Below are 216,782 nucleotides of genomic sequence, written 5' to 3'. Positions count from 1 at the left end.
ACGGACTCGTCGCCGCCGTCGTCGCCGGCACCGAGCTCTCGCGTCTCGGGCTCGCCGACGATTTGGTAGGTCTCCTGGCCCTGCGCGTCCATGCGCGTGACCTGGGCGTCGCTGAAGACGAGCTCCTCGTCGCCCGTCTTGATGACGACTTCCTCGGCATCGAGCTCCGTCACGTCGATGCCCATCTGCTTCATCATCTGCTGCATTTTACGCGGATTCATCCCGCCGCCTCCAAACATACCCGAAGCGTCGGGGTGAGCGCTCAAAAGCGTGGCGAACGTCGGTGCGCGGCGGTCGGCGCGCGTCCCGGCGGTCGCCGGCTCACTCGACCCGCGTGCTGACCGCGAGACCGCTCCCGACGGGGAGGACGATGGTCTCGTACCGCGGGTCGGCCCGCACCGCGTCGAGGAACGCCGCGATGCCGCGGGTGTCGGCGTCGGCTCCGTCGAGGGCCTCGGCCCGGCCTTCGCTCCAGTCGGTGAGCGCGTCGAAATCGACCGGGCCGCGCATCACGTTGTCAGCGACGACGACTCCGCCGACCGCGACGCGGTCGGAGACGAGGTCGAACGCCTCGGCGTAGCGGTGTTTCTGGTGGTCCAACAACACGAGGTCGAACTCGCCGTCGACGCCCTCGAACAGGTCGAGCGCGTCGCCTTCGAGGAACGTCGTCCGGCCGGCGAGGCCGGCCCGGTCGAGAAAGTCCCGCGCCATGTCGAGTTCGTGGGCGTCGTGTTCGGTCAGGAAGAGCTCGGCGCCGTCGGCCATTCCCTCCGCGAACCACGTCGCGGAGTAGCCGAAGCCGGAGCCGAACTCGAACAGCCGCGTCGCGTCCGCGAGGTGCGCGAGGACGCGGAGCACGCCGCCCGCCTCGGGGCCGATGATGGGAAAGCCGTGCTCGTCGGCGTAGGCGGCCATCTCGGACTGCACCGCGTCGTGTTCGGGCGCGGTCGCCGCGAGGAACCGCCGCGTCTCGTCGGTCAGGATATCCATGGCGAAGCAGGGCGCGCGAGCGACATAAAATCGGTCGCCGCGGCCGCGTTCGCGGGGACGCCGTCACTCTCTCGGTCGCGCGCTCACGGCCGGAGACAGCGACCGATATCCGCCGACCCGCGTACGCTTAAGTAGGGACAAACCACATCTTCGACCATGTTTGATCCCGACGAGCTCGAAGAGATTCGGGAGGCGAAAGCCGAGTGGGAAGACGAGACGCTGGGGCCGACGCTCGACCGCTTCGGGGAGCGGAAAGAGGAGTTCACGACCGACACGGGCGGCAACGTCGTCAAGCGGCTCTACACCCCGGACGACGCCGACGTGGACTACGACGAGGACGTTGGCTTCCCGGGCGAAAAGCCCTACACGCGCGGGGTGTATCCGACGATGCACCGCGGGCGGCTCTGGACGATGCGGCAGTACGCGGGCTTCGGGACGGCCGCCGAGACCAACGAGCGGTTCCGCTACCTCATCGACAACGGCTCGTCGGGGCTGTCGCTCGCGTTCGACCTGCCGACGCAGATGGGCTACGACTCCGACGCGATGATGGCCGCCGGTGAGGTGGGGAAATCCGGCGTCGCCATCGACAGCCTCCACGACATGGAGACGGTGTTCGACGGCATCGACCTCGGCGAGGTTTCCACGTCGATGACCATCAACGCCCCGGCGGCGGTGTTGCTGGCGATGTACGTCGCCCTCGGCGACAAGCAGGGCGTCCCCCGCGAGGAGCTTCGCGGCACCATCCAGAACGACATCATGAAGGAGTACATCGCGCGGAACCTCTACATCTTCCCGCCGGAGCCATCGATGCGGCTCATCACGGACATCTTCGAGTTCTGCGCGGCGGAGACGCCGAAGTTCAACACCATCTCCATCTCCGGCTACCACATCCGCGAGGCCGGGTCGACCGCCGCCCAAGAGGTCGCGTTCACTCTCGGCAACGGCATCCAGTACGTCGAGGCCGCGGTCGACGCCGGCCTCGACGTGGACGAGTTCGCCCCCCAGTTGTCCTTCTTCTTCAACGCCCACAACAACATCCTCGAAGAGGTGTCGAAGTTCCGCGCCGCCCGGCGGATGTGGGCGAAAATCATGGAAGAGCGCTTCGGCGCGGAGAACCCGAAGTCGATGCAGTTGAAGTTCCACACCCAGACCGGCGGGTCGACGCTCACCGCCCAGCAGGTCGAGAACAACGTCGTCCGGGTGGCCTATCAGGCGCTGGCGGCCGTCCTCGGCGGCACGCAGTCGCTGCACACCAACGGGAAGGACGAGGCGCTGTCACTCCCCACGGAAAAGTCGGTCCGCACGGCGCTCCGCACCCAGCAAATTCTCGCCCACGAGTCGGGCGCGGCGGACACCATCGACCCGCTGGCTGGCAGTTACTACGTCGAGGCGCTGACCGACGACATCGAAGACGAGGCGTTCGACCTGCTCGACGAGGTGGACGACCGCGGCGGCATGCTCGACGCCGTCAAAAACCAGTGGGTCCAGCGGGAGATTCAGGACGTGGCCTACGAGCGCCAACGCGAGATAGAGGAGGGCGAGCGCGTCATCGTCGGCGTCAACGAGTACCAAGTGGACGAGGAGCCGACCGTCGAGGTCCAAGAGGTCTCCGAGGAAGAAGAGCAAAAGCAGGTCGAGTCGCTCGACGCCCGGAAGGACGACCGCGACGAGGAGGCCGTCGAGGTCGCCTTGGAAGACATCCGCGCCGCCGCGAACGGCGACGAGAACCTCCTCCCGCTCATCGTCACGGCGGTCAAGGCCTACGCGACGGTCGGGGAAATCTGCGGCGTCCTCCGCGAGGAGTTCGGAGAGTACGAACCCGGCATGGCCTGAGCCGCCCCTACACTCCCGAACGACCAGCGCCGGCGACCGCCCCGCACCTCGCACCCCGCTCCCCGTGCCAACGGGTCACAAATTCTATACTTTCACCCGACCAACAATTTTTATTATCACCTCCCGAGTGAAGACAATCGAGGCTTATGATGCCGCTTATCGCGTTCTAAACCCGTCACACGCCCGGCCGCCGTCTGTCGGCGCGAGGTTCGCGCCACCAGTCGCTCGACTTTCGAGCGGCGGCCGTCGCGTTGCGGGGCTCTTCGACCGGAGAGCCCCCGGTATCGCATCCGATTGTCCCCCTCACCAGACGAATGTCACGACAACGCTCCAGAGACAGTCGTACCGGCTCCGACTACCACCCCTCGCATCACCGGCCCGCGCCCTCGCTGGCGACGCAGGCCGTCCTGCTCACCTCGATGGCCGCGGTCGTCGCGGTCGTCACCTACCCCGTGGCGTCGCTCGCGGTCGCCGTCACCGTCGCCTCCATCGTCGCCGTCGCCCGCGTCGTCGTCACCCGGGCCGACCGCTCGATGCTGACGGTCGACGTGCCCGGCGTCCCCGTCGAGGTCACGGTCGCCCGGACCGCCCGCGACTGAGGCCCGACCTGACGACGTGAACTCCACGCCGACCCCGCCTGCACGATTTCGCGCCCTCGCATCCCCACGCCCGCTCGCCTCGCGCGTCCCGCTCTTGACGCGCCCCTCCGCGCTCGCGTTCTTCTCGTCCCCGACTCGTTTCGCTCCGCTCCCGTCACTCCCCGGATTCGACGAATCGACGCCGAAGCGCCCGAGCGACCGTCACGGCGAGCATCGCTTGGAGGTAGCCGAAGACGGCGAGCGCCGGGTAGAATATCGACGTCTCGCGGACGCCGAACTCGTTGGCCGCGAGCGTGTCGAAGAAGAAGGCGGCCACCAACGCGGGGTAGTCGAGGGCCCAGATTTCTATCGGCACCACGCCGAAGAAGCCGACCGCCCACACGGCCGCGAGCGCGGCGAAGACGGCGAGCGTGGTCCGGTCCGTGGCGAGCCGGACGACTCCGCGTGCGAGCCGCCGCGGGTCGCGGTCGGCGCGTCGGGTCGGCGTCATCGTCGACTCACGCCACGTCGGCGTTCGATTCGGACGCCGATTCCGCGTCGGCGTCGGGGGCGGTGCCGCCGCCGAGTGTGACGGCGGTCCCGTAGGCCAGAATCTCCGCCGCGCCCTGCGCCACCTCGGCGGTCACGTACCGGACGCCGACGACGGCGTCGGCACCCATCGCCTCCGCCTCCGCCACCATCCGGTCTGTCGCCTCGTCGCGCGCCTCGGCCATCAGCCCGGTGTAGGACTTGAGTTCGCCGCCGACGATGTTGCGGAGCCCCTGTGTGATGTCGCGGCCGACGTTCCGGGCGCGAATCGTGTTCCCGCGGACTGCTCCCAGCGTCTCCTCGATGTCGCGGCCGACGACCGACTCCGTTGTAGTTACTATCATGACAGGAGTATCGAACCGTTTGGGTTTATCCGTTGCGCCCGACGAACTGGAGGCATGCATTTCGACCACGTCGGAATCGCCACGCCCGACGCCGCCGGGCTGGCCGCGCTGTTCGCGGAGCTGTTCGACGCGCCCGTGGCCCACGAGGAGACGTTCGACGGCATGTCGGTCGTCTTTCTCGAACTCGAAAACGGCTACTTCGAACTGCTCGAACCCCACGAGGAGGGTGCCATCTCGAAGTTCCTCGACAAGCGCGGCGGCGGCATTCACCACGTCGCCGTCGAGACCGACGACATCGAGGCCGCGCTCCGGACCGCCGAGGCCGCCGGCGTCGACCGCATCGACGAGGAGCCGCGCCCCGGCGCGTGGGGCCACGAGGTCGCCTTCCTGCACCCCAAGTCCACGGGCGGCGTCCTCGTGGAGTTCGTCTCGCACTGAGCGATGACGGGCGCTCCTGACGACGCGGCCGGTGGCGACGACTCCGAGTCGACCGAGGACGACGCAACCGCCGCCGACGCCCGCGGGTTCGCCGGGCCGATGCGCGACTGGCTCTCCCATCGGGTCGCCGCGACGCCCGACCGACAGGCGCTCATCCACGCTGCGACCGGCGACTCGTGGACCTTCCGCGAACTCGACGCGCTCGTGGACGAGACCGCCGGCCAGCTCGCCGCCCTCGGCGTCGAGGCCGGCGACCACCTCGGCGTCGTCTTGACCCCCGGCATCGACTACGTCCGACTCATCCACGCCGCGACGCGGCTCGGGGCGGTGCTCGTGCCCCTCAGCGACCGACTCACCGCCGACGAAATCGGTCGCAACGTCGAACTCGCGGACGTGACGACGCTCGTCTGCGGCGAATCCACCGAGTCGACGGCGGTCGAGGCGACGACCGACGTGCCCGTCGTCTCCGTGGACGACCCGCGCTGGGAGGGCGTCATCAACCTCTCGTCTATCGCGCCCAAGCGGGTCGAACCCGCGGGCTGGTCGCTCTCGGAGACGATGCTCCTGCTTTTCACCTCGGGGACGACCGGGACGCCGAAGGCCGTGCGGCTCACCATGGGCAACCTGCTCGCCAACGCCGTCGCCGGGGCGTTCCGACTCGGCGTCTCGCGCGACGACCGCTGGCTCGTCACGCTCTCGTTGCACCACATGGGCGGCATCGGCCCGATTCTCCGCGGCCCGCTGTACGGGACGACCGTCGTCCTCCGCGAGGGGTTCGACGCCGGCGGCGCGGCCGACGACATCGGCAAGTACGACGTGACGGGCGTCTCGCTCGTGCCGACGATGCTCACGCGGATGCTCGACAGCAGGGGGACGCTCTCGGACTCGCTCCGCGTGGTGCTCCTCGGCGGCGCGCCCGCTCCCGACGAACTCATCGAGCGCTGTCGGAACTACTCGGTGCCGGTCCACCCGACCTACGGCATGACCGAGACCGCCTCGCAGGTCGCCACGGCGACCCCGCGGGAGGCGTTCGACGACGTGGGGACCGTCGGGCGGCCGCTCTACTTCACCGACCTCCGGGTCGTCGACGGGGACGGAACCCCCGTCGAATCCGGCACGCTGGGCGAACTCGTCGTGTCGGGGCCGACCGTCTCGCCCGGCTACTACCGGAACCCCGAGGCGACCACCGAGGCGTTCACCGACGCCGGCCTCCGAACCGGCGATATCGGCTACCGCGACGACGACGGTCTCCTGTACGTCCTGAACCGGAAGGACGACCGCATCATCACCGGCGGCGAGAACGTCGACCCCGGCGAGGTCGCGGCGGTCCTGCGGGACCACCCCGACGTGGACGACGCCACCGTGCTCGGCGTCCCCGACGCCGAGTGGGGCGAGCGCGTCGCCGCCCTCGTCGTTCCCGCGGACCCGGAGAACCCACCGGACGACGACGACCTCGACGACTTCTGCCGCGAGCGACTCGCCGGGTTCAAATGCCCGCGACTGGTCGCGACCGCGGACGAACTCCCGCGGACCGTCTCGGGGACCGTCGACCGCGAGGCGGTCCGCGAGCGACTGGTCGCGGCCGAGCCCGTCGCGGAGGCCGAACCGGGGCGCGCGACCGATTACGACGACACCGACGACGATGCCGGTGACGACGACGCATCCGTCGAAGCCGAGACCGACTCCGGCGAGGCGACGCCCGCGAACGACACCGACGGGGACGCCATCGACGATGCCGAGGACGACGCCGGAGACGGCGCGGCCGTCGGAGACGCCGACCGCGACGAAGCCGAGGACGATAGTAAAGCGAGCGTCGACGGAGCCGAACGCGGCGACGCCGAGCGCGCGGAAGGCGACACCGATAACGGAGACGCCGACGCCGGCGACCGTGGTGACGAGTTCGTTCCCGACCGCGACCAGTGAGTGAACGCGCCCGCGGGTGACGCCGAATCCACAGCCCGCACCACGCCGAGTCGTTTCCAAACAATCATTACGTTTTACCACAAGAGGACACTATGGTAGGTGCTACCAACCAGACACTTCGGCCGTTTCTGTGGCGCGCGGGCAAGCTCTATCCGGACCGCGAAATCGTCTCTCGGACCGCCGAAGGGCTGGAACGCTACACGTACGCGGAGTACGAGGGGCGCGTGGCACGGCTCGCGGGGGCGCTTTCGGACGCCGGCATCGGGGACGGCGACCGGGTAGCGACGTTCTGCTGGAACCACAACCGACATTTCGAGACGTACTTCGGGGTCCCCTCGATGGGCGCGCAGTTGCACACCATCAACCCGCTTCTGCCCGACCACCACATCCAGTACATCGTCGAGAACGCGAAAGACCGCATCGTCTTCGTGGACCCGTCGCTCGCGCCGAAACTCGCCGGCGCGGTCGACGAGGACGCCTTCGCCTCCGTCGAGCAGTTCGTCGTGATGGCCTCCGAGGTACCGGACGACGTGGGCCTGTCCCCGGTGACGGACTACGAGTCGTTCATCGCTGACCACCCCGACGAGTACGACTGGCCGGACCTCCCGGAGGACCAGCCGGCGGGGATGTGTTACACCTCGGGGACGACGGGCCAGCCGAAAGGCGTCGAGTACTCCCAGCAGATGCTGTGGGCGCACACGATGGCGACGCTCCCCGAATCCGGCCTCGACATCGGCGCGAAAGACGTCATCATGCCGGTCGTCCCGATGTTCCACGTCAACGCGTGGGGCCTGCCGTTTTCGACGACCGCGGCGGGCGCGAAACACGTCTACCCCGGCCCGTCGCCGACGCCCGAGGACCTCGCGACACTCATCGAAGAGGAGGGCGTGACGATGACCGCGGGCGTGCCGACGGTGTGGCTCGGCCTGCTCGACTACCTCGACGAGCACGACGCGGACATCTCGTCGCTCGAACGCATCATCATCGGCGGGTCGGCCGCGCCCAAGTCGGTCATCCGCCGGTTCGACGAGGAACACGACGTGGACGTGCTCCACGCGTGGGGCATGACGGAGATGTCGCCGGTCGGGACCGTCGCCCACCTCAAGCCGGGGATGGAGGACCTCCCCGCCGAAGCGCAGTACGAAAAGCGCGCCAAGCAGGGCCTGCTCGCGCCGGGGCTGGAGATGCGCGTCGTCGACGACGACGGGAACGAGGTCCCGTGGGACGGCGAGGAGTTCGGCGAGCTGTGGGTCCGCGGCCCGTGGGTGACGACCGAGTACTTCGAGCGCCCCGACGCGAACGAGGAGGACTACGAGGATGGCTGGCTGAAGACCGGCGACGTGGTCACGGTGGACGAAGACGGCTACGTCCAAATCGTCGACCGGGCGAAAGACGTCATCAAATCCGGCGGGGAGTGGATTTCGTCGCTCGAACTCGAAAACAGCATCATGGCCCACGACGACGTGGCCGAGGCGACCGTCATCGGCGTCCCCCACGAACGCTGGCAGGAGCGCCCCGTGGCCTTTATCGTCCCGAAGGGCGGCGTCGACGAGGACGCGCTCAAGGCCGACCTCGTCGCGCGCGTCGAAGACGAGTTCCCGAAGTGGTGGGCCCCCGACGAGGTCGTGTTCATCGACGAGGTGCCGAAGACCGCGACCGGCAAGTTCGACAAGAAGGTGCTCCGCGACCGGTACGACGACTCGTCGCTCATCGAGGGCAAGACGCCCAATTCGGAGGCTCCGTCGGACGAATGAACGTCGGGCAACGGCTATTTTAACAAAAAACAAGTTTGAAGTTTAGACTGGTTCCATGCCTATTTTTACTGTACGATTCCATGGCGTGGTATGGAACTTCTCGACGACTCCATCGTGCCCGAACACGCCCGCGACCTCAAGCAGGAGGCCCGCGAGTTCGCAGAGGCGCACATCGAACCGGTCGCGGCGGACTACTACGAGTCCGGCGAGTACCCGCACGAAGTGCTCCAAGCGGGGATGGACGCAGGGCTCGTCGCCCAAGATATCTCCGAGGAGTACGGCGGCAAGGGCTTCGACCTCCAGCAGATGCTCGCCATCTCCGAGGAGTTCTACCGCGCCGACGCCGGTATCGCGCTGACGCTCCAGCTCGCCTCGTTCGGCTGCGAGATTATGGAGCACTACGGCAGCGAAGAACAGAAAGAGAAGTGGCTCCGCCCGGTCGCGGAAAACGAGCAGCTTTCGGGGCTCGCGGTCTCCGAGCCGCAGACCGGCTCCGACATGGCCGGCATGGAGACGACCGCCGAGAAGACCGACGACGGCTACGTCCTCAACGGCGAGAAGTACTGGGTCGGCAACGCCGTCGAGGCCGACTGGCTGACGGTGTACGCCAAGACCGCCGACACCGACGACCGCTACTCGAACTACTCGATGTTCATCGTGCCGACCGACACGCCCGGCTACGAGGCGGAACACATCCCCGAGAAGATGGGTATGCGCGCCTCCAAGCAGGGCCACATCGTCTTCGACGACTGCGAGGTGCCCGAGGAGAACCTCATCGGCACCGAGGGCGGCGGCTTCTACATGCTCGCGGACTTCTTCAACCACGGCCGCGTCATCGTCGGCGGCCACAGCCTCGGCCTCGCGGCCGCCGCCATCGAGGAGACGTGGGAATTCGTCCACGACCGGCAAGCGTTCGGGCGCAGCGTCTCGGAGTTCCAAGCGGTCCAGCACATCCTCGCCGATATGCGCATGGAGTTCGAGGCGGCCCGCGCGCTCAACTGGCGCGCCGCCGAGAAGGTCGCGAACGGCGAGGACGCCGGCTTCTGGGCGGCCGCAACGAAGACGAAATCGACCGAGACGGCGGTCGACGTGGCCGAGCGTGGCATGCAGCTCCACGGCGGCCGGTCGGTCCTCAACGAGTACAAGATTTCGCGGGTCTACCGCGACGCGCGCATCCCGGTCATCTACGAGGGCGCAAACGAGATTCAGCGCAACCTCATCTACCGACAGGGCGGGCTGTGAGCAGGCCCCGGCACGGCCCCCGGAACTGACAACTCGTTTTCCGGTTTGGCATGGCTTGACCGGAACGCAGTTACTATCTGAGCGTCGTACCTTGAGTCAGCACCAATGGTACGCACGAGCGTTATCGGCTGCGGAAACATGGGGAGCGCCCTCCTCACCGGGCTCTGGAAGGCGGGCGGCCACTCGGTCGTCGCCTGCGACCTCGACCCCGAGGCCCTCGCCGCGGTCGCCGACTACTGTGAAGAGACGACGGACGACGTGTCGCGCGCGGCCGACGCCGACGTGGTGTTCGTCGCGGTCAAGCCCGACATCGTCGAGGCCGTCCTCTCGGAACTCGATTTGTCTCCCGACCAGACTCTCGTCACCATCGCCGCGGGCGTCCCGACCGCGTTCGTCGAGGCGCACACCGACGCCCGCGTCGTTCGCATCATGCCGAACCTCGCCGCCGAGACCCGCGACATGGCGGCGGCGGCGACCGGCGACCTGACCGACGAGGTCCGCGAACTCCTCTCGGACGTGGGCGAGTTCGTCGAGGTCGAAGAGTCCCAGATGGATATCGCCACCGCGGTCAACGGCAGCGGGCCGGCCTTCGTCTTCTATCTCATCGAGGCCGTCACGCAGGCCGGTATCGCGGGCGGACTCTCCGAGGAAGACGCCGAGATTCTCGCCGCTCAGACGTTCAAGGGCGCGGCCGAGACCGTCGTCCAGGACGACCGCACCGCCGACGAACTCATCGACGCGGTCTGCTCGCCGAACGGGACGACCATCGAGGGGATGGAGGTCCTCTGGGACAGCGACGCCGACGACGCCGTCACCGAGGCGGTCGTCGCGGCCGAGCGTCGGTCGAAGGAACTCGCGGAGGAGTTCGCTGATGAGTGAACTGAGCGAGACGGCGGAGGCGTCCGAGGCGTCCGAGTCGACTGCGGCCGTCGACCCCGATGCGGTCGCCGCCGCCCGCGACGCCGCCGCCGAGGCGGACCGCGTCATCGTCAAGGCCGGCACCAACTCGCTGACCGACGAGGACTCCAACCTCGACGACGACAAACTCGACAAGCTCGTCGACGACATCGAGTCGCTGCTCTCGCGCGGTAAGGAGGTGCTGCTCGTCTCCTCGGGCGCGGTCGGGGCCGGCATCGGACGGCTCGACCACCCCACGGCGGACCGCGACACTCTCGAAGCGTCGCAGGCGCTGTCGACGGTCGGCCAGAGCCTGCTCATGCACCGCTACACCGAGAGCTTCGAGCGCTACGACCGGAAGGTCGCCCAGATACTCATCACCCAGCACGACCTGGAGAACCCCGAGCGCTTCACCAACTTCCGGAACACGGTCGAGACGCTGCTGGAGTGGGGCGTCGTGCCCATCATCAACGAGAACGACGCGGTCGCCACCGAAGAGCTCCAAATCGGAGACAACGACATGATTTCGTCGGACATCGCGGTCGGCATCGGCGTCGACCTGCTCGTGACGCTCACCGACGTGGGCGGCGTCTACACCGGCAATCCGAAGGAGGACTCCGACGCCGAGCGCATCGAAGTCGTCGGCGACAATTACAGCGACGTGGAGGACATCGTCACCGCGAGCTCGACCGGCGGCTTCGGCGGCATCCAGACGAAGGTCCGCGGCGCGCGCGACGCCGCCGAGTACGGCATCCCCGCCGTCATCGCGCGGTCGACCGAGCCCGACGTGCTGGCGAAGATAGCCGAGCGCGAATCGGTGGGAACAATGTTCCTCCCCCTCGATGGTGAACTCGATGACTGAGCGAGACACGACCGCGCAGGTCGAACGGGCACAGTCGGCGGCGCTCCGCCTCGCCAACGTCGACGCGGCCGACCGCGACGCCGCGCTCGGAGCCATCGCGGACGCCATCCGCGACAACAGCGAGGCGATTCTCGCGGCCAACCGCGAGGACGTCGAGGAGGCCGAGGCGATGCTCGCCGCCGGCGAGTACACGCAGGCGCTCGTGGACCGCCTCAAACTCGACGAGGCGAAGTTGGACGACATCGCCGGGATGGTCGAGTCCGTCGCCGAGCAGGACGACCCGCTCGGCGAGACGCTGGAAGCGCGCGAACTGGACGAGGACCTCGAACTGTACAAACTCTCGGTCCCCATCGGCGTCGTGGCGACCATCTTCGAGTCGCGGCCCGACGCGCTGGTCCAAATCGCCGCGCTGGCGCTGAAGTCCGGTAACGCCGTCATCCTCAAGGGCGGCAGCGAGGCCAGCGAGTCGAACCGCGTGCTGTACGAGACGATTCTGTCCGCCACCGAGGAGCTGCCCGACGGCTGGGCGACGCTCATCGAAGCCCACGAGGAGGTCGACCGCCTGCTCGAACTCGACGACATGGTCGACCTCGTGATGCCCCGCGGCTCCTCGGAATTCGTCAGCTACATCCAGGACAACACCCAGATTCCCGTCCTCGGCCACACCGAGGGTATCTGTCACGTCTACGTCGACGAGGCGGCCGACCTCGACATGGCCGCGGACATCGCGCTCGACGCGAAGGTGCAGTACCCCGCGGTCTGCAACGCCGTCGAGACGCTCCTCGTCGACGAGTCGGTCGCCGCCGACTTCCTGCCGACGGTCGTCGAGCGCTACCGCGACGAGGGCGTCGTCCTCCGCGGCGACGAGGCGACCCGCGAACACGTCGATATCGACCCCGCGACCGACGACGACTGGGACACCGAGTACGGCGACCTCGAACTCTCCGTCAAGGTCGTCTCGGACCTGTACGACGCGGTCGACCACATCAACGCCCACGGCTCGAAACACACCGAGTCCATCGTCACCGACGACGCCGAGCGTGCGGAGACGTTCATGACCGGCGTCGACGCCGCCAGCGTCTTCCACAACGCCTCGACCCGCTTCGCCGACGGCTACCGCTACGGCCTCGGCGCCGAGGTGGGCATCTCGACGGGCAAGATTCACGCCCGCGGCCCGGTCGGTCTCGAAGGGCTGACGACCTACAAGTACTACCTCGAAGGCGACGGCCAGTTGGTCGCCACCTACGCCGGCGAGGACGCCGTCCCCTTCACCCACGAGGCGCTCGACGCCGACTGGACCCCCGGCCACCGAAGCCGTCGGGACTGACTGACCACGTCGACCGTTCGGGCCGATTTTTCGCGGCAAACAGAACTATATCCCTGACAGTCGCCTCTCCGGTAGAGTCGCTTTCGGCCGCGACTCGGTGACTCAATGGACTTAGACGAATTCGTCAGCGCGCACGCACCGTCCGAAGGCGGCGACTCCTTCGAACTCGAAAACTCGAAGCTCCTCGACGTGGCCCTCGACGGGAACGTCATGGCGAAAGCCGGGTCGATGGTCGGCTACACCGGCGACATCTCCTTCGAGCGCAAGTCCGCCGGCGGCCTAAAAGGGATGCTCAAGAAGAAGGCCACGGGCGAGGGCGACGTCATGATGCAGGCGACCGGAACCGGCCACCTCTATCTCGCAGACCAGGCCAAGGAGGTCCAGATTCTCGAACTCGACGCGGGCGAGGAGCTGAGCGTCAACGGCAACGACGTGCTCGCGTTCGAGTCGAGCGTGAACTGGGACATCAAGATGCTGACGAGCGTCGCCGGCACCTCCTCGGGCGGCCTGTTCAACGTCTTCCTCGAAGGCCCCGGCCACGTCGCCCTCACGACCCACGGCGAACCCATCGTCCTCCAGACGCCGGCGAAGACCGACCCCAACGCGACCGTCGCGTGGAGCGGCAACGTCTCGCCGTCGTCGAACCGCGACATCAACATCAAGGGCCTGCTCGGCCGCTCGTCGGGCGAGTCCTACCAGCTCGAATTCGCGGACGAGGGCGGCTTCGTCATCGTCCAACCGTTCGAGGAAGTCGGCCCCAGTCAGTAGCGTAGCGACCGTTCGCTCCGGGTTTTCACCGTCGCTCGTCGACCGCGTTCGCCGCGCGGGCCGACACGGCGCGGGCCGAAACGACGCGTATCTCTAGTGCCCGACGGAGATATATTGACTGCCTGAACGGTTATGCCGGCTCCGTCCTAACCCCGGAATATGGGTGACATCAGCGTCCACCTGGTCGACCGCGGCCGCGTTCACGCGGACACCGGCTACGTCCTCGACGGCTACTCCATGGGGAGCGCGTCGAACCCGAACCCCGACCACGAGATGAGCGAGTTCGTCGTCTGGAACGCCGTCGTCGACGGCCCCGACCGGACGGTGCTGTGGGACACCGGCTCGAACCCGGCCGCCGCCGACGGCTACTGGCCCGACCCGCTGTACGAGGCGTTTTCGCACGTCGATGCCGCGGACCACACGCTCGAAGGCGACCTCGGCGCGGTCGGCTACGACCCCGCCGACATCGACGCGGTGGTGATGAGCCACCTGCATCTCGATCACGCGGGCGGCCTCGTCGAGTTCGCGGGCACAGACGTGCCGATATACGTCCACGAGGAGGAACTGAAGTTCGCCTACTACTCGGCGAAGACGACAGAGGGCTCCATCGCGTACCTCGCCTCCGACTTCGACCGCGACCTGAACTGGCACGTCGTCCACGGCGACGAACACACGCTGTTCGACGGCTTCCGGCTCATTCACCTGCCGGGTCACACTCCCGGCGTGCTGGGCGCGCACATCGAAACGCCCGATGGCGACGTGCTCGTCGCGGGCGACGAGTGTTACGTCGAGGGCAACTACGCGGACGAAGTGCCGCTCGGCCCCGGCCTGCTGTGGAGCGAACGCGACTGGTTCGAGAGCCTCCAGACGGTGAAGGAACTCGAACGCCGGACCGGCGGCGACGTGCTGTTCGGCCACGACCTCGCCCGCTTCGAGTCGTTCGGCGCGGGCTGGAACGTCTGAATCGGACGACGGCGCGCGCGTCGGATTCTGATTTTCTGGATTCATTCGATGGCCGGCCGACGGCGACCGCTCTCGTCGCGTCCGAAGAGGGTGAAAAGGGGAACCTCAGGGATGGTGGGAATGGGTGGGTGAGGCGGGTGGAGTGGGGGAGGGGTTGGAGGATTGGTTGGCTGTGGGAGACGACGGCCCGGCCTAAATCATGAGCTGTACGTCGGCGTCGGCCATGTGCTGGAGGGCCGTCGCCGCGCCGACGCCGGTGGTGACGCCGTCGTAGAACTCGGCTTCGTCGTAGCCCATCAGTTCGATGGTCATCTGGCAGGCCTGGAGGTCGACGCCCATGTCGAGGGAGGTCTCGATGAGTTCCTCGACGGTCGCGGTCCCGTTTTCCTGAATCTTCTTTTCCATCATGCTCGTGGCGACGGAGTCCATGAAGGGCAACGCGGCGACGGCGTTCGGCATCGGCATGCTCGGGTTGCCGACCGCGCTGAGCTTCAGATTCTTCGACTTCTCCTCGTGGAGGATGTCGAGCCCCCAGAACGTGTGGAACACCACGACGTCCCAGCCGAATGCGGCCGCCGTGCTGGCGAGGATGAGCGGCGGGTACGCCATGTCGAGGGTGCCTTTGGTCGCGATGATGGTCATCGACTTCTGGCCGTCGTCGTCGGTCGCCTCCCGGAGGTCGGAGACGTCTTCTTGCAGGGCTTGGACCTGCGCGCGGAGGTCTTCGACGGAGGCGGCTCCCGCGTCGACGGGCGCGTCGGCGTCCGAACTCATTCCTTCTGGATGAAGTGACGGAAGACCGCGTCGCCGTCTTCCTCGGCCTCTTCCTGTTCGAGCATGGAGACGCCGTCGGTGGCGTCGGCCCAGCCCTTCAGGTCGCTCATACTGCCGGAGTCGGTCGCGACGACCCGCAGAATCTCGCCGCTTTCGAGGTCGTCGACCGCGCCGCGGGTCTTGACGACGGGCATCGGGCAGGACAGTCCTTTCACGTCGAGGGTCTCGGTGGGTTCGTATGTACTCATTTTCGAGGTCACCTGTGTTGGGTGTGTTCCACAATATAAGGGTGCTTCGTAAAAGTGTGTCGCTTCTTGGGTAGACTACACAATATCTAATCAGCTGCGTCTATCCGGGGTATTCGGACGTTTTACGGGCTTAAGAACCATTGTGCGCTCACGTGGGTGCAAAATCGCACTATATTTGGATGATATCTGCGGGATGAATATTGCAGAAAATCCAAACTACCATCCGAAAGCTTAAGTCTAATCACCCGATAGTGGGTGATGCATACATGACCGTTCCAGACCTGCCGGAACTCGACGTCGACGTGCCAGTCATCGAACCCGAGGCGCTGAAAGCCCGCATCGACGAGGGCGAGGCGCTCACCATCCTCGACAACCGCGTGCCGTCGGAACACGAGGACTGGCGCATCGACGGCGAGAACGTCTCGCACGTCAACATCCCCTACTTCGAGTTCCTCGACGAGGAGCTCGACGAGTCGCTGTTCGAAGAGCTGCCCGAAGACGAGGAGTTCGTCGTCCTCTGTGCGAAGGGTCACTCCTCGGAGTACGTCGCCGGGCTCCTGATTCAGGAGGGCTACGACGCCGTGGCGCTCGAACGCGGCATGAACGGCTGGGCGAGCGTCTACGAGTACACCGAACTGGAGACCGACGGCGACGCGCTCGTCGCGCAGTACCAGCGCCCCTCCAGCGGTTGTCTGGCGTACCTCGTCGTCGACGGTGACGAGGCGGCCGTCGTCGACCCGCTCCGCTACTTCGCCGACGAGTACGTCGCCGACGCGAAGGCGCTCGGCGCTGAACTCAAGTACGCCGTCGACACGCACATCCACGCGGACCACATCAGCGGCGTCCGCACGCTGGTCGAAGACCATGGCGTCACGGGCGTCATCCCCGAGGCCGCCGAGGACCGCGGCGTCGACTACGACACGCCCTACGACACAATCGCGGATGGCGAGACGCTCACCGTCGGCGACACCGACATCGAGGCCATCCACACGCCGGGTCACACGACCGGCATGACGACCTACAAGGTCGACAACGTGCTCTTTACGGGTGACGGCCTGTTCATCGAATCGGTCGCCCGCCCCGACCTCGAAGACGGCGACGAGGGCGCGCCCGACGCGGCCGGACTGCTCTACGACTCGCTTCAAGAGCGCGTCCTCTCGCACGACGACGACGCCATCGTCGCCTCCGCGCACTTCAGCGACGCGGCAATCCCGGCCGACGACGGCAGCTACACCGCCACGCTCGGGGAACTGAAGGAGACGATGAATGCACTGTCGATGCCCAAAGACGAGTTCGTGGAGTTCATCCTCTCGGATATGCCGCCGCGGCCGGCCAACTACGTCGATATCATCGAGACGAACCTCGGCGTGCAGGAGTCGGACGACGACCGCGCCTTCGAGCTCGAACTCGGGCCGAACAACTGCGCGGCCAGCAACGAAGCTCTGACGAACTAAATGTCGGGTCTGACGCCGCTCCTCGTCGACGGGCTCTTCCCGAACGGTATCGCGCACTACGCGCTCGGCGGCCTCCTCATCGGACTCGGGACCGCCGTCATCTACCTCGGGACGGGCGTCATCGCCGGCGCGAGCACCTTCCTCGAATCGACGCTGTCGTACGTCTCCGACCTCCCGCGGTTCAACAAGGCGAAGTACGTCGCCTCGCGGGACTGGCGGGTCGTGTTCACCCTGAGCATCGTCGCCGGGGCCGCACTCTACACCGTCCTGTTCGGTGACGGCTGGTGGGTCTCCGACGTGCAGCCGTGGCGCTTCGCCGTCGGCGGCGTGCTCGTCGGCGTCGGCACCCGCATCGGGAAGGGGTGTACGTCCGGCCACGGGGTCTGCGGCGTCGGCTCGCGCTCGCGGACCTCGCTGGTCAACGTCGCCACCTTCATGCTCGTCGCCATCGGGGTCGCACAGCTCCTGAGCGCGCTGGGGGTGTCGCCGTGAGCGACGACGAACGCGGACTCGGGTTCATGCTGGTCGTCGTCGCGGGCGGCCTGATATTCGGGTTCGGTCTCGCCGTCAGCAACATGGCCCGCCCGGAGGTCGTCCTCGATTTCCTCCAGTTCGACGACTTCGGCCTCGTCTTCGTGATGGGCGGGGCCGCCGTCGTCACCGGGACCGTCTTCGCGCTCGCCGAGGCGTTCGGTGACCGCGCGCCCCTCACCGGACGCGACTACGGCCGCCGGCTGAAGTCGTTCGACAAGAACGTCGTCGTCGGCGGGGTCGTCTTCGGTGCCGGCTGGGGAATCTCGGGCATCTGCCCGGGTGCGGCCTACGCCAGCCTCGGCGTCGGCAACTACCCAATCCTCATCGCCATCGGCGGGATGTTCGTCGGCGCGTACCTCCAGGGGCTCTGGCGCGCCCGCCGCGCCGACAGCGCCGCGACCGGCACCGCCGCCGACTGAGCCGCCCCGCCGAATCGGATTTCGCTCGTCTCCTGCTTTCACCTCTCGACCGCAGAGCGACGGCGACGAAGTGCCCGACGCCCCCGTCGGTGAACCGCTGTCCCGGGCGACGACTCGACTCGACTCGCGCGCGCCGTCGAGCGGTTGGCGTCTGTCGTCGCCAGCCGCGGACCGTTCGACGCTCGCCGTAGCCCCCGAAAACAACGCTGTGAGCGTCTCTCGGGTGTGATATCTCCAATTCGACATTTGAGAAGATAGTATTGTACAATAATCAAATAACTATTTTTGTCATAGATAGCGGACAAATATGTTCGTAACGTCGCCTGATACAAAATATGACTCGGCTGAGTGGTATCTGTGTGTTCACCCTGTAACTTATACGTATGCGATAGCAATATGGTCTTGTATAGTATTCCCAAAAGCGTTATATCCTCACTCCGGTTAGCCAGCCATGTACAAGAAAGTATGATGCGTGCAATACACTCCGGGCGCCCCGAGGGGTGCTGGTAAGATGTTCGGAATCGAGACGCTGGGCGGGAACGCGCAGGCCGCCGCGCTCGTCGGCGTCGTCCTCGTCGAGGCGATGGTGCTGTACGTCGGCTACGGCGCGCTGACCGCGGCGCTCGGCCCGACCGTGCGGAAAGCAATCGGTGGTGAGTGAGCGTGCTGGAGCTATTCGGCATGTCGGCCGGGCTGCTGGCGCTTTTCGTCGCGTTCGGCGTCCTCATCGGCGTCCTGTTCGGCTTCTTCGGCATGGGCGGGTCGTTCCTCGTGACGCCCGCGCTGCTCGTCATGGGCTATCCCTCGCGCGTGGCCGTCGGCTCCGGGCTCGCGTTCGTCTTCGGGACCTCCGTCATCGCGACGCTGAAACACCGCGACCTCGGGCAAGTCGACTACAAACTCGGTATCTCGATGATTATCGGGACCACGGTCGGCCTCGAAGTCGGGAAGGAAATCGTCCTCTACCTCGAAGAACTCGGACTCGCCGGCAACATCATCAGCGTCACGTACGTGCTGCTCCTCGGCGGTATCGGGCTGTTCGTCACCTACGAGGCGCTGAAAGGCGGCGACAGCGGCGGCGTCAGCCACGACGTAGACGGCGACGCCGACGTCGACGCTGACGACATCCCCGAGCTGGCGAAGAAGATTCAGAGCTACTCGCTGCCGCCGATGATAACGCTCCGCGGCGGCGTGCAGGTCTCGCTGTGGATGATTCTGCTCGTCGCGTTCGCCACGGGGCTCCTCTCGGGGTTCCTCGGCGTCGGCGGCGGCTTCATCCGGATGCCCGCCCTGTTCTACCTCATCGGCGTCCCCGTACCCATCGCGGTCGGGACCGACCTGTTCGAAATCATGTTCTCGGGCGGCATCGGCTCGTTCCTCTACGCGCAGTCCGGCGGCGTCGACCTCTCTATCGTCGCGCCGCTGCTCGCCGGCTCCGCGCTCGGCGCGCGCGTCGGCTCCGCGGCGACCTCCATCGTCGACGAGGACGAAATCAAGATTTACTTCGGCCTGATGCTGCTTCTCGGCGCGCTCGCTGTCGCCGTGCGACAGGCCGGGAACTATCTCGGCGTGGGCGTCCTCGACTACGTCAGCCTCGCGCTCATCCTCGGGTCGGCGCTCATGGTCTCCGGCGCGGTGCTTTACAGCGCCGTCAAGTCCATGCGCGCGCCCTCGACTGCCGGGAGTTCGACCGCCGACTGACCGCACCGACTCGAACGCGAACCGCACTCGCATCGAACGCGAATCCGCCACACTGGGTCGCCGTCTCCCACTCGGTGTTGTGCAAACTATACAAACCCTTTTCAGGGCTGACCACGTAGCCCGAACCGACAATGGCTAGCTCGATGGTCGAATATCTGCAATCGGACATGGAGTGTGAGGGACTCCTCGAATGTCTCCACGGACTGAAGCAACTCGACCGACGGTGTTTCGAGGTGCTCGTCGAGACCGACGACCGCCTGACCGTCGACGAGGTCGCTGAAGCGGTCGAACGGGAGCGTTCGACCGCCTACCGCTCTATCCAGCGCCTGTTGCAGGCGGGCCTCATCCAAAAACAACAGGTGAACTACGAACACGGCGGCTACTACCACGTCTACCACCCGACCGACCCCAACGAGGTCGCGGACGATATGCAGCGGATGCTCAACGACTGGTACGCCCAGATGGGCACGCTCATCCAGGAGTTCCGCGACAAGTACGACGAGAAAATCGTCCCCGCGGAGTAGTCCTCTCGGCCGACGAGCGGCCGCCGCCCCTCGATTGGTTCGCGTCCCAAATCAATTAGGTTCCGTATTCAACGGCATAGAGTCCATAGCTACTGCCACGACCACCGTATGTCGAAGAGTAAAAGCAGTCCCCGAAACAACGAGTTCGTCGAAGAGTGCCCGTCGTGTGAGTCGCGGACGCCGCACGACGTCTCCATCGAAATCAAGACGGAGAGTCGGAAGCGCGAGAACCGTCAGTTCTCCCGCGAGCCGTACCGCGTCACGCGCTGTACGCGCTGTGGCAACACGCAGTCGAAGCGCATGAACGACGCGTGAGCGACACCCGCGCCGCTCGACGACCGCTTTCGACCGACCGCCTCCGAGTCCGCACGACCGCCCCCGAGACACCGTAGCCACGGTCCGAGCCATGACACAGACTCACACTCACGACGCGCCGACCGTCCTCCTCGTCGACGACGAGGCCGCCCTCGCCGACAGCCTCGCGCTGTGGCTCGAACGACGCTACCGCGTCCGGGTCGCCTACACCGGGCGCGAGGCGCTCCAGTCGTTCGACGACGACGTCGACCTCGTCTTTCTCGACCGCAACCTCCCCGGTCTCTCCGGCGAGTCCGTCCTCGAAGAACTCCGCCGCCGAGCCGACCCGGCGTCGTTCGGCGTCGTCATGCTCAGCGCCACGCCCGACGACGAGCTAACCGCCCTCCCGGTCGACGACGTGCTCACGAAACCTGTCACCAAAGGCGACGTGTTCGACGCCGCCGCTCGACTCATCGACGACACCCCCGAAGCAACACTCGACTAACTCTCCTCGGTCGCTCGCCCCCGACCGCCTCAGTCGTCCGCCGGCGCTGGATTCAGCTCGTCGAAATACGTCTCGATGAGCTTTCGCTCCGCCGTCCGGAGGTGCTCGTGGAGCGTGGGCGGCGAGATACCGAGCGAGTCCGCGACCTCCTCGGCCGTGCTCCCCCGGGGCCACTCGAAGTAGCCGGAGACGAGCGACGTTTCGAGGACCGTCCGCTGCCGGTCGGTCAGCTTCGAGTCGAGCGCCCGCCGGAAGGAGTCGGGCGACTGGACGGACCGCTCGACCTCGCGCTTCGCGACGACTGAGACGCCCGGTGCGGCCGTCGCCACCGCCTCCACGAGCGCGCCGTGGTCGGCGTCGGCCGCGACGCGGAGTGCGAGACTGCCGGTCCCTTCCGAGAGCGTCAGTTGCTCCACGCTCGCGCCGTGGTCGATAGCGGTCGAAAGCGCCGCCTCGGCGTCGGTGCGGAGTTCGACGACGGACTCCTCGTCGCCCTCGGAGACGACGCGGGCCTGCGAGACGCCGTCGGCGTCGACCGCAGCCGCGACCGCGTCGCTGCCCGACGCGCCCGCGACGCTGACGAAGCAGGCGAGACCGTCGTCGAGGCGGGTCACGCCGTCGAGCGAGAGTTGGCAGTCGAGCGCCGCCGAGAGGCGGGTGAGCACGCCGGCGTCGCGGCCGACCTGAAACTCCAGTTCGACGACGCTGTCGCCGTTGAGAAGCCGCTTGCTCTGGGTCGCGTTGATGCCGTTGCCGACGGTCGCTCCGAGGTCGGAAAACAGCCCCGCGGACTCGTCGTCGAAGCCGTCGGTCTCGTCGTAGACGACGAGCGCGCCGTACATCGTCTCGCGGTAGTCGATGGAAACACAGAGCGCCGAGACCGCGTCGAGGTCGTCGGCGTCGTCGCCGAGTACGGCCGCGCGGTGCGCCTCGGAGATATCCTCGAAGACGAAGCCGTCTTCGACCGCCCCGTCGACGCCGAACGCCTCGTCGACGAAGTCGAGGTCGATGCCCGCGGGGTCGAGACCGTGGCCCGCCGCCGCGGTACACCGCAGCGTGCCGGCGGCGGTGCGCCTGAGGACGACGGCGGCCTCGTGCGCGTCCGCGACCACGTCGCAGACGGTCTGTTCGATTTCGTCGCGGGTCCGCGCGTCGATGAGCGCCCGGTCGACGTCGCGGAGCAGTTCGTTCGTTCGGTTCAGGCGGTCGAGTTGCGCTTCGCGGTTTCGAATCGCCGCCTCGTGTTCGGCCCGCACCGCCTCCAAGCGACTGCGGAGGTCCGAAAGCGCCTCCGGCTCGCGAAGCTCCTCTACGTCGCGGCTGTCGAGCGCCGCCTCGGTGGATTCGAGCGCGAAGTACTCGCGGACCCCGGACTCGAACCCCGACCGAACGAGCAGCTCTTCGACCGTCTCTTTGACCTCCGACTCCGAGACGGGCTTGACGAGGTAGGCGTCGAACGGCATCTCGACGATGTCGGTGTCCGGCTCGACCGCGGTCATCATCGCCACGCGGCAGTCGAGGCCGCGCTCGCGAATCTCTTCGAGCACGTCGTCGCCCGTGACGTTCGGCATCCGGCGGTCGAGGAGGACCACGTCGACCGTGTCGTCGAGTCGGCAGAGCGCTTCCGCTCCACCGTAGGCTGTCTCGACGGCGAACCGCTCGCCGTCGAGCCAGTACCGGCAGGTGTCCGCGAGGTCCTCGTCGTCGTCGACGACGAGGACGACCTGCTCGGCGGCCCGCTGGTCGGGGCTCTCGCGCGCCGAGCGTTCGGTGACCATCGTATCGAACACACAGTAACGGCGGACGGTAATATATCTGCCCATCGAAACAGGTGGAATTTAGGCGGTACGGCGACCCGAGTCGGCGGTCTTCGCCGTCGGATTACTCCCCGACTGAAGCGGTCCAGTCCGGGGGCGAACTCACGCCCGCGGGAGCGTGACGACGAACGTGGCTCCGCCGCGGTCGTTGTCCTCGATTTCGACCGTGCCGCCGTAGCTCTCGACGATTTCGCGGACCAGAAACAGCCCGAAGCCGTTGCCCGGGTTCGACAGGTCCTCGATGCGCTGGTCGACGATGCGGTGTTTCTCCTCGTCGGGGACGCCCGGCCCGTTGTCGGAGACGCGGAGTTCGACCGCGTCGTCGCCGGCGGCCACCTCGACTTCGACCGCGGGGTCCGGTTTGTCGTTGTGCTGGACGGCGTTTTTCAGTAGGTGCTCGACGACCTCGTCCAGCAGGTCGTCGGCGACGACCGAAATCTCCGGCAGTCGCCCGACGGCGACGCTCGCGGCGTCGGACTCCCGCCGGAGCGACTCCACGCCGTGGCCGACCGCCTCGTCGATGCGACGCGGGCGGAACTCGTGGGACTCCCGCTCGACGATGACTTTCATGAACGTCCGCATCGTCCCGACGAGTTCGGTCATCTCGCGGACGCGTCCCTGTATCGTTTCGAGGTGGGTCAGCCCCGCATCGTCCACGAAGTCCTCGACGATGTCCGCCCGCGCGCCGACCACGTTCAAGCCGTTGAGGAGGTTGTGGCGGATGATGCGGTTGACGAACTCCAGTCGCTCCTGTTCGCGTCGCAGCTCTCGCTCTCGCTCCTTGCGGGCGGTGATGTCGTGGCCTTCGAGGACCAGAAACGACACCTCGCCCTCGTCGTCGGTGACCGGCGTGACAGAGAAGTCGACGACGACCAGTCGGTCGGTGTTCTCGCGGTCGATTTCGACCTCGTAGCGGACGAACTCCCCGTCGGCCGCGCGGTCGAGGGCGGCCCGGAGGTCGGCGGTGCGCTCGTCGTCGCCGCGCCACCACGGCGTCTCCCACGCCCGCGTCCCCACCAGGTCGTCGCGGTCGGCGTCGACGAGGTCGAGTGCGGCGTCGTTCACCCGGAGGACCGTGCCGTCCGGCTCGACCAGCCCGATGTACTGGACGGTGCTGTTGAACACCGCGTCGAGCTGTTGTTCGCGGCGCTTCCGCTCGGTCATATCGTGCGTTACCTTGGCGAAACCGATGACCTCGCCGGCGTCGTCGGTCAGGGCGGTGATGGTGACGGACGCCCAAAAGCGGGTGCCGTCGGCCCGGACGCGCCACCCCTCGTTTTCCGCCCGGCCCTCGGTCCGCGCCCGGTCGAGAAGGCGCTCGGGCAGGCCGTCTTCGGCGTCTTCGTCGGTGTAGAACGTCTCGATGTGTTTCCCGAGTATCTCGTCGGCGTCGTAGCCCTTGATGGCCGCCGCGCCGCGATTCCAGCTCTCGACGCGCCCCGCGGCGTCGAGGCGGAACAGCGCGTACTCCTCGATGTTCTCGACGATGCGCGAAAACGCCTGCTCGCGGCGTTCGAGTTCGCGCTCGCGCTCCCGCCGGACGTGGGTGTCGATGCCGTGGGCGACGGCGTGGCCGAGGTTCGAAATCGGCTCGTCGAGCTCCGCGGTGAACGCCCGCTCGTGTTCGGCGTACATCGTGAGCACGCCGTAGCGGGCGTCGTCGTAGACGAGCGGCACCGACGCCGCCGAGCCGTAGCCGCGTTCGAGCGCCGGCTCTCGGAACGGGCCGAACGCCGGGTCGTCGGGGATGCTGTGGGTCGCCTGCACCGCGTTCGACCGGACCGCGCGGCCGACGGGACCGTTACCCTCGGGCCGGTCCGCCGACACCGACACGTCTATCTCGTCGAGGTAGCCGTCCTCGTCGCCGGCCCACGCGGTCGGCTCCACGTCGCCCGTCGTCTCGTCGACGACGCCGACCCACGCGAATCGGAGTTCGTCGGTCTGAACGAGTCGCTCGCAGACCTGCCGTTCGATGTCCGCCCGCTCGGCGGCGTCGACGATGGTCTCGTTCACGTCCGCAATCACTTCATTGAACGTCGCGAGGATGTCGAGCCGCTGGCGCAGTTCGCGCTCGGCCGCCGACGGCTCGTCGACCGACCGCGGAGAGCCGTCTGTCATCCCTCTCGACCCCCCCGCGGACCGGCGTCCCGTCGTGCGTGCATACCCCGACTCTAACCCCCACCGACTTGTGCGTTTCTCGGTCGGCTCGAATCGGCCCTAACCACGTAGGGTTGTAAATTACTACTAACCGTTCCATTCGACTATATGGCCACAGTGACCTGCCCGGGTCACTCGTCGTGCCCGCACGCCCCCACGGCGGAATCGACAACCCACCCCCTCTCTCCGCCCAGGGGACGTGTCCCTGCCCAAACCCCAACTCCCTTTCCGCGGAATCGACCGACGAGCCGCGGGTGTTTCGTTCGTGTCTCCGACAGATACATTCATTTCTAGCCGAGGCAGATACAAGACCGAAAAAACGCTTCACCGCGTCATTTACCCCCGATGAGCACATACGTGCAACCAATGAAGAAAAACGAGCTCATCCACGTCCACTCGCTGCTCGTAGAAATCGCCACAGACTACCGCGACAGCGGGATACTCACGAGCGGCGACCTCGAACCGTACAACCGACTGGGAATCGGCCCGATGGCCCTCCGGGACTGCCGCGCCGACCACGAGCGCGCCGTCCGCACGCTCACGACCACCCTCGCGGTCTGTGCGGCCCGCGACCTCGACCGCGACGCGGAGGCGGTGCCCGGCCGACACCTGCTCCGGTCCGACGAGACGGCCAGCGCGGACACCGACCAGCGCGCCCCCTCGTACTGAGTTTTCTTCGCGGCCCGCTCCTCGAACAGCGGCGGCACCGCCCGACGGGTGGACCTAAGAGCGCCCGGTGAGACGCCCCCGGTATGCGACTCGAAGACTACTGGGGCGTCGGCCCGAAGACCTCGGACCGACTGGAATCGGCGCTCGGCAGGGAGGGGGCGGTCGCCGCTATCGAGTCGGCCGACGTGCGGGCGCTCGTCGACGCCGGCGTCACCCGCGGGCGGGCGGTTCGCATCCTCCGCCGCGCCGACGGGCAGGCCGGCATCGACGCGCTGGCGACCCGCGACGCCCGCAACGTGTACGACGACCTGCTGTCGCTGGCGAGCGACCGCGCGCTGACCGAACACGCCGCCGACCGCATCCGCGTGTTGACGCCGCTGCCGACCGTCGAGGCCCGGCGCGACCGCCTCGACCGCATCCTCGCGGCGCGGGAGGCGTGGGCCGACCTCGACGACGACGCCCGCGACGCCATCGAGGCGACGTTCCGCGAGTACGACGAGGCCGGCGAGACCGAGCGCGCCGCCGTTCGCGCGGCGCTCGAACTCCGCGAGGCCGGACTCCGCGGCGAGCCGTTCGACGCGCTGGCGGAAGCCGACCCCGACGCCCTCCGCGATGCGCTCGGGGCGCTCGGCTACGTCGACAACGACGGCTCGGTCGCCGCGGGTGCCGACGACCGCCTCGACAGCCTGCGGAGCAGACTCGACACCGCGAAGGAACTCCAATCCGGCTCGTTCGACGTGCTCGAAACCATCCAGTCGCGGGGCGTCCGCTCGCTGGACGACTTCCGCGCCGCGTTCGTCCAGTACGTCGCCCAAGAGACCGACCTCTCGCGCGGCGAGGTCGAGGCGGTCGCCGCCGAGGACGCCCGCGACGCGACCGACTTCGTGAGCGCGTCGCTCCGGGCGCTCGTCGAGGACCTCGAAGCCGACGCCGCCGCCCGCGAGGAGACCGTCGCGGAGGAGCTACGCGACCGCATCTGGGCCGCCCGCGACGACGTGGACCTCGCGGTCGAGGCCGTCGACGAGGTTGCGCTGTCGCTGTCGCTCGCGCGGTTCGCGGACGAGTACGACCTGACGCCGCCGGACATCGCCGAGACGGGGCTGGCGGTCTGCGGCGCGCGGAACCTCTTTATCGACGACCCACAGCCGGTCTCCTACGCCGTCGGTGACCACGAACTCGCGTGCGCGACGGGGCCGACGCCGCCGGTCGGTGACCGCGTGTCGGTCCTCACGGGTGCCAACAGCGGCGGGAAGACGACGCTTCTGGAAACGCTCTCGCAGGTCGCCATCCTCGCGTCGATGGGGCTTCCGGTCCCCGCCGAGTCGGCGGTCGTCGGCCGGTTCGACTCGGTCGTGTTCCACCGCCGGCACGCGAGCTTCAACGCGGGCGTGCTCGAATCGACGCTCAAGTCCATCGTCCCGCCGCTTTCGGGCGACGGGCGGACGCTGATGCTCGTCGACGAGTTCGAGGCCATCACCGAGCCGGGCCGCGCGGCCGACCTGCTCAACGGCCTCGTGAACCTCACCGTCGAGCGCGACGCCTTCGGCGTCTACGTCACGCACCTCGCGGACGAACTGAGCCCGCTGCCGCCGGAGGCCCGCATCGACGGCATCTTCGCCGAGGGCCTGACCGACGAGTTGGAACTGCGCGTTGACTACCAGCCGCGATTCGGAACGGTCGGCAAGTCCACGCCGGAGTTCATCGTCTCGCGGCTGGTAGCGAACGCCCGCGACCGCGCCGAGCGCGCCGGTTTCGAGGCGCTGGCGGCGGCTGTGGGCGAAGAAGCGGTACAGAAAACGCTGTCCGACGCCGAGTTCGTTGACTGAGCCGACGCGGCGTCGGAGGGGGGCGAACGGCGGCGGAAACGCTTGGCGGCGGCGCATCGACCGCGTCGGGGTCGACGACTCAGCACATCTCGTCGAGCGAGACGAACGCGTCGGCGTCGGCGGTCAACCACGCCTCCATCCGGTCGCAGCAGCTATCGCGTCGGGGGTAGACGGTGACCTGGTCCGGGCTCCCTCGATAGGAGACGACGACGCTATGGAGGAAGCGGTCTCCGGTGGTATCCGCGCCGGCGCGGTCAGCAGTCCCTGCAACCGAGTTCTGAGATGCGGGCAGTTCGGACATTCGCCGTCACGTACACAAACGCGACCGTGATTACATAACCTTCACTAAGTGTGGTAGGCATTGACAATATCCGTGGGTTACAAAACGTTGCACCAAGTGGGAGTACGGAGTGATACATAGCCGTGCTCACCGACGCGCAGGTGTGGATTCCACAGTTTCGTTGCGTCGGGCGCGCTGTCTGGCGCGCCGTCGGGCGACTTCTGCCGCCGGAGACGGGTTGAAGTGCCCGGAACCGCCATCTGGGTGTCAATGGTCGATCCCACGTCCGATTTGGAAGCGAACGTAGACCCGGAAGACGCCCCGACCTGCGCGACGTGCGGGGAGCCGATTGCGAACAACCCGACGCATCACGTCGTTACGTGGGTCGAAGACGACGCTGTGCAGGCGCGGCACTTCTGCGACGACGACTGCCGGGACGCGTGGGACGACGAACGCTGACGCTCTCCTGACGACTGTCCGCTCGCCGCCGCGACGCGACCCCGGTCGCGACTACTCGACCGACGACCAGAACTGGTCGAGGCCGAAGCCGAGCATATCTGGACTCACCGGCCTGAACTCCTCGCGTTCCTGTGCCGGTAGGTAGTCGCGGACGCCGTTCCACGAATCGCGGGCGTACCGAGCGTCGACGAAGACGCGGACGCCGACCTCGTCGGTGCCGCGGATGACGCGCCCGATGGCCTGTCGCGCCTTTCTGACCGCGGGGACGGTCAAGGCCGTCTCGAAGCCGTCTCCGAACTCGCGGTCGTAGGCGGTCTTCACCGCGCGGGTCCGCGGCGACGACGTGTTGATGAGCGGGACGCCGCAGACGACGGCGGCCGAGAGCTTGTCGCCGCTGTAATCGACGCCCTCGGTGAGCGTGCCGCGGAGGCTCGTCACGAGCACTTTCCCCTCGCCGCCGAAGAAGTCGCGCTTGAGTCGCTCCGTCGCACCGTCGTCGGACGACTCGTCGAGGAGGACGGGCTTGTCGACGCGGGCTTCGAGCGCGCCCGCCATCCACTCCGCCTCGGCGTAGTTCGGCATCCCGACGAGGACGTTGCCCGGCGACCGCTCGCACACCTCGACGGCGGCGTCAGTGTACGCCAGTCGCGTCTCGTTTTCCTCGCCGGGCGGCCCGCGGTTGCTGTGGGTGAACTTCGGCACGTCGACGGCGAAGCTCGCGCGGTTCGACTCGGGGAAGCCGAGGCCGAACGTCCGCTCGGCCACCGGGCGGCCGTCGTCGGCGAGGGCGTCGAGGCCGGTCACGCGCCGGAACACGTCGATGGGTTCGAGCGTCGCGCTCATGAGGACGCCGCCGCCGAAGTCACCGAGGCGCTCCGCGATGGCCTCGCCGGGGACGCAGTTGTGGACCGACAGCCGGGCGTTGTAGGCGCGCCGCCACGACTCCGGCGGCTCCATCTCGTCCCACGTCCGTTCGAGTTCGATTTCGCGGAAGTGCTTCTCGTGGTCGGCGTAGGCCCACGTCGAAAGCGCCCGCCCCGCCGCGGGGGCGGCCCGGCGCTTGTCGTCCTCTTCGACCGAGTCGAGGATGCGGGCGACCGCCGAGCCGGTCGCCTCGGCGCGGACCCACGTTCCCTCGTCGTGGCCGCTCTCCTCGGCCCACTCGGTGAGTTCGTCGACGCCGGGCTCCTCGGGGTCGCGAAGCGGGAGCTCCTCGTCGTCGAGTTCGGTCAGGTCGGCGCGCCAGCCGACGTACTCGCGGTCGAGATGGGCGGTCACGCGGCGGTCGAGCTCCTCGCGGAGGTCGCGGATGAAGTCGCGGGTCTCCTCCAGTTCGCGGAGCGTCACGTCGGCCTCCTGAAGCTCCCCGCGGACGAGGTCGGCGTCGACGGTGGACTTGCCGGCGTCGTCGAACTTCACCGGCTGGATGACGCGCGTGAACTCGCTTTCGGCGTCGCGGAGCGTTCGGTCGCCGACGCCGACGGAGACGAGGTCGCGGACGCGGGGTTCGAGCATGTGCGCCTCGTCGCAGATGACGAACGTCGAGTCGTCGACGAGCGCGCCGGTGAACGTGCCGACGGTCGTCGGGTCGAACGCGTGGTAGTAGTTGCCGACGACGACCTCGACGTGGGCCAATAGCGCGCCCATCACGGAGTGCGGACACGACCCCGCGCCCGCGGCCAGCGAGACGAGGTCTTCGGTCCCGATGAGTCCCTTGTCGTCGAACTCGAAGGGGACGGCCTCGATTGGGTCGCCGTCGTCGGGAAGGTCCGCGAGGAAGTTCGCGTAAAAGGGGCAGTACTCCACGTCCTCGTACTCCGGCATCGATGTCGGGTACGGCGTCGGGTCGCCCGCGGTTTCGAGGTAGTCCGGGCCCGCGGCCGTCGAACCGGTGTCGAGGAGGCCGGTCTGTTGCTCGCGGGCGTCTTTGGCGAGCGCCTCGGCGCTGGTCCGGCCGCCGTCGCCGACGAGCCCGCGGGTCCGGTCGCGGAGGGCTTCACAGCGGTCGTAGACGGTCGCGTCGTCGATGCCGCCGCAGCCCTCGCGGCTATAAGGACACACGTCGGACTTGCCGACGAGCGTGAGCCCCGAGACGGGCTTCCAGTCGGTCGGGAGGTTCTCGTTGATGGTTCGGAGGTCGGCCTCGAACTGCCGGAGCTGTTGCTTGACGCTCGTGAGGACGAAGACGCGCTCGTAGTCGGAGTCGGGGTCGCGGACGAGGTCGATGCCGGCGGTGAGCGCGAGCATCGTCTTGCCGGTCCCGCACGCGCCCTCAACGACGGCGAACCCGTCGTCTCGGGCGGTCTGTATCGCGGTTTCGATTCCGTCGGCCTGCTCCGGGTACGCCTCCGGGTGGCCGAACACCTCCTGCCAGGTCACGCTCTGTGGTCCAGTTGCGACGGCCATAGGGGTGTCGGTGACTGGTCGCGGACCCGTACTTGAACGTTCGCGCGAGAGCGAGCCTGCCGGCGGCGCACGGGGCGAGGGACGCGCCGAGCTATTCGAGGAACGCGGAGACGGCCTCAGCGAAGGCCTCGCGGTCGTCCCCATCGCCGCCGATGCAGACGACGAACGGCGCGGCGGCGGCGTACACTTTCATCTCGCGACCCTTCTCTGAGTAGCGGGTGTCGGCGACGCGAACGAGGTCTGCGCCGATGAGGTTTCCGAGATGGTGGCGAGTGTTCTGGACGGAGGTGTCGACCCGCGTTGCGAGTTCGGTCGCCGTCGCGGGCGACTCTTGCAGACACGACAGCAGGTCGCGGGCGGTGTCACAGGAGAGGCTCCCGAGGAGTTGCGCCGTCTCGTCGTCGTCGAGCCAGTGAACCCGGGGGTCTGACTCACCGGTCGTATCGACGCTCCCGTCAGTCGGCCGCGACCCTGACATACAACTGACATCACGGGAGGGGGAAGTAAATCGTTTCGTCTGTCAGTTACTCGATAGTTCGGCCCGGTCGACACCGGGGAGCCGGTTCACCGCGTAGAGGACAGCGAGCGCGGCGACGAACACCGCAAGCCCCCCCGCGAGCGTCCGAAACACCGCCTCGAAGGCGTAGTTCGCCTCGGTCAGGAAGCCGACCGCGCCGCTTCCGTTAGCCTCCAAGAGGAGCGCCGCGCCGCTGAAGACGGCGTAGGCGCTCCCGCGGGCGTCGCTCGGCAGCGACGAGAGCATGAACGTGTCCAGCGCGGGAAACAGGCTGTGGATGACGTAGCCGAGCACCGCGACGACGGCCGCGACGGCGACGAAGCCCTGCGCGTACGTCAGGGCGACGAGCGCGCCGATGAAGGCGACGAGCAGGCCGAAGATGTACGGGACGTGCGGGAGTTTGTCCGCGAGGCGGCCCGACAGCGAGAACGCGGGGACGCCCGCCGCGAAGACGATGGTGAGCATCGTGCTCGCGGTGGCGGCGTCGAACGCCTTCGCCTGCGTCATGTACGACACGAGGAAGTTGAACAGGCCCTGCCAGACGAACCCCGCGGGCGCGATGAGGAGGATGCCCGTGAGGATGAGCTTCCAGTGGCCGAGCGCGGCGGAGAAATCGCGGTCCGCGCCCGTGCCGGCCCCCGCGCTCCCGTCCCGGGAGACGGCGTAGAAGAGGAGCGTCACGAGCGCGCCGGCGGCCGCCAGCACCCAGAACGTCTCGCGCCACGAGTACGACGCGAGGATGAAGACGACGACGGGCGCGGCGACGACGGCGGCGACCTGACTGGCCGCGCCGTGGATGCCGACCATGCGGCCGACGCGCTCGGGGTACAGTTCGCCGACGAGCGGAGTCGCGGAGACGAAGTACGCGCCCGAGGCGAGGCCGAGGCCGAACGCCCCGATTTGGAGCGTCAGCACCGACGTCGCGCTCGCGGTGAACGCCGCGGCGACGACGAGGAGCGTCCCCGACCCGAGGACGACCTTCGACCGCGAGACGCGCGTGAGGAGGTAGCCGACGGGGATGCGCGGGATGGCGGTCCCGAGCCAGACGAGACTCGTCACGACGCCGATGGTCGCCGGGCCGACAGAAAACTGGGTCTGGAGCGTCTCGACGAGCGGCGGGAACGCGACGCGGCCGAAGTTGACGAGGAAGACGAGTCCGCAGAGAGTTCCGAAGAGGCGGCGAGTCACTGCCTCGAATTCAGTCGCCCCCGAGTCAAACGTTGCGAATCCGACCCGCGACCACATGTGTTAACGCGCCGCCGGGCGAACGGGGGCGTATGATTACGAGTCGACGCATGGCCGCGGTCGACCTGAACGCCGAGGCGCTCGGCGTGCCGCGGAAACAGCTCATGGAGTCGAGCGGGAACGCCGTCGCGCGGGCCTGCCGCGACCTCGCGGACCCCGGCGCGTCGGTCGCAATCGTCGCCGGCCGCGGTAACAACGGCGGCGACGCGCTCGTCGCCGCGCGGTTCCTGAAAGAGTACGACGTGACCGTCCACCTGCTCGGCCGCCCCGAGACGATTTCGACCGACATCGCCCGCGAGAACTGGGACGCCCTCGTCGCGGGCGAGGCCGACCGCCGGACCGTCACCGACTCGGCCGCCGTCGACCTCGGTGACCCCGACCTCGTCGTGGATGCGATGCTCGGAACCGGCGTCACCGGCGCGCTCCGCGAACCCGAGGCGACGGCCGCGCGCGCAATCAACGAGTCATCCGCGACCGTTCTCGCGGTGGACGTGCCCTCCGGCGTCGACGCCGACACCGGCGACGCGGCGGGTCTCGCGGTCGATGCGGACCGGGTCGTCACCTTCCACGACGACAAGCCCGGTCTCGGTGACCTCGACTGCGAGGTCGTCGTCGTCGACATCGGCATCCCCGAGGCCGCGGAGTTGTTCACCGGTCCCGGCGACCTCCTCGCGCTCGACCGCGACGCCCAGAGCCACAAGGGCGACCACGGCGACGTGCTCGTCGTCGGCGGCGGCCCGTACACCGGCGCGCCCGCGCTCGCCGCGCAGTCGGCGCTCAGAGCCGGCGCGGACCTCGCCCGCGTCGCCTGCCCCGAGGCCGTCGCCCGCGAGGTGCAGGGTTACTCGGAGAACCTCATCGTCCGCGGCTTCTCGGGCGACCGACTCGCGCCCGAACACGTTCCCGACCTGCTGGACTTCGCTGCCGACCGCGACGCCGTCGTCTTCGGCCCCGGCCTCGGCGACGCCGACGAGTCGCTCGCCGCGGTCCGGGAGTTCCTCGCCGCCTACGACGGGACCGCCGTCGTCGACGCCGACGCGCTTCAGGTCGTCCCCGAGGTCGACACCGAGGCGACGCTGATTTGCACGCCCCATCAGGGCGAGTTGCGGAAGATGGGGGGCGAAACCGACGCCGACTGGGAGACGCGGCGCGACCTCGTCCGCGAGTTCGCCGCCGACCTCGGCCACACGCTCCTCGTGAAAGGCGCGTACGACGTGGTTTCGGACGGCGACGCGGTCCGCGTCAACCGGACCGGGAACCCCGGCATGACCGTCGGGGGAACCGGAGACGTGCTGGCGGGCGCGACCGGCGCGCTCGCGGCCGTCCTGCCCCCGCTCGACGCCGCCGCCGTCGCGGCCTACGCGAACGGCCGCGCGGGCGACCTCGCCGCCGACGAGTTCGGCGGCGGCCTCGTCGCCACCGACCTGCTCGAACGACTGCCCGCGGCCCTGCGAGGTGACGACGAATGAGCGACGAGCGCGCCGGTTCGGACTCGAACGAGTCGGTTGACGGCGGCGACCGCGACCTGACGCACGTCGACGAGGAGGGCAACGTCCAGATGGTCGACGTGGGCGCGAAGCCGGACAGCCGCCGCCGGGCGGTCGCCCGCGGCACCATCCACCTCAGCGCCGCGACGGTTCGGGCCATCCGCGACGACGAAATCGGGAAGGGAGACGTGCTGGCGACCGCCCGAATCGGCGCGATTCAGGCCGTCAAGCACACGTGGGAGACCATTCCGATGTGCCACCAGATTCCCATCACGAACGTCGACACCGAGTTCGAGGTGGCCGACGAGTCGGTCACGCTCTCGGTCACGGTCGGCACGACCGGAAAGACGGGCTGCGAGATGGAGGCGTTAGAGGGCGTGACGACCGGACTCAACGTCGTCTGGGACATGGTGAAAGCCGCGGAGAAAGACGACGACGGTCAGTATCCGGGGACGCGAATTTCGGACGTGGAGGTCGTCACGAAGGAGAAAACCACGCTCGCGTGAGGTGCTGAGAGGGGTGCTGAGAGGGGGCGTCCCGGCGCGCGACTCAGGCCGAGTCGGCCGGCACGGAGAGGTCGGCGGCCTTCGCCCGCGCCTTCTCGACGATTGCGGGGCGCGCCTCGAACTCGACGTGGACCTGTTCGCCCTCGTACTCCTCGGTCTCGACGTGGGCGTGGTCGTAGAGCCACGAGACGAGGCTCATCGTGTCGTCCGCCATCGGCAACAGGAGGCGCTCGCGCTCCCACGCGGGCAGTTCGTCCTCGACGCGGGCGGCCAGTTCCTCGACGTTCTCGCCGGTCAGCCCCGAGACGGCGACGGGGTTGGGCGCGAGCGCCGACAGCGCCGCGCGCTTCTCGTCGAGTTCCGCCGCGTCGACCTTGTCCACCTTGTTGAACACGGTCACGATGGGCGCTTCGTTGCGCTCGTAGAGCGTGTCGTGGCTCGTGACGAGCTTTTCGCGCATCTCCTCGACGGGCTCGGAGGCGTCCACGACGAGCAACACGAGGTCGGCCCGGTAGACCGAATCGAGCGTGGACTTGAACGACTCCACCAGCCAGTGGGGGAGGTCCGAGACGAACCCGACCGTGTCGGTGAGAAGCACGTCTCGCTTGCCCGTCTCGGCGCGGCGCGTGGTCGTCCCGAGCGTCGTAAACAGCTTGTCTTGGGACTCCGCGGTCGGGTCGAGGTCCGGGTGGAGGTCGTCGTTCTGGCCGACTTCGAGGTCGGCGGCGAGCCGTTGCATCAGCGTCGACTTCCCGGCGTTCGTGTAGCCCGCGAGGGCGACGAGGTCGAAGCCGGACTCGCGGCGCTGTTCGCGCCGGGTCTCCTCTTTGTCCGCGATGGCGTCCAGTTCGTTCTTGATGCGCGAAATCTGGGCCTTGATGTCCTGCTCGCGGCTCTCGTCGTACTCGCCGAGGCCCATGAAGCCGGGGCGCTCGTCGCGCTTCGCCAGCGACGCCTTCGCCTCGGCGCGGGGCAGTTCGTAACGGAGTTCGGCGAGTTCGACCTGCAACTGCGCCTTGCGGGTGTTCGCCCGCTGGCCGAAGATGTCGAGGATGAGCGTGAAGCGGTCGATGACCTCCGCGTCGTCCGGGAGCTTCTGGGCGATGTTGTACGTCTGGTAGGGGCCAAGCCGGTTGTCGAAGACGACGGCGGCGGCGTCCTCGCGGGCGACGAGCGACGCTAACTCGCCGACCTTCCCCTCGCCGAAGTGGAACGCGGCGTCCTCTTCGCGGGTCTGCGTGAGTTCACCGACCACCTCGTAGCCCGCCGCGCGGGCGAGGTCTGATATCTCCGTGAGGTCGGCGTCTCCGCGGTCGACGCGCTTCGCGACGACGACGCGGCTCATCGCCGCACCTCGATTGTGGGGTACGTTGCCTGCACTGTGTCAGTCGGTACTAGCCGCCGGAGGCACTTAAGCCCCGCTCGGCCGGGGTCACGCGTCGAGATGGCGTCCCGTCACCTCCCGTTCCATGGCCGCGTTTGGTCGCCGGGACTCTTGTAGGTTGCCCGGGCGCGACCTGACAGTGCGGCGATGGCGACAGTCTCCTCACAAATCACTTATGCCGATAGGCGGGATGTTCGCCGTATGGACCCCTTACAACTGAGCATCGACCCCCAACAGCTCGGCATCGAGTTCGGGAGCGGGGCCGTCATCGGCGGTATCATCGGCTTCGCGGCGAAGAAAATCGCCAAGCTCATCGCCGTCATCGTGGGCCTCGAACTCGCCGTGTTCAAATTCCTCGAATCGCGGGGCATCATCACCGTCGACTGGGAGCGCCTCACCGGCGGCCTCGTGAGCGCCACGCAGGACGCCGCGACCGGCGCGCCGCCGGACTGGATTTCGACGATTCTCTCGACGCTGTCCATCTCCGCCGGCTTCTCCGGCGGCTTTCTCGTCGGCTTCAAGAAAGGATAATCGACGCGTCTCGAAGACGCACCGTCCCGTCTCAGAGTTCGTCTTCGTCCTTGACGATGCGCGTCTCGGCCGTGCCGCTCGTGATGTTGTTCACCTTGTCGTAGAAGTCGTTTTGCATCCCCGCGGGGAACGTGATGACGCCGACCCACGAGCCGTCGTTCTGCCACTCCTCGCGTTCGAGGTCGCCGTAGCTCCGAATCTGCGCCTGTCCGCTGCCGGCGTACTCGGCGGGGAGTTGGACGGCGACGGTGACCTCGGCGAACCTGATGGGCAACACGGGGCGGAGCGCGTCGAGGGCGTCGTCGACCTGCGACTCGACGGGCTCCATCGGGTCGATTTTGAAGCCGGCCTCTTCGAGCGCGCGCTCGATTCGCTCCGGCGGGTGCGGCGAGTCGTTCATCTGCGGGTTGACCGCGTTGCGGGCGATGCGGTTGATGAGCGACTTGCGCTTCTGTTCTTGCATCTCGCGGCGCTGTTCGGCCGTGATTTGAATCTCCCCCTGTTTGACGACCTCGGGGATGATTTCCAGCGGGTCGGTCGTCCCGAACACCTTCTCGAGGTCGTTCTCGGCGGGGCGGTCGCCGCGGGAGGCGTCCTCGAACACGTCTTCGGCGGCGATGACCTCTTCGAGGTCGCCGTCGAACTCGCCGCGCTTTATCGAGAGCGCCGCGTCCGGGTCGATGAGCACCTCGAACCGCGCGCCGTGAGATTCCAGGCGGGCCGTGACTGCCTCGTCGAGTGAAATCATAGCTTCCGATTCTCTCTCCGTGGTAAAAAGCCCTCGGCGGCGTCACGCAAAATTCGCTGCGACTCCGTTCGGAGCAATCGTTATGCTCGCCCGCGCCCCACGTCTTCGTATGAGTTCGCAGGCGTCGGAGAAGTCCCTCGAAGAACGGCTCGACCTGTTCATGCGGCGGAACTTCCCCCAAATCGAGATGCACGGCGGCGACGCGGGTATCGAGGCCATCGACGAGGAGACCGGCGAGGTGTGGATTTCCCTCACCGGCGCGTGTTCCGGCTGCGGCATCTCCCCGATGACGATTCAGGCGCTGAAGTCGCGCATGGTCGCCGAGTTCGAGGAGATAGACGCGGTCCACGCCTCGACCGGCGACTTCTACGACGACGAGCCGGGCGCGGGGTTCGAACCCGACGTGTCCGACGCGCCCTTCTGAACCGGCTTCAAACTCCGATTTTCGACTGGACCGTCCCAGCGAGCGACGCCGCCCGAAGCGCGCGCCGCGGCGTCGCTCGCCGTGATGGAAAACGGAGACTCGAGCCGAGCGGAGCTGACGCCGGCTTACGCGGCCGCGTCGATGATGTCGACGAGGTCCTCTTTGCTCTGGACGCCGATGACCTCTTTGACCTGCTCGCCGCCGGCGTAGAACTGGAGGGTCGGGACGCTGCGAATCCCCTGCTCGCGGGCCAGCTCTTGGAGTTCGTCGATGTCGACCTTGGCGACGACGGCGTCGGTCTCCTCCGCGATTTCCTTCACGGTGGGTTCGAGCATCTTACACGGGCCGCACCAGTCGGCGTGGTAGTCCACGAGAACGACCGCGCTGTCGGCGACGAGTTCGTCGAGTTGGTCCGAACTCTCGATATGGATAGGCGCGTCGGTTGTCTTCGGAGTGCTCATATCTCCACGTATCGGCGCGACACTCTTACCCATTGCGCCTGTTTGCGCGGCGACGCACGACCGCGAAACGCCGCATTCGCGGCGAAAACGGTCGGATTCGCGGACGAGGCGGAGGCGGAGGCGCAGACTCAGCAGTCGTAGGTCAGAAGCACCCCGTCGTCGACCCGCTCCACGTCGCGGAGCGACAGCCGGGGGAAGTCGGAAACGAACCCATCGCCGTCGGCGAGCGTCGGCGCGTCGCGGCCGCCGATGACCAGCGAGCCGACGTAGAGCGTGAGTTCGTCGACGAGGCCGGCCTCGAACAGCGAGAAGATGAGTTCGCCGCCGCCCTCGACCATGAGTCGGTCGACGCCGCGCGCTTCGAGCGCGTCGAAGGCGTCGGGGAGCGACACCCGCTCCGCGCCCGCGACGACGAGTTCCGCCCCGGCGGCTTCGAGCGCCTCGCGCCGGCCTCCGGGCGCGGCCTCGGAGACGAGGAGGTAGGTCGCCGCCGCGTCGTCCAGAATCCGGGCGTCGGTCGGGGTTCGGGCGCGCGAGTCAGCAACGACGCGGGCGGGATGCGGCGAGTCGCCGCGGTCCTCGCGGGCGGCGACGAGGCCGGGGTCGTCGAGCGTGAGATGCGGGTCGTCTGCGAGGACGGTTCCGACGCCGACGGCGACGGCGTCGGCGGCCGCGCGAATCTCGTCCACGCGGGCGAAGTCGTCGTCGCCGCTTATCGTCACCTGCTCGCGGCGTCGAGACGAGAGCTTGCCGTCGAGGCTCGCGGCGGCGTTGACGTGGACGTGCATACTCGCGGGTCGTCGCCGCGGCGAAAACGCCTTTCGGTGAGGCGCTCTCACGGTGTTGCCGGACAGGAATTAAATAGGCCTCTGTGGTACATTGTGTCATCTATGACTGCCAAGGTCCTGATGCTGGGGTGGGGGTTTCCGCCGAACGTCAGCGGCGGGCTCGACACGCACGTCGGCGAGATGTTCGAGCGACTCGAAGACCGGGAGGACGTGGACATCGAACTCGTGCTCCCGGCCGAGTACGCGCCGGACCGCGAAGGCATCGTCGGGGTCCCGACGGGCGAGGGCGACATCATCACCCGCATCGGACGGCTGGGGTCGACGTTCGCGGAGCGCGCCGCCGACGCCGACATCGTCCACACGCACGACTGGTTCGGCTACGGACCGGGGTCGCGCGCGAAATCGAACAACGAGGACGTGGAGTGGGTGACCACGTTCCACTCGCTTTCGTCGGACCGCAACATCGACCCGCCGCAGCGGGAAGTCGAAACCGAGCGCCGCATCGCCGAGCGGTGTGACCACCTGCTCGCGGTGAGCGAACTCCTCGCCGACAAGGTCAAACGGGAGTACGGCGGCGACTGCCACGTCATCTACAACGGCTTTTCCGAGTGCGAGACGACGGGTCGCGACCTCAAGGCGGAACTCGGCATCGACGGGAAGATGCTGTTTTTCGTCGGCCGCCACACCGACCAGAAGGGCATCTCGCACCTCGTCTACGCGATGGAGAAACTCGCCCGCGACGACGTGACGCTCGTCATGGGCGGGTCGGGCCACCTCACCGCCCAGCTCAAGCGGTTCGCAGAGCTGCTCGGCGTCGAAGACCGCATCGAGTGGGCCGGCTACGTCCCCGAGGAGGCGCTCGGTGACTACTACGCCTCCGCGGACCTGTTCGTCTCGCCGTCGCTGTCCGAACCGTTCGGCATCACAATCGTCGAGGCGCTCTCGACGGGCACCCGCGTCGTCGCCACGGAAAGCGGCGCAGCCGAGGTCCTCCCGGAGGACTGCGTTATCGAGGTCGAACCCGATTCGCGCTCCATCGCCGACGGCATCGAGTACGGCCTCTCGCTGGAGGGGAAACCGGAGTACGAGCCGTACACGTGGGACCGCGTCGTCGACGAGACGGTGGAGTACTACCACAGCATCCTCGACGGGAACGTTGACTCGTCGGCCGGGGCGGACAACGAAGTCGACGCCACCGACGCGGACGCCGCCGAATCGGACGCGAACTGACGCAAAATCGGAGTCGAGGAGTCGGCACTTGGCAATTCGTCCGGCCGGTCGCCCCGCGTTCAGCGGAGGAGGCGCACGTCGGTCACCGGCTCGGGGTGGCGAATCCGGTAGCCGCCGCGGGTGGGCACCATCCCCTCTCGCGGCATCGTCCCGCGGGCGGACTGGTACGGCGAGTCGTCGGTCTGGACCGACTGGTACGGCGAGTCGTACGCCGACTGGTAGGGGCTGTCCGACGACTGGTAGGCGCTGTCGCTTGCGGCCTCGGCGTCGAACCCCTCCGGCGGGAGGTAGATTCGCTCGCCGGACGCCGACTGGACGACGACCGCGGAGTCCTTGTCACCTTCCATCACGATGGTCGTCCAGCCGTCCTCGATGGTCACGGAAAACGAGACCTCCTCGTCGGCGTCGCCGGCGTCCGGCCCCTCGTCGTTCGACATACGAGTCCAACTGGCACGCGAGCACTTAGTGATTCGCCCGCGGCCGGTCGCCCGGCAACACTTTTTATCCGACGGGGGCGAATCCCGACTCGATGGAACTCGACCAGCATGCCGAGGAGCTCGCCTCCGCCCTCGGTGTCGACAAAGAGGAGGTCAAATCCGACCTGCAGAACCTGCTGCAGTACAGCGTCCCGCTCGACGAGGCGAAACAGAGCGTCCGACGGAAACACGGCGGCGGCAGCTCCGGCGGGAGCGACGGCGCGCCCGCGACGAAGCGCATCGCCGACATCGACCCCGACGGCGGCAACGTCTCCGTGACGGTCCGCGTGCTCACCGTGGGCACGCGCTCTATCGTCTATCAGGGCGACGAACAGACCATCCGCGAGGGAGAACTCGCAGACGAGTCCGGCGTCATCTCCTACACCGCGTGGCAGGACTTCGGCTTCGAACCGGGCGACTCCGTCGTCATCGGTAACGCCGGCGTCCGCGAGTGGGACGGCAAGCCCGAACTGAACATCGGCGCGTCCTCGACGGTCGGCGTGGAGTCCGAGACGGTCGAGACGCCCTACGACGACCGCATCGGCGGCGAGGCCGACCTCATCGACCTGCAAGCCGGCGACCGCGGCCGAACCGTCGAGGTCCGCGTCCTCGAAGTCGACTCGCGAACCATCGACGGCCGCAACGGCGAGACGACAATCCTCTCGGGCGTCGTCGCCGACGAAACCGGCCGGCTTCCCTTCACCGACTGGGCTCCCCGCCCAGACGTGGAGGAGGGCGCGAGCCTGCGTCTCTCGGACGTGTACGTCCGCGAGTTCCGCGGCGTGCCGCAGGTGAACCTCTCGGAGTTCACGACGCTCGACGTGCTCGACGACCCCGTTTCCGTGACGGACTCCGCGCCGCGTCTGAAAATCGGTGAGGCCGTCGACGCCGGCGGGATGTTCGACGTGGAACTGCTCGGGAACGTCCTCGAAGTGCGCGACGGCTCCGGGCTCATCGAGCGCTGTCCCAAGTGTAGCCGCGTCGTCCAGAACGGCCAGTGCCGCCAGCACGGCGAGGTCGACGGCGAGGACGACATGCGCGTGAAGGCGATTCTCGACGACGGCACCGGCACGGTGACCGCCATCCTCGACCGCGACCTCACCGAGGAAATCTACGGCGGGACGATGGCCGACGCGATGGAGGCCGCCCGCGAGGCGATGGACAAGGAAGTCGTCGCCGACGACATCGCCGACACGCTCGTCGGCCGCGAGTACCGCGTCCGCGGGAACCTCTCGGTGGACGAGTACGGCGCGAACCTCGAAGCTGACGAGTTCGAGGAGACCGACGACGACCCGGCCGAACGCGCGGCCGCCCTCCTCACGGAGGTGCGCGCATGAGCGCCTCGCCGGTCGTCGGCACGCGGGAAATCGCCTACCGCGTCTTCGCCGCCGAGTTCGACGACGCGTCGCTGTCGTACTCCGAGAGCGACGAGGAGCGCGCGCCCAACTACGTGGTCACGCCCACCGGCGCGCGGCTCAACCGGACGTTCGTCGCGGGCGTGCTCACCGAGGTCGAACACGTCAACGACGAGGTGCTCCGCGGGCGCATCGCGGACCCGACGGGCGCGTTCGTCACCTACGCCGGGCAGTACCAACCGGAGCCGATGGCCTACCTCGACGCGGCGACGCCCCCGGCGTTCGTCTCGCTCGCGGGCAAGGCCCGGACGTACGAACCTGACGACGCCGACGTGGTCTACTCCTCGGTCCGCCCGGAGAGCGTCAACACCGTCGACGCCGACGTGCGCGACCGGTGGATCGTCTCGGCCGCCGAGGCGACGCTCCGCCGCATCGCCGTGTTCGACGAGGCGCTATCGATGCCGTACCGCGGCGACGACCTGACCCGCGCGCTCGAAGCCCGCGGCGTCGATTCGACGCTCGCGGCGGGCGTCCCCCGCGCTATCGACCACTACGGGACGACCCGAACCTACCTCGACGCCCTGCGGGAAGTCGCCGTGCAGGCGCTCGAACTCGTCGCGGGCGACCGCGACCAAGTGGACCCACTCGATGTCGCACCCGGCGACGGCGGCGACGCGGTGCTCGGCCCGCTCCCCGAACTCGACCTCGAACCGGCCGACAGCGTCGATATCGAGGTCGACGAGGCGGACGCGGGCGAGGTAGAAGCCGACGCGGGCGAGTTCGAGGACGAATCCGGTTCCGAACCGGCCGCAACGCTCGATTCGGAGCCGGAATTCGACGACGGTGCCGAATCCGAGGCCGTCGAGCCGGAGTCCGAATCCGAGCCTATCGCAGAACCCGATTCCGAGCCGGAGTCTGCATCCGACCCCGAGCCGGTCGCCGCCGAGACGACGACTTCGACCGAGGACCATCCGGAGGCGTCCGAGCCGGAACCGGCGTCTGAGCCGTCCGCGACGGTCGATGCCGAACCGGAGCCGGAACCCGCGGCAGAACCCGAATCCGAACCCGCCGCGGAACCCGACCTCACGTCCGAACCCGAACCGGTGACCGACTCGCTCGACACCGAGTCTGAGCCCGACTTCGACGCCGGGACCGACGACGGCGCGCTCGGTGATTTCGAAGACGACGCCCCCGACGCGGGCGCGACCGACGCCGGTTCGCTCGACGACTCGGGAAGCGGAACCCTCGGCGACTTCGACGACGGCTTCGACGACCCCGACCCCGAGGCTGGCGATTCGACCAGTTCGACCGATTCGACCGATTCGACCGACTCAGCGTCCGCCGACGCCGACGACTCGGTCGACCCCGACGGGATGTACGAACTCGACGAGGACGAGCGGGCCGAAATCGAATCCGAGTTCGGCACGGAGTTCACCTCCGGCGCGGACGTCGACCCCGCCGGCGAGGCGGACATCGACGTGCCCGACGCGGACGACCTCACAGAGCAACTCGAAGACGAATCCGCCGCGGCCGCCGAACCGGAACCGGAACCCGCGACCGCCGCCGCGGAACCCGAACCAGCGGTCGACTCCGAACCCGAGCCGACGCCCGACGCGGCGTCGGACGGGGACGAAGACGAGGCCGACGCTGACGCCGACGCCGACGAGTCCGCCGAGGACATCGACCTCGAATCGGTCGTCGTGGACGCCATGGACGACCTCGACGACGGCGACGGCGCGACCCGCGACGAGGTCGTCGCGGCCGTCGTCGACGAGCACGGCGCGGACCCCGGCGCGGTCGAAGACGCCATCCAGGAGGCGCTCCTCGGCGGCCGGTGTTACGAGCCGCAGGACGGCGTGCTGAAGGCCATCTGAGGCCGTGCCGGAACCGCTCGTCGAACCGATTCCCGGCCATCCCGCCGCGGTAGCGCGGACGAGCAGGCGCGGATTCCCCGAACGGTCGCTCGTCGTCGCTGACTACCACGCCGGTATCGAGGCCGGCCTGCGGTACGAACGCGGGGTGGAACTCCCGTCGAAGGCCGCGGTCCGCCGCGAGCGCCTGCTGTCGCTTCTCGACCGGACCGACGCCGACCGACTGGTCGTCCTCGGCGACCTCGGCCACCGCATCGGCGACCCGGACGGCGACGAGGCCGAGGAACTCCGCGACCTCGCGGCCGTCGTGGCCGACCGCGCCGAACTGACGGTCGTCCCCGGCAACCACGACGGCGGCCTCGCGGACTTCTTCGGTGACGACGACGACGTGGAGGTGACCGACCCCGCGGGCGTCCGCCTCGGCGACGTGGGATTCTGCCACGGCCACACGTGGCCCTCGCGGGAAGTGCTCGCCGCCGACGTGGTCTGCTCGGCCCACGAACACCCGGCGGTCAGGCTGGAAGACGAGGTCGGCGGCGCGCGGAAAGAGCGCGTCTGGCTCCGCGGCGCTCTCGCTCCCGAAGTGTTCGCGGAACACCACGAGGTCGCCCCCGCCGAAGTCGCGCGAGCCGACGCCGAACTCGTGGTGTTCCCGGCGTTCAACGACACCTCGGGCGGGACGTGGGTCAACGTCCCCGGGCAGGGCTTTCTCTCGCCGTTCCTACCCGACGGCCTCGCGGACGGCGAGGCCTACCTGCTCGACGGCACGCGGTTGGGCGACTATCGGAACGTCTGACTCGGGTCGTCGCGGTCGCTAACCGCGGCTTCCCGTTTTTCCGACCCGCCTACGCGAAGACGAACGTGAGCGTACCGAGCACGAACACGGTGACGCTCGCCACGCGGGCGAGTCGCTGCCAGCCGGTCCACTCGCGGAAGAACTCCGGCACACCCTTCTCCCGCTCTCGAACGGCGTAGCCGACGAACCAGAGCGTCGAGAGCACGAGCACCGCGGCGAAGACGAGTTGCCACGCCGCGAGGTCGCCCCGTTGGTTGCCGAGGACGATGAAGAGGTTTCCAGCGGTAAAGCCCGCCTGCGACAGCCAAAAGGACCGTTCGGGCGTCACGTCACCACCGCGTACAGTTGGAAGGCGATGCCGACCGTGTAGAGCCCGGCGGCGGCGACGACGAGGTAGACGAGCGGCCCCCAATCGGACGGAAATCGGGCGCGGTCGGGGTCGCGGAGGGCGACGACCGCCCCATAGATGACGGTGACCGCGCCGGCGGCCGCCGCCGCGGTGCCGATATCGGCGGCTCCCGTTGCGAGGTCGAGCGCGACGCCGACGGCGGCCGAGAGTCCGAAGACGACGAACGCGAACCAGTAGGCTCGTTTCGGGGACACGCCCGAAATTGATTCACGGACGACATGAATCTCCCGGTGGGGACCGCCCCGAGCGGTGCGCTTAATCGCCTCGAACCGTAACCTCGGGCGATGCCAGACGGCGAGGCCGCCGCCGGAATGGACGCCTTCGCGACGCTCTCGTCGCCCGTTCGGAACGCGCTCTCGGAGCGCGGCTTCACGACGCCCACCGAGCCGCAGCGCCGGGCGATTCCCCCGCTTGCGGACGGGAAACACGGCCTCATCATCGCGCCCACGGGCACCGGCAAGACCGAGACGGCGATGCTGCCGGTGTTTTCGGCCATCGCCGACGCCGAGGACCGATTCGGGGTTTCGGCGCTCTACATCACCCCGCTTCGGGCGCTGAACCGCGACATGCGCGAGCGACTCGACTGGTGGGGCGAACGGCTCGACATCGACATCGACGTTCGCCACGGCGACACCACGCAGTACCAGCGCCAGAAGCAGGCGAACGACCCGCCGGACGTGCTGGTGACGACGCCCGAGACGCTGCAGGCGATGCTCACGGGAAAGAAGCTCAGAACGGCGCTGTCGGACGTGCACCACGTCGTCGTCGACGAGGTCCACGAACTCGCGTCCGCCAAGCGCGGCGCGCAGTTGACAATCGGGTTGGAACGCCTCCGCGAGCTGGCCGGGGCGTTCCAGCGAATCGGCCTCTCGGCGACGGTCGGGTCGCCCGACGAGGTCGGGAAGTTCCTGACCGGCGACCGCCCGTTCGAGGTCATCGAGGTCGACGTGGACAACCGCGTCGAGTTCGAGGTGGTCCGCCCCGAGGTGACGAACGAGGACGAGGCGCTGGCCGGGAAACTCGCCACCGACCCCGAGATAGCGAGTCACGTCCGGACGATTCGAGATATCGTCCGCGACCACGAGTCGGTGCTCGTCTTCGTCAACACCAGGCAGACCGCGGAGGCGCTCGGCTCGCGGTTCAAGGCGCTCGGTGACCCCATCGAGGTCCACCACGGCTCGCTGTCGAAAGACGTTCGCATCGACGTGGAAGACCGCTTCAAGGCCGGCGAGTTGGACGCGCTCATCTGCACGTCGTCGATGGAACTCGGTATCGACGTGGGACGAGTCGACCACGTCGTCCAGTACAACAGCCCCCGCGAGGTGTCGCGGCTCCTCCAGCGGGTCGGCCGCGCGGGCCACCGCTTGGGCGTCGTCTCCCGCGGGACCGTCGTCACCGACCACCCCGACGACACGCTCGAAGCGCTCGCCATCGCCCGGCGGGCCGTCTCCGGCGAGGTCGAACCCGCCCGCGTCCACCACGGCAGTCTCGACACCGTCGCCAACCAAATCGTCGGCGTCGTCATGGACTACGGCGACGTGTCGGCCCGCCGCGCCTACGAGATTATCACGCGGGCGTACCCCTTCCGCGACCTCGACGAGGACGACTTCCGCGCCGTCGTCCGCGAACTCTCGGGCAACCGCCTCCTCTGGCTCGACGAGGACAAGGACCTCCTCGAGAAGTCCGGCGGCACGTGGCAGTACTTCTACGCCAACCTCTCGATGATTCCCGACGAGGAAACCTACGACGTGCACGACATCTCCTCGCGCCGGCAGATAGGGACGCTCGACGAGAAGTTCGTCCTCAACTTCGCCGCGCCGGGCGCGACGTTCATCCAGCGCGGCGAGATGTGGCGCGTCAACGACGTGGACGACGAGGAGGCGCGGGTGAACGTCTCGCCCATCGAGGACCCCGGCGGCGAGGTGCCGTCGTGGGTCGGCTCGGAGATTCCGGTGCCCGCGCCGGTCGCCGGCGAGGTGGGCGAACTCCGCGACGTGGCCGCGCCGCAGTTCGAATCCGGGGCCGACCGCGAGGCCGTCGCCCGCGACATCGCCATGCGCTACCCGACAGACGAGGCCACGGTCAGGTCCGCGCTCGGCCCCATCGAGAGACAGGTCGAAGCCGACGCGCCGATTCCGACGGCGAACAGGCTCGTCCTCGAAGGCTCGCCCCGGAAGGTGACGCTGAACTCGCCGTACGGCCACCGGGTGAACGAGACGCTCGGCCGACTCCTGTCGGCGCTCATCGGCCAGCGAACCGGCTCGTCGGTCGGCATGGAGGTCGACCCCTACCGCGTCGAGTTCGACGTGCCGGGGAAGGTCCGCCCGACGACGTTCGCCGAGGTGCTCCGCGAGACCGACCCCGACCACGTCGAGGCGCTGCTCGAACTCGCGCTCAAGCGGTCGGACTCGCTGAAGTTCACGCTCGCGCAGGTGGCCGCGAAGTTCGGCGCGCTCAAGCGCTATCAGGGGAAAGGTCGCTTTGGCGGCGACCGCCTCCTCGCCGCGCTGGAGGACACGCCCGTCTACGACGAGGCCGTCCGCGAGGTGTTCCACACCGACCTCGCCGTCGAGGAGACGGTCGAACTGCTCCGCCGCGTCCGCGACGGCGACGTGGAACTGGCCGTCGCCCGCGAACCGACCGCTATTGGAACCGGCGGCCGCGGGTCGGGGACCGACCTGCTCGTCCCCGAGAACGCCGACGCGAGCGTCATCGAGACGGTCCGTGACCGGATTCAGAACGACCGCGTGCTGTTGGCGTGTCTCCACTGCAAAGACTGGACCCGCAAGACGAAGGTAAAGCGCGTCCGCGACCCCGTGGAGTGCCCCGAATGCGGCGCGACCCGCGTCGCCGCGCTCAACCCGTGGGACGACGAGACGGTGAAGGCGGTCCGCGCGCCGGAGAAAGACGACGAACAGGAGCGGCTGACGAAGCGAGCCTACCGCTCGGCGAGTCTGGTGCAGGCCCACGGCACGCGGGCGGTCGTCGCGCTCGCGGCCCGCGGGGTCGGCCCGCACAACGCCGCGCGCATCATCAACAAACTCCGCGAGGACGAAGACGACTTCTACCGCGACATCCTCGAACGGGAGCGGGAGTACGCCCGAACCCAGTCGTTCTGGGACTGACGGGGCCAGTTCCGGGTTCGACGCTTACTCCTCGATGGCCCACTCGTCGAGAATCTCGGTCGTCGCGGCCGCCAGCGCCTCGAAGTCCTGCATCGAGATGCCGTCGGTCGTGACGAAGACGCCGAAGTCCTCGACGGTGATGCGGACGAGATAGCCGTTTTCGAACACGCGAATCGTGTACTCGTAGTCACCGAGTTCGGACCCGCGGTAGGCGTCTTGGGTCATCTTGAAGTCGTGCCACTCGTTGCCGATAAAGGAGTTCAGGTCGGCCTCCTGTTCGAGGTCCTCGCGGAGGTACACCTGCACGTAGTCGAAGCGGTTGAAGTAGGTGAGCGAGCGGAGGCTATCACCGACGGCCGTGCGGCAGACGGTGACGAGCTTTTCCTCTGCTTCCTCGGGGAGGAGATTGGACATCGCTTCAGCCTGTGGGAGCGAGTGCCAAATAGGCGGCGGCTTCGACAGGTCCGGTCGGGATGAGACGTGGAACCGACCGGATTGCTGTGCTAATTCTGATTGTTACTCTCAAGCACATTGATTATAATTCACACGGAGGAGACGAACGAGTCGTCATGGCCGACGACGCCCTCGGACTGGCGATGTTGGACCGCGTTCGCGGCTGTCTGCGCGCCCCGTGCGTCTACCGCGCCGCCGACGACGCCGGAGCCGCCGCCGGCGACGCGCACGTCTACGAGAACTATCTCGTTCCCTTCGAGCGGTGGCCCGCCGCGAAGCGCGAGTTCGTCGACTCGCTTCGGACACCCGTCCTCGACGTGGGGTGCGGCGCGGGCCAGCACGCCCTCGCCGTACAGGAGCGCGGGGAGGTCGTCGCCTTCGACGTGAGCCCGAACGCGGTGCGCGCGGCCCGCGAGCGCGGCGTCGAGACGGCGGTCGTCGCCGATATGTTCGACCCGCCGTTCGATGCGAGCGAGTCGGAGTCGTCGGCAGATGGCTTCGAGACGGTGCTCGACAACGGGACGCAGGTCGGCCTCGCGGGCTCGCTGGACGGTCTCACCGACCTCCTCGCGTTGTTTGCCGACCTCGTTTCGTCCACCGGCGAGGTCGTCGTTGACTCGTACGACCCGACGCGCATCGACCTCGAACGATTCTTCGGCTACCGGTCGGACCCGCGGGAGGGCATCGCTCGGCGGTCGTTCCGCGTCGAGTACGGCAACCTGCGCGGGCCGACGCTCGACTTCGTTCTCGTCTCGCCCGCCCGACTCCGGGCGGTCGCCGCCGAGGCGGGCCTCGACGTGCACGAGGTGACCGTGCCGAACACCGAGTCGAGTTACTACCGGGCGCGACTGGCGTGAGTCGGTGCGGTCGCGGTGGCTCTGCGAGCGAGGTCGATGCGGTCGGGCCGCTTCTCGACCCCTACTCCCAGCGGTTGGTCGCCTCGTTGCGCCGCGGGAGGAACGGAAGGAGCAGCGCGACGGCGAAGACGATACCCGCGATGGCGAGGTAGTCGGGCGTCCCAAGGACGACCGCGACGAGCGAGAACACCGAGGCCTCGCCGGCGGCGACGGCCGAGACCGCACCCGGGTCGTTGTTCAGCAACACGAGGAACATGAACATCGCCTCGGCAAACGCGACCCGGAGGCCGGCCTTCGTCACCCACCACGTCGCGGAGAGCGGGCCGCCGGTCAGCGCGCCCCACTCCCGGCGGACCTTCCGCCGCCACGCCGCGTTCACGACACACCTCTGTTGCGAGTGAACATGAGACACGGTACGCGGCGAAACGAGATAATCTCGCAGGTGGTGCGGGGGCGTGGTCGCCTCCCGCGCTCGCCCCCGTCAGACCCGCGTCGGTGAGACCGATTCCAGCGCTGCCTCGAAGTGCGCGCGGGTAATGCGCACCTCGTCGGCGTGGTCGTTCGCCTCGGTGCCCTCGTAGGCGTCGGCCACGTCCTGAATCGCGCGGAGGGCGGCCTCGCGGCAGACCGCGGCCACGTCGGCCCCGGTGTAGCCGTCCATGTGGGCGGCCACGTCGCCGAGGTCCACGTCGGTGCCGAGCGGCTTGTTTCGGACGTGCACGTCGAGGATGGCGCGGCGCGCCTCGATGTCGGGAGCGGGCACCTCGACGTGGGTCTCCAGTCGGCCGGGTCGGAGGAGCGCGGGGTCGAGCGCGTCCCGGCGGTTCGTCGCCGCGAGGACGACGAGGTTCGGGTTGTCGGCGGCGTTGTCCATCTCCGTCAGGAGTTGCGAGACGACGCGTTCGGTGACGCCCGAGTCCGACCCGGCGCTGTCGCGGTCGGTGGCGATGGCGTCTATCTCGTCGAAGAAGACGATACTCGGCGCGGCCTGTCGGGCGCGGTCGAACACCTCGCGGACGGATTTTTCGGACTCACCGACGTAGCGGTCCAGCAGTTCGGGGCCGGCGACGTGGATGAAGTTGACGCCGCTTTCGGCCGCGATGGCGCGGGCGAGCATCGTCTTGCCGGTCCCCGGCGGACCGTGGAGGAGCACGCCCGTCGGCGGGTCAGTCGAGGCCGCCTCGAACAGCGGCGCGTAGGTCAACGGCCACGTCACCGCGCGTTCGAGCGTCCGCTTTACGTCGTCGAGGCCGCCGACGCCCTCGAACCCCTCGGTCGGCTGTTCGGCGACGTACTCGCGCATCGCCGAGGGTTCGACCGTCGCCATCGCGGACTCGAAGTCGGCGCGCGTGACGGTCATGTCCGCGACGGCGACGCGTCCCTCCTCGTCTCCGCCCTCGTTTCTGCTTCCGCTTCCGCCCCCACTCTCCCGGCGGACGCGCCGGAGCGCGGTCATCGCGGCCTCCTTGGCCAGCGATTCGAGGTCGGCACCGACGAAGCCGTGGGTTCGAGAGGCGAGCCGGTCGATGTCCACGCCCTCGGCGAGGGGCATCCGCCGGGTGTGTACGTCGAGAATCTCGCGGCGGCCCGCCTCGTTCGGGACGCCGATTTCGATTTCGCGGTCGAAGCGGCCGCCGCGGCGGAGCGCCGGGTCGAGGCTGTCGACGCGGTTCGTCGCGCCGATGACGACCACGTCGCCGCGGGCGTCCAGCCCGTCCATGAGCGACAGCAGTTGGCCGACGACGCGGTTTTCGAGGTCGCCGCCGTCGTCGCGCTTCGACGCGATGGAGTCGATTTCGTCGAAGAAGATGATGGCCGGCGCGTTCTCGCGGGCCGACTGGAACACCTCGCGCAGTTTCTCCTCGGACTCGCCTTTGTACTTCGAGAGCACCTCCGGCCCGGAAATCGTGGTGAAACTCGCGTCGACCTCGTTGGCGACGGCCTTGGCGATGAGGGTCTTCCCCGTGCCCGGCGGGCCGTGTAAGAGCACGCCCTTCGGCGGCTCGATGCCGAGGTGGGCGAACACCTCGGGTTCGGACAGCGGGAGCTCTATCATCTCGCGGACGAGGTCGAGTTCGTCGTCGAGGCCGCCGATGTCCTCGTAGGTGACGCCCGTCGCTCGCCCGCGGCTCCCGTCGTCGCCGCCGTCGTCGCCGCCCGTCACGCTCTTGACGGCGTCACGGACGGCCTCGCTCGCGCCCTTCGAACTCGTCGCCGTCACGGAGACGGTCGTCGCGTCGGTGACGCGGACCACACCCTCCGGGGCGGTTTCGCTGACGACGAGGGCGGCCCCGCCGAGGCGCTCGACGCGGACGCGGTCGCCCTCGCGGAGCGGGCGGTTCCGAAGCTCCGCCTTCACGACCTCCTCGATGGTCTCGCGGTCTACGCTGGTTCGCTCGAAGGCGCTGGGGCCGGCGAGCGTCACGGAGCGCGCGTCCTCGACGTCGATTTTCCTGACGCGGACGCTGTCGCCGATTTTCACGCCGGCGTTGGCCCGCGTGTCGGCATCGACGAGCATCTCGCCCACCGCCGCGCCGGGGCGGGCGGGCCACATCTTCGCGACCGTCTCTCGGGACCCTTCGATGACGACCGTCTCGCCGCTGAGCACGCCGAGTTCCCGGCGGGCGGCCTCGGGGAGGCGGGCGATGCCGCGGCCCGCGTCGCGTTTCTCCGCGGCGCGGACGACGAGCGTCACCCCATCTTCTGACATGCCACCCAGTTCGCCCGCTCGACCCTTGAGGGTTCGCCCGGAGTAACGGTTTTCCCGGACGGCGCGGTAACACTAAGCATGGTTGCCACGACGGAGAAAGACGGTGCGACGTGGTACCGGTGCGAAGAGTGCGGGATGCTGTTCGACGTGCGGTCCGACGCCGAGGCTCACGAGGAGAACTGCGACACGGACAGCCCGTCGTACTTGCAGTAGCGGGGAAGCGAGAGCGTCGGCGGCGACGGCGGCGAGCGCGAGGGTTACGCGGCGAGCGCGAGAGCTACGCCGGGTCGTGTTCGTCCGCGAGTCGCTCGGCGTGGTCCAGCGAGGTCGCGCGCTCCCAGCGGACGCGCTCGGCGTCGCCGTAGGCGAGCGCCTCTTTCAGTTCGTCGCGGAGGACGCCCACGCCGCGGCCGACGAGGTCGCCGTCGGCGTCGCCGAGTTCGTAGTAGCCGTAGGCCTCCGGAGCCTTGCCGATGGTCCGCGTTTCCAGCGGCTCCCAGCGCTTCCGGAGCATCACTCGGCGACGAACTCGTAGGAGTCTTCGCCCCAGTCGTCCTCGACGAAGACGAACACGCGGCCGCGGGCGACCTCGGGGTCGGCCTCGATTTCGAAGCGGTGGCCGGGCACCCGCCGGACGAGGACGCCGGGGAACAGCTCCTCTTCTTCGTCCTCACCGAGGATGACGCGGCCGACGCCGCTCGATTCGAGCACCTCGTCGTGGCTCGTGAGGTCGTTGACGTACATCATGACGCCCTCCGTCTCGGTGGGGTCGGTGACGAGGACGTGGACCTCCTTGCCGGGGGCGGTGGCGAGCGTGCCCGTGACCGCCTGGGGGACGCCCCGGTAGACTGTGGTTCGGTTGTCGAGGTACTCCACTTCGACGCCGTAGTCGTGGAGTTCGACGCCGAGCGTGCTCGGGGCGATGTCGTTGCGGGCGCGCATGGCTCACCGTTGCTTCGGGGACGGCAAAAGCGTCGCGTCTCGGGACGACTCGCGCCGGGCGTCGCTTCCGCCGCCGCGTCCCCGAACCTACGGGCGAAAACGGCACGGACCGCCACACATAACACGGTGTGCCGACCTCCCCGAAGTATGCACGGCCGAGCCACCGCCCTCGGGGCGGGCACCGTCTTGAACGCCCTCGCGACGGCGACCGGCTCCGCGTTCGCCATCGACGCGGAGACCACTGCGTCGGTCGAACTGGACGACTCCGGCGAGGTCCGCGGCAGCATCGCGGAGGCCCCCGACGACGACGCGCATCTCATCGAGCGCTGTGTCGAACTCGTCGTCGAGGCGTTCGGTGACGGCGAGGGCGGCACCGTCGAGACCGAAAGCGACCTGCCGATGGCCGCCGGCCTCAAGAGTTCGAGCGCCGCCGCCAACGCGACGGTGTTGGCGACGCTCTCGGCGCTCGGTCGCTCGGTCGGCCCCGGCCCGGACGCCGATATCTCCCGCCTCGACGCCTGCCGGATGGGCGTCCGCGCCGCCCGCGAGGTCGGCGTCACCGCCACCGGCGCGTTCGACGACGCCGCGGCCTCCATGGTCGGGGGCGTCGTCGTCACCGACAACACCGAAGACGACCTCATCGCCCGCGACGAGGTCGACTGGGACGTGCTCGTGTGGACGCCCCCGGAGCGCGCTTACAGCGCCGACGCCGACGTGAGCCGCTGTGAGAACGTCGCCCCGATGGCCGACCTCGTGGCCGACCTCGCGCTCGAAGGCCGCTACGCCGAGGCGATGACCGTCAACGGCCTCGCCTTCTCGGCCGCGCTCGACTTCCCGACCGACCCCGCCGTCGAGGCGATGCCCATCGCCGACGGCGTCTCGCTGTCCGGGACCGGCCCGAGCGTCGTCGCCGTCGGCGACCGCGCCGACCTCGAACGCGTCGCGGACTTGTGGGACGCCCGCGAGGGGGAGACCCGACTGACGACCACCCGAACCGACGGAGCACGAATCCAATGACAGACGACACCGTAGACGCCGCCGCAGAATCGTTTCAGGACATGTCCCTCGACGAACTTCGCGAGGAGATAGAGGATATCGACCGCGGCATCGTCGAACTCATCGCCCGCCGAACCTACGTCGCCGACACGGTGGCGAAGGTCAAAGCCGAGAAGGACCTGCCGACGACCGACGAGTCCCAAGAAGAGCGCGTGATGGAGCGCGCCGGGAAGAACGCGGCCCACTTCGAGGTCGATTCGAACCTCGTGAAGGCGATTTTCCGACTGCTCATCGAGATGAACAAGGCCGAACAGCGGCAGAACCGGTAGTCGAAACCCACGGCGGCGTTCGTTCTCAGCCGGCGAGTATGCAGAATCAGCGGCTGTTGTTCAGTTAGTCGGCGGTCGTCGAACCCGAACCGGACCGGCATATTCACCGAACCTCCCGACTCACTTCTCCCATGTCCCTCCCCGGCGAAGCCGAGACGTACGTATCGAGTGTCTTCATCGAAGCGAACTTCGACGCCGTCTGGGAGCGCATCTCCGACCCCAGCACCTTCCCGGAGATGTATCCCGCGTGGACCGCCGACGTGCAGCAGATAGACGACGCGACGTACCGAGGCACGGGCCCGGAGGGTGACGAGTTCATCATCCGCCCGAAACTGAACCGCGAGTTCGGCGTCGCGGACTTCGATGTCGAGGCGGACGGACACGTCGAACGGTCGCGTTCGCGCCTGTTCGACGTGACCGACGACGCCTGCCAACTCGTTCATGTGGCGGTTCGCTGGGAGGGTGTCGACGACGAGCACTGGGGGCGACACAAGCGGGGAACCGACGCGGACCTCGAACGGATGAAGCGACTCGTCGAATCCGAGTCGTCGAACTGAACGCCGGTTCGTTCCCTCGCGGAGGCGACGATCCGGCAGTCGAAATCGCCGTGTCCCTCGCCAGCGCGGAGACGCTCCACAACTCACCACGGACAGCGCGCGGCGAACGAAGCTCGATTGCTCCGATTCGGAGCCGCGACGCCGCGTCACTCGCGGATGACCATCACCTTCACCCGCCGGACCGCGTCGAAGTCGCGGAGCCGATAGGTCAGCGCCCGGACGCGCGCCGCGGGGCCGCGGCAGAACAGCGATTCGAGGCACCACTCGCCCTGATGGGTGTGACTCGTGTTGAGGATGACGTCCTGAAACTCGTGTTGCGTCCCGTGAAGCTCGCGAATCACGTCGTGGTGGCGGTAGTCGAAGCCGACGAGCGCGACGACCTCGCCGGAGACGTCTTCGAGTCGGGCGTGGGACTCGACGAACTCGCGCATGGCCTCTCGAACCGCCCGCGACCGGTTTTCGATGCCCTCGTCGCGCCACGCCCGGTCGAACTCAGCGACCAGTTCGTCGGGGATGTTGAAACTCGTCCGCATTACCTCCAACTGACGCGTACAGCTACAAGAGTGCTCGTTATGACGATACCCGCGGTTCGGTATTAACAACCCCTATACCCGTCGTTTGCCACGGATACGGTAGCACATGGCCACGAACGAACTGCTCGGCCTCGTCGCCGGCGCGGTACTCCTCGGAGCCGTCCACGGCGTCGAACCGGGTCACGGCTGGCCCGTCGCCGCGTCGTACGCGCTCGACCAAGCGAACAAGTGGGTGTACGGGTTCGCGGCGAGTTTCATCCTCGGGGTCGGCCACCTCGTCAGCAGTATCGCGATGGTGGGCGTGTTTTTCTACGCGAAGGCGTACTTCGACCTCACGCGGGTCAACGAGTCGATTACGATACTCGGCGGCGTCCAAATCGGCGGCCCAGTCAGTCTCGTCGCCGGCGTCTTGCTCATCGTACTCGGTATCCGAGAGTACACCCACGGGCATTCTCACGGCACGCACGGGCACGACGACGACCACGGGGGCCACAGCCACGGCGATGACCACGGCCACTCACGCGACCACGGCGAGGGCCATGACCACGGCCACGAACACTCGCACGACGGCGACCAGAGCCATTCACGCGACCACGACGGTCACACCCACGACGGCAACGGGCTGTTTGCCCGCTTGAAGCGTTTCGTCCCCTTCGTCGGCGGGCACTCCCACTCGCACGGCGACCTCGACGACGCCGCGGACCGCGGTCTCCTCGGTATCGCGTGGTTCGCGTTCGTCCTCGGCTTCGCCCACGAGGAGGAGTTCGAGATTATCGCGCTCTGCGCCGGGTCGAACTACTGTCTCGAACTGATGAGCGCCTACGCCGTCACCGTCGTCGTCGGCATCGTCGGGCTGACGATGCTGCTGATTGCGGGCTACGAGCAGTACGAAGACGAGGTCGAGACGTACACGCCGTATCTCCCGGCGTTCTCCGCGGCCGTGTTGGTCCTGATGGGTCTCGGCTTCATCACGGGGCTGTTCTGAGCGGGTCCGGCCCACCGGAACCGACACCGACGCCGATTGCCCCGGCGGTCCGTTCAGCTCCGGCGATAGAGCTATCACCCGGCGACGCATCGGAGCGGTCACGAAGGTGATGTCTATTAACCGCCACAATCGGAATCTTCGTCCGCGGACTCGTTCTCGGCGTCTCGATAGCCGCGCCGGTCGGTCCAATCGGCGTCCTGTGCATCCAGCGAACGCTTTCTAAGGGCCGGCGCTCCGGCTTCGTCAGCGGACTCGGAGCGGCGTCCGCGGACGCGGTCTACGGGACCATCGCGGGGTTCGGCCTCGCCGCGCTCTCGTCGGTGCTGCTCGGCCACCGCAACGCAATCGCGCTCGCCGGTGGGGCGATTCTCCTGTACGTCGGCATCCAGTCGATTCGGGGCGACCCGGCGTCGGTCGCATCGGCTCCGACGACCGAGCGGTCGGCCGTCGTGTCGCCCGACTCGACTGCCCGGACGCTCGCGGCCGACTTCGGGTCGACGTTCCTCCTGACGCTGACGAACCCGGTGACGATACTGGCGTTCGTCGGCATCTTCGCCGGCTTGGGCGTCGGCGTCTCGGGCGACTACCTCGCGGCGGCGGTCCTCGTCGCGGGCGTCTTCGCCGGGTCGGCGCTCTGGTGGTTCGTCCTGAGCGCCGCCGTCGACCGTGTCCGGGAGCGAGTCACCCCGGCGGTCCTCCGCCGGGTGAACCAACTCGCCGGCGTCGTCATCGTCGGGTTCGGCGTCGCGGCGCTCTGGAGCGGCCTGTGACGGGCCACCCGGCACCTCCGCATCCCGCCGGTTCGGTCCCCTCGAACGCTTCGCCGCCGCTATCTCCATATCGCTTGCGACCGTAGTACACGTGTCATGCCCACGCACAAGGCGGAGACGACGTGGACCGGCGGCAAAGACGGGAGCGGCGAGTTCTCGACCGAGAGCGGGACCGTCGAGGGGACGTTCACGTTCCCGACGCGGTTCGAAGACGAACTCGGGTCGAACCCTGAGGAGCTCATCGGCGCGGCTCACTCCGGCTGTTTCTCGATGCAGTTGACCGCGTTCCTCGAAGGCGAGGGCTACGCGCCGACGAGCCTCCACACCGCGGCCGACGTGCACCTCGACCCGGCCGACGGCGGCGGCTTCGAAATCTCTCGCATCGACCTGACGCTCGACGCCGACGTGCCCGACATCGACGAGGAGACGTTTGCCGACCTCGCCCAGCGCGCAAAGGAGAACTGCCCGGTGTCGAAGGCGCTCGCCGGGCCGGAAATCACGCTGACCGCGACGCTCGCCTGAGGGCGCGCGTCGCCCGCCGTTTTTCGTGACCCGACCGAGTCGACCGCGCCCCCGTCTCAGCGGTTCGACTCGAACCAGTCTTCGGCGAAGTCGACCAGCGCGGGTTGGTCGAGGAGCGTCGCCGTCGCGGCCGCGACCGACCCCTCGGTCGCGCCGCGCTGCCTCTCGAACGCCTCGCCGACCGCCTCGAAGTCGTCGGTCCTGACCTCGATATCCTCGTACTCGATGACGACGCGCTCGCCCTCTCGGAGCAGCGGCGCGCGCTCTCTCGTCCGCGTCTTTTCGAAGTCCGCGCGATGCTCAGGGAGGTGGAGCGAGGTGTTGTTCCCGTGGCCGACGCCGAGTAAGAGCACGTCGCCGCCGCGGTCGTACACTCGCGCCAGCGGCGACCCGTCGCCGAGGCCGTAATCGAGTTCGTGGCCACCGACGATTTCCTCGGCGGCTGCGCCCCACGCCGCGAAGGAGACCGTCGGATGCTCGCTGCGGACGACGCCGGGGTAGGTGCGGAAGCACTCGGGCACCACGCCCATCCCGCGGGTCGGCGTCACGTCGGGACGGAACGGCGGCATCGACTCGCCGATGACTTCGACCCAGTCGTCGGGGACCGGCGGGTTCTCCCACGCCGACGGGTCGGTGTACTGGCCGGTGTGGGTCGGCATGACCAATGTTCCGTCGTCGGTCAGCACCGTCTGGAGGGCGTCGACGACCGCCTGCGGACCGCCGGCGACCCAGCCGAGCGAACTGAGCGACGAGTGGACGAGGAGGGTGTCGCCGGCCGCGACGCCGAGCGCGCGGAGGTCCGCGGCGAGCGAATCCACGCTTCCGGGTTCGTCCACGCGCTCGACGGCATCTGCTTCGGACATACGCCTTCGTCAGCCGGGTCGGGATTCAATCTTTGGTGTCGGCCGACCGAAAGGACCAACTCCGACCCCGGTGACGCGTTCGACATGTCACGCGTCTCCGCCCGCGACGCCCTCCGCTACGCGACCGAAGACGACGCCATCGCGCTGTTCGCCGTCATCGTCGGCGGGTGGGTGTTGCTGACCGTCGGCAGTTTCGCCTTCGCAGGCTACGGGTTCGGACTGATGTCCGTTTTCGGAATCCTCGCCTCGCTCGCCGGGGCGCTCGCGGTGTTCGCCGGCGTCGTCGGCCTCGCGTACAAACTGCTGGTGGATAGCCGACGGGCGGCGTCGGAGTGAGAAATCAGTTCACCGCCCGGGAGAGGCCGACGAAGGCCACGTAACAGAGCCCGCCCATCACGAGAAAGCCGAACTGGTAGCCGGTGTTCGAAACGATGTCGACGACCGACTGCGCCGGTCGGAGCAGTTTCAGCCACAGCAGCATACCCACACCGAGTACCGCGACGACCCAGAGGCCTCCCAAGAGCGGCCGCTGTTTCAGGTAGTCGTTGAGTTCGTCGCGGTTCACATCAGCTAAAGATATCACGCCGATGAAAAGACTGCGATGACTGTCTGGCTGTTGCGTGCGAGGGAGCCCGTGAATCGTCGATAGGTCGCTCCGTTCGCCACGGCACGGACTCGCGGCCTCAGAAGAACGGCTCGAACAGGCGTCCGTGGAGGAGGATGACGAGCGGGAGGCTGAACAGCACCGCGATGGTGACGAGGAAGCCGGTGACGCTTCCCGACTCGGCCGCGGCCCGGAGAAACGGAGACATCGGTCTCGTCGGTGCTTCAGGCCCCTCCGCGATACGCTTTGTTGCCCGCTTCGCTCACTCCAGATACGTCTCGGCGAGCGCGTCCAGCGCCTCGTGGCGGTGGGTCGTGTGCGGCGCGGTCAGCGGCGAGACCGACACGCGGCCCTCGACGACGGCCCGACGGTCGGTGCCGTCGGGGTCCGGAATGTCGCCGGTTTCCATCCGCTCCCAGACGCGGTCGTGGAGCTTCACGGTGCCGTTTTCGAACTCCGCGGTCATGTCGTACAGCTCCGAGGGAACCGTCACCTGCATGTCCGCGGGTCCCCCGTCGGGACCGGACATGGGCGCGTTGACGTTGAGGTAGTCGCACTGCTCGAAGACGCCGGCGGATTCGGCGTGTTTGACGAGGTACGACGCGGCGCTGGTCGCCTCGTGGAAGTCCCGCGAGTCGGTCGCTTTCTCGTGCCACGGCAGGTCGCCGCCGGCGGGGACGTACAGCGAGAGGGCGATGGCGGGCACGTCGAAGAACGCGGCCTCGACGGCGGCGCTGACGGTTCCCGACCGGCCGAGGACGTACGCGCCGATGTTAGCGCCCTTGTTGATACCGGAGACGACCATGTCCACGTCGGGACACAGCGCCTCCAAGCCGGCGACCGTGCAGTCGGCGGGCGTCCCCTCCAGCGCGTAGCCGAGTTCGTGCTCGGCGACGACCGCGTCGGTGGACATCTTCCGGCCGACCGCGCTCTGGTCCGTCGCGGGCGCGACCGCGGTCACGTCGGCGAACTCCGAGAGGGCGTCGTAGAGCGCGCGGAAGCCCACGCTCTCGATGCCGTCGTCGTTAGTGAGGAGGATGCTGGGTTCGCTCATGGTCCGTCTGGGGACGGAACCCGCAAAAAGCCATCCGTCGGACACGACCCGTCCGGCCGACCCCTCGCCGGCACGGCCCGCTCAGGCCACGCGGTCGACGAGCGTCTCGTCGTCGACGACGAGGTTGTACGCCTCCTCGTCGTCGTTCCAGAGCGCGAGAACGTTCTCGAAGACGAGCACGTCGCCGTAGTCGGCGTCGGCCACATCGGCGTTCAGCACGGTGTCGCGCGTGCGGACGGCGTAGTGGTCGACCGCCTCGCTCCCGTCGCCGATTTTGAACACCTGGTTGTTCCCCTCCGAGAGGTCGTGGCTCAGTTTGACCGCCAGCAGGTCGATGCGGTTCGTGACGTGGCGTTCCATCTCGGCCATCTTGGCGAACCGCGCGGGGTTGCCGCGCACGTCGAGGCGGCGCTCGCCGTCGGTGCGGAGGACGCTGTACGAGTACTGCACGTCCACGTTGACGAAGATGCCCTCGTCCTCGTCGCCCGCGCGGCCCTCGTCGAGGCGGCGCTGGAACCCCGGCACGTCGAGGTCGGGCCGCACGTCGAACGACCAGCCGCGGTCCGAGGGCGCGTAGCCGTCCCAGAGGCGGAGCGTCGGCGAGTACACCGTCACGTCGCCGTCGGCCGGCGCGACCTCGCGTTCGACCTCGCGGAGGCCGATGCTCGTGTTTCTGTCCGCCGGCGCGATGGCGACGATTGCGCCGTCGGCGGCGAGCGCGTCGAGGTAGTTCTCGACGACCGCGGCGGGGTCGTCGAGTTCGCTCAGGACGCTGGCGAACAGGACGATATCGTACTCGCCGTCGGGGGCGAACGCCTCGGCGGTCTCGCGGTGGACGGTCGTCCGGAAGTTCCGGCGCGTCTCGCCGAGCATCCGGTCGAGCACGTCCGCGGAGGCGCTCGGTTCGACCGCGTGGTAGTCTACGACCGAATCGTCGGGGAGGTAGTCGTGGAGGCCGAGCGCGGGGCCGCCCGTCCCGGCGCCCACGTCGAGCACGCGGGGGTTTCGCGGGAGTAGGCTCCGCTCCGCGAGGTCGGAGAGGACGTAGCCGACGGCCGCGTAGTAGTCGGGGAGGTGGTATATCGCGTAGCCGAGCGCGGCGTCCTCGTCGTACTCGACGGGGTTGCCCCGGTAGTAGTCCTCTTTCAGTTGGCGGACGCGCTCCCGGAGGCGGTCGCCCGACTCACCGACGTGCCAGTTCGCGCCGTAGCGCCCGATGAGCAGGTCTTCGAGGGCGAAGGAGTAGTCGTCGGGGAAGGCTTCGGGCGACCAACGCTGGAGCGGCGCGGGGTCGTCGCTCGCGGGGACGAACGTGCCGTCGTCGCGCTCGAACAGGCCGAGGTCGTGGGCCTCCTCGCGGAGCGTCTGTTTCACCACGGCGGGGTGGGGCGCGCCCTCGATGTAGTCGGCTATCTCGTCGGGGTCGATGGGGCGGACGTTTCTGAGGTACTTCGCGTTGTCGCGGACGGCGTCTCTGTCTATCATCGGTGGGCTGTGGAGCGAGTCGCCGTCGCCCGCGCGGGAGGATGTCGGCCCGCCGCGGGGCGTCGGCGTCGGCGTCTCCCTTCACTCGTCACTCGACGGGGTCGTGCTTGTCGGTCTGGTCGCGGGTGCGGTCGTCGGCGCTCGCGTCGCCCGCATCGCCCGCGGAACCGACGCCGGCGTCGTCGCCACGGGAGACGCGCCGGTAGAGGTCGGCGAACGCCTCGTCGTCCGCCGCCGCGAGGTCGCGGGCCGCGTCGGCGACGCGGTCGGCCCCGCCGCCGAACGATGATTGGATGTCCGCGTACACGCGCGGGGTACCGCCGGACACGGAGGCGACGAGTTCGTCGAGCGCGGCGGAAATCGGCGTGGCGAACTCCTCGCGCACGTCGTCGGCGGCGAGGCCGAACGCGAGGACGGCGGCGTGAGCCGCCGCCTGCACCGTCTCCATCGCCGCGTCGTGTTCTTCGGGCGTCGTCTCGAAGACGCGGTTGCCGGCCGCGTCGAGGTCGGAGAGCAGGGCGTCTGTGTACGCGCCCGGTTCGTCGGTGACGGCGGCGACGTTGCCGGGGGCGTTGTGCGGGGCGAAAAGCGGGTGGAGGCTGAGGCGCTCGCGGTCGGGGAGGTGGTCGCGCATCGCCGCCACCGGGGGTCCCATCGCACCGGTCACGTCGCACATCGCGGCGTCCGCGCGGCGGGCGTTGCCGGCGACGGCGTCGGCCGCGAGGCGCATCGGGACCGCGAGACAGACCACGTCGAACCGCTCGTCGCCGTCCAGTGGGACCGCTCGCCCGCCCAGCGCGTCCGCTGCGGCGACCGCTTTCTCGGGGTCCGCGTCGGCGAACGCGAGGTCGGCGTCGACGGTGCGGCCGAACCAGCGTCCCATTGCGCCCGCGCCGACGATGAGCACGTCCATCGGTACGGGTGTGGAGGTGCGGCGGGCAAAAGGGAATCGGTGGCGGCGGGTGTGGCGAGACGCTCACCCGCGCCCGACCCGCAAACCGCGTTCAACCGACTCCCGGTGTCCGAACCGTCAAGTGGTCGTTAGCCGATAGGAAACCATGGCATTCGATGATGTTGATTTCGAGGGTCGGACGGCCTTCATCACGGGAACCAGTCGCGGCATCGGCAAGGCCATCGCGCTCGACTTGGCCGACCGGGGCGCGAACGTCGTCTCGACGGGCAAGACCGTCGACGGGCGCGAGGACCTCCCCGGAACCATCGTCGAGACGACGGAGGAGATACGCGAGCGCGGCGGCAACTCCATCTGGTGTCAACTCGACGTGCGCGACGACGCCTCCGTGCAGACCGCCATCGACGAGACGGTCGACGCCTTCGGCGGCATCGACTTCGTCGTCAACAACGCGGGCGCGATTCACATGGCCGGCTTCGAGGACACGCCGCCGAAGCGGTTCGACCTCCTCATGGACGTGAACGCCCGCGGCGCGTACGCGACGACGCACGCCGCACTCCCGCACCTCCGCGAGAGCGACCACGCTCACGTCGTCACCTTCTCGCCGCCGATGCCCGCCCGCCCCGCGCCGGGGAAGGTGGCCTACGCGCTCTCGAAGTACGGCATGACGTTCATCGCGCAGTCGCTCGCGGGCGAACTCGACGCCGACGACATCGGCGTGAACGCGCTGTGGCCGGTCGCGGCCATCGAGTCCGAGGCGACGCGACACTTCGGGATGGGAACGCCCGAGGACTGGCGCACCCCGCAGATTATGTGCGACGCCGTCGCCGAACTGTTCTCGCGCGACCCGACCGACTGCACCGGCAACGCGTTCTACGACGAGGAACTGCTGGCCGAGGCGGGCGTCGACGACTTCTCGCCGTACGCCGTCGTCGAGGGGAGCGACCCCGGTCCGATGTCGGCCCAGCTGTTCGACCCGGCGTACGAACGCTGACCCCGATTATCGGCGGTGAGACTCGGAGCCGGACGTTTATCTTCAATGAACTCGAAATACTGTGCGATGAGTTCATGCGTCGGCGCTGTGAACCCGGTCTCTCCGACGCGATATTCTACCGAATCGGCAATTAGACTTAACTACCGGTGGGGAATCGCATAGCGCATGGAGTTCCCTCGCCTCCCGACACGCGACACGAGCGGCCAGAAGGTCGTCCTCCCGGACGACTTAGAGGGTGAACAGACGCTCGTGCTCATCAGCTTCGACCGCCGCCAGCAGTCGTTGGTCGGGTCGTGGCGCGGGTTCGCAAAGGAGTTGTGCGAGACGTACGGGCATTTCGAGTACTACGAACTGCTCGTCCTCGGCGGGCGAAGCGGGATGATGCCGCCGATGTCCGGCGGCGGGATGTCTCCGGAGGCGGCCCGGAGCCGACCCCACGACAACGCGCTCATCGCGCGGGTGGACAAGACCGCGCTCCAGCGCCGCCTCGGACTGCTCGGGGAGGGCAACATCTACGCGCTTCTCATCGAAGACGGGACGGTCGTCCGGCAGGCCGCGGGCGTGCTCACGCCCGAGACGGGCGACGCGCTGGAGGACCTCTTGAAACAGTGGCGCGAGGCCAACTCCGGCTGGACCGACGCGTCGCCCGCCGGCAGCCCGACCGGCGACAACGCCCTCGACAGCTGATTTTCCGGGTCCGGGTCGAGTCGGATTCCGCTTCCGGTCCGGATTCCGTTTCCGTTTCTGCTCCCGCTCTGCGCTCTCGTTTCAGAACCGACTACTCGACGACGAGCTCGACCGGGTACTCCGTCAGGTTCTCGTAGCCGTCCTCGGTGACGACCACGAGGTCTTCGATTCTGACGCCGCCGATGTCGGGGTCGTACAGCCCCGGCTCGATAGTGATGACGTGGCCGGTCCGAAGCTCCTCGCCGCTCGGACTCAAAGACGGGAGTTCGTGCACGTCGAGGCCGACGCCGTGGCCGGTGCTGTGGATGAAGCCGGTCTCCGCCGAGGGGTCGGCGCGGAGCGTGCTCTCGCCGGCCGCCTCGTACACGTCGCAGACGGCGTCGTGGACGTCTTTGCCGGTCGCGCCGGGTTCGACGGCGTCGAGGGCGGCCTCGAACGCCTCCTCGGTGAGGTCGAACCACTCGCGGATTTCGGGCGACGGCTCGCCTTTCACGAACGTCCGGGTCATGTCGCCGTTGTACTTCGTCTCCTTGTCGCGCGGGAAGATGTCGATGATGACGGGCTCGTCGGCCCGAAGCGGGCCGCTCCCGCGGTCGTGCGGGTCGGCGGCGTCGGCTCCGCAGGCGACGATGGTCTCGTCGAGGGCGCAGCCGTGGCGCAGCAGCGTCACCTCGATTTCCTCTCTGACGCGCTCGCTCGTCAGCGGCTCGCCCTCGTAGGTGAGCGTGCCGTCGTCGGCCACGTCGGCGTCGCGGATGAGGCCCTCGGCGGCGCGCATCGCGGCCTCGTTGGCGTCCTGTGCGGCGTGGATATGTTCGACTTCCTCGTCGGCTTTCACCGCGCGGATGTTCGTGAGCACGTCGTCGGTCTCGGCGTCGACCGCGACGCCCTCCTCGCGCAGGGCGTCGGCAGTGCCGAGCGGGAAGTCCGCGGGGACCGCGAGCGAGTCGACACCGTGGTCAGCGAGAAACGCCGCGACCGTCTTGGCCTTCCCGACGACCGCGCCGTGTTCGGCGTGGTTGTCGCGGTAGTCGTAGTCCGAGAGTCGAGAGACGGTGTCGGCGCGGCTCTCCTTTTTCGCGCGGCCGAACTCCAGCGTCGAGACGAGGAGGTGGATTCCCGCGGGCGTGTAGAGCGTCACGTACGGGTCCGGCGCGTCGAACCCGGAGAGATACAGCTGGTTGGAGTCGCTGCCGTCGGCCGAGATGAGATAGCCGTCGAACTCGTCGCCGAGGAACTCGGCCAACGGTGAGAAATCGGGTTCCATACTCCGGGGTTCGCCCGGCCGATAGTAAAGCTCTCGCGTCGCGGTCGGCGGGTTCCGGTATCGGCACCGCGACACGCCTCTTCGGGCGAGAGACGCGCCGCGGATAGACCGCCGGAACTCGCCGCGGGCGGTGACTGAGTGCCGCAATCCCGGCACGACTCGTCCGCGGTTGCGGCGGTTCGCCGCCGGCCGTACGATACGCTCTCCCGCGATATATGTTTGTTGGCAGACACGAAATCGAACGACCGCGCCGTCGTCGCCGTCCGGGAGAACGTCGCCGCGTCCGGTACCCTGATACCGGACCCTGCCGACCCCTCGCGTATGGACGCGCACGTCTCCCCGTCTCGGGTCACCGGACGCACCCGAGCGCCGCCGTCGAAGAGTTACACCCACAGAGCCGTCCTCGCTGCGGGTTACAGCGACGAGGCGGTCGTCCGCGACGCGCTCGTCAGCGCCGACACCAAGGCGACCATGCGCGCGGTCGAGGCGTTCGGCGGGTCGGTCGACCGCGACGGCCAGACGGTCGAGGTCGCCGGCTTCGGCGGCCGCCCGGGCACGCCCGACGACGTGGTCAACTGCGAAAACTCGGGGACGACGATGCGCCTCGTCACCGGCTGTGCCGCCCTCGGAGAGGGCCTGACGGTCCTCACGGGCGACGCGTCGCTCCGGTCGCGGCCCCACGGCCCGCTTCTCGACGCCGTCTTCGACCTCGACGGCCGCGCCGAGAGCACGCGCCGAAACGGACAGGCCCCGCTCGTCGTCGGCGACGGCATGACCGGCGGCACGGTCGAGATTCCCGGCGACGTGTCCTCGCAGTTCATCACGGCGCTCCTCATGGCCGGCGCGGTCACGGAGGAGGGCATCGACGTGGAACTCACGACGGAACTCAAGTCCTCGCCGTACGTCGATATCACGCTCGAACTCCTCTCTGACTTCGGCATCGAAGCAACCCGGACCGACGATGGCTTCTCAGTCCCCGGCGGCCAGTCGTACGCCCCCGAGGGCGGCGCGTACAGCGTCCCCGGCGACTTCTCGTCTATCTCCTATCTGCTCGCGGCCGGCGCGGTCGCCGGCGCGGAGGGCGAAGACGTTGTCATCGAGGGCGCGCGGCCGTCCGCGCAGGGCGACAGCGCCATCGTCGACATCGTCCGCGACATGGGCGCGACGGTGGACTGGGACGAGGACGCCGGCGAACTGGTGATCTCCGCGGCCGACCTCACGGGCACGACCGTGGACGTGGGCGACACGCCCGACCTGCTGCCGACCATCGCGGTCCTCGGCGCTATCGCCGACGGCGACACGGTCATCGAGAACTGCGAGCACGTCCGGTTCAAGGAGACCGACCGCGTGAGCGCGATGGCGGAGGAACTCGCGGAGATGGGCGCGAACGTCACCGAGCAACGAGACCGCCTCACGATTCACGGCGGCGAGACAGACCTCGTCGGCGCGGCGGTCGACGGCCGCGGCGACCACCGCATCGTCATGTCGCTGGCCGTCGCCGGCCTCGTCGCGGACGGCGAGACGACGATTACGGGCAGCGAGCACGTCGACGTGTCGTTCCCGAACTTCTTCGAGGCGATGCGCGACCTCGGTGCCGAGATGACCGAGAACTGAAGGCGCGACCCCACAGCGACCCGCACGGACAGAACTTTTTTCGCCCGCACGCACGCCGACGGTGGTATGTTCGACGCCGACGCGCAGGCGCTCCGCGAGCGACAGTCGGACGGCGAGTACCTTCTGCCGGCCTACGACGACTGGTGTTTCTCGCGGATTCCGGGGACCGTCGCAGACCTGCTCGGCGCGGACGCCGGCCCGCGACTCCCCGCGCCGGCGACCGACGGCTACGACGGCGTGTCGCGCGTGGTCGTCTTCCTCGTCGACGGCTTCGGCCTCGCCCAATGGGACGGCGAGCGCGACCGGATTCCCTTCCTCCGGGAGTTCGAGCGCGCGGGCCGGGTCACGCCGCTCACCTCCGTCTTCCCCTCGGAGACGGCCGCCGCGCTGAACACGTTCCACTCGGGGGCGCTCCCGGCAGAACACGGCGTCGTCGGGTGGTACGTCTACGACCCCGACGCCGACGAACAGTTCGAAGCGCTTCCGTTTCTCAAGAGCGACGGAACGCGACCCGAAGGACTCGACTTCGAGGACGTTGCGGACGCGGACCCGATATACCCCGCGCTGGCGGCGGCGGGCGTCGAGACGCACCACGTGACGCCGTTCCCGTCGGCGGAGACGGTCCCGCACACCTACGACTCCGAGGACCTCTCGACGTTCTCGGACGCCTTCACCGAGGCCGCCGAGGAGGCCGCGGACCCGTCGTACATCTTCGCGTACCTCCCCCAGACCGACGCCGTGGCCCACGCCGAGGGTGTCGACTCCAGCGAGTACCGCGAGACGGCCGCCGAGACGTTCGACCGGGTCGCTAAAGCCGTCGAGACGCTCGTCGAAACGACCGACGAAGACGGCGCGGGCGAGACGCTCGTCTGCGTCACCGCCGACCACGGCCTCGTCGACACCGACCCCGAGCGCAACCCCGACCTCTCGAAGCCGCCGTTCGACCTCGTTTCGGACCTGCGGACGCTCACTGACGGGACGCCGATTCGGTTCTCGGGGAGTCCGCGAAACGTCCACCTCCACCTGAAGGAAGACCGAATCGACCCGGTCTACGAGACGCTCACGGCGGAACTGGACGCGAGAGTCCTTCGGAGACGAGAGATACTCGACGCCGGCCTGTTCGGCTCCGACCCGTCCGAGACGTTCACGCGGCGACTCGGTGACCTCGTGGTCGTCCACCGCGACCTCGGCGTCTGGTACGGCGACGAGGACGGGGGCAAACTCGACTTCGTCGCCATGCACGGCGGTCTCCACCCCGACGAGATGCTGATTCCGTTCGCCACGGCGACGCTCGACTCACTCCGCTGAGTCGGCGTCGGGGCCGCGACCCGTCACGCCCGTCTCCTTCACGACGGCGTCGACCCACCAGAGTTTGAGGACCATCACGCCGAGCGTGCCGAGGAGCGTGCCGACCGGCCTGCGCCGAAGCGCCGAGACGACGGCGTAGACCGTGACCGGGACGTTGAGCACGTTGAGCACGTTCGGGTAGTCCAACCCCATCGTCCCCCGCCCGGCGTCGAGCCACGCGCGCTCTGCGAGGACGATTCGACTGAGGTAGTTGTCGGTGCGCGCGGGCCGCGGGAACAACACCGGGTTGACTGCGGTGAAGGCGACGGCGGCGAGAAAGAGCCGGCGGTCCCGGCGGTAGACGGCGTACATCAACACCGGGTAGACGAGGATGCGCGTGCCGGCGCTCCACGGGTTGGCGTGGCGCTCCCAGAACGTCGCTTCGAAGCGGTCGCGGAGGCCGGAAGCGGATGCGTCGGCGGCGGCGGGGTCGGAGTCGAGAGCGGAGGCGGCGGGGTCGGTGGAGGGCGGTGAATCCATACGCTCGGTTCGTCCGCGTCGAGCATGAACGTGGGGGCGCCGAACCCCCGCCCACGATTGCACCTTTCTACAAACACTAAATGGGCGGCCACTCGAGGGGCGGGTAATGAACGGCAACGAATTCGGTCGTCTCTTTCGGATGACCACCTACGGCGAGAGCCACGGCGACGCGATGGGCGTCACGATATCCGGCTGCCCCGCCGGCGTGGAGCTGTCGGTCGAAGACGTGCAGCACGAACTGGACCGACGGAAGCCGGGCCAGTCGATGATTACGACGAGCCGCGGCGAACCGGACGCCATCGTCGTCAACTCCGGCGTGCAGGACGGCTACACGACGGGCACGCCCATCGGGATGGTCGTCCAGAACAAGGACGCCCGCTCGGGCAAGTACGAGCCGTACGTGACCGCGCCGCGGCCTTCCCACGGCGACTTCACGTACTCCGCGAAGTTCGGCACGCGCAACTGGGGCGGCGGCGGGCGCTCCTCGGCGCGCGAGACGGTGAACTGGGTCGCCGCCGGCGCGGTGGCGAAGCAGGTCATCGAGCAGAGCGACTACGACATCGAAATCAAGGCGCACGTGAACCAGATCGGTGACGTGGAAGCGCCCGAGGTGTCGTTCGACGACTTGCGCGAACACACCGAGGAAAACGACGTGCGCTGTGCGCACCCCGAGACGGCGGCGGAGATGCAGGAACTCATCGAGGAGTACCAGAAGGAAGGCGACTCCATCGGCGGCTCGATTTACTTCGAGGCGCAGGGCGTCCCGCGCGGCCTCGGCGCGCCGCGGTTCGACTCCTTCTCGGCGCGACTCGGACAGGCGCTCATGTCGGTGCCGGCTGCGACGGCGTTCGAGTTCGGCCTCGGCCGCGAGGCCCGCGAGTGGACCGGCCACGACCGAAACGAGAACTGGGAGTTTGACGAGGGCGAGTCGCAAAGCGACTCGGAAGACGCGAGCGGTGACGAACCGCGAGCGCACGGCGACCCCCGACCGGTCGGCAACAAACACGGCGGCATCCAGGGCGGCATCACGACCGGCGAACCGGTGTACGGCGAACTGACGCTCCACGCGCCCACGTCCATCCCGAAGAAACAGCGGACCGTCGACTGGGAGACCGGCGAGGAAAAGGAGATTCAGGTCGTCGGCCGGCACGACCCCGTGCTCCCGCCCCGCGGCGTCCCCGTCGTCGAGGCGATGCTCTACGTGACCGTCCTCGACTTCATGCTCCTCGGCGGACGTATCAACCCCGACCGCCTCGACGGGCAGGCCGGCGAGTACGACACGCCGTACCACCCGTCGAGTCCCGACAACGAGTAGCGAACCCGATTCCGAGTTATCGTTCACTCTATTCCGCGGGCGTGACAGTCCGTTCGTCCACTTTCGACGGTGGGAGAGTGAGTCAGTTTAACAATATTAAGACCTTCATTATCTTTACTTGTTAATCCATAGCAAAGTCTTTAATCGGACCCTCCCCAACTTTTCAGGTAGCGCCCCAGCGGGGCCGTGAGCTCAACATATGACTGACCACGAACTTATCTGGCGTATCGCAGGGGGTTCCGGTGACGGTATCGCCTCGACGAGCCAGAACTTCGCCAAAGCCCTGATGCGAGCGGGGCTACACGTTTTCACGCATCGACACTATCCGTCGCGCATCCGCGGTGGCCACACGTACACGGAAGTGCGCGTCAGCGCCGACCCCGTCAAGTCCCGCGGTGACGGGTACAACTTCCTCCTCGCGCTCGGTGACTCCTTCGCCCGCAACCCGAGCGAGGGTGCCTACTACGGCAACGAGGAGATTAAGCCGCTGTCGGAGAACCTCGACGAACTCGACGAAGGCGGCGTCATCGTCTACGACTCCGGCCTGCTCGACGCCTCCGAAATCGAGGACTTCGACGAGCGCGTCGAAGAGAACAACTGGCACGTCTACGACATCGACCTGCGCACCATCGCCCGCGAGCACGGTCGCGAGGTCATGCGCAACACCGCCGGTGTCGCCGTCACGTGCGCCATCGCCGGCATCGAACCCGACGTCATCAAGAGCCTGATGTCGGACGCGATGCCCGACAAGATTCTCGAACCCAACCTGACCGTCTTCGACGACGCCTACGAGATGGTCCAAGAGGAGTACGACGTCGAGGCTCCCGACGTGTCCGCGCCGACCGGCGAACACGACGAAGAGCAGGTGCTTCTCTCCGGCTCCGACGCCATCGCGTACGGTGCCATCGACGAAGGCTGCCGCTTCATCGCGGGCTACCCGATGACCCCGTGGACGGAAGTCTTCACCATCATGACCCAGAACCTCCCCGAACTCGGCGGCATCTCCGAGCAGGTGGAGGACGAAATCGCCGCGGCCGCGCTGGCAATCGGTGCCTCTCACGCGGGCGTCAAGGCGATGTCCGGGTCGTCCGGTGGCGGCTTCTCGCTCATGTCCGAGCCGCTCGGTCTCGCGGAAATCACCGAGACGCCGCTCGTGCTCGTCGAGGCCATGCGCGCCGGCCCCTCGACGGGGATGCCGACGAAGCCCGAGCAGTCCGACCTCGAACACGTCCTCTACACCTCGCAGGGCGACTCCCACCGCATCGTCTTCGCGCCCGGCAACGCCGCCGAGGCGTACTACCAGACGCGCAAGGCGTTCCAGATCGCCTACGAGTACCAGATTCCGTCCATCGTCCTCTACGACCAGAAGCTCGGCGGCGAGCTCTCGAACGTCCCGGCGTCGGTCTTCGACGAGGAGCCGAACGCCGACCTCGGCTCGGTCCTGACGGAAGCGGAACTCGAAGACGCGCCGCACGACGACTCCGGCAAGTACCAGCGCTTCCAGCACGACACCGAAAACGGCGTCTCGCCGCGTTCGCTGCCGGGCCAGAAGGGCGGTCGCTACCTCGCAACGGGTAACGAGCACATGCCCGCGGGTCACATCTCGGAGTCCCCCGAGAACCGCGTCGCGCAGATGAACCGCCGCATGCAGAAGGTCGACAACATCCGTGCCGAACTCGACGCCGACGGCGAGTTCAACACGGTCCACGGCGACGAGGACGCCGACCTCGGCCTCATCACCTTCGGCAGCCAGCAGGGCACCGTCGAAGAGGCCGCCGACATCCTCAACGAGAAGGGCCACTCGGTCAAGGTCCTCGGCGTCTCCGAGATGATGCCGTTCCCGAAGCAGCAGGTCGCGGAGTTCCTCGATAGCGTCGACGAGGCGCTCGTCGTCGAGATGACCGCCTCCGCCCAGTTCCGCGGACTCATCTCCAAGGAACTCGGCGGCTACGGCGACCAGATGTCGAGTCTCCTCAAGTACAACGGCAATCCGTTCGAGCCCGCCGACATCGTCGAGGGCTTCGAGACGGCGCTCCTCGAAGGCGAGGAGCTCCCAGACAACCGCACGAAGTTCGTCCCCAAGGTGGGTGAATAAATCATGAGTGCATTCAGCGCAATCGGTGAAGAAACGGAGCAGGACCAAAACGAGTTCACCCCCGGACTCGAACCCCAGCCGACGTGGTGTCCGGGCTGCGGTGACTTCGGTGTCCTCAAGGCGCTCAAAGGCGCGGCGGCCGAACTCGGCCTCTCGCCCGACGAGATGATGGTGACGACCGGCATCGGCTGTTCCGGCAAGCTCAACAGCTACTTCAACAGCTACGGCTTCCACACCATCCACGGCCGCTCGCTGCCCATCGCCCGCGCCGCCAAGCTGGCGAACCCCGGCCTGACCGTGGTCGCCGCCGGCGGCGACGGTGACGGCTACGGCATCGGTGGCAACCACTTCATGCACACCGCCCGTGAGAACCACGACATCACCTACATCGTGTTCAACAACGAGATCTTCGGCCTCACGAAGGGTCAGACCTCGCCCACGTCGCCGATGGGTCACAAGTCGAAGACCCAGCCCCACGGCTCGGCCAAGACGCCGCTGCGTCCGCTCTCGATGTCCCTGAACGCCGGGGCGTCGTACGTCGCGCGGACCGCGGCCGTCAACCCGAACCAGGCGAAAGACATCATCGTGGAAGCCATCCAGCACGACGGCTTCTCCCACGTCGACTTCCTCACGCAGTGTCCGACGTGGAACAAGGACGCCCGTCAGTACGTCCCGTACATCGACATCAACGACTCCGACGACTACGAGTTCGACAACACGAACCGCTCGGAGGCCTCCGAGATGATGTTCGAGACGGAGAACGCCCTCCACGAGGGAACCGTCCTCACCGGCCGGTACTACGTCGACGAAGACCGCCCGTCCTACCAGCAGGAGAAACAGCGCATCGGCGAGATGCCCGAAGAGCCGCTCGCGGAGCGCTACTTCGACGACTCCTACGAGTGGGAGCGGACGTTCGACAACTTCCTCGACAAGCACAAGTAACGCCGCCGACGCCGTCTCGGCGCTCGGTTTTCGGCCGGTAGCCGCGCCGGTTCGATGTGACCGAGAACCCTTTTCGGATTCGCAAGATATTTTTCTCCCGTAGGAAAACCAACGGGCATGGAAACCACGTCCACGGAGGGACGCATCCTCGCGGTCTTGGAGGAAGACGCGAAAGCGTCGTACGCCCAGATTGCAGACCGGGCGGACGTGTCGAAGCCGACGGTTCGGAAGTACATCCGCAAACTCGAAGACGACGGCGTCATCATCGGCTACTCCGCCGACATCGACCCGAAGAAACTCGCCGGACAGTCCATCGCCATGGTCGGCATCGATGCGACCAGCGAGCGCTACGTCGAAGTCACGCGCATTCTCAAGGAACTCGACTCGGTGGAGGCGCTCTACACCTCTTCCGGCGACCACATGCTGATGGCCGAGGTCCGCGCCGTCGACGGCGACTCCCTCGGCGACGTCATCTCCGACGAGATTTTGTCTATCGACGGCGTCACGGCCGCACACCCCTCGTTCCTCCAAGAGCGACTGAAGTAACGCGACCGGCTCGGCCGAGAAGCCGACGACCGCGACCGACTCGCCGCGTCCGTTCCCTCCCGCTTTACTTTCGCCGCGCTATCTGAAGCTTCAGGTGCGTCGCGCCCGTCCACTCGACCATGGCGGAGGAGACGCTGCCGGGCACGGCCGACGACGACGACGGTCCCGACAGCATCGTCCTTCACGTCGACATGGACTGCTTTTACGCCGCCTGCGAGCGCCTGCGCGAACCCGAACTCGAAGGCGAGCCGGTGGTCGTCGGCATGGGCTACGAGCCCGGCGAGGGCCACGGCGCGGTCGCCACCGCGAGCTACGAGGCTCGCGAGTTCGGCGTCGAGAGCGCCCAGCCGATTTCGACGGCGCTCGAACGCCTCCCGCGCATCGACGACCTCGGCCCCGACGACGACCCCGCGGCGGCGGGCCGCTACCGCACCGTCGACCTCGAGTTCTACAAGCGCGTCGCCGCCGACGTGAAGGCGATTCTCCACGACTGCGCCGACGTGGTCCGCGAGGTGAGCATCGACGAGGCCTACCTCGACGTGACCGACCGGACCGCGTGGGACCTCGCGGCCTCGGGCGACCGGACGCTGGCGGAGGGCTTCGCCCGCTACGTGAAACAGCGCATCGCCCGCGAGGTCGGCGTCGCGGCCTCCATCGGCGTCGCGCCGAACATGTCGACCGCGAAAATCGCCTCCGACTTCGACAAGCCCGACGGGCTGGTCGTCGTCCGCCCCGGCGAGGTTCGGTCGTTCCTCGAACCGATTCCGGTCGAGGAGGTCCACGGCGCCGGCCCCGTGACGGCCCGGAAACTCGGGTCGCTCGGTATCGAGACGGCGGGCGACCTCGCCGCGGCCGACGCGTCGGTCCTCGAAGCCGAGTTCGGCTCCCGCGGCCGCGAACTCCACGAGCGGGCGCGGGGCTACGACGACCGGGCGGTCACGCCGACGGGCCGGCCCAAGAGCCTCTCGCGGGAGTCGGCGTTCACCGACCCGACGGCTGACATCGAGGACAAACGAGAGGTCGTCCGCGCCCTCGCGGCCGACGTGGCCGACCGCGCGCGCTCCCGCGGGGCGATGTACCGGACCATCGGCATCAAGGTGGTCGTCCCGCCGTTCGACATCAACACGCGAGCAACGTCGCTTTCCGGGCCCGTGGACGACCCCGAACTCGTCGAGTCGGTCGCGCTCGACCTGCTCGACGCCGAGTTCGCGGAGACGACCGTCCGAAAACTCGGCGTCCGCGTCTCGAAGCTCTCCTTCGCGGACGCCGACCAGTCGAGCCTCGACGGCTGGGAGTCCGCGGAGGCGGACGAGACGGGCGGCGACGGCGACGAGCGCGTGAGCGACGGAACCGAAGCGACCGCCGGCGACGACGGTGACGACGAGTCCCCGAACACCGGCGGCGAGGCCCCCTCGCGGGGCGGCCAGTCGTCGCTCGTCGAGTTCGACTGACTCCGGGGACCGACGGGGCGAGGGGGAGGAACTATGGCGTCCGAGGGAGTCCACCAAATCGGATGACGGATTCGGACACGGAAACCATCTCGGTCGCCGAGATCAGCGACGGTCCAGGGGGAGAGGGAACCGAAGAACCGGGGACGACGGTCGACCTGCCGGTGGTCGACATCCTCACCGGTCGGGGGTTCGTCACGGGCAAGTCGGGGTCGGGCAAGTCGAACACGGCGTCGGTCATCATCGAGAACCTGCTGTCGGCGAACTTTCCGGTGCTCATCGTCGACACCGACGGCGAGTACTACGGCCTCAAACAGGAGTTCGAACTGCTCCACGCCGGGGCCGACGACGAGTGCGATATCCAGGTGAGTCCTGAACACGCCGAGCGACTCGCCACGCTCGCGCTCGAACAGAACGTGCCCATCATCCTCGACGTGTCCGGCTACCTCGACGACGCGGCCTCCGACGAACTGGTGACGGAAGTCGCAAAACACCTCTTCGCGAAGGAAAAGAAGCTCAAGAAGCCGTTTTTGATGCTCATCGAGGAGTGCCACGAGTACATCCCGGAGAAGGGCGGGATGGACGAGGCGGGCAAGATGCTCATCAAAATCGGGAAGCGCGGCCGCAAACACGGCCTCGGCGTCGTCGGCATCTCCCAGCGCCCCGCCGACGTGAAAAAGGACTTCATCACCCAGTGCGACTGGCTCGTCTGGCACCGCCTCACCTGGCGCAACGACACCAAGGTCGTCGGGCGCATCCTCGGCTCGGAGTACGCCGACGCCATCGAGGACATGGGCAACGGCGAGGGCTTCCTCGTCACCGACTGGTCCGAGTCGATTCGGCGCGTGCAGTTCCACAAAAAAGAGACGTTCGACGCGGGCGCGACCCCCGGCCTCGACGACTTCGAGCGCCCCGACCTGAAGTCCGTCGACGGCGACCTCGTCTCCGACCTCAAGGAGATATCCGACGAGAAGGCGAGACAGGAGAGCCGCATCGCAGACCTCAGACAGGAAATCGACAAGAAGGACGCTCGGATTCGACAGCTCGAACGGGAGTTAGAGGAGGCGCGGGACCTCTCGCGGATGGCCGACCAGTTCGCGCAGGCGATGTTCCAGAAGGCCGAAGCGCCCTACCGCGGCGGCGACGGTCGCAACCTCAACCGCCCCGCCGACAAGCAGGCCGCCCTCGGCGAGTACAACGGAAGTGCCGACGGCGACGTGGGGGACGCGGCTGCCGACGCCGCGGCCGACGCCGACTCCGGCGACGACGGGGCCGCAGACGCAGACGCGCCGTCTCGACAGCTCGAAGCGCCCTCCGGACCGCCGTGGCCGACTCACGGACTGCTCTCCGAGCGCGACGAGGCGGCGGCCGACGGCACGGGCGGGCCGAGCGGCGCGGGCACGGCGAGCGAGGCGGCCCCGCCGGCCGACGACGAGTCGTGGCTGGCGGACGCCGAGATGGGCGACTTCCAACCGGCCGAACTCCATCCCGCGCCGGGCGCGGAGAGCCGCCGCGATGTCGTCGACCGCATGACGGCCATCATCGACGCGTTGGGTGACGCCCACCACGGGATGCTCGCGCACTACCGCGAGCGCGGCGTCTCCGACCCGTTGGCGGCCCACGTCGCCGCGGGCGAGACCGGCGACCAGCACCTCGCCTACGGGCGAAATCGGTCGCTTCGTCGGGCGGGATTCATCAGACACGCCGGCCGCGGGAAATACGAGTACGCGCTGCCGGACCTCGTGAGCGACGAGTACGCGGACCTCTTGGGCGACGACGAACTCCGAGAGACGGTCGCGGCTATCGAGGCGTCGTTCGTCGAAGAAGCGGCCGACGGCGAGTAGGCTCGAGGCGAGGAGACTCGGGCCGTCGGCCGGAGTCAGGGCGGGTTTTCGACGCGCTTACAGCCCGGAGACGAGGTCTTCGAGCGCCGCGCGCGGGTCGTCGGCCTTGGCGACGCCGGAGGCGAGCAGGATGCCGGACGCGCCGAGCTCCTCGGCGGTCACCACGTCGTCGCCGGTCGAGATGCCAGCGCCGCAGTAGACCTCCACGTCCTCGTCCACGTTGGCCGCGGCGTCGACGGCGTCGGTGACGATGCCGGGGTCGGCCGTCGCGACGGAGACGTCGCCGCCGATGAGTTCCGGCGGTTCGACGGCGACCGAGTCGGGGCCGAGCGCGGAGACCGCACCGATTTGGGCGGGGTTGTTGGCGCAGACGCAGGTTTCGAGGCCCGCTCGCTCGGCGGCCTGGACGGAGCCGTCGATGTCAGCGAGCTTCAGGCGCTTTTCGGAGTGGTTGATGAGCGTGCCGACCGCGCCGGCCTCGGCGACGGCCTCGGCGAGGGTGCTGCCGGTGTGGCTGCCGTGGCCGTTCGGGTCCACGTGCTGGGCCCACGTCTCGACGCCGGTGTCTGCGACGCGGGAGATGTCGGCCGCCTGCGGGGAGACGGCGATGCGGACGCCGGACGCCTCGGCCACGTCGCGCGCGGCGGTGGCGACTTCGATGGGGTCACACGGGTACGCCTTGAGGTTGACTAGGATGAACACAATCGAACTCGCGTCCGGCGAGACTAATAGATTGGTTTTCGTGGACGCGATTGCCACGAGACGGCGTCTCGCGGGCGGAAAATCGTGACAAACGAAACGGAGACGCAGGCGCGTCGTTCCCGCGACGGGTCGGCGTCGGGTGCTTCCGATTAGTCCTTACGTTTGACTACGTCGCCGAGGGTGGTGGTCGTGGAGCCGCCGCCGGACCACTCGGAATCGTCGTCGCTCTCGCCTTCGACCAGCGAGATGTCGAGCTTGCGCTCGATTTTCTTCCGGACGGAGTCCGGCGGCATGATGTCGCCGCGTTCGAGCTTGCGGATGAGGCTCGCCTTCTCGTTGAGCGACTGGGCGAGTTCCTCTTGGCTCAGTCCGCGGGACTCCCGCGCCTGCCGGATGCGGTCGTCGTAGTCGGTCGCGATTTCGTCCATGTCGTCGAACATGTCGCGGCGGCGCGTCTTCGACGACGAGGAGGAAGACGACCCCGAGGAGCGAGAGGAGTTCGAGCCCGACGAGGAGGAGGTGGAGTACTTCGTGCTCGCGCTGGAAGTCGACTCGGTGCGGACCTCCGTGCCGAACTCGGCGCAGTCGTCACACAGCTGCAGTTCTGCGCCTTCGACCTTCACAGTCTTCAGAGAGGCTTGGTCGGAGCCGCACATCTCGCACTGAGGCATACACTCACGTACCCGCCCGCCGCGTATAAAAGGCACGCCACCGGCCACCGAATCGACGCGGTCGGGTTGTGACGGAACCGTACCCGGAACGCGGCCCTTCCGGCTTACTGGCGTCCGAGACGCTGCCGAACCTGCCGTCGGAGCGGTTCCGTGACAACCCGGTGGCCCCGTCGGTAAACGACGAGGTACGAGACGGGGAGCGCCGCGGCGAACGCGACGATGAGCCCGCGCCCCTGTGTGAACGGGTCCGGTGGGAGCGTGAACGCGCCGGCGACGTACGAGGCCGCACCGGCGAGCATCACGGCGAGCGCGGCGCGTTCGGTCCTCGACGGCGGTCGCCGTCTCGACGACCCGCTGACGAAAAACAGCAGATACGCGACCAGTCCGACCGGAACGAAGGCGACGAGCGCCCCGAGGAGGTTCGGAAAGCCGTGGCCGCGGGCGGCGGCGTTCTGCGAGACCCAAAGCGACGTGGCGACGAGGACGACGACCGGAACGAAAAACAGCGTCGCCTCCGCGGGCGACGGAACGATGGATGGCACGAATCGTCGTTATTCGTGTCACTTCATAGTGGTTTTGGCGGACTTTCGGGACAGTCAGCACCGCGCCTCGTCCGCCAGCGGGAGCGCCAGTTGGACGGTGCTCCACCCGTCGCGCCGGTCGTAGTCGACGCGGCCGCCCGCGGACTCGACGACCCACTTGACGACCCACAGCCCCAGCCCGGAGCCGTGGCTGAGCTGGGTGATGTCCTCGTCGCCGAAGACGGCGGCCCACTCGATTTCGGGGATGCCGTCGCCGTCGTCGCTGACGCGGAGCGTCGCGTCGTTCTCGCAGCGCTTCGCCTCGATGCGAACCGTCACGTCCTCGGGAGTGTGTTCGAGCGCGTTCTCCACGACGTTGGCGAGCGCCTGCGTGAGTTTCGGCCCGACGGACACCAGAAGCGACGGCGGGAGGTCGAGGTCGAACGTCGCCGCGGGGTACCGAGTCCGCCGCGGTTCGACGACGGCGCGGACCGTCTCGGTCGCGTCGACCACCTCGTCGGGCCGCTGGTCGTCGAGGACCGCCGCGGCGGTCCGGGCCTTCTCGCTGACTCGGAGGAGCGTCTCCGTGTGGTCGGCGATTTGCGCCGCCCCGTGGTCGACGCGCGGGTCGGCCGTCGCTTCGCGTATCTCCTCGGCCATCCCGAGGACGACGTTCATCTCGTTTCTGAGGTTGTGCCGGAGGACGCGCTGGAGCACCTGTAAGTGCTCTCTGGCCCGGCGCTGGCTGGTGATGTCGGAGTAGATGGAAAAGCCGTACTGCTTCCCGTCGCCGCGACTGTACGGGATGCCGCGGTAGAGGAACTCGCGTCTGCCCCACGCGGTCTGCCGGGTGACGATGGCGTGGTTTGCCTTCCCGTCGGCCGTCCGCTGGTCGAAGTCGACCGCCTCGTCGTCGGCGTCCGGCGGGACGATGAAGTCGTTGAGCGACTCGCCGCGAATCTCGTCCGCGTCGTAGCCGAAGACGCTCTCGAACCCCGGATTGACCGCCCGAACGACCGGCTCGATGCCGACGATTTCGAACTCGATGACCGCGTCGTCGATGAGGTCGAACAGGTGGTCGAAGCGGTCGCGCTCGGTGTCCAGTCGCGCGGTCGTCGGTTCGGACGGCTCGCGGCAGACCGCGCCGACGACCCGGTTCGCGTCGGAGTCGGAGTCGAAGCGGTCGCCGTCCCCGTCCCCATAACCACCGCCGTCGCCGCCGCGGTACGGGGCGAACTCGAGTTCGATGTCGATTTCGGCTGGCGCGTCCCCGACCGCCGGCCCATCGTCACCCGCCGAGAGCCGACAGCGGCACCGACGGCTGTCCCACCCGCTCGCCCTTCGCACGGCGTCGAGCGTCCCGCGAACGCCCGGCCAGTCCCCGTCGCCGACGAAGTCGGAGAGCGGTCGCCCCCGGAGCGCCGCGGCGTCCGCGCCGAGATGCGCCGCGAACTCGTCGCTCGCGTGGATTACGGTTCCCGCCGCGTCGACGACGAACATCAGTCGCTGAGCGTCGCGTACGGCGGTCGGTCCCGCGTTCGGAGCCGGCGAGTCGCCACCGAGACGCCCGCCGGTTCGGTCACGAACTCGACGGACTGTGCCGCGCCGTCGCGGGCGATATCGGCTCCGCCGGCGCGTCTCGGGCCGCACCCCACGTCGAGAACTCCGTCGTGCGAGCGCGTCACGGCCGAACACGCTCCAGATTCAAAACTGAGGATAACCGAATCGAACGCCGGTATCGTCCCCGATACAGACGATGTGGAGTATAATTCAAAATCATTTGAGGACGGTAACTGGTGATAATCTCAATCATATAAATCTGGTTTAGCGGGCAACATCCACACCCGACGCGGGGCGGTCCCACTTGGTTACGGGAGAGAAACGGATGCTAGAGCGGACCGAAAGAGCGCGCCGCGGCGACCGGCTCGGGGTCGCGTCGCCCCGCGCCGAACTGAGTCGATTCGGGCGTGGGGCGTGGTTGGCTGAGTCGAAGTTTGACGGGGCGGGGAAGGTCAGGTCAGGTCGCCCCACGCGCCCCAGAAGCGCTGGACTGCGGTGAGGTGGCCGACGACGGCGAAGAACACGAGGAGCCAGCCGGCGAGCGTCAGCCCGCCGACGGCGTCGGGGTAGACGGCGGACGCGAGGCCGACGAGGCCCATGAGCGCCAGTCGGTCGGCGCGCCCGACGAGGCCGCCGTAGGCGCGCCCGAGGCCGACCGCCTGAATCTGCGTGCCGAGGTAGGAGGTCATGAGGACGCCCGTGACGGCCGCGAGGCCCAGCGCGAACGAGTCGATGCCGGCGGCGAGGCCGACGAGGACGACGATGTCGGCGTAGCGGTCCAGCACGTGGTCGAGCAGGTCGCCGGCCTTCGAGGAGACGCCCTGCTCGCGGGCGAGCGCGCCGTCCACGAGGTCGAGCCAACCGTTACAGAAGACGAACACCGCGCCGAGACCGTACCAAAGCGGGTCGGCGAGGCCGAAGGCGACGCCGGCGGCGACGGCGAAGCCGAAGGCGACGACGCTCACGCCGTTCGGCGAGAGGCCGACCGCGTCGGCGACGGAGACGAACGGGGCGAGCAGCTTGTCGGCGGTGTCGCGGTACTGGTCGAGCGTCATAGGTAGTCGATGAAGTCGACGGTTCCCGCCGAGGGTTCGCGCTCGCCTGAGACGACCGCCGCGATGTCGTCGGCGACGGCGTCGGGGTCGCGGTCGGTCGTGTCGATTTCGTACACCGCGTCCTTGCCGTGGAACTCGACGGCCTCGCCGAGAATCACGTCCAGAGCCTCGGACTCGCGGTTCTCGCGTGCCTTGGCCTCGGACTCGCCGCGGTCGAGGAGACGCTGTTCGAGTACGTCGGGGCGACAGCGAAGCACGACCACGCGGTCGGCCTCGAAATGGTGTGCGAGGTGGCTCTCGACGATGCCGTCCCAATCACCGAGCTCGTCGCGGGCGGCGTCGAGGTCCACGACGAGCGTATCGCGGTCCTTGTCGCGCTCGGTCCAGAGGCCCTCGTCTTTCACGAGTCGGTTGAGGTGGACGACGTCGAGGTCGAGGTCGGCGGCGACGCGCTCCGTCGCGGTGGTCTTTCCGGTGCCGGGCGTGCCGGTGACGACGACTCTCACGCCGTCGGCACCTCCGAGACGATGCGGTTGAGCACGTCCACGGCGCGCTTGGTCTGGGCTTCCGTGCCGCAGGAAACGCGGATGCACTCCGGCAGGCCGAAGCTCCCGCAGTCGCGGACGATGACGCCCTCGCGCTGGGCGGTCTCGGTGACGGCTGTGGCGTCGCCCACCTCGACGAGGACGAAGTTGCCCCCGCTTTCCCACGTCGGCGCGTCGAGGTGTTCGCGGAGGTAGTCGCGGGACCACCGGGCCGACTCGACGGATTTCTCGACGTGTTCCTCGTCGTCGAGCGCGGCGAGCGCGGCGCGGCAGGCGACCTCGCTGGCGGCGAACGGCGTGTTCACGCGGGCGTAGGCGTCGGCCCACGCCTCGGGCACGCAGGCGTAGCCGATGCGGAGGCCGGCCAGCCCGTACGCCTTCGAGAACGTCCGCAGGACCGCGACGTTGTCGTACTCCGAGAGGAGGTCGATGGCCGACGGCTCCTCGGCGAACTCGCCGTAGGCCTCGTCGACGACGAGGAGCGTGTGCTCTTCGACGGACTCGGCCAGTTCGACGAGTTCCTCCCGCGGGAGCACGGAGCCGGTGGGGTTGTGCGGCGTCGTGAGGTAGACCATGCGCTCGCCGTCGTAGGCGTCGAGGACGAGGTCGGCAGTCTGCTCGAAGTCGTCGCCCTTCGACACCTCGTACTGGACGGCGTCGCCGTGGTGGTAGCGGGCGCTCATCGAGTAGTACGAGAAGCCGGGCGACGGTTCGAGAATCCGGTCGTCCGGTTCGAGCATCGCGCGGGTCAGGTAGTCGATAGAGCCGTCAGCGCCGGGCGACACCCAGACCTGTTCGGGTGCGAGGCCCCACTTGTCGGCGAGGCGTTCTGTCAGGTCCGTGTGGGCGGTTTTCGGGTAGACGCTCACGGTCGGCGCGGCGTCCTCGATGGCCGCGACCGCCTTCGGACTCGGGCCGTGGGGGTTCTCGTTCGAGGAGAGTTTCGTCAGGTCCTCGGGGTCCATCCCGAGTTCGCGGGCGACCTCCTCTGTCCCGCGGCCGGGTACGTAGGGAGCGTGCGCGGAGAGGTCCCGTGGTTGCATGGTCGGAAAATGCGGGTCGCGGTTCTTAAGCGTGCGTACTCCGGGTCGGTGCGGTCCTCATTCGAGCGCCGCCCGCAGCGACTCGGCGAGTCGAACCGAGAGCGCCGCGATGGTGAGCGTCGGGTTCATCGCGCCGCCGGTCGGGAAGACGCTCGACCCCGAAATCCAGAGGTTGTCGAGGTCGTGCGCGCGGCAGTCGGCGTCGACGACGCTCTCGTCGGGGTCGTCGCCCATCCGCGTCGTCCCCATGTGGTGGTACGCGGGGCCGGTCTCGTCGGGACCGACGGTCCAGCGGTCCTCGACGCCGAGTTCGTCCAGCACCCGCGTCTGAATCTCGTTGGCCCGCGAGAGCGCGGCCTCCGTCTGTTCGTCGACGGACCAGTGTATCTCGGGGACGGGGTCGCCGAGGTCGTCGGTCGTCTCCCGGTCGAGGCCGACGTAGTTGTCCTCGCGGGGGAGCTGTTCGACCAGCGCGCCCATGGCGACGTGTGTCCCGTACCCCTCGGCCAACTGGTCGCGCAGGTCGTCGCCCCACGTGTCGGCGTGGAGGGCGTCGATGACCGGCGACGGGCCGGCGTAGTTGAGAAACTCCAGTTTGAGGCCGTTGACCGGCTCGGCGTCGTCGTAGAACTGGTGGCACTCGCTGGTGTTGAACCCGACGTGGTTCTGTCGCGTGGGGCGGTCGAGGCGGCCGCCCGCCCCGGCGAACAGGTGGTCCATGAAGTACCGACCGACCGCCCCCGAGGAGTTGGCGAGGCCGTCGGGGTAGCGGTCGGAGTCGGAGAGCAGGAGCAGTCGGACGTTCTCGACGCCGCCGCAGGCGAGGACGAACTGGGTCGCTTCCTGCCTGTGGGTCTCGCCGTCGGGCGTCGTGTAGGCCGCGGCGACGACGCGCTCGCCCGTCTCGTCGTGTTCGAGCCGTCGGACCCGCGCTCGGTCGATGACCCGCGCGCCCGCGGCTTCGGCCTTCTCGATGTGTGATTCGGCGGTGTACTTCGCGCCGGAGGGACAGACCGGCTTGCACGTCCCGTAGCCGACGCAGGACGACCGGCCGTCGTAGGGCTCGGAGTTGCGGGCGTTGCCCACCGAGTGCATGTCGATGCCGAGGCGCTCGCAGGCCGCAGCGAAGATAGAGTCGGAGTGCGACGGCCGGAAGGCGGGGAGGGGGTGGGGCTCCTCCCGCGGCGGCGCGTAGGGGTTGTCGGCCGCGCCGGCGACGCCCAACTCGCGCTCCGCGGCGGCGTAGTACGGCCGGAGGTCGTCGTAGCCGACGGGCCAGTCGGCCCCGACGCCGTGTCTGGAGTCGAGTTCGAAATCGCGCTCGTGGAGGCGCATCACCATCCCCTGCCAGTGGAGCGTCGACCCGCCGACGCCCTTCACGCGGGCGGCGTTCAGCGGGTAAAACGAGTCGCCCGTCGAGGAGAACGCGTCCCGCGGGCCGCCCATCTCCCACGGCCCGCCGAGGCCGGGGCGGATGTGCTGTTCCAGCTGTTCCCGCCTGTCGCCGTCGAACCGCGGCCCGGCTTCGAGGACGACGACCGACGCCCCCGACTCTGCGAGGCGATGGGCCACGATACCGCCGGCTGGGCCGGCACCGACGACGCACACGTCGGCATCCGAGACGGGCGACCTATCCATCGTGCTCACCGCCCGAATCGGGCAGTTCGACGGGGGCGTCCATCGTCGCCCGCCGGTAGCTTTCGGTCCCGCCGGGGTGGCCGATGGGGTTTTCGATGCCGACGAGACGGCCGCCGGTCGGCGAGGCGTAGAAGGCGTACAGCAGTTCGTTCACGACGTGAAACCGGAGGCGCTCGGAGAGCGTCCCATCCTGAACTGGGTCGGCGGTGTCGACGCCGAGTTCGCGCAGGAGGCGGTCGCGGTCGCCCGCCGGCAGGTCAGCGAAGGCCGCGCCCTCCCAGTCGCGGGCCACGTCGTCTAACTCGGTCGCGGCGTCGACCATCGCATCCCGGCGCGCGTCGTCTCTCGCGCGGCCGACGACGTAGGTCTCGACGAACTCCGAGACGCCCTCGGCCGCGCTCGGGAAGACCACCTCGCCCGCGGCGACCATCGTCTCGCGCACCGCGGCCGGCGGGGCGTCGTCGCCGTCCGCGCCGTCCTCTCCGGACGAATCACCCCTCTCACCGGTCGACTCGGCGGTCGGCGGGTCGAACCGGGTCAGCGACACGGCCCCGCCGGTGACGCCGAGACCGGCGAGCACGGCCAGCGCGTCCCGTCGCGTCAGTCGCATTCGGCGGGAATTAGGCCAGCCTAATCTTAGGGCTTGCCTTCTCAGCCCGCGCGGTCGAGGACGACGGCGACGACACCGAACGTGACGACGGCGGGAACGACCGCGACGACCATGTTGAACCGCGCGCCGAGGTTGTACGCGAGGACGAGCGCCTGCACGTACGCGAGAAACGTCGCCAGTATCGTGTCGAAGACGGGCGGCGCGCCGGTTCCGATGCCCGAGGCGTCCGCGAGACGGGTGATGAGAAGCGCGCCGACGCCGATTGCCGGAACGAGAAGCACGCCCAGCGGGGCGGCGACGAAGGAGTCGGGGTCGCCGCCGACGCCGAAGTGAATCGCGACCGAGGATGGGAGCGCGGGAAGGAGGGCGACGCCGGCGACGGCGCTCAGTGCGAGAATCGCAATGCCGACGAGCGTCAACCGAGGGACACGCATACGGTCGGATTGCGACTCGGTGATGAAAAAACGGGGTATCGGTCGCGCTCAGTTCTGTCGCACGTCGTGTTCGAGGACGCCGACGCCCTCGACTTCGACCGCGACGTGGTCGCCGTCTTCCAGCGGGCCGACGCCCTCGGGCGTTCCGGTCGAGATGACGTCGCCGGCTTCGAGCGTCATGTAGGTCGTGATTTCGGAGACGAGGTCGGGAATCGAGAAGATGAGGTGTTCGATGCTGGAGTCCTGTCGCGTCTCGCCGTTCACGCGCAGCGAGATGCTCGCGTCGTCGGGCAGGTGGTCGGGGTCAGCGAGAACCGGCCCGAGCGGGGCCGAGCCGTCGAACGCCTTCCCGCGGACCCAGTTCGTCTCGACGTCCTGGTCGTCGCGGTTGGACACGTCGTTCATGACGGTGTAGCCCGCGATGACCTCCGCGGCGTCCTCGGGCGCGACGTTCCGGCACTGCTCGCCGATGACGACCGCGAGCTCGGCCTCGTGTTCGACATCTTCCTTGCCCGCGGGGAGCGTCACGGTGTCGCCGTGGCCGGCGACCGCGTTCGGCGGCTTGAGGAACAAAAGCGGCCGGTCGGGGACCTCCTCGTCGCGCTCCTCGGCGTGCTTGGCGTAGTTGCGGCCGATGCAGACGATTTTCGACGGCTCGCACGGGGGGAGCACGTCGACCTCGTCGAGGTCGTAGCGCTCGCCGCCGAAGGAGACCGAATCGCCGTGCCACTTGCCGGTTCGAACCGCGCCCGCGGGGTCGCGGAATCGGACGTGATGCATGCCCCACGCGTCGGCGGGTGGCGTGATAGGCTTTTACATCGCGCGAGTCACCCGGTGACGCGGGACAGTGTTGCACGATTCTCATCGCTTTTGTGGCCGTGGGGTGACGGACGTGTATCGGCCGTCCCGGACAGTTCGTTCGAGTGGACTCGGGCGGCCGATTCTGCTATCGAACCTGACACGAGAGCGGCGGGGCTGTGCCGTCGAACGACGCCGAGAAAGCCCGACGAGCGGCACCGCCGAAAAGCGGTCACACCACCCCCTGCGAATAGCTTTTTGTGTATTTCGCCTGTAACAACCGAGTGCTATGGAACTCACCTGGCACGGTCACTCGACGTGGTACGTCACGGTCGGAGACACCTCGCTTCTCATCGACCCGTTTTTCGACAACCCCGCCACGTCTCTCGACCCGAGCGACGTGGAGACGCCGGACTACGTGCTTCTCACCCACGGGCACGCGGACCACATCGCCCACGCAGGCGAGTTCGACGGCGCGACGGTCGTCGGCACGCCCGAACTCACCGGCTACGTCGAAGCCGAGATGGGCGTCGACGACACCATCGGGATGAACATCGGCGGGACGGTCGAACTCGGCGACGCGTTCGTCACGATGGTCCGCGCCGACCACACCAACGGCATCAACACCGGCTACGAGCACGAGGCCGGGATGCCCGGCGGCTATATGATTAGCGACGCGCTGCCGACACAGGAGTCCGACGCCGACTCGACGACGTTCTACCACGCGGGCGACACGGGGCTCATGACTGACATGCGCGAGATTTTCGGCGCGTACTTCGAGCCCGACGCGGCGGCGCTCCCGGTCGGTGACCACTTCACGATGGGGCCGTGGCAGGGCGCTGTCGCCGCCGATTGGCTCGGTGTCGACCACGCCTTCCCGATGCACTACAACACGTTCCCGGCCATCGAAATCGACGTGCGCGACTTCGAGCGCGAGGTCAAAGCCGCCGGCAGCCGGGCCGAGGTCCACGCGCTCGACGGCGACGAGTCGTTCACGCTCGAATAACCCCGCTCGGTCGGCGGCGACCCGTTTGGGGTCGGCGCTTGTGCACACCGTTGTCCTATTGAGGAACTTTTAGGGTCGGTCGCTTCTTTCTTCGGAGTGAATGTCCGACATCCAGACCTCTACTGTCAGCGAGGACGGTTTCGCATGCACGAGCCAGGTCGGCGACTTCGACCTCCAGATCGACGCCACCGACGAGACGGGTCCGAACCCGAACGCCGCGCTCGTCGCGACGTACGCCTCCTGTTTCCTCCCCGCCTTCCGCGTCGGCGGGCAGAAGACGGGCTTCGACGACCTCGGTAAGGTCCAGATCGACGCCGACGCCGACCTCGACGACGGCGACGACCTCGAACGCATCAGCTTCGACGTCTACGTGGAGTCCGACCTCTCGGACGACGAGTTCGCTGAAATCACGGAACTCGCCGAGGACATCTGCCACGTCCACGACGCGCTCCGCGACGAGCTGCAGGCCGACGTGACCGTCGTCGGCGACGCGTTCTAAGCGTCGCTCGCGGCTGCGCCGACACGTACTCATTCTTTTCGCAGAAACCGACGCCGCCAGCGACGTGTATCGCGGCAGGCTCGGGTTCGGATTCGGATTCGGATTCGGAGACGCCCCGCCGGGTCAGTCGCGGCGCTTCTTATAGCTTCGAAGACTCATCGCCTCGCCTTCCACGATGATAACCTCGCGGTCTTGGGGGTCCGATTCGACGACGTCGTCGACCTGTTCGCGGAAGTACGGGCTGTTCGGCTCTTCCATACCTCTCCCTTCGTCGCCCCTAATAAAAATCTTTGTCAGACATTCTCACACGCGATATCGTGTGAGCGACTCAACGAATCAGTCGTCCGCGGCCGCTGCGGCCGGTTCGTGGCTGATTTCGGTGCCGAGCACGTCGAGGAACGCCGCCAGCCACTCGGGGTGGTCCGGCCACGCTTGGCCGGTAACGAGGTTGCCGTCGACGGTCACTTCGTCGACCCACGAGCAGCCCGCGCGCTCGACTTCCGCGCGGACGGCGGGGTAGGCGGTCATCTCGTAGCCGTCGAGGACGCCCGCGGCGGCGAGAATTTGCGGGCCGTGGCAGATTGCGGCGACCGGCTTTCCCTCGTCGAAGAAGTGCCGGACGGCGTCGAGCACCTCGTCGTAGCCGCGGAGATACTCCGGCGCGCGGCCGCCGGGGACGACGAGCGCGTCGTAGTCCGCGGGGTCGATGTCCGCGAACGTCGCGTTCAGTGCGAAGTCGTGGCCGCGGGTCTCCAGATACGTCTGGTCGCCGCGGAAGTCGTGGACGGCGGTCTTACACCGGTCGCCGTCCTCCTTTTCGGGACACACCGCGTGGACCTCGTGTCCCACCATCTGGAGCGCCTGGAACGGTACCATAATCTCGTAGTCCTCGACGAAGTCGCCGGCGAGGAGCAGAATCTTCTTTCCGGACATGGGCTTCACCCGGTCGGTAGTTGTCGCGTCAGAACGATAATGATTGTGTAGGGAGGACCTGCGGCGCGGACGGCGCAGTTCGACCGCTCTCGCGGCCGCCCCGGGCTACTTCGAGACGAGACGCTCGACCTCACCGAGGTCGTCGAGGACGTGGTCGGGTTCGTACTCGCTGGCCGCGAGAGCCGCGTCGTCGGTCACGCCGGTTCGGACGAGCGCGGTCCCCATGCCCGCGTCGAGGCCGAACGCGATGTCGGTATCGAGGCGGTCACCGACGATGAGCACCTCCTCGGGCGGCAGGCCGAGCCTGTCGAGAACGTGTTTCTGCGCGAACCGCGAGGGCTTACCGAGAATCGCCTCGGGGTCGCGCTCGGCGACGCCCGCGACGGCGTTGATAATCGCGCCCGACCCGGGGATGTCGCCGTCGGCGGTCGGGATGATGACGTCGGGGTCGGTGCCGTAGAAGGCGGCCCCGGACCGGAGCGCGCTGTTGGCGTCGCGGAGGTCGTCGTAGTCGAACTCGCGGTCGACGGAGACGACGACGACTTCGGGCTCGTCGCCGGGGCCGACGAGTTCGAGGCCGGCGTCGCGGAGTTGGTCGCGGAAGCCCGACTCTCCGATGGCGAACGTCCGCGCGCCCGGGTGCTGGTCTGCGAGGTACGCCGTCGTCGTCGTGCCGGAGGTGACGACCTCGTCGGCGGTCGCCTCGATGCCGGCTCGGCGGAGCCGCGCCTCGTAGGCGACGGGCGCTTTCGTCGGGTTGTTCGAGACGAACAGTCGGTCGAGTCCGGCGGCGTCGACGGCGGCGAGCCCGTCGAGTGCGCCCGGAATCGCTTCGTCACCGCGGACGACGGTTCCGTCGACGTCGAGAACGACACCTCGGTAGTCCATCGTCCTCGGTAGGGAGCCGGGGCTGTTGAACGTTCGCCCGAGAGAACTATTATGCTCATTGGTGACATATGTCGTCGCATGGATGTCTCTTCGAAGCGGCTGGTCGGGTGGCTTCGCGGGCCGGCGACCGGCAACAGCGCCGTCGGCGTCTACGGGCTCGTGACCGCGATGGTCGCGGTGTTTCTGACGTACTCCATCGTGGCCACAATCTCCGTCGTCGTCCCGCTTCTGTCGACGACGACTATCGCCCTCCTGTCGGTCGGCGTGTGGCTGGCGACGTGGGCGGTCCTCGACGTGGTCGCCAGCCGGACGCTCCGGGAGTCGGGCGGCTGAGCGACTCGGGGTTGCGGCGGAACCGTCACAGAACCAAAGACCAATATGCGCGTCGCCCTACTCGTCTACCGTGACGAACACGCAGCTGACACTCGTCCAAATCGACAACTACGGGCCGTGGACGGTCACCCCGGACCCGCGGCGGGAGATGGACCTCCAGACGCTCCAGTCGCGGCTCTTCGCCGACTTGGCCCAGTTCGTCGGCTCTCGCGACGGGTACGCGTTTTTCACCCGATTCGACAACATGGTCGCGGTCACCAACGGTCTCGACCGCGACGACCACGAACTGCTGCAGGAGTCCATCGCGAACCGCTATCCCGTGACGCTCAGTCTCGGCATCGGCGTCGACCGGTCGCCCGCAGTCGCGCTCGAACGCGCCACCGACCGCATCCAGCGCGTCGGGAGCGCACAGGACGGCGACCGCCGCGAAGTGCTCTCCGGGGAGACCCTCGCGGACGCCGACCGCACGGGAACCGACCTCCAAATCGCGCACTTCGACGTGAACGACGCGACGGGCAAGTACACCGACCGCCTCAACGAATTCGACACGTTCATCCACATCGAACAGGGCTACGCGTCGCTCATGCGCCACCTGCGCGAGGAACACGGCGCGCTGTCGTTCTTCGTCGGCGGCGACAACATCATCTCGGTCACGCCCGACCTCTCCGAAGACCAGTACCGCGACGCCATCGCCCACGTCGAGGCCGAGGCGGACGTGGAACTCAAAGTCGGCGTCGGCACGGCGTCGAACGCTCACGAGGCCGGCTTCGCGGCCAAACACGCGCTCGAAGACTGTCGCCACCGCGGCACGACCGTCGAGTACGCCGACGCCGCCGTCGAGACCGCAGACGACTGAGCGATGGAGGGTCGCGCGGTCTACTTCGTGGCCCCCGAACGCGTCGAGGTCCGCGACCGCGACGTGCCCGCACCCGGTCCCGAGGAGGTCCGCGTCCGTACTCTGACCTCCGCGGTGAGCTCCGGGACAGAGCGGCTCGTCTACCGCGGCGAGGCGCCGACCGACCTCGCCGCCGACGAGTCAATCGCGGCGCTGGAGGGCGACCTCTCGTTTCCGCTCCGCTACGGCTACGCCGCCGTCGGCGAAATCGAGGCCGTCGGTGACGGCGTGCCCGACTCGCGGCTCGGCAGCCGCGTCTTCGCGTTCAATCCCCACGAGAGCTGCTTTCTCGCGTCCCCCTCGGAACTCATTGCCGTCCCCGACGACGTGACCGACGAGCGCGCCGCGCTGTTGCCGACGATGGAAACCGCGCTCAACTTCGTGATGGACGGCCGGCCGCTCATCGGTGAGCACGCCGTCGTCTTCGGGCAGGGCGTCGTCGGCCTCGTGACCACCGCGCTCCTCGCGCAGTTCCCGCTCGGCAGTCTGACCGCGGTCGACTGCGTGGCCGAGCGCAGAGCAATCGCCGAGGGCCTCGGTGCCGACGAGGCGGTCCACCCCGAATCGCTTGACGCCCCCGCCGACGGGGCCGACCTGACGCTCGAACTCTCGGGCGACCCCGACGCGCTCGACGACGCGCTGTCGGTGACGCGGTACGACGGCCGGGTCGTCGTCGGGTCGTGGTACGGCACCAAGCCCGCCACCCTCGACCTCGGCGGGCGGTTCCACCGCTCACGCATCAGCGTCGAGAGCAGTCAGGTCAGCACCATCGACCCCGACCTTCGCGGCCGCTGGGACGCCGACCGTCGCTTTTCGCTGGCGTGGGACCACCTCGAAGACCTCCCGCTGGACCCGCTCGTGACCCACCGAATCGGCGTCGACGAAGCCGCGCGGGCCTACCGACTCCTCGAGGACGCGCCCGACGAGGCCGTCCAAATCCTCTTTACCTACCGGAACTGTTGACAGTTCATGTACCGCGTCTCGGTTCGCAGGGACCTCATCGCCCAGCACTACCTGACGGTTCCGAACCCCGGCCCGGAGGGTGAGTTACACTCTCACGCGTTCACCGTCGAGGTCGAACTGTCGGGGCCGGAGCTCGACGAGTACGGCTACCTCGTCGACATCGACGACGTGAAAGCCGCGCTGGACGCGACGCTGTCTCGCTACCGCGACGAGACGATGAACGAACTCGTGGAGTTCTCGGGGCAGAACCCGAGCGTCGAGCGGTTCGCCCGCGAGGTGTGCGAGCGGTTCGTCGAGGCGACCTCCCTCGACGCGCCCCAGCACGTCTCGGTCCGCGTCTGGGAGGACGACGCGGCGAGCGCGACCTACGAGACCCCGCTCTGACGTGCGTGTCGGCCTCGTCGTCTACGGCCCGCTCGACGACCGCTCCGGCGGCTATCGCTACGACTCCGAACTCGTCGGCGGACTCCGCGCCGCCGGCGACGACGTGACCGTCGTCTCGCTCCCCGAGCGGCCGTACCGAAAGCGACTCCGGGACAACCTCACCGCCGTCCGCCGCCTCCGCGCCCTCGACGTGGACGTGCTCTTGCAGGACGAACTGTGTCACCCCTCGCTCGTCGGCGCGAACGCCCTGCTCGACGACGAGACCCCGGTCGTCTCCGTCGTCCACCACCTCAACTCGCTGGAGCGGTTTCGGTGGTGGCGACGGCGCGCCAGACGTGCCGTCGAGAGCCGGTATCTCCGTTCTGCGGACGCGTTCGTCTTCAACAGCGAGACGACGAAACGGACGGTCGCGGCCGTCACCGACCCCGACCCGAGCGTCGTGGCGCACCCCGCCGGCGACCGCTTTGCGTCGTTCGGCGCGCCCCTCGATGACGACGAGATACGGGCGCGCGCCGCCGATGGGCCGCTCCGCGTCATCACCGTCTGCAACCTCGAACCGCGGAAGAACGTCGACGGCCTGCTCCGAGGTCTCGCTCGCGTCCGCGACGACTGGGAGCTAACCGTCGTCGGCGCGGCGGTCGACGCCGACTACGCCGACTCGCTTTCGGCCCTCGCGGTCGCCCGCGGCATCGACGACCGCGTGACGTTCGCGGGCCGGCTCTCGGACGCCGACCTCGCCGCGACGCTCCGGGAGTCACACCTGTTCGCGCTCCCCTCCCACTACGAGGGGTTCGGCATCGCCGCGGTCGAGGCGATGGGGTTCGGCCTCCCGGCGCTCGTCTCGTCGGCCGGCGGCGCGAGCGAACTCGTCACGCACCGCGAAGACGGCTTCCTCGTCGACCCGACCGACCCGGCCGAACTCACCGACGCCGTAGCCCCGCTGTGTCGGAATCGCCGGCGGTTGCAGTCGCTCGCTATCTCGGCCCGCGACCGCTTTCTCGCGCACCCGACGTGGAACGAGACGGCGGCGACGGTTCGCTCGCTTTTGCTCGATATCGGTGGTGACGCCGACTGACGCTGACGCCGACGAGGACGCCGACACCGACGCCTGATGCGGCGTCGCCCCCATCAACAGCCTCGAATCGGCGTTAGTCGCCGCGGGCGGGCGAGGGATTGCCGCCGCCACCGCCGCCGACCTCGACGGTTTCTCCGACCTGCGTGTAGACGAGGAGCAGGCCGACCGCGCCCAGCGCGGTCGCGGCCACGAAGGGGACGGCGAAGCCGAAGCCGACGAGGACGCCCGAAAACAGCGCGCCGATGGCGACGCCGAGGCCGAACCCCATCGTGAGAAGCGAGAGCGTCGACCCCGACTGCCCCGCCTTGGCGATGTCGCCTGCGAGGGCGAGCGAGGGAGCGAAGACGGCCGCAACCGCGACGCCTTGCAGGAACCGCGCGAGAATCATCAGCGCCGGCGTCTGAACGAACCCCTGTGCGAGCGTCGTCGGGAGCAGGAGGACGAAGCCGCCGACGAGGAACGGCCGCCGCCCGTAGCGGTCGCTCAGCCGGCCGATGGGGTACTGGAAGACGACGTTGGCGAGGACGGTCGCGCCGAACTGCACCGAAAACAGGAACGTCCCCTGGTCGAGGCGCTCGTTGATGACGTTTGCGAGCGGGGCGTACATGGCGATGCTCAGCGCCATCACGACGGTCGCGACGCCGAGGGCGAACACGGGGTCGAGGCCGGGGCCGTCGGGGTTCCGAACCGAAATCGAGATGTCGTCGGCCGCCTCGCTGTCGGTCCGTTCTGGGTCCTCGATGAGCAGCGCGATGAGGACGAAACTGACCGCCGCGCCGACGACCGCGACGAGGAACGCGGCGTCGAAGCCGGAAAGCGCGACGCCGGCGAGCGAGTAGGGGCCGGCGGTGACGACGCCGCCGGCGACGAGCGGGCCGGTCCCGAACCCGAGCAGTCGGAAGGTGTTAAACAGGCCGAAGTTGCCGCCGCGTTCGTCCTCGTCGGAGAGTTCGTTCACCAGCGCCACCGTGACCGGGATGGTGAACGCCGCGCCGAGACCCTGGAGCGCACGCATGACGAGTATCGAGCCGTAGTCCGCGAACACGAGGTAGCCGGCGCTCCCGACGGCGACGAGCGCGAGGCCGGTCAAAAGAAAGACTCGGCGGCGGCCCGTGCGGTCCGACAGCGACCCCGTAAACGGCTGGCTGAAGCTGTTGAGAAACCCGAACAGCGAGAGCACGACTCCGATGAGGAGTTCGGTCGAGAGGGGAACCTCGACGACCCCGAGAGAAAGCGTCGTCCCGACGAACGACGGCATCGACACCAGTTGGCTCCCGATGTACAGCGGGAGGACGACGACCAGAAACGAGTTGGCGAGGGCGTCGACCATCCGAGCCAGCGCGAGCGCGAGAATCCGCGTGTCGAGGTTCGGACGCATGGTCGCCCGCTACGGCCCTCCGGCGTATCAAGCTACGCGCCCCAGCGGGCCTCGCCGGAGTCGCCGGAGTCGCCGGAGCCGAGCGAGTCTAGGGCCGTCGGCCGTCCGGACCTACGCCGACCGGACCCACTCTTGGAGCGTAAAACCCTCGTAGTCGGTCTCGGCGTCGAGTTCCCACTCGGCGGCGTCCCACTCGGGGTAGTACGTGTCGCCTTCGTACTCGCCGGGGACGCGGCTCAGCACCATCCGGTCGAGGTGGGGTTGGAACAGCGCGTAGATGGCGGCACCACCGATGACGTAGGCCGTCTCCGCGCCCAGCGACTCCGCGATGTCGACCGCCTCTTCGACGCTCGCCGCGCGGTGGGCGGTGTCGACCGAAAACGACCGTTCGCTTCGGCTCATGACGATTTGGGCGCTCCCCGGCAGGTCGTCGAGCATCGATTCGAACGTCGTCCGACCGAGGACGACCGGGTCGTCGGCGATGCGGGCGCGGTACTGCTCCTTGTCGGCGGGGATGCTCGGCCACGGGAGTTCGCCGTCGCGGCCGATGACGCGGTTCTCGGCGAGCGCGGCGACAGAGACGAGTTCCATCACTCCCACGTCGGGCGCACGAGAGAAAATCGTTGTGCAGCAGCGGCGTCGCCTCCCGTCGTCGGCGCCCGGCACCGACCTCACCCCCGCCCGCGACCACCCCGGCGCTCAGTTCTCCCGGTCGACGATGCGCCGGCAGTCCTCGATGAACCGCAGGAGGTCAGTCCCGACGCCGGTTCCGATGCTGATGATGATTTGCTCCGCCTCGGAGAAGGGAAACTGCAGGACGAACGCGTTCTCGTAGTAGTAGACGACCGCGCGGCGTTCGCCGGCAGGGGACGAGTCGCTACTGGGAGACGAAAACGACGCTTCGACCCGGAGGTCGGTGACGGCCGCCGTTAGCGTCCGTTCGGTGTACCGCTCCGAGAGGTCGTCGCGGATGTATTCCAGTTCGTAGCCGCCGTCGTCGGCGATGACGACCGTCCGAAGCCCGTCACCGATGCGCCTGCTCAGATACTCGGCGAGTCGGTGCGCTGTGTCCCGTACCATACCGCCCCGTCACCCCGGGCAACTATAATCAGTTGGTATTCTTGTGGTAATTTCTTCCGACCGAACACCACTCCTTTTCAAACGAGTGATAGAGGCTCGGTGCAGAGAGACACAGCCGCGGGACCGCTGCCGCGACGGCGCGTTGGTTCTCGCCGTCGCAGTCGCTGTTCTCTGGTGGCGAATCGCTCACGGAGACGCACCTCCTGTGTGGGAGAGAACCCACGCGAGAGCGTCGTTACTCCGTAATAAAACCCTGCGAAAGGATTAAGGTTAGAGTGGGGCCGGAGGGATTTGAACCCCCGATCGACTGATATCTCCGGTGGGCACCTCGGAACTCCAGAGGGTCGTCAACACGACCGATGATCAGTCGGTCGCTCAGTATATCAGCTGGAGTGTCGTCCCGGGCGCCAAGCCTCTGGAGTCAGTCGCCATGCCGGGCTTGGCCACAGCCCCGATTCGTTCTGTCTGCACTCTCTCGTATGGCGATTTTTCTTAAAGGGGTTTCGATTCTACTCGTCGCGGTCGTCGTCGGCCCAGTCGCACTCCTGGCACTTGTAGGCCGTCACGAACTCCGTCACGCTCGGCATGTAACCCACTTGGATGACGTTCTCGCCGCACTCCGGGCAGTCGAAGTCGGCGTCCTGAATCGGCTCGGCGTCCATCGGGCGCTCGCCCTCGACGAGTTCGGCGAGCGTCTCGGGCGTGACCATCCGTCCTTGCACGACGCGGTTGCTCATACCCGTGCAACCGTCCCGAAGTAAGTAAGCCCTCCGCCAGCGGTCGGCGTCGGTTTCGGGTTCGACGTTCCCGAGGTCCGCGGGCCGCGCCCCGGGTCGACTCAGGGCGTCGCAACCGTCACGGTCCGGGTGCGCGGACCGTCGCACTCCACGAGGAGGACGGACTGCCACCGCCCGAGGTCGAGAGCGCCGTCGGCGACGGGTATCGAGACGCCGTTGCCGACGAGGAGCGCGCGGAGGTGCGAGTCGGCGTTCCCGTCGAGTTCGTCGTGGTCCCACCCGTCGTCGGGGACCGCCTCGGTGAGCATCGATTCGATGTCGCCGAGCAGCCGTGATTCGGCCTCGTTGACGCAGACGCCGGTCGTCGTGTGTTTCGAGAAAACCGTACAGACGCCGTCGTACTTCCGGGGAAGCGCCGCCTCGACTTCGTCGGTCACGTCGACGACCTGAAGCCGGCGCTCGGTTCGGATATCGAAACGCTGTCGCATACGACGTGGTTCGCCGGCCGGGAGAAAAAGTCGCCCGGCGGGTTACAGCCAGGGGGCGCGCGACTCTTCTTCGCCGGGATAGCCGTACCCCGGCTCGGAGTCGTCGTCGGTCTCGTTCGCGTCGTCGACCAGCGCGTCGTAGTCGGCCGCGTCGGCGTCGTCGCCGCCGTCTGCGACCGCCCCGTTGGCGTTCGCGTTAGGCGTGGCCGACTCGGCGGAGGCGTCGTCGACGAACTCGTCGAGGTCCGCGCCGTCGGAGCCGGGGTCGAACGCGAACAGCGCGGTGACGCCGAGAACGCCGAGGGCGACGGGCGCCTGCGTCGGCATCAGGCCGAGCACGTCGAGCGCCAGCATGCCGAGGGCGACCGAGCTACCGAAGCGGAAGAGGTCGATGTCGACGTTGCCGCGGAGCCGCGGGGCGAACAGCGCGACGGCCCCGGCGAAGCCGACGCCCGTGCCGGCCGCCGCGCCGGCGCTGAGCAGGCGCATCGGGTCGGGGGTGACGATGAGTTCGAACCCGGCGGGCTCGAAGCTCGCGACGAGGCCGAGACCGATGATGATGCTCGGCGAGGGAAGGTACTCACCGACCTTCGAGGAGGCCGTCTTCGCCGCCACGGCCAGAATGACGAGGCCGGCGAAGCGGTGGAACACCTCGAAGTTCAGGAGCGTCTCGATGGTCTCGGCGACGGCGGCCTCGGCGACCGCGACCGGGATGAGCAGCACGCCGAGCAGGAGGATGGACGTGAGCTGCTCGCGGCGCGTACCGTCCATCTCGGCGAGGATGACCGCGACCGTCGCGGAGCCGCCGAAGATGAGCAGGCCGGTCTGGAGGATGCCCGCAATCGAGGGGTCGCCCGCGGCGGTCGTCATCGCTCCCGCGATGATGAGCGCGGGGAAGATGCCGTCGACGAGGGGCAGCCCCATGACGGTTGCGAGCAGACGGGTGGCACCCCCTACCTGTTGCTCGAGGCGAAGGGCGACTGGGTGGCGTGAGACACTCATTCGATGTTACTGGCCGTCACCATGGCCCAAGCGGCGATAGGGACGCAATTCGGACAGCGGGGTGCGGGCGCTCCGCACGCGAAGCCCATTTCGTCCGATATTGAACTCCCGTTTAAATGTCTGCCACATCGCTGTAAAGAGAATGCCGGAGTCGGAGGTCGTTTGACCGGCAATGCGCGATGCGGCGGGACGCGTGGAGTCCATACGGGATTACAATAGGACAGGAGTATTAAACGTTGTGTGGGATGCGCCCGCACGGGACACGAGTATTTCTGCCTTCATTATAAAAAGCACTGACGATTCGTCGGTTATAATTTGAAATCTCGGAAATCTCGCGGTACACGTTCGTGAATATGGTGATTATTCACGATGGTCTTGCGGTTCGGTACACCGTGACGAGGGGACGAACACCCCGGCGTAGCTGGGGGTCGGCGGCGTCCGTCGTTCACGGGCGTCATCACGCTTCGGCGGTCGTCTCTGTCGACCGGCGATGCAGAGAATACTCACGTATGTGGGTATATCGACGGTCGGGTTTGCGATACATCGACACGCCCGTGCTATCTCGCAACCCTTTTGTCGTCGCCGCAACCACGCTTGATATGGCGAACGACGTTCCTGACCGAGAACCCTTCACCGAGAAGCTACGGGTACCCGAATCCCTCACATTCGACGACGTGCTGCTCCGCCCGATGGAGAGCCGCGTCGAACCCGACGACGCCGACGTGTCGACGCGCGTCTCGAAGAACGTCGAACTCAACATTCCCATCCTCTCGGCGGCGATGGACACCGTCACCGAAAGCGGGATGGCTATCGGGATGGCCCGCGAGGGCGGCCTCGGCGTGCTCCACCGCAACATGAACGCCGAGCAGATGGTCCGCGAAATCGAGCGCGTCAAGCGCGCCGACGAGCTCGTCATCCGCCGCGAAGACGTGGTCACGGCCAACCCCGGCCAGACCATCAGCGAGGTCGACGAGATGATGGAGCGCGCCGGCGTCTCCGGCGCACCCGTCGTCGACGACGACGACGTGGTCCTCGGCATCATCTCCGGCACCGACATCCGCCCGTACCTCGAAGTCGGTGAGTCCGACGAGGTGGGCGAGGCCATGACGGACGAGGTCATCACGGCCGAACGCGAGGTGACCGCCCGCGACGCGCTCGAACTCATGTACGACCACAAGATAGAGCGCGTCCCCATCGTCGACGACGACAGCCGCCTCGTCGGCCTCGTCACGATGCAGGGCATCCTCCAGCGCCGCGAACACGAGAACGCCGCCCGCGACGACGACGGCCGCCTCGTCTGCGGCGTCGCCGTCGGCCCGTTCGACGACGAGCGCGCGCAGATGGCCGACGACGCCGGCGTCGACGTCATCTTCATCGACTGCGCCCACGCGCACAACCTCAACGTCATCGACACCGCCCGCGACATCAAGGAGTCCGTCGAGGCGGACGTGGTCGTCGGGAACGTCGGCACGCGCGAGGCCGCGGCCGAACTCGTCGACTTCGCGGACGGCATCAAGGTCGGCATCGGCCCCGGTTCCATCTGTACGACCCGCGTCGTTTCCGGCTCCGGCATGCCCCAGATTTCGGCCGTCGCGGAGGTCGCCGACGTCGCCGCCGACTACGACATCCCCGTCATCGCCGACGGCGGCATCCGCTACTCCGGCGACGCCATCAAGGCGGTCGCCGCCGGGGCCGACGCGGTCATGCTCGGCTCCTACTTCGCCGGCACCGACGAGGCCCCCGGCCGCGTCATCACGATGAACGGCAAGAAGTACAAGCAGTACCGCGGCATGGGTTCGGTCGGCGCGATGCAGTCCGGCGGTGCCGACCGCTACCTCAAAGAGGACAACGAAGACGAGGAGTACGTCCCCGAGGGCGTCGAGGCCGCGACGCCGTACAAGGGCTCGCTCGCGTCCGAGCTCCACCAGCTCGTCGGCGGTATGCAGTCCGGCATGGGCTACGTCGGTGCCGAGACCATCCCCGAGGTCAAAGAGCGCGCCCGTTTCGTCCGCGTCTCCGCCGCCGGCCAGACCGAGGGCCACCCCCACGACGTGATGATTACCGACGAAGCGCCGAATTACAGCCCGAGCGAGTAACGCGCACCCGGCCGTTTCGTTTTCGCGCTGTGTCCGTCTCCTCACTGCTCTTTCTCTCCGCTCTCGGCTCGTCTCCCGGCGGGAACGCGAGGTAGGAACATACGATAATTAATAGGGATGTATGTCGTGCATCTACAAGCGATGAATACCGCGGAGCTACGCACTGCACTCCGGAACGCCGGGTTGTCTCAGTATCAGGCCGAGGCGTACGTCGCGCTGCTGCAACTCGGCGCGGCGAGTGCGACCGAACTCGCCGACGCCTGCGCCGTGCCGACCGCCCGTATCTACGATGTTCTCCGCGACCTCGAAGCGAAGGGCTACATCGAGACCTACGAGCAGGATAGCCTTCACGCGCGGGCGTGCGACCCGCAATCGATGATGGAGGACCTCAAGAGTCGCGCCGTCCAACTGGACGACGCGGCAGAGGAAATCGAGGCGCGCTGGCAACAGCCCGCGGTCGACCGACACATGCTGAGTATCGTCAAGCGCTTTGAGACGGTGTTCAATCGGGCCGAAGAGATGATTCGGGAGGCCGACGGCGAGGTTCAACTGTCCGTCACCCCCGAGCAGTTCGACGAGCTCAAGCCGGCGCTCGCGGAGGCGTACGAGAACGGCGCGCTGGTGAAGGTCGTGCTCCACCCCGAGCGGACCGACGAACTCGAACCACCCGCCGAACGGGAGTACCGCGGGGTCGCCACGGAGGTCAGACACCGAACCCTTCCGACGCCGTTCGTCGCCATCGTCGACCGGACGGGCGCGTGTTTCGCGCCGCACGACAACTCGGTGAACCAGTACGGCGTCCTCGTCGACGACTACACGCTGGCGTACGTCTTCCACTGGTACTTCCAGACGGCGCTGTGGGAGGTCTGGGAGGTCGTCTACGACGCACAGACCGACGAGCCGCCGATAGTGTACTCGGACATCAGACACTTCGTACAGGACGTAGAGCCGCTCGTCCGCGACGGGAACCGAATCACCGCCCACATCGAGGGCTACGAGACCGACGAGCGCGACCCCGTCGAGTTCACCGGCGAAGTGACTGACATGTACTACACGGCGGTCTCCGCGCCGACGGACGCGTTGTCGTTTTCGGAACTCGCGGGGCAGGTCTGTCTGACCGTCGAGACCGACGGGGAGACCTACACCGTCGGCGGGTGGGGCGCGGTGTTAGAGGATGTCGAGGCGAACCGCATCACCGTCGAGTCGATTTCGGGGACATCCGACAGTTAGTATCTGTTCGGTTCGCCGGAATGTATAACAACTCCGGGGGGCAATTAGTGCCCACAAGCGCGGTTTCGGACGGCGTTAGACAAGAGGTATTTTGATATACCACTGCACGACATTGAGTTTCGTGAGCGTCTCCGGAACACCACTCCACTACCAATGAGCGCAGAACAGCCACTGGTGCTCATCGTTGAAGATGAGCCTGACCTCGCCGATCTGTACGCAACCTGGCTTAGGAACGACTACGGCGTTCGTGTCGCCTACGGCGGCCGCGAGGCGCTCGATAAGCTCGACGACGAGGTTGACGTTGTTCTCCTCGACCGTCGGATGCCCGACCTCTCGGGCGACGAGGCGCTCTCGGAGATTCGAGACCGTGGCTTCGAGTGCCGCGTCGCGATGGTGACCGCGGTCGAACCTGACTTCGACATCATCGCAATGGGCTTCGACGACTACCTCGTCAAACCCGTCTCGCGCGAAGCGCTGACCGAGACCGTCTCTAACCTCATCTTGCGAAACGCCTACGACGTGGGTATCCAAGACCTGTTTTCCCTCGCGTCGAAGAAGGCGCTGTTAGAGTCGGAGAAAGACGAGGCGGCGCTGGAAGAAAACGAGGAGTACCAGCGGCTCACCGCCCGCCTGACCGAGCTCCGGCGCGAGCTCGACGAGACGCTCGGGCAGCTCGACGAAACCGAAGGAATCTCCGCGGTGTACCGAGACATCGGCGGCGAGGCCGATATCGACAACTCCTGACCAGACCGGGCAACCGTTTCGGACGCCGAACGTCTTCTCTCGTCTCCGTTCTCGTAGCCGACGCGTAGCCCTTGCGGCTACGGGTAGTTTGCACGCTGTTACGGGAACCGTTCGCCAGACTGACGGTTACTTGCGACACCCGCTCCGTTAATTAAGTTAATTTCATATCAGATATACACGAAAAATTATAATTTCTGTTCGCGCCTTGGGGTGAGTGCACATGTCCGACGACAGCAACCAGATGGTAACGTACCTCCGTCAGAATCCCCGCATGATGGGTGTCCTGTTCACGCTCACGCTCCTGCTCTCACAGGCCGGCAGCGTGGCGGCCGGAAACACCAGTGTCATCTACGGGCCGTAATCACGCGAGGAATTCGCAATCCCAGTAGACGGCATCGTCATAGATAACCGGAATTTGTTCTAGCGCGAGGAACTCTCGAAGTTCGTCCTCAGAGAGCTCAGTGCTCGAAACGCCTCCCGAAGAGAGATAATACGGCATATCACTCGAGAGCGCAGGCCTGATTAGGGACCCGATCCCTGCCTGAGAAGTATTGAATGCGTGATAGGATATCTCGAACGCCCCGCTCGACACATCCCGAACCTCGCAGTAGACTGCAACTCCGCTTTCGGTCTGAACGACCGACAACCCGCCGTCTCCGACGACGCCGTACTGGTGTGCGACATCGCTGTCGATTCGGACTACGTCGAGCGACGCCTGGAGCGGGAATCCGCCGTTGAGCAGCCGGGCCAGCGTGCGACCCACGCCGACCGCCTGACTGTTGATGACCTCGCTGAACGTGACGATACCGCCGATAGCGCCGGCCTCGACGAGCGCGAGCCCTTGGTCGTACGACTGGCACGCGTTGAGGAAGAACGCGCCCGTCCCGACGTGGTCGAGCGTCTCCGCGTCGACCCTGCCGTCGCGGCACTGGAAGCCGTCGTCGTCGATGTGGCCGATGTAGTGGAGGAAGTCGGTCGGCTCCGCGAGCGTCTGCCGAAGCTCCGCCCTGCTGAGGTCGTAGTGGGCGTCGACGTCGAACGACAGTCCGTCGCGCGAGCCGTACACCTCGTCGACGATGTCGGTCTCGTCGAGCATCTCGGGGTCGTTACAGACGACCGTGATACCGATGTCACCCTGCGCCGGTTCGCGCTGGAGGCGGTTCCGATAGGCGGCGGGCGTGGTCTTGCTCGCGCCGACGGGCGTTCCGTCGCTAATCCACGCCTGCTCGACCGAATCGGTCGAACTGGGCTTGACATACGTCTCGCTCGGCGTCGTCGCGCCGGCGCTCCTGACGGTCTCGGCGTCGCTGTCCTCGGCGTCGGCGTCGTCTCGGAGGAAATCGTCGACGACGGCCGCCTGTACCTCCGAGTGCGGGACTTCGGTCCCCGACGGGGTCCGGACGACCGCGAGGTCGTTCGTGACGAAGGGGAGCAGTTCGATGTTGTCGGTCTGCGGCGCGACGTGCGTCGTCAGCTTCCACTCCGGGACGAGGTCGGCAATCTGGTCGTACGGAAGCTCGAAGTACGCCGCGAGCCGTTCGTCGAGCGGCGCGTCGTACAGCCCCTCGGCGTCGATATCCGTCCGCGACTCGACGGTCTGGCGCTCGTGGAGCGGCACGTCGTAGATACCCTCCGTCCGAACGACGCAGTCGAGGAAGAACGTGCGCTTGAGCGCGCGCGCGACCGCCTCCTCGAACCCGTGTGGGCCGTCGAAGTCGTGGATGAACCCCCCTTCGGTGACGAGTCGGGGCGAGTCGCCGGGGACGAGCCTCGCGCCGAGATAGTACGCCAGCGGCGTCGCCACGAAGACGTGGCTCAGCGTCGGCGGGAGTTCGATTCGGACGCCGGTGTCGGGGACGCGGAGTTCCGCCGGGATATCGAGTTCGTCGCCCAGTTCGAGAAGCGGCGGGTGGCCCCGGAGCGTCGGGTACGACCGCTCGACGCTCGTGGTCTTGAGCGCGGAGCTGAACGCCGAGACGGCCTCCATCACGTCGATCGGGTCGTCGGTCGTCGTAATCGTCGTCGCGGGGCTCTCGTGGGACGACCGCGCGCCGACGAACACCGTTTGGGACTCCTCGAACGAGAGCACGGTTTCGAGCGGCTGCGCGTCGACGGTCACTGCCCCGTCGACTCGGAGATACGTCTTGACCGCGCCGAAAAGCTCGATGCTGTACGTCGCCGCGTCGAGTTCCTCGCGACCCTGCTGGTCGACCTGTGCGAGCATCGACCCCGCCTCGTCGCGGACGCAGACGACCGTGTTCGCGGCCAACCCGATACGGTCGGTCTCGATGCGGACCGCGGCGTCCGTCGGGAGCGAAAACCGGCGTCGGTCGGTCGGCTCCGGCGCGACTGACGACGGCGTTCGAAGCATGAACTGGTGGCGTTCGATGTTGTCTCGAACGACCAACCCCGTGCCATCTGAAGGGAGCGAAAAACCGACTTCCAACGCGGAAGACGCGTCAGCCCGCTGGTCCTGCCCGGACGGTTCCATTGTGTCTATGTGACACGATTAAGGTGAAAAACGTACTGGTCGTGCGAGGTTCACGACTCCAACGAAAACCAGCCGGAGGAGGCGTCTCGCCGCCGGAGATGCCAGCGCTGGCGAGCCTCCGTGCCCTCGACGTCGAGTTCGACGACGGCGTCGAACAGCGGTTCGAGCAGCCGGTTGCGCTCGTCTTCGCGGTCCCCGGGCGACCAGACGTGGACCATCCCGTTTCGGGCGCGGACGTGGCTGGTCATGACGTGGAGGAACCGAAACACCTGGTCTCGCCGGTACCGCGAGAGGAGTGACGGCAGACAGTCGAACGCGACGCGGAGTTCGGCCGGAGAGAGCCCGCCGGAGAGGCTGTCGAACTCGGTCACGTCGTTGGCGAGTTCCGCACCGAGCTGGCCGAGACCGCCGCCAATCCGGCGCTCGTAGGTGTCCGCAGCGGTCGGCACGGCGTCGGGAGCCGACGATGCCGCCGCGCTCCGTTCGAGCGTCGAGTACCGAACCACGCGCGTCCACTCTTTGGTGCGCTGGATGTCGTCGTCGAGTCGGTCGGCGAGCGGCGTCGAGTCGTTGAGAACTAACAGACGGCGTCGCGGCTCGTCGGGGGCACCGAGCATCTGTTTGGACGCGCGCGAGTAGAGTTCAGTCGGGACCGACCCGACGACCAGAAGCGCGCTCCCTCGCCGCTTGAGGTCGTCCAGTCCGAGTTGAAACGTGGACGCGTCCTCGGTCACGGCGATGTCCGTGTCACCTCCCGAATCCATTCGTATTGCACGACGAAAGCGCATTTAATAATACTTTGCGTGTTGGTCTCTCGAACTGTCCCAACGGTGGCCAGCGTCGATGACGCGCTCGGTCAGCGATATCGCGGTGCGTTTCGGCCGGTCGAGCCGTCGTGGCCGCTTCGCCCCGACGACCCGACTACTCGGCTGCGCGGACCGTCAACACGGGAACCGGCGCGGCCCGGACGACGCGCTCCGTCACGCTCCCGAGCAGCACGCGCTCGACGCCCGTCCGTCCGTGCGTCGCCATCACGATGACTTCGACGCCGTGTTCGGTCGCGTAGTCGAGGATTGCGTCGTGCGGTGCGCCCCGCCGGACGACGCCGTGCGTCTCGATACCGCGGCGTTCGCCGCGTGCTTCGACCTCGTCGACGACGCGTCGGCCCTCCCGTTCGAGCGTGTCGAGGACCGTGCCGCCGACAACACCCGCGCTGTCCCGCGTCGTGTTCACGACGAACAACACGTGTACCGTCGCGTCGAACCGCTCCGCGAGGTCGAACACGTGCGGCATCGCCTGTTCGGCCGCCGGACTCCCGTCGACGGGGAGCAGGATTTCGTCGTACATCACTGACCGTACGCGTCCCACCCGTGTGAATGCTTCGCATACTCATGGTGGCGCTCGTTCGGAAAAAAGCGGGTGACGGGGTCGAGTCGGGTTTCGCTCGGTCGATTCAGTCGCTGACGTACGCCTCGATGCGGTCCATCGCCTCGCGGAGTTCGCGCATCCCCGTCGCGTAGGAGACGCGGAGGTGGCCCGCGCCGCCCTCACCGAAGACGCTTCCCGGGACGAGCGCGACGTTCTGTTCTTCGAGGAGGCCCTCGGCGAACGCCTCGTCGTCGCCGTCGGGGGCCTCGGGGAAGACGTAGAACGCGCCTTTCGCCTCGAAGCAGTCGAGTCCCATCTCCTCGAAGCGGGCGAGGACGAACCGCCGGCGGCGGTCGTACTCGCGGCGCATCTCCTCGACGGAGTCGTCGCAGGACCGCAGCGCTTCGAGCGCCGCGTACTGCGCCGTCGTGGGCGCGGAAAGCATCGCGTACTGGTGGACCTTGTTCATCGCGTCGATGGCCCCCGCCGGAGCCATGGCGTAGCCGAGACGCAGCCCGGTCATCGCGTAGGCCTTCGAGAAGCCGTTGAACACGATGGTCCGCTCGCGCATGCCGGGGTGGGTGGCGATAGAGGCGTGGTCGTCCTCGTACCGGAGGTCCGAGTAGATTTCGTCGGAGAGCACGACGAGGTCGTGGTCCCTGACGAACGAGGCCACGTCGGCGAGTTCGTCGTCGGTCATCACCGCGCCGGTTGGATTGTTCGGGTAGCAGAGCACCAGCACGTCGGCCTCGTCGGCCCCCGCGGCTTCGAGCGCCTCGGGCGTAAGCGTGAACTCGTCTTCGGCGCGCGTGGGGACCGGCAGCGGCTCGCCCCCGGCGAAGATGGCCCCCGGCGTGTACGAGATGTACGACGGCTGGGGAATCGCCACCACGTCGCCGGGGTTGACGAACGCCCGGAACGCGAGGTCGACGGCCTCGCTCGCGCCCGTCGTGACGATAATCTCGTCTTCGGGGTCGTACTCCTGCCCGTAGCGGGTGACGCGCTCCGAGATGGCCTCGCGGAGTTCGCGCATCCCGCGGTTCGACGTGTAGGAGGTCTTGCCGCGTTCGAGCGAGTCGATGGCGGCCGTCCGGGCGGCCCACGGCGCGGAGAAGTCGGGTTCGCCGACGCCGAGAGAGATGACGTCGTCGACCTCCTCGGCGAGTTCGAAGAACTTCCGAATGCCCGACGGCGGCACCTGTTCGACGCGGTCCGAAAGCTGGTCGCCGAGCGTCATGGCGACACTGAGAGCCGGTCGTCGTCGTCGCCGTCCCCGAGTTCGATGCCCTCCTCCTTGTAGGAGTCCATCACGAAGTGCGTGACCGTCTTCGTGACCTCGGGGATGGGGGCGATGCGCTCGGAGACGAAGTTCGAGACGGCGTGCATCGACTCGCCTTCGACCTCGATGAAGAAGTCGTAGTCGCCGGAGACGAGTCGCAGCGTGGCGACCTCGGGGAACCGCGCGATGCGGCGGGCAATCTCCTCGTAGCCCGTCTCGCGGTCGAGTTCGACGTCGACTTCGACCTGCGCGCGGACGCGTTCCTCGTCGACGTTGTTCCAGTCGACGACCGCCTGGTAGCCGCGGATGACCCCGTCGTCTTCGAGTTCTTCGAGCGCTGCTGCCACTGCTTCGGCGTCTGCGCCCAGCTGGCGGGCGATGTCATCTACGCTCTCGCGAGCGTCGTGACGCAGCAAGTCGAGCAGTGACTGCTTGTCCATGGACACTCCGTTGCAGGCATCGGTAAAATGGTTTGCCCAACCGGGTGGAATTGTCATGTTGGTTGATACCGATACTCACTGGCGGCGGCCGCAGCCGGCGGAACACTATTCCATCGCCGGGGAAAACGTGTCAGCGATGGATACCGAGTTCGATTGGATTACCCTCGACGACGACGAAGAGGTTCTCTGGGCCGACACCCCGCACCCGTACAGCCTCGTGCCCTCCTTCATCGTCGGCGTCCCGCTGTCGTTCGTCCTCGTGGGCATCCCGCTCCTCGTCGGGTCGTATCTCTCGCACAAGAACACGAACTACGTCGTCACCTCCGACGCGCTCTACCGGAAGACGGGCGTCCTCTCCCGGAACGTCCAGCGCATCGAGTTCGACAAGGTGCAGGACACCTCTTACAGCCAGACGTTCCTCGGCGGACAGTTCGGCTACGGCTCCGTCGACATCAGCACCGCCGGCGGAAGCGGCATCGAGATGAGCTTCCAGAACGTCGCCGACCCGCAGTCGCTCCAGACGCTCGTCAACGAGCGAATCAAGCGCCGCTCCGGGTCGGAAACCGACGCAGCGGGGAAGGCGGCCGTCCTCGACGACATCCTGACCGAACTCCGCGCGATTCGGCAGGCCGTCGAAGGCGAGGAAGGCGTCGCCGCGGGCGATGATGCGGGCGACGACGCGACCGACCGAGCGGGCGACGAACCCGACGCCGTCCCCGACCCCGACGCCGCAGGCGACGACGCGCTCGAACCGAGCGACTTCGAGTTCGACGCGGCGACCGACGAGCGATGACGGACGGCGATTCGAGCCCCGCGGACTCGCCATCCGAGCGCGCCGCGACCGAGTCGGCGGCCGACGCAGCGACGGGCTCGGAGACCGTCGCGGCCATCGACGACTGGCTGGCACGCGGCGACGACGAGACCGTCCGCTGGGAGGGTCGGCCGCGGATACAGACCGTCATCCCCGCGGCCGTCGTCGGAGGTGCCATCGCCGTCGTGTCCGTCGCCGTGGCCGTCGCGAACGGCGTGCCGGCGCTCGCCCTCGTGGCTCTCGTCGGGCCCCTCCTGCCCGCGTGGTCGTATCTCAGCGTCACCAACACGCGCTACGTCGTCACCGACCGGGCGCTCTACCGGAAGACGGGCGTCCTCTCTCGGACGGTCCAGCGCGTCTCGCTCGACCGTGTCCAGAACAGCGCGCTCTCGCAGGGCGTCACGGGGTCGTGGTTCGGCTACGGGACCGTCTCGGTCGAGGCCGCGGGCGGCGGCGCAATCCGGTTCGAGGACGTGGACGACCCCGGCGCTCTCCGCGACCGAATCGAGGGTCACGACGACCGCGACGAACTCCCCGGCACGGTCGAGCAGTGGGCCGCCGTCCGCGACGAGGTGCGGGCGCTCAGAGCGGCGGTAGAGCGGTAAAAAAGCGCAAGTCGGTTCGATATCGCGGCGCGAGTTTTCGTCGCGTTAGTCGTCGTCCGATGCGGTAGCGGCGGGACCGGGCTGTGCCGCGCTGTTGCCCGAGAAGCCGACGCCCGCGAGGACGAAGGCGAACAGCACGAGCGGCGAGAGGTAGCCGAAGAAGTAGTACTGGGCGTACTGGAGCGTCGAGACGCCGAGGACGCCGGCCATGTACGCGCCGCCGGCGTGCCACGGGAGGAGCGCGCCGGTCGGCGTCCCGGCGGACTCGATGGCCTGCGAGAGGTCCGAGCTGTCGAGGCCGAACTCGTCGTAGGTGTCGCGGAGCGTCATGCCGGGGACGACGATGCTCATGTACTGCTGGGCGGTGAGCGCGTTGGTCAGCATCGCCGAGATGCCGGTCGAAGCGACGAGCAGACGCGGGCTCCGGATGCCGCGCTGAAGTCGGTGGGCGAGGACGGCGAGGACGCCCGTCTGTTCGAGCAGGCCGCCGAGCGTCAGCGCCGCGACGACGATGGCGATGGTCCACGCGGAGCCGGAGACGCCGCCGGACGCGAGCAGGCTGTTGACGAGTTCGGAGCCGGTTTCCGGGCCGGTGCCGCTCATGAACGTCTGCCACGCCGTGACGAACGACGCGCCCTGCACGAGGATGCTCGTGAACGCGCCGGCGAACGCGCCGGCGAGGAGGACCGTCAGCGCGGGGTAGCCAGCCGCGGCGAGGCCGAAGGTGACCGCGAGCGGCAGAAACGCGAGGAGCGTGATGTCGTAGGTGGAGGCGAGCGCGGTCTGAATATCGGCGATTTGGCCGGCCGGAATCGTCCCGGTGATGCCGAGGCTGAGGATGACGAAGCCGACGAGCGAGAGGCCGAACGCGACGGCCGTTCCGTTCCGCATCGCGCGGATGTGGTCGTAGAGGTCGGTGTTCGTGACGGCGGCGGCGAGGTTCGTCGTGTCCGACAGCGGCGACTGCTTGTCGCCCGCGTACGCGCCGGTGAGAATCGCGCCGGCCGTCATCGGTTCGGGGACGCCGAGCCCCGAGCCGATGCCGATGAAGGCGACGCCGAGCGTGCCGACCGCGGTCCACGACGAACCGATGGCGAAGGTGGCGATGCCGACGAGGAGCGCCGTCGCGGGCAGGAACACCTGCGGCGACAGCAGGTCGAGGCCGTAGTACATCAGCGTCGGAATCGTCCCCGCGGCGACCCACGTCGAGACGACGCCGTAGATGGTAAACAGGATGAGAATCGCCTGTAACCCCATCGCCAGACTGCGTTCGATGCCCTCGTAGAGGTCCTCCCAGGTGTAGCCCCAGACGAACCGACCGAGGAGGCCGACCAGCGCGATACTCCAGATGAGCGGGATGTGCGGGTCGAGCCCCAGCCACGCCGACCCGAGACCGAGGAAGGCGACGAGTCCGAGCACCGGAACGAGCGCCTGTTTCAGCGTCGGACGCTGGTCCGGGGCGATGTCGTCGTACGACCGCGGTGTGTACCTATCAGTTCCCATCGTGGCTCAACAAATAACTTTAGAGCATAAAATTGTGTCGTGTTATGATTCAAGTGCATTGTTATGCAATGACGTACTTTTAGTTGACAATATAATGCTCAACGGTAATCTTTCGGGCGAGCGGTCCCGGTCGGTTGCGCCGAACAGTCACGCACTCCGATAGGTCGGTATTGCGGAACGTGTCAACAAATAGGGAAACAGACATACCGGAGGCGCGCCACGAGTTGGGCATGGCCCTCACCGAGTTCTTCTTGTTTCCCCTCGGGTTGGTCGCCCTCCTGGGGGCAGTCCCGCTCATCATCCTCTATCTGTTGCGGCCGGAGCCGGTCCGGCGGACCCTCCCAACCTTCCGGTTCCTCGCGGACGCGGCGGGGCGAAGCGCTTCGAACCCCATCTTCGACCGGCTGCTTCGGAGCCTGCTTCTCCTCATCCAACTGGTCGCGCTCGTCGCGCTCGTCGGCTCGCTGGCGACGCCGTACGTGATGGTCCCCGAGTCGGAGACGGTCCAAGAGACCGTCCTCGTCGTGGACACGAGCGCGAGCATGGGCGTCCGCGACGGCGGCGGGACCCGATTCGACAGCGCCCTCGCCGCGGCGCGAGACGAGGTGTCCGGCACGACATCGGTCATCGCGGCGGGCGCGAACGCGGACGTGGTACTCCGCCGGGGGAGCGCGACCGACGCCCGCGCCGCCCTCGACGGCCTGCAAGCGAGCGACGCGCCGGGTGACCTGCGCTCCGCGATTACCGCCGCCGCCTCCGTCGCCGGCGAGGACGCCCGCGTCGTCGTTCTGAGCGACTTCGCGGACGACTCGCCGTGGAGCGACGCGGTCCGCGAAGCCCGCGCCCGCGGCCTCGTGGTCGAACTCCAGCAGTTCGCGGGCGGCGGCGCGGGCAACGTCGGCATCGTCGACCGGCGCTTCTCCGGCGCGAACGTCACCGTGACGGTGAAGAACTACGGCGACTCGGCGGCGACGCGGACGCTCTCTCTCGCCGGAGCCACCCGAGAGGTCCGGATGGACCCCGGCGACGTGGCGACCGCGACGCTCCCGGTCCCCGCGGGCGGCGGGCGCGCCGAACTCTCGCCGGGCGACGCCTTCCCGACCGACGACGCGCTGTACGTCGCGGCCCCCGAGGACGCCTCGGTGGACGTGCTCGTCCTCACGAACGACGAGAACCGATATCTGACGGCCGCGCTGTCGGTCATCCCCGAGGTGTCTTTGACCGTGGACAACCCGCCGACGGCCGTCTCGACGAACTACGACGTGGTTATTTACAGCAACGTCAACCCCGGTCGGCTGCTCGCGGGCAACGTCGAGGCCGGCCGCGAAATCGTCGCCGACGGCGGCGGCGTGGCGATTCAGGCCCAAGAGGAGTCACCGAGCTACGGCGACCTGCGGCTCGTCTCGCAGGGAAGCGTCGGGACGAATCCGACCATCGGGACCGTCGAGAGCCATCCGATAACCCGCGATATCACCTTCCCGCCGCCGACCGAGTACGTCGCGGGCGACCTCCGGTCCGGCCAGTCGCTCGTGAACACGACCGACGGCACCTCGCTCGTCGCCGTCGAGCGCCGCGGGGCCGGCCGCGTCCTCTACTACGGCTTCATGGAGGACAGTTCCGCGTTCAAGTACAACTACCAGTACCCCGTGTTCTGGAAGCGCTCGGTGTTCTACCTCGCCGGGCGCTCGACGCTCTCCGAGTTGAACCGGGCGACCGGCGGGTCGCTCGCGGCGGGCGCGAACCAGACCGTCGAGACGCCCGCGGGCGAGGCGACCGGCCCGGAGGTCCGCCTCGACGACGCCGGCTTCTACCGCGTCGGCGACGAGCGGTTCTCGGCGTCGCTGCTCAGCGAGGCCGAGTCCGACGTGGCCGCCGCGCCGCTGGACGGCGAGTCGGCCCCCGCGGACTACCCGACGCGGGTCGAAGAGCGCGAGGTTCCGGACCCGCTCACCGAGTGGGCCGCGCTGGTCGCGCTCGCGGCGACGATGGTCGAGTTGGCCTACCTGCGCCGGCGGGGTGACCTCTGATGGCGGCGCTCGGAGCGGCGTCGGCCGTACTGTCCGCGCTGGCGGATGTCGGCGTCGCCGCCACGACTCCCGCCGCCGCGACGACGCCCCTCGCGTGGACGGTCGAGGCCGCCGGGCGGACCCTCGGCCTCCAGCGCCCGCTGTTTCTCGTCGCGCTCCCGGTGGCCGCGCTCCTCGCGTGGGCGCTCATCTTCCGCGGGGCCGACGGGACCGCCGGCGGGCGCTCCCGGCGGCTCCTGTTCGCGTCCCGGCTTCTCGTCGTCGTCCTCTTGGTCGTCGCGGCCGCGGGACCGTACACCGTCACGACCCGGATGACCGACGGCGACCCGCAGGTGACGCTCCTCGTCGACGACTCCGACAGCATGGCCGTCACCGAGGACGTGGCGTCGCAGCTCGCGTCGGACATCGAGGACGAAGGCGTCCCCGTCACCACCTCGACCGTTGCCCGCGGCGGGTCGTCGCCCATCGGTGACGCCGTCGCGGCCAACCTCAGGCCGAACGGGACGGTCGTCCTCGTCTCCGACGGGCGGGTCACTTCGGGGCGGAGCCTCGCGTCCGCGACGACGCTCGCCCGCGACCTCAACGCGACCGTGAGCGCGGTCGGGGTCGAACCGACCGAGACCGAACAGTACGTCACCGTCAGCGGCCCGTCGAAAACCAGCGTCGGCGTCGAGAACTCCTTCCTCGCGCAGGTCGACGGGGTCGTCCCCGACGACGTCGAGACCGCGACCGTCGAACTCGTCGTGGACGTCGACGGCGAGGAGGTCGCCCGCGAGACGGTCAACACCACCGACGGCATCGAGTTCTCCCGGACGTTCGAGACCACCGGCACCCACCGCGTCACCGCCCGCATCGACGGCGACGACCGCTTCGAGACGAACGACGTGTTCCGCAAGACGGTCCGCGTGGTCGAGCCCCCGCGGGTGCTGTACGTCTCCCGCGGCGACTACCCGTTCCGCGACTACCTCTCGCAGCTGTACGACGTGGAGACCGCCGAGACCGTCCCCGCGGACCTCTCGTCGTACCACGCCGTCGTCCTCCAAGACCTCCGCGCCGAGGACGTGGGCAACACCGACTCGCTCCAGCGGTTCGTCATCGACGGCGGCGGTCTGCTGACCGTCGGCGGGCGCAACGCGTTCGAAAACGGCGGCTACGACGGGTCGAGCCTCGCGTCGATGCTGCCGGTCACGACCGGCGAGGGCGCGTCCCAGCAGACGAACCTCGTCTTCGCCATCGACGTCTCCGGCAGCGCGGAAAGCGGGATGCGCGTCCAGAAGTCGGTCGCGCTCGACGCGCTCGACCAACTCGGCGACGAAAACCGGGTCGGCATCGTCGGCTTCAACTACCGCGCCTACGACGTCTCGCCGCTCCGCCCGCTCGGGCCGAACCGCGAGTCGACCGCCGACCTCATCCGTCGCCTCGAGTCCGGCGGCGCGACCGACATCGCCGTCGGCCTCGACGGCGCGGCCCAGCAGCTCGGCGACAGGCGCGGGACGATTATCCTCATCAGCGACGGGCACGACCGGTTCCAAGACGCCGCGACGCTCGCGGACCAACTCGGTCGCGACGGGGTCAGCGTCATCACCATCGGAACCGGGCCGAACCCGAACGAACGGACCCTCCGAGCCATCGCGCGGGCGTCCGGCGGGAACTACCTCAGAGCCGACGAGACCGACCGGCTCCGCATCCTCTTCGGCGGGTCGAACCGCCAGTACGCCGGCGACGGCCTCACGGTCGTCGACCAGAACGACTTCGTCACCGCCGGGGTGGAACTGACCGCGAACCCCGGCAGCGTCAACGACGTGTCGGTCAGGAGCGGTGCGAACTTCCTCGTCGCGGCCGACGACGGCACTCCCGCGGTCGCGTCGTGGCGCTACGGGCTCGGTCGCGTCGCCACCGTCACCACCTACGCGGGCGACGGCACGCTCGACGGCCTGCTCCAAAGTCCCGACTCGCTCCTGCTCACCAAGTCCACGAACTACGTCATCGGTGACCCCGAGCGGAAGGCGTCCGGCGTCACCGAGGTGTCGGACACCCGGGTCGACCAGTCGACGACCGTCGTCTACCGCGGCGGCGAGCGCCCGCAGGGCGTCGAGGGACTGCGCTTTTCGGCGGTCAGCCCCGGCGTCTACGAGGCGACGGTCGTCCCCACGGAGACGGGCTATCGGGACGTACTCGACACCGCCTTCGCCGTGAACTACCCCGTCGAGCACGCCGGGTTCGGCCGGTCGGCCGCGCTCGAAGCCGCCGTCTCCGACAGCGGCGGGACGATGTACGGCCCCAACGACGCGGCCGAAATCGCCGCCTCCGCCCGCGACAACGCCGCCGGCGTCCAACCCGTGCGCGACGACTGGGCGGTCGCGTTCGTCGCCGCCGCGTTCCTCCTGTATCTCGCCGAGGTGCTCGCCCGGCGTCTTCAAGTGTATCGGGGTCGAACGCAAAGTGAAGGTGGTCTGATATGAGTGCCCTGGGTCGGTCCCTGAACCTCGGTCTCGTCGCTATCGTCGTCCTTCTTACCGCCGGAACCGTCGGCGCGACGATGTTCTACCAGTACTCGGTCGACTCGCTCGACCAACAGAACGAGCAGTTGCGCGAGCGAAACGCGGCGCTCGAAGAGGACCTTTCGCAAACCCGACAGAACCTGTCGGCGACGCGGACGGAGCTACGGGAGCTGAACGACAGCCTCGAACGCACCCGGGGCGACGTGTCGCAGGTCTCCGACAGCCTCGAAGATACGGAGTCGCAGCTGTCGTCGACGCAAAACGAGCTGTCGTCGACCCGGGGCGAACTTCAGGAGACGGAAAACAACCTCGAAGACGCCCGGAGCCGAATCAGCGAACTCACGGCGACGCTCGACGACCTCGAAGAACAGCGCAACCGCCTCGAAAACCGGATAGACGACCTCGAAACGGATAACGAGGAGCTCGAAGCGACGAACGACCGACTGGAAAACCAGATTGATTCGCTTCGGTCCGAGGTCTCCCGCCTCGAAGACCGGGTCGACGAACTCCGGGCCGAACTCCAGCAGGCCTGTGCCGGCTACCAAGACGGCAGCGAACCGGCGGTGTGTAGCGATGTCTGACAAGGCACCCGACACCGCCGCCGACGAGGGAGGTTCGCCGGACGACGCGGGAGCCGCTCGCCGCGAGGAAATGGCCGACGCCGTGAGCGAGGTTCGCCGCGAGGCCGCGAAGGCCGCCGTCGTCTCCAGCGTCGTCGACGCCGCGGCCGCGACGCTGTTGGCGAACGTCGCGTTCCGGGTCGTCGAACTCCCCGTCCGGTCGTCGGTGTCGCTCGGCTTCCTCCCGCGGGTGGACCCGGCCGTCTCGGTCCACGTCGCCGTCCCGCTCGCTCTCGCGGTGGGCCTCCTCGTCGGCGTCGCGGAGTACCTCATCCTGATGCGGGTGCCGGCGGTCGAGCAGTTCGAGGAAGTGAACCCGTCGGTCGCCGAGGCGCTGCGGACCGCCCGCGACCTCGTCGCCGACGACGGGAACCCGAACCGCGACTCGCGCATGTCGGTCGCGCTCTACGACGACGTACTGGCCCGTCTGCGGGAGTCGTCGTCGGTGGAACTGCTGCCGACCCGCCGCATCGTCGGCGCGCTGCTCGTCGCCCTGCTCCTCTCGGCGGGGAGCATCCAGGTCGCCATCTCGGACATCCAGTTCGAGGGACTCGCCGGGGACGGTGTCTCCGCGGGCGACCGCCCCGACCAGGTCTCCGACGAGGAGACGCGGCTCCAGAACGGCAGTTCCATCCTCGGCGACCCCGAAGACGTGGCCGCCGGCTCGGAGCAGTTGAACGCCACCGTCGCCGGGACCGGCGGCAGCGGCGACGGCGACGGGCCGGACTCGTCGGCCGCGGCCTACGACTCGACCGGCTACGGCAGCGACAGCGCCGTCGAGAGCCAGCGCGCCGGCTACCTCGCCGACGACACGCTCGAAGAGGCCGACCTGATTCGCGACTACACCTTAGAGATACGAGAGAACGAAGATGAGTGACAACCCAGACCGATTCGGAGACGACGGACAGCGAACCGCGGTCGACGCCGACGCCGCGGTCCCGACAGACGACGACCTCAGCATCGAGGAACTCCAAGCGAGCGTCGGCGCGGTCAGAGACGAGGTCGGAAAGCGCATCATCGGCCAGCACGACGTGGTCGAGCGACTCCTCGTCTGCGTCCTCTGCGACGGCAACGCGCTCCTCGAATCGAACCCCGGACTGGGGAAGACGACGCTCGTGCGAGCCCTCTCGGACGCGACGGACCTGGGGTTCTCGCGCGTGCAGAACACGCCCGACCTGATGCCCTCGGACATCACGGGCACCGAAATCATCCGCGAGACGCCGGAGGGCCGCGACTTCGTGTTCGAGCGCGGCCCCATCTTCGCCAACGTCGTCCTCGCCGACGAGATAAACCGCGCGACGCCGAAGACGCAGGCCGCGCTCCTCGAAGCCATGCAGGAAAAACAGGTGACCGCCGCGGGCGAGACCTACGAGCTTCCGGACCCGTTTTTCGTCCTCGCCACGCAGAACCCAATCGACCAGGGCGGCACCTACCCGCTCCCGGAGGCGCAGACCGACCGCTTCCTGATGAAGATTCTCGTCGACTACCCCGAGTTCGACGAGGAGCGGACCATCGTCAAGCAGTACGCCGAGGGCGGCGAGTCGCCCGAGGTCGAGCGCGTCCTGCCGCGGACGCACCTGCTCGCCGCGCAGCAACTCGTCCGGCAGGTGCCCATCTCCGACGACATCCGCAACCGGACTATCGAACTGGTCCGCAGCACCCGCGAGGACGAGCAGGTCGAGTTCGGCGCCAGCCCCCGCGCGAGCATGGCGCTCGTCCTCGCCGCGAAGGCGCGGGCGTTCGTCCACGGGCGCACCCACGTCTCGTGGGAGGACGTGGTCGAGATGGCCCCGCCGGTCATCAGACACCGCATCATCCTCGACTTCCGGGCGGAGCGCGAGGGACTCGACCCCGACGACGTGATTCAACGGCTGTTGAACGAGTGACCGAGCGATGATAGACCCCGGCTTCCTCGACGAACTCGACCGCTTCGACACCTCGCTGAAGCGCGTCTCGAACGCCCAGCGGCAGGGCGAACAGGAGTCGCCGGACGTGGGCGAGGGGCTCACGTTCAGCGACCACCGCCGGTACGCCGCCGGCGACGACCCGCGGCTCATCGACTGGAAGGTGTACGCCCGCACCGAGGAGCTGTTCATCAAGCGGTTCGAGGCCGAGCGGAACCTGACGGTCCACGTCCTCCTCGACGCCTCGGCGTCGATGGACTTCGGCGAGGCCGGCGCGAACAAGTTCGAGTACGGCGCGAAGCTCGGCCTCGGCTTCTGCCACCTGACGGCCGAAGAGAACAACGACTTCCGGTTTTCGCTCCTCGGCGACCTGCCCGACCGCATCGACACCGACGCGTCGAGCCGCGGCGAGGTGCTCCGACTCGTCGAGCGGCTCAACGAGACGACGCCCGGCGGCGACGGCGACATCACGGCGGCGCTTTCGACCTACGCCGAGACCATCCACTCGCGGTCGCTCGTGGTCGTCGTGAGCGACCTGCTTTTCGACCCCGACGACGTGGCGTCCGGCCTCGCCGCGCTCGCGCGAAACGACGTGCTCGTCGCGCAGGTGCTCACCCCGGAGGAACTCGGCCCGGAGGCGACGGGCGACGCCATCTTCGAGGACCCCGAGTCCGAGGCGACCCGCCGGACCTACTTCGGCGGGTCGGCGGCGCGGCAGTACACAGACCGGCTCCAATCGCATCTCGCGGCGGTGGACGAGCGGTGTCAGGCGCTCGGCATCGAGCGCGAACTCGTCGACACCGGCGCGGAGTTCTTCGACACGTTCTCCGACCTCTGGCTCGGCGCGCGGCTCGGCGGGGAACGGCGCGGTGGCCGCGGTGGCAGCTGACCCCGGTGACAGCTGACCCACGCGCCGGACCGCCGTCGCCGCGGACCGCGAGTTTTTCACGGCCCACCGCCCAGTAGTCGGTGTGACGGAGACACAGGAGCGCCGCGTGGTCGGCCTCGTCGCCGGCTCGCACGTCGTCAACCACGCCTATCTGGTCGCGCTCGCGCCCGTCATCGGCCTCGTCGCCGACGACTTCGGCGTGAGTATCGCCGCCGTCGGCCTCGCCATCGGCGTCCAAGGCGGCGTCGTGACGCTCCTGCAACTCCCCTTCGGCTACCTCTCCGACGCGCGAAGCCGGACGCTCGTCCTCGCCATCTCGCTCGGGTTCGGCGCGGCGGGCATCGTCGCCACCGCGCTCGCGCCCTCGTACCCGTGGCTCCTCGCCTCGCAGGCGCTCCTCGGCGTCGGCATCGCGGGCCACCACCCCGCGCACTACCCGCTGTTAGCGACCGCCTCCTCGGAGACGAACCGCGGGCGGGCGTACTCGCTGCACGCGCTCGGCGGGTCGCTCGGCTTCGCCGTCTCGTACGCCATCGCCGCCGGCGTCGGCGCGGTCGGCCTCGGCTGGCGCTGGACCGTCGCGGGCATCGCCGTCTTCGGCGCGGCGTTCGCGCTCGTCGCGCTCCCGGTCGCCCGCGGCTTCCCCGAGCGAATCCGGAAACCGGCCGCGGAGGACCGTCCGTCGTCTCGCCCCACGCTCGCGGGGGTCCGGCGGGGCGCGTCGGAACTCCTCTCGTCGGCGGGGCTGATGGGGCTCGCGCTCCTCTCGTTTCTCACCTCGGCGGCCGCGTGGTGCATCCGGACGTATTCGCCGCAACTGCTCACCGCCGGCTACGGCCTCGCGCCGGGCACGGCGAACCTCCTCGTCACGGCGATGCTCGTCGTCGGCGCGGGGACGATTCTCGTCGGCGGCGCGCTCACCGACCGCGTCGGCCCCGGAACGGTCGCCCTCGGCGGCTACGCCGCGCTCGCCGGACTGGGGGCGCTCTTGGCGACCGGGTCGCTCCCGCTCGCGCTCGTCGCGTTGATTCTCCCCTTCAGCGGGACCATCAGCGTCTCTCGGCCCGCGCGCTCGACGCTCGCGGACCGCCTCTCGGAGCGCGCCGACCTCGGGAAAAACTTCGCCGTCGTTACCGTCGGCATCTCGCTCGGCGGGGCCGTCGCACCTCCGGCGTTCGGGGCGCTCATCGACCTCGCCGGCGTGCGCGTCACCTTCGGCGTCGTCGCCGTCCTCGGCCTGCTGTCGTTCGGGCTGACCCGGTGGCTCCTCGGCCGGGTCGACGGGTCGGCGCGACGGCCGCAGGCGACCCCGAGCGACTGAGAGTGGCGCGTTCGTGCGCGGCGGTCCACCGGTGCGTCGCGCTCAGTACTCGTCTCCTCGACCCACGAGCACCCCGAGCGCGATGCCGACGACCGCGCCGAAGCCGGCACCGAACGGCCCCAGAAACGCGAAGCCGGCACCGCCGAAGACGAGCCCCGGAACGAACACCGCAATCGGGGAGACGCGAGTAGTCATACGACGGGGTTTTGACGCCGAACCCATAACCTTATTGACGCTTCGAACTCGCCGGTGGTCGGTTCGTCATTCCCTTCGCTCGCGACGTTCGTGATGCCAAGAATCCATAACTAAGCCGCTGTCGGCCGTCTCTCCGGACGGTGGTGGAAATGGCAGCAACATCCGAGCGAGAACAACAGCACCGGGACTCGTTCATGCGCGTGGCGGACGAACTGTGGAACAAACGCGACTACGAGGTCATCAGAGAGGAGTACGACCCGCTGGTCGAGGTCCACGCTTTTTCGGACCCCGAGGGAATCATCGGGACCGACGCGGTCGAAGAGTGGGCGCGGCGGTACCACGACGCCTTCTCCGACTTCCACGTCGAGCTGTTCGACGTGACGGCGCGGGACGACCGCGTCTACGGTCGGTATCGGCTGACCGGCACCCACGACGGGACGCTCCGGAGCGCCCGCGGCGATATTCCGGCGACCCACCGCAAGCTGGACACGTGGGGACTCGTGGAAGCGCGCTACGAGGGTGGACTGTGCGTCGAGGAGTGGAACAGCACCGACAGCATGACCATGCTGTCACAGCTCGGCGTCGCACCCGAGTGAACCGACTGCACCGCGAAAAACAACCGATTTTTGGCCGCCTATCCGGACCACTCGCCGCGGACGTCGTCGGCGACCGCATCGCGCCACATGCCGAACCCCTGTTGACAGATGGGGCTCTCTTCGAGGTGGTCCATGAACCCCTCTCCTTCGCTCTCCAGTTCGTCGAGACAGAACGGACAGCGAGTCGGGTCGTCCCACGTGTGCGCGATGACCGAGGGTTGTACTTCCTGAGACATACGCACCAATACGCGATAATACTTGATAAAAATTTGGTCGATGGCGCTATCTAGTCTCATTTGTCTATCTCCGGGGAGAACACATACTCGATTCTAAATCGAGTGATATCGGGCCGTCACCGTGTTATCGCGGTTCACTCCCGTCGGCTTGCGGTCGAATCGTAACCCTATACACGACTCGGGGCGGCGTTCTACCCGTGAACTATCTCTCGTGGGCGGTCGTCGCGCTCGGGGCCTACTCGCTCGTCGCGCCGCTGATGAAAGTGGCGACGACCGGCCAGGCCAAAATCCCGAGCGACGTGGCCGCACTGGTCGCTAACGGCGTGCTCGTCGTGGGAACCGTCGGGGTCATCGTCGTCTCCGGGCAGAGCGTCACGGACTCGGTCATCAGCCCGAAACTTCCCTACGTTCTCGCCGCCGGTGCCTGCCTCGCGGTCGGCATCCTCTCGTACTACCGGGCGCTGGCGCTCGGCCCCGTCTCTATCGTCGCTCCCATCTTCGGGATGTTCCTCGCGATTTCGTCGGTCGTCGGCATCGTCGCGCTCGGCGAACCGCTGACGGTTCGCAAGGTGGCCGGCATCGGCTTCGCGGTCCTCGCAATCGCCCTCGTCTCCATCGACTGAGGGGCGTCTCGGAGCCGCCGAAGGCGACGCGGAACTGCCGCGGGCCAACCGCTTTTCATGTTCGCGGGCCAACGTGGCGACATGGTACTGCTCGAATCCGACTCCGAACTCGAACGCGGCGACGCCGCCCCCGACTTCGAACTCCCCGGCACCGACGGCGAGACGTACTCCCTCTCGTCGTTCGCTGACTACGACGCGCTCCTCGTCGTCTTCACCTGCAACCACTGTCCGTACGCGAAGGCGAAGTTCGAGGAGCTGAACCACCTCGCCAGCGCCTACGACGACCTCGCGGTCGTCGGCATCAACCCCAACGACGCCGAGGACCGCCCCGAGGACTCCTTCGAACGAATGCAGGAACTCGTCGCGGACGGCACGATTGGGTACACCGCCTACCTCCGCGACGAGTCGCAGACGGTCGCCGCGGAGTACGGCGCGGTCTGCACGCCCGACCCGTTCCTCTTCGAGAACACCGGCGACGGCTTCGAACTCGCGTTCCACTCCCGCATCGACGACGCGATGAGCCCCGACGACGAGGTGTCCGACTACGAGATGCGGACGGCCGTCGAGGCGCTGCTCGCCGGCGACGACATCCCCGTCGAGGAGTACCCCTCGCAGGGCTGTTCCATCAAGTGGAAAGACGAGTAACACAGCGAAATCGGAAGCGATTCGACCGGCTCGCGGACGACCCTACTCGTCGCCGAGGAGGGCGTCGCGGGCGTTCTCCACCGCGGCTTCCTTCTTCGCCGGGTAGGCCTCGACTTTCGCGCGAAGGGTGAGCCCCCCGCCGCGGCGGGCCTCGCCCTTGAACGCGGCCTGTTTGTCCAGCCGCAGGAAGAACTCCGTGTTGTCCGTGACGCGCTGGTCGAGTTCGTCGAGGAGCGTCTCGAAGTCGGGGAGGTCGCGTATCTTGTCGAGGACGTGCCGCACGTCGTTGGCGCGCTCGACGCGCGCGGAGAAGACGATGATGCGGTCGCCGTGGTGGCCGGTGCTCTCGACGCGGTCGACGTCGAACTCGTCGGGGAGGAACGTCCGAAGCGCCTCCTCGACCCGTTTTTCGTCTTCCGTCTCGTAGCAGAACGTTCGGAGGTCGATGTAGTGGAACGGAACGCGTGGCATGGTGGGTCTGAGAGGCGTCGGTCGGTGTCGGTCGCTTACTCTTCGTCGGCTTCGTCCGCGTCGTCGCCGTCGGCGGCTTCGAGCTGGTCCTGCGCGATGCCGACCTCCTGGCCCTCGTCGAAGCTGATGGTGTAGGTCGGCTCGCCGAACATGCTCTCGATGACCTGCGTGACCGTGCCGGTCTCGCCGTCGAACTCGCTGTGCTTGTCGTTCAGGACGACCTTGTCGTCTTTCTCGAAGCTCATACCCACAGGTTCCGCGTCACCGGATAAAAGGGCGATGATTGGCCGCGAAGTCGCCGGCTCCGCCGCTCGCGACGACGCGTGTCGAAGCCGATTTGTGGAGCCGCACCGAACCGTGAGCTATGCCGAGTCGCCCGCTCGCACATCGACCGCCGGCCGCGCGCCGATGACGGTCGACGACCTGTGGTTCCTCGCGGACGAGGCGCGACAGCGCGCCGAGCAGGCGTACCACCGCCTGCGCCGGAACCACGCCGACGCCGACTACCTCGAACCGGTTCACACCCGCCGCGTTTCCCGCCCGCGGTTCCGCACGCTCGCCTCCCGCGTGAAGTCCACGGGGACGCCCTACGGCGTCCACACCGTCGTCCGCCGCCGCGACGACGAAATACTGCTCGTCCGCCACGAGGGCGTCGACCTCTGGGTCCTCCCCGGCGGCGGCGTCGACGCGGACGACGAGGGCTTCACCGAGGCCGCCCGGCGCGAACTCGCTGAAGAGGCCGGTATCACCGCCGACTACGGCGGCCTCGCGATGGCTACCCGAATCGACATCCGCTGCGACGGCCACCAGACGTGGGGCGTGATGCCCGTCTACCGCGCCCGAGTCGACGGGGCCGCCGAACTCAGCGTGAACGACCCCGACGAGGAAATCTCGGCCGCGCGGTGGTTCCGCGTCTCGGAGCTTCCGGCGGACACCCGCGACCGCGACGACCTGCTGTCGTGGTACGACCACGTCGCGGGCGACTGACCGGGCGGCCGGCTCAGTCGGTCGCTTCGCGCCGTTCTCGGGTGTCCGGCGTGTCCGCCGTGTCCTGCGCGCCCTCCGCTTCGCCGGCTTCGTCCGCGTCGCTCTCCGCGTCGTCGACGTGTTGCCCCCAGAACCCGGGATATTTCTCCACCCAGAGGTCGCCGAGGACGACCGTCTGACACGCGAGTCGAAGCCCCGAGTCGGGGTCGTGCGGGGGGAATCGGAGCCGGCGGCGCTCCTTTTTCGTCCGGTAGGTCACGGGGCCGCGGACCCGGACGGCGCAGGTACCGCACGAGCCCCCGCCGCGACAGTTGAACCACGACGAGTGGCCGTTGTGCGGCGATTCGCCGGCCGCGCGGAGCACGTCGCGGAGGACGTCCCCGCGGTCGCACTCGATTTCCCGGCCGCGGAAGTGGACGGTTGGCACGTGTTGGGTGACGCCACAGGAGGCTTAATCAGTGTCGTTTGTGAGACGACTGAAATCGCGGTCGTCGGCCGTGAGTCGCCGGAGTTCCGTGTTCCCGAATCGAACCACCAAAAGCGGCAACGCCCTCCGAAACCCCGCGATTCGCCTCGGAGAATCTAAGTTCGTCCGTCTCCGACCTCGACCATGCGCAACACACGACGCGCGTACCTCGCCGCCACGGCGGGTGCGCTGACGCTGGGCACCGCCGGATGTCTCGGCGGCGGAAGCGGCGGGTCCGGAAACGACGCCGTCGCCGCCATCGGTTGTGAGGTCCCCGAACGCGACACGGTCAGTTCGCTCCCCACGCCCGTCATCGGGTCCGAGGACGCGAGCGTCGTCGTCGACGTCTGGGAGGATTTCGCCTGTCCCCACTGCGCGACGTTCGCGGTCGACGTTGCCCCGCAACTCCGGTCCGAGTACGTCTCGGAAGGAATCGTCCGCTACCGCCACCACGACTTCCCGATTCCGGTGGACGAATGGTGGTCGTGGAAGGGGGCCTCGGCGACCCGAGCGGCCCAGGACGAGGCCGACGACGAGACCTTCTTCGACTTCGCCCACACGCTCTACGAGAACCAATCGGAGTTCGGCGGCGGCGACGCCGAGGGGTCGCTGTCGACGCTCCAGTCGCTCGCGAACGACGCCGGCCTCGACGGCTGTTCGGTCGCCGCGGCGGCCTCGCGCGAACGCTACCGCCCGCTCGTCGAAGCCGAGCGGACCGAGGCCGTGGACGAGCGCGGCTTCCAGGGCACGCCGACGGTTCTCGTCGACGGCGAGCAGGTCGCGCCGCGATGGTCCGACCTCCAGCGCGCCGTCGAGAACGCCCGGTAATCGGACGCGAATCGCGTGGTTCGACGCCCACACTACCTCTCGCGCGGGATTCGCGCACGACACCAGCGATGCTTTACGACGGGATTCACTAGCCACGAGTATGCACACGACGCGACCGCGCTCCCGACCCCGACGAGGTGACGCCCGGTGAGACGACGCGCCCTCCTCTCGCTGCTCGCGGGCGCGGGCGTCGCCGGCGTCGCGGGCTGTCTCGGCGACGGGTCCGCACCCACCGAAGCGGGCGACGCGGCCGAGACGACGAGCGACGCCGCCGACCCCGCCTCCGCCCCCGCGTCGTCAGGGTCCGGTTCCGGCGACCTCCCGCTCGTCATCGACACCGTCGACGCGCAGGGGTCGTCGACCGGCGAGGTTCGAATCCCCGCCGAGGGGACGCCGACCGTCCTCGACCTCTTCGCGACGTGGTGTGCTCCCTGCGTCGCCCAGATGGAGTCGCTGCGGACGCTCCACGAGGAGTTCGGTGACGACGTGGCGTTCGTCTCGGTGACGAACGAGCGCCTCGGCGGCGGCCTCACGATGGACGACATCCGCGACTGGTGGGCCGAACACGACGGGAACTGGACGGTCGGCCACGACCCCGACAGTAGCCTGATGCGCGCGGTCCGCGCGAACGGCCTCCCGTATCTCGTCGTCTTCGACGCCGACGGCGAGGCGACGTGGACCCACCGCGGCCTCGCCAGCGAGGAGAACCTCCGCGCCGCCGTCGGGGACATCGCCTGATGCTCGGGTTCGGTCTCGGCCCCGCGCTGGGGTTCGACTCCGCCTTCGCCGGCACGCTCGCGTTCGCCGTCAGCGCGGGCGTCGCCACCTTCTTCGCGCCCTGCGCCTATCCGCTTCTCCCGGGCTACGTCGGCTACTACCTCTCAAGCGAGGAGGCCGACCTCGGCGGCGCGGTCGTCCGCGGGGCGGTCGCCTCGCTCGCCGCACTCGTCGTTCTCGGCGCTATCGGGAGCGCGCTCGCGGTCGTCGGCGGCCGCATCGCCTCGCACCTCGCGCTCCTCGAACCGCTCGTCGGCGCGGCGCTCGTCGGCTTCGGCGTCCTCATGTTCACCGGGCGCGCGCCGAGCCTCCACGTCGTCCTCCCGGAGTACCGGTCGTCAGTCACCGGCTTCGCCGTCTTCGGCGGGGTGTACGGCCTCGCGGCGGCCGGCTGCGTCGTCCCGATTTTCCTCGGCGTCGTCACCCAGTCGCTCGCGCTCCCGACCGGGCAGGCGGTCGTCTCGCTCGGAGCCTACGCCGCGGCCGCGGCGCTCCCGCTGGCGGTCGTCACCGTCGCGGCCGCGCTCGGCGACGGACTCGCCCGTTCGTTTTCGGGCTACGTCGGATGGGTCCAGAAAGTCGCCGCGGTCGCGATGGTGCTCGCCGGCCTCTGGCAGATTTGGCTGGCGCTGTCGTTTTTGGGACACGTCTGAGGGCGCAGTCAGCAGGACAGGTAACCGGATTCGGCGGCCGACTCAGTCGTCTAATCCCGGAACTTCGCCGGTCGGCGTCGGCAACGACCGAATCCCCCGCGGCGGCACGAGGAAGTTGCCGCGGCGCTTGACGAAGATGTACTCTAAAATCCCGTTGTTGACGCGCTGGCGGACCGTCGGCACGTCGGTCAGGTCGGTTCCGTTCATCGCCTCGCGGACCTCCTCGAACGCGGAGATGCCGCGCTGGAGCGACGGGAAGTGCAGGCTCGCCACGCCGTCGTCGGCCGACTCGAAGTGCCGGCGGAGCAGTCTGACGTTCCCCTCGTCGTCGCGGTTGGCGCGGGCGGCCTTCTGGGCGTGGCCGACGTGGCCGAACTCGAAGGCGTCGTCGCGGAGGCGGTCGAGCATCGCGTCGATACCGCTGTCGTCGCCGAGGTTGTCGCCGACGCCGTCGACGAGGTCCTGTTCGGCGTGCGCGGGCGAAAACAGCTTCATGACCCGGTGGTAGCGGTCTTCCTCGTCGTACCAGTCCGAGAGGCGCTGGCGGATGTTCGCCACGTGCTTCGTGGTCGCGCCCGCGAACGGCCCCTCGTCGATGGTGACGTACTCCTCGGTGGCCTGATTCCCGGCGAAGCCCGCTTTGAACCCCATGAACAGCGGCGATTCCTCGGGGACGGGGTTCCCGTCCGGGATGCCGTTCAGGTCGGACTGGTGGTCCGCGGGGAGGCCCGCCCCGACGAAGCCCGTCCGCCGAGAGGCGACCGAGAAAACGCCCGAGAGGTCGGCGTCGACGGCGACGCCGTTGGCCTCCTCGACCTCTCCGAGAAGCGCCTGCTCGGCTTCGAGCACCGCGTCGGCGCGGTCGGACGCGAGGTGGACGAGCGCGTCCTGCCGGTCGAACTCGGGCGTCTCGAACGGCGACAGCGCCCGCGGTTCGGGCAGGTCGACGCTGTCGGGAAGCGGGTCGTCGAAGCGGGCGAAGTACCGCGGGGAGTAGGCGACCGACCAGATGACGCCCTCGTGGCTCCGCTCGTAGGCGCGGTCGAGCACGCGGAAGGCGTCCTCGACGGTCGCGCGGGTAGCCTCGTCGGGCGGGCCCTCGCCGTCGAGGTCGAGATAGAGGAGCACCTGATGGCGGGGCATCTCGACGTTGCCGTGGTCGTCGGCCCGGCAGAACTCGTTCCACGCGTGCTGTCTGCTCGGGAGCGACTCGAACGCGTCGGTCCCCGCCGGAACGGGGTCGTCCGGTGCCCTGTCGAGGCAGGCGGAGAGCGCCGCCGCGCCGCCGGCGGCGACCGCGGCCTTCAGGAACTCCCGGCGGGACGGAGACCCGTCGAACATACGCCCGGCTAGGGACCTCGCGGGGAAGTCCGTTCTGGTGTGTGCGTCGAAGATTTCGCCTCGGGCGTGCGGGACGAGAACACGCGCGCTACCGTTCGAAACGCACACCAAACGGCATTTGAGTGCCGGGGCGCTAGCGAGGGTAATGAAACGACGCACGTATCTCCGCGCCGCCGGGGCGGGCGCGGCCGTCGGCCTCGCGGGCTGTCTCGGCGGGGGCGACGCCAACCCGAACGTGTCGCTGTCGAAGCCGGACCGCGAAAACGACGTGTCCAGCGAGGACCTCCCGTATCCGGCGTGGGGCCAGCAGGTCCCCGACGTGACGCTCACCGACCCCATCGCGGGGGCCGAGGTGTCGGTGCGCGACATCGACGTGCCGCACTTCCACACGTACTTTTTCACCAACTGCATGACCGTCTGTCCGGTGCTCATCAGCGCGCTCCGCGAGGTCCAGATTCACTCGGTCAGCGAGGGCTACGCCGACGAGGTGTCGTTCTACCCCATCACGTTCGACCCCGCCCGCGACGACGCCGACGCCTTCCGCGCGGAGGCCGACCAGATGAACGTCGACATGGATGCGGGCAACTGGCAGTTCCTCCGGCCCGCCGACGAGGCCGAGGCGAAGTCGGTCGTCGAAGACCAGTTCGGCGTCTTCTTCGAGAAAAACGAGCCGAACGACGAGGGCAACTACATGTTCACCCATCTCGGCCTCATCTCGCTCGTCAACGGCGACGGATACGTCGAGCGGACCTACCGCGGTAACCAGCCGGACGAACAGACGCTCATCGACGACCTCACCGCGCTCCGGGAGGCATGACGAGTCGGCGTCGGTTCCTCGCGGCGAGCGGGACCGTCGCGGCCGCGGGTCTCTCCGGCTGTCTCGCCGAGCTCGGTCGGCTCTACACGTCGAACGAGCCGCCGGTCGTCTCGAACCGCCCGGACGAGGTGTACGTCCCGACCCACACCGAGGGGATGCGCATGGTCGGGAGCGCGGACGCCGGCGACCTCCGCGTGGGCGTCTTTTACAGCTACCCCCACCGCTTTTGGGTGATGGCCGACGAGGGCGACGGCTTCGGCACGTCGAAACTGTCGGTCGAGGCCGGCGACGACGTGCATCTCATGGCGACCGTCTGGGACCCCGAGACGGGCGTCGTCGTCCCCGACACGGGCCTCTCTCTCGAAATCGCCCGCGACGGCGACCTCGTGAGCGAGGAGGTCGTCTACGCGATGCTCTCCCAGCGGATGGGCTTTCACTACGGCTCGAACTTCGGTCTCGACGGCGACGGCACCTACGAGGTGACGGTGGACGTGGGCGCGCCCTCGCTGCGCCTCTTCGGTGACCTCGTCGGCCGGTTCGACTCCCCCGCGAGCGCGACGCTCGACTTCGAGTACAGCGCCGGCGACCGCGACGACATCCCGTACACGATGCTCGACGACCAGCAGGGCGACCCCGGCGCGGTCAGGCCGATGGAGATGGACGGGCTTCCGCTCGGCCGCGGCCCCGAGGCGCTTCCGGGCACGGCGCTGGGGGGCGCGACGACTGGGAGCCTCCGACTCGTCGGCACCGCCCTCGACGCCGACCGCTTCGGCGACGACCCGTACCTCGCCGTCTTCCCGCTGACGCCCTATAACCGGCTTCTCGTCCCCCGACTGGGCCTCACCGCGACCGTCGAATCCGGCGGGTCGACCCGCTTCGACGGCCGCCTCGAACCCGGCCTCGACGCCGACCTCGGCTTCCACTACGGCGCGTCGGTGCCGGAACTCGCTGGCGACGACGCGACCGTCGACCTCGCGGTGGACGTGCCGCCGCAGGTTGCCCGCCACGAGGGGTACGAGACGGCCTTCCTCGAATTCGACCCCGTCCGCCTCGGGTAACGGCAATCGAATCGAACAAGGACAGGGCTATTTCCGTCCGGGCCGACCGACCCCGTATGGACTCGACGCGCCGCGAACGCGCGACGCTCGCGCTCGCCGTCTGGGGCGTCCTCGTCTCGCAGGTGCTCCTCTACCCCGGCGTCTCCGACCTCGTGACCGCCCTCGGCGGCGGGCAAGGGGAGTACGACCTCTCGGCCGGGATGCTGTTTCTCGTCGCCGAGTTCGCCTCGTTCGTCGCCTTTTCGAGCGTCTGGGGCGCGCTCTCGGACGCGCTCGGCCGACGGACGTGGCTCATCGTCGCGGGCGCGCTCGGCGGCGCGGCCAGCTACGTCGCGCTCCTCGCGCTCGCCACGCTCCCGTGGCTCGACGCCACGTTCGGCGCGGTGCTCGTCGTCCGCCTCCTCGGCGGCGCGATGACCATCGGCGCGTTCTCGCTGTCGATTACGATGCTCGCGGACCTCTCGGGGGGTAACGGCCGGAACATGGGCGCGGCGGGCATCGCCATCGGCCTCGGCGCGGCGCTCGGCTCGGTCGTCGGCGGCCAACTCACGACCATCGACCCGCTCGCGCCGCTGTACGCGTCGGCCGCGTCGCTCACCGCCGTCGCGCTGCTCGTCACGACCGTCACCGACCGGACGCCCGACTCGACCCGCGTCGGCGTCGGCGTCGTCCTCAAGAAACTGGCCGCCCGGCCGGCGTTCGCGGTCCCGTACGCCTTCGGCTTCATCGACCGCATGACCGCCGGCTTCTTCGCCCTCGTCGGGGTGTACTACTTCCGCGAGGCGTTCGGGGTGAACGCCGCCGTCGCCGGCGGGGTGCTCGCGCTCTTTTTCGTCCCCTTCGCGCTCTTGCAGTACCCCCTCGGCTCGCTGTCCGACCGCGTCGGCCGGTTCGTCCCCGTCGTCGCGGGGTCGATGCTCTACGGCGTCGCAATCGTCGCCGTCGGCGTCGCCCCAGTCTTCGAACTCGCGGCCGCTCTCATGGTCGTCGTCGGCGTCTTCGGCGCGCTCGTCGCGCCCGCGACGATGGCGCTCGTCACTGACCTCGCAGAGTCGGGCGAGCGCGGGGCGGCCCTCGGCGGCTTCAACGTCTTCGGCAGCCTCGGCTTCCTCGCGGGCTTTCTCATCGGGGGCGTCGTCGCCGACGTGGTCGGCTACCTCCCGTCGTTTCTCGTCGTCGGCTTCGCAGAGGTCGCCATCGCCGTCGTCGCGCTCCGGGCGGTGAAGCGACTCGACGGTCTCGGCGCGACTCAGACCCCGTCGAGCGCCGACTGAAGTTCGGCGTTCACCACGAGCCACATCCCCCGGAGACAGACGATGACGGCGAGGCCGACGCCCGCGAGGACGAACGCCAGGAACAGGCCGACGAAGACGCCGCCGCCCCGCGGGTCGGGGACGGTCGGCGCGAACTCACCGAGTTGGACCGCGAAGGCGACGATACCGGCGACGAGGAACGCGAGCATCAGTTCGAGCAGCCGCCAGAACGTCTCGATTCGCAGGCCGCCGCGGCCGGTGAGCAGGAGGGCGATTCGCCGCGACGCGGCCACAAGCGAGACGGCCGTGAGAAGGAGCGTCGCGGCCGCCGCGAGCGTGAAACCGACGTGGGCGAGCGGGAGCGTCGGCGCGAGCGACGAGACGAGCGTCAGCGCGACGCCGAGGAGGACGCCGGCCGCGAGCAGCGACTCGACGCCGAGAATCGCCGTTTCCGGCTCGTCGCGGGCGATTCGTGCGAGTGTCCCGTACACGGTCGTCCCTCACTGCGGGCGCTGAAGGCTGTTTCCCTTGGGCTTAGTCGTGGCCGGAGACGCGGACCGGCTGGTAGGGCTCTTCGAGGTAGTCGATGTCGGAGTCCGAGAGCGTGATGTCGAGGGCCTCGACCGCGTCTTCGAGATGTTCGATACTGCTCGTGCCGACGATAGGTGCGTCTACCCAGTCCTTGTGGAGCACCCACGAGAGGGCGAGTTGCGCCATCTTGACGCCCTTCTCGTCGGCGAGTTCCTCGACGCGCTCGTTCACCTCGCGGCCGCCGCCCTCGAAGTACGGGTGGCCCTTGGCGTGTTCGTCGGTCCGGCCGCGGGTCGTCGCCTCGAACTCCTCGTGGGGGCGGGTGAGGTAGCCGCGGGCGAGCGGCGACCACGGCATGACGCCGACGCCCTGCTTCTCGCAGAGCGGGAGCATCTCGCGTTCCTCCTCGCGGTACAGCAGGTTGTAGTGGTTCTGCATCGTGGCGAAGCGGTCCAGCCCCAGCGAGTCGGCGGTGTACTGCGCCTCCGCGAACTGGTGGGCCCACATCGACGACGCGCCGACGTAGCGCGTCTTGCCGCGCCGAACCGCGTCGTCGAGCGCGCGCATCGTCGTCTCGATGGGCGTGTCGTAATCGTAGCGGTGAATCTGGAGCAGGTCGAGCGTGTCCATCCCGAGGCGGGAAAGCGAGTTGTCGAGCTCCTGTTCGATGGCTTTCCGTGAGAGACCGCCGGAGTTCGGGTCGTCGTCGTCCATCTGGAAGTACACCTTCGAGGCGACGACCGCCTCGTCGCGGCGGCCCTCCAGCGCCTTTCCGAGGACGCGCTCGGACTCGCCGTTCGAGTACATATTGGCGGTGTCGAAGAAGTTGATGCCGAGTTCGATGGCGCGGTCGACCAGTTCGAGCCCCGCCTCCTCGTCTAACACCCACTCGCGCCACTCCGGGGTGCCGAAGCTCATACAGCCGAGACAGATGCGGGAGACCTCCATGCCGGTGTCTCCGAGCGTCGTGTACTCCATGTGCGAACATCCCCGCGAGTCGGCAAAAAGATGGACCAAGCGGTAGCCGCGGTGGGTCACCTCCGGGCACCGAAGCCTCGACTCCGCCAATCGGCTGGCATCGCTGATAGTCGGTGGGTCAGCCGTTTCCCGGCGTCTGAAACCGTCTCTCTCGGTTTATGCTCTCCGGAGTCGTATCATTAATCCGAGGCGTAGCCTCGGTGATTCCGATGTTCACAACCAAACAACTGGTCGCGCTCCTCGTGAGCCTCCTCGTGGTGGGGTCGCTCGCGGGCGTCGCGGCCGCACAACAGGGACCGTCCGCCGGCGGTGCCGTCGTCGTCGACGAGGGCGAGACCGTCGACGGCGACCTCGACGCGGTCGGCGGCACGGTCGTCGTGGCCGGGACGGTAACCGGCGACGTGTCCGCGACGGCCGGGACCGTCCTCGTGACGGAGACGGGCGTTATCAACGGGAACCTCGACGCAGTCGCGGGCTCCGCGACCCTCGAAGGCAGCGTCGGCGGCGACGTGAGCCTCGCGGGCGGCGCGGTGTTCGTCCGCGACACCGCCGACATCGGCGGGTCGGTAGACGCCGCCGGCGGCACCGTCCGACTCGACGGCGCGGTCGCCGGCAACGTCCGCGTCGGAGCCGACGAACTCGCGGTCGGCCCGACCGCTCGGGTCGGCGGGGCGCTCGAATACGACGCGACGACCGCGACCGTCGACTCCGCGGCCGTCGTCGACGGCGGCGTGCGGCAGGTGGACGACCTCGCGGTCGCCGCGCCCGCCGTCGCCGGGACGCCGTTCCAGTTCGGCCAGTCCGACTTCGTCATCCCCGGCTGGGTGGTCTCGGGCTACTGGCTGCTCGCCAACTTCGTCCTCGGCGCGATTATCGTCCTCGTCGCCCCCGACTTCGCCCGCCGCGTGACGGGCCTCGGGACGAAGAAGGCCGTGCGGAGCGGCGGCGTCGGCCTCCTCGCCATCGTCGCGGTGCCCATCGTCCTGTTGCTCCTGCTGTTGACCATCGTGGGCATCCCGCTCTCGCTGGCCGGCGGGGTCGGCTTCCTGCTCGTCCTCTGGGCGGCGAGCATCTACGGCGCGCTCGTCCTCGGGACGTGGCTCCTGTCGCTCGCGGACTACGACAACCGCTGGGCCGCGCTGTTCGCCGGCCTGTTCGTCCTCGCCGTGCTCGGCTTCGTCCCCCTCGGGGGCGTCCTCGAGTTCGTCGTCCTGCTCGTCGGGCTCGGCGCGTTCGCGCTGGCGCTCCGCGGGGAGTCCGCCGACGACGGCGACGACAGCCTGAGCGCCACCGACGAAGGCCCGCAGGAAGGCTCGCCGATGGCCTGACGGCGCGCCTCTCCCGCGAAACCCGGACGAACAATTATTATGGTCTGTTCTGTCTGTCGAGCCATGGCAGTCGACTACGCGGCCGAGTCGGAATCGTTCGAGTGGGACATCCCCGAGAACTACAACATCCCCGCGGTCATCGAGTCGCACGCCGACGCCTTCGGCGACCGCGTCGCCCTCCGGTTCCGCGACGCCGACGGCGGCCGCGAGGAGCGGACCTACGGCGACCTCCGCGACGACATGAACCGCTTTGCCAACGCGCTCGAATCCATGGGCGTCGGGAAGGGCGACCGGCTCATCCACCTCCTCCCCCGCGACCCCGACGTGTTCGCCGTCCAACTCGGCGCGCTCAAGCGCGGCGCGCTGCTCGTGCCGAGTTCGTCGATGCTCAAGCCCAAGGACATCGCGTTCCGCGCGAACGACTGCGAGGCGACGACCGCCGTCGTCCACGAGTCGCTCGTCGAGATGGTCGACGAGGTGCGCGACGAGACGCCGCTTTCGAACTTCGTCGTCCTCGGCGGCGACGCCGACGGCTGGACTTCGTTTTCGGACCTCGTCGCCGACGAGTCCGCCGAACACGACGGCCCCGACCTCCGGGCCGAAGACCCCATGTCCATCAACTACACGTCGGGGACGACCGGCCAGCCCAAGCCGGTCCGCCACCGCCACCGCTGGATGCGGTGTTTCGAACTCGTCAACGCCCCCTACTGGTGGGGCGTCACGGCCGACGACGACCTCTCCGACGAACTGCTCTGGGCGACGACCGGCACCGGGTGGGCCAAGTGGTTCTGGAGCCCCGTCGGCGTCGGCCTGACGACCGGGGCGACCCAGTTCGTCTACCGCGGCGACTTCGAACCGGACACGTTCCTCGATATCATGGAAGAAGAGGGCGTCACCCGCCTCTGCGCCGTCCCGACCCAGTACCGGATGTTCGCCCAGCGCGACCTCGGCTCGTACGACCTCCGACTGAAAGAGGCGCTGTCGGCGGGCGAACCGCTCAATCGCGAGCCAATCGAGGCGTTCCGCGAGGCGTTCGGCGTCACCCCGAGAGACGGCTACGGCCAGACCGAGACGGTCGCGCTCCTCACGAACTACCCCGGTATCGACGTGAAACCCGGCAGCATGGGCAAGCCGACGCCCGGCCTCGGCACGACCATCATCGACGAAAACGAGGAGGAAGTCGGCGTCGACGAAATCGGTGAAATCGCCGTCCCGGTCGGCTGCCCCGGCATCTTCGACGGCTACTACGAGAAGCCGAACCTCGACGAAAAGACGTTCTCCGGCGACTACTACCGCACCGGCGACCTCGCCTCCCGCGACGAGGACGGCTACTTCTTCTTCGAGGGCCGCGCCGACGACATCATCATCTCGGCGGGCTACCGCATCGGCCCCTTCGAGGTCGAAGACGCGCTCGTCTCCCACGAGGCGGTCGCGGAGGCCGCCGCGGTCGCCAGCCCCCACGAGGAACGCGGTAGCATCGTCAAGGCGTTCGTCGTCCTCACCGACGGCTACGAGGGCTCGGACGACCTCGTGGACGAACTCCAGTCGTTCATGAAAGAACAGACGGCCCCGTACAAGTACCCGCGCGAAATCGAGTTCGTCGCGGAACTGCCGAAGACCTCCTCGGGGAAGATTCGCCGCATCGAACTGCGGTCGCAGGAACGGGACTGAGTCGCGTCCGCCGGGGAACCCATTTCCCCTTTGTCACCTTTCTTTAGGCGTCGTCGCTTGGTGACGCCCATGTACATCGCGGACCAGACGTGGCCCGAACTCGGTGACTACGTGGCCGAATCGTCGCTCGCGGTCGTCCCCCTCGGCTCGACGGAACAGCACGGCCCGCACCTGCCGCTCGCCACCGACCACCTCATCGCGGAGGCGTTGGCCCGCGAGGCGGCCGACCGGACCGGCTTCCTCTGCACCCCGACGGTCAACGTCGGCGTCAGCCCCCACCACCGCCAGTTCCACGGGACGATGTGGGTCGACCCGCCGCAGTTCCGCGACTACGTGGAGTCGATGACGCGCAACCTCGCGTACCACGGCATCGACCGGGTCGTGTTCGTCAACGCCCACGGCGGCAACGTCCAACACCTCCGCGAGGTCGGTCGCCGCCTCCGCGACGACGGTACCATGTACGCCATCGAGTGGATGTGGGACGAGTCGATTCCGGACCTCGTGACCGACCTGTTCGACCACCCCGGCCCCCACGGCGGACCGAAGGAGACCTCGATGATAATGCACATCGCCCGCGACCTCGTCCGCGAGGGCGAACTCGAAGCCGCCCGCGACGGCGGCGTGGTGGACCTGAGCGACGCCCACCTCCGCGAACACGGCGCGCGCACGTTCTACGACGCCGTCGAGAACTCCGGAAACGGCGTCTTCGGCGACCAGACCGACGCGTCGCCCGAGGCCGGCGAAGAACTGTTCGAGGCCGCGACCGACCAGCTCGTTCGCCTGCTGTCGTGGCTCGACGACCAGCCGATTGAGGACCTGCTCGCACCCGCGCACGTCGACCCGCAACCGGGGTCGCGTCGCTAACTCATCGGCTGGCCGACACGCTCTTTTCTCTACCGCCGAAGGGACGCCCATGACCGTCTGGGTCCTCGGTGACCAACTCGACCCGTCGGCCGCGCCGCTCCAGTCCGACGACCGCGTGCTGATGATAGAGGCGCACGCCTTCGGCGACCGACTGCCGTACCACCCCCAGAAGCTCGCGCTCGTCTTCTCGGCGATGCGGCACTTCCGCGACGACCTCCGCGAGCGCGGCTACGAGGTGACCTACCTCCAAACCGAGACGTTCGGCGAGGGGCTCGACCGCTACTTCGACGCCGCGCCCGGCGACGACCTCGTCATGCTCGACCCGCCGAGCCACGGTGCGGGCGAGCGGCTTCGAGAGCTCGTCTCCGCCCGCGGCGGGTCGCTCACGCTCGTCGAGAACGACCTGTTTCTCACGACGCCCGCCGACTTCGACGACTGGGCCGGCGACGCCGACAGCTACCGACAGGAACACTGGTACCGACACGCCCGCCGGGAGACGGGCGTCCTGATGGACGGCGACGACCCCGTCGGCGGCGAGTGGAACTACGACGACCAGAACCGCGAGACGCCGCCGGAGGGGTGGACGCCGCCCGAGGCACCGCGGTTCGAGCCGGACGAGACGACGCGAGAGGTCATCGACTTCGTCCGCGAGCGCTACCCCGACGCGTGGGGGTCGCCCGAACCGTTCGGCTGGCCGGTGACGCGTTCGGAGGCGAGACGGGCGCTGTCGCACTTCGTCGAGGTCCGCCTCCCCGAGTTCGGCCCGTACCAGGACGCGATGGTCGACGGCGAGTGGGCGCTGTGTCACTCGCTCCTGTCGGCGGCCATCAACCTCGGTCTGCTCCACCCGCGCGAGGCGGTCGAAGCGGCCGAGGAAGCGTACGAGAGAGGCGACGCCCCGCTCAACAGCGCCGAGGGGTTCGTGCGGCAGGTCCTCGGCTGGCGGGAGTTCGTGCGGCACGTCTACCGGCGGTCGATGCCCGAGTTGGCCGAAGCGAACCAACTCGACCAAACCGAACCGCTCCCGGAGGCGTACTGGACCGGCGAGACGGACATGCGCTGTCTCTCGGAGGCTGTGGGCCACGTCCGCGACCGCGGCTACGCCCACCACATCGAGCGCCTGATGGTGCTTTCGAACTTCGCGCTGGTCTACGGCGTCGACCCGGCGGAACTCGACCGCTGGTTCCACCTCGGCTTCGTCGACGCGTTCCACTGGGTGACGACGCCGAACGTGGTCGCCATGGGCTCGTTCGCCACCGACGTGCTCTCGTCGAAGCCCTACGCCTCGTCGGGCAACTACGTGAACAGGATGTCAGACTACTGCTCGTCGTGTCCCTACGCGGTGTCGAAGACGACCGGCGAGAACGCCTGCCCGTTCAACGCGCTCTATTGGGACTTCCTGAAGGAAAACGAAGCACGCCTCCGCGGGACGGGTCGGATGGGACTCATGTACTCCCACGTCGACCGCAAGGACGACGAGGAGTGGGACGCTATCCGGGCGCGGGCCGACGAGATTCGGCGGATGGGCCGGGCGGGGACGCTCTGAGGCGGGCGACGGCCGACCGTCCAAGGCTGACGGCTACGACCCGCGAGCGCCGCGGCTAGCGGGGTGATAATGCAGAACTCTGCTTCGCTGTCGAGTCGTCGCCGGTCGGAACGCGTCGGACTCAGAGTCGCGTGACGTTCGTCGCCCGCGGGCCTTTGTCGGCCTCCTCGATGTCGAACTCCACTTCCTGGCCCTCTTCGAGGTCGGGACCCTCGATGTCCTCCATGTGGAAGAACACGTCGTCGTCGTGGTCGTCGGTCTCGATGAAGCCGTAGCCGCCGGAGGACTTGAAGAACGCAACCTTACCTTTCGCCATTGCGTGTCGAAACTCATCGGTTGGCGGCATAAGGATTCCGCCGATTGCTACCAATGACCGTGGTACTCGTTTACTCTCCTTCGCGTCAGTCGTCGCGTGGCTCCCGGCCGAGCGTGTGAAACTCCTCGTTCGGCCGCATATCAGCGAACATCGCCATGCGGTTGCTGAGGTTGAAGAAGGCGGTAACCGCGCCGATGTCCCATATCGCCTCCTCGGAGAAGCCGGCGTCGCGGAGTCGCTGGAGGTCGTCTCCGCCGACTTCGACGGGCGACTCGGTGAGTTTGACCGCCACGTCGAGCATCGTCTTGTGTTTCTCGGGGATGTCGGCGGTGCGGTAGTTGGCGACCAGTTGGTCCGCGAGCAGCGGGTCTTTCGCGTAGATGCGGACCAGCGCGCCGTGGGCGACGTTGCAGTAGTAACAGTGGTTGACGCCGGAGACGGCCACGATAATCATCTCTACCTCGTGGCGTTCGAGGTCGGTGTCCTCGACGAGGGCGTCGTGGTACTCGAAAAAGGGCCGGAAGTGCGAGGGCTTGTACGCGAACGCGGCGAAGACGTTCGGCGTGAAGCCGGCCCGCTCGGTTTCGTCGTCGATGCGCTCCCGCAGGTCGTCCGGGAGGTCGTCGCGGTCGGGCACCGGAAAGCGGCGCATGGCGTCGTCGTCCATGCGTCCCCGGTCTCCCGGACAGACCTTAATGATTCCTCATATTCGAGGGGCGCTCGCCGTCCCGAATCCGGGGTGTTCGACTCCGGGTTTCAGGGCGTTCAGAGCGCGACCGAGAGGTACGCCGCCGCGGCCACGGCGAACACGCCGACGGCGAACAGGCCGTAGTTGGCGACGGTGTTGTCCGCGGTCCACAGCGAGAGCGTGAACTTCCGGGACGAAAGCGGCCACAGGGGGCGGATGCCGGCGGGCGTGAGCACGTCGGCCGCGAGGTGCGCGAGGATGGTGAGCGCGCCCACGGCGAAGCCGAACGCGCCGAGCGCGGTCGCCGCGGCCTCGGGTTGGCCCGCGTTGCTGGCGAGGAGGTACGCGCCGCCGCCGCCGACGCCGCCGACGAGGGCGGCGAAGAGGACGGTGTGGGTCGGCCCGCGGTGGGAGATGCCGGGGACGCGCATGTCGTAGTCGGGGAGCATCGCCAGCCAGCACATCGCCGCGCCGGCGACGAAGGCGAGTTCGGGGCGGCCGGCCTGCACGAGCGCGAAGCCGAGCGGGGCGAACACGAGGAGCGAGACGCCCCAGTGACCGAATCGGTACATCTGGTGTGCCCTCGCGCCCCCGGCGAACAAAACCTTTCGGCCGCCGCGACCGTCAGCGGAGCAATCGTTATCTCCGGTGGCCGCGACTTTCGCGGCATGAGCCAACACCTCTCGTCGTTCCTCTCGGGTCTGTCGGCGCTTGAGGTGACGGCCCTCGTGCTCCTCATCTCGGTCGGTGGCGCGTTCGTCATGGAGAAAGTGGTCATCCGCCTCCTGTTTCGGTACACCAGCCGAACCGAGACCTCTCTCGACAACATCATCGTCCAAGAGCTTCGGTGGCCCATCGTCGTCACCGTCTCGCTGACGGGCATCTTCCTGTTTTCCAGAGCCCCGGCGGTCGCGGAGGCGTTCGTCGTCGACGCGGCGACGCTCAACGACTTCTTCGGCCTGCCGTCGCTGTCGGTCGGTATCGTCGTCTGGGCGTGGGCGCTCAACCGCCTCGTCAACCGCCTCGTCGACGCGGTCAAGGACAAAGGCAGTCGCTACGACTTCGCGCCCGTCTTCTCGAACGTCTGGACCATCGTCGTCTCGGTCGGCACTATCGGCGCGCTGCTGTACATCTGGGGCATCGAAATCACGCCGCTTTTCGCCGGTGCGGGCATCGCCGGCATCGCCGTCGGCTTCGCCGCCAAGGACACCGTCGCCAACTTCTTCGGCGGCATCGCGCTGTACTTCGACGACACCTACAAAATCGGTGACTACGTCGTCCTCGACTCCGGCGAGGCGGGCACCGTCGTCAAGGTCGGCATCCGCTCGACCACGCTTCTCACCCGCGACGAACTGCTCGTGACGGTGCCGAACTCGGTGCTCAACGCCGCGAAAATCATCAACGAGTCCGCGCCGAACCGCCGCCGCCGGCTGAAGGTCCCGGTGGGCGTCGCCTACGGCACCGACGTGGACGAGTTCGAAGACCTCCTGACCGACATCGCCCTCGACGAACCGCTGGTCCTCGACAGCCCGCGGCCGCGGCCGCGGCTCCGCCGGTTCGGCCCCGACGCGCTGGAGTACGAACTCGTCTGCTGGGTCAACAGTCCGCTCAAGCGCGGGAAGGCGACGCACAACCTCAACCGCGAGATATACAAGCGCCTGAACGACGCCGGCATCGGGATTCCGTTCCCCCAGCGGGACGTGCACGTCCACTCGGCGGACGCCGAGGCGACCGGGCAGTCGGCCGCGGCCGGGCTCTCGAACGGCGGCGTCCGGAAGCCGACGCGCGCCCGAGAGGCGGCCGACGAAGTGGTGGCCGGCGATGTCGCGGACGCGGACGCAGACCCGGACGGGGACGACAGCGCCTACGACGAGTGAGCGCCCGGTGTCGCTCGGTGGGTGCGCCCGCCGCGAGCGCCCGGTTCGGTCGCCGCCGGGAACGTTAACCGCGGCGCGGCCGTGGCTCGGATATGCTCCAACTCGGTCCCGTGGACGGGCTCATCGAGACGTTCGGTCCCTTCGCGATTCCGGTCCTGCTGTTCGCCGCCGGGTTCGTCGGCTACCTCGTGCTCGTCGCGCTCGGGCGGACCGGGCGCGACGGGAGTTGAATCTACTCTTCGACGACGATAGTACCCGTCATGCCCGCGGCCTCGTGAGGCACGCAGTAGTACGCGTGCTCGCCGGCCGTCTCGAAGGTGTGGACGTAGGACTGGCCAGACTGGACCGCGCCCTTCCCCTCGCTCCAGCCGGTCTCGGCCGCCTCTTGGGACTCGAAGCCGCCTGAGGCCCAGTACGCCGCGCCCTCGGGGAGTTCGTCGCCGTAGGCCGTGACCGAGTGGGCCTCGCCGCCGACGTGCTCGAAGGCGACGGTGTCGCCGGCCGATACCGTCAGTTCCGCCGGCTCGAACGCGACGGCGGTCATCTCGACAACGTGGTCGGCGTCCTCGGGGACGCCCTCGACGACGTTCGGCCCGCCGGACAGCGCCGCGTCGGCGGAGCCGCTTTCGCCGGCACTGCCCGCCTCGGGGGCCTTGCCGACTTCACCGACGACGGCGAACTGGGCGCGGGCGGTCGCCGTCGCGTACGCTTCCGCGGCGGCGTCGACCGCGCTTCCGTCCTCCAGCGCGGCGACGTAGTCCGACAGCGCCGCCTCGAAGCCCTCGTAGGCGTCGCGGTCGGCCCCCTCTAAGGCCTCGTGGACGCGGGCCTCCTCGAACGTCTGGAAGACGCCGGTCATGCGCTCCGAGGCGGCGGCTCCGAGGCCGGCGTCCGCGGCCGCGGTGGCGACGACGGCGTACATCGAATCGACCGCCTTCTGACCGTAGGTCTTGGCCGCGCCGTAGGCGTCGCCGCCCTCCTCGGCCGCGGTTCGGACCGACCCGAGCGCGCCCTCGAACGACTCGTAGAGGTCGTGGTCGGCCTCTTCCAAGGTCTCGTGATAGCCGCCCGCGCCGCTCTCGAAGAAGGCGAAGGTGGACTGGACGACCGAGCCGGCGCGGGCCGACGCGCCGACCTGCGCGAGCGCGGCGGCGTCGAATCCGCGGGCACCGAAGAACGCGGCCTCCGCGGCCGACACTTCGGCGGTCGCGCCGACGGCCGCCTCGAACTCGAACAGCGCGTCCATCGCGCCCTCGGCGTGGGCCGCGGCGGCGTCGGCGTTGCCGGCGGCGGCGTCCTCGACGAGGCCGGCGAGATGCTCCTCTTCGAAGCGGTGATAGAGCTCTTCGGACTCCTCTTCGACGGATTCGTGGAGGTTCGCCTCGTTCTCTTCGAACCGGGCGAAGAGGGATTCACCGACCGCGGCGGCGCGGTCCGTCTCGCCGACGGCGACCAGCTCGCGGGCGTCGCCGAGGCGGGCGCGGAAGAACGCCGCTTCGAGCACCGTCGCGGCCTCGCCGCCGACGAGCGCCGAGATTCCCGCGAGCAGGTTCTCGTCGACCGTCGCCACCGCCTCCTCGGCCGCAGCGCTGTCGCCCGATTCGGCGGCCTCGGTCAGCGATTCCAGCCCGCCCTCGAAGCCCTCGTAGGCGTCGTGGTCGGCCTCCTCCAGCGCTTCGTGCGCCCGCGCGCCCTCGAAGTGGGCGAACACGTCGCTCGCGACCGTCGCGGCGAAGTCGGCCTCGCCCGCGGCGACCAGTCGGGGCACGTCGGCGGCGCGGGCGCGGTAGAGCGACAGCGCGGCCGCGTGGGCGAACTCGTCGCCGGGACCGCCGAGGCCGGCCAGCACTTCCGCGTCGAAGCCGACCGCCTGCATGAGCGCGAGGTGGCCCGCGCCCGCGACCGATTCGGGGGCGAGTTCGTAGCTCGCATCGACCGTCGCGCCGGCGGCGGTCCGGGCCGAGGCGGCGATGGTCTCGGCGTCGCCGGCGTCGGCCGCGCCCTCGACGGCCGCCTCGAAGGTTTCGTACAGTTCGCCCGAGGCGGACTCAAGCGACGAGTGCGCGGGCGCGTCCTCGAAGTCCTCGTACACCGCGTTCGCCAGTTCGGCCGCGGCGTCGACCTCGCCGGCCGCGGCGAGCAGTCCGGCGTCGCGGGCGCGAGCGCCGAACAGCAGGACCTCCAGCGCGTCGACCACGGCGGCGTCGACCCGGCCGCGCTGGGCCGCAAGCAGGTTGTCGGACGCCTGCACCGCGAGGTCCGACCCGCGCTCGGCGTCGCCGGCGGCGTACGCCTCTCTCGCGCCGCCGAGGTGCGATTCGAACGTCTCGTAGTTCTGTTCGTTCGTCGTCTCCAACTGCTCGTGTGCGCCCCACTCGCCCGAAGACTGCTCGAAGCGGGCGAACACGTCGCCGGTGACGCGGGCGGCGGTGCCCAGTCGCCCCGCGGCGGCCAGCGCGACGGTGTCGTAGAGCCGGGCGCGCATCGCGTTCCACTCGGCCGCGACGGCGACGGCGGCGTCGACGCTCACCGACGACTCGGCGTCCTCGGTGGTCGTTTCGGCCGTGGTCTCCGTCTCCGAATCGGTCTCGGCGGCAGTGGTCGTATCATCGCTCGATTGGCCGTTGCAGCCGGCGAGCCCGGCGGTCGCGACTGCGAGTCCCGTCGTCTGCAAGAGACGTCGTCTGCTGTATCCCATGGTTTTAGGCGCGCCTAATAATAGAAAAACGCGTCGATTTTTAGGCAGGCCGAAAATCTTGCGTCGCTCGGTTCAGTCGGCCGTCGCGGACTCGTCGCCGCGGAAGCGGTCCAGCGCCGACTCGAAATCGTCGTCGTCTTCGACGGTGTCTTCCCACTCTTCGAGGCCGCGTTCGGCGCGGGTCCCCGCGATGGTGTTGTCGAAGAAGAAGGCGATGAGGCCGCCGACTGCCATGCCGGTCGAACCGATGACGAAGACGGTGTCGGCGACGAGTTGGGTCCCGAGGACGGGGCCGACGAGCGCGACCTGTCGCATCCCCTCGCGGAACGCCGCCGCGCTTCCGACGTTCCCCATGTAGGCGGGGACGGCGAGACCGGCGAACATGGCGACGCCGACGATGAACACGTTCCGGGAGGAGTCGAGGTCGACGTACTTCAGGTTCGAGAGGCCGACGGCGACGATTTGGCCGAACATGGCGACGTAGAGGCCGCCGACGATGGGGTCGGGAATCGTCGCGATAAGCTGGCCGAAGTAGCCGACGAAGCCCATGACGAGCATCACGACCGCCCCGACCTGCACGACGTAGCGGGAGGCCACGCCCGTCAGGCCGATTGCGCCGATGTTCTCGGAGTAGGAGGTCGAGCCGCTGCCGCCCATGACGGCCGAGAAGACGTTCATCGCGCCCTCCATGCCGATGCCGTGATTGATGCGGCGCTCGGAGGGCGCGCCGACGCCCGAGAGCCGGGCGACGGCGTGGTAGTCACCGAACGATTCGACCATCGAGGCCGCGACGCCGGCGAGCATCCCGATGATGAACGAGGTCGTGAACTGCGGGATGCCGAAGGCGACCGACCCCACGACGGGGAGCGAAACGGTCGTCGTCCCCGCGCCGCCCGCGAAGCCCCACTGAAGCGGGTAGATGGGCATGAGCGCCGGGGCCTCGATGACCGTCTGGAGGTTCACGTAGCCCGCCGCGCCGGGCGCGATGACGCCCGCGACCGAGAGGCCGGCGGCGACGACGTACGAGACGATGACGCCGAGCAGCACCGGGAACAGCTTGAACGCCGGGTGCGCGGTGTCGAGATACTGCGAGAACAGGACGATGAGCGCCAGCGTCAGGCCGAGGAGCCACCAGTTGTTCGTGGCGGACGCGACCTGCGAGGCGTTGAACAGCGACAGCCCGATGAGCGCGATGGTCGGCGCGATGACGACCGGCGAGATGAACTTCCGGAGGCGTCCGAGCAGGCCGAAGTAGCCGACGAACACCTCGACGACGGCCGCGACGATAATCGCGCCCTGGAGTTGCAGGAGCGCGCTCTGCCACGCGACGCCCGACTGGTCGGTCGCCGTCGCCACGCCGATGACGGCGAGCGCCGGCGCGAGCATCGAGAAGGGCGCACCCTGCACGATGGGGTAGCGGTTCCCGAACGTCGTCTGCATCAGCGTCGCGATGCCGGAGACGACGAAGAACGTCCCGACGAACCGCGGAATCACGTCGGCGGGCATGCCGAGGGCTCCGGCGAGGATGAGGGGGACGGCGATGTTCGCGCCCACCATGGTGAGGTAGTGTTGGGCGCCGAGAAGGAGAGCGGTCGGAAGAGGTGGTTTGTCGTCGATACCGTACTGCACGAACGAGGAGGGAGAGGAGTCGTCCGTCACGACCATCCCCCCGTATGTGGCGGTTCGCTCCCGAGCATAGTTGTCCGAGGATTTTGTTCAGACTATATATGTCCTGCTTTTCGCGCGCGTTCGGGGAGCAACGACTTTGTTTCACCGGTTTCATTCGTGACGTGTGACCGACCGACACGGCGCTTCGGCGGCGGGGAACCGCGACCGATGGCTGTTCGGCTGGGCGCTGGGCTACGCCGCGGTGGGCGCGTCGTCGCTCGTCGTCCCGCTGTACGCCATCGAACTGGGGGCGAGCGCGCTGTTCGTCGGCCTCATCGCCGCGACCGCCGCTTTCGCCGGCGCGCCGGGCGCGATACTCTGGGGTCGGCTGGCGGCCCGTGCGAAGCGCAGACGGCCCTTCATCCTCGTCGCGCTCGCGGCGACCGCGGGGGCGCTCGCTCTCACCGCCGTCGCCGCATCGCCGGTCGCGGTCCTCGTCGCCAACGCCCTCCTGTGGTTCGCCGTCGCCGCGGCCGCGCCGGTGTTGAACCTCATCGTCGTCGAGGGCGTCCCGTCGACGGACTGGGACCGCCGCTTCGGCGTCCTCAACCACTATCAGGGCTACGGCTGGCTCGGCGGCCTCGTCGTCGGCGCGGTCTGGTCGGCGCTGGCCCCGCGGCTGTTCGGCCTCGACGCGCTGTCGGTCCAGCGGCGGTTCCTCGTCGCGGCCGCGGTCGCCGCCGCCCTCGGGGCCGTCCTCGTCCGCGTCTGGTACCCCGAGCGCTCGACGGTGTCGACGCGACGGTTCACCCGCGTCTCGGGCAGTATCCGTCGACAAAGCGGCCTCGTCGGGCGCTCCGTCCGCGCGGTCCCGTACGGTCCCTCGCGGCTCTACTGGGCGCTCCAGAGCCTCGACCTCGACGACCTCCGGGCGCGGATGAGCCCCGAACTCCTCCGGTATCTCGCGGCCGCGACGCTGTTTTTCGTCGGCTTCTCGGTGTTTTTCGGGCCGCTCCCGGCGTACCTCGTCGACGCCGGACGGACCGCCGACGAGGTGTTCGCCCTGTTCGTCCTGTCGAGTCTCGGGTCGGCGGCGAGCTACGCGAAGGTCGGCGCGTTCGCGGCGCGACACGACCCCCGTCGCCTCCAGGCCGGCGCGCTGGCGACCCGCGGCCTCGCCTTCCCGGCGGTCGCCGTCGTCGGCACGCAGTTGGCCGCGTTCGCCGCGCTCGTCACGCTCGGCGCGACGTTCCTCGTCATCGGCGTCACGTGGGCGGTCATCGCGGTGACCGCGACGGGGCTGGTGACGCGGCTCGCGCCCGACCGGATTCGCGGCGAGGCCCTCGGCGCGTACACGGCGCTTTCGAGCCTCGGCGGCGGGGTCGGCTCGGCGCTCGGCGGCCTCGTCGCGGACGCCGCCGGCTACGTCGCGGCGTTCGGGCTCGCGGGCGTCGTCGTGGGCTGTGCGCTCGTCGTGGTGTTGCTCACCGGCGGTCAGGGCGTCGCGGCGGGAGAGCAGTCGCTCGCCGATTAGGGTCTCGAAAACGAAAGCGGGGCCGGTCGTCGAACCGCCTTACTCGATGGCGTGCACCGGCGAAATCCAGACGACGAGGTCGCCGTCGCGCTTGATGACGCCCTCGATGGAGTCGTCCTTTTCGAGCGGCGGGTCCTCCACGTCGTCCATCGAGACGCGCACGACCTGGTACACCTCGTCGACGAGCCAGCCGGTCGCCGCCTCGTCTTCGAACTTGTTCGGGTCGAAGATGACGATGCGCTTCGACTCGCCCTCGGCGTCGATGCTGAGAAGCGACTTCGGATTGATGATGGACGTGGTCCGCCCGCGGAGGTCCATCACGCCCTCGACGTAGTCCGGCGCGTTCGGCACCGCCGTGAGCTGGCCCTTGTCGACGATTTCGCTCACGTACTCGATGTCGACGCAGTACGTCTCCGGTCCGAGTTGGAATTCCAGCACCTGTACTTCTTCGGCGGAGTCCTCCGCGTCGGTCTCGTCCGCGTTCATCTCGGTCGTGATTGCATCTTGTCGCATGGTCAACCCCGGCGGCGACATCCGCCGCCACCTGTCTGCTTCAGAGTGGTGAGATTCAGCGTATAAAGATACGTACTCGATTATCAGCCGTGATTATCCCCGCCGAGTGTTTATATACCCGATTTCCGAACCACGGAGGTAGATGAGCGGTCAACGAAACGGCACACTAACGAAGCCACCGAGCCCTCGGCGGGGGGTCCGCTCGGCAACCCAGCGCGCCCCTCGTCCCGGCACCGGCGGGTGGGGGCGATGAGTTCAGCCACCGGAGCGGAGCCGACGCGAGCGGTCGTCGTCGACGACTCGCGGTTCATGCGGACGCTGATTCGCACGCTCCTCGAAGACGCCGACGTCGAGGTCGTCGCCGAGGCGGCCGACGGCCGCGAGGCGATTTCGGTGGTCGAGGAGAACCGACCGGACGTGGTGACGATGGACATCGAGATGCCCGAGATGAACGGCCTCGACGCGGTCGAGGCCATCATGGAGGAGTGTCCGACGCCCGTCCTCATGCTCTCGGCGCACGCCGAGGAGGACGCCGACGTGACGTTCGAAGCGCTCGACCGGGGGGCGGTCGACTTCGTGACGAAACCGGGCGGCGAAGTCACCTCCGAGATGCCCCGCGTCAAGCGGGAACTGGTCGAGAAGATTCAGTCCGCCGCGGCGGTCGACCTCTCGGCGACGCGCCGGGGCTCTCGACCACCGAAGGCGGAGTCGAAGTCGCCGGCGACCGCGGGGTCGACATCGGCGGCGTCGGGGACGACCGAGTCGCTCCCGACCGAAGGCTCGACGCTGATTATCGGCGCGTCCACGGGCGGGCCGAACGTCGTCGAACGAGTGCTCGCGGCGCTTCCCGCGGAGGCCGGACTCCGCGTGCTGGTCGTCCAGCACATGCCGGCCGGCTTCACGAAGCGCTTCGCGGCGCGGCTCGACGGCCGCTGTGACTACGAGGTCCGCGAGGCCGAAGACGGCGAGCGAATCGGCCCCGGACAGATTCGAATCGCACCGGGCGGCTCGCACCTCCTCGTGACCGGCGACCGCGCGGGACGCCTCCGGCTCGAACTCTCCGACGACGAGCCGCTGCACGGCGTCAAACCGGCTATCGACCTCACGATGGCGTCGGCCGCGGAGGCGGTCGACGCGCCGCTGGCCGGCATCCTGCTCACGGGTATGGGCCGCGACGGCGTCGAGGGGATGACCCGAATCAAGCGGGCGGGCGGCCACACGGTCGCACAAGACGAAGAGACCTCTGCAATCTTCGGGATGCCGAAGCGGGCCATCGAGGCCGGCTGTGTCGACACCGTCGCGGCCGACGGGCGAATCGCGGACGAAGCACTCAGCGGGCTCACTACCTGACCATGGACGAAGAACTCTACCAAGCATTCATCACCGAGAGCGAAGAGAGCATCACGCAGTTGAACAACTCGCTTCTGTCGCTGGAGTCGAACCCGGACGACACCGAGGCCATCGACGACATCTTCCGGCAAGCCCACACGCTGAAGGGGAACTTCGGCGCGATGGGCTTCGACAACGCCGCGACCGTCGCCCACGCCGTCGAGGACCTCCTCGACGAGATTCGCCACGAGCGACTCGACGTGACGGCCGAGCGGATGGACCTCGTCTTCGACGGGATGGACCTCATCGTGGACATCCTCCACGACATCGAGGAGAACGGCGAGTCCACCATCGACCCGAGCGACACGGTCGAGGAGATTCGCGCGGCCGTCGAGGACGGCGGTGACGCGGGAAACTCGAATCCGGCGGCGTCTGACGAGGCCGACCGCGAGTCGGTCGACCTCGGCTCTCTCGCCGCCGACTGCGTCGACGCAGACGCGCTGGACGCGACCACGCTCACCCACGCCCACGTCGAACTCGACGCCGGCCAGATGAAGGGCGTCGACGCCGGCATCTTCCTCAGCAGCATCCCCGAGGACCTGGACGTGGTCGGGGCGAACCCGACCCGCGACGCCATCGAAGACGGCGAGTTCGGCGACGGCTTCGACCTGTTCGTCGCGGAGCGCGACGCCGCCGTCGTCGAAAGCGAACTCGACGGCCTCTGGAAGGTTTCCGCGGTCGAGACGACCGACGTGTCCGACGCGCTCGCCGCCGGGGACGCGACCGCGACTGCAAGCGACGTGCCGGCCGCCGACTCCGACGCGGACGCCGAGGGAGACGCCTCGGCGTCGGACGAGACCGAGCCGAGCGCCGCCGCTGACGCTGACGCTGCCGGCGACACCGGCGCGGACGCGGCCACCGACGAACAGGTGGGCGACGACGGCTCCGAGGGAGACGCCGACGGAGCCGAATCGACCGACGGCGACGGCGAAGACAACGCGAACGACGCGGACGAGGGCGACGGCGCGGAGCAGAAAAAGGAGGCACGCTCCATCTCGGCGGTCAAGTCCGTCCGCGTGGACGTCGACCAACTCGACGAACTCCACGAACTCGTCGAGCAGTTGGTCACGAGCCGAATCAAGCTCAGAAACGCCATCGACGTGGGGCAGACGACCGCGCTCGACACGCTCGACGAACTGGACAAGATTTCGTCGAACCTCCAGAACACCGTGATGGACATGCGGCTCATCCCGCTGAAGAAGGTGTTCGACAAGTTCCCCCGACTGGTGCGCGACCTCGCCCGCGAGCAGGACAAGCGCGTCTCGTTCAAAGTCGAGGGCGCGGACATCGAACTCGACCGCACCATCCTCGACGAGATTTCCGACCCGCTGATGCACGTCCTCCGGAACGCCGTCGACCACGGCATCGAAGACCCCGACGTTCGCGAGGCGAACGGCAAGTCCCGCACGGGGACCATCCGGCTCTCCGCGCGCCGCCAACACGACACCGTCATCGTGACCGTCGAGGACGACGGGAGCGGCATCGACGCCGACGCCGTCCGCGAGAAGGCAATCGATAAGGGCGTTGCGACCCGCGAGGAACTGGACCAGATGCCCGACAGCGAAGTGTACGACTACATCTTCCACCCGGGCTTTTCGACCAACGACGAAATCACCGACGTGTCCGGCCGCGGCGTCGGCATGGACGTGGTGAAGACGACCGTCGAGTCGCTCGACGGCTCGGTGTCGGTCGAGAGCGAACCCGGCGAGGGGAGCACGTTCAACATCCGGCTGCCGGTGTCGGTCGCCATCATCAAGGTGCTGTTCGTGCAGGTCGAAGACCGCGAGTTCGGCGTCCCCATCAAGTACATCGACGAGATTAGCCGCCGCGACCGCGTCCAGACGGTCAACGGCGCGGAGGTCATCGTCCACGAGGAGACCATCTTCCCCCTGATTCGGCTCCGCGAGGCGCTCGAAATCGACTCGCCCGAGCCCGACGACGGCATGGTGGTCCGCATCCGCCCCGACGACAGGCAGGTCGCGCTGCACTGCGACGGCGTGACGAAACAGGAGGAGGTCGTCGTGACGCCCCTCCAAGGACCGCTGTCGGGCGTCGGCGGGCTGTCGGGGACGGCCGTCATCGGCGACGGGAACGTCATCCCGATTCTCGACGTGTCGACGCTTCAACTTCCCGCCGACGGCGAGCAGGCGATGCGCGAGTTCGACCCGAGCCAGCTCCCCGACACTGCCGAGGAGGCGGCCGACTGATGCCGTCGTCGGCGACCGACGACCCGGCGTTCGACCGGCTCTTGGACTACATCGAAGACTCCCTGCAGTTCCAGACGAGTTCGTACAACGACGCCTACCTCGACCGCCGAATCTCCGCGCGGATGCGGCGACGACGCGTCGACGACTACGGGCCGTACCACGACCTCCTCACCGACGACGAGGACGAACAGCAGGCGCTGCTCGACGCGCTGTCGGTCAACGTGACGAGCTTCTTCCGCAACCCTGAGGTGTGGGAGGCGCTCCGGGAGGTGCTCCGCGACCTGAGTTCGCGGGGGAGCCGCCACGACCCAATCAAGATCTGGAGCGCGGCGTGTTCCGACGGCCGCGAGGCGTACTCGCTGGCGATGCTCGCCCACGACGACGACCGGGTCGACGAGCGCCGCATCGAAATCGTCGGCACGGACATCAAACGCGAGATTCTGCGCGCCGCCAGAGCCGGCGAGTACCGCGCCTCCGAGACGAACGACGTGGCCGAACAGCTCGACCCCATCGGCCGCTGGGAGCGCTTCGTCGACCGCGACGACGACACCTTCCGGGTGAAAGACGCCGTCACCGACATGGTCCGCTTCGAGCGGCGGGACCTCATCCGCGAGGAGCCGCCGGGGACGTTCGACCTCGTCGTCTGCCGGAACCTGTTCATCTACATCAACGCGGAATCGAAGCGCGCCGTCTTCGAGACGCTCGGCTCCGCGCTGAACCCGGACGGCTACCTCACCATCGGCATGACCGAAACCATCCCGCCGACGTGCAGACAGCAGTTCGACCCCGTCGAGAAACGACTCCGCATCTACCGCGCGAGCGACGCCGCGGTCGGGAGGTGAGCGATGAAACCCGGTGAGCAAAAGCTCGGGGACACGCGCGGGCGGTTCCTCCAAGTCGTCAAGAACGGCCGGGAGATGCACGACGTGGACTGGACGAGCGGCCGCATCCTGCTTTCGAACCGGCGGCTCATCCTCGCGGGCACGGGCGGCAAGCGGACGATTCAGCTCTCGAAGATACAGGAGTTCGGCGGCCGGTACGACGTGAATCAACGCATCGCGACCGTCTCCGACTACTTCAGCGTCCACATCCCGTCGGGCGTCGTCCTGCTCGCGCCCGTCGACTACGACGAGTTCGAGACGGACTTCTTCGGCGCGCTGCTCAACACCGAGCAGTTCCTCGCGCGACACCCCGCGGTCGCCGGCGGCGTCGTCCAGAACACCGAGTGGGAGAAGTCCCGGCTCAAAGTCGAAACCGAGGCCGTGAGCATGGCGACCGTCGGCGGCAAGTTCGTCGAAATCCGCCTCGACGACATCGGCGACGTGAAAACCGGCGAGCGGACCATCGTCGACGAACACCGCAGCGTCATCGAGGTCGAACACTCCGACGACGAGGGGACGAGCCTCCAGACGTACATCTCCGGCTCCGACCGCGCCGTCAGCTTCCTCTACACGCTCCTCCGGGAGGGCGAGGAGCTTTCGGAGACCTCCATCGAACTGAGCGAGACGGACAAACAGGTCCTCACGGCGCTGTACTCCGGCGTCTCGCCGTTCGACATCCCCAACTTCCTCGGCCTCGACGTGGACGAGGTCGAGGAACTCTTTCAGCGGCTCATCGACCACAACGTCGTCGAGGAGATTCGCGTGCGCCACGAGGTGCAGCTCAACGCCCGCGGCCGCAGCATCGCCTCCGACGCAATCAACGAGCAGTAGCCAGCACTCGGTTTTTCGCGGCGCAGTCGTCGAATCCGGAGCGACGCGTCGCGCTCGTCAGTCGTCGCTCGCGCGCCGCGAGGCGCGTTCGAGCGCGATTCCGGCGTAGACGCCACCCAACCAGACCCCGGCTAAGAGTACGTGAGAAGGAAGACGACACCGACCAACACGTCGCCGTGTCGGAAGCCGAAGGAGTAGCTGACTGCACTTCCGAGTCCCAGCCCGACGAGCGCCGAGGTCCGTGTCCGCATGGAGGTTGGATTGGTTGTGTGGTTGATAGTTATTCCCAACCACGGACGGAACCGCTTCCGCCAGAAAAACAGCGTCAGACGTTCACGTCTTCGATTTCCTCGTTGACGACGAACCGGCCCTGCGGCGTCAGCGAGGTCGGCAGTTCGTCGTCGCCGATGAGTTCCTCCTCGTGGAGTGTCTCCAGTTCCGCTTCGAGGACTTCCTCTTCGACGCCGAGGAGTTCGCTGAAGTCGACCTCGGCGGCCATCTCGCCGGCGGAGTACAGCCCGACGAGGACTTCGAGGCCCTGTTCGGTGATTTCGACGTCGCGGACGCCCGACTTTATCCAGTGGTAGACGAGTCTGAGGTAGCGCCCGAGAATGTTCATCTTCCGCCGCGAGTCGAGCGTTATCTCGGAGGTGACCGTCTGGCCCTGTTTGACGTGCTGGACCGAAAGCACCAGTCGCGTTTCGCCGTCGACGGTCCGTTCGAGCACCTCGAAGAAGATGACGCTCGCGAGGTCGATGTGGAACGGCTCGCCGTTCTCGGTGAGCGGGCCGTCGTCGTCGGGGAACGTGACGGCCTCGTAGTCGAGATGCAGGCCCGAGGGTCGGCGCTCCGTGTCGAGGACGCGGCCGCCGATGCGGGCCGGGTGGGTGACCTGCGCGCGCGAGCCGTTGAGCGCCGCGCGGAACAACAGCAGCGAGAACTTCTCGATGGTCTCGCGGTCGCCGCCGATGACGGTCGTCCGTCGCTGGCGGCCGATGATGTAGCCGACCATCACCGTGTAGTCGAAGAACTCCTCGACCTCCGGGGGAACCTGCCCGACGGCGATGTCGAAGATGGACGTGATGGGAATGACGGTCTTCGCCTTCGACGTGGCGAGGATGAGCCGCCGCTGGCTCATCAGGACGCGGCCCTTGACGGGTTCGAACGAGGCGTTGCCGCCGGCGACGAAGTTGGCGACGAAGTCGACGACGATTGACTCGCCGTCGCTGGTCTGTTTTTCCGTCTGCTTCTTCGAGCGCTCCCGTTCTTGTTCCTCGCGTTCGTCCGACGGCTCGGACTTCTTCCGACGGTACGCCTGCAGGAGATCGCTTTTCGCCACGTCGCCCCCCTCGGGCGCGCGGGAACGGGCCTCCTGTGCGGTCTGTTCGCCTCCTGTGTCTGGCATCGTATCTCGGGTCTGTCTCTGTGGTCCGTCGTCAGTCATACACTAATCAGCGCTCCTGCGAGCGACGAGGTCGCGACCGCCATCAGGGAGCCAACCCAGACGAGCATCACGAAGTGGAGGTACGCGTTCGCCTTGTGCCCCCCGTCGACCATCCGAATCATGAGCGACGACAGGAGGGCGTTGAACAGGATGATGAGCGTCAGCATGTACTCGATAAAGGGCACGTCGTAGACGCCGGCGTAGATGAGCGTCCCGAACTGGAGGCTGTCGAGGTTCATCTCCGTCGAAAACGACGCGAGAATCTCGACGACTTCCAGCCCGATGAAGAAGGCGAACGACGCGGAGGCCGTGATGCCGTAGAGGACGCCGATGAGGGTCACCGTCGACTGCTTTCGCTGCCGGCGGAGCTTGATAATCTCGTTCATGTTGCGGCTGATGAGTTCACCGAGAAGCTTCGGCTTGCCACCCATCGACCGGCCGACGTTGTACATCTCGGAGAACTTCTGGACGAGGTAGGAGTTCGTCTCCGCGGTGAAGAAGAACCACGAGCGGTCGGGGTCGAGTCGCATCCGAAGCCGCGTGTACAGCCGGGCGATTTCACGCGAGAGGACGCCGAAGTCCTTCGTCTTGAGCGTCTTCAGGACGGCCGTCGTCGTGCTCTGTTTCGCCGTCTCCGAGGCCCCGAGCGCCCGGATGAAGCCGGGGTACTCCTCGTCGCGCTCGCCGATGCGTTTCTCGTGGCGGCGCGCGACGATACCGGGGACCGCGAGCGGCGTCAGCGGCGTCGAGATGAGAAGCGGAATCGGGAGCTCAATCATGATGGGCCGAACCGTCGCGCCGACGGGGGTCAGGTTGAACGTGCCCAACGCGAGCACGAGCACCATCGTGATAGAGAGGCCGACCGCACCGTACAGCGTGATGTCTATCTGCCGGTTCGCCTTCGTCCGGTACTCCCGCTGGTGGTACCACAGCGGGTCGTGCGGCGACATCGTCCGGATGACGAAGTAAAAACCCAACTGCACGAAGACGAACAGCACGATGACCGCGCCGATGGTCATCGTCGCGTCGGTCCCTGTCAGGATGGGGAGCACGATGGCGTTGATGATGGCGAACGTCATCGACAGGATCATCGAGAGGTAGAGGTCCTTCATGACCTCCAGGTTCCCGAGGGCGCTCTCGTAGACGGTGATGTACTTTTGAATCATCGCGTTCTGCTCGCCGAGGAGGAAGTCGTCGATGCTCTGCCCCGCGTTGATGGAGTACGCGAGCCGGTCGAGGAAGTCAGCGAGCGGCTTCGACGGAACCTCCCGCGCCCGGCGCTGACAGGCGTCGTCGAGCGACTGGTTCCACGCGTCGACGAGCTGGACGATGCGGTTCATCTCGGTCGCCAACTCGCCGTATTCCTCTTCGCGCGCGAGCGTTCGGAACACGGCGACGCGGTCGATGTTCGTCGTCGAGAGCACGGTCATGTGCGTGATAAGCAGGTGCAGTTGGTTCTCCAAGCTGCGGCGCGTCTGTTCGACGAGGAGCCGCGGGTAGAGGACGGCCCCGCCCAAGAGCAACACGCCGAGGAGGAACACGGGGATGCGGACGAGGAGGGGAAGGGGAAGCGCGATGGCACCGGCCACAGAGAGGAAGAAAAACACGATGGCAGGGCCGAGCACCGCGAGCAGGTACCGCGGCAGCTCCATCGGCATCTGCTCGTACGACTCGATGATGTCGCTGATGAAGTCCCGGACCTGCACCGCCTGCATCGACGTGCTCTGTTCCCCTGCCATCTCGTTACACCCTCGCCATGTCGAACGGCAGTCCTTCGACGCCGTCGCGCTGGTAGTCCTCGATGAGCTCGTTCACCTCGTGGTAGCCGAGGACGTTCTCCTGAATCGCCCGGCGGACGAGTTCGGCGCGGAACTGGATGTCGTCGTAGATTTTCCGCGTGTCGTCGTAGCCGAGGAGCGTCGCCACCTTCTGTTCCATGATGAAGGAGTTGTTCATCCCCTGGAAGACGATCTCGTCTTGGACGGGGTCCCAGTAGAACGCCTCGCGGGTGACGACGCCGCCCATCTCCTTCGAGTAGCCCTCGATTTCTTGGACGCTCGTCACCCGGCGGAGGATGTCGTTGCCCCGGCGGACGCGGTTCTGGAACAGCGCGATGTCGCAGTTGTCCATGAACGTCTCGGGGACGTTGATGGGGTCGCCGGTGAAACGCTGAATCATCGAGACGATGTCGGACGCGTGGAACGTCAGCATCACCGGGTGGCCGGTCTGGGCCGCCTGGAACGCCATGCGCCCCTCCTCGCCACGGACCTCCCCGACGATGATGTAGTCGGGGCGAGAGCGGAGCGCGGCCGCGACGAGGTCGAACATGTCGACTTCGGAGTCGGAGCCGCGGCCCTCGCGGGTGAGCAGTTGCTGCCACGTGTCGTGCGGCGGGAGCACCTCGGCGGTGTCCTCCGCCGTGTAAATCTTCGAGTCCTGCGGGATGAACGAGAGGATGGCGTTGAGCGTCGTGGTCTTGCCCGACGCCGTCTCCCCGACCACGAAGATGGTTCGTTCGTTCTCCAGCGCGATCCAGAGGTACGCGGCCAACTCCGGCGAGAGCGTTCCCCACTTCGTAATCTGGAAGATCGAAAGCGGCACGTCGTCGCCCTGACGGATGGTGAGCGACGACCCCTTCAGCGACACGTCGTCGGAGTAGATGATGTTGATACGCGAGCCGTCGGGGAGCGTGGAGTCCACGATGGGGTGGGCGTCGGAGACGGGGTCACCGATTCGTTCGCCCATGTTGCGGAGCCAGTTGTCGAACTGCTCCGTGCTGTCGAACTCGACGCTCGTCTCCAGGAGGCCGAACGTGCCGTGGTCGACGTCGACCTGGGCGGGACCGATGACGTGAATGTCCTCGTTCTCCGGGTCGCGCATGATGGGTTCGAGCGGCCCGAGGCCGACGATGTCGCGGACGAGCCGGTACTGTATCTTGTCGTACGTCGTCTGCGAGACTTCGATGCCGGCCACGTCGAGTCGCTTGGCCACGGAGCCGAGCGGCCCGCGGTCGTCGCCCTCGATGTGGACGATTTCGGAGAGCAACTCCTCGATGCGCTCCTCGTAGTCGGCGCTTTCTTCGGGTGCCGGCTTCGAGACGCTGCGTTCGAGCAGTTTGTCCTTGACCCGGCCGAACACCTCGAGTTCGTCGTCGTCCATCTCGGGTTCGATGGTGTAGTACTTCGTCGTCTCGCCGAAGTTGCCGTATATCTGGCAGAACACGGGGCCGCCCAGCGGGTAGATGATGTTCGGACGCCGGGACTCGTAGTCGCCCGGCTCGTCGACGAGCATCGGGAACTCGCCGGTAATCTGCCGGAACCGCTTGAGGTGGTCCCGCAGGTGCGGCCACTGCATCGCGAGGCGCTTGAGGTCGTCCGACAGCCTGGCGGAGCCGTGTTCGGTCGCCATCTACGCCACGCTCCTCGACTCGATGACGAGCCCGATACCCGACCGGACCGAGAAGCCGACGCGGTCTCCGACCTGCTGGCCCATCCCCGCGAAGCGCTTCACGAAGATGTTCCGGCGAACGTCGTTGCCGACCTCCACCATCTCCAGTTCGAAGTAGACGTCGGCGATAGAGCGGAACGGGCCGATAGAGCCCTCGTCGACCGACGACGGGTCGACGGTGATGATGATGGTCTTGCCCTTCGTCGTCAGCTCGCGGAAAAACGAGATGATTTCGAGGGCGGCCTGCCGCTCGTCGTTCTGCCGGACCAGCGCCTCGAACTGCGGGTCGTTGCGCAGGATGGCGTCGAACGTGTCGATGATGATGACGTCGGCGTCCCAGAGCGTCTCGGCGTCCATCAGCCGCCGGAGGAGCTGTTTGCGCTCCTCTTGGCTGCTTCCGCCGGAGAGCGCGCCGCTGCTGTCGATTTCGGCCTGAAGGAACAGAATCTGCTCGTCGAGCAGATGCTTGACGATGTCGTACGAAAGCGAGTGCATCTGGTCGAGGAAGCCGCGGACGCCCAGCTCGGTCGAGACGAGCGTCACCACCGTTTCCTCGTCGCAGAGGCCGTAGCTGAATCGCTGCGACAGCACGCTTTTGCCGGCGCCGTAGTCCCCTTCGATGAGGACGATGGCACCCTTGGGGATGCCGCCGCCGAGTTCCTTTTCGAGACGGTCGTGCCCGGATAGCCCGAGAGAGAATTGACTGCTCATGGTACGCGGAATTCGAACACCTCTTCGTCACCGTCGACGACGATGGTCATCCGGTAGTCGCCCGAACTCAGCGCGATGTCCGTCACCGTGAGTTCGATGACGTTGCTCGGCCGCCACTCGGTGCCGTCGACGACGTTCACCGTGACGTTGGTCTGATACTGTCCGCCGACGATGATATCGAAGCCGCCGCTGGCCGCCGGGAGCGTCCTGAGGCCGGTGTTCTTGACGTATATCGAGAGGTTGTCGCTCCCGCCGTCGTAGACGCCCGCCTGCGGGTCGCTTATGACTTCGATGTCTGTTCTGATCTCTGTGCTCACGTCGCCGCCGCGCTCGTCGAGCGAACTGCTGATACCGGTCACGGTGTCGATGAGGACGCCCGAGACGCCGGCGGCGACGACGATGCTGGCGATGAACAGGATGAGGCTCGGAACGGAGATGTCGGCCATCTAGCTCACCGCCTCCGTGGCTGCGACGCCGCTTCCGGTGACGACTTTCACCCGTTCGGGGGTCGGGTCGACCCCTACGACGAACGAGAGGTTCTCGCCGGCGTACCAGAGGTCGGTTCCGGCGTCGCCGTCGACGCTCGCGTTGGCCGACGGCACGTCGACGTAGGCGTTGTCGACGAGCAACGTGGTCTCGCTCACCGAGAGCGTCTCCGAACCGACGTTCGTCAGGTTCACCGTGAGGCTCGTGTTGTTCGTGTCGTAGGTCGCGTTCGTGACGGCGATGTCCGTGTTCGTCCGTTCGAGCGCCCGCTCCGCGTCGGCGTCCTGCGCTTCGAGTACGTTCTCCGACGCGTTGGATGTCGCCGTGTACAGCGTTCCCGTGGCGATGAGGACGCCGAGGAAGATGATGGCGGTCGAGCCGCTAACACCGAATCCCATCGAATCTCCCCCCGTAGGCGACCAACTCCTCGTACAGCTGTCCCCGCGGAACGTCCTCCGCAAGCCGGCAGACGTACGCGAGGCTCGTCTGGTGGTCGTCGATGCGGAGTTCGTGGTCGTCGGCGTCTTCGACCGATGGCGCTATCTGTCCGACGTGGGCGTTCAGTTCGCTTTCGACGGCGCGCGATATCCAGTCCTGCTCCCGATACTGGCGGAGCGCACGCGACGCGCCGAGCGCGCCGCCGACCGCGACGAGGTGTTCGGCCCACTCGAGGACGAGCACCTCGGAGACGTAGTTCGACGGGAGCGTCGTCAGGTAGGCGTCGGACTCCTCGACCGACGCGGACGACTCGGGTTCCGCGACTGTGCCGTCCTCGTCGTCGTCCGACAGTTCGTCTTTGGTTCCCGCCGCGGTGGCGTACTCGGCCTCCAGTTCGTCGAGCGTCTTGCGGACGTCGCCGTCGGCGTCCTGCTCGCCGTCCTCAATCTCGGGGGCCGGGTCGGTCTCGGATTCGCGGTCGGATTCGTCGGACACCATGTCGCCCGGCTCGTCGTCTTCCTCCGCGTCGTCCGCCGTCTCGGAGTCGAGCGGGTCGGCGTCGTCGAGCGCTTCGTCGTCCTCGTCTTCGAGGTCGACCGCCGCGTCGTCGAGGTCCGTTTCGGCGTCGTCCGCCGCCGCGTCGTCCTCATCGTCCCAGCCGTCGCCCTCCTCGTACTGTTCTTTGAGGTCGTCGAAGCTCGCGCCGCCCGCACCGCCCGCGTCGTCGGTCTCGTCGGCTTCGCCGTCCTCGTCGTCGAGCACGTCCGCGGGGCTCTCGCGCTCCGCTTCCGCGAGTTCGTCCTCCGCGGCGAGCTCCGCTTCTTTCGCGCCCTCCTCGGCGTCGAGTTCGCCGAAGTCGTCGTCGAAGAACGACTCGGCGTCGGCGTTCGCCACCTCGGGGTCGAGATGCTCTTCGTCCTCGGCTTCCGCCTCGAAGAGGCCGAACGCGCCGCCGCCGTCGAGGCCGCCCATCTCGCGGGCGTCGTCGACGAACGGGTTGATGCCGCGGGTGACCATCTCGTAGATGTCGAGCAGTTTGCGAATCGTGTCGTCGAGCTCTTCGACTGTCTCACCGATCTGTTTGTTCTCTTCGCGGACGGTGTTCATCCCCGACGAGATGGCGCTTACTTCGTTCTCGAGTTCGCCGACGCGATCTTCGAGCTCTGCGAGTTCCTCGCTGTTGTCGTCACCGAATCCGCCGAATTCGTCGTCGTCGAATCCGTCGTCGAGGTCGTCGCCGAAGTCACCAAACTCGTCGGAGAGGTCGTCGATTCCCTCCTCGAATCCAAGTCCATCGTCTGATGACATATGTTGTTCTTCCGTGTCCGTTTCGTCCCCGGCGTCGGCCGTGTCTTCGTCGTTCTGCCACTCCATCATGCTCGCGGCGAGCACCTCCGCACCGTCTGCGGGGCGATTCGTTCGAGCGACGGCCTGTCACCCGGCCGAGCGGCGAACCGGCCGGGGAGGTCCGACGCACTCGGGGGAGCAGGTAACATTGGTGCAAGGTACGTAAGTCGGTACAAGAAAGTTCCCGTCCCGTTATCAGTCCCGATATTTTCGCGGCCATGAATTTCTGTGCGACGAACGTGTAATAAAAGTCAGACGACGGCGTAGCGGCGGTAAGAAGAATTATCCGGCGTCGGCACGGACATTCCCCCGACAGCCAACACCCGTTTCAACACAACCATGACAGAACTAGTCAAGACCGGTGTCGAAGGACTCGATTCCATCCTGAACGGCGGTATCGTCAAGAACGCCGCGGTGCTCATCAGCGGCAACCCGGGGACAGGGAAGAGCATCCTCGGCCTCCAGTATCTCTACAACGGCGTCGACCAGTTCGATGAGGGTGGCCTGTATCTCACCTTCGAAGAGACGGAAGACGACATCCGCGAGGCGGCCGAGTCTATCGGCTTCGACCGCTGGCACGAGTACGTCGAGTCCGGCGATATCAAGGTCTACGACAAGCGGACGCTCCTTCGCGACGGCGACTTCTCGACGACGCTCGACCGCATCCTCGGCGACCTCCAGGACACCAACTACGACCGTCTCGTCCTCGACTCGCTGACGATGTTCCAGCTGTTTTTCGACGACGAGAAAGAACAGCGTCAGTATCTGTTGAAGTTCATCGACATCCTGAAAGACAGCGGTCTCACCTCGCTTCTGACGACCGAGCAGTCGGCCATCTTCCCCGAGACCGACATCGGCCTCGAGAACTTCCTGACCGACGGGAACATCTACCTCATCCAGAGTCCCGCGGGCGCGACGAGCAACCGCTACATCTGGGTCGCGAAAATGCGCAAGCAGAGCATCAAGAACTCCATGTTCCCGCTGGAAATCGCACAGGGGGGTATCAAGATATACGAGCAGGCGGCCGGGTTCTCCATGGTCGGGGAGTCGCCGCCGTGGTTCGGCGAAGAGACCGAGTAACGGGTCGGTCCTGAAGGCCGGTTGTCCCGGTCTCGCTGCGCTCTTTCTGTTTTCGCCGTCGGGCTCTTTCGACTCGCTCGCACACGAGAACGCGCCCGACTCGTCGATTTGTTCGTGTTCGTCTCACCAGCTACTGTCTCCTTGCAGTTCGTCTCGGCTCATCGTCGCGACTCGGTTGCGGCGTTGCCCGTCACGTGAGCGCCGCGACCGACAGCGTCACTCGGCCGAGTCGCGCTGTGGGCCGTACACTCCGAACAAACGACAGCGCTGCCGCTCGGCAGTCGGCGTCGATAAAATGAAAGGAAAGTTTCGGTGCCGGGTTACAGTTCGACGGGTTCGCCCTGCGTCTTGCCGGCGAGTTGCTGGGGCATCGTCAGGATGACCTGCGTCGTCCCGCCCGTGCGAGAGGTGATTTCGAGGGTGACCTGCTCGCCCGTCGAGAGACCGCCGGTGAGGTTAGTGTCGTCACCGTCGCTGGTTTCGATTGCGGCCGTGTCGATGGTGACCTCGTAACGGTCGTTCATGCTGTTGAGGACGCCGAACGAGCCGTCGTCGTCGGTGACTTCGGAGAGGCCGAACTCGTCGCTGTCTGCGACGCCTTCCGCGGAGTCGTTCGTCGCGGAGTTCGCTCCGGACGTCACCGTCTGGTTGGTCAGGGTGACGACGCTGTCGCCGCTGAGGTACTTAATCGAGGTCTCGTTCATGTCCACCGCGTCGGAACCGGCGGCGAGACGAACGGTGAGCGTGATGTTGTCGATGTCCTCTTCGCCGCCGACCGTGCCGTGCGTGTTGAGAACTTCGACGCGGTTGGTGACCTTGTTCACGGACTGCTCTCCGGCGTCTTCGGCAGTCGCCTGCAGGAAGCCGGCCGTGTTCACGAGGACGCCCGCCGCGATTGCGGCGACCAGAACCATCGCGATGAAGACGATGAGCGTACCGATACCGACCTGACCGCGGTCGTCGTCAGTGATGTTGTTGAACATTTGAATCTCCTCAGAGCGCAATGGGGTCGTTGTTGTCCTTGCCGGCGAGTTGCTGGGGCATCGTCAGGATGACCTGCGTCGTGCCACCGTTGCGGCTGGTGATGTCGAGCTTGACGGTCTGACCCGTGGCCGTCCCGGTGGTGTTGGCACCCTCGACCGTGGAGGTGTTGATGACGATCTCCGCGCGGTCGGACTGCTCGTTGAGAACCTCGAACGAGTCGTCCCCGTCTTCGAGGACGCCCGCGGTGAAGTTGTTCCCTGTCGTCAGGTTAGCCGGGTCTGCCGTGTCGGAGCCGGTGACGGTGTCGTTGTAGGTAAGGGTTCGCGCGGTCGTCTCACTCAGGTACTTGACCGTCGTATCTTCGAGAGAGACACTCCCCGAACCGGCCGCGAGGCGGACCGTCAGGAAAATCTGGTCGACGGTGCGTTCCTCGCCGGTCTTGTTAACCAAGCCGTGGGCGTTGACGACGTCGACGCGGTTGGTGACCTTGTTCACAGATTGCTGTCCGGCGTCCTCGGCGGTGGCTTGCAGGAAGCCAGCCGTGTTCACGAGGACGCCCGCCGCGATTGCGGCGACCAGAACCATCGCGATGAAGACGATGAGGGTCCCGATACCGACCTGACCCCGGTCTTCGTTGATGTTTTCGAACATAGATTTCGTGGGTTTGGTCCCACACTCGGTGGGGAGCGGGGAACCGTCACTCGTCAACTTGGAGAGGTCCTACATAACGCTACGGCCCTCACTATCAAGACTGATATCGGAGGGTCGGTGCGTCAATACGTAAAATTCTCCGCGCGCTCACGCGGGCGATCAGCGAGCGCTCGTCTCAGAAAACGTAAGAGAAGAGTCCGGAGTCGGAGCGGTTCAGTCCTGCGTAATCTTCCGCCACACGTCGTCGAGTTTGTTCTTCACCTCCGGGCGTTCGGTCACGCTGACCGTGTAGTCGTCGCCCTCAAACCGAACGACGATTTCGTCGACTTCACGGCGGTAGACGTTCGTTCGTCGGTGCTCGTCGGAGAGAACCCGGTCGTGCAGTTCGAGGAGGCCCGCCGCCGTCAACTCCTCGATCCGGCGATAACAGGTCGCGATGGGGATGTCCAACATCTCGCTGAACTCCTGTGCCGAGTGGGGTTCGTCCGCGGCACGGAGGATGTCAGGGTTGTATTCGTTTCCCAGTGCGGAGAGGGTCCTGTCAGACTCCATAGATGGAGATTTATCAGGACGCGCGGCTTGTCAATGTGTTGGTTGGCTATCTGCCACGTTCTCAGTCATAGTAGTGAGTCCGCCACGGACGGTGACGATGGGATTATATGCCACGGCACCGAGCATTCGTCGATGGACGACGAGGACGAACGTCCCCCCAATCATCCGCGGGAACAGGGGGTCGTCGGGACGGACGAACTCGATATCAGCCGCGACGAGCACGTCGCGGCGCTCGACACGGGCCGGTACGTCATCTCGACCGGGGAGGCCAAGCCGCCGGCCGCCGACGCGGCAGACGACGAGAGCCAGCCCTCCGATTCGGGTGAGACCACAGGGTCCGATACGGAGACCTCCGGCGAGGGCGACGAGCGCGACGAGGACGCCGCGGCTCCCGAACTCGTCCTCCCGAAAGACCCGAAAAAACGGGCCGTGCTCGCTCGACGCCTGCTCGCAGAGCGCGTCGGAGCGGTCCGCGCGGACCACGCGCTCGTCACCACCGCGCTCGTCGACGGCAACGTCGCTCGCCACGAGACCGTCTCCGACGACGTGACCGAAGTCGTCAACTCGTTTCTCTCGTGGTACGCCGACGCCGTCGGCAACGCCGACACCCCGCGCGACGAGGTGCTCGGTATCCTGCTTTTAGCCTCGGAGGTGCAGGTTACCTATCCCGTTCGTGCCGTCGAGGCGCTCGCGACCGCCAACGGACTCGACCGAGACGACAGCATCGGCGACCTCCTCGACGCCGTCGAAGACACCGGCGCGTCGTTCCCGCCGCGCCGACGCTGATGCGTCGGTGACGCGGCCCGGGTGGGCGTTGGAACGATAGCTGCGGTCTGCACGACGCGACGCGGGTGATTCGTCCTCGACATACCATATCAGCCTTGATAATGGGGAGGAAGGGTTTATGGTGTGATTTTCGGAAATCTGGAGGTATGGCAAGCAAGGTACTGGTCGTGGACGACTCCGCGTTCATGCGGAATCTCCTCAAACAGCTCCTCGAGGGTGAACACGAAGTCGTCGGCGAGGCCGAAAACGGGGTCGAAGCGGTGGAACTCTACCGCGAACTCGAACCCGATGTCGTCACGATGGACGTCGTGATGCCGATTCGAAACGGCATCGAAGCGACGTCCGAGATCAAGTCGCTCGACGCCGGCGCATCGGTTATCATGTGCACGTCGGTCGGACAGGAAGAAAAGATGCGCGAAGCGGTCGAGGCGGGGGCGGACGGCTACATCACGAAGCCGTTCCAGAAGCCGAACGTGCTCCAAGCTATCGCCGACGTGATTCAGGCAGAGGCATGAATCTCGACGTCCGGTCGCTCCGCACGTTCAGTCGGCTCGCCCACTCGGGCGCGGAGAAAGCCGCCGGTTCGCTGACCACGCTCGCGGGCATCGACACGTACGTCAACGTCACCAAGGTCGAACTCGGGACGAAGTCGGACGTGGAAAACGAGTTCGCCGAGCGCGACCTCGTGAGCGTCCACATCGGCTTTTCGGGCGGCTTAGACGGCCACACCGTGTTGGCGTTCTCGCCCGAGTCCGCAGAGCGGTTAGTCGACGCGTTGATGCCGGGTATCGACGCCACCGACGCCGACGGCGAACTCGCTGAGAGTAGCCTCAAAGAGGTCGCGAACATCATGCTCGGCGGCTTCATCGACGGCTGGGCCGACTATCTCGACACCACCGTCGACATCACGACGCCGACCTACGTCGACGACGAGAACGACGGCCCGCTCGACCGCGTCGACGCCGAGGGGTTCGAAAACGGCGGCGACGACGAGCACGTCCTCGTCTTCCGCAACCAGTTGGAGGCCGCGGACAACGCCATCGAGTTCGACCTGTACATGGTACCGACCGCGGCGTCCATCGGGACCATCGTCGAGGCGAGCGGCGACGATGGCGCGCTCCCGGTCGAGTCGTTCGCCGCCTTCTCCGAGATGATAAACGACGGCGCGACCCAGGCGTCCGAGGACATCACCGCGATGACGGGCATCGACACGACCGTCGAGGTGAGTCGGCTGAGTTTCGTCCCCATCGAGGGCGTGCCGATGTCGCTGACCGATGCGGTTCGCCGCGGCGTCGTCTTGGAGTTCAGCGGGACGCCGAGCGGCTACATCGCCATCCTCTTCGACGAGCCGTCGGCCGAGAACATCGCCAGTAGCCTCCTCCCGGGCATGGAGGGCGACGAGGCGATGCGCCAGAGCGCGATTCAGGAAATCGGGAACATCACGACCTCCGGCTTCCTCGACGGCTGGGCGAACGCGCTCGAAACGACCATCGACATCTCGCCGCCGAAGCACGTCCACGACATCGGGTCGGCCATCATCGACCCGCTCGCGACCGACCTCGCGCAGTCCCAAGAGTACGCGTTCCTCATCGACTCGACTATTCGAACGGACGACGACGAGTTCACCTGCGATATCTACGCGCTCCCCGACGAGACGGAGCTGCGCAAGGCGCTCAAGCAACTCTCGCCCGCCGCGTGACCCCTCCGTAGAGGAATCTCAATGCAAGTTTACACCACGGACACGCCCGCGGCCCGCTCCGGCCGAATCAAGGTCGGAATCGCCGACTTCGCCGTCTCCAGCGACGAGAGCACGCTGACGACGAGCGGTCTCGGTTCCTGTATCGGCGTCGCGCTGTACGACCCCGAGACCGGCGTCTCGGGGCTCGCACACGCGATGCTTCCGGAGGCGGACGACGGCAGCGAACCGGCGAAGTTCGTCGACACCGGCGTCGAACTCCTGATCGCAGAGATGCAGGCAGTCGGCGCGGACACCGACCGAATCGTCGCCAAAATCGCCGGGGGAAGCACCATGTTCGACTTCACCTCGGCCGACGGCGACGGCAGTATCGGCGACCGAAACGTCGCCGCGACGCGAACGACGCTCGACGGGTTCGGCATCGACATCGTCGCCGAGGACGTCGGCGGCTCCCACGGCCGTTCGCTGGAACTCGACAGCGAGACCGGCGACCTCCGCGTGCGAAGCGCGAAGAGCGGCACCCACGTTCTCTGAGCGGCTCGGCTCCTTGTCTCTCGGTCTCGGTGCGACGGTGTCGGAAACGGACCCGCACTCGCCGCCCGGACGCCGGCGACACCGACTGTCGAATGACGACGACCGAGTTCGAGCGCTCGCACATCACGATATCACGAGTGATAATGTCTCGAATAGATTTATGTCGCCTCCTTCGAATGCTTTCACCGACACGGTACGATATCGCGTGTGACATCGCGGACAGCGCGCTGCGCGCTCCGCCGCCCCGAGTCGGGGGACTCAGGGGATTCGTGCCGTCCTGAACGAGGTGACCCATGTACCTGGACCCGGACGAATACGACCCAGACGAACTTCGACGTATCGCGCGTGACGCACCACGAGCCAGACGGAACGGCGACGGTAGATTCGATGACGGCCGATTCGACGACGGCCGATTCGACGACCGCGGACCGTTCCGGTTCGATAACCCGCTTTTCGACCGGAGCCGACAGGAGGCATCCGAGGCGCTCCGGTCGAGCCAACTCGAACACCTGCTCGTCCACCAGTCCCGCGGCGAGGAAGACGGCGTCGAAAAGCCGTATCTCCGCTCGCTGCCGGACAAGTACGGCGCGGAGCGCGTCGTCTTCGACTGGCTGGAGTTCCTCGTCCTCAAAAGCGGGTTCAAGCGGGCGATGGACGCCCTCCGGTACTACCAGACGGTCGGCTGGGTCACGCCGGACGTCGAGGAGACGCTCCGGGACTATCTCCTCGGCTTCTCCGCCGACGTCGACGAACCGACCGACCTCGACGTCGACGACCACCTGCTGAGCCTGGTCTACGTCGCCCGCCTCTCCTCGATGGTGTGACGCCGACCGCCGGGTCTCGAACACGGTCTCTCCTTCCGACAACTGAGTGTATCCCATGACTGCGCGAACCACCCCGCCGAGTCCGAATCGAGTTGATACCGTATGACGAACGACGCAGCCACGGCCAACGGCACTGACGCGACGCCCGAGTCCGGCGAGCGCGACGCTCCGACCGCCGTCGGCGTCAAGTTCGGGAGCGCCCGAACGACGCTCGTCTTCGACGACGGCGACGCGACGACGACCGTTCAGGTCCCTTCGTGTCTGGTCGACGGCGAAGACGCGCTCCCCGGCGACGAACGCGTCCGCGACGACGAGGAGGCGGTCCGGCGGTCCGCTGACCGAGCGGAGTTCATGCTTCGCTCGGGCGTGCCCGCGACCGCCCGCGACGCCGAGTTGTTCGAGCGGTTCGTCCGCGAACTCTGCGAGCGACACGACCTCCCCGCCGAAAGCGCCGTCGTCTACGCGATGTCGACCGTCGACGACAGGGTCGGCCTCGCGAACTTCGGCACCGCAGTCGGTGAGTGCGGCATCGGGGGGGCGCTCACGCGAGGGCTCCCGGAATCGCTGTGCGCGTCGATTCCGGCGCTCGGTGACGGAATCGAGGCGGTCAGCGAGGTGTTCGTCGCCCTCGACCTCGGCTCGACGAACCTCGAAGCGTGCGCGTACCGACACGGAACGCGGGTGCTCCCGTTCGTCTCCGCAGAGGTGTCCGGCGACCGCGTCGACCGGCGCATCGCCGAGGCGGTCGAAGCCGAGACCGACGGGCGCGCGACTATCGACCCCGACACCGCCCGCGAGTACAAGGAAACCCACGCCGACTTCGGCGGGTTCGAACCCTTCACCGACGCGGTCGAACGCGGGGACGGAGACGGCGGCGACGGCGTCCACGAGTTCACCGTCGAACGGGGCGTGATGGAGCCGCTGGACGACTACCTCGACGACGCGGTCGCCCAACTCGGCGACTTCTTCTCGCGGCTGGCGAGTTCGCACATGAAGACCTATCAGCTCGCTCGCGCACGCCCGCTGGTCGTCACCGGCGGGATGGCGTGCATCCCCGGCTTGGTCGCAGAACTCGAATCACGCCTCGCCGCGGAGCTCGACCGTCCCGTAGACGTGGTCGTTCCCGACGACCCGACGACCGCCGCGGCCGCGGGCGCACACAGGCTCGCGGTGCGGCTCCGGGACCGAAACGCGACCTGAACACGCTCGGCTCTCGGCTCCGCTCGTTGTCTCGTTCTCGTGTTCCGCCTTTGACGCGCCGATTATGCGACTCGATTACTGCGCGGCTCAGCCCGACTCTCAGTCCGTCTCCGACTCGCCCGTTATCGTGCCGCCGTCGCTGGCGGAGGCTGCTCGGTCGGCGCTCCGGAGGCCGACGATGGCGACGGACCCCCGCGGCTCGTTCTCCGTGAACCGGAGCCGACCGTTCGAGCGGTCGATTATCCACTGGACCAGCCAGAGGCCGAGTCCGCTGATGTGCTGGAGCGGCGTCTCGGTCCCCGATTCGAGGACGGAGAGTTCGGCGTCGGGGACGCCCGGCCCGTTGTCGGCGATTCGAATCTCGACGTAGTCGTTCGAGGTCGCGCTCCGCTCGACGGTGACGCCGACCTCCGGGATGACGCGGTCGTTGTGTTCGAGCGCGTTGTCGATGAGGTGTTTGATTGCCGACTCGATGAGGTCGTCCGCGGTGACCCACATCTCGTCGGGGAGGTTTCGATGGACGATTGCCTCGGGGTAGTCGGACTCGATGTCGTCTAACTGCGCCTCGATGCGCTCGACCACCTCGACGGGTTCGAGTCCGGACGGCCCGCGGGTGAGCGTCGTGTCGATGTGCCGGGTCTGCTCGCCGAGTTCGACCAGCGACGACGCCTTTCGCTTTATCGTTCGGGCGTGGTCCTTCGACTCGGCGGGGATGCGTTCGTCGAGGAGGAGGTCGGCGTGGCCGAGGATGACGTTCATGTCGTTTCTGAGGTCGTGCCGGAGGACGCGATTCAACACTCGGAGGCGCTGTTCGTAGCGATGGCGACTCGTCACGTCCCGCGAGTTCAACACGACGCCGCCGACGGCGGGGTCGTCGAGGAGGTTGACGCCCACCGTCTCGAACCGCCGCCACGTACCGTTTTTGTGGCGGACTCTGAACTCGGCGCGCACGGGCGGGTCGCCGGAGACCACCTCGTCGAAGCAGTCAGCGACCCGGTCTCTGTCATCGGGGTGGACGAGGTCGAGCACCGGTTCACCGACGAGCGCGTCGGTCTGATAGCCGAGCACCTCGGTCATCGAGGGACTCGTGTAGGTCCGTTCGCCGTCCTCGTTGAGGACGGTGATGACGTCCCGCGAGTTCTCGATGAGCGCGCGGAACTCCTCTTCGGTGCGGCGGCGTTCCGTCACGTCGTAGAAGACGAGCAAGCGCGTCCGGTCGCGTGTCTGGTCGCCGAGCGGTTCGGAACGGACCTCAAAATAGCGGTTGGTCCCGTCGTCTTCGACGACCGCTTGCGCCCTGTCTCGACCCGCTAACACCGCCTGAACCTCGGACGGCACGCGAACGCTTTCGAGGACGGGCTCGCCGACGCACTCGGCGACCGGCCGCGCTAACAGTTCCGAGGCGGCCCCGTTCGATTCGACGATTCGGTCCTGTTCGTCGAGGACGACGACGGCGTCGCGCATCTCCGAGAGAATCGCATCGCGGGCGATGGGCGTGATATCGAACAGTTGGTGTCTGAAGAGCGCCCAGAGCACGACGACCGAGCTCACGCCGATAGAGACGGGGACCGGATTGATGCGGAACGGGAAGAAGAACTCGCCGCCGAGCGCGGCGAGCGGAATCACCCCGGCGACGAAGAGAAACCCGGCCTGTCGCCGGTGGATGTTCGAGCTTTTGAGGTACGTTCTCGCGATGACGCTCACCCCGGTGACCGCGACGCCGAACCCGTAAACGACGTGTGCGACGAGGACGAGGTCCGGACCGAGCGGGCCGAAGAAGTCAGCTCCAGGGACAGCGAACCGGTCCGGCTGCATGGCCCGCCAGGGGCCGAGCGACGACCCGAGCAGCCCGTGGGAGGCGTTCGTCAACTTGAGGGCGATAGCGACGGCGGGCTCGACGGCCAGAACGCCGAGCATCTGCGTGGAGAGGAGCTGGTCTTCGCCGGCGTAGACGAGCGCAAAGACGAGCCAGACCGTGGGGATGACGGCCGCGCCGGCCCACGCCAACTGCGCGTAGAACAGTTCTGCGCTGGGCGTCATCGGGAGGAAGAGGAACCCGTACGCCGTGGCCCAGATGCTCCCGGAGAGCGTCAACAGCGCAAACGGGAGGCGGACGCGCCGCGAGTAGCGTCGGAACCGGCCGAGAACAACGAGTGTGACGACCCCCGCAAGGATGCCCGCGGCGAACAGCGCGTACGCGTGTGGGTACTGCCCGACGCTGGTCATATGTGGGTCGTGGCTCGCATCTGTGACTCTCTTGGAACTATTCTTTCCGATGAGTGTCACATCGGAGCGATATCAAACGTGTAGCTGGTACGGAACTTAAGCGATTCGCCCCACATATCAAAATTGATAGCACACGGGGCGAAGAGAGAAATCACGTCACACCGAGTAAAACGCCCGTCAAATCAGCTTTCGACTCGTAGTCTCGTTCGGAGTTATCAACGATACCGTTCACCCACTCTCTCGGATTGAACGTTCGTGTGGCTGTCATATGTCGGACGTTCGCCCGAACGCTTAATTCGGATGGGCGCACACGCAGGGGTAGATGCCGCGCGAGCCACGTCACCCGACTGACGCCGACGGCCCGACCGGGCCCGGGCTCAGACGGAACTCCGGCGCTCGGTCGTTCGACTGGGTCGACGCACCGACGAACCGGGCGTGGAGCGACGTGGCTCACGAGCGCCTCCTCGCGACGACCGCGGCTGTCACCTCGGACGGCGAGCCGTTCCTCGACGAGATTCCGCGGACGCCGCGGGCCGAGCGCGTGCTGCTCGACTGGTGTGTCCACCTCGTCGAGCGACTCGGCGGTCGCGGCGCGCTGGAGATGGCGTCGTACTACCGCGACATCGGCTGGATAGGCGACGAGCCGCACGACACGATTCGCGAGCGCGTCGTCTCCTTTACCGTCCCCGCCGACTTCGAGGACGCGCCGACAGAAGAGGACCACGTCCGCAGTTTCTCCTACGTCGCTCGGCTGTCAGCGATGGCCGAGTCGGAGTAGTCGGAGTGAGTCACCGCCGGCTTCGACGGCCGCTCAGAGGCCGAGTTCGCGGCCGATGATGAGGTGTTGAATCTCGCTCGTCCCCTCGCCGATTTCCATGAGCTTCGCGTCGCGGTAGAACCGCTGAGGGGCGAAATCGGTCGTGTAGCCGTAGCCGCCGAGCACCTGCACCGCGTCTTCTGCGACCTCGCGGGCGGCCTCCGAGGCGTCGAGTTTCGCCAGTGCGGACTCCCGGCTCACCCGCTCGCCGGCGTCGTACCGCGTCGCGGCCTTGTGGGTGAGCAGTCGCGCCCGCTCGGTCTTGCGGTGCATCGAGACGAGTTTGTCGCGGATGGCGTCGAACTTCGAAATCGGCCGGTCGAACTGCTCGCGCTCTTGGGCGTACGATTTGGCGTGGCCGTACGCGCCCTCGGCGAGCCCGACCGAGAGCGCCGCGATGGAGATGCGGCCGCCGTCGAGCGTCTTCATGGTCTGCGTCCAGCCTTCACCCTCCTCGCCGAGGAGGCGGTCTTCGGGCACCCAACAGTCGTCGAAGGAGAGTTCGCAGGTCGGTGAGGAGTTGAGCCCCATCTTGTCCCACTCGGTCGTTACCTCGAAGCCGTCGTCGTTCTCGGGGTCGACGATGAACGTCGAGATGCCGTCGTAGCCCGCGCCGGGGTCCGTGACGGCCTTCACGAGGACCGAGCCGGCGACGTTCGCGTTCGTGATGAACTGCTTCGTGCCGTCGATGACGTAGCCGTCGCCGTCCCGCTCTGCGACCGTGTCCATGTCGCTGGCGTCGCTCCCGGACCCGGGCTCGGTGAGCGCCCAGCCGCCGAGGTGCTCGCCGGTCGCCAGCGGCGTAAGCCAGCGTTCCTTCTGCTCGTCGGTGCCGAACAGTTCGATAGGCTTCGACGCGAGGCTGACGTGGGCGGCGTACGACAGGCCGATACCGCCCGAGACACGACCGAGTTCCTCCACGACGAGCGCGTACATCAACTGGTCGCCGCCGAGGCCGCCGTACGCCTCGTCGATGGGGACGCCCATCACGTCCAACTCGGCCAACTGGTCGAATATCTCCGCGGGGAACCGGTGTTCGTCCTCGATGTCCTGCGCGATGGGCGCGATTTCTTCCTCGCAGAACTCGCGGACGGTATCCCGAATCATCCGGTGTTCGGCCGGGATGTCGAAGTCCATGCGACCAACTATCGTCGTGCCGGACATAAACTAATCGAACGACCATGAAAGACATGCGTCGCGGCCGGCGAAGGCGGCAGCCCGCATCGGGTACTCCCATCGCGTGGGAATAGGCATCCGGGTCTTTTTGCGCCGCGGCCCGACGTTCTCGTATGTACTCCCACATCCTCTTTCCGACCGACGGCAGCGACTGTGCGGACGCCGCCTTGGACCACGCCATCGAACACGCCCGCACCTACGACGCGACGCTCGTGGCGCTCTACGTCGCGGACGTGCGCGAGGTCGGCTACGCCGCGCCCGCGCTCTCGCTCGAACGGGTCCGCGAGGCGCTCCTCGAAAGCGGCGAGCAGGTGTTAGACCGCGTCGCTCAGGCGGCCCGCGAGGCCGGCGTCGAGGTCGAGACCGTCGTCACGGAGGGCACGCCCGCGAGCGAGATTATCCGCCACGCCGACGAGCGGGAGGTGGACCTCGTCGTGATGGGAACCCACGGCCGCAGCGGCATCGACCGCTACCTCATCGGGAGCGTCGCCGAGCGCGTCGTCCGCGGCTCCGACGCGCCCGTGTTGACCGTCCGACAGGACTCGGCGTAGGCCCACGAGGTTAAGCCGCCCCTCGTCTTACGGGGGTGCATGGACCTCCGTCGGCTCGTCCGCGGCCGCCTCGGGTGGCCGCGTCTGGAGACGGTCGCCCGCGAACTCGCCCGGCGATACGACCGCGACAGCCTCCACATCCGATTTCTCGAGGCGGACAACTGGCTTTCGACCCCGATGGTCGTCGACGACGAGTGGTTCGTGAAGGTCATCTCCAAACAGAACTCGCTCGTCCACGCCGTCTTCACCACCGGCCGGAACCTCGGCGCGTTCTCCAGCGGGACGGAGGGCTTTTTTGGGCATTTCGGGACGCCGCTGGAGATGGCCGAACACGAACTCGAAGCGACGAAGCGACTCCGCGACATCGGCCTGCAAGCGCCCGCGCCGGTCGAGGCGTTCGAGGTGGACGGCCTCGGCGTGCTCGTCCTCGAATACCTGCCGAACTTCCACACCCTCGACACCGCCCCGCGGGAGGAGGTCGAACGGCTCGCCCCCGAACTGTTCGCGGCGCTCGCGGAGATGCACGACAACCACCTCGCTCACGGCGACCTCCGGGCCGAGAACGTCCTCGTCCGCGAGGACGGCATCTACTTCATCGACGCGACGAACGTCAACGACGAGGGGATGCGCGACGCCCGCGCGTACGACCTCGCCTGCGGGCTGGCGGCGCTCGAACCGCTCGTCGGTCCCAAGGCGGCGGTCACCGCGGCGCTCGACTCCTACGACGCGGACGCGCTGTTGGACGCCGTCGACTTCCTCGACTTCGTCAACATCCGGCCCGACCACGACTTCGACGCCGCGTCGCTCAAAGGCGAAATCGAGAAACACGCGGCGTAGCACGCGGTCGGAAAAAAGCCGCGAACGCGGGGCGAGTCGCGCGTTACTCGCCCTCGACGCCCTCGTAGTCCGCGCCGCCCATGTAGAGCCGCGAGACTTCCGGGTCGTCGAGGAGGCCGTCGGCGTCGCCCTCGTAGGCGACGGTCCCCTGGTCGAGGACGTAGCCGCGGTCGGAGATGCCGAGCCCCTCGCGGGCGTTCTGCTCGACCATCAGGACCGCCGTCCCGAGTTCGTTCACCTTCTTCACGTCCTCGAACACCGACTGGACGATGTTGGGCGCGAGGCCCGCCGACGGCTCGTCGATGAGGAGCACTTCGGGCTCCATCACGAGCGCGCGGGCGAACGCGAGCACCTGCCGCTGGCCGCCCGAGAGCGTCCGGGCCTTCGCAGAGCGCTTCTCGTCGAGAATCGTGAACTGGTCGTACAGCTCGTCGATTCGCGCCTGCAAGCCCTCCGAGCGGGCGACCCCGCCCATCCTGAGGTTCTCGTCGATGGTGAGAGACGAAAAGACGTTGTCCACCTGCGGGACGTAGCCCATCCCGACGCGGACGAGGTCTTCCGGCTCCTCGCCGGTGATGTCCCGCCCGCTCAGCTCGACCGTCCCGGTCCACGGCTTGAGGAGGCCGAACACCGTCTTGAGGACGGTGGACTTCCCCGCGCCGTTCGGCCCGATGATGCAGACGATTTCGTCCGATGCGAGGTGGAGCGTCAGGTCGCGGAGCACCTGTACCTCGCCGTAGCCGCTGTCGACGCCGCTGACGTCGAGGGCGCGCTCGGTCACGGGCCGGCCCCCCCGAGGTACGCCTCGATGACGCGGTCGTCCGAGCGGACTTCGTCCGGCGAGCCCTCCATGAGCACCTTCCCTTGGTCGAGAACGATGATGGGGTCTGCGAGGTCCATGATAAACGGCATGTCGTGTTCGATGATGAGGAAGGTCTGTCCCTCCTCGTTGAGTTCGCGGATGAACCGCTTGATGTCGTTTGCGAGCGTCGGATTGACGCCGGCGACCGGCTCGTCCAAAAGCAGGATGTCGGGGTTCGTCGTGAACGCCCGCGCGAGCTCGACGAGCTTCATCTGCCCGCCGGAGAGGTCGGTCGACGGCTGGTCGATGAGATGCCCGATTTCGAACCGTTCGAGCAGCTCTCGCGTCTGTTCGATGTTCGCCCGCTCCTCTTCTGTCACGTCGGAGCCGGAGAAGAAAAGCGAGAAGATTGACTCGCCTTTCTGCGGGCCGGGGCCGACGAGCATCGCCTCGCGGACGGACATCCCCTCCAGTCGCCGGGGCGTCTGGAAGGTCCGAACGAGCCCCTTTCGGGCGCGCTCGTGCGGTTCGAGGTCGGTCACGTCCTCGCCGTTGACGGTGACGCGACCGGCGTCGTTCTCGTAGAAGCCGGAGATGAGGTTGAACAGCGTGGACTTGCCCGCGCCGTTCGGTCCGATCATCCCGGTGATGGTCCCGCGTTCGACCTCGATGGAGACGTCGTCGGTGGCGACGAGGCCGCCGAACGCTTTCTCCAAACCGGTCGTCTTCAGGACGACGTCGTCCTTGTCGAGGCGCGCACCCTCGTACGCGTCGTCGTTCATCGGTCGTCACCCCCGTTCGAGGAGGTCCCGCCGTCGGAGGCGGCACCGGAGGGAGACGCGCCGCCGGCACCGCTTCCGTCGCGCGCCGCCGGCCAGATGAGTTCGTCCTTCGGCGGCAGGAGCCCGTCCTGCCGGAACCGCATGATGAGGATGATGAGCCCGCCGACGAACAGCAGTCGGAGCGGGGCCAAGTCGACGCCGAGCGTCTGGATGAAGCCGATGTCGTTGAGGAATCGGGTTCCCTCTCGGATGGCGATGACGACGGCCGCGCCGACGACCGCTCCGCGGTTCGACCCGGTCCCGCCGAGGATGACGGCAATCCAGATATAGAACGTCGTCAGGGGAACGAGGTCCGAGGGGTCGATGTAGAGGTTCAGGTGGGCGTAGAACGCCCCGGCGACGGCCATGATGACCGAGCCGAGGACGAACGCCTGCATCTTGAACCGGTAGGTGTTCTTCCCGAGCGCCTTGGCGAGGTTCTCGTCGGACCGTATGGTCCGGAGGACGCGCCCCCACGGCGACCGGTGGACGCGCCGGAGGAACAGGTAGACGACGGCGATGAGGAAGACCACGATGGCGGCCGTCGTCGCAGAGTCGGTCAGCGGGAGCCACGACATGAGGTTCGGGATGCCGCTGATACCGCTCGACCCGGCGGTCCACTGCCGCTCGTTGAGGATGATGGCGCGGATGACCTCGGCCAGTCCGAGGCTGGCGATGGCGAGGTAGTCCTCGCGCAGGCGGAGCGTCGGGATGCCGATGAGCACCGCGACGAACGCGCTCACGACGATTGCCGCGAGGAACCCGAACACCGGGTGGAGTCCGAGTCCGAGCGGGGAGTTCGGCGCGGTCAACAGCGCGGCGCAGTAGGCTCCGATGCCCCAGAACGCGGCGACGGAGAAGTTGATGAGCCCGGCGTAGCCCCACTGGACGTTGAGTCCGAGCGAGAGCAGGGCGTACATCCCGACGAGCGCGATTTGGAACAGGAGGAATCGCAGCCCGACGACGCCGGTGAGGACGCCGGCGACGAGCAGCACCGTGATGAGGCCGAGCGCGGCGAAGATGCGTCGCTCGGTCGCGTCGCGGACGAGCGTCTCACGAACCCACGAGGTGACGGCGCTCATCCGCTATCACCCGCGATTCCGCTCGGGCGAACGAGCAGGATGACGACCATGATGACGAACGCGACGGCCTCCGCGTACGGTGTGCTGACCAAGGGGACGCCCAACTGGTCGAAAAGCGGGACCAGTTCGTGGACCATCCCGATGACGAGGCCGCCGAGCATCGCGCCGTAGACGGAGCCGATGCCGCCGAGGATGACCGCGGCGAAGACGATGAGCAGGATGTCGAAGCCCATGCGCGGGCGGACGAGTTCCTCCAGTCCGAGGAAGACGCCGCCGGCCGCGGCGAGCGCGCCGCCGATGAGCCACATGGCGAAGATGACCTCGCTGGTCCGAATCCCGCTGACCCGCGCGAGGTCCGCGTTGTCGGCGGTCGCGCGCATCTTCCGGCCGAGGGTCGTCCGCGTCAGCGTCAGGTGCAGCGCCGTCACGAGGACGACGGTGAGCGCCACGACGACGAGGTTGCGCGGCGTGACCGCGATGCCGAGCGTCTCGCGGACCCACGGAACCGGCCCCTGTCGGGGAACGCCGTAGCGCTCGGGCTCGGTTCCGAACGACAGGAACACGAGCGCGCGATAGACGAGCGCGACGCCGATACTGGAGATGAGAAGTCCGATGGAGCCGCTGTCCTTCACCGGGCGGTAGACGACGCGGTTGGTGACGACGGAGATGACCGCCGCCGCACCCATGCCGAACGCGAGCGCGAGGAAGAACCAAAGCGGCAGGCCGAACACGCCCGCGTCGCCCAGCATCGGTCGGAAGAAGCCGACCGAGAACAGCGCGGAGAACGCCCCCACGGTCATGAGGTCGCCGTGGGCGAAGTTCGCGAAGTCCGCGATGCTGTACACGAGCGACAGCCCGATGGCCGCGAGGACGATGATGCTCGAAAACACCACGCCGTTGGCGACGTACTGGAAGGGGCTGATTTGGAGCGGTATCACGGCTCCGGGGCCCTCCCGTGGGTCGTTCGCCGTCCGTTCCGTGCGTGCATAGTTAGCTCGTGATGTAGTCACCGAAGACGTACTCGTGGTCCTCGACGCTGTAAATCTGGTAGTAGCCCGGCGGGTCGCCGTTCTCGTCGAGGTCGACCGGGCCGCTGACGCCCTGATAGTTGATGTCGCTCGGGGAACCGCCGTCGCGGAGGATGGCCGCGGCCTCCTCGAAGTTGAAGACTTCCTCGCCTTCGGGGCGGGTCACGTCGCGGACGACCGACGCGAGCGCCTCGCCGGTGAACTCGTCTGCCGCCTCGATGGCGATGGCGGCGACCGTCACGGCGTCGTAGGCGTACGCCGACCAGACCGTCGGCGTCCCGTCGTAGTTCTCCTCGAACGCGGCGACGAAGTTCTGGTAGTTCTCCTGGTCCTGCGGGGCGCTCTCGGTGATGCCCGTCATCCCGTCCATGCTGCCTTCGGGCGTGTTTTCGATGATGGAGTCGGCGACGGTGGACTCCGCGCCGTAGTAGTCTACGGACGTGTTGTAGCCCTGGTCGAAACCCTCGTTGACCATGACCGTGTACTCGTTCGCGTACGTGAGGAAAATCCACGCCGAGGCGTCGGTCGATGCCATCTCGGTGAGAATGCCGCTGTACGACGATTGACCCTGGTCGTGCGGTTCGTTGTAGGCGACGGTGCCGTCGAACTCGGACTCGAACGTCTCGGCGAACACGTCGGACAGCCCCGTCCCGTAGTCGTTGTTGATCCACGTGACGGCGACCGTGTCGTGGCCGTCGTCGTTGACGAGGCTGGCGAGCGCCTGTCCCTTCGCGGAACCGGAGGGGCTCATCCGAAGCAGCTCCGGCCGCGTCGTGAGTTCGGGACTCGTGCTGTTCTGACTGATTTGGACGACGCCGGCGTCTCTCGTGACGCTGTCGTGGATGGCGATGGAGACGCCGGAGCCCACGGAGCCGATGAGAAGCGGGACGCCGTCTTGGTTGACGAGCACCTGTGCGCCGTTGACCCCGCCTTGGTTCGTACTCTCGTCGTCCTCGACGGAGATGTTCAGCGACGCCCCTTCGGAGCCGATACCGACCTCGTTGATGGCCGCGAGCGCGAGTTCGCGGCCGCGAGTGTTACGCTCGCCGTACGGCGCGAGCGACCCGGTGAGCGAGTCGACCATACCGATGGTGTACGACGATTCGTCGCCGCCGCTTTCCTCGGTAGTCGTGGTGGTCCCGTCGTCGCCGCCGCCACCGCCGCCGCTTTCCTCGGTAGTCGTTGCCGTGGGAGTCTCTTCTTCCCCTTCGAGACAGCCGGCGGTCGCCCCGACGAGCGAGAGCCCCGACAGCTTCAGCAGCGTTCTGCGGTCCATGTCGTGTGGTGACATAACAAGCATTGCTCTCCAGCTATCGTAAATATACCTGTGACCGTCCATGGTCGGGACCCCGGACCCCGTCGGACGAAACGAGCGTTCCGTGATTATTTCAGGAATATTTTTCAGAATGATTTGGTAGGGTCTCTCTTTAGGGTACGTGTCTCACAATAGCGGGTCGTGATACCCCCCATCGCGAATAACTTCGTGGCGGGCGAGACGGCCGACGGAGCGGTCTCGCACGTCGAGTCGCTGAACCGCGACGGCATCGCGGGGATACTGAACCTGCTCGGCGAGCACTACACCGACCGGGCGGCCGCCGACGCCGACGCCGACGCGTACGTCGACCTCGTCCGTCAACTCGGCGCGACGGACCTCGATGGCTGCGTCTCGGTGAAGCCTTCGCAGATTGGTCTCGACATCAGCGACCGCGCGTTCCGGGAGAACCTCGACCGCGTCGTCGACGCCGCGGACGCCGAAGGCGTGTTCGTCTGGGTCGACATGGAGGACCACGAGACGACCGACGTGACCCTCGACGCCGTCGACGACTTGGGCCACCGGACGGGCGGGAACGTCGGCGTCTGCGTGCAGGCGAACCTGAAACGCACGCGCGACGACCTCGAACGCCTCGCGGAGGTACCCGGCAAGGTCCGCCTCGTCAAGGGCGCGTACAACGAGCCGGCGTCCATCGCGTACAAGGAGAAGTCGAAGGTGGACGAAGTGTACAAGGAACTCCTCGAATACATGTTCACCGAGTTCGACGACGGGGTGGCGGTCGGCAGCCACGACCCGCACATGATCGCGCACGCCCGCCGCCTCCACGAACAGTACGGGACGCCCTACGAGGTGCAGATGCTCATGGGCGTGCGCGAGGACGGCCAGCGAGACCTCGCGGACGCCGGCATCGAGACGTGGCAGTACGTCCCCTACGGGGACAAATGGTTCTCCTACTTCTACCGACGCGTCCGCGAGCGGAAGTCGAACGCGCTGTTCGCGCTCCGCGCCGTCGCCGGTATCTGAGCCGAGACGGGCTCGGTTCGCCCCGCGCTACTGCGGGTCGAGCAGTTTCGACTCCGCTTTGCGCAGGTGTTCGAGCAGCGTCGTCTTCGAGATGTCCATCTCGGCGGCGAGTTCGCGGGTCGACACCTCGCGGGGCCAGCGGTAGTAGCCTTCTTCGCGCGCGAGTTCGAACGCCTCTCGCTGACTCCGGGTGAGCGTGTCGAGCCGCCGACTGCGCTCCGGTTCCGCGCCCTCGGACGTGGAGATGGAGGCGACGCGAATCTCGGCTCCGGTCTCGTCCATGACGGTCTCGATGCGCGGCTGTATCTCCTCGCGCGCGCCGGCGAACCAGACTTCCCACCGCTCGCGGCCGTTTTCTATCCGCGTGGGGGCGCTGTGGACGAAGCCCTGCTTGAGCAGCTCCGGACACATCATGTCGCTCGGGTCGTACTCCAAGAAGAACTCGCGGGCGACCGGGCCGGGCGCGACGTGCTTCCCGCGGGAGTCGAACCGCTCTTGCAGTTCCAACACCTCGCCCGTGAGCTCCGAGTCAGCGATGGCGTCGAGGAGCGTCTCGACCTCGTCGAGCGACTCGCCGTAGGCGGTGAACAACCCGTTCGACCGCTCGACGCCCGCGGCGGGAGCGTCGTAGATGGCGTGTGCGAGGATGCCGCCGTCGTATTCGCTCGTCGATTCGATCGCCCAGCAGTTCGGATGCCACAGGTCGAGCGTAAGGCGCGTGCCTTCACCTGCCGTGCGCTCGCTCATACACCGGGTAATACGTCGTTACGTAAGATGTTATCTGTGGTCACTCGGCGTCGCGGTGATGCGTCGGTTCGGGCGCGCCCCCTTCCATGGGAGGGTCCGGGGTTATTAATCTTAGTTGTGAGTCTAGGGTCATATGGCGCAGGACGAATATCAGCACTACATCGACGGCGAGTGGACGGACGGCACCGGCGACGAGACGTTCGAGAGCACGAACCCCGCGACGGGCGAGTCGCTGGGGACGTTCCGACGCGGCACGCCCGAGGACATCGACGCGGCGGCCGCCGCGGCCGACGAGGCGTACGAGGAGTGGCGCGAACTCTCCCACATCGACCGCGCGGAGTACCTCTGGGACATCTACCACGAACTGCGCGACCGCACGGAGGAACTCGCGGAAATCGTCACCAAAGAGTGCGGCAAAGAGATTTCCGAGGGCCGCGCCGACGTCATCGAGGCGTACCACATGGTCGAGTGGGCCGCGGGCGACGCCCGCCACCCCAAAGGCGACGTGGTCCCCTCCGAGATTCCCGCGAAGGACGCCTACATGCGCCGCAAGCCCCGCGGCGTCGTCGGCTGTATCACCCCGTGGAACTTCCCCGTTGCCATCCCCTTCTGGCACATGGCCGTCGCGCTCGTCGAGGGCAACACCGTCGTCTGGAAGCCCGCCGAGCAGACGCCGTGGTGCGGACAGATTATCGCCGAGATGTTCGAGGACGCCGGCATCCCCGACGGCGTGTTCAACATGGTACAGGGCTTCGGTGACGCCGGCGCGAGCATCGTCGACGACGAGCGCGTCGACTCCGTGCTGTTCACGGGCTCCGCCGAGGTCGGCCACGAGGTCTCGAGCAAGGTCGCCCAGCAGCCCGGCAAACTCGCCGCGTGCGAGATGGGCGGCAAGAACAACATCGTCATCACGGAGAAGGCGGACCTCGACATCGCGGTCCACTCCGCGACGATGTCGTCGTTCAAGACCACCGGCCAGCGCTGTGTTTCCTCCGAGCGCATCGTCGTCCACGAGGACGTGTACGACGAGTTCAAGGAGCGCTTCGTCGAGAACGCCAAGAACGTCTCCGTGGGCGACCCGCTCCGCGAGGACACGTTCATGGGCCCCCTCATCGAGGAGGGCCACAAGGAGAAGGTCACGAACTACAACGAACTCGCGGAGACGGAGGGCGTGAACGTCCTCGTCGACCGCACCGAGCTCGACGCCGACGAGATTCCCGAGGGCCACGAAGACGGCCACTGGGTCGGGCCGTTCGTCTACGAGGCCGACCCCCACGACGACCTCCGCTGCACCCACGAGGAGGTGTTCGGCCCCCACGTCGCCCTGCTGAAGTACTCCGGCGACATCGAGGACGCAGTCGAGATTCAGAACGACACCGACTACGGGCTGGCCGGTGCCGTCATCTCCGAGGACTACCGCCAGATAAACTACTTCCGCGACCACGCCGAGGTCGGCCTCGCCTACGGCAACCTCCCGTGTATCGGCGCGGAAGTCCACCTCCCGTTCGGCGGCGTGAAGAAGTCCGGCAACGGCTACCCCTCGGCCCGCGAAATCATCGAGGCCGTCACCGAGCGCACCGCGTGGACGCTCAACAACTCCAAGGAGATTCGCATGGCGCAGGGCCTCTCGGCGGACATCAAGACCAAGCAAGACGACTGAAGTCGTCCAGCCTGTCACCGCGTCACGGCCCCGCAGCAGTCCTGCTTTTTCCGTCCGCCGTTTCAGTGTCCGTCGGTCGATTCAGCCTCCCCGTGAGCGCCGGTCGCGACGTAGACGCCGGGCATCCCCGTCTCCTCGACGGTCAGCGCCACTTCCTCGTTCTCCTCGGCGGGGCGGTCGGTCACGACGGTCACGGCCTCGATTGGGTCGCGGCGGACGAACGCCCAGACGAGGTCGAGCATCGAGGGATGACCGCCCTTCCGAACGACGAGTACGTGACGCGAGTCGGCCAGCGCCCGGAGTTCGGGCGACAGGTCCTCGTCGTCGAGTTCGTCCGGTGGAATGGCGTGCAGCACGTCGCCTCGAATCGTCTCGGTCATGGTGGTTCCACGAGGGCCGGGGGAAAGAAGCGTGCGCTCTCGGACTGTCGGGGGGGCGCCGCCGAGGCGCGACGACGCCGCGGCTCGGAGCGAAGCGGTCGTCAAAAGGCGGAGGCGAATTCGCCTCCCGCCGAATCTCGCGTCACCAGTTGGCGAAGTGAGACGAGGGGGAGTGCGCTCCCACCGGGCTTGGGAGCGCGAAACGACGTGGCCACGTCGTTTCGGATGCCACAACGGACCCCGAAACGTTGCGGCGGGTGCGGCGGATGTGGAGTCGCCGACGACTGGCGAGAAAAGCGCCTATTGCGTCGGCGACTTTCGCTTAGGAGCCACGATGTATAAAGCCACCGCAACAGCCGTTCTCACACCCCGTGAGCGCACGGCTCTCGCGGTTTCTCGCCCTGTCTCACCGAGCGTTGACGGTCGTCGCCGGCGTTACGCGGTCGCTTCGAACTCGCGTCGGAGCTCCGCTTCGAGATTGTCGAGTTCGCGGTCGAGGTTGCGCTCGAAGAACGCCTCGACGCCCGGCAGTCGGCCGTCGACGGTGAACTCGTTGATGAGGCGGCTGCCGCCGTCGTGTTCCTCGATGGTGTGTTCGCCCGTCACCCGCATCACCCGCGACTTGCCGACGAACTTGACGTGCGTCGGCTCGTCGACTTCGATGTCTTCCGTCTCGACTGTCACCGTCGAACGGACGAGCGGAATCGGGAGTTCGAGATACCACGTCGCGTGGCGACCGTCGTCGGACACGTCGAAGCGGTCGACGACGCTGATAGCCCCCGCTCGCTTGGCCGGGTCGGCGATGAACTCCCAGACGCGCTCGCCGGGAGCGTCGAACTCGAACGTTCGTTTCACGCGGACGGTCATGAGATACCATCACACCTCCACAGTAAAAATCCGTGGAATCGCCTCAGCTTCGGGTGACGCGCCACGTCGTCGAGCGGGCGCGTCCCCACTTCTCGATTTCGACGTCTTCGGACTTCTCGGCCAGCCGCGGCAGACGGGACCCGACCTGCTTCGCGGTGAGACCGATGGCTTCGGCGATGTTCTTCGCCCGGAAGTAGCCCTCCCCGCGGCTGACGCTGTCGCGGAGATAGGCGAGAATGCGTTGTTCCTCGTCGGTGTACTCAGTCATCCTCGGACCGTCTAGGGAATGGGCGTTATTAACGGTTACCCGTGTTCCTCAGCGTTGATACTCGACGCTACTGGAACAGGTGCGCGCCGCAGACCGCCAGCGAGGCCGCGATAATCGCGACCATGAACCCGAGCGCCTTCGTCAACTGGTCCGGTCCGGCGACCATCAGCCCCGCGCCGACGAGCGTGAGTACGCCGAACAACGCCGCAAAGCCGATGGACTTGTCGGATTGCACCGTCTTGGTTTCCATGTTTCCGACCTTCGCGGGTGCGCACTTAGTTCATTCGACACCGCCTGCCGTGGGGCGACGTGTCGGGGTCGAGGCGTGCGGGACGGTCCCGCGAACCGCTGTCGCGCTCGGCCGTTCGACATATGTACCACCAGTCTCGTGTGTCCACAAGATGGGACTGACATCCGCGTTGTTCGGCGGAAGACTCCGTATCGCGCTCGTCGCGCTGGTGCTCGTCGCGGCCGTCATCGGCGGGGCGTTCGCGGCCGGAATAATCGGCGCGCCGAGCGTCGACCGGGTCGACAACCGGTTCGGCGGCGTCAACGAGACGGCGACGGTCATCGAGACCGACCTGTACGTCTCGAACCCGAACCCGCTTTCAGCGAACCTCTCCGGGCTCGCCGTCGACTACGGCGTCGAGATGAACGGGATTCGGATGGCGACCGGCGAGAAGGAAGGCGTCTCTGTCGGGCAGGGGACCACAGCAGTCCCGCTTCGGACGACGCTCGAAAACGAGCGCATCCCCGAGTGGTGGGTCTCGCACATCCAGAACGGCGAGCACACCGACCTCGCCGTGAACGCCACCGTCTCCTCGGAGACGCTCGGCCGGACCTTCGAAGCGCCCGAGATTACCCGGAGCATCGACACCGACCTGCTGTCGGCGTTCAACTCCACGGAGACCCGCGAGATAAACGCGGAGTCGCCGGTCGTCTCCGACCCCGTGTTGTACGTCAACGAGACGAACGCCGAGTGGGGCGAGTCAACGGACGAGCGCACGGCGCTCGAACTCACGTTCGTCGTCCACAACCCCAAGCCGTACCCGATTGCGGTCTCCGAACTCGGCTACGACATTTCCATGAACGACGTGGCCGCGGGTGAGGGGACCACGAACTCCGAGTACGTCATCCCTCCGCGGTCGACGGAGACCATCGAGGCGACGACCCACATCGAAAACGACAGGCTCGACGAGTGGTGGGTCACGCATCTCGAACGCGACCAGACGACCGACCTGCGCATCGACTTCTACGCGAACCTCGACGCCGGCGGCACGACGCTTCGCGTCCCCCTCGACCCGCTGACCTACGAGAAGACGTTCGAGACGGACATCTTCGGGAACAAGGCGGCGTCTGACGGAAGCGAGACGGCGGACGAACCCACGGCGACGGAGACGGCCGAGACAGCCGAGGCGACTGAGACAGCCGAGCCCGAGACCGCGACTTCGACGGCAACCACGACTTCGACAGCGACGACGACCACGACAGCGACGACGCCCTCGTCAAACGACGGGACCACGACCACCGACGACGGCCTCCTATAACAGTCCCGCGTCAGTCGCGGCGTCGGAGACCGTTCGACCGCCGGCGTCTATCGAAGAATCGTCGGTGAATCCTGACTCAGCCGATAACTCTTTACCGTCGGCTACGATAGTCGATGATATGACGCGGAGTACCCACGCTCCTGATCGAGTTCTTCTCCCGTAATGAGAACCCTGTGTCCGTCGAGAGCGACGACGAAACCATCGTCGTCTCCTTTGGCGACCAGTCCTGTGAACTGTCCCGAGACGCCGCCGCCGACTTGCAGGAGGCCATCGGCTCGGCGCTGACCGAGAAACGGGAGTTCTTCCGCACGGCCGGCGAGTACCGCCGAGACGGCAGCTACGTCGTCTCCCGCCGCGGCGCGGACTCCACCGGCAACGCGAAGGTGTTCACCAGTTTCGACGAACTGCGCCGCCTGTACGACCGCCTGCCCGAGCGCTTCACCGCCGAGGACATCGGTCGCACCGGCATCACCGGGTCGCGCCGCCACATGATACTCCGGCACTTCGGCGAGCATCCGGGGTTCGACTGCCGCATCGCCAGTCGGAACCCGCTGACGGGCGAAAAAGAGTCGTCCGAGACCGAAAACGGCGAGGCAATGGAAGTCATCGCCGACTGAGCGCGGCGGTACGACGGCGCGTCGGTGCGCCGACCGTGACCCCCCTTCGCTTCCGTCTTCGGTTCCGCAGCCTCAGTCTATCGTGACGTGGTCCGACTCCTCGTTGAGCGCGAGGTTCGACGCGATTTCCGCGTTCCGCATCGCGTACTGCGCGGTCTGCTGGAGGCTCACCAGCACCTCGCGAATCTGGAGGAGCTTCTGGTTTTCCATCTCCGGGAGGTCGTTGAGGATGTCGCGCTCGCGGTCGCTAATCTCGCGGAACAGCTCTCGGCACTCGATGGTGAGGTCGTAGTCGCGCTCGACGACGGCCCGCACCGCGGTCGTCGTAATCTCGTCGACGTGGTCCGTGAACTCGCGGATGCGCCGCATCGTCGACTGGTCGACGTCGATGGTGTGGCCCTCGGCGTCCATGACGATGTTGGCGATGTCCTCGGCGTTGTCGGCGGTCAGTTCGAGATTTTTCGCCACCGAGCGGTAGCCGATGAGCGGGAAGCCCGAATCGAGGCCGACCGCCCGCGCGAGGTTGGGGTTCTGGTAGGACGTGAAGATGAGCCGGAGCAGGAGGACGAAAATCTTGTTCGCCTGCCGCTCGCGGTTGAGCGCCCGCTGGGCGAGGTCGGGGTTGCCGTGGGCGAGCGCCTTGACGGCCTCGCCGCGCATCGTGCTGCCCGTGTTTTCGAGGCGTTCGAGCAGGTTGTTGAGGGTGAAGTCCTCCGCGTCGACCGAACAGCGAATCGCGATTCGCTCGGGGGTCTCCTCGATGACGCCGAGGCCCATGAGCTGGGTCTCGGCCTTGTAGACGGCGTTGATGTGGTCCGAATCGAGCGCGCCCTCGCTTTTCTCGATGTGGATGACGCGTCGCCCGAGGACGTACTGCGCCACGATGGCGCGTTCGAGCGCCTCCGCGTTCAGACTGTCGGCGCGAATCGTCGCCTTCGAGTCTTCGGTGTTGACCGATTCGGGGAGAACCGTCAGCGTTCCCTTGCCGCTCGTCCGAATCGTCACCTCGTCGCCCTTCTCGACGTTGTGTTCCTTGGCCCACTCCGCTGGAAGCGTCATCGCCAGCGTGGAGGGACCGAGACGCTGGACTTTCCGGGTTTCCATGCCAGTCAGAACCCATCCAATGACCTTAAATCTCACTATATTACACCCCGTGTGAATAATGGGTAGTGGTTCTCATTGCACACGATTCCGAATATTAAATCATCTACGTCGAGCGGGCGGGATGGAAATGGCTGATCGTCCCGTACACCGGCGTATTAACCCCGAGTTTCCCCGGAACGTCGTCGATACGGGCAGATTATGATTTTCCAGACTGTTCATAACTTTACTGCTCCGAAACCTCGTAATAAGCGCCTCCATAGCGACGGGACTGCGGAGGTACGGGGAGAGAGATGGTATCGAACAACACACGACAAGAGATGGAGGGAATGCTCGGACAGGTCCCGAGTTGGATGGAGGACTTGGCAGAACCGGCGAGCGAACACAGTTGGGGGCTCTTCCGCGACCTCAATCTGGGAGAGGACACCGAACTGTCCGGGCGGGAGAAGGCGCTCATCGGCGTCGGCGTCGCGGCCGCGATTAACTGTCCGTACTGCATCTACTTCCACACCGAGGAAGCGCGGTTGAGCGGCGTCACGGACGAGGAACTCAGAGAGTCCGTCAACCTCGCCGCCGACACGAAGTACTTCTCGACGGTGCTCCACGGGAACGAGACCGACCTCGACGAGTTCAAGGCCGAAACGGACGAAATCGTCGAGTACATCGCGAAACAACAGGCACCGGCGGACGACTGACGAGACGGCCGACTGGAGCGGCCTCTCGCTCGATTTTTCTGTGCTGACGCGCCGAGCCGGCCGCATCCGACGTGCGCCGCTCACCCGATTTTCATCATCCGGCGCTCGACGCGACCCACGCGGACTTTCGTCCACCCGCGGAGGTCGGCGTCGAGGTCGGGGTCGTCGGTGTCGACCCGGAGGACCGGAATCCCGTCGAGTTTCGACCGCGAGGCGACGACCGACACGTCGCAGCGTCGAATCACGGCCGGGGAGAGCTGGGGGTTGCCGCGACCGAAGACGAACCCCTGTCCGCCGATGGGTGTGACGACGATGACGTTCTCCTCGCCGAGGCTCGCCAGAATTTCGGCCTCCGTCGCGTCGCGGGCGAGCACCTCGCCGTCGCGGTAGACGTCGACGCCGAGCGGCGACCCGTCGATGCCCAACTCGGCTTTCACCGCGCCGACGGTGCTCCCGGGGCCGAGGACGTAGGTGACGCCCGCGGTTGCCCGGATATCGTCGGCGACGCCCGCGGCCAGCGCCTCGACGGTGCCGCCGCCGGTCTGTTTCGACGACTGGAGGTCCTCCGCGACGGGGACGTGCGCGACCGCCCGAAGCTCCGGTCTGACCTCGCCCTCGCGGTAGTCGTCCTCGTCGATGTCCATGACCTCGCGGGCCTCGGTCCGCTCGAACGAGGTGACGACGTGGGCGGCGTCCTCGGGAGAGACGGCGAACACGGAGGAGTAGACCTTCACGCCCGCGGGGACGCCCAGCATCGGCACGTCGGTCCCGTCGAGCGCCTCGGCCACGTCCGCCGCGGTGCCGTCGCCGCCGACGAACAACACGAGGTCCGCGTCGGCGTCGACGAACGCCTCGACGGCGGCGACGGTGTCCGCCGCGCTCGTCTCGCCGCCGGACGGTTCGCCGAGCACCTCGGGGTCGAAGCCGGCGTCTCGGGCGGCCGACGCGCCCATCTCGCCGCCCCACGCGAGCAGTTCCGTCTCGGGGGCGGCCTCGAAAAGCCGAGAGAGCGCCCGTCGCGCCCGCTCGGGCGACCGCGGCTCCGCGCCGCGCGCTCTGGCCTCCGCGACTTTCCCGTCGGTTCCCTTCAGGCCGACCCGGCCGCCCATCCCCGCGACGGGGTTGACGACGACACCGATTCGCATGACTGAACGAACCCGCGCCCCGGGGAAAAGCGACGCGGTAGCCGGCGAGAGAGTAGCCGGCGAGAGGCGACTGGGGCGCGCCCCCACGGGTTCGCTGACGCTCACGCCGTGACAACTGTCGCCAGAACCTCACCGTTTAAGAACCGGACGTGGGAACTGTCACCTATGATTCCGCTATCAGCCAGCGAGCAGGTGTTGCCGACCTCGGAGACGGCCGCGACCGTGCTTCTCGTGGGTATTCTCATGACCGCCGGGTGGCTCTGGTACCTCCAGCGCTGACCCGCCGGCCGACCGACCCTACTCTTCGTACAGGTCGACTCGCGCTTCGAGCCACGCGGCCGCCGATTCGACCGTCTCCTCATCGGCTCCGGCGAGTTTGATTCTGACGTGGTCGCCGGGGTAGCTCCCGACGGTCACGTCGAACGCCGATTGGACGGCCTCGAACCGCTCGATGAGCGAGCTTTCGGGCTCCGAGGTGTGGACGAACCGGACGTGGGTCCGCTCGCCGGCGAACTCGTCGGCGACGCGGGCGTACATGGCTTTCATCTCGCCGGGGACGCCGGGGAGCACGTACACCGAGCCGACGACCGCACCGGGCGCGACGCCCTCGTCGTTCGGGAGCATCCGCGACCCCGCGGGGAGGTCGGTCGTCCCCTCCACGAGGTCCGCCGCGGAGTAGCCGCCGTTGGTCTCCAGCCACTCCTCGGCGTCGGCGTGCCGCTCCAGCGAGCGCCCGAACGCGGCCGCGACGCTCTCCATCGTCACGTCGTCGTGCGTCGGCCCCAGTCCGCCGGTGACGACGACGGCGTCGTACTCGGCGTGGTACTCGTTGACGACGCGGGCGATGTCGGCGACGCGGTCGGGGACCGTCGTCACGCGCTCGACGGAGACGCCTCGCGCCGTCAGTTCCTCGCAGAGCCACGCGGCGTTCGTGTTGACGGTGTCGCCGGCGAGGAGTTCGTCCCCGACGGTGACCACGGCGACTTGCATACCCCGAGGTAGCGCGCTGCGAGGCAAAAAAGCGTTCACACCGGCGAACCGGGTCGGCCGGGCGATACCGCGGCTCAGTCGTCCGTCGGCGGTCGTCGTTCGTCAGCGGTCGTCGTCTTCCACGTCCAAGCCGAGTTCCTGTCTGCGGTCGCGGAGCGCCCGAATCTGCCGGCGGTAGTAGAGTATCCCCGCGCCGCCGACCAGCACCGAGACGGCCGCGACGGCCGCGAAGATACCGAGGTCGCGCTGGAGGTAGAACTGCACGACGACGTTCCCATCGGTCACTTCGTCCCACCGGATGTGAAGCCGGTCGTCGACGACTTCGGTGTCGTAGCCCGACGGCCGGACCGACCCGAATATCGGGAAGTCGACGCGGCGGTCCGCGGGCAGGACGACCTCGTAGCTCCCCTCGACGAAGACGGGCAGCGAGAACCGCTTCGGCGTCGAGGACGAGCTAAACGCGAGCTTTCCGTCGCGTCCGGCGTCCTCGGGGAGCGTGACGTTCGTGATGCGGTCGTTCTGCGTCACGTCGCCGCCGCGGGCCTTCAGTTCGGTCCCGTTGAGGACGGTCCCGTTGTCGTAGCGGTAGCGGACCGCCTCGACCGAAAGCGGCGTCCGACTGCCGAAGCCGTCGAACCGGTAGAGCTCGACCGAGGAGCTGTTGACCTCGTAGACCGCGCGGAACCGGCCGTTGTCCTGCACCGTGATGTGCGCGTCGGTCTCGGCGGTCCACGCGTAGTCGCCGTCGGGCGCGGCGTCGAGCCGGTCGTTCGAGACGCTGGAGGTGCCGCCGAGACACCCGGCGGTCACGAGGAGGAGGGCGAGCGCGGCGATACCGACGAGGAGTCGCCTGTTCATCGTCTTACTGGCCGATGACGCACTTCAGCTCCGCCGGCAGGTACGAGCCGATGCTGGCAAGGAGCCCCGGCGGGTCGGTCTCGTCCCGGCAGACGATGCTCTGTTCGAGCAGGCCGAGGCGCTCGACGGTCACGATGTCCTTCGCGTGGCCGGCGCGGTTGACCGTCGCGCGGACCTCGCCGCGGGTCGCGCTGTTGACGTTGACGCGACCGCTCCCGCGGGTCCAGTCGTAGAGGCGGTCGACCTGCTCGTCGGCCAGCCGCGAGGGCCCCTCGTCGCCGCCGTAGACGAACGTCAGCGGCATATGCTGGACGAGACCGAAGCGGTCGCGAATCTGGGTCGCGGAGCCGCGGCCGAGGCCGAGTTCCTCGGTCGGGATGCGCACCTCGATGCCCGCGTCGAGGACGAAGCCGTCGTCGTCCCAGTGTTCGAGGGTGCCGACGTAGGTCTCGCCGGCCGACAGATGCGGCGTGACCTCGCCCCACTCCTCGCGGAGGACGTTCCGCGCGACCGTCTCGTCGTCGCCGGAGACCGTCACGGAGATGAAACCGTCGTCGCGGACGCCGATGTCGTACGTCACGTCGAGGTCGCCGATGTCGTTGGCGACGAGCGACGTGAGGCTGTCGAGCGCCCGCTCGCGGGCGTCACCGTCGATGTAGCACTTCGTTGCGAGAACGACCATTCAGTTCGTCCCCGTCACTTCGACGTTGAGCTCGTCGCGAAGCTCCTCGATGCGTCGCTCCATCGCGTCGACGAGGTCGTCGTTGTCCATCGGTTCGAGCTGCGCGCCCGTCTCGGGGCACTGGAAGCCGTGTTCCATCGCCTCGGAGAACTCGAAGCGGATGCCGGCGGGTTCCGAGAGGTAGAACTCGTGGTTGCGCTCGTAGTCGAGGCGCTCTTCGAGCGCGTCAAGGAGGCGGTACATCTCCTCTTCGAGGTTTTCGGGGATGTTCTCGTAGTGGAAGGTCCAGAGGTAGGTGAGCCAGCCGGAGTCCTCGTCGCGGACGCGGCGGTACGACGCGAGGTCGTTCTCGTAGAGAATAAACAGCGCGCGGCGCACGTCGTTGAGTTCGAGCCGCAGTTCCTCGGCGAGTTCCTCGTCGGTGACCTCGCCGTCCGGGGGTGCCGCCGCGACCGGCATCCCGGTTGGCCCGACCAACTCGTGGAGGTACTTCTGGATAACAGGGTCGTTCAGTAACTCCTCAAAAGCCATTGTGCGAAATGGCGTCAGGAACGCCATTAAGTCTTATTACTCCCGGGCAGCGGAGAACCGCAAGCGGGCGTGCCGACGCTCCGATTACTCCTCGTCGGCCGGGACGACTTTCTTGCCCGTCGCCATCGGAACCACCCGGTTTTCGGCGTCCTCCCACTCGCGGTCGAGTTCGCGCCCGTCGAACAGGCGGTCGAGGAACACCGCGAGACCCGCGACCTCCGAGTGCGGCTGGTTCGTGACGCCGACGTTCCAGTCGGCTCCCTCGTACACCTCGAAGGGGACTTTCTCCCCGCCGACGACGACGAGGAGCGGTTCCTCGGCGTGCGCCTCGCGGATGTCGGCTTCCACGTCCTGAACGCGCTCGCCGTACATCGTGAGGTGGACGACTTTCCCCGCCCAGTTGCGGATGACGCCGTTGAGCGCCTCGGTGAGTTCGACCTCGAAGGGGCCGCCGAACCGGCCCGTGATGTCCTCGACCGTCTCCATCGAATGGCCGGCGTTGTCCGGGAGGATGACCCGGTCCGCGCCGAGCGCGCGGGCCGTCAGGCCGACGTGCGTCGTCATCCGGTCGTCGCGCCCCGGTCGGTGTCCGTACCGGAGGACGGCGACCTCGGGTTCGTTGTGCATGTCTCTCCGAAGACGGCGGGGGAAAGTGGCGCTTTCGGAACGCGGGCGGCGCGGGTCGCGTCGGCGGTCGCCACCGCTGCCCGTCGGCGGCCCGGAGGGGAAACGGACTTATCACTCGGCCGAATCATCTGTGCCATGTCGCTGGAACTCTCCGACAAGCGCGTCCTCGTGACCGGGGGCGCGGGACTCGTCGGGTCTCACCTCGCTGCACACCTCTCCGAGGACAACCACGTCGTCGTCGCCGACGACCTCTCGAAAGGCGCTCGGGAGCAGGTCCCCGACGGCGTCGAGTTCGTACAGGCCGACATGACCGACGAGAACGACGTCGCCGAGGCCGTCACCGAGGACCTCGATATCGTCTTCCACTTCGCGGCCTACACGGACACGAACTACGGCAACCCCCGACAGCTGTTCGAGGAGAACACCGAGATGACGTACAACGTCCTCGAACGGATGCGGGAGGTCGGCGTGTCGGATATCGCCTTCACCTCCTCGTCGACCATCTACGGCGAGGCCCCGCGGCCGACTCCCGAGGACTACGCCCCCCTCGAACCCATCAGCATCTACGGCTCCTCCAAGCTCGCCGACGAGGGCCTGCTTTCGACGTTCGCCCACTCCTACGACTTCACGGTCTACATGTACCGCTTCGCCAACATCGTCGGCCCGAACCAGCGCGGCAACGTCATTCCGGACTTCATCGAGAAGCTCCTCGAAGACCCCGAGACGCTCGAAATCCTCGGCGACGGCCGACAGGAGAAATCCTACCTCCACGTCGAGGACTGCATCGACGCGATGTGTCACGTCGTCGAACACGCCGACCGCGACTACAACGTCTACAACCTCGGCACGCGGACGACCACCTCCGTGACGACCATCGCCAACATCGTCGCCGACGTGCTGGACCTCGACCCCGAGTTCGAGTACACCGGCGGCGACCGCGGCTGGACCGGCGACGTGCCGAAGATGCGCCTCTCCATCGAGAAACTCTCGGCGCTCGGCTGGGAGCCCGACGGGTCGAGCGACGAGGCCGTCCGCCGCGCGGCCGAGGAACTCGCCGAGGAGCTTCGCGCCGAGTACGAATAGCGCCGACCGACACCCGCGACCAACACCGACACCGCGGGGCGACACCCGCGACCAACACCGACACCGCGGGGCGACGCCCGGGGCGACCCCGAAACCCGCCCCCGGAGCGAGCCACCTTTCTACCGCGACTCCCTACCCCGGAGCGTGCAGGTCGTCGGCTACGATACCGGAACCCCCGCGCTGTTCGTGAGCGCGAGCGACGGCATCGACTCGGTCGCGCTCGCCCCCGGCACCGAACTCGACTACCGCCTCGGCGAGCGCCACTGCGCGGGCACCATCCACGACGACCGCCACGTCGCCTGCGACAATACTCGTGCGCCGTACTGTTCTGACCACCGCCACACGTGGGTCTGCGCGAAGTGTACCGGGACGTGCCTGAAAGACGAGATGGACTGCTACGAGGACCACGCGGTCTACCTCGCGGCGTTCGCCCCCGACACGTTCAAGGTCGGCGTCACCCGCGAGTGGCGACTCGACACCCGCCTGCGCGAGCAGGGGGCGGACCGCGCGGCCCACGTCCGGACGTTTTCGGACGGCCGGGTCGCCCGCGAGTACGAGGCCGAACTGGCGACCGAGATTCCCGACCGCATCCGCGTCCCGACCAAAATCGAGGGGTTCGGCCGGTCGGTCGACGCCGCGGCGTGGGACGCGCTCCTCGCCCAGTTCGACCCCATCGAGACGTTCGCGTTCGACTACGGCCTCGACCTCGACGGCTCGCCGGTCGCAGAAACCGTCGCCACGGGGACCGTCCGCGGCGTGAAGGGGCGCGTGCTCGTCCTCGACCACCGCGGGACGACCTACGCGGTGGACCTGCGCGACCTCGTCGGCCACGAACTCGATGACGGCGGGACGGACCGCGACCTCCAGTCGAGCCTCGGCGCGTTCGGGTGAGCGGTGCGGTTCTCAGAGACCGTCAGCACTTTCCGGGAGGACGGCCAACTCGCTCCCATGGCTGACGACGAACCCGCAGACGAGACGCAGACGCCCGACGAGGGCGACGACGGCGAAGAGGAGAAGTCGTTCCGCGAGCGGGTCGAAGAGATTCGACAGCGCCGCGAGGAAGAGCGCGAAGAGGGCGAGCGCCCCGACCCCGAAGAGATGATGGGCGGCGGCGGTCCCGGCGGCATGGGCGGCGGCGGCAACCCCTTCGCGCAGATGATGAGCGGCATGATGGGCGGCGGCGGCCCCGGCGGCATGGGCGGTGGCGGCGGCATGGGCGGTGGCGGCGGTATGGGTGGTGGCCCCGGCGGCATGGGCGGCGGCCCGCGCGACCCCGAGCAGGGAAGCGGCAGCGACGAACAGCTCGTCCGCGAGGTCCGACAGCTCCGCGACGAGGTCCGTGACGTGAACCGCGAACTGCGCCGCATCGCCGACGCGCTCGAAGACCGCGACTAACGCGGTTTCGCAGTCGGTCTCGCTGTTTTATTTCGACGCCAATCGGTCGTAGAGCGCCGCGAGTCGGTCGACAGAGCGGTCGACGCTCACCTCGTCGCGGCGGTCGAGACAGCGCGCGCTGAGTGCCTCGCGCTCCGCGAGCGCCCGCCGAATCCCGCGGCGGAAGCCCTCCAAATCCCCGGACTCGTAGTGATAGCCGGTCACACCGTCGAGGACGGTGTCCTCCAGCGCGCCCTCGTTGACGCCGACGACGGGCGTCCCGCAGGCGTTGGCCTCCAGCGCGACGAGCCCCTGCGTCTCGACGGGGCTCGGGAAGCAGAACACGTCGAGCGCGGAGTAGAACGCCGGCAGCTCCTCGCGGTCGAGGAAGCCGAGGAAGCGAGCGTCCACGCCGAGGTCGTCGGCGAGGGCGACCAGTTCCTCGCGGGCGGGGCCGTCGCCGCCGAAGACGAGCGTCGCGTCGAGATCGGCCGCGGCGCGGACGAGTTCGTCGAGGCGCTTCTCGTAGCCGTGCCGACCCGTGTAGCCGATGAGCGGGCCGTCACCGAGGTCGTAGCGCCGGCGGAAGTCGCCGCCCTCGACGGGTTCGAACCGCTCTACGTCGATACCGTTCGAGAGGACGACGATTTCGGCCTCGACGCCGACCTCGTCGACCAGGCGGCGCTCGGCGTCCTCGCTCGGGACGATGACCGCGTCGGCGCGGTCGAAGAACCACCGCTCGTAGCGCTCGGCGGTGCGCTCGACGCCGCGCTCGATAGCGCCGACGGAACTGAGGTACTCGGCGTACTCGCCGGTCGGGGTGTGGTAGGTCGCCACGAGCGGGAGGTCGCGCCGGCGGGCGAGTCGGAGGCCGGCCAGTCCGAGTCCGAACGGGGTGTGGGCGTGGACGACATCCACGTCGTCGACGGCCCCCGGAATCCGCGGCGCGCCGATTCGAATCCCCTCGTAGAACGGGAAGGGGAGGCTCCGGACGCCGTACTCGCCGGGCTCGGGGTCGTAGTCGTCGTCCGCCGGGAACACCACGTCCATGCGGCCGCCGCGGCGGTGCCACCGCTCGCGCCACGTCTGAATCGTGTAGGTGACGCCGTTGACGGTCGGCAGGTACGTGTCCGTGAACGCGGCGACCGACTGCATGGCCGTTCGTGCGACTCCGACGGGATAAACCGTTGTGACTTCCCGCTGGACTGTCGTGTGTTAGCGTGCCAACTTCCGGGTAGTCGAGTATCTCGCCGGTCAGCCTTCGAGTCGCCCGGCCAGCGCGTCCTCGTACGTCTCGACGAGTCTGTCGCCGACGCGGTCGAGGCTGTGCTCGGCGGCCGTCTCGCGGGCGTTCTCGCCGAGTCGCCGCCGGAGGTCGGGGTCGCGGGCGAGCAAATCGAGCGCCCGGCGGAACTCCGCGTCGCTCGAACACTTCAGGCAGTCGTGGCCGTGCGTGTAGAACTCCTCGAACACCGGGATATCGCGGAGGACGACCGCCTTCCCGCAGGCCATCGCTTCGAGGACCGCGATGCCCTGGTTCTCGTTTTTCGTCGCGAAGAGGTAGACATCTCCCGCGCCGAACGCGCCGCGGATATCGTCTATCCAGCCGGTGAACGTGACGTTCTCGGGGGGATTTTCGACCCAGTACCGTACTTTCTTCGAGGCGTGCGGACCGGTGTCGTAGGGGCCGAACCACGCGAAGTCGTAGTCGGTCTCCTGTGCGAGCGTGCAGAACGTCGTGAGCCCCTTGCGCTCGAAGACGTTGCCGACGGTGAAGACCGTCATCCCGTCGAGGTCGTACTCGGCGCGGTACTCCTCGCGGAGGTCCTCGAAGCCGTCGAGCGCCTCGGTGTCGACGCCGTTCGAGACGGGGCGAATCGGCGCGTCCACCGGGTAGGATTCGAGCGTTCGCTTCGTGTACTCGGAGGGACAGAGCACCACGTCGGCCTGCGAGTAGAACCATTTGAGGTACTTCCCGAGCGCGGGGGCGACCGCGGTCGACCCGCGGAAGCTCTCGGCGAAGTCCTCGCGGGTGACGTGCGAATGGAGGACGAGCGGGATGTCGTTTCGCTTCGCGTGTCCGGCCACGGCGAGCGAGCCGGGGCCGATGAGGTTGCAGTGGACCACGTCGTAGTCGCGGACGACCCCGTCGCCCCGCAGGAGGCCCGCGGCACCCGCGGCGGCCGACTCGGGCCACGGGGAGGTGACAACCTCCACGTCGGTCGTGGCGAGGGCCGCCCGCTGCTGGTCGGTGGCGGTGCCGATGCCGCTGCGTTCGAGTTGCGAGGCGAACTCGAGGTAGTTCAGGACGCGCACAGTCGCCGTTTTTCCGGCCGGGGTATCACAGTATCGGCTTCGGTTCCTCGGTGTCGGTCCCGCGTCGCGGTTCGGAACGTCTTTGTCCGGGCCGCTCGCCCGAACGTGTATGAACATCGCGGAGGAGCGCATCGACCGACTCCACGCCCTCGCCCGCGAGGCGGCGAGCGACCGCGACCACGACCGCGCCCGGGAGTACGTCCGCCTCGCCCGTCGCGTCGCGGAGCGGAACCGCTGCGGCCTCCCCAAAGCGTTCCGCCGGTTCACCTGCGACGACTGCGACGCCTACCTCCGCCCCGGCGTCAACGCCCGCGTCCGGACTCGCGCCGGCGGCCACGTCGTCGTCAGGTGCGACTGCGGGGCGACGGAGCGCTATCCCTACTGACCGCCCGACGGCGATTTCGGCAGAATCGCCCCGTTCCCGCGTGTGTACGACAACCAAACGGCCGCCAAAGCCTTACTATTGAAGCCCTCTGGCACATAGTGGAGGCCACACATGAACACGCAGGAGCTGCGGAAGGAGGCCCACGACCTCGACGTGACCGTCTGGGTGGGTAAGAGCGGCATCGAATCGGTGGTCGGCGAACTCAACGACCAGCTGGCAGACCGAAACCTCGTGAAAGCGAAGTTCCTCCGGGCGGCGCTCGGGGGCACGACGGTCGACGAGGCCGCCGCGGATCTCGCGGAGCGCGTGAACGCGGACCTGATAGAGACGCGGGGGAAGACAGCGGTCTACCACCGATGAACGCGCTCGTGGTCCCGCTCCAACTGCAGGGTGACGGCGGTGCTGTCGGCCGGATTCTCACCCAGCAGAACGTCCCGTACGCCGAGACGCTCGGGACGCTCTTGGGTCTCGTTCTCGGCTTCGCCGTCGTCTACATCGTCGGCAAGGCCGTCGTGTCGTCCGCGCTCAACCGCGTCCTCGACCGGCGCGGCGCGGACGAACACGCGAAAAAGCCCCTGATGAAAATCGCGACCCTCGTCGTGGCGTTCGTCGCCCTCGGCGCTGGGTTCGCGTTCGCCGGCCTCGGCAACATCCTGCAGTCGCTCGCCACCATCGGCGCGGCCGCGACGCTCGCAATCGGCTTCGCCATGCAGGACGTCATCGCCAACTTCGTCGCCGGCATCTTCATCTTCACCGACAAGCCGTTCCGCATCAACGACTGGATCGAATGGGACGGCAACTCCGGTATCGTCGAAGACATCTCCTTCCGCGTGACGCGGGTTCGCACGTTCGACAACGAACTGCTCACCGTGCCGAACTCGCAGCTCACCGACGGCGTCATCAAAAACCCCGTCGCGAAGGACAAACTCCGCTTGCAGGTGCCGTTCGGCATCGGCTACGACGACGACATCCAGCAGGCGACAGACATCATCCTCGACGAGGCCGAAGCGCACGACGGCATCATGACGACGCCCGAGCCGTCGGTCAGGCTGACCGAACTCGGTGACTCGTCGGTCACACTCAAGTCGCGCATCTGGATTTCCCAGCCCAGCCGCGCCGACTTCGTCAAGACCCGCGGCGAGTACGTTACCGCCGTCAAAGAGCGGTTCGACGAGGAGGGCATCGACATCCCCTACCCGAACCGCACCCTCAGCGGCGAACTCTCGGTCGGCGGCGCAGAGCGCCTCGCGCAGTCCACCGACTGAGGCACACGACCGACCGCGGGGGACCGCCCCGCCCGGTTCACACACCGACTCACCTTTTTCATACCCGATTCGACAGCGCCGCGACAGCGGCGCTTAGAGTTCGATGCGCTCGACGAGCCGGTCGTCGGACTTCGTGTTGACCGCGACGATGCGGACGTGGTCTTCGAGGCCCGAGCCGTCGAGTTTCGCCTTCAGGAGGTTGTCGACCTGATAGACGCCGGCGGCGTTGAGCATCTCGATTTCGACGAGGACCGCCGACTCGTCGCCGGGCTTGAGGACGACGTCCTTGATGGCGCGACTGGAGAGCGTGTTGATGCCGCGGCCGCCCTTCTCGTAGGGGATGCGCGACCGGCCGCGCTCCATGTCGAGCGCGTCGGCGACGCGGATGACGCCGGCTTCGAGCGTGAGCGGGTCCTCCTCGCGGTGGTGACAGAGGATGGCGTGAAGGACTTCGGCCTTGATTCGGACCGCGTCGGCGAGGTCGTAGAACTCGGGGAGGAAGCGGTCGAGCACGTCCGACGCGAGCGGAATCGAGTAGTAGGCGTGGTTGTCGCGGTGGACGATGTGGCCGATGTCGTGCAGTTGCGCCGCGAGGGCGATGATGACCGCCTCGTCGGCCTCGTCGAGCCCCTGTTCGGCCGCGCCGTTGAACTCGCAGCCGCCGGCCTTGAGCAGGTCGTACAGCCGGAGTGCGCGGTTGAGAACGATTTCGATGTGCTTCGGGCCGTGGTCGTTGTAGCCCTTGCGCGTCACCGCGTTGACGTTCTGCGCTTCGAGGAGCGTCGTCACCTCCTCGTCGTCGAGGAGCACGGGGAGCACCTCGTTGAGCTTCTCGTCGGGGAAGGCGTGGTCCGCCTCTGGGTCGTAGACGCGGCCGCCGTTCAGGGTATCTTCGGTATCGCTCATGACCCGCAAGCTAGTCGCACGGAGAGAAAAGGACTTGGGCTCCGAATCAGGTGCGCTACCGCGTCACGCTGTGTCTTAGTCCTACGCGGCCTCGCTCGGCTCTTCGAGTTTTCCGGCGGCGGCCTCGACCGCCTCGTAGTCGGGTTCGACGCCGGGGTCGTCGCTGACCCACGCGTAGGTGACCTCGCCGTCGCCGTCGACGACGAACACCGCGCGCTTCGCCACGCGGTTGACGCCGAGGCCCGCGAAGTCCATCGCCACGTCGTAGGCGTCGACGAGTTCGCGGTTCGTGTCGCTGATGAGGCCGAAGTTGAGGCCGTTCTGCTCAGCGAACTCCGTCAGCGTGAACGGGGTGTCGATGCTGATGCCGTACACCGTCGCGCCGACGTCCTCGAAGTTCGCCATCTGGTCGCGGAACGTGCACATCTCGGTGGTGCACGTCCCGGTGAAGGCCGCGGGGAAGAACGCGAGGACGATGGGCGCGTCGTCGAGATTCTCGGAGAGCGTGAACGACTCGATGTCGCCGTCGATGTCGGTGAGCGGTGCGGTGAAGTCCGGGGCGGCGTCGCCGACTGATACCATACGAAGGCATTCGACTCCGCCCACATTATTTCACCGACGGCGGACTCGCTGGTCGCCGCCGCAGCGGCCGACCGACTGCGCTCGACACACCGGCCACAAGCTTTTCGTAGGAGTGACGCGCCGAGACGCGTCGATTCGGCGGATGCGGGCGTTCCGACGCGCCGATATTCCGTCTTTCCAGAACCCGTAGAAGGCAAAAAGCCTATAATTGCCACTAGGTAACGCAGAAATAGATGTTCGAGACCATCACCCCACTGTTCCCGGGACTCCCGGGCGGGCCCGAGCTGCTCGTCGTGCTGCTCATCGTCGTCTTGCTGTTCGGCGCGAACAAGATTCCGAAACTCGCTCGGTCCTCCGGGCAGGCCATCGGCGAGTTCCAGCGCGGCCGCGAAGAGATCGAAGACGAACTGCAGGACATGACGGGCGACGACGACGAAGACGAAGACGACGCGACCAGCGAGAGTTCCGCCGACTCGGTTTCGACCGACTCGGTTTCGACGGAATCGTCGAACTGATCACAGCTCACTTTCTCTCTTCTGTCCGCCCAGCGCGAACCACGCGATTTTTGACCGATCCTGAGAGACAGCGCCGTGGGGCGTGTGGCCTAGTGGACAGGGCGAGAGGTTCCTAACCTCTCGATCGCGGGTTCGAATCCCGTCACGCCCGCTTCTCTCACTGCGTTCGTTCAGCGGGCGTTCCTGAGTTCCACTCGCTTCGCTCGCGGGACTCCCGTCACGCCCGTGGAGACCGCCGAGTGACAGCGAGGCGTGTCGGAACGCCCTCCGGGATTCGAATCAGGGAGCAACTCGCAGAGTTGCGACCGAGGTTCGAATCCCGTCACGCCCGCTTCTCTCACTGCGTTCGCTCCGCGGCCGTGATGGACATCGCAAACGCTCCGTGTTTGCTCAATTCGCCACGCCAGACTCTCTTACGTCGTTCCTGACGCTGCCGTTCCTGCGTTCCACTCGTTTCACTCGCGGGACTCGCGCCATACGCCGACTCCGCTGGAGATAAACCCCTACTTTAACGGCGCGTCCGGGGGATGGCCAGAACCGACGTTACATAAACGAGTATAAAAATAGAACTTAAACAGATCTTAAATTGTGAGTTAATTGGGAAAAAGACTTTTCCATCGGCCCGAATACCCGGTGACAATGGCAACCGACGACGCCGACGGAGGAGACCAACAGGCGTTATCCGGTGATGTGACGTCGCCGGCGGAGAGTGACGCCGCTCCGAAGCAGGCGTCGAACGCGCGCGTCGGGTCGTACACGTGGGCCGACTTTCTCGACGAGTACGGGAGCGACGGCGATGTCGAATCCCTCTACGGGACCGACCCGCGGACGCAGCGCGACGCGCCCGGCACGTCCCGGTGGGAAGACGACGACGGGTCGGCGTCGACGCCGACCCGGGCCGACTGGGACCGCGTCGACCTCGACCCCGAGGAGTATCTCGACTGTCACCCGGTCGACGTGGCGGCGTTCGTGGGCGACCGCGGCGCGCACGCGAAGAACCTCAATGAGCAGTTCGAAGCCTTCTGCGACCCCGAGACGACGCCCGTCGTCAAGGGCGACTGGCTGTGGGAACACTACAAACGCGAGTACTACTACGAGGACGACGGCTCTCGCCCCCGGGATTCGGCGGGCGAAATCGTCCCCTTCGACGGCGAGGAGGCGCTCGGATTCGACCCCGACTACATCGAGAGCGCGGTCGCGCGGGCCGGCCAACGCGCCGAGGAACTGGCCGCTGTCGTCGACGAGCGAACGGTCGACGTCGACCCCGAGTTCGACGAGGACGCATTTTTCTCCAGCGTCGACGGCACGACCACGCTGGCGAACCGCTACGACCTCGAAAAGGCCGTCCCGATGGAGAAGAAGACGCACTTCCGCGAGGTCGAACGCTACTGGGTGAACAAGCCCTACGCGTTCGTCATCATCTTCCACTCCGTCAAGGAGAACGAAAAGAAGTACTACGTCATCGAGCCGTACCTGAACCGCATCGAAGACGACCTGACGGAGTTCCTCACGAACAAGCTCCGAACCGCCATCAAGTACGGCGACGACAGCGTCGTCGAGGGCGGCCGCGACAACCGCGGGCGGGTCATCGAGGCCGAGACCTACGAACTGCTCTCGCGGTACGACCTCTACGACCCGCCGGCGTCGGCGTCTGCGTCCGCGGCGGCCGGAGACGACGGTTCGACCGCCGACGCGGCCGCTGACGCTGACGGCGCGGCGGAATCGTCGGGCCTCGCGTCCCGGCTCGGACTGGGCGGTCTCTTCGGCGGCGGCAACGGCCCGGGAGCCGATGCCTCGGCGGCTGACGCCTCGACGACCGCGACGACCTCCGGGCGGTTCGGCGGTCTCGGTTCTCGGTTGGGGCTGAACTCAGTCTTCGGCGGTCGCGCACGAACCGCCGACGAGGACGAACCGCTCGGCGGCATCGACGGCATCGCCGCCCGGCCCGAGTCCGCGGTCCTCGCGGACGACGCCGACGTCCTGAACGACTACCAGGTGCGGAAGCTCCAGTACTACCTCCGTCGCGACTTCATCGGCTACGAGCGCATCGACGGCATCAAACACGACATCAACGTCGAGGACATCTCCTGCGACGGCTACAACTCGCCGGTGTTCGTCTACCACTCCGACTACGAGCAGATTATCTCGAACATCTACCACGGTGAGGGCGAACTCGACGACTTCGTCGTGAAACTCGCCCAGCGCTCCGGGAAGGGCATCTCGAAGCGCCGCCCGCAGGTGGACGCGACGCTCCCCGACGGGTCGCGCGCCCAGTTGACGCTCGGCCGCGAGGTGTCGGACCACGGGACGAACTACACCATCCGCCAGTTCAAGGACGTTCCCTTCACGCCAATCGACCTCATCAACTGGTCGACGTTCTCGCTGGAGGAGATGGCGTTCCTCTGGCTCTGCATCGAGAACGACAAGAGCCTCATCTTCGCCGGTGGGACTGCGTCCGGGAAGACCACCTCGCTCAACGCCGTCTCGCTTTTCATTCCGTCGAACACGAAAATCGTCTCCATCGAGGACACCCGCGAGGTCGAACTGCCCCAGCGCAACTGGATTGCCTCCGTCACCCGGCCGTCGTTCGCGGACGACGACAAAGGCGACGTGGACGAGTTCGACCTGCTCGAAGCCGCCCTCCGCCAGCGCCCCGACTACATCGTCATGGGCGAGATTCGCGGCGAGGAGGGGCGGACGCTGTTTCAGGTCATGTCCACGGGTCACACCACGTACACGACGTTCCACGCGGACTCGGTCGGGGAGGTGCTCAAGCGGTTTACGACCGCGCCCATCAACGTCTCGAAGACGATGTTCACCGCCCTCGACCTCGTGTCCATCCAGACCTCGACGCGGGTCGGCGGCAACAAGGTGCGCCGGAACAAATCGCTCACCGAAATCAACCACTACGACCCCGAAAACGACGAGATTAACGTCCAAGACGTTTACCAGTGGCAGGCCGAGACCGACGAGTTCCTCCAGATGGGCTCGTCGAACACGCTCGAAGAGATCAAGTTCGACCGCGGCTGGAATCAGGAGACGGTCGAACTGGAGATATTCAAGCGACAGGTCATCCTCGCGTACCTCATCGACCGCGGGCTCAACACCTACACGCAGGTCGCCGCGACGTTCCAGGCGTTCATCAACGACCAAGACACCATCCTCGGGCTGATGGCGACCGACGACCTCGAACGCAGTCTCGAAGACCTCCGGGAGATGGAATCGGTGCACATCAACATCGACCCCGACAGCGAGGCGATGGTCCCCCGGCCCGACCCGCCCGAACACGTCCGGCAGTTGGCGAAGGATATCCTCCGCCGGGCCGAAGACGAACTGTTCCCCGACTACCGCAACCGCGACGTGGGCGAGGTCGCCGAGGCGCTCAACCACATGCGCGACGCCCCGGACGTGGAGGCGACCCCCGGCGAGCGGGACGAACTCGACTCGCTCGACGCGTCGAGCGGCGACCCAGAACTCGACGAGGGGCGCGACCGGGCCGAACTGGACGCGGGCGACGACACGCCCGAAATCGACGGCGACCGCGGCCCCTCGTCGCTCGACGGCGAGAGCGAGACGCCGGCGCTGGAAGCGGGACGCGACGCCGACGAGGGCGACACCGACGACACCGACCCTGACGACGAACCGGGCGGTTTCGGAGACGACGACGGCCCGTTCGGGTTCAACGACGACGGCGTCTCGTTTTCCGACCCCAACGACGGCGCAGACCTCGACGACTTCTTCGGCGCGTTCGGTATCGAGGGGGAATCGGAGTCGGGAGCGGAACCGGGGCCGGAATCGGGGTCGGAGTCCGGGTCGACCGCGGACCCGGACGACGAACCGAGCCGAAACGACGAGGGGGGCCACGAAGACGAGACGTGGGGCGGGTTCGAGGCGGTCGATGCCGACGACCCCCCGGACGACGCGGACGGGCGCGGCTCCGACTCCGGCGAGGGAGCGTAGATGAGCAATCTCGACTCGAAGACCTCGGGCGGGCTCGACCGCAGTACCGATACCCTCGGCGACGCGTTCTACCCGCTGTTTCAGCTCATCTTCGACACGGACGGCGAGTTCGTCGCCGATGTCGAAGAGAAACTCCAGCAGGCCCGGATGCCCGACACCGTCGAACTCTACCTCTCGCGGGCGCTCGCGGTCGGCGTCCTCGTCGGCCTCGTGCTGTGGCTCGTCGGGATGCTCGTCGGCTACGGCGTCTTCGCGCTCGGACTCGTCTCGGCGGACTCGGTGAGCCTCGGGATTCCCGTCGGAAGCGAGGCCACCGCGGCCACGCTCCGGTCGCTCGCGATGCCCGCGGCCGTCGTCCTCTCGGGGCTGGTCTTCGGGTCCCTCGGCTTCGCCGGCGGGTTCGGGACGCTCGTCGCCATCCCGTACTCGACGGCGTCCGCCCGCAAACGCGAGATAAACATGCTCCTGACGGACTCCGTCTCGTTCATGTACGCCCTCTCAGTGGGCGGACTGAACCAACTGGAGATACTGGAGGCGATGGCCCGCGCCGAAGACACCTACGGCGAGGTCTCCCGGGAGTTCCAGAGCATCGTCCAAGAGACGGAGTATTTCGGGACCGACTACCGAAACGCCATCCGCCAGCAGGCGATTTTGACCCCTTCCGACGAACTCTCACAGTTCCTGACGGACATGCTCTCTATCGTCAACTCCGGTGGCGACATGCAAGGCTTCCTCGACGACAAGAAGGACAAGCACCTCCGAACCGCCAAACAACAGCAGGAACAGACGCTGGAGACGATGGAGCTGTTCGGCGAGATGTACATGACGCTGTCGCTGTTTCCGCTACTTCTCATCATCATCCTCGTCATCATGAGTATGCTCGGGGAGGCCCAGTCGAGGCTGCTGTACGCGACCGTCTACGGACTCATTCCGCTCACCGGCGTCGGCTTCCTCGTGCTCGTTTCGACGGTCAAACAGGATGAAATCGGCGACGGCTTCCTCAACCCCGACGGCGAGAGCGACCGCCTGCAGGGCCAACAGCGCGAGGGGCTCGTCCACATGGGGCTCATCGAGAGCTACGTCGGCGAGTTCAGCCTCTTTTCGCGCATCAAGTCCCGCGAGGGGACGTTCAAGACGAAAGAGCTCCTGCGCCGGCCGCATCTGTTTTTCAAACAGCATCCGCTTTTCACCCTCGCGCTGACGGTGCCCGCGGCGCTGGCGCTCCTCGCCGTCGCCGTCGTCGGCGGGGCCGCTCCGACGACGTGGGACGGGATGATAGCGAATCCCGTCTGGGGGACGTTCATCTGGTTTTACGTCCCGGTCTACCTCGTCGCGGTGCCGCTGACCGTCTTCCACGAGTGGAACGTCCACTCGCGGGCGGCCATCACCGGAAAGCTCTCCGACAACCTCCGCAAGCTGTCGAGCGCGAACGACACCGGCCAGACGCTCCTCGAATCCATCAAGACCGTCTCCGACACCTCCTCCGGGAAACTCGCCGACGAGTTCGAGGTGATGCACGCGAAGGTCCACTACGGGATGAGCCTCAAGGAGGCGCTCGTCGAGTTCAACAACAAATACCACATCCCACGGCTCGCCCGGACGGTCAAACTCATCACGAAGGCCCAGGAGGCGTCGAGCCAGATTACCGAGGTGCTGACGACCGCCGCCCAAGCCTCCGAGAACCAAGACGACATCGAGCGCGAGCGCATCTCGCGGACCCGGATGCAGGTCGCCATCATCCTCATGACGTACGTGACGCTGCTCGCGGTGATGGCCATCCTGAAGACGCAGTTCCTCGACGTGATGGCCGGACTCTCGTCGCAGGCGTCGAGTTCCGGCGGCGCGACGACCGGCGGCCCGAGCTTCGGCGGCGGCATCGACCCCGACCTGCTGTCGCTTCTGTTCTTCCACGGCGTCACCATCCAGGCGATGCTGTCCGGGTTCATCAGCGGCTACATCCGCAACGCGGACCTCCTCTCGGGGGTCAAGTTCGTCGTCATCCTCCAGACGCTGTCGCTCGCGGTGTGGATGGTGGTCGGCTGATGCGGCGACGCGGCGGCGACGACGCCCGCGAGACGAGCGGTCGGAGCGCCCGCGCCCAGACGACCATCGACTTCGCCGTCGGCGTCGGCATCTTCCTCCTCGCGGTCGCGTGGGTCGTCGGCACCATCCCGCAGATTCTCGACCCCTTCGAGGCCGAACAGGACCGCCCGCTGGTCGCCAACCGCGCCGCCGACTCGCTCACCCAGCGCCTGCTCGTCGACGACGAGAACCCCGACGTGCTCGACCCGGTCTGTACCGAGGCGTTCTTCAACGGAGACTCGCCCGACGAGCCCCCCGGCGACTGCGACTACGGCAGCGCCGACCCCAACACCGCGACCGGCATCGGCGCGTCCTACGGGCTCAACGTCACGCTCTCACAGAACAGAAGCGTCGTCGGGACGACCGGCGAACCGGTTCCGACCACCCGGAGCGTCGTCGCCGCGCGGCGGGCCGTCCTCCTCGACGGCGACCTCCACGAACTCGCGGTGAGGGTGTGGTGACCGTGTCCCGAGCACAGGCCCACGCGCTCGAAGCCATCGTCGCCGCGATGGTGCTTCTCGCCAGCGTCACGTTCGCGCTGCAGGTGACCGCGGTGACGCCCCTGACCGCGAGCACGTCGAGCCAACACATCGAAAACCAGCAGGCCGCCGTCGCCGACGGCGTCCTGACGGCGGCCGCCGAGACCGGCGCGCTGAAGCGAACGGTGCTTTTCACGCACCCCGAAAACGGGAGCTTCTACGACATCGACGCGCGCGGCTACTACGTCGACGGCGGCCCGCCGACCGCCTTCGGGGAGATGCTCGACGAGTCCTTCTTGGACCGCGGCATCGCGTTCAACGTCTACCTGCACTACCTGCGCGACCGGGAGGTCAGGCGGACGACCCGCCTCGTGTACATGGGCGAGCCGAGCGACCACGCCGTCTCGCGGACCCGACTCGTGACGCTCGCTGACGACGACGCGCTGACCGAACCGGGCACGTCGCCGGGTGGCGACCCCCGCGCGGTCGAGACGACGAAGACGCTCGAATCGGTCGCCGCCGAGACCGACGAGACGTACTTCATACAGGACGGGAGCGCGGGGCCGCTCTACGCCGTCGTCGACGTGGAGGTGGTCGTATGGCGGATGTGACCGACGCGGTCGAGCGCGCGAGCGACGCGGCTGACGACCTCCCGCGTCTCGGCGGCGACGACCGCGGCCAGCTGATGCTCGTCGCCGCGCTCGCAATCGCGGTGCTCCTCGTCGGCCTCGCGCTGACGCTCAACACCGCGATTTATACGGAGAACCTCGCCACGCGCACGACCGACACGGACCTCGACGGCGCAGTGAACCACGGCGGCGCAGTCGAGGCGGGAGCGGGGACGCTCCTCGACGAGGTCAACCGCGAGGGCGGCACGTACGGCGAACTCGCCGACGGGTTCGACGAGACGCTCGGCAACTGGAGCGACGGGGCCGCGACGCTCGCCGCAGTCAGGGGGGCCGCGACGGACGCCTCGTACGTCGACCACGCCGACCCCGTCGAGGGGACGCGAATCTCCCAGCCCGACGCGGCGCGGAACTTCACGGACAGGAACGAGACGGCCGACTGGACGCTCGCGAGCGATGTCGGCGTCCGCGGCGTCCGGTTCAACGTCTCGCGCGACTCGCTTTCGACGTCGAACGCGTCGTCGTTCCACCTCGTCGTCGACGACGAGACGAACGCGGTCGAAACCGCGGTCTACCGGGACTCGTCTCGGGTCTTCGTGGCCGTCGAGGACAGCGGTGGCGTGGAGACGACTTGTAGCGTCGCGGCCGACGCGGGTGACTACGTCACGATTGACGTCGCCGACGGCCGACTCAACGGGACCGCCTGCGACCCGCTCGACGCGGTCCACACCGACCTCGACGGCTCGGTCACGGTCTCGTATCGGAACGCGGCGGAGGCCGAGGGGACCTACGAACTGTACGTGAACGAGACGAACGCCACGGTCTTCGACGCGACGAAGTACGAACCCGCGGGAAGCGGGTCGTCGCCGGTCGCACAGGAGGCGCTGTACGCCGTCACCGTCTCGTACGTCTACGAGTCGGGCGAGACGTACGTCTACCGAGAGCTTCGGGTCGCCCCGGGTGAGGTTGCGTGACGCCGCCGACGCTTCCGGACGACCGGGGAGACCGCGGTCGACGCGAGGTGGGCGCGCACGTCGGTCGGTCGACCGGGGCCGACCGCGGCGTCTCGACGGCGCTCGGCTACGTCCTCACGCTCTCCATCACGGTCGTCCTCATCTCGGGGCTGCTGGTCGCCGCCGGCGGGTTCGTCTCCGACGAGCGCGAGCGGGTGACGGAGACGGAACTCGACGTCGTCGGCAACCGACTCGCGGCCGGCATCGAATCGGTCGACCGAATCGGGGCCGCCCCCGGCGAGTCCCGGGTCGAGGCGACGGTTCGGCTGCCACCGAGGGTCGCTGGAACGACATACACCATCGAGGTGCTGCCGGCGTCGAACGAACTCGTACTTACCTCGACGGACCCCGAGGTGATAGTCCGCGTTTCCGTGGAGACGGAGACCTCGCTGGCCGCGAGCCGGGTCGACGGCGGCGACGTGACCATCACCTACGACCCGGCCTCGGGCGTGGAGGTGGCGTCGTGAGCGACCGCGCCGTGAGCGACACGCTCGGGTTCGTCTTCGTCTTCGCCATCGTCCTCTCGATGGTCGGCCTCGTCACCGCCGTCGGGATGACCGGCCTCCAAGACGCCCGCGACGTCGAGCGCGTCAACAACGCCGAACGCGCCCTCGACATCCTCGGGGACAACATGGAGGACATCTCCGACCGCGGCGCGCCGAGTCGGGCGACCGAGGTGAAGCTTCAGGACGCCAGCCTGACGCTCGACCGCCCCGTCGAGTTCGTCGTCTCCGGCGAGCGGACGGGAGACCCGTCGGTCAACTTCACCAACACGTACGAGGTGTCGCCAATCGTCTACGAGAGCGATTCCAGCGACGAGCGGGTCGTCTACGCGTTCGACGCGCTCTTCCGGACCCGCGGCGACACCGGGACGTTCGTCCGACGACCCTCGCTTGTGCTCACCGACGAGCGGGTGTTGATTCCGGCGTTCGTGACGCGGCCCGACGAGGAGGCGACGACCGCCGTCGGCGGGTCGGGAACGTTCCTCATCCGCGCCGACAAGGCCGCGAGCAACGTGTTGGCCGCGCGGACCGAGGGCTCGTACGATGTGAACCTGACCGTTCGCTCCCCGCGTGCGGCGCTCTGGGAACGAGAGCTATCGAGTCGCCCCGACGTGACCTGCGACGATGTGGTTGAGCCGCCGGACGCGTACCCGAGCGTCTCGTGTTACGTGAACGGGACGGCCCGCGTTCACGTCGTCTCGACATCGGTCGACATGACGTTCGCCGACTGAGTCGAAACCGGACCCGACTCAGACCGCGACCGTCGGGTGGGTGGGCGGACCCGCTCACTCGACGTCGACTTCGACCTCGTTTTCCGTGACGTGCAGGAAGGTGATGAACTGGCCGCCCTCGGCTTGGTCGTAGTCGAGTTCGCCGCGCGAGCCGGACTCGTCGACGCTCTGGCTGTTGCCCGGCCCGTCAGTGACGGTCAGTTCGAACTGCGGCGCGGCGAGCGAGAAGTAGTGGTTGACGACGAACTCCATCGAGGCGGTGTCGCCGTCGGCTTTCGAGAACGTCTGGCCGCTGTCTGCGGCGTGCTCGTCGAAGGTGACGCTGTCGTAGGCCTCGCCGTCCGTGATTTCGGGGGCGAACTGCCACTTGTTCTGGTTACCGAAGCCCTTGTCCGACTGAATGTCGCCGTAGGTCATCGTCTCCGAACTGGTGAAGTCGACGCTGAGTTCGGGGTTGCTCAGCGAGCAGTCGATGCTCACCGCGTCGCTCGTGTCCGGGTCGAGGTCGGTCGCCTGCCAGCCGTGGTACTTGCCGTCTTCGGTGGCGTAGTAGAGCGTCAGGTCGAACGTGCCGTCGTAGCTACCGCCCTTGCACTTGTCGTCCGCCTGCACGTGGAGTTCGAGGTCGCGCTGGTCGCCGTCGTAGTACATCCCCCACTCCATGTTCTGGAGGTGTTGGTCGTTCGAGAGCGTGAGCGTGAACGCCGAGACGTTGTGATTCCCGGCCATTCCGCGCACGTCGACCGAGGTGCCCTCGTTCGGCATCTGGAACTCGCCGACGAGGCCGAGGGTCTCCAGTTCCACGCTCGCGGTTTGGTTGGCGTCGTCGACCGTCACGGTCCCCTCGCTCCGCGACTCGAAGAACCCCGCCCACCCCCGGTAGTGGTCGCTGTGGACCGTCACGACGATTGTGCCATTACTGACCGGGTTGTCGTAACTGCCCGCTGTCTCGTTGTACGCCGCCGTCTCGTTCGGATAGATGCTCCGGGCACGTTTGGTCGCCGCGACCCGCGCCGACACGTCACCTGACGACGACCCGTCGCCGGAGACACGGACGACCGGGAGCGTCAGCGTCGCACCGCGGTAGTGGAACTCCGGCGGCGAGACCATCGTCGTGCCGCCGTCCTGCGTGCGCCAGACCCCGCCACCCTCGTAGGCGATGCGGGCGTCGCCGTTGCGGTACTCGACGCTCCCGAGCGATTCGTTATAGAGTTCTTGGTCGTCGCCGGCGTCGGTGTAGTTCTTGTGCGTGATGCTCAGTCGGCCGCTGTCGTCGTCGACGACGTAGGAACCGCCGCCGGTGCCGCTGAGGTCGACGTACTGCGTTTCGCCCTCGCCGAGCGCGGAGATAGCGACCTGCGAGTCGAACAGCGTCATCGAGTGCTCGGCGCGCGTCAGTTGGGACGCCTGTTTCGTCTCGTCGAGGGCGGGGCCGCCGAGCGCGACGACGGCGGTCGTTCCCGCGACCGTGATTGCTAACAGGAGTACCACCGCGATTGGCGAGGTCTGCGCCGTCCGGTCTCTGACGACGCGGTAGACCAGTGGAACCCGGGGGCGACCGCTCATTACCTACCTGAAGGAGATGCGGGGTGAAAACCTCGCGGGGTACCTGACAGTCTGGTAAGTAGAATCGTTCGAGAGACGTGTTCACGCGACCGTCGAGCAGAACAGTGGACTCGTCGGAAGTTCAGAGAGACATTAGCGGACTCGCCGGGAGTCCCGCGAGCGCAGCGAACGGGACGTCGGCGAGTCCACGAACGACTGACCGAGCGAAGCGACGGAAAGAAGTGAGTGGACTCGCCGGGATTTGAACCCGGGGCCTCTCCCATGCCAAGGGAGTGATCTACCCCTGATCTACGAGCCCTCAAACGCAATCATTCATTCCCCGGTCGAATAAATAAGGGCTTCGAATCGTTCGACGGCCGTGGGGCGGTCGCGCGGGGGGCGGTCGACCGCTGTCTCGATTTGGTGGGGACTCACTCCTCGTCAGTCGCTCGGTTCGGGTCGGTGAAGACGACCAACGTCCCGCCGTCGGTCGCGCGGCGTTCGACGTCGCCGGTGGCGACCAATCTGTCGATGACGCGGCGGGCGTGTGTCGGTGACCAGTCGAGCGTTTCTCCCAGCACGTCTTCGAACATTCGTCCGTTATTCTTGTGGAGGAGCGAGACGACGCGGTCGGCGTCGGAGCGAGTGTCGGTCGCGGTGGCGGCCGGTTCCGTGGACGAGGACGCCGGTGGGGAGTTGTTGCGCCCCCTGAGAACGCCCGCCGCGACGAATCCGACGGCGAACACGGCGAGCGCACCCAACAGGAGCAGCGTCTGGGTGTTCGATTCGCCCCCGCCGGAGTCGCCGTCATCGCCGCCGGCGGCCGTTCCCGTCTCGGTCGGCGCGTCAGTCGACTCTGCGGTCGCAGTCGGGTCGTCTGTCGGTTGCTCGGTTACCTGCTCCTGTGTCGTCGCGTTCGCCTCAGGAACCAGACCCGAACCGTCTCCGATGCACCCGGCAGTCGCCACGGTGAGCGTCGAAAGGAGCGCGACGAGAAGCAATCGACTCGCTCGGCGGCCGTCCGTTCGTATCATCATCGCAATGGGGTACGCTAACAAACAGCATAATTATTGTCTGTATATATACATGACTGGAAGACTATCTCGGAAGACAGGAGTTAGTGCGTGATTGTCTCGAGAAACAGCCAATACGCGGGTGTTCCCGAACGCATGTCGGCGCGTGGGACGAACAGCGACGCTGGAACGCGACGGCGACGACGTGCAGCGAATCGGGGTGGACCACCGCGGATTCGATGCCGTCGGCGACGAACCGACTCGTTTTTTCCGTCGCTGCCGGAACGATTCGGTATGACTGACGACGACGCTCCCGAAGTGCCGGTGGTGTGCGAGGCTTGCGACACGACCACGCGCGTTTCGCTTTCCGGGGTCGCGGACGCTATCGAGCGACACAACGACCAGGTCCACGACGGCGACGACATCGCGCAGGTCGACCCCGAAATCGTCAAGCACGTGACCGACCTCGCGGCGAAGGACATGAGCGTGTTCGAAGACGAAGACGAGGCGTGAGGCAACTGAGAGGCGCTGTCGCGTCGTATCGGCTCTTTTCAGCCGCGGTAGCTCGGATACCGATTGCGGACTTGTGGGACGCCCATAGCGGGGCAAACAGCTGACCCGGAATCCATCAGTCGTTCGAGTGCGATTGCAGGACTCGCCGGGAGTAAGCAGACCGGAGGTTTGCGACGGTCGTAAACGGAGTTCACGGGATTTGAACTCACTCGCAAATCGAAGATTTGCTCGCTGCTCAAATCGCGTTTCGAACAGGACCAATTTACTCTGGCTTCGCGACTCGCTCCGCTCGTCGGAAGTCCAGAGAGAAATTAGTGGACTCGCCGGGGGTCCCGCGAGCGCAGCGAGTGGGACGTCGGCGAGTCCACGAACGACTGGAGGGAACGAAGTGACCAAAAGGAAGTGAGTGGACTCGCCGGGATTTGAACCCGGAGGAAGACGTGCTCGCTCACGATGTTCGCTCCGCGCGACTTCCAGGGATTCAAATCCACACGCTCGCTACAGCGAGCGCTCGGCTCGCCATTTCTTCACTTCGTTCAGAAATGGACTCGCCGGGATTTGAACCCGGGGCCTCTCCCATGCCAAGGGAGTGATCTACCCCTGATCTACGAGCCCGCACCTTCTGATAGCCGTCGCCCGTTTAGAAGCCCTTCGATTCCGACCGGGACGAGTTGGGCCCGAGTCGAAACGGTTTAACCCGGCGCGCGTGGACAACCCAATGGGAATCCAGCACGGCCGCAAATCTGACTCGCCCGATTTGGGCTTGGGATTGCGGTAGTGCCCCGGTAGTCGGTGACACGACTGCGGGGTACTCGTTTCTGCGGTCAGTGCGGTTCCAACCCGCAACAATGGCACGAATGCACACCCGCCGCCGTGGCTCGTCCAGCTCGGACAAGCCGGTGGCAGACGAAGCACCGGAGTGGAGCGACGTCGACGCGGCTGACATCGAAGCCCGCGTCGTCGAACTTGCAGAACAGGGCAAGGACCCGAGCCAAATCGGCCTGTCCCTGCGCGACGAAGGCGTCAAGGGCGTTCCCGTCCCCGACGTCAAGCTCGCCACGGGCAAGAAGGTCACCACCATCCTCGAGGAGAACGACGCCGCAGGCGACCTCCCCGAGGACCTCCGTAACCTCATGGAGCGCGCCGTCCGCCTCCGCGAGCACATGGAGGAAAACCAGCAGGACAAGTCCAACCGTCGCGCACTCCAGAATACGGAGTCGAAGATTCGCCGCCTCGTCTCGTACTACCGCGGCGACAAGCTCGACGACGACTTCACGTACAGCTACGACGTCGCTGTCGAACTCCTCGAAGAATAACTGAATGTCCGTGAGCCCCGCCGAACAGACACCCGCCGCCGACGCCGCCGCGACCCTGCGCAAGGCGACGTTCGTTCGCCTCCGCGTCCACGGGAGCGGCGCCGCCGTCGCGGCCGCGGGTGTCGTCGGACGGGCGCTCAGGACACTCGACGTCCCCTTCCGCATCCGCGCGACCGACGCCCCGGACACTGTCGCAAACGACGACGTTGTGGCAGTCGTGGGGCTGTCGGACGCCGCTGCGGACCTCGAACTCGACCCGACCGACGCCGTCTCGGTCGTCCGCGAACTCGGTGTCGACCCCGACCCGGCGGTCGCGCTGGCCGGCTTCCACGCCGCCGGCGAGACGCCGGACGACGACACCGAACTCGCAGACGCCGCGGCCGACGCGGGCGTCGAAGCCGGACCCGGCGTGGCCGTCCCGACGGGCGACCTCGCCGACGGGCTGGCGCACTCGACGCTCGTCCACGCGCCGTTTTCGGCCGACAGAGAGCGCGCACAGGCGAACCTCGCCGAACTGTCGCTCCCGGCCGAACTCGACGCGGACGCCCGCAGACGCGTCGCCTCCCTCGTCGCCATCGACGCGACGACCGGCGAGGCGACCGCCCGCGCGGCGACCGCCGTCGAGCGCGTCTTGCGCTCGGAAGCGACTCCGAACGGGCCGTTCGAAACCGTCGGCGGCTTCGCCGACGTGCTCGACGCGACCGTCAGAGAGTCGCCCGGCACCGCCGTCGCGCTGGCGCTCGGACACGACGTTCGAGACGCCGCGCTCGACGCGTGGCGCGACCACGCGCAGGCGACCCACGACGCGCTCCGCGGCGCGACGACGGGCCGCTACGAGAGCCTCTACGCGCTCTCGTGTGACCTGTCGTCGTCGGGGCGACTCGCCACCGTGGCGAGGCTCGCCCGCGACTTCCGCTCGCCCGAGCCGACCGTTCTCGCGGTCGGCGTCGGTGCCGCGGCCCTCGTCTCGACCGGCCCAGCCGGACTGGACGAGGACCTCGCCGCGGCCGCGAGCGACCTGCCGGCCGCGTCCGCGACCGGGTCGCCGTCGGAGGCGACGATGACGTTCGATTCCGCGGTGGAGTCGAGCGACGTCGTCGCGGCCGTCAGGGAGGTGCGCCGATGACCCGGCGTGCGACCCTGCGGACGACCCACGACGACCCCGGCATCGTCGCCGGCGCGCTCGAACCGGACAACACGGAGTCGATGCGCACCCGAGTCGAGGGGGACGAACTCATCACCACAATCGAACGCGATTCGACCGGCGGCCTGCACGCCACGGTCGATGATTACGTCGTCAACGTGACGGTCGCCGAGACCGTCATCGAAGCCACACGAACGCACACAGACACTAACCATGAGTGAACGATCCGTCTCCAAGCAGAAGCGCGGAAAGCGATGGTACACCGTCATCGCTCCCGAGAATTTCGACCGTAAGGAACTCGGTTCGACCTTCGCGGACGAACCCGAGAAGATCAACGGTCGCACCGTCGAGTCCACCCTCGGCGACCTCAACGACGACCAGGGCGCGAAC

235 protein-coding genes, 4 tRNA genes and 1 pseudogene (2 of these 240 only partly in view) are annotated in these 216,782 nt (G+C 67.6%); 126 read left to right on the top strand and 114 right to left on the bottom strand.

Annotation, left to right across the window (positions count from 1 at the left end):
• Together ACSR87_RS14560 and ACSR87_RS14555 are read right to left on the bottom strand one after the other, a co-directional pair.
• Positions 1 to 239, bottom strand: partial view of a nascent polypeptide-associated complex protein gene (locus ACSR87_RS14560; RefSeq protein ID WP_498530948.1) — the 5' portion only. Its footprint begins 145 nt before the window's first position; the window shows 239 of its 384 coding nt (coding positions 1–239); it begins with the start codon at positions 237 to 239; its stop codon lies off the left edge, out of view.
• A gap of 82 nt (positions 240 to 321) precedes the next feature.
• Positions 322 to 990, bottom strand: a complete 669-nt coding sequence (locus ACSR87_RS14555; RefSeq protein ID WP_498530947.1) for an O-methyltransferase — start codon at positions 988 to 990, stop codon at positions 322 to 324.
• Positions 991 to 1,146: 156 nt separating this feature from the next.
• Between ACSR87_RS14555 and ACSR87_RS14550 the strand changes: the two genes are divergently transcribed.
• Both ACSR87_RS14550 and ACSR87_RS14545 read left to right on the top strand, forming a co-directional pair.
• A complete protein-coding gene (locus ACSR87_RS14550) occupies positions 1,147 to 2,823 on the top strand; it encodes an acyl-CoA mutase large subunit family protein (RefSeq protein WP_498530946.1) in 1,677 nt (558 codons plus the stop codon).
• Positions 2,824 to 3,137: 314 nt separating this feature from the next.
• Positions 3,138 to 3,422: a hypothetical protein gene (locus tag ACSR87_RS14545; RefSeq protein WP_498530945.1), complete on the top strand. Its 285-nt coding sequence runs from the start codon at positions 3,138 to 3,140 to the stop codon at positions 3,420 to 3,422.
• Positions 3,423 to 3,576: 154 nt separating this feature from the next.
• On the opposite strand, the gene ACSR87_RS14540 is transcribed toward ACSR87_RS14545, so the two are convergent.
• A complete protein-coding gene (locus ACSR87_RS14540) occupies positions 3,577 to 3,912 on the bottom strand; it encodes a hypothetical protein (protein WP_498530944.1) in 336 nt (111 codons plus the stop codon).
• Between the two features lie 7 nt (positions 3,913 to 3,919).
• Positions 3,920 to 4,294 carry a YbjQ family protein gene (locus tag ACSR87_RS14535; protein ID WP_008574102.1) on the bottom strand — a complete coding sequence of 125 codons (375 nt, stop codon included), beginning with the start codon at positions 4,292 to 4,294 and terminating at the stop codon, positions 3,920 to 3,922.
• 54 nt (positions 4,295 to 4,348) lie between these two features.
• Between ACSR87_RS14535 and mce the strand changes: the two genes are divergently transcribed.
• The 9 genes from mce to ACSR87_RS14490 all read left to right on the top strand — a co-directional run bounded on the left by mce (position 4,349) and on the right by ACSR87_RS14490 (position 14,468).
• The gene (gene mce, locus ACSR87_RS14530; RefSeq protein ID WP_004043563.1) at positions 4,349 to 4,732 is read left to right on the top strand and encodes a methylmalonyl-CoA epimerase; all 384 of its coding nucleotides are present in this window, start codon (positions 4,349 to 4,351) and stop codon (positions 4,730 to 4,732) included.
• 3 nt (positions 4,733 to 4,735) lie between these two features.
• On the top strand, positions 4,736 to 6,655 hold the full coding sequence (gene menE / locus ACSR87_RS14525; protein WP_498530943.1) for an o-succinylbenzoate--CoA ligase: 1,920 nt from the start codon (positions 4,736 to 4,738) through the stop codon (positions 6,653 to 6,655).
• Positions 6,656 to 6,747: 92 nt separating this feature from the next.
• Positions 6,748 to 8,409, top strand: coding sequence for a long-chain fatty acid--CoA ligase (locus ACSR87_RS14520; RefSeq protein WP_498530942.1), 1,662 nt, complete (start codon positions 6,748 to 6,750; stop codon positions 8,407 to 8,409).
• 90 nt (positions 8,410 to 8,499) lie between these two features.
• Positions 8,500 to 9,651 (top strand): acyl-CoA dehydrogenase family protein, encoded by a 1,152-nt coding sequence (locus ACSR87_RS14515; protein WP_282350256.1) that lies wholly within the window; start codon positions 8,500 to 8,502, stop codon positions 9,649 to 9,651.
• Positions 9,652 to 9,756: 105 nt separating this feature from the next.
• The gene (proC, locus tag ACSR87_RS14510; protein ID WP_081597031.1) at positions 9,757 to 10,530 is read left to right on the top strand and encodes a pyrroline-5-carboxylate reductase; all 774 of its coding nucleotides are present in this window, start codon (positions 9,757 to 9,759) and stop codon (positions 10,528 to 10,530) included.
• Positions 10,523 to 11,410 carry a glutamate 5-kinase gene (gene proB / locus ACSR87_RS14505; protein WP_004063480.1) on the top strand — a complete coding sequence of 296 codons (888 nt, stop codon included), beginning with the start codon at positions 10,523 to 10,525 and terminating at the stop codon, positions 11,408 to 11,410. Before proC ends, proB begins: the two co-directional genes overlap by 8 nt.
• Entirely contained in the window at positions 11,403 to 12,737 is a 1,335-nt protein-coding gene (locus ACSR87_RS14500) for a glutamate-5-semialdehyde dehydrogenase (RefSeq protein ID WP_115859950.1), read from the top strand. Before proB ends, ACSR87_RS14500 begins: the two co-directional genes overlap by 8 nt.
• Positions 12,738 to 12,842: 105 nt before the next feature.
• The gene (locus tag ACSR87_RS14495) at positions 12,843 to 13,505 is read left to right on the top strand and encodes an AIM24 family protein (protein WP_498530941.1); all 663 of its coding nucleotides are present in this window, start codon (positions 12,843 to 12,845) and stop codon (positions 13,503 to 13,505) included.
• A 159-nt stretch (positions 13,506 to 13,664) separates the two neighbouring features.
• Positions 13,665 to 14,468, top strand: coding sequence for an N-acyl homoserine lactonase family protein (locus ACSR87_RS14490; RefSeq protein WP_498530940.1), 804 nt, complete (start codon positions 13,665 to 13,667; stop codon positions 14,466 to 14,468).
• Between the two features lie 192 nt (positions 14,469 to 14,660).
• Here ACSR87_RS14490 and ACSR87_RS14485 read toward each other — a convergent pair whose 3' ends face one another.
• Together ACSR87_RS14485 and ACSR87_RS14480 are read right to left on the bottom strand one after the other, a co-directional pair.
• Positions 14,661 to 15,242, bottom strand: coding sequence for a DsrE/DsrF/DrsH-like family protein (locus ACSR87_RS14485; protein WP_498530939.1), 582 nt, complete (start codon positions 15,240 to 15,242; stop codon positions 14,661 to 14,663).
• Positions 15,239 to 15,490: a sulfurtransferase TusA family protein gene (locus ACSR87_RS14480; RefSeq protein WP_498530938.1), complete on the bottom strand. Its 252-nt coding sequence runs from the start codon at positions 15,488 to 15,490 to the stop codon at positions 15,239 to 15,241. Before ACSR87_RS14480 ends, ACSR87_RS14485 begins: the two co-directional genes overlap by 4 nt.
• 266 nt (positions 15,491 to 15,756) lie before the next feature.
• Here ACSR87_RS14480 and ACSR87_RS14475 point away from each other — a divergent pair, with 266 nt between their 5' ends.
• The 8 genes from ACSR87_RS14475 (at position 15,757) to ACSR87_RS14440 (ending at position 20,921) form a co-directional block, all read left to right on the top strand.
• Positions 15,757 to 16,944, top strand: coding sequence for an MBL fold metallo-hydrolase (locus ACSR87_RS14475; protein WP_498530937.1), 1,188 nt, complete (start codon positions 15,757 to 15,759; stop codon positions 16,942 to 16,944).
• Entirely contained in the window at positions 16,945 to 17,436 is a 492-nt protein-coding gene (locus ACSR87_RS14470) for a YeeE/YedE family protein (RefSeq protein ID WP_004043575.1), read from the top strand.
• Entirely contained in the window at positions 17,433 to 17,897 is a 465-nt protein-coding gene (locus ACSR87_RS14465) for a DUF6691 family protein (protein ID WP_004063487.1), read from the top strand. Before ACSR87_RS14470 ends, ACSR87_RS14465 begins: the two co-directional genes overlap by 4 nt.
• Before the next feature lie 511 nt (positions 17,898 to 18,408).
• Positions 18,409 to 18,558, top strand: coding sequence for a DUF7512 family protein (locus ACSR87_RS14460; protein ID WP_004043577.1), 150 nt, complete (start codon positions 18,409 to 18,411; stop codon positions 18,556 to 18,558).
• 20 nt (positions 18,559 to 18,578) lie between these two features.
• Positions 18,579 to 19,598, top strand: coding sequence for a sulfite exporter TauE/SafE family protein (locus ACSR87_RS14455; RefSeq protein WP_498531074.1), 1,020 nt, complete (start codon positions 18,579 to 18,581; stop codon positions 19,596 to 19,598).
• A gap of 143 nt (positions 19,599 to 19,741) precedes the next feature.
• Positions 19,742 to 20,122 carry a helix-turn-helix domain-containing protein gene (locus ACSR87_RS14450; protein ID WP_004043579.1) on the top strand — a complete coding sequence of 127 codons (381 nt, stop codon included), beginning with the start codon at positions 19,742 to 19,744 and terminating at the stop codon, positions 20,120 to 20,122.
• 108 nt (positions 20,123 to 20,230) lie between these two features.
• A complete protein-coding gene (locus ACSR87_RS14445; RefSeq protein ID WP_498530936.1) occupies positions 20,231 to 20,437 on the top strand; it encodes a DUF7835 family putative zinc beta-ribbon protein in 207 nt (68 codons plus the stop codon).
• A 91-nt stretch (positions 20,438 to 20,528) separates the two neighbouring features.
• Positions 20,529 to 20,921, top strand: coding sequence for a response regulator transcription factor (locus ACSR87_RS14440; protein WP_006600324.1), 393 nt, complete (start codon positions 20,529 to 20,531; stop codon positions 20,919 to 20,921).
• A 29-nt stretch (positions 20,922 to 20,950) separates the two neighbouring features.
• Here ACSR87_RS14440 and ACSR87_RS14435 read toward each other — a convergent pair whose 3' ends face one another.
• Positions 20,951 to 22,699: a bacterio-opsin activator domain-containing protein gene (locus ACSR87_RS14435; RefSeq protein WP_498530935.1), complete on the bottom strand. Its 1,749-nt coding sequence runs from the start codon at positions 22,697 to 22,699 to the stop codon at positions 20,951 to 20,953.
• Positions 22,700 to 22,840: 141 nt separating this feature from the next.
• Positions 22,841 to 24,856 carry a PAS domain-containing sensor histidine kinase gene (locus tag ACSR87_RS14430; RefSeq protein ID WP_498530934.1) on the bottom strand — a complete coding sequence of 672 codons (2,016 nt, stop codon included), beginning with the start codon at positions 24,854 to 24,856 and terminating at the stop codon, positions 22,841 to 22,843.
• Between the two features lie 405 nt (positions 24,857 to 25,261).
• Between ACSR87_RS14430 and ACSR87_RS14425 the strand changes: the two genes are divergently transcribed.
• Complete coding sequence (locus ACSR87_RS14425; protein ID WP_498530933.1) at positions 25,262 to 25,564, top strand: UPF0058 family protein; 303 nt, start codon at positions 25,262 to 25,264, stop codon at positions 25,562 to 25,564.
• Between the two features lie 83 nt (positions 25,565 to 25,647).
• Positions 25,648 to 27,390 (top strand): DNA mismatch repair protein, encoded by a 1,743-nt coding sequence (locus ACSR87_RS14420; protein ID WP_498530932.1) that lies wholly within the window; start codon positions 25,648 to 25,650, stop codon positions 27,388 to 27,390.
• A gap of 79 nt (positions 27,391 to 27,469) precedes the next feature.
• On the opposite strand, the gene ACSR87_RS14415 is transcribed toward ACSR87_RS14420, so the two are convergent.
• Entirely contained in the window at positions 27,470 to 27,691 is a 222-nt protein-coding gene (locus ACSR87_RS14415; protein ID WP_049896080.1) for a DUF7511 domain-containing protein, read from the bottom strand.
• Between the two features lie 249 nt (positions 27,692 to 27,940).
• Between ACSR87_RS14415 and ACSR87_RS14410 the strand changes: the two genes are divergently transcribed.
• Positions 27,941 to 28,129, top strand: a complete 189-nt coding sequence (locus ACSR87_RS14410) for a DUF7576 family protein (protein ID WP_004063509.1) — start codon at positions 27,941 to 27,943, stop codon at positions 28,127 to 28,129.
• A gap of 51 nt (positions 28,130 to 28,180) precedes the next feature.
• Here ACSR87_RS14410 and ACSR87_RS14405 read toward each other — a convergent pair whose 3' ends face one another.
• The 3 genes from ACSR87_RS14405 to ACSR87_RS14395 all read right to left on the bottom strand — a co-directional run bounded on the left by ACSR87_RS14405 (position 28,181) and on the right by ACSR87_RS14395 (position 32,240).
• On the bottom strand, positions 28,181 to 30,535 hold the full coding sequence (locus tag ACSR87_RS14405) for an ATP-dependent DNA helicase (protein ID WP_498530931.1): 2,355 nt from the start codon (positions 30,533 to 30,535) through the stop codon (positions 28,181 to 28,183).
• A gap of 91 nt (positions 30,536 to 30,626) precedes the next feature.
• On the bottom strand, positions 30,627 to 31,013 hold the full coding sequence (locus tag ACSR87_RS14400; RefSeq protein ID WP_498530930.1) for an ArsR/SmtB family transcription factor: 387 nt from the start codon (positions 31,011 to 31,013) through the stop codon (positions 30,627 to 30,629).
• Positions 31,014 to 31,055: 42 nt separating this feature from the next.
• A complete protein-coding gene (locus ACSR87_RS14395; protein ID WP_498530929.1) occupies positions 31,056 to 32,240 on the bottom strand; it encodes an MFS transporter in 1,185 nt (394 codons plus the stop codon).
• Between the two features lie 89 nt (positions 32,241 to 32,329).
• Here ACSR87_RS14395 and ACSR87_RS14390 point away from each other — a divergent pair, with 89 nt between their 5' ends.
• Together ACSR87_RS14390 and moaC are read left to right on the top strand one after the other, a co-directional pair.
• Positions 32,330 to 33,766, top strand: a complete 1,437-nt coding sequence (locus ACSR87_RS14390) for an NAD(P)H-hydrate dehydratase (protein ID WP_498530928.1) — start codon at positions 32,330 to 32,332, stop codon at positions 33,764 to 33,766.
• Positions 33,763 to 34,290 carry a cyclic pyranopterin monophosphate synthase MoaC gene (gene moaC / locus ACSR87_RS14385; protein ID WP_498530927.1) on the top strand — a complete coding sequence of 176 codons (528 nt, stop codon included), beginning with the start codon at positions 33,763 to 33,765 and terminating at the stop codon, positions 34,288 to 34,290. Before ACSR87_RS14390 ends, moaC begins: the two co-directional genes overlap by 4 nt.
• A gap of 43 nt (positions 34,291 to 34,333) precedes the next feature.
• On the opposite strand, the gene hflX is transcribed toward moaC, so the two are convergent.
• On the bottom strand, positions 34,334 to 35,635 hold the full coding sequence (gene hflX, locus ACSR87_RS14380; RefSeq protein WP_498530926.1) for a GTPase HflX: 1,302 nt from the start codon (positions 35,633 to 35,635) through the stop codon (positions 34,334 to 34,336).
• 240 nt (positions 35,636 to 35,875) lie between these two features.
• Here hflX and ACSR87_RS14375 point away from each other — a divergent pair, with 240 nt between their 5' ends.
• On the top strand, positions 35,876 to 36,205 hold the full coding sequence (locus tag ACSR87_RS14375) for an FUN14 domain-containing protein (RefSeq protein WP_008574069.1): 330 nt from the start codon (positions 35,876 to 35,878) through the stop codon (positions 36,203 to 36,205).
• 31 nt (positions 36,206 to 36,236) lie between these two features.
• Here the strand turns inward: ACSR87_RS14375 and ACSR87_RS14370 are convergent, their stop codons facing one another.
• On the bottom strand, positions 36,237 to 36,953 hold the full coding sequence (locus ACSR87_RS14370; RefSeq protein WP_498530925.1) for a ribosome assembly factor SBDS: 717 nt from the start codon (positions 36,951 to 36,953) through the stop codon (positions 36,237 to 36,239).
• A 109-nt stretch (positions 36,954 to 37,062) separates the two neighbouring features.
• Between ACSR87_RS14370 and ACSR87_RS14365 the strand changes: the two genes are divergently transcribed.
• The gene (locus ACSR87_RS14365; RefSeq protein ID WP_498530924.1) at positions 37,063 to 37,377 is read left to right on the top strand and encodes a NifU family protein; all 315 of its coding nucleotides are present in this window, start codon (positions 37,063 to 37,065) and stop codon (positions 37,375 to 37,377) included.
• A gap of 125 nt (positions 37,378 to 37,502) precedes the next feature.
• On the opposite strand, the gene trxA is transcribed toward ACSR87_RS14365, so the two are convergent.
• Together trxA and ACSR87_RS14355 are read right to left on the bottom strand one after the other, a co-directional pair.
• The gene (trxA, locus tag ACSR87_RS14360) at positions 37,503 to 37,838 is read right to left on the bottom strand and encodes a thioredoxin (RefSeq protein ID WP_498530923.1); all 336 of its coding nucleotides are present in this window, start codon (positions 37,836 to 37,838) and stop codon (positions 37,503 to 37,505) included.
• A gap of 128 nt (positions 37,839 to 37,966) precedes the next feature.
• Positions 37,967 to 38,626 carry a 2,5-diamino-6-(ribosylamino)-4(3H)-pyrimidinone 5'-phosphate reductase gene (locus tag ACSR87_RS14355; protein ID WP_006600332.1) on the bottom strand — a complete coding sequence of 220 codons (660 nt, stop codon included), beginning with the start codon at positions 38,624 to 38,626 and terminating at the stop codon, positions 37,967 to 37,969.
• Between the two features lie 120 nt (positions 38,627 to 38,746).
• Between ACSR87_RS14355 and ACSR87_RS14350 the strand changes: the two genes are divergently transcribed.
• Positions 38,747 to 39,856 (top strand): glycosyltransferase family 4 protein, encoded by a 1,110-nt coding sequence (locus tag ACSR87_RS14350; protein ID WP_004063528.1) that lies wholly within the window; start codon positions 38,747 to 38,749, stop codon positions 39,854 to 39,856.
• A gap of 59 nt (positions 39,857 to 39,915) precedes the next feature.
• On the opposite strand, the gene ACSR87_RS14345 is transcribed toward ACSR87_RS14350, so the two are convergent.
• Positions 39,916 to 40,293 carry a DUF7510 family protein gene (locus ACSR87_RS14345; RefSeq protein ID WP_004043599.1) on the bottom strand — a complete coding sequence of 126 codons (378 nt, stop codon included), beginning with the start codon at positions 40,291 to 40,293 and terminating at the stop codon, positions 39,916 to 39,918.
• Positions 40,294 to 40,385: 92 nt separating this feature from the next.
• Between ACSR87_RS14345 and ACSR87_RS14340 the strand changes: the two genes are divergently transcribed.
• From ACSR87_RS14340 to ACSR87_RS14330, 3 genes are read left to right on the top strand one after another with little or no spacing between them, the layout of a single operon-like run.
• Positions 40,386 to 41,669, top strand: coding sequence for a Single-stranded DNA binding protein (locus ACSR87_RS14340; RefSeq protein WP_006600333.1), 1,284 nt, complete (start codon positions 40,386 to 40,388; stop codon positions 41,667 to 41,669).
• Entirely contained in the window at positions 41,666 to 43,561 is a 1,896-nt protein-coding gene (locus ACSR87_RS14335) for an RPA family protein (RefSeq protein WP_498530922.1), read from the top strand. Before ACSR87_RS14340 ends, ACSR87_RS14335 begins: the two co-directional genes overlap by 4 nt.
• A gap of 4 nt (positions 43,562 to 43,565) precedes the next feature.
• A complete protein-coding gene (locus ACSR87_RS14330; protein WP_275880322.1) occupies positions 43,566 to 44,354 on the top strand; it encodes a metallophosphoesterase in 789 nt (262 codons plus the stop codon).
• Positions 44,355 to 44,403: 49 nt separating this feature from the next.
• Here ACSR87_RS14330 and ACSR87_RS14325 read toward each other — a convergent pair whose 3' ends face one another.
• Positions 44,404 to 44,682: a hypothetical protein gene (locus ACSR87_RS14325; RefSeq protein ID WP_115802525.1), complete on the bottom strand. Its 279-nt coding sequence runs from the start codon at positions 44,680 to 44,682 to the stop codon at positions 44,404 to 44,406.
• Positions 44,679 to 44,957 carry a hypothetical protein gene (locus tag ACSR87_RS14320; RefSeq protein WP_004063541.1) on the bottom strand — a complete coding sequence of 93 codons (279 nt, stop codon included), beginning with the start codon at positions 44,955 to 44,957 and terminating at the stop codon, positions 44,679 to 44,681. The genes ACSR87_RS14325 and ACSR87_RS14320 overlap by 4 nt, the downstream gene beginning before the upstream one ends.
• A gap of 90 nt (positions 44,958 to 45,047) precedes the next feature.
• On the opposite strand from ACSR87_RS14320, the gene ACSR87_RS14315 reads away from it, so the two are divergent.
• Positions 45,048 to 47,888 (top strand): DEAD/DEAH box helicase, encoded by a 2,841-nt coding sequence (locus ACSR87_RS14315; protein ID WP_498530921.1) that lies wholly within the window; start codon positions 45,048 to 45,050, stop codon positions 47,886 to 47,888.
• 24 nt (positions 47,889 to 47,912) lie between these two features.
• Here ACSR87_RS14315 and ACSR87_RS14310 read toward each other — a convergent pair whose 3' ends face one another.
• Entirely contained in the window at positions 47,913 to 48,302 is a 390-nt protein-coding gene (locus ACSR87_RS14310; RefSeq protein WP_004043606.1) for a DUF7522 family protein, read from the bottom strand.
• 155 nt (positions 48,303 to 48,457) lie between these two features.
• Here ACSR87_RS14310 and ACSR87_RS14305 point away from each other — a divergent pair, with 155 nt between their 5' ends.
• Positions 48,458 to 49,198 (top strand): methyltransferase domain-containing protein, encoded by a 741-nt coding sequence (locus ACSR87_RS14305; RefSeq protein ID WP_498530920.1) that lies wholly within the window; start codon positions 48,458 to 48,460, stop codon positions 49,196 to 49,198.
• 61 nt (positions 49,199 to 49,259) lie between these two features.
• Here the strand turns inward: ACSR87_RS14305 and ACSR87_RS14300 are convergent, their stop codons facing one another.
• Both ACSR87_RS14300 and ACSR87_RS14295 read right to left on the bottom strand, forming a co-directional pair.
• Positions 49,260 to 49,577, bottom strand: a complete 318-nt coding sequence (locus ACSR87_RS14300) for a hypothetical protein (protein WP_498530919.1) — start codon at positions 49,575 to 49,577, stop codon at positions 49,260 to 49,262.
• A gap of 102 nt (positions 49,578 to 49,679) precedes the next feature.
• Entirely contained in the window at positions 49,680 to 51,908 is a 2,229-nt protein-coding gene (locus tag ACSR87_RS14295; RefSeq protein WP_498530918.1) for a CDC48 family AAA ATPase, read from the bottom strand.
• 78 nt (positions 51,909 to 51,986) lie between these two features.
• Between ACSR87_RS14295 and ACSR87_RS14290 the strand changes: the two genes are divergently transcribed.
• Complete coding sequence (locus ACSR87_RS14290) at positions 51,987 to 52,121, top strand: DUF7128 family protein (RefSeq protein ID WP_004043612.1); 135 nt, start codon at positions 51,987 to 51,989, stop codon at positions 52,119 to 52,121.
• A 64-nt stretch (positions 52,122 to 52,185) separates the two neighbouring features.
• Here ACSR87_RS14290 and ACSR87_RS14285 read toward each other — a convergent pair whose 3' ends face one another.
• Positions 52,186 to 52,422, bottom strand: a complete 237-nt coding sequence (locus tag ACSR87_RS14285; RefSeq protein WP_008574037.1) for a DUF7508 domain-containing protein — start codon at positions 52,420 to 52,422, stop codon at positions 52,186 to 52,188.
• Positions 52,422 to 52,850 (bottom strand): DUF5796 family protein, encoded by a 429-nt coding sequence (locus ACSR87_RS14280; RefSeq protein ID WP_004043614.1) that lies wholly within the window; start codon positions 52,848 to 52,850, stop codon positions 52,422 to 52,424. The genes ACSR87_RS14285 and ACSR87_RS14280 overlap by 1 nt, the downstream gene beginning before the upstream one ends.
• 147 nt (positions 52,851 to 52,997) lie before the next feature.
• On the opposite strand from ACSR87_RS14280, the gene ACSR87_RS14275 reads away from it, so the two are divergent.
• The 3 genes from ACSR87_RS14275 to ACSR87_RS14265 all read left to right on the top strand — a co-directional run bounded on the left by ACSR87_RS14275 (position 52,998) and on the right by ACSR87_RS14265 (position 54,732).
• On the top strand, positions 52,998 to 53,867 hold the full coding sequence (locus ACSR87_RS14275) for a shikimate kinase (RefSeq protein ID WP_498530917.1): 870 nt from the start codon (positions 52,998 to 53,000) through the stop codon (positions 53,865 to 53,867).
• On the top strand, positions 53,864 to 54,175 hold the full coding sequence (locus ACSR87_RS14270; protein WP_004063556.1) for a chorismate mutase: 312 nt from the start codon (positions 53,864 to 53,866) through the stop codon (positions 54,173 to 54,175). The genes ACSR87_RS14275 and ACSR87_RS14270 overlap by 4 nt, the downstream gene beginning before the upstream one ends.
• Positions 54,176 to 54,306: 131 nt before the next feature.
• Positions 54,307 to 54,732, top strand: coding sequence for a hypothetical protein (locus ACSR87_RS14265; RefSeq protein ID WP_498530916.1), 426 nt, complete (start codon positions 54,307 to 54,309; stop codon positions 54,730 to 54,732).
• A gap of 146 nt (positions 54,733 to 54,878) precedes the next feature.
• Here the strand turns inward: ACSR87_RS14265 and ACSR87_RS14260 are convergent, their stop codons facing one another.
• Entirely contained in the window at positions 54,879 to 55,265 is a 387-nt protein-coding gene (locus tag ACSR87_RS14260; RefSeq protein ID WP_498530915.1) for a CopG family ribbon-helix-helix protein, read from the bottom strand.
• Between the two features lie 106 nt (positions 55,266 to 55,371).
• Here ACSR87_RS14260 and ACSR87_RS14255 point away from each other — a divergent pair, with 106 nt between their 5' ends.
• From ACSR87_RS14255 to ACSR87_RS14245, 3 genes are all read left to right on the top strand, one after another.
• Positions 55,372 to 56,250 (top strand): sulfite exporter TauE/SafE family protein, encoded by an 879-nt coding sequence (locus ACSR87_RS14255; protein ID WP_498530914.1) that lies wholly within the window; start codon positions 55,372 to 55,374, stop codon positions 56,248 to 56,250.
• A 128-nt stretch (positions 56,251 to 56,378) separates the two neighbouring features.
• The gene (locus ACSR87_RS14250; RefSeq protein WP_498531073.1) at positions 56,379 to 57,020 is read left to right on the top strand and encodes a LysE family translocator; all 642 of its coding nucleotides are present in this window, start codon (positions 56,379 to 56,381) and stop codon (positions 57,018 to 57,020) included.
• 96 nt (positions 57,021 to 57,116) lie between these two features.
• Positions 57,117 to 57,542, top strand: coding sequence for an OsmC family protein (locus tag ACSR87_RS14245; protein ID WP_498530913.1), 426 nt, complete (start codon positions 57,117 to 57,119; stop codon positions 57,540 to 57,542).
• Between the two features lie 56 nt (positions 57,543 to 57,598).
• Here ACSR87_RS14245 and ACSR87_RS14240 read toward each other — a convergent pair whose 3' ends face one another.
• The gene (locus ACSR87_RS14240; protein WP_498530912.1) at positions 57,599 to 58,405 is read right to left on the bottom strand and encodes an AAC(3) family N-acetyltransferase; all 807 of its coding nucleotides are present in this window, start codon (positions 58,403 to 58,405) and stop codon (positions 57,599 to 57,601) included.
• A gap of 84 nt (positions 58,406 to 58,489) precedes the next feature.
• Between ACSR87_RS14240 and ACSR87_RS14235 the strand changes: the two genes are divergently transcribed.
• Positions 58,490 to 58,741 (top strand): hypothetical protein, encoded by a 252-nt coding sequence (locus tag ACSR87_RS14235; protein ID WP_498530911.1) that lies wholly within the window; start codon positions 58,490 to 58,492, stop codon positions 58,739 to 58,741.
• 4 nt (positions 58,742 to 58,745) lie between these two features.
• Here the strand turns inward: ACSR87_RS14235 and ACSR87_RS14230 are convergent, their stop codons facing one another.
• From ACSR87_RS14230 to ACSR87_RS14210, 5 genes are all read right to left on the bottom strand, one after another.
• A complete protein-coding gene (locus tag ACSR87_RS14230) occupies positions 58,746 to 58,970 on the bottom strand; it encodes a hypothetical protein (protein WP_498530910.1) in 225 nt (74 codons plus the stop codon).
• A 118-nt stretch (positions 58,971 to 59,088) separates the two neighbouring features.
• Positions 59,089 to 59,217 (bottom strand): hypothetical protein, encoded by a 129-nt coding sequence (locus ACSR87_RS14225; protein WP_498530909.1) that lies wholly within the window; start codon positions 59,215 to 59,217, stop codon positions 59,089 to 59,091.
• A gap of 54 nt (positions 59,218 to 59,271) precedes the next feature.
• Positions 59,272 to 60,063: a 5'/3'-nucleotidase SurE gene (gene surE, locus ACSR87_RS14220; protein WP_498530908.1), complete on the bottom strand. Its 792-nt coding sequence runs from the start codon at positions 60,061 to 60,063 to the stop codon at positions 59,272 to 59,274.
• Positions 60,064 to 60,144: 81 nt separating this feature from the next.
• Positions 60,145 to 61,548, bottom strand: coding sequence for a small ribosomal subunit Rsm22 family protein (locus tag ACSR87_RS14215; protein ID WP_498530907.1), 1,404 nt, complete (start codon positions 61,546 to 61,548; stop codon positions 60,145 to 60,147).
• 88 nt (positions 61,549 to 61,636) lie between these two features.
• Complete coding sequence (locus ACSR87_RS14210) at positions 61,637 to 62,461, bottom strand: prephenate dehydrogenase/arogenate dehydrogenase family protein (RefSeq protein ID WP_498530906.1); 825 nt, start codon at positions 62,459 to 62,461, stop codon at positions 61,637 to 61,639.
• A 145-nt stretch (positions 62,462 to 62,606) separates the two neighbouring features.
• Between ACSR87_RS14210 and ACSR87_RS14205 the strand changes: the two genes are divergently transcribed.
• Both ACSR87_RS14205 and ACSR87_RS14200 read left to right on the top strand, forming a co-directional pair.
• Positions 62,607 to 63,452: an SDR family oxidoreductase gene (locus tag ACSR87_RS14205; RefSeq protein WP_498530905.1), complete on the top strand. Its 846-nt coding sequence runs from the start codon at positions 62,607 to 62,609 to the stop codon at positions 63,450 to 63,452.
• Between the two features lie 165 nt (positions 63,453 to 63,617).
• A complete protein-coding gene (locus ACSR87_RS14200; RefSeq protein ID WP_430639354.1) occupies positions 63,618 to 64,139 on the top strand; it encodes a hypothetical protein in 522 nt (173 codons plus the stop codon).
• Between the two features lie 91 nt (positions 64,140 to 64,230).
• On the opposite strand, the gene ACSR87_RS14195 is transcribed toward ACSR87_RS14200, so the two are convergent.
• The gene (locus ACSR87_RS14195) at positions 64,231 to 65,406 is read right to left on the bottom strand and encodes a M24 family metallopeptidase (RefSeq protein ID WP_498530904.1); all 1,176 of its coding nucleotides are present in this window, start codon (positions 65,404 to 65,406) and stop codon (positions 64,231 to 64,233) included.
• Positions 65,407 to 65,727: 321 nt separating this feature from the next.
• On the opposite strand from ACSR87_RS14195, the gene aroA reads away from it, so the two are divergent.
• Both aroA and ACSR87_RS14185 read left to right on the top strand, forming a co-directional pair.
• Complete coding sequence (aroA, locus tag ACSR87_RS14190) at positions 65,728 to 67,020, top strand: 3-phosphoshikimate 1-carboxyvinyltransferase (RefSeq protein WP_498530903.1); 1,293 nt, start codon at positions 65,728 to 65,730, stop codon at positions 67,018 to 67,020.
• A 66-nt stretch (positions 67,021 to 67,086) separates the two neighbouring features.
• Entirely contained in the window at positions 67,087 to 68,328 is a 1,242-nt protein-coding gene (locus ACSR87_RS14185) for an alkaline phosphatase family protein (protein WP_498530902.1), read from the top strand.
• Here the strand turns inward: ACSR87_RS14185 and ACSR87_RS14180 are convergent.
• Positions 68,317 to 68,847, bottom strand: coding sequence for a DUF6653 family protein (locus ACSR87_RS14180; protein ID WP_498530901.1), 531 nt, complete (start codon positions 68,845 to 68,847; stop codon positions 68,317 to 68,319). The two genes, ACSR87_RS14185 and ACSR87_RS14180, sit on opposite strands and share 12 nt — an antisense overlap.
• A 106-nt stretch (positions 68,848 to 68,953) precedes the next feature.
• Between ACSR87_RS14180 and aroC the strand changes: the two genes are divergently transcribed.
• The 6 genes from aroC (at position 68,954) to ACSR87_RS14150 (ending at position 77,037) form a co-directional block, all read left to right on the top strand.
• Positions 68,954 to 70,162: a chorismate synthase gene (gene aroC / locus ACSR87_RS14175; protein ID WP_498530900.1), complete on the top strand. Its 1,209-nt coding sequence runs from the start codon at positions 68,954 to 68,956 to the stop codon at positions 70,160 to 70,162.
• Between the two features lie 199 nt (positions 70,163 to 70,361).
• Entirely contained in the window at positions 70,362 to 72,257 is a 1,896-nt protein-coding gene (locus ACSR87_RS14170) for a 2-oxoacid:acceptor oxidoreductase subunit alpha (RefSeq protein ID WP_498530899.1), read from the top strand.
• Between the two features lie 3 nt (positions 72,258 to 72,260).
• A complete protein-coding gene (locus ACSR87_RS14165; RefSeq protein ID WP_004043633.1) occupies positions 72,261 to 73,199 on the top strand; it encodes a thiamine pyrophosphate-dependent enzyme in 939 nt (312 codons plus the stop codon).
• A gap of 117 nt (positions 73,200 to 73,316) precedes the next feature.
• Complete coding sequence (gene lrpA1 / locus ACSR87_RS14160; protein WP_004043634.1) at positions 73,317 to 73,745, top strand: HTH-type transcriptional regulator LrpA1; 429 nt, start codon at positions 73,317 to 73,319, stop codon at positions 73,743 to 73,745.
• 119 nt (positions 73,746 to 73,864) lie between these two features.
• Positions 73,865 to 75,196, top strand: coding sequence for a DNA polymerase IV (gene dinB / locus ACSR87_RS14155; protein ID WP_498530898.1), 1,332 nt, complete (start codon positions 73,865 to 73,867; stop codon positions 75,194 to 75,196).
• A 62-nt stretch (positions 75,197 to 75,258) separates the two neighbouring features.
• Positions 75,259 to 77,037, top strand: coding sequence for a helicase HerA domain-containing protein (locus tag ACSR87_RS14150; RefSeq protein WP_498530897.1), 1,779 nt, complete (start codon positions 75,259 to 75,261; stop codon positions 77,035 to 77,037).
• A gap of 57 nt (positions 77,038 to 77,094) precedes the next feature.
• Here the strand turns inward: ACSR87_RS14150 and tpiA are convergent, their stop codons facing one another.
• The 12 genes from tpiA to ACSR87_RS14090 all read right to left on the bottom strand — a co-directional run bounded on the left by tpiA (position 77,095) and on the right by ACSR87_RS14090 (position 86,596).
• Positions 77,095 to 77,739 carry a triose-phosphate isomerase gene (gene tpiA / locus ACSR87_RS14145; protein WP_004043637.1) on the bottom strand — a complete coding sequence of 215 codons (645 nt, stop codon included), beginning with the start codon at positions 77,737 to 77,739 and terminating at the stop codon, positions 77,095 to 77,097.
• A gap of 149 nt (positions 77,740 to 77,888) precedes the next feature.
• On the bottom strand, positions 77,889 to 78,410 hold the full coding sequence (locus ACSR87_RS14140) for a multiprotein bridging factor aMBF1 (protein ID WP_081597081.1): 522 nt from the start codon (positions 78,408 to 78,410) through the stop codon (positions 77,889 to 77,891).
• Between the two features lie 104 nt (positions 78,411 to 78,514).
• Positions 78,515 to 78,952, bottom strand: a complete 438-nt coding sequence (locus ACSR87_RS14135; RefSeq protein ID WP_498530896.1) for a hypothetical protein — start codon at positions 78,950 to 78,952, stop codon at positions 78,515 to 78,517.
• Positions 78,953 to 79,006: 54 nt separating this feature from the next.
• Positions 79,007 to 80,431: a PAS domain-containing sensor histidine kinase gene (locus tag ACSR87_RS14130; protein WP_498530895.1), complete on the bottom strand. Its 1,425-nt coding sequence runs from the start codon at positions 80,429 to 80,431 to the stop codon at positions 79,007 to 79,009.
• Entirely contained in the window at positions 80,431 to 80,616 is a 186-nt protein-coding gene (locus ACSR87_RS14125; protein WP_008573978.1) for a hypothetical protein, read from the bottom strand. Before ACSR87_RS14125 ends, ACSR87_RS14130 begins: the two co-directional genes overlap by 1 nt.
• 327 nt (positions 80,617 to 80,943) lie before the next feature.
• A complete protein-coding gene (locus ACSR87_RS14120; RefSeq protein WP_004043642.1) occupies positions 80,944 to 81,546 on the bottom strand; it encodes a CDP-alcohol phosphatidyltransferase family protein in 603 nt (200 codons plus the stop codon).
• Positions 81,543 to 82,052 carry an adenylate kinase family protein gene (locus tag ACSR87_RS14115; protein WP_498530894.1) on the bottom strand — a complete coding sequence of 170 codons (510 nt, stop codon included), beginning with the start codon at positions 82,050 to 82,052 and terminating at the stop codon, positions 81,543 to 81,545. The genes ACSR87_RS14120 and ACSR87_RS14115 overlap by 4 nt, the downstream gene beginning before the upstream one ends.
• The gene (gene hisC / locus ACSR87_RS14110) at positions 82,049 to 83,134 is read right to left on the bottom strand and encodes a histidinol-phosphate transaminase (protein WP_498530893.1); all 1,086 of its coding nucleotides are present in this window, start codon (positions 83,132 to 83,134) and stop codon (positions 82,049 to 82,051) included. Before hisC ends, ACSR87_RS14115 begins: the two co-directional genes overlap by 4 nt.
• Before the next feature lie 57 nt (positions 83,135 to 83,191).
• Positions 83,192 to 84,772, bottom strand: a complete 1,581-nt coding sequence (locus ACSR87_RS14105; RefSeq protein ID WP_498530892.1) for a GMC family oxidoreductase — start codon at positions 84,770 to 84,772, stop codon at positions 83,192 to 83,194.
• Positions 84,765 to 85,382, bottom strand: coding sequence for a gluconate 2-dehydrogenase subunit 3 family protein (locus ACSR87_RS14100; protein ID WP_498530891.1), 618 nt, complete (start codon positions 85,380 to 85,382; stop codon positions 84,765 to 84,767). The genes ACSR87_RS14105 and ACSR87_RS14100 overlap by 8 nt, the downstream gene beginning before the upstream one ends.
• A 41-nt stretch (positions 85,383 to 85,423) precedes the next feature.
• Positions 85,424 to 85,816 (bottom strand): DUF1648 domain-containing protein, encoded by a 393-nt coding sequence (locus ACSR87_RS14095; protein WP_498530890.1) that lies wholly within the window; start codon positions 85,814 to 85,816, stop codon positions 85,424 to 85,426.
• Between the two features lie 48 nt (positions 85,817 to 85,864).
• Positions 85,865 to 86,596 carry a fumarylacetoacetate hydrolase family protein gene (locus tag ACSR87_RS14090; protein ID WP_498530889.1) on the bottom strand — a complete coding sequence of 244 codons (732 nt, stop codon included), beginning with the start codon at positions 86,594 to 86,596 and terminating at the stop codon, positions 85,865 to 85,867.
• A 307-nt stretch (positions 86,597 to 86,903) separates the two neighbouring features.
• On the opposite strand from ACSR87_RS14090, the gene ACSR87_RS14085 reads away from it, so the two are divergent.
• Both ACSR87_RS14085 and ACSR87_RS14080 read left to right on the top strand, forming a co-directional pair.
• Positions 86,904 to 87,620, top strand: a complete 717-nt coding sequence (locus ACSR87_RS14085) for a metal-dependent hydrolase (RefSeq protein WP_498530888.1) — start codon at positions 86,904 to 86,906, stop codon at positions 87,618 to 87,620.
• Positions 87,621 to 87,720: 100 nt separating this feature from the next.
• On the top strand, positions 87,721 to 88,119 hold the full coding sequence (locus tag ACSR87_RS14080; RefSeq protein WP_004063615.1) for an OsmC family protein: 399 nt from the start codon (positions 87,721 to 87,723) through the stop codon (positions 88,117 to 88,119).
• A 123-nt stretch (positions 88,120 to 88,242) separates the two neighbouring features.
• Here ACSR87_RS14080 and ACSR87_RS14075 read toward each other — a convergent pair whose 3' ends face one another.
• The 3 genes from ACSR87_RS14075 to ACSR87_RS14065 form a co-directional block, all read right to left on the bottom strand.
• Positions 88,243 to 88,377: a hypothetical protein gene (locus ACSR87_RS14075; protein WP_004043651.1), complete on the bottom strand. Its 135-nt coding sequence runs from the start codon at positions 88,375 to 88,377 to the stop codon at positions 88,243 to 88,245.
• 78 nt (positions 88,378 to 88,455) lie between these two features.
• Positions 88,456 to 89,052, bottom strand: coding sequence for a DJ-1/PfpI family protein (locus tag ACSR87_RS14070; RefSeq protein WP_004063616.1), 597 nt, complete (start codon positions 89,050 to 89,052; stop codon positions 88,456 to 88,458).
• 105 nt (positions 89,053 to 89,157) lie between these two features.
• Positions 89,158 to 89,940, bottom strand: coding sequence for an HAD-IIA family hydrolase (locus ACSR87_RS14065; protein ID WP_498530887.1), 783 nt, complete (start codon positions 89,938 to 89,940; stop codon positions 89,158 to 89,160).
• 78 nt (positions 89,941 to 90,018) lie between these two features.
• Between ACSR87_RS14065 and ACSR87_RS14060 the strand changes: the two genes are divergently transcribed.
• From ACSR87_RS14060 to ACSR87_RS14040, 5 genes are all read left to right on the top strand, one after another.
• Positions 90,019 to 90,273 (top strand): hypothetical protein, encoded by a 255-nt coding sequence (locus ACSR87_RS14060; protein WP_498530886.1) that lies wholly within the window; start codon positions 90,019 to 90,021, stop codon positions 90,271 to 90,273.
• Positions 90,274 to 90,343: 70 nt separating this feature from the next.
• Positions 90,344 to 91,129 (top strand): GTP cyclohydrolase III, encoded by a 786-nt coding sequence (locus ACSR87_RS14055; RefSeq protein WP_008573965.1) that lies wholly within the window; start codon positions 90,344 to 90,346, stop codon positions 91,127 to 91,129.
• A 3-nt stretch (positions 91,130 to 91,132) separates the two neighbouring features.
• Complete coding sequence (locus ACSR87_RS14050; RefSeq protein ID WP_498530885.1) at positions 91,133 to 92,131, top strand: zinc-dependent alcohol dehydrogenase; 999 nt, start codon at positions 91,133 to 91,135, stop codon at positions 92,129 to 92,131.
• Between the two features lie 6 nt (positions 92,132 to 92,137).
• Complete coding sequence (locus ACSR87_RS14045; protein WP_498530884.1) at positions 92,138 to 92,515, top strand: 6-pyruvoyl trahydropterin synthase family protein; 378 nt, start codon at positions 92,138 to 92,140, stop codon at positions 92,513 to 92,515.
• A 1-nt stretch (position 92,516) separates the two neighbouring features.
• On the top strand, positions 92,517 to 93,590 hold the full coding sequence (locus ACSR87_RS14040) for a glycosyltransferase family 4 protein (protein WP_498530883.1): 1,074 nt from the start codon (positions 92,517 to 92,519) through the stop codon (positions 93,588 to 93,590).
• A 73-nt stretch (positions 93,591 to 93,663) separates the two neighbouring features.
• Here ACSR87_RS14040 and ACSR87_RS14035 read toward each other — a convergent pair whose 3' ends face one another.
• The 8 genes from ACSR87_RS14035 to ACSR87_RS14000 form a co-directional block, all read right to left on the bottom strand.
• Complete coding sequence (locus tag ACSR87_RS14035; protein WP_498530882.1) at positions 93,664 to 94,968, bottom strand: MFS transporter; 1,305 nt, start codon at positions 94,966 to 94,968, stop codon at positions 93,664 to 93,666.
• A 111-nt stretch (positions 94,969 to 95,079) separates the two neighbouring features.
• Positions 95,080 to 95,559 (bottom strand): dihydrofolate reductase HdrA, encoded by a 480-nt coding sequence (hdrA, locus tag ACSR87_RS14030; RefSeq protein WP_498530881.1) that lies wholly within the window; start codon positions 95,557 to 95,559, stop codon positions 95,080 to 95,082.
• Between the two features lie 108 nt (positions 95,560 to 95,667).
• On the bottom strand, positions 95,668 to 96,048 hold the full coding sequence (locus tag ACSR87_RS14025) for a DUF7522 family protein (RefSeq protein WP_498530880.1): 381 nt from the start codon (positions 96,046 to 96,048) through the stop codon (positions 95,668 to 95,670).
• Positions 96,049 to 96,324: 276 nt separating this feature from the next.
• Positions 96,325 to 96,501 (bottom strand) — tRNA-Trp (locus tag ACSR87_RS14020).
• Between the two features lie 56 nt (positions 96,502 to 96,557).
• A complete protein-coding gene (locus tag ACSR87_RS14015; protein WP_013035372.1) occupies positions 96,558 to 96,785 on the bottom strand; it encodes a DUF5795 family protein in 228 nt (75 codons plus the stop codon).
• A gap of 101 nt (positions 96,786 to 96,886) precedes the next feature.
• Complete coding sequence (locus tag ACSR87_RS14010) at positions 96,887 to 97,273, bottom strand: secondary thiamine-phosphate synthase enzyme YjbQ (RefSeq protein WP_498530879.1); 387 nt, start codon at positions 97,271 to 97,273, stop codon at positions 96,887 to 96,889.
• 42 nt (positions 97,274 to 97,315) lie between these two features.
• Positions 97,316 to 98,197 carry a DUF5794 domain-containing protein gene (locus ACSR87_RS14005; RefSeq protein WP_498531072.1) on the bottom strand — a complete coding sequence of 294 codons (882 nt, stop codon included), beginning with the start codon at positions 98,195 to 98,197 and terminating at the stop codon, positions 97,316 to 97,318.
• Positions 98,198 to 98,281: 84 nt separating this feature from the next.
• Positions 98,282 to 98,479 (bottom strand): DUF8099 family protein, encoded by a 198-nt coding sequence (locus ACSR87_RS14000; RefSeq protein WP_081603265.1) that lies wholly within the window; start codon positions 98,477 to 98,479, stop codon positions 98,282 to 98,284.
• A 395-nt stretch (positions 98,480 to 98,874) separates the two neighbouring features.
• On the opposite strand from ACSR87_RS14000, the gene guaB reads away from it, so the two are divergent.
• The 4 genes from guaB to ACSR87_RS13980 all read left to right on the top strand — a co-directional run bounded on the left by guaB (position 98,875) and on the right by ACSR87_RS13980 (position 102,706).
• Positions 98,875 to 100,371, top strand: coding sequence for an IMP dehydrogenase (gene guaB / locus ACSR87_RS13995; protein WP_498530878.1), 1,497 nt, complete (start codon positions 98,875 to 98,877; stop codon positions 100,369 to 100,371).
• 141 nt (positions 100,372 to 100,512) lie between these two features.
• A complete protein-coding gene (locus ACSR87_RS13990) occupies positions 100,513 to 101,601 on the top strand; it encodes a TrmB family transcriptional regulator (RefSeq protein WP_498530877.1) in 1,089 nt (362 codons plus the stop codon).
• 153 nt (positions 101,602 to 101,754) lie between these two features.
• A complete protein-coding gene (locus ACSR87_RS13985) occupies positions 101,755 to 102,345 on the top strand; it encodes a HalX domain-containing protein (protein WP_004063642.1) in 591 nt (196 codons plus the stop codon).
• Positions 102,346 to 102,565: 220 nt separating this feature from the next.
• On the top strand, positions 102,566 to 102,706 hold the full coding sequence (locus ACSR87_RS13980; protein ID WP_008605571.1) for a DUF7503 family protein: 141 nt from the start codon (positions 102,566 to 102,568) through the stop codon (positions 102,704 to 102,706).
• Here the strand turns inward: ACSR87_RS13980 and ACSR87_RS13975 are convergent, their stop codons facing one another.
• The 5 genes from ACSR87_RS13975 to ACSR87_RS13955 all read right to left on the bottom strand — a co-directional run bounded on the left by ACSR87_RS13975 (position 102,707) and on the right by ACSR87_RS13955 (position 107,923).
• Positions 102,707 to 104,752: a hypothetical protein gene (locus tag ACSR87_RS13975; RefSeq protein ID WP_498531071.1), complete on the bottom strand. Its 2,046-nt coding sequence runs from the start codon at positions 104,750 to 104,752 to the stop codon at positions 102,707 to 102,709.
• A 134-nt stretch (positions 104,753 to 104,886) separates the two neighbouring features.
• The gene (locus ACSR87_RS13970; protein ID WP_498530876.1) at positions 104,887 to 105,600 is read right to left on the bottom strand and encodes a DUF7504 family protein; all 714 of its coding nucleotides are present in this window, start codon (positions 105,598 to 105,600) and stop codon (positions 104,887 to 104,889) included.
• Positions 105,601 to 105,757: 157 nt separating this feature from the next.
• Complete coding sequence (locus ACSR87_RS13965; RefSeq protein ID WP_004043672.1) at positions 105,758 to 106,183, bottom strand: universal stress protein; 426 nt, start codon at positions 106,181 to 106,183, stop codon at positions 105,758 to 105,760.
• A 106-nt stretch (positions 106,184 to 106,289) separates the two neighbouring features.
• Positions 106,290 to 107,441 (bottom strand): pyridoxal phosphate-dependent aminotransferase, encoded by a 1,152-nt coding sequence (locus tag ACSR87_RS13960; RefSeq protein ID WP_498530875.1) that lies wholly within the window; start codon positions 107,439 to 107,441, stop codon positions 106,290 to 106,292.
• A complete protein-coding gene (locus tag ACSR87_RS13955) occupies positions 107,438 to 107,923 on the bottom strand; it encodes an Lrp/AsnC family transcriptional regulator (protein ID WP_424008611.1) in 486 nt (161 codons plus the stop codon). The genes ACSR87_RS13960 and ACSR87_RS13955 overlap by 4 nt, the downstream gene beginning before the upstream one ends.
• Before the next feature lie 136 nt (positions 107,924 to 108,059).
• Here ACSR87_RS13955 and ACSR87_RS13950 point away from each other — a divergent pair, with 136 nt between their 5' ends.
• Together ACSR87_RS13950 and ACSR87_RS13945 are read left to right on the top strand one after the other, a co-directional pair.
• Positions 108,060 to 108,716 carry a PH domain-containing protein gene (locus tag ACSR87_RS13950; protein WP_498530874.1) on the top strand — a complete coding sequence of 219 codons (657 nt, stop codon included), beginning with the start codon at positions 108,060 to 108,062 and terminating at the stop codon, positions 108,714 to 108,716.
• Positions 108,713 to 109,339, top strand: a complete 627-nt coding sequence (locus ACSR87_RS13945) for a PH domain-containing protein (protein ID WP_498530873.1) — start codon at positions 108,713 to 108,715, stop codon at positions 109,337 to 109,339. The genes ACSR87_RS13950 and ACSR87_RS13945 overlap by 4 nt, the downstream gene beginning before the upstream one ends.
• Before the next feature lie 45 nt (positions 109,340 to 109,384).
• On the opposite strand, the gene arcD is transcribed toward ACSR87_RS13945, so the two are convergent.
• Positions 109,385 to 110,842 (bottom strand): arginine/ornithine antiporter ArcD, encoded by a 1,458-nt coding sequence (arcD, locus tag ACSR87_RS13940; protein ID WP_498530872.1) that lies wholly within the window; start codon positions 110,840 to 110,842, stop codon positions 109,385 to 109,387.
• 230 nt (positions 110,843 to 111,072) lie between these two features.
• Between arcD and ACSR87_RS13935 the strand changes: the two genes are divergently transcribed.
• From ACSR87_RS13935 to ACSR87_RS13905, 7 genes are all read left to right on the top strand, one after another.
• The gene (locus ACSR87_RS13935) at positions 111,073 to 112,869 is read left to right on the top strand and encodes a DUF7408 domain-containing protein (RefSeq protein ID WP_498530871.1); all 1,797 of its coding nucleotides are present in this window, start codon (positions 111,073 to 111,075) and stop codon (positions 112,867 to 112,869) included.
• Positions 112,869 to 115,331 carry a VWA domain-containing protein gene (locus ACSR87_RS13930; protein WP_498530870.1) on the top strand — a complete coding sequence of 821 codons (2,463 nt, stop codon included), beginning with the start codon at positions 112,869 to 112,871 and terminating at the stop codon, positions 115,329 to 115,331. The genes ACSR87_RS13935 and ACSR87_RS13930 overlap by 1 nt, the downstream gene beginning before the upstream one ends.
• Positions 115,328 to 115,951, top strand: a complete 624-nt coding sequence (locus tag ACSR87_RS13925) for a chromosome partitioning protein (protein ID WP_498530869.1) — start codon at positions 115,328 to 115,330, stop codon at positions 115,949 to 115,951. Before ACSR87_RS13930 ends, ACSR87_RS13925 begins: the two co-directional genes overlap by 4 nt.
• Positions 115,944 to 116,867, top strand: a complete 924-nt coding sequence (locus ACSR87_RS13920; RefSeq protein ID WP_498530868.1) for a DUF7502 family protein — start codon at positions 115,944 to 115,946, stop codon at positions 116,865 to 116,867. Before ACSR87_RS13925 ends, ACSR87_RS13920 begins: the two co-directional genes overlap by 8 nt.
• Positions 116,860 to 117,876: an AAA family ATPase gene (locus ACSR87_RS13915; protein ID WP_498530867.1), complete on the top strand. Its 1,017-nt coding sequence runs from the start codon at positions 116,860 to 116,862 to the stop codon at positions 117,874 to 117,876. The genes ACSR87_RS13920 and ACSR87_RS13915 overlap by 8 nt, the downstream gene beginning before the upstream one ends.
• 7 nt (positions 117,877 to 117,883) lie before the next feature.
• Positions 117,884 to 118,783 (top strand): DUF58 domain-containing protein, encoded by a 900-nt coding sequence (locus ACSR87_RS13910; RefSeq protein WP_498530866.1) that lies wholly within the window; start codon positions 117,884 to 117,886, stop codon positions 118,781 to 118,783.
• A gap of 82 nt (positions 118,784 to 118,865) precedes the next feature.
• Complete coding sequence (locus ACSR87_RS13905) at positions 118,866 to 120,104, top strand: MFS transporter (protein ID WP_498530865.1); 1,239 nt, start codon at positions 118,866 to 118,868, stop codon at positions 120,102 to 120,104.
• 42 nt (positions 120,105 to 120,146) lie between these two features.
• Here the strand turns inward: ACSR87_RS13905 and ACSR87_RS13900 are convergent, their stop codons facing one another.
• Positions 120,147 to 120,299, bottom strand: a complete 153-nt coding sequence (locus tag ACSR87_RS13900; protein WP_498530864.1) for a hypothetical protein — start codon at positions 120,297 to 120,299, stop codon at positions 120,147 to 120,149.
• A gap of 149 nt (positions 120,300 to 120,448) precedes the next feature.
• Here ACSR87_RS13900 and ACSR87_RS13895 point away from each other — a divergent pair, with 149 nt between their 5' ends.
• Complete coding sequence (locus tag ACSR87_RS13895) at positions 120,449 to 120,895, top strand: ester cyclase (RefSeq protein ID WP_498530863.1); 447 nt, start codon at positions 120,449 to 120,451, stop codon at positions 120,893 to 120,895.
• A gap of 38 nt (positions 120,896 to 120,933) precedes the next feature.
• Here the strand turns inward: ACSR87_RS13895 and ACSR87_RS13890 are convergent, their stop codons facing one another.
• Positions 120,934 to 121,131 carry a DUF7501 family protein gene (locus ACSR87_RS13890; RefSeq protein WP_004063678.1) on the bottom strand — a complete coding sequence of 66 codons (198 nt, stop codon included), beginning with the start codon at positions 121,129 to 121,131 and terminating at the stop codon, positions 120,934 to 120,936.
• 197 nt (positions 121,132 to 121,328) lie between these two features.
• Between ACSR87_RS13890 and ACSR87_RS13885 the strand changes: the two genes are divergently transcribed.
• Together ACSR87_RS13885 and ACSR87_RS13880 are read left to right on the top strand one after the other, a co-directional pair.
• On the top strand, positions 121,329 to 121,754 hold the full coding sequence (locus ACSR87_RS13885; RefSeq protein ID WP_115802477.1) for an EamA family transporter: 426 nt from the start codon (positions 121,329 to 121,331) through the stop codon (positions 121,752 to 121,754).
• Positions 121,755 to 121,835: 81 nt separating this feature from the next.
• Positions 121,836 to 122,399 carry a thioredoxin family protein gene (locus tag ACSR87_RS13880; protein WP_115802476.1) on the top strand — a complete coding sequence of 188 codons (564 nt, stop codon included), beginning with the start codon at positions 121,836 to 121,838 and terminating at the stop codon, positions 122,397 to 122,399.
• Positions 122,400 to 122,441: 42 nt separating this feature from the next.
• On the opposite strand, the gene ACSR87_RS13875 is transcribed toward ACSR87_RS13880, so the two are convergent.
• Positions 122,442 to 122,870, bottom strand: coding sequence for an RNA-binding protein (locus tag ACSR87_RS13875; RefSeq protein ID WP_004063682.1), 429 nt, complete (start codon positions 122,868 to 122,870; stop codon positions 122,442 to 122,444).
• Between the two features lie 35 nt (positions 122,871 to 122,905).
• A complete protein-coding gene (locus ACSR87_RS13870; protein WP_004043693.1) occupies positions 122,906 to 123,115 on the bottom strand; it encodes a hypothetical protein in 210 nt (69 codons plus the stop codon).
• 163 nt (positions 123,116 to 123,278) lie between these two features.
• Between ACSR87_RS13870 and ACSR87_RS13865 the strand changes: the two genes are divergently transcribed.
• Entirely contained in the window at positions 123,279 to 123,857 is a 579-nt protein-coding gene (locus ACSR87_RS13865; RefSeq protein ID WP_498530862.1) for an NUDIX hydrolase, read from the top strand.
• Between the two features lie 13 nt (positions 123,858 to 123,870).
• On the opposite strand, the gene ACSR87_RS13860 is transcribed toward ACSR87_RS13865, so the two are convergent.
• On the bottom strand, positions 123,871 to 124,284 hold the full coding sequence (locus ACSR87_RS13860; protein WP_498530861.1) for a 2Fe-2S iron-sulfur cluster-binding protein: 414 nt from the start codon (positions 124,282 to 124,284) through the stop codon (positions 123,871 to 123,873).
• Between the two features lie 183 nt (positions 124,285 to 124,467).
• On the opposite strand from ACSR87_RS13860, the gene ACSR87_RS13855 reads away from it, so the two are divergent.
• The 3 genes from ACSR87_RS13855 to ACSR87_RS13845 all read left to right on the top strand — a co-directional run bounded on the left by ACSR87_RS13855 (position 124,468) and on the right by ACSR87_RS13845 (position 126,581).
• Entirely contained in the window at positions 124,468 to 125,151 is a 684-nt protein-coding gene (locus ACSR87_RS13855; protein ID WP_498530860.1) for a DsbA family protein, read from the top strand.
• 147 nt (positions 125,152 to 125,298) lie between these two features.
• Positions 125,299 to 125,889 carry a TlpA family protein disulfide reductase gene (locus tag ACSR87_RS13850; RefSeq protein ID WP_498530859.1) on the top strand — a complete coding sequence of 197 codons (591 nt, stop codon included), beginning with the start codon at positions 125,299 to 125,301 and terminating at the stop codon, positions 125,887 to 125,889.
• Positions 125,889 to 126,581 (top strand): cytochrome c biogenesis CcdA family protein, encoded by a 693-nt coding sequence (locus ACSR87_RS13845; protein WP_498530858.1) that lies wholly within the window; start codon positions 125,889 to 125,891, stop codon positions 126,579 to 126,581. The genes ACSR87_RS13850 and ACSR87_RS13845 overlap by 1 nt, the downstream gene beginning before the upstream one ends.
• Before the next feature lie 42 nt (positions 126,582 to 126,623).
• Here ACSR87_RS13845 and ACSR87_RS13840 read toward each other — a convergent pair whose 3' ends face one another.
• The gene (locus tag ACSR87_RS13840) at positions 126,624 to 127,922 is read right to left on the bottom strand and encodes a DUF7405 family protein (protein WP_498530857.1); all 1,299 of its coding nucleotides are present in this window, start codon (positions 127,920 to 127,922) and stop codon (positions 126,624 to 126,626) included.
• A 145-nt stretch (positions 127,923 to 128,067) separates the two neighbouring features.
• Between ACSR87_RS13840 and ACSR87_RS13835 the strand changes: the two genes are divergently transcribed.
• The 3 genes from ACSR87_RS13835 to ACSR87_RS13825 are packed head-to-tail and all read left to right on the top strand — an operon-like array spanning position 128,068 to position 131,071.
• Positions 128,068 to 128,739, top strand: coding sequence for an SCO family protein (locus ACSR87_RS13835; RefSeq protein WP_498530856.1), 672 nt, complete (start codon positions 128,068 to 128,070; stop codon positions 128,737 to 128,739).
• Positions 128,736 to 129,797, top strand: coding sequence for an iron transporter (locus ACSR87_RS13830; RefSeq protein ID WP_498530855.1), 1,062 nt, complete (start codon positions 128,736 to 128,738; stop codon positions 129,795 to 129,797). The genes ACSR87_RS13835 and ACSR87_RS13830 overlap by 4 nt, the downstream gene beginning before the upstream one ends.
• A 56-nt stretch (positions 129,798 to 129,853) precedes the next feature.
• Complete coding sequence (locus ACSR87_RS13825) at positions 129,854 to 131,071, top strand: MFS transporter (protein ID WP_498530854.1); 1,218 nt, start codon at positions 129,854 to 129,856, stop codon at positions 131,069 to 131,071.
• Here ACSR87_RS13825 and ACSR87_RS13820 read toward each other — a convergent pair.
• Together ACSR87_RS13820 and ACSR87_RS13815 are read right to left on the bottom strand one after the other, a co-directional pair.
• On the bottom strand, positions 131,047 to 131,541 hold the full coding sequence (locus tag ACSR87_RS13820) for a hypothetical protein (RefSeq protein ID WP_498530853.1): 495 nt from the start codon (positions 131,539 to 131,541) through the stop codon (positions 131,047 to 131,049). The two genes, ACSR87_RS13825 and ACSR87_RS13820, sit on opposite strands and share 25 nt — an antisense overlap.
• A 43-nt stretch (positions 131,542 to 131,584) precedes the next feature.
• The gene (locus ACSR87_RS13815; protein WP_498530852.1) at positions 131,585 to 132,559 is read right to left on the bottom strand and encodes an aldo/keto reductase; all 975 of its coding nucleotides are present in this window, start codon (positions 132,557 to 132,559) and stop codon (positions 131,585 to 131,587) included.
• A 209-nt stretch (positions 132,560 to 132,768) separates the two neighbouring features.
• Here ACSR87_RS13815 and ACSR87_RS13810 point away from each other — a divergent pair, with 209 nt between their 5' ends.
• The 4 genes from ACSR87_RS13810 to ACSR87_RS13795 all read left to right on the top strand — a co-directional run bounded on the left by ACSR87_RS13810 (position 132,769) and on the right by ACSR87_RS13795 (position 137,968).
• The gene (locus ACSR87_RS13810; protein ID WP_498530851.1) at positions 132,769 to 133,887 is read left to right on the top strand and encodes a bactofilin family protein; all 1,119 of its coding nucleotides are present in this window, start codon (positions 132,769 to 132,771) and stop codon (positions 133,885 to 133,887) included.
• A 63-nt stretch (positions 133,888 to 133,950) separates the two neighbouring features.
• The gene (locus tag ACSR87_RS13805) at positions 133,951 to 135,558 is read left to right on the top strand and encodes an acetate--CoA ligase (RefSeq protein WP_498530850.1); all 1,608 of its coding nucleotides are present in this window, start codon (positions 133,951 to 133,953) and stop codon (positions 135,556 to 135,558) included.
• 69 nt (positions 135,559 to 135,627) lie between these two features.
• On the top strand, positions 135,628 to 136,422 hold the full coding sequence (locus ACSR87_RS13800; RefSeq protein WP_498530849.1) for a creatininase family protein: 795 nt from the start codon (positions 135,628 to 135,630) through the stop codon (positions 136,420 to 136,422).
• Positions 136,423 to 136,471: 49 nt separating this feature from the next.
• Positions 136,472 to 137,968 (top strand): cryptochrome/photolyase family protein, encoded by a 1,497-nt coding sequence (locus ACSR87_RS13795; protein WP_498530848.1) that lies wholly within the window; start codon positions 136,472 to 136,474, stop codon positions 137,966 to 137,968.
• Positions 137,969 to 138,089: 121 nt separating this feature from the next.
• Here ACSR87_RS13795 and ACSR87_RS13790 read toward each other — a convergent pair whose 3' ends face one another.
• The 3 genes from ACSR87_RS13790 to ACSR87_RS13780 all read right to left on the bottom strand — a co-directional run bounded on the left by ACSR87_RS13790 (position 138,090) and on the right by ACSR87_RS13780 (position 139,544).
• Complete coding sequence (locus ACSR87_RS13790; RefSeq protein WP_004043709.1) at positions 138,090 to 138,284, bottom strand: cold-shock protein; 195 nt, start codon at positions 138,282 to 138,284, stop codon at positions 138,090 to 138,092.
• A gap of 85 nt (positions 138,285 to 138,369) precedes the next feature.
• Positions 138,370 to 138,951, bottom strand: coding sequence for a peroxidase-related enzyme (locus tag ACSR87_RS13785; RefSeq protein ID WP_004043710.1), 582 nt, complete (start codon positions 138,949 to 138,951; stop codon positions 138,370 to 138,372).
• Positions 138,952 to 139,049: 98 nt separating this feature from the next.
• Complete coding sequence (locus ACSR87_RS13780; protein WP_498530847.1) at positions 139,050 to 139,544, bottom strand: metal-dependent hydrolase; 495 nt, start codon at positions 139,542 to 139,544, stop codon at positions 139,050 to 139,052.
• A gap of 96 nt (positions 139,545 to 139,640) precedes the next feature.
• Here ACSR87_RS13780 and ACSR87_RS13775 point away from each other — a divergent pair, with 96 nt between their 5' ends.
• Positions 139,641 to 140,849 (top strand): mechanosensitive ion channel family protein, encoded by a 1,209-nt coding sequence (locus ACSR87_RS13775; protein ID WP_498530846.1) that lies wholly within the window; start codon positions 139,641 to 139,643, stop codon positions 140,847 to 140,849.
• A 92-nt stretch (positions 140,850 to 140,941) separates the two neighbouring features.
• Positions 140,942 to 141,079: a hypothetical protein gene (locus ACSR87_RS13770; RefSeq protein ID WP_004043713.1), complete on the top strand. Its 138-nt coding sequence runs from the start codon at positions 140,942 to 140,944 to the stop codon at positions 141,077 to 141,079.
• Between the two features lie 2 nt (positions 141,080 to 141,081).
• Here the strand turns inward: ACSR87_RS13770 and ACSR87_RS13765 are convergent, their stop codons facing one another.
• Together ACSR87_RS13765 and ACSR87_RS13760 are read right to left on the bottom strand one after the other, a co-directional pair.
• Positions 141,082 to 143,547: a DUF5059 domain-containing protein gene (locus ACSR87_RS13765; RefSeq protein WP_498530845.1), complete on the bottom strand. Its 2,466-nt coding sequence runs from the start codon at positions 143,545 to 143,547 to the stop codon at positions 141,082 to 141,084.
• Between the two features lie 72 nt (positions 143,548 to 143,619).
• Positions 143,620 to 145,212 (bottom strand): uracil-xanthine permease family protein, encoded by a 1,593-nt coding sequence (locus ACSR87_RS13760; protein ID WP_498530844.1) that lies wholly within the window; start codon positions 145,210 to 145,212, stop codon positions 143,620 to 143,622.
• A 127-nt stretch (positions 145,213 to 145,339) separates the two neighbouring features.
• Between ACSR87_RS13760 and ACSR87_RS13755 the strand changes: the two genes are divergently transcribed.
• Entirely contained in the window at positions 145,340 to 146,689 is a 1,350-nt protein-coding gene (locus ACSR87_RS13755; protein ID WP_498530843.1) for an MFS transporter, read from the top strand.
• Positions 146,690 to 146,728: 39 nt separating this feature from the next.
• Here the strand turns inward: ACSR87_RS13755 and ACSR87_RS13750 are convergent, their stop codons facing one another.
• Entirely contained in the window at positions 146,729 to 147,202 is a 474-nt protein-coding gene (locus ACSR87_RS13750; protein ID WP_049897050.1) for a chemotaxis protein CheW, read from the bottom strand.
• A 249-nt stretch (positions 147,203 to 147,451) separates the two neighbouring features.
• Between ACSR87_RS13750 and ACSR87_RS13745 the strand changes: the two genes are divergently transcribed.
• From ACSR87_RS13745 to ACSR87_RS13730, 4 genes are read left to right on the top strand one after another with little or no spacing between them, the layout of a single operon-like run.
• Positions 147,452 to 148,552 (top strand): protein-glutamate methylesterase/protein-glutamine glutaminase, encoded by a 1,101-nt coding sequence (locus ACSR87_RS13745; RefSeq protein WP_498530842.1) that lies wholly within the window; start codon positions 147,452 to 147,454, stop codon positions 148,550 to 148,552.
• A 2-nt stretch (positions 148,553 to 148,554) separates the two neighbouring features.
• A complete protein-coding gene (locus ACSR87_RS13740) occupies positions 148,555 to 150,798 on the top strand; it encodes an ATP-binding protein (RefSeq protein WP_498530841.1) in 2,244 nt (747 codons plus the stop codon).
• Entirely contained in the window at positions 150,798 to 151,640 is an 843-nt protein-coding gene (locus tag ACSR87_RS13735) for a CheR family methyltransferase (protein ID WP_498530840.1), read from the top strand. The genes ACSR87_RS13740 and ACSR87_RS13735 overlap by 1 nt, the downstream gene beginning before the upstream one ends.
• A gap of 3 nt (positions 151,641 to 151,643) precedes the next feature.
• Positions 151,644 to 152,510 (top strand): CheF family chemotaxis protein, encoded by an 867-nt coding sequence (locus tag ACSR87_RS13730; protein ID WP_004043721.1) that lies wholly within the window; start codon positions 151,644 to 151,646, stop codon positions 152,508 to 152,510.
• A 57-nt stretch (positions 152,511 to 152,567) separates the two neighbouring features.
• Here the strand turns inward: ACSR87_RS13730 and ACSR87_RS13725 are convergent.
• The 8 genes and pseudogenes from ACSR87_RS13725 to ACSR87_RS13690 form a co-directional block, all read right to left on the bottom strand.
• Positions 152,568 to 152,761, bottom strand: a pseudogene (locus tag ACSR87_RS13725) (hypothetical protein).
• Between the two features lie 74 nt (positions 152,762 to 152,835).
• The gene (locus ACSR87_RS13720; RefSeq protein WP_008573871.1) at positions 152,836 to 153,849 is read right to left on the bottom strand and encodes a CheF family chemotaxis protein; all 1,014 of its coding nucleotides are present in this window, start codon (positions 153,847 to 153,849) and stop codon (positions 152,836 to 152,838) included.
• Between the two features lie 101 nt (positions 153,850 to 153,950).
• Positions 153,951 to 155,693 (bottom strand): archaellar assembly protein ArlJ/FlaJ, encoded by a 1,743-nt coding sequence (gene arlJ / locus ACSR87_RS13715; RefSeq protein WP_006600393.1) that lies wholly within the window; start codon positions 155,691 to 155,693, stop codon positions 153,951 to 153,953.
• 4 nt (positions 155,694 to 155,697) lie between these two features.
• Positions 155,698 to 157,362, bottom strand: coding sequence for an archaellum flagellar ATPase motor FlaI (gene flaI / locus ACSR87_RS13710; protein WP_004043725.1), 1,665 nt, complete (start codon positions 157,360 to 157,362; stop codon positions 155,698 to 155,700).
• Positions 157,363 to 158,112, bottom strand: coding sequence for an archaellum protein ArlH (arlH, locus tag ACSR87_RS13705; protein WP_004063732.1), 750 nt, complete (start codon positions 158,110 to 158,112; stop codon positions 157,363 to 157,365).
• Positions 158,109 to 158,558 (bottom strand): archaellum stator protein ArlG, encoded by a 450-nt coding sequence (gene arlG, locus ACSR87_RS13700; RefSeq protein WP_004043727.1) that lies wholly within the window; start codon positions 158,556 to 158,558, stop codon positions 158,109 to 158,111. Before arlG ends, arlH begins: the two co-directional genes overlap by 4 nt.
• Complete coding sequence (arlF, locus tag ACSR87_RS13695) at positions 158,559 to 158,996, bottom strand: archaellum stator protein ArlF (protein WP_008573863.1); 438 nt, start codon at positions 158,994 to 158,996, stop codon at positions 158,559 to 158,561.
• The gene (locus tag ACSR87_RS13690; protein ID WP_498530839.1) at positions 158,980 to 160,428 is read right to left on the bottom strand and encodes a flagella accessory protein C; all 1,449 of its coding nucleotides are present in this window, start codon (positions 160,426 to 160,428) and stop codon (positions 158,980 to 158,982) included. Before ACSR87_RS13690 ends, arlF begins: the two co-directional genes overlap by 17 nt.
• Positions 160,429 to 160,722: 294 nt before the next feature.
• On the opposite strand from ACSR87_RS13690, the gene ACSR87_RS13685 reads away from it, so the two are divergent.
• Positions 160,723 to 161,463 carry an RAD55 family ATPase gene (locus tag ACSR87_RS13685; protein ID WP_058567280.1) on the top strand — a complete coding sequence of 247 codons (741 nt, stop codon included), beginning with the start codon at positions 160,723 to 160,725 and terminating at the stop codon, positions 161,461 to 161,463.
• Between the two features lie 320 nt (positions 161,464 to 161,783).
• Here ACSR87_RS13685 and flgA2 read toward each other — a convergent pair whose 3' ends face one another.
• The 3 genes from flgA2 to ACSR87_RS13670 form a co-directional block, all read right to left on the bottom strand.
• Positions 161,784 to 162,446, bottom strand: a complete 663-nt coding sequence (gene flgA2, locus ACSR87_RS13680) for an archaellin A2 (RefSeq protein WP_049896094.1) — start codon at positions 162,444 to 162,446, stop codon at positions 161,784 to 161,786.
• Between the two features lie 10 nt (positions 162,447 to 162,456).
• The gene (gene flgA1, locus ACSR87_RS13675) at positions 162,457 to 163,098 is read right to left on the bottom strand and encodes an archaellin A1 (protein ID WP_004063740.1); all 642 of its coding nucleotides are present in this window, start codon (positions 163,096 to 163,098) and stop codon (positions 162,457 to 162,459) included.
• Between the two features lie 213 nt (positions 163,099 to 163,311).
• Entirely contained in the window at positions 163,312 to 163,650 is a 339-nt protein-coding gene (locus tag ACSR87_RS13670) for an ArsR/SmtB family transcription factor (protein WP_004043733.1), read from the bottom strand.
• Between the two features lie 132 nt (positions 163,651 to 163,782).
• Between ACSR87_RS13670 and ACSR87_RS13665 the strand changes: the two genes are divergently transcribed.
• The 6 genes from ACSR87_RS13665 to ACSR87_RS13640 all read left to right on the top strand — a co-directional run bounded on the left by ACSR87_RS13665 (position 163,783) and on the right by ACSR87_RS13640 (position 168,690).
• Entirely contained in the window at positions 163,783 to 164,436 is a 654-nt protein-coding gene (locus tag ACSR87_RS13665) for a DUF7500 family protein (RefSeq protein ID WP_498530838.1), read from the top strand.
• A 146-nt stretch (positions 164,437 to 164,582) separates the two neighbouring features.
• A complete protein-coding gene (cheY, locus tag ACSR87_RS13660) occupies positions 164,583 to 164,951 on the top strand; it encodes a chemotaxis protein CheY (RefSeq protein WP_004043735.1) in 369 nt (122 codons plus the stop codon).
• Positions 164,948 to 166,135 carry a chemotaxis protein CheC gene (locus ACSR87_RS13655; RefSeq protein ID WP_405310019.1) on the top strand — a complete coding sequence of 396 codons (1,188 nt, stop codon included), beginning with the start codon at positions 164,948 to 164,950 and terminating at the stop codon, positions 166,133 to 166,135. The genes cheY and ACSR87_RS13655 overlap by 4 nt, the downstream gene beginning before the upstream one ends.
• A 21-nt stretch (positions 166,136 to 166,156) precedes the next feature.
• Positions 166,157 to 166,666 (top strand): chemotaxis protein CheD, encoded by a 510-nt coding sequence (locus ACSR87_RS13650; protein WP_498530837.1) that lies wholly within the window; start codon positions 166,157 to 166,159, stop codon positions 166,664 to 166,666.
• A gap of 293 nt (positions 166,667 to 166,959) precedes the next feature.
• On the top strand, positions 166,960 to 167,490 hold the full coding sequence (locus ACSR87_RS13645; RefSeq protein WP_004043738.1) for a FlaD/FlaE family flagellar protein: 531 nt from the start codon (positions 166,960 to 166,962) through the stop codon (positions 167,488 to 167,490).
• Positions 167,491 to 167,592: 102 nt separating this feature from the next.
• Positions 167,593 to 168,690, top strand: a complete 1,098-nt coding sequence (locus tag ACSR87_RS13640) for an actin-like salactin (RefSeq protein ID WP_498530836.1) — start codon at positions 167,593 to 167,595, stop codon at positions 168,688 to 168,690.
• Between the two features lie 99 nt (positions 168,691 to 168,789).
• On the opposite strand, the gene ACSR87_RS13635 is transcribed toward ACSR87_RS13640, so the two are convergent.
• Positions 168,790 to 170,916: a histidine kinase N-terminal 7TM domain-containing protein gene (locus ACSR87_RS13635; RefSeq protein WP_498530835.1), complete on the bottom strand. Its 2,127-nt coding sequence runs from the start codon at positions 170,914 to 170,916 to the stop codon at positions 168,790 to 168,792.
• Between the two features lie 322 nt (positions 170,917 to 171,238).
• Between ACSR87_RS13635 and ACSR87_RS13630 the strand changes: the two genes are divergently transcribed.
• The gene (locus ACSR87_RS13630) at positions 171,239 to 171,694 is read left to right on the top strand and encodes a FlaD/FlaE family flagellar protein (RefSeq protein WP_498530834.1); all 456 of its coding nucleotides are present in this window, start codon (positions 171,239 to 171,241) and stop codon (positions 171,692 to 171,694) included.
• A gap of 33 nt (positions 171,695 to 171,727) precedes the next feature.
• Here the strand turns inward: ACSR87_RS13630 and ACSR87_RS13625 are convergent, their stop codons facing one another.
• Positions 171,728 to 172,870 carry an acyl-CoA dehydrogenase family protein gene (locus ACSR87_RS13625; RefSeq protein ID WP_008573844.1) on the bottom strand — a complete coding sequence of 381 codons (1,143 nt, stop codon included), beginning with the start codon at positions 172,868 to 172,870 and terminating at the stop codon, positions 171,728 to 171,730.
• A 152-nt stretch (positions 172,871 to 173,022) separates the two neighbouring features.
• Between ACSR87_RS13625 and ACSR87_RS13620 the strand changes: the two genes are divergently transcribed.
• A complete protein-coding gene (locus ACSR87_RS13620; RefSeq protein WP_498530833.1) occupies positions 173,023 to 173,460 on the top strand; it encodes a universal stress protein in 438 nt (145 codons plus the stop codon).
• A 39-nt stretch (positions 173,461 to 173,499) separates the two neighbouring features.
• A complete protein-coding gene (locus tag ACSR87_RS13615; RefSeq protein WP_498530832.1) occupies positions 173,500 to 174,297 on the top strand; it encodes an RIO1 family regulatory kinase/ATPase domain-containing protein in 798 nt (265 codons plus the stop codon).
• A gap of 43 nt (positions 174,298 to 174,340) precedes the next feature.
• Here ACSR87_RS13615 and ACSR87_RS13610 read toward each other — a convergent pair whose 3' ends face one another.
• The 5 genes from ACSR87_RS13610 to ACSR87_RS13590 are packed head-to-tail and all read right to left on the bottom strand — an operon-like array spanning position 174,341 to position 179,306.
• Positions 174,341 to 175,078, bottom strand: coding sequence for an ABC transporter ATP-binding protein (locus ACSR87_RS13610; protein ID WP_498530831.1), 738 nt, complete (start codon positions 175,076 to 175,078; stop codon positions 174,341 to 174,343).
• The gene (locus ACSR87_RS13605) at positions 175,075 to 175,881 is read right to left on the bottom strand and encodes an ABC transporter ATP-binding protein (RefSeq protein ID WP_498530830.1); all 807 of its coding nucleotides are present in this window, start codon (positions 175,879 to 175,881) and stop codon (positions 175,075 to 175,077) included. The genes ACSR87_RS13610 and ACSR87_RS13605 overlap by 4 nt, the downstream gene beginning before the upstream one ends.
• On the bottom strand, positions 175,878 to 177,002 hold the full coding sequence (locus ACSR87_RS13600; RefSeq protein ID WP_498530829.1) for a branched-chain amino acid ABC transporter permease: 1,125 nt from the start codon (positions 177,000 to 177,002) through the stop codon (positions 175,878 to 175,880). The genes ACSR87_RS13605 and ACSR87_RS13600 overlap by 4 nt, the downstream gene beginning before the upstream one ends.
• Positions 176,999 to 177,940 (bottom strand): branched-chain amino acid ABC transporter permease, encoded by a 942-nt coding sequence (locus ACSR87_RS13595; protein ID WP_008573832.1) that lies wholly within the window; start codon positions 177,938 to 177,940, stop codon positions 176,999 to 177,001. Before ACSR87_RS13595 ends, ACSR87_RS13600 begins: the two co-directional genes overlap by 4 nt.
• Before the next feature lie 52 nt (positions 177,941 to 177,992).
• Positions 177,993 to 179,306 carry an ABC transporter substrate-binding protein gene (locus ACSR87_RS13590; protein WP_498531070.1) on the bottom strand — a complete coding sequence of 438 codons (1,314 nt, stop codon included), beginning with the start codon at positions 179,304 to 179,306 and terminating at the stop codon, positions 177,993 to 177,995.
• 180 nt (positions 179,307 to 179,486) lie between these two features.
• On the opposite strand from ACSR87_RS13590, the gene ACSR87_RS13585 reads away from it, so the two are divergent.
• Positions 179,487 to 180,326, top strand: coding sequence for a proline dehydrogenase family protein (locus tag ACSR87_RS13585; RefSeq protein ID WP_498530828.1), 840 nt, complete (start codon positions 179,487 to 179,489; stop codon positions 180,324 to 180,326).
• 27 nt (positions 180,327 to 180,353) lie between these two features.
• Here ACSR87_RS13585 and ACSR87_RS13580 read toward each other — a convergent pair whose 3' ends face one another.
• The gene (locus ACSR87_RS13580) at positions 180,354 to 181,073 is read right to left on the bottom strand and encodes a helix-turn-helix domain-containing protein (RefSeq protein ID WP_498530827.1); all 720 of its coding nucleotides are present in this window, start codon (positions 181,071 to 181,073) and stop codon (positions 180,354 to 180,356) included.
• A gap of 133 nt (positions 181,074 to 181,206) precedes the next feature.
• Between ACSR87_RS13580 and ACSR87_RS13575 the strand changes: the two genes are divergently transcribed.
• Complete coding sequence (locus tag ACSR87_RS13575; protein ID WP_498530826.1) at positions 181,207 to 182,733, top strand: aldehyde dehydrogenase family protein; 1,527 nt, start codon at positions 181,207 to 181,209, stop codon at positions 182,731 to 182,733.
• Positions 182,734 to 182,795: 62 nt separating this feature from the next.
• Here the strand turns inward: ACSR87_RS13575 and ACSR87_RS13570 are convergent, their stop codons facing one another.
• From ACSR87_RS13570 to ACSR87_RS13555, 4 genes are all read right to left on the bottom strand, one after another.
• Positions 182,796 to 183,113 (bottom strand): DUF7526 family protein, encoded by a 318-nt coding sequence (locus tag ACSR87_RS13570; RefSeq protein WP_498530825.1) that lies wholly within the window; start codon positions 183,111 to 183,113, stop codon positions 182,796 to 182,798.
• Positions 183,114 to 183,548: 435 nt separating this feature from the next.
• Positions 183,549 to 183,980 carry an SRPBCC family protein gene (locus tag ACSR87_RS13565; RefSeq protein ID WP_008573819.1) on the bottom strand — a complete coding sequence of 144 codons (432 nt, stop codon included), beginning with the start codon at positions 183,978 to 183,980 and terminating at the stop codon, positions 183,549 to 183,551.
• A gap of 43 nt (positions 183,981 to 184,023) precedes the next feature.
• Positions 184,024 to 184,248, bottom strand: a complete 225-nt coding sequence (locus ACSR87_RS13560; protein ID WP_004043755.1) for a DUF7123 family protein — start codon at positions 184,246 to 184,248, stop codon at positions 184,024 to 184,026.
• A 67-nt stretch (positions 184,249 to 184,315) separates the two neighbouring features.
• Complete coding sequence (locus tag ACSR87_RS13555) at positions 184,316 to 184,498, bottom strand: DUF7525 family protein (RefSeq protein ID WP_004043756.1); 183 nt, start codon at positions 184,496 to 184,498, stop codon at positions 184,316 to 184,318.
• 151 nt (positions 184,499 to 184,649) lie between these two features.
• On the opposite strand from ACSR87_RS13555, the gene ACSR87_RS13550 reads away from it, so the two are divergent.
• Together ACSR87_RS13550 and ACSR87_RS13545 are read left to right on the top strand one after the other, a co-directional pair.
• Complete coding sequence (locus ACSR87_RS13550; protein ID WP_498530824.1) at positions 184,650 to 185,795, top strand: LEA/WHy family protein; 1,146 nt, start codon at positions 184,650 to 184,652, stop codon at positions 185,793 to 185,795.
• Positions 185,796 to 185,968: 173 nt separating this feature from the next.
• Complete coding sequence (locus ACSR87_RS13545; protein ID WP_004063773.1) at positions 185,969 to 186,412, top strand: DUF7528 family protein; 444 nt, start codon at positions 185,969 to 185,971, stop codon at positions 186,410 to 186,412.
• A 72-nt stretch (positions 186,413 to 186,484) separates the two neighbouring features.
• Here ACSR87_RS13545 and ACSR87_RS13540 read toward each other — a convergent pair whose 3' ends face one another.
• Positions 186,485 to 187,516: a phosphate signaling complex PhoU family protein gene (locus tag ACSR87_RS13540; protein WP_004043760.1), complete on the bottom strand. Its 1,032-nt coding sequence runs from the start codon at positions 187,514 to 187,516 to the stop codon at positions 186,485 to 186,487.
• Between the two features lie 317 nt (positions 187,517 to 187,833).
• Here ACSR87_RS13540 and ACSR87_RS13535 point away from each other — a divergent pair, with 317 nt between their 5' ends.
• Positions 187,834 to 188,208 carry a carboxymuconolactone decarboxylase family protein gene (locus ACSR87_RS13535; RefSeq protein ID WP_498531069.1) on the top strand — a complete coding sequence of 125 codons (375 nt, stop codon included), beginning with the start codon at positions 187,834 to 187,836 and terminating at the stop codon, positions 188,206 to 188,208.
• Positions 188,209 to 188,288: 80 nt separating this feature from the next.
• Here ACSR87_RS13535 and ACSR87_RS13530 read toward each other — a convergent pair whose 3' ends face one another.
• The 6 genes from ACSR87_RS13530 to ACSR87_RS13505 form a co-directional block, all read right to left on the bottom strand.
• Positions 188,289 to 189,353 carry an ATP-NAD kinase family protein gene (locus tag ACSR87_RS13530; RefSeq protein WP_498530823.1) on the bottom strand — a complete coding sequence of 355 codons (1,065 nt, stop codon included), beginning with the start codon at positions 189,351 to 189,353 and terminating at the stop codon, positions 188,289 to 188,291.
• Between the two features lie 297 nt (positions 189,354 to 189,650).
• Positions 189,651 to 190,343: a competence/damage-inducible protein A gene (locus ACSR87_RS13525; RefSeq protein WP_405001547.1), complete on the bottom strand. Its 693-nt coding sequence runs from the start codon at positions 190,341 to 190,343 to the stop codon at positions 189,651 to 189,653.
• 102 nt (positions 190,344 to 190,445) lie between these two features.
• Positions 190,446 to 191,201 carry a DUF5803 family protein gene (locus ACSR87_RS13520; RefSeq protein WP_004063781.1) on the bottom strand — a complete coding sequence of 252 codons (756 nt, stop codon included), beginning with the start codon at positions 191,199 to 191,201 and terminating at the stop codon, positions 190,446 to 190,448.
• A 4-nt stretch (positions 191,202 to 191,205) separates the two neighbouring features.
• Positions 191,206 to 191,883, bottom strand: a complete 678-nt coding sequence (locus tag ACSR87_RS13515) for a DUF2110 family protein (RefSeq protein WP_004043766.1) — start codon at positions 191,881 to 191,883, stop codon at positions 191,206 to 191,208.
• A complete protein-coding gene (locus ACSR87_RS13510) occupies positions 191,884 to 192,414 on the bottom strand; it encodes a transcription factor (protein WP_004043767.1) in 531 nt (176 codons plus the stop codon).
• A gap of 84 nt (positions 192,415 to 192,498) precedes the next feature.
• Complete coding sequence (locus ACSR87_RS13505; protein ID WP_008573793.1) at positions 192,499 to 193,041, bottom strand: tRNA (cytidine(56)-2'-O)-methyltransferase; 543 nt, start codon at positions 193,039 to 193,041, stop codon at positions 192,499 to 192,501.
• A 135-nt stretch (positions 193,042 to 193,176) separates the two neighbouring features.
• Here ACSR87_RS13505 and ACSR87_RS13500 point away from each other — a divergent pair, with 135 nt between their 5' ends.
• The 3 genes from ACSR87_RS13500 (at position 193,177) to ACSR87_RS13490 (ending at position 195,519) form a co-directional block, all read left to right on the top strand.
• Complete coding sequence (locus ACSR87_RS13500; RefSeq protein ID WP_498530822.1) at positions 193,177 to 194,124, top strand: NAD-dependent epimerase/dehydratase family protein; 948 nt, start codon at positions 193,177 to 193,179, stop codon at positions 194,122 to 194,124.
• Between the two features lie 144 nt (positions 194,125 to 194,268).
• Positions 194,269 to 195,015 carry a DUF2797 domain-containing protein gene (locus ACSR87_RS13495; RefSeq protein WP_498530821.1) on the top strand — a complete coding sequence of 249 codons (747 nt, stop codon included), beginning with the start codon at positions 194,269 to 194,271 and terminating at the stop codon, positions 195,013 to 195,015.
• Positions 195,016 to 195,072: 57 nt separating this feature from the next.
• A complete protein-coding gene (locus tag ACSR87_RS13490; protein WP_498530820.1) occupies positions 195,073 to 195,519 on the top strand; it encodes a hypothetical protein in 447 nt (148 codons plus the stop codon).
• Positions 195,520 to 195,546: 27 nt separating this feature from the next.
• On the opposite strand, the gene ACSR87_RS13485 is transcribed toward ACSR87_RS13490, so the two are convergent.
• Together ACSR87_RS13485 and ACSR87_RS13480 are read right to left on the bottom strand one after the other, a co-directional pair.
• Positions 195,547 to 196,653, bottom strand: a complete 1,107-nt coding sequence (locus ACSR87_RS13485; protein WP_498530819.1) for a glycosyltransferase family 4 protein — start codon at positions 196,651 to 196,653, stop codon at positions 195,547 to 195,549.
• 99 nt (positions 196,654 to 196,752) lie between these two features.
• Positions 196,753 to 197,814, bottom strand: a complete 1,062-nt coding sequence (locus ACSR87_RS13480; protein WP_498530818.1) for a glycosyltransferase family 4 protein — start codon at positions 197,812 to 197,814, stop codon at positions 196,753 to 196,755.
• Positions 197,815 to 197,923: 109 nt separating this feature from the next.
• On the opposite strand from ACSR87_RS13480, the gene ACSR87_RS13475 reads away from it, so the two are divergent.
• The 3 genes from ACSR87_RS13475 (at position 197,924) to ACSR87_RS13465 (ending at position 199,464) form a co-directional block, all read left to right on the top strand.
• Positions 197,924 to 198,199 (top strand): ribonuclease P protein component 4, encoded by a 276-nt coding sequence (locus ACSR87_RS13475; protein ID WP_008573786.1) that lies wholly within the window; start codon positions 197,924 to 197,926, stop codon positions 198,197 to 198,199.
• Between the two features lie 111 nt (positions 198,200 to 198,310).
• Positions 198,311 to 198,559 carry a YhbY family RNA-binding protein gene (locus tag ACSR87_RS13470; protein ID WP_004043775.1) on the top strand — a complete coding sequence of 83 codons (249 nt, stop codon included), beginning with the start codon at positions 198,311 to 198,313 and terminating at the stop codon, positions 198,557 to 198,559.
• Positions 198,556 to 199,464 carry a mechanosensitive ion channel family protein gene (locus ACSR87_RS13465; RefSeq protein ID WP_498530817.1) on the top strand — a complete coding sequence of 303 codons (909 nt, stop codon included), beginning with the start codon at positions 198,556 to 198,558 and terminating at the stop codon, positions 199,462 to 199,464. The genes ACSR87_RS13470 and ACSR87_RS13465 overlap by 4 nt, the downstream gene beginning before the upstream one ends.
• A gap of 93 nt (positions 199,465 to 199,557) precedes the next feature.
• On the opposite strand, the gene ACSR87_RS13460 is transcribed toward ACSR87_RS13465, so the two are convergent.
• Entirely contained in the window at positions 199,558 to 200,370 is an 813-nt protein-coding gene (locus ACSR87_RS13460) for an HD domain-containing protein (protein ID WP_008573780.1), read from the bottom strand.
• An 81-nt stretch (positions 200,371 to 200,451) separates the two neighbouring features.
• Positions 200,452 to 200,952 carry a redoxin domain-containing protein gene (locus ACSR87_RS13455; RefSeq protein ID WP_008573778.1) on the bottom strand — a complete coding sequence of 167 codons (501 nt, stop codon included), beginning with the start codon at positions 200,950 to 200,952 and terminating at the stop codon, positions 200,452 to 200,454.
• Positions 200,953 to 201,185: 233 nt separating this feature from the next.
• Between ACSR87_RS13455 and tatAt the strand changes: the two genes are divergently transcribed.
• The 9 genes from tatAt to ACSR87_RS13410 all read left to right on the top strand — a co-directional run bounded on the left by tatAt (position 201,186) and on the right by ACSR87_RS13410 (position 210,861).
• Positions 201,186 to 201,467, top strand: coding sequence for a Sec-independent protein translocase protein TatAt (gene tatAt, locus ACSR87_RS13450; protein ID WP_004063801.1), 282 nt, complete (start codon positions 201,186 to 201,188; stop codon positions 201,465 to 201,467).
• Between the two features lie 78 nt (positions 201,468 to 201,545).
• Positions 201,546 to 201,618 (top strand) — tRNA-Arg (locus ACSR87_RS13445).
• A 488-nt stretch (positions 201,619 to 202,106) separates the two neighbouring features.
• Positions 202,107 to 205,427, top strand: a complete 3,321-nt coding sequence (locus ACSR87_RS13440) for an ATPase, T2SS/T4P/T4SS family (protein WP_498530816.1) — start codon at positions 202,107 to 202,109, stop codon at positions 205,425 to 205,427.
• Entirely contained in the window at positions 205,428 to 207,470 is a 2,043-nt protein-coding gene (locus ACSR87_RS13435) for a type II secretion system F family protein (RefSeq protein WP_498530815.1), read from the top strand.
• Positions 207,470 to 207,970, top strand: coding sequence for a DUF7287 family protein (locus tag ACSR87_RS13430; RefSeq protein WP_498530814.1), 501 nt, complete (start codon positions 207,470 to 207,472; stop codon positions 207,968 to 207,970). Before ACSR87_RS13435 ends, ACSR87_RS13430 begins: the two co-directional genes overlap by 1 nt.
• A complete protein-coding gene (locus tag ACSR87_RS13425; protein WP_004063809.1) occupies positions 207,964 to 208,599 on the top strand; it encodes a DUF7288 family protein in 636 nt (211 codons plus the stop codon). The genes ACSR87_RS13430 and ACSR87_RS13425 overlap by 7 nt, the downstream gene beginning before the upstream one ends.
• Positions 208,587 to 209,588 carry a DUF7261 family protein gene (locus tag ACSR87_RS13420; RefSeq protein WP_498530813.1) on the top strand — a complete coding sequence of 334 codons (1,002 nt, stop codon included), beginning with the start codon at positions 208,587 to 208,589 and terminating at the stop codon, positions 209,586 to 209,588. Before ACSR87_RS13425 ends, ACSR87_RS13420 begins: the two co-directional genes overlap by 13 nt.
• Positions 209,585 to 210,094: a DUF7266 family protein gene (locus ACSR87_RS13415; protein WP_498530812.1), complete on the top strand. Its 510-nt coding sequence runs from the start codon at positions 209,585 to 209,587 to the stop codon at positions 210,092 to 210,094. Before ACSR87_RS13420 ends, ACSR87_RS13415 begins: the two co-directional genes overlap by 4 nt.
• Positions 210,091 to 210,861 carry a DUF7289 family protein gene (locus tag ACSR87_RS13410; protein WP_498530811.1) on the top strand — a complete coding sequence of 257 codons (771 nt, stop codon included), beginning with the start codon at positions 210,091 to 210,093 and terminating at the stop codon, positions 210,859 to 210,861. The genes ACSR87_RS13415 and ACSR87_RS13410 overlap by 4 nt, the downstream gene beginning before the upstream one ends.
• Before the next feature lie 54 nt (positions 210,862 to 210,915).
• Here the strand turns inward: ACSR87_RS13410 and ACSR87_RS13405 are convergent, their stop codons facing one another.
• The 3 genes from ACSR87_RS13405 to ACSR87_RS13395 all read right to left on the bottom strand — a co-directional run bounded on the left by ACSR87_RS13405 (position 210,916) and on the right by ACSR87_RS13395 (position 213,443).
• Entirely contained in the window at positions 210,916 to 212,427 is a 1,512-nt protein-coding gene (locus ACSR87_RS13405) for a DUF7289 family protein (RefSeq protein ID WP_498530810.1), read from the bottom strand.
• Positions 212,428 to 212,653: 226 nt separating this feature from the next.
• A tRNA-Ala gene (locus tag ACSR87_RS13400) sits at positions 212,654 to 212,725 on the bottom strand.
• Between the two features lie 112 nt (positions 212,726 to 212,837).
• The gene (locus ACSR87_RS13395; RefSeq protein ID WP_498530809.1) at positions 212,838 to 213,443 is read right to left on the bottom strand and encodes a helix-turn-helix transcriptional regulator; all 606 of its coding nucleotides are present in this window, start codon (positions 213,441 to 213,443) and stop codon (positions 212,838 to 212,840) included.
• A 270-nt stretch (positions 213,444 to 213,713) separates the two neighbouring features.
• Here ACSR87_RS13395 and ACSR87_RS13390 point away from each other — a divergent pair, with 270 nt between their 5' ends.
• Entirely contained in the window at positions 213,714 to 213,932 is a 219-nt protein-coding gene (locus tag ACSR87_RS13390; protein ID WP_498530808.1) for a DUF8149 family protein, read from the top strand.
• Between the two features lie 543 nt (positions 213,933 to 214,475).
• Here the strand turns inward: ACSR87_RS13390 and ACSR87_RS13385 are convergent.
• Positions 214,476 to 214,547, bottom strand: a tRNA-Ala gene (locus tag ACSR87_RS13385).
• 233 nt (positions 214,548 to 214,780) lie between these two features.
• On the opposite strand from ACSR87_RS13385, the gene ACSR87_RS13380 reads away from it, so the two are divergent.
• The 4 genes in view from ACSR87_RS13380 to ACSR87_RS13365 are tightly spaced (at most 4 nt apart) and all read left to right on the top strand, a layout consistent with a single transcriptional unit that may run on beyond the window.
• A complete protein-coding gene (locus tag ACSR87_RS13380; RefSeq protein WP_004977438.1) occupies positions 214,781 to 215,248 on the top strand; it encodes a 30S ribosomal protein S15 in 468 nt (155 codons plus the stop codon).
• A gap of 4 nt (positions 215,249 to 215,252) precedes the next feature.
• On the top strand, positions 215,253 to 216,374 hold the full coding sequence (locus ACSR87_RS13375; protein ID WP_498530807.1) for an exonuclease: 1,122 nt from the start codon (positions 215,253 to 215,255) through the stop codon (positions 216,372 to 216,374).
• Positions 216,371 to 216,613 (top strand): KEOPS complex subunit Pcc1, encoded by a 243-nt coding sequence (locus tag ACSR87_RS13370; protein ID WP_498530806.1) that lies wholly within the window; start codon positions 216,371 to 216,373, stop codon positions 216,611 to 216,613. The genes ACSR87_RS13375 and ACSR87_RS13370 overlap by 4 nt, the downstream gene beginning before the upstream one ends.
• Positions 216,606 to 216,782 carry the beginning of a 30S ribosomal protein S3ae gene (locus ACSR87_RS13365; protein WP_498530805.1) on the top strand. It continues 486 nt past the right edge of the window, so the window shows 177 of its 663 coding nt (coding positions 1–177); the start codon lies at positions 216,606 to 216,608; the stop codon falls past the right edge of the window. Before ACSR87_RS13370 ends, ACSR87_RS13365 begins: the two co-directional genes overlap by 8 nt.

The sequence above is a fragment of the Haloferax sp. SDI50 genome (genome assembly GCF_059802635.1).
This window is presented reverse-complemented; position numbering and strand designations above follow the sequence as displayed.

Bases quoted from the DNA above. Each gene is read 5' to 3' on its own strand.
- ACSR87_RS14555 (WP_498530947.1), bottom strand. From the start codon at position 990: ATGGATATCCTGACCGACGAGACGCGGCGGTTCCTCGCGGCGACCGCG.
- ACSR87_RS14550 (WP_498530946.1), top strand. From the start codon at position 1,147: ATGTTTGATCCCGACGAGCTCGAAGAGATTCGGGAGGCGAAAGCCGAG.
- ACSR87_RS14545 (WP_498530945.1), top strand. From the start codon at position 3,138: ATGTCACGACAACGCTCCAGAGACAGTCGTACCGGCTCCGACTACCAC.
- ACSR87_RS14540 (WP_498530944.1), bottom strand. From the start codon at position 3,912: ATGACGCCGACCCGACGCGCCGACCGCGACCCGCGGCGGCTCGCACGC.
- ACSR87_RS14535 (WP_008574102.1), bottom strand. From the start codon at position 4,294: ATGATAGTAACTACAACGGAGTCGGTCGTCGGCCGCGACATCGAGGAG.
- mce (WP_004043563.1), top strand. From the start codon at position 4,349: ATGCATTTCGACCACGTCGGAATCGCCACGCCCGACGCCGCCGGGCTG.
- menE (WP_498530943.1), top strand. From the start codon at position 4,736: ATGACGGGCGCTCCTGACGACGCGGCCGGTGGCGACGACTCCGAGTCG.
- ACSR87_RS14520 (WP_498530942.1), top strand. From the start codon at position 6,748: ATGGTAGGTGCTACCAACCAGACACTTCGGCCGTTTCTGTGGCGCGCG.
- ACSR87_RS14515 (WP_282350256.1), top strand. From the start codon at position 8,500: ATGGAACTTCTCGACGACTCCATCGTGCCCGAACACGCCCGCGACCTC.
- proC (WP_081597031.1), top strand. From the start codon at position 9,757: ATGGTACGCACGAGCGTTATCGGCTGCGGAAACATGGGGAGCGCCCTC.
- proB (WP_004063480.1), top strand. From the start codon at position 10,523: ATGAGTGAACTGAGCGAGACGGCGGAGGCGTCCGAGGCGTCCGAGTCG.
- ACSR87_RS14500 (WP_115859950.1), top strand. From the start codon at position 11,403: ATGACTGAGCGAGACACGACCGCGCAGGTCGAACGGGCACAGTCGGCG.
- ACSR87_RS14495 (WP_498530941.1), top strand. From the start codon at position 12,843: ATGGACTTAGACGAATTCGTCAGCGCGCACGCACCGTCCGAAGGCGGC.
- ACSR87_RS14490 (WP_498530940.1), top strand. From the start codon at position 13,665: ATGGGTGACATCAGCGTCCACCTGGTCGACCGCGGCCGCGTTCACGCG.
- ACSR87_RS14485 (WP_498530939.1), bottom strand. From the start codon at position 15,242: ATGAGTTCGGACGCCGACGCGCCCGTCGACGCGGGAGCCGCCTCCGTC.
- ACSR87_RS14480 (WP_498530938.1), bottom strand. From the start codon at position 15,490: ATGAGTACATACGAACCCACCGAGACCCTCGACGTGAAAGGACTGTCC.
- ACSR87_RS14475 (WP_498530937.1), top strand. From the start codon at position 15,757: ATGACCGTTCCAGACCTGCCGGAACTCGACGTCGACGTGCCAGTCATC.
- ACSR87_RS14470 (WP_004043575.1), top strand. From the start codon at position 16,945: ATGTCGGGTCTGACGCCGCTCCTCGTCGACGGGCTCTTCCCGAACGGT.
- ACSR87_RS14460 (WP_004043577.1), top strand. From the start codon at position 18,409: ATGTTCGGAATCGAGACGCTGGGCGGGAACGCGCAGGCCGCCGCGCTC.
- ACSR87_RS14455 (WP_498531074.1), top strand. From the start codon at position 18,579: ATGTCGGCCGGGCTGCTGGCGCTTTTCGTCGCGTTCGGCGTCCTCATC.
- ACSR87_RS14450 (WP_004043579.1), top strand. From the start codon at position 19,742: ATGGTCGAATATCTGCAATCGGACATGGAGTGTGAGGGACTCCTCGAA.
- ACSR87_RS14445 (WP_498530936.1), top strand. From the start codon at position 20,231: ATGTCGAAGAGTAAAAGCAGTCCCCGAAACAACGAGTTCGTCGAAGAG.
- ACSR87_RS14440 (WP_006600324.1), top strand. From the start codon at position 20,529: ATGACACAGACTCACACTCACGACGCGCCGACCGTCCTCCTCGTCGAC.
- ACSR87_RS14435 (WP_498530935.1), bottom strand. From the start codon at position 22,699: ATGGTCACCGAACGCTCGGCGCGCGAGAGCCCCGACCAGCGGGCCGCC.
- ACSR87_RS14430 (WP_498530934.1), bottom strand. From the start codon at position 24,856: ATGACAGACGGCTCTCCGCGGTCGGTCGACGAGCCGTCGGCGGCCGAG.
- ACSR87_RS14425 (WP_498530933.1), top strand. From the start codon at position 25,262: ATGAAGAAAAACGAGCTCATCCACGTCCACTCGCTGCTCGTAGAAATC.
- ACSR87_RS14420 (WP_498530932.1), top strand. From the start codon at position 25,648: ATGCGACTCGAAGACTACTGGGGCGTCGGCCCGAAGACCTCGGACCGA.
- ACSR87_RS14415 (WP_049896080.1), bottom strand. From the start codon at position 27,691: ATGTCCGAACTGCCCGCATCTCAGAACTCGGTTGCAGGGACTGCTGAC.
- ACSR87_RS14410 (WP_004063509.1), top strand. From the start codon at position 27,941: ATGGTCGATCCCACGTCCGATTTGGAAGCGAACGTAGACCCGGAAGAC.
- ACSR87_RS14405 (WP_498530931.1), bottom strand. From the start codon at position 30,535: ATGGCCGTCGCAACTGGACCACAGAGCGTGACCTGGCAGGAGGTGTTC.
- ACSR87_RS14400 (WP_498530930.1), bottom strand. From the start codon at position 31,013: ATGTCAGGGTCGCGGCCGACTGACGGGAGCGTCGATACGACCGGTGAG.
- ACSR87_RS14390 (WP_498530928.1), top strand. From the start codon at position 32,330: ATGATTACGAGTCGACGCATGGCCGCGGTCGACCTGAACGCCGAGGCG.
- moaC (WP_498530927.1), top strand. From the start codon at position 33,763: ATGAGCGACGAGCGCGCCGGTTCGGACTCGAACGAGTCGGTTGACGGC.
- hflX (WP_498530926.1), bottom strand. From the start codon at position 35,635: ATGAGCCGCGTCGTCGTCGCGAAGCGCGTCGACCGCGGAGACGCCGAC.
- ACSR87_RS14375 (WP_008574069.1), top strand. From the start codon at position 35,876: ATGGACCCCTTACAACTGAGCATCGACCCCCAACAGCTCGGCATCGAG.
- ACSR87_RS14370 (WP_498530925.1), bottom strand. From the start codon at position 36,953: ATGATTTCACTCGACGAGGCAGTCACGGCCCGCCTGGAATCTCACGGC.
- ACSR87_RS14365 (WP_498530924.1), top strand. From the start codon at position 37,063: ATGAGTTCGCAGGCGTCGGAGAAGTCCCTCGAAGAACGGCTCGACCTG.
- trxA (WP_498530923.1), bottom strand. From the start codon at position 37,838: ATGAGCACTCCGAAGACAACCGACGCGCCTATCCATATCGAGAGTTCG.
- ACSR87_RS14355 (WP_006600332.1), bottom strand. From the start codon at position 38,626: ATGCACGTCCACGTCAACGCCGCCGCGAGCCTCGACGGCAAGCTCTCG.
- ACSR87_RS14350 (WP_004063528.1), top strand. From the start codon at position 38,747: ATGCTGGGGTGGGGGTTTCCGCCGAACGTCAGCGGCGGGCTCGACACG.
- ACSR87_RS14345 (WP_004043599.1), bottom strand. From the start codon at position 40,293: ATGTCGAACGACGAGGGGCCGGACGCCGGCGACGCCGACGAGGAGGTC.
- ACSR87_RS14340 (WP_006600333.1), top strand. From the start codon at position 40,386: ATGGAACTCGACCAGCATGCCGAGGAGCTCGCCTCCGCCCTCGGTGTC.
- ACSR87_RS14335 (WP_498530922.1), top strand. From the start codon at position 41,666: ATGAGCGCCTCGCCGGTCGTCGGCACGCGGGAAATCGCCTACCGCGTC.
- ACSR87_RS14315 (WP_498530921.1), top strand. From the start codon at position 45,048: ATGCCAGACGGCGAGGCCGCCGCCGGAATGGACGCCTTCGCGACGCTC.
- ACSR87_RS14310 (WP_004043606.1), bottom strand. From the start codon at position 48,302: ATGTCCAATCTCCTCCCCGAGGAAGCAGAGGAAAAGCTCGTCACCGTC.
- ACSR87_RS14305 (WP_498530920.1), top strand. From the start codon at position 48,458: ATGGCCGACGACGCCCTCGGACTGGCGATGTTGGACCGCGTTCGCGGC.
- ACSR87_RS14295 (WP_498530918.1), bottom strand. From the start codon at position 51,908: ATGTCAGAAGATGGGGTGACGCTCGTCGTCCGCGCCGCGGAGAAACGC.
- ACSR87_RS14290 (WP_004043612.1), top strand. From the start codon at position 51,987: ATGGTTGCCACGACGGAGAAAGACGGTGCGACGTGGTACCGGTGCGAA.
- ACSR87_RS14285 (WP_008574037.1), bottom strand. From the start codon at position 52,422: ATGCTCCGGAAGCGCTGGGAGCCGCTGGAAACGCGGACCATCGGCAAG.
- ACSR87_RS14280 (WP_004043614.1), bottom strand. From the start codon at position 52,850: ATGCGCGCCCGCAACGACATCGCCCCGAGCACGCTCGGCGTCGAACTC.
- ACSR87_RS14275 (WP_498530917.1), top strand. From the start codon at position 52,998: ATGCACGGCCGAGCCACCGCCCTCGGGGCGGGCACCGTCTTGAACGCC.
- ACSR87_RS14270 (WP_004063556.1), top strand. From the start codon at position 53,864: ATGACAGACGACACCGTAGACGCCGCCGCAGAATCGTTTCAGGACATG.
- ACSR87_RS14265 (WP_498530916.1), top strand. From the start codon at position 54,307: ATGTCCCTCCCCGGCGAAGCCGAGACGTACGTATCGAGTGTCTTCATC.
- ACSR87_RS14260 (WP_498530915.1), bottom strand. From the start codon at position 55,265: ATGCGGACGAGTTTCAACATCCCCGACGAACTGGTCGCTGAGTTCGAC.
- ACSR87_RS14255 (WP_498530914.1), top strand. From the start codon at position 55,372: ATGGCCACGAACGAACTGCTCGGCCTCGTCGCCGGCGCGGTACTCCTC.
- ACSR87_RS14245 (WP_498530913.1), top strand. From the start codon at position 57,117: ATGCCCACGCACAAGGCGGAGACGACGTGGACCGGCGGCAAAGACGGG.
- ACSR87_RS14240 (WP_498530912.1), bottom strand. From the start codon at position 58,405: ATGTCCGAAGCAGATGCCGTCGAGCGCGTGGACGAACCCGGAAGCGTG.
- ACSR87_RS14235 (WP_498530911.1), top strand. From the start codon at position 58,490: ATGTCACGCGTCTCCGCCCGCGACGCCCTCCGCTACGCGACCGAAGAC.
- ACSR87_RS14225 (WP_498530909.1), bottom strand. From the start codon at position 59,217: ATGTCTCCGTTTCTCCGGGCCGCGGCCGAGTCGGGAAGCGTCACCGGC.
- surE (WP_498530908.1), bottom strand. From the start codon at position 60,063: ATGAGCGAACCCAGCATCCTCCTCACTAACGACGACGGCATCGAGAGC.
- ACSR87_RS14215 (WP_498530907.1), bottom strand. From the start codon at position 61,548: ATGATAGACAGAGACGCCGTCCGCGACAACGCGAAGTACCTCAGAAAC.
- ACSR87_RS14210 (WP_498530906.1), bottom strand. From the start codon at position 62,461: ATGGACGTGCTCATCGTCGGCGCGGGCGCAATGGGACGCTGGTTCGGC.
- ACSR87_RS14205 (WP_498530905.1), top strand. From the start codon at position 62,607: ATGGCATTCGATGATGTTGATTTCGAGGGTCGGACGGCCTTCATCACG.
- ACSR87_RS14200 (WP_430639354.1), top strand. From the start codon at position 63,618: ATGGAGTTCCCTCGCCTCCCGACACGCGACACGAGCGGCCAGAAGGTC.
- ACSR87_RS14195 (WP_498530904.1), bottom strand. From the start codon at position 65,406: ATGGAACCCGATTTCTCACCGTTGGCCGAGTTCCTCGGCGACGAGTTC.
- aroA (WP_498530903.1), top strand. From the start codon at position 65,728: ATGGACGCGCACGTCTCCCCGTCTCGGGTCACCGGACGCACCCGAGCG.
- ACSR87_RS14185 (WP_498530902.1), top strand. From the start codon at position 67,087: ATGTTCGACGCCGACGCGCAGGCGCTCCGCGAGCGACAGTCGGACGGC.
- ACSR87_RS14180 (WP_498530901.1), bottom strand. From the start codon at position 68,847: ATGGATTCACCGCCCTCCACCGACCCCGCCGCCTCCGCTCTCGACTCC.
- aroC (WP_498530900.1), top strand. From the start codon at position 68,954: ATGAACGGCAACGAATTCGGTCGTCTCTTTCGGATGACCACCTACGGC.
- ACSR87_RS14170 (WP_498530899.1), top strand. From the start codon at position 70,362: ATGACTGACCACGAACTTATCTGGCGTATCGCAGGGGGTTCCGGTGAC.
- ACSR87_RS14165 (WP_004043633.1), top strand. From the start codon at position 72,261: ATGAGTGCATTCAGCGCAATCGGTGAAGAAACGGAGCAGGACCAAAAC.
- lrpA1 (WP_004043634.1), top strand. From the start codon at position 73,317: ATGGAAACCACGTCCACGGAGGGACGCATCCTCGCGGTCTTGGAGGAA.
- dinB (WP_498530898.1), top strand. From the start codon at position 73,865: ATGGCGGAGGAGACGCTGCCGGGCACGGCCGACGACGACGACGGTCCC.
- ACSR87_RS14150 (WP_498530897.1), top strand. From the start codon at position 75,259: ATGACGGATTCGGACACGGAAACCATCTCGGTCGCCGAGATCAGCGAC.
- ACSR87_RS14140 (WP_081597081.1), bottom strand. From the start codon at position 78,410: ATGCCTCAGTGCGAGATGTGCGGCTCCGACCAAGCCTCTCTGAAGACT.
- ACSR87_RS14130 (WP_498530895.1), bottom strand. From the start codon at position 80,431: ATGTTCGTCGTCGACGCGGCGGGAACCGTAATCCACGCGAGCGACGAG.
- ACSR87_RS14120 (WP_004043642.1), bottom strand. From the start codon at position 81,546: ATGACGCTCGACCAGTACCGCGACACCGCCGACAAGCTGCTCGCCCCG.
- hisC (WP_498530893.1), bottom strand. From the start codon at position 83,134: ATGCAACCACGGGACCTCTCCGCGCACGCTCCCTACGTACCCGGCCGC.
- ACSR87_RS14105 (WP_498530892.1), bottom strand. From the start codon at position 84,772: ATGGATAGGTCGCCCGTCTCGGATGCCGACGTGTGCGTCGTCGGTGCC.
- ACSR87_RS14100 (WP_498530891.1), bottom strand. From the start codon at position 85,382: ATGCGACTGACGCGACGGGACGCGCTGGCCGTGCTCGCCGGTCTCGGC.
- ACSR87_RS14095 (WP_498530890.1), bottom strand. From the start codon at position 85,816: ATGCGTGTCCCTCGGTTGACGCTCGTCGGCATTGCGATTCTCGCACTG.
- ACSR87_RS14090 (WP_498530889.1), bottom strand. From the start codon at position 86,596: ATGCATCACGTCCGATTCCGCGACCCCGCGGGCGCGGTTCGAACCGGC.
- ACSR87_RS14085 (WP_498530888.1), top strand. From the start codon at position 86,904: ATGGAACTCACCTGGCACGGTCACTCGACGTGGTACGTCACGGTCGGA.
- ACSR87_RS14080 (WP_004063615.1), top strand. From the start codon at position 87,721: ATGTCCGACATCCAGACCTCTACTGTCAGCGAGGACGGTTTCGCATGC.
- ACSR87_RS14075 (WP_004043651.1), bottom strand. From the start codon at position 88,377: ATGGAAGAGCCGAACAGCCCGTACTTCCGCGAACAGGTCGACGACGTC.
- ACSR87_RS14070 (WP_004063616.1), bottom strand. From the start codon at position 89,052: ATGTCCGGAAAGAAGATTCTGCTCCTCGCCGGCGACTTCGTCGAGGAC.
- ACSR87_RS14065 (WP_498530887.1), bottom strand. From the start codon at position 89,940: ATGGACTACCGAGGTGTCGTTCTCGACGTCGACGGAACCGTCGTCCGC.
- ACSR87_RS14060 (WP_498530886.1), top strand. From the start codon at position 90,019: ATGGATGTCTCTTCGAAGCGGCTGGTCGGGTGGCTTCGCGGGCCGGCG.
- ACSR87_RS14050 (WP_498530885.1), top strand. From the start codon at position 91,133: ATGGAGGGTCGCGCGGTCTACTTCGTGGCCCCCGAACGCGTCGAGGTC.
- ACSR87_RS14045 (WP_498530884.1), top strand. From the start codon at position 92,138: ATGTACCGCGTCTCGGTTCGCAGGGACCTCATCGCCCAGCACTACCTG.
- ACSR87_RS14035 (WP_498530882.1), bottom strand. From the start codon at position 94,968: ATGCGTCCGAACCTCGACACGCGGATTCTCGCGCTCGCGCTGGCTCGG.
- hdrA (WP_498530881.1), bottom strand. From the start codon at position 95,559: ATGGAACTCGTCTCTGTCGCCGCGCTCGCCGAGAACCGCGTCATCGGC.
- ACSR87_RS14025 (WP_498530880.1), bottom strand. From the start codon at position 96,048: ATGGTACGGGACACAGCGCACCGACTCGCCGAGTATCTGAGCAGGCGC.
- ACSR87_RS14015 (WP_013035372.1), bottom strand. From the start codon at position 96,785: ATGAGCAACCGCGTCGTGCAAGGACGGATGGTCACGCCCGAGACGCTC.
- ACSR87_RS14010 (WP_498530879.1), bottom strand. From the start codon at position 97,273: ATGCGACAGCGTTTCGATATCCGAACCGAGCGCCGGCTTCAGGTCGTC.
- ACSR87_RS14005 (WP_498531072.1), bottom strand. From the start codon at position 98,197: ATGGGGCTGCCCCTCGTCGACGGCATCTTCCCCGCGCTCATCATCGCG.
- ACSR87_RS14000 (WP_081603265.1), bottom strand. From the start codon at position 98,479: ATGGACTCCACGCGTCCCGCCGCATCGCGCATTGCCGGTCAAACGACC.
- guaB (WP_498530878.1), top strand. From the start codon at position 98,875: ATGGCGAACGACGTTCCTGACCGAGAACCCTTCACCGAGAAGCTACGG.
- ACSR87_RS13990 (WP_498530877.1), top strand. From the start codon at position 100,513: ATGAATACCGCGGAGCTACGCACTGCACTCCGGAACGCCGGGTTGTCT.
- ACSR87_RS13985 (WP_004063642.1), top strand. From the start codon at position 101,755: ATGAGCGCAGAACAGCCACTGGTGCTCATCGTTGAAGATGAGCCTGAC.
- ACSR87_RS13980 (WP_008605571.1), top strand. From the start codon at position 102,566: ATGTCCGACGACAGCAACCAGATGGTAACGTACCTCCGTCAGAATCCC.
- ACSR87_RS13970 (WP_498530876.1), bottom strand. From the start codon at position 105,600: ATGGATTCGGGAGGTGACACGGACATCGCCGTGACCGAGGACGCGTCC.
- ACSR87_RS13965 (WP_004043672.1), bottom strand. From the start codon at position 106,183: ATGTACGACGAAATCCTGCTCCCCGTCGACGGGAGTCCGGCGGCCGAA.
- ACSR87_RS13960 (WP_498530875.1), bottom strand. From the start codon at position 107,441: ATGACGCTCGGCGACCAGCTTTCGGACCGCGTCGAACAGGTGCCGCCG.
- ACSR87_RS13955 (WP_424008611.1), bottom strand. From the start codon at position 107,923: ATGGACAAGCAGTCACTGCTCGACTTGCTGCGTCACGACGCTCGCGAG.
- ACSR87_RS13950 (WP_498530874.1), top strand. From the start codon at position 108,060: ATGGATACCGAGTTCGATTGGATTACCCTCGACGACGACGAAGAGGTT.
- ACSR87_RS13945 (WP_498530873.1), top strand. From the start codon at position 108,713: ATGACGGACGGCGATTCGAGCCCCGCGGACTCGCCATCCGAGCGCGCC.
- arcD (WP_498530872.1), bottom strand. From the start codon at position 110,842: ATGGGAACTGATAGGTACACACCGCGGTCGTACGACGACATCGCCCCG.
- ACSR87_RS13935 (WP_498530871.1), top strand. From the start codon at position 111,073: ATGGCCCTCACCGAGTTCTTCTTGTTTCCCCTCGGGTTGGTCGCCCTC.
- ACSR87_RS13930 (WP_498530870.1), top strand. From the start codon at position 112,869: ATGGCGGCGCTCGGAGCGGCGTCGGCCGTACTGTCCGCGCTGGCGGAT.
- ACSR87_RS13925 (WP_498530869.1), top strand. From the start codon at position 115,328: ATGAGTGCCCTGGGTCGGTCCCTGAACCTCGGTCTCGTCGCTATCGTC.
- ACSR87_RS13920 (WP_498530868.1), top strand. From the start codon at position 115,944: ATGTCTGACAAGGCACCCGACACCGCCGCCGACGAGGGAGGTTCGCCG.
- ACSR87_RS13915 (WP_498530867.1), top strand. From the start codon at position 116,860: ATGAGTGACAACCCAGACCGATTCGGAGACGACGGACAGCGAACCGCG.
- ACSR87_RS13910 (WP_498530866.1), top strand. From the start codon at position 117,884: ATGATAGACCCCGGCTTCCTCGACGAACTCGACCGCTTCGACACCTCG.
- ACSR87_RS13900 (WP_498530864.1), bottom strand. From the start codon at position 120,299: ATGACTACTCGCGTCTCCCCGATTGCGGTGTTCGTTCCGGGGCTCGTC.
- ACSR87_RS13895 (WP_498530863.1), top strand. From the start codon at position 120,449: ATGGCAGCAACATCCGAGCGAGAACAACAGCACCGGGACTCGTTCATG.
- ACSR87_RS13890 (WP_004063678.1), bottom strand. From the start codon at position 121,131: ATGTCTCAGGAAGTACAACCCTCGGTCATCGCGCACACGTGGGACGAC.
- ACSR87_RS13880 (WP_115802476.1), top strand. From the start codon at position 121,836: ATGGTACTGCTCGAATCCGACTCCGAACTCGAACGCGGCGACGCCGCC.
- ACSR87_RS13875 (WP_004063682.1), bottom strand. From the start codon at position 122,870: ATGCCACGCGTTCCGTTCCACTACATCGACCTCCGAACGTTCTGCTAC.
- ACSR87_RS13870 (WP_004043693.1), bottom strand. From the start codon at position 123,115: ATGAGCTTCGAGAAAGACGACAAGGTCGTCCTGAACGACAAGCACAGC.
- ACSR87_RS13865 (WP_498530862.1), top strand. From the start codon at position 123,279: ATGACGGTCGACGACCTGTGGTTCCTCGCGGACGAGGCGCGACAGCGC.
- ACSR87_RS13855 (WP_498530860.1), top strand. From the start codon at position 124,468: ATGCGCAACACACGACGCGCGTACCTCGCCGCCACGGCGGGTGCGCTG.
- ACSR87_RS13845 (WP_498530858.1), top strand. From the start codon at position 125,889: ATGCTCGGGTTCGGTCTCGGCCCCGCGCTGGGGTTCGACTCCGCCTTC.
- ACSR87_RS13840 (WP_498530857.1), bottom strand. From the start codon at position 127,922: ATGTTCGACGGGTCTCCGTCCCGCCGGGAGTTCCTGAAGGCCGCGGTC.
- ACSR87_RS13835 (WP_498530856.1), top strand. From the start codon at position 128,068: ATGAAACGACGCACGTATCTCCGCGCCGCCGGGGCGGGCGCGGCCGTC.
- ACSR87_RS13830 (WP_498530855.1), top strand. From the start codon at position 128,736: ATGACGAGTCGGCGTCGGTTCCTCGCGGCGAGCGGGACCGTCGCGGCC.
- ACSR87_RS13825 (WP_498530854.1), top strand. From the start codon at position 129,854: ATGGACTCGACGCGCCGCGAACGCGCGACGCTCGCGCTCGCCGTCTGG.
- ACSR87_RS13815 (WP_498530852.1), bottom strand. From the start codon at position 132,559: ATGGAGTACACGACGCTCGGAGACACCGGCATGGAGGTCTCCCGCATC.
- ACSR87_RS13810 (WP_498530851.1), top strand. From the start codon at position 132,769: ATGTTCACAACCAAACAACTGGTCGCGCTCCTCGTGAGCCTCCTCGTG.
- ACSR87_RS13805 (WP_498530850.1), top strand. From the start codon at position 133,951: ATGGCAGTCGACTACGCGGCCGAGTCGGAATCGTTCGAGTGGGACATC.
- ACSR87_RS13800 (WP_498530849.1), top strand. From the start codon at position 135,628: ATGTACATCGCGGACCAGACGTGGCCCGAACTCGGTGACTACGTGGCC.
- ACSR87_RS13795 (WP_498530848.1), top strand. From the start codon at position 136,472: ATGACCGTCTGGGTCCTCGGTGACCAACTCGACCCGTCGGCCGCGCCG.
- ACSR87_RS13790 (WP_004043709.1), bottom strand. From the start codon at position 138,284: ATGGCGAAAGGTAAGGTTGCGTTCTTCAAGTCCTCCGGCGGCTACGGC.
- ACSR87_RS13785 (WP_004043710.1), bottom strand. From the start codon at position 138,951: ATGGACGACGACGCCATGCGCCGCTTTCCGGTGCCCGACCGCGACGAC.
- ACSR87_RS13780 (WP_498530847.1), bottom strand. From the start codon at position 139,544: ATGTACCGATTCGGTCACTGGGGCGTCTCGCTCCTCGTGTTCGCCCCG.
- ACSR87_RS13775 (WP_498530846.1), top strand. From the start codon at position 139,641: ATGAGCCAACACCTCTCGTCGTTCCTCTCGGGTCTGTCGGCGCTTGAG.
- ACSR87_RS13770 (WP_004043713.1), top strand. From the start codon at position 140,942: ATGCTCCAACTCGGTCCCGTGGACGGGCTCATCGAGACGTTCGGTCCC.
- ACSR87_RS13765 (WP_498530845.1), bottom strand. From the start codon at position 143,547: ATGGGATACAGCAGACGACGTCTCTTGCAGACGACGGGACTCGCAGTC.
- ACSR87_RS13760 (WP_498530844.1), bottom strand. From the start codon at position 145,212: ATGGTCGTGACGGACGACTCCTCTCCCTCCTCGTTCGTGCAGTACGGT.
- ACSR87_RS13750 (WP_049897050.1), bottom strand. From the start codon at position 147,202: ATGCGACAAGATGCAATCACGACCGAGATGAACGCGGACGAGACCGAC.
- ACSR87_RS13745 (WP_498530842.1), top strand. From the start codon at position 147,452: ATGAGTTCAGCCACCGGAGCGGAGCCGACGCGAGCGGTCGTCGTCGAC.
- ACSR87_RS13740 (WP_498530841.1), top strand. From the start codon at position 148,555: ATGGACGAAGAACTCTACCAAGCATTCATCACCGAGAGCGAAGAGAGC.
- ACSR87_RS13735 (WP_498530840.1), top strand. From the start codon at position 150,798: ATGCCGTCGTCGGCGACCGACGACCCGGCGTTCGACCGGCTCTTGGAC.
- ACSR87_RS13730 (WP_004043721.1), top strand. From the start codon at position 151,644: ATGAAACCCGGTGAGCAAAAGCTCGGGGACACGCGCGGGCGGTTCCTC.
- arlJ (WP_006600393.1), bottom strand. From the start codon at position 155,693: ATGGCAGGGGAACAGAGCACGTCGATGCAGGCGGTGCAGGTCCGGGAC.
- flaI (WP_004043725.1), bottom strand. From the start codon at position 157,362: ATGGCGACCGAACACGGCTCCGCCAGGCTGTCGGACGACCTCAAGCGC.
- arlH (WP_004063732.1), bottom strand. From the start codon at position 158,112: ATGAGCAGTCAATTCTCTCTCGGGCTATCCGGGCACGACCGTCTCGAA.
- arlG (WP_004043727.1), bottom strand. From the start codon at position 158,558: ATGGCCGACATCTCCGTTCCGAGCCTCATCCTGTTCATCGCCAGCATC.
- arlF (WP_008573863.1), bottom strand. From the start codon at position 158,996: ATGGGATTCGGTGTTAGCGGCTCGACCGCCATCATCTTCCTCGGCGTC.
- ACSR87_RS13685 (WP_058567280.1), top strand. From the start codon at position 160,723: ATGACAGAACTAGTCAAGACCGGTGTCGAAGGACTCGATTCCATCCTG.
- flgA2 (WP_049896094.1), bottom strand. From the start codon at position 162,446: ATGTTCAACAACATCACTGACGACGACCGCGGTCAGGTCGGTATCGGT.
- flgA1 (WP_004063740.1), bottom strand. From the start codon at position 163,098: ATGTTCGAAAACATCAACGAAGACCGGGGTCAGGTCGGTATCGGGACC.
- ACSR87_RS13670 (WP_004043733.1), bottom strand. From the start codon at position 163,650: ATGGAGTCTGACAGGACCCTCTCCGCACTGGGAAACGAATACAACCCT.
- ACSR87_RS13665 (WP_498530838.1), top strand. From the start codon at position 163,783: ATGGACGACGAGGACGAACGTCCCCCCAATCATCCGCGGGAACAGGGG.
- cheY (WP_004043735.1), top strand. From the start codon at position 164,583: ATGGCAAGCAAGGTACTGGTCGTGGACGACTCCGCGTTCATGCGGAAT.
- ACSR87_RS13655 (WP_405310019.1), top strand. From the start codon at position 164,948: ATGAATCTCGACGTCCGGTCGCTCCGCACGTTCAGTCGGCTCGCCCAC.
- ACSR87_RS13650 (WP_498530837.1), top strand. From the start codon at position 166,157: ATGCAAGTTTACACCACGGACACGCCCGCGGCCCGCTCCGGCCGAATC.
- ACSR87_RS13645 (WP_004043738.1), top strand. From the start codon at position 166,960: ATGTACCTGGACCCGGACGAATACGACCCAGACGAACTTCGACGTATC.
- ACSR87_RS13640 (WP_498530836.1), top strand. From the start codon at position 167,593: ATGACGAACGACGCAGCCACGGCCAACGGCACTGACGCGACGCCCGAG.
- ACSR87_RS13635 (WP_498530835.1), bottom strand. From the start codon at position 170,916: ATGACCAGCGTCGGGCAGTACCCACACGCGTACGCGCTGTTCGCCGCG.
- ACSR87_RS13630 (WP_498530834.1), top strand. From the start codon at position 171,239: ATGCCGCGCGAGCCACGTCACCCGACTGACGCCGACGGCCCGACCGGG.
- ACSR87_RS13625 (WP_008573844.1), bottom strand. From the start codon at position 172,870: ATGGACTTCGACATCCCGGCCGAACACCGGATGATTCGGGATACCGTC.
- ACSR87_RS13620 (WP_498530833.1), top strand. From the start codon at position 173,023: ATGTACTCCCACATCCTCTTTCCGACCGACGGCAGCGACTGTGCGGAC.
- ACSR87_RS13615 (WP_498530832.1), top strand. From the start codon at position 173,500: ATGGACCTCCGTCGGCTCGTCCGCGGCCGCCTCGGGTGGCCGCGTCTG.
- ACSR87_RS13605 (WP_498530830.1), bottom strand. From the start codon at position 175,881: ATGAACGACGACGCGTACGAGGGTGCGCGCCTCGACAAGGACGACGTC.
- ACSR87_RS13600 (WP_498530829.1), bottom strand. From the start codon at position 177,002: ATGAGCGCCGTCACCTCGTGGGTTCGTGAGACGCTCGTCCGCGACGCG.
- ACSR87_RS13590 (WP_498531070.1), bottom strand. From the start codon at position 179,306: ATGGACCGCAGAACGCTGCTGAAGCTGTCGGGGCTCTCGCTCGTCGGG.
- ACSR87_RS13580 (WP_498530827.1), bottom strand. From the start codon at position 181,073: ATGAGCGAGCGCACGGCAGGTGAAGGCACGCGCCTTACGCTCGACCTG.
- ACSR87_RS13575 (WP_498530826.1), top strand. From the start codon at position 181,207: ATGGCGCAGGACGAATATCAGCACTACATCGACGGCGAGTGGACGGAC.
- ACSR87_RS13570 (WP_498530825.1), bottom strand. From the start codon at position 183,113: ATGACCGAGACGATTCGAGGCGACGTGCTGCACGCCATTCCACCGGAC.
- ACSR87_RS13565 (WP_008573819.1), bottom strand. From the start codon at position 183,980: ATGACCGTCCGCGTGAAACGAACGTTCGAGTTCGACGCTCCCGGCGAG.
- ACSR87_RS13560 (WP_004043755.1), bottom strand. From the start codon at position 184,248: ATGACTGAGTACACCGACGAGGAACAACGCATTCTCGCCTATCTCCGC.
- ACSR87_RS13555 (WP_004043756.1), bottom strand. From the start codon at position 184,498: ATGGAAACCAAGACGGTGCAATCCGACAAGTCCATCGGCTTTGCGGCG.
- ACSR87_RS13550 (WP_498530824.1), top strand. From the start codon at position 184,650: ATGGGACTGACATCCGCGTTGTTCGGCGGAAGACTCCGTATCGCGCTC.
- ACSR87_RS13540 (WP_004043760.1), bottom strand. From the start codon at position 187,516: ATGGAAACCCGGAAAGTCCAGCGTCTCGGTCCCTCCACGCTGGCGATG.
- ACSR87_RS13535 (WP_498531069.1), top strand. From the start codon at position 187,834: ATGGAGGGAATGCTCGGACAGGTCCCGAGTTGGATGGAGGACTTGGCA.
- ACSR87_RS13530 (WP_498530823.1), bottom strand. From the start codon at position 189,353: ATGCGAATCGGTGTCGTCGTCAACCCCGTCGCGGGGATGGGCGGCCGG.
- ACSR87_RS13525 (WP_405001547.1), bottom strand. From the start codon at position 190,343: ATGCAAGTCGCCGTGGTCACCGTCGGGGACGAACTCCTCGCCGGCGAC.
- ACSR87_RS13520 (WP_004063781.1), bottom strand. From the start codon at position 191,201: ATGAACAGGCGACTCCTCGTCGGTATCGCCGCGCTCGCCCTCCTCCTC.
- ACSR87_RS13515 (WP_004043766.1), bottom strand. From the start codon at position 191,883: ATGGTCGTTCTCGCAACGAAGTGCTACATCGACGGTGACGCCCGCGAG.
- ACSR87_RS13510 (WP_004043767.1), bottom strand. From the start codon at position 192,414: ATGGCTTTTGAGGAGTTACTGAACGACCCTGTTATCCAGAAGTACCTC.
- ACSR87_RS13505 (WP_008573793.1), bottom strand. From the start codon at position 193,041: ATGCACAACGAACCCGAGGTCGCCGTCCTCCGGTACGGACACCGACCG.
- ACSR87_RS13500 (WP_498530822.1), top strand. From the start codon at position 193,177: ATGTCGCTGGAACTCTCCGACAAGCGCGTCCTCGTGACCGGGGGCGCG.
- ACSR87_RS13490 (WP_498530820.1), top strand. From the start codon at position 195,073: ATGGCTGACGACGAACCCGCAGACGAGACGCAGACGCCCGACGAGGGC.
- ACSR87_RS13485 (WP_498530819.1), bottom strand. From the start codon at position 196,653: ATGCAGTCGGTCGCCGCGTTCACGGACACGTACCTGCCGACCGTCAAC.
- ACSR87_RS13475 (WP_008573786.1), top strand. From the start codon at position 197,924: ATGAACATCGCGGAGGAGCGCATCGACCGACTCCACGCCCTCGCCCGC.
- ACSR87_RS13470 (WP_004043775.1), top strand. From the start codon at position 198,311: ATGAACACGCAGGAGCTGCGGAAGGAGGCCCACGACCTCGACGTGACC.
- ACSR87_RS13465 (WP_498530817.1), top strand. From the start codon at position 198,556: ATGAACGCGCTCGTGGTCCCGCTCCAACTGCAGGGTGACGGCGGTGCT.
- ACSR87_RS13460 (WP_008573780.1), bottom strand. From the start codon at position 200,370: ATGAGCGATACCGAAGATACCCTGAACGGCGGCCGCGTCTACGACCCA.
- ACSR87_RS13455 (WP_008573778.1), bottom strand. From the start codon at position 200,952: ATGGTATCAGTCGGCGACGCCGCCCCGGACTTCACCGCACCGCTCACC.
- tatAt (WP_004063801.1), top strand. From the start codon at position 201,186: ATGTTCGAGACCATCACCCCACTGTTCCCGGGACTCCCGGGCGGGCCC.
- ACSR87_RS13440 (WP_498530816.1), top strand. From the start codon at position 202,107: ATGGCAACCGACGACGCCGACGGAGGAGACCAACAGGCGTTATCCGGT.
- ACSR87_RS13435 (WP_498530815.1), top strand. From the start codon at position 205,428: ATGAGCAATCTCGACTCGAAGACCTCGGGCGGGCTCGACCGCAGTACC.
- ACSR87_RS13430 (WP_498530814.1), top strand. From the start codon at position 207,470: ATGCGGCGACGCGGCGGCGACGACGCCCGCGAGACGAGCGGTCGGAGC.
- ACSR87_RS13420 (WP_498530813.1), top strand. From the start codon at position 208,587: ATGGCGGATGTGACCGACGCGGTCGAGCGCGCGAGCGACGCGGCTGAC.
- ACSR87_RS13405 (WP_498530810.1), bottom strand. From the start codon at position 212,427: ATGAGCGGTCGCCCCCGGGTTCCACTGGTCTACCGCGTCGTCAGAGAC.
- ACSR87_RS13395 (WP_498530809.1), bottom strand. From the start codon at position 213,443: ATGATGATACGAACGGACGGCCGCCGAGCGAGTCGATTGCTTCTCGTC.
- ACSR87_RS13390 (WP_498530808.1), top strand. From the start codon at position 213,714: ATGACTGACGACGACGCTCCCGAAGTGCCGGTGGTGTGCGAGGCTTGC.
- ACSR87_RS13380 (WP_004977438.1), top strand. From the start codon at position 214,781: ATGGCACGAATGCACACCCGCCGCCGTGGCTCGTCCAGCTCGGACAAG.
- ACSR87_RS13375 (WP_498530807.1), top strand. From the start codon at position 215,253: ATGTCCGTGAGCCCCGCCGAACAGACACCCGCCGCCGACGCCGCCGCG.
- ACSR87_RS13370 (WP_498530806.1), top strand. From the start codon at position 216,371: ATGACCCGGCGTGCGACCCTGCGGACGACCCACGACGACCCCGGCATC.